Origin of the sequence: Rhodomicrobium sp. Az07 (assembly GCF_018619475.1) — a bacterium.
Lineage (GTDB): Bacteria > Pseudomonadota > Alphaproteobacteria > Rhizobiales > Rhodomicrobiaceae > Rhodomicrobium.
Window position 1 is genome coordinate 1 of sequence record NZ_JAHFZG010000001.1, and the last position, 230686, is coordinate 230686.

The 230686-nt window shown below is 63.2% G+C and carries 195 protein-coding genes, 6 tRNA genes and 1 riboswitch (1 of these 202 cut by a window edge); of the genes, 96 read left to right on the plus strand and 105 right to left on the minus strand.

Annotation, left to right across the window (positions count from 1 at the left end; translation table 11 throughout):
- The coding region (locus tag KKP04_RS00005) for a M48 family metalloprotease (protein WP_215024677.1) at window positions 1-873 on the minus strand (873 nt) is incomplete at its 3' end.
- Between the two features lie 75 nt (window positions 874-948).
- On the opposite strand from KKP04_RS00005, the gene KKP04_RS00010 reads away from it, so the two are divergent.
- Window positions 949-1317, plus strand: a complete 369-nt coding sequence (locus KKP04_RS00010) for a hypothetical protein (RefSeq protein ID WP_215024681.1) — start codon at window positions 949-951, stop codon at window positions 1315-1317.
- A 6-nt stretch (window positions 1318-1323) separates the two neighbouring features.
- Here the strand turns inward: KKP04_RS00010 and KKP04_RS00015 are convergent, their stop codons facing one another.
- The 6 genes from KKP04_RS00015 to KKP04_RS00040 form a co-directional block, all read right to left on the minus strand.
- Complete coding sequence (locus KKP04_RS00015; protein WP_013419070.1) at window positions 1324-1842, minus strand: hypothetical protein; 519 nt, start codon at window positions 1840-1842, stop codon at window positions 1324-1326.
- Between the two features lie 11 nt (window positions 1843-1853).
- Window positions 1854-3827 (minus strand): type IV secretory system conjugative DNA transfer family protein, encoded by a 1974-nt coding sequence (locus tag KKP04_RS00020; protein WP_215024684.1) that lies wholly within the window; start codon window positions 3825-3827, stop codon window positions 1854-1856.
- A 133-nt stretch (window positions 3828-3960) separates the two neighbouring features.
- Window positions 3961-5172, minus strand: a complete 1212-nt coding sequence (locus KKP04_RS00025; RefSeq protein WP_215024687.1) for a relaxase/mobilization nuclease domain-containing protein — start codon at window positions 5170-5172, stop codon at window positions 3961-3963.
- Entirely contained in the window at window positions 5172-5561 is a 390-nt protein-coding gene (gene mobC / locus KKP04_RS00030; RefSeq protein WP_215024690.1) for a plasmid mobilization relaxosome protein MobC, read from the minus strand. The genes KKP04_RS00025 and mobC overlap by 1 nt, the downstream gene beginning before the upstream one ends.
- Before the next feature lie 317 nt (window positions 5562-5878).
- Window positions 5879-6217 carry a hypothetical protein gene (locus tag KKP04_RS00035; protein WP_215024693.1) on the minus strand — a complete coding sequence of 113 codons (339 nt, stop codon included), beginning with the start codon at window positions 6215-6217 and terminating at the stop codon, window positions 5879-5881.
- A gap of 142 nt (window positions 6218-6359) precedes the next feature.
- Window positions 6360-6854 (minus strand): hypothetical protein, encoded by a 495-nt coding sequence (locus KKP04_RS00040; protein WP_041787325.1) that lies wholly within the window; start codon window positions 6852-6854, stop codon window positions 6360-6362.
- Between the two features lie 63 nt (window positions 6855-6917).
- On the opposite strand from KKP04_RS00040, the gene KKP04_RS00045 reads away from it, so the two are divergent.
- Together KKP04_RS00045 and KKP04_RS00050 are read left to right on the plus strand one after the other, a co-directional pair.
- Complete coding sequence (locus tag KKP04_RS00045) at window positions 6918-7148, plus strand: helix-turn-helix domain-containing protein (protein WP_215024697.1); 231 nt, start codon at window positions 6918-6920, stop codon at window positions 7146-7148.
- A 22-nt stretch (window positions 7149-7170) separates the two neighbouring features.
- On the plus strand, window positions 7171-7932 hold the full coding sequence (locus KKP04_RS00050; RefSeq protein WP_215024700.1) for a hypothetical protein: 762 nt from the start codon (window positions 7171-7173) through the stop codon (window positions 7930-7932).
- 93 nt (window positions 7933-8025) lie between these two features.
- Here KKP04_RS00050 and KKP04_RS00055 read toward each other — a convergent pair.
- The 5 genes from KKP04_RS00055 to hemC form a co-directional block, all read right to left on the minus strand.
- Window positions 8026-8101 (minus strand) — tRNA-Thr (locus KKP04_RS00055).
- Window positions 8102-8373: 272 nt separating this feature from the next.
- A complete protein-coding gene (locus KKP04_RS00060) occupies window positions 8374-9951 on the minus strand; it encodes a heme biosynthesis protein HemY (protein WP_215024703.1) in 1578 nt (525 codons plus the stop codon).
- A 47-nt stretch (window positions 9952-9998) separates the two neighbouring features.
- Complete coding sequence (locus KKP04_RS00065) at window positions 9999-11099, minus strand: COG4223 family protein (RefSeq protein ID WP_215024706.1); 1101 nt, start codon at window positions 11097-11099, stop codon at window positions 9999-10001.
- Window positions 11100-11176: 77 nt separating this feature from the next.
- Window positions 11177-11884 (minus strand): uroporphyrinogen-III synthase, encoded by a 708-nt coding sequence (locus KKP04_RS00070; protein WP_215024709.1) that lies wholly within the window; start codon window positions 11882-11884, stop codon window positions 11177-11179.
- A 160-nt stretch (window positions 11885-12044) separates the two neighbouring features.
- Window positions 12045-12986 (minus strand): hydroxymethylbilane synthase, encoded by a 942-nt coding sequence (hemC, locus tag KKP04_RS00075; RefSeq protein ID WP_215024711.1) that lies wholly within the window; start codon window positions 12984-12986, stop codon window positions 12045-12047.
- Window positions 12987-13168: 182 nt separating this feature from the next.
- Between hemC and tsaD the strand changes: the two genes are divergently transcribed.
- Window positions 13169-14239: a tRNA (adenosine(37)-N6)-threonylcarbamoyltransferase complex transferase subunit TsaD gene (gene tsaD / locus KKP04_RS00080; protein WP_215024714.1), complete on the plus strand. Its 1071-nt coding sequence runs from the start codon at window positions 13169-13171 to the stop codon at window positions 14237-14239.
- Window positions 14240-14356: 117 nt separating this feature from the next.
- A complete protein-coding gene (locus KKP04_RS00085; protein ID WP_215024717.1) occupies window positions 14357-15397 on the plus strand; it encodes an NAD(P)H-dependent glycerol-3-phosphate dehydrogenase in 1041 nt (346 codons plus the stop codon).
- Window positions 15398-15499: 102 nt separating this feature from the next.
- On the opposite strand, the gene KKP04_RS00090 is transcribed toward KKP04_RS00085, so the two are convergent.
- On the minus strand, window positions 15500-16039 hold the full coding sequence (locus KKP04_RS00090; protein WP_215024720.1) for a PRC-barrel domain-containing protein: 540 nt from the start codon (window positions 16037-16039) through the stop codon (window positions 15500-15502).
- A gap of 316 nt (window positions 16040-16355) precedes the next feature.
- On the minus strand, window positions 16356-16844 hold the full coding sequence (locus KKP04_RS00095) for an isoprenylcysteine carboxylmethyltransferase family protein (RefSeq protein WP_215024723.1): 489 nt from the start codon (window positions 16842-16844) through the stop codon (window positions 16356-16358).
- Window positions 16845-16870: 26 nt separating this feature from the next.
- Between KKP04_RS00095 and cobT (KKP04_RS00100) the strand changes: the two genes are divergently transcribed.
- The 3 genes from cobT (KKP04_RS00100) (at window position 16871) to KKP04_RS00110 (ending at window position 19387) form a co-directional block, all read left to right on the plus strand.
- A complete protein-coding gene (gene cobT, locus KKP04_RS00100) occupies window positions 16871-17917 on the plus strand; it encodes a nicotinate-nucleotide--dimethylbenzimidazole phosphoribosyltransferase (RefSeq protein ID WP_215024726.1) in 1047 nt (348 codons plus the stop codon).
- A gap of 13 nt (window positions 17918-17930) precedes the next feature.
- Window positions 17931-18692: an adenosylcobinamide-GDP ribazoletransferase gene (gene cobS / locus KKP04_RS00105; RefSeq protein WP_215024729.1), complete on the plus strand. Its 762-nt coding sequence runs from the start codon at window positions 17931-17933 to the stop codon at window positions 18690-18692.
- Window positions 18693-18763: 71 nt separating this feature from the next.
- Window positions 18764-19387 carry a histidine phosphatase family protein gene (locus KKP04_RS00110; protein WP_215024732.1) on the plus strand — a complete coding sequence of 208 codons (624 nt, stop codon included), beginning with the start codon at window positions 18764-18766 and terminating at the stop codon, window positions 19385-19387.
- Between the two features lie 6 nt (window positions 19388-19393).
- Here KKP04_RS00110 and KKP04_RS00115 read toward each other — a convergent pair whose 3' ends face one another.
- The 7 genes from KKP04_RS00115 to KKP04_RS00145 form a co-directional block, all read right to left on the minus strand.
- Window positions 19394-19765: a DUF1491 family protein gene (locus KKP04_RS00115; protein ID WP_215024735.1), complete on the minus strand. Its 372-nt coding sequence runs from the start codon at window positions 19763-19765 to the stop codon at window positions 19394-19396.
- Window positions 19766-19905: 140 nt separating this feature from the next.
- Window positions 19906-23430, minus strand: coding sequence for an error-prone DNA polymerase (locus KKP04_RS00120; protein ID WP_215024738.1), 3525 nt, complete (start codon window positions 23428-23430; stop codon window positions 19906-19908).
- Complete coding sequence (locus KKP04_RS00125; protein WP_215024741.1) at window positions 23427-25313, minus strand: DNA polymerase Y family protein; 1887 nt, start codon at window positions 25311-25313, stop codon at window positions 23427-23429. Before KKP04_RS00125 ends, KKP04_RS00120 begins: the two co-directional genes overlap by 4 nt.
- A complete protein-coding gene (locus KKP04_RS00130; RefSeq protein WP_215024744.1) occupies window positions 25222-26115 on the minus strand; it encodes an ImuA family protein in 894 nt (297 codons plus the stop codon). The genes KKP04_RS00125 and KKP04_RS00130 overlap by 92 nt, the downstream gene beginning before the upstream one ends.
- A 202-nt stretch (window positions 26116-26317) precedes the next feature.
- Window positions 26318-27331 (minus strand): cytochrome d ubiquinol oxidase subunit II, encoded by a 1014-nt coding sequence (cydB, locus tag KKP04_RS00135; protein WP_251133800.1) that lies wholly within the window; start codon window positions 27329-27331, stop codon window positions 26318-26320.
- A 66-nt stretch (window positions 27332-27397) separates the two neighbouring features.
- Window positions 27398-28792: a cytochrome ubiquinol oxidase subunit I gene (locus KKP04_RS00140; protein ID WP_215024747.1), complete on the minus strand. Its 1395-nt coding sequence runs from the start codon at window positions 28790-28792 to the stop codon at window positions 27398-27400.
- Window positions 28793-28968: 176 nt separating this feature from the next.
- Complete coding sequence (locus KKP04_RS00145; protein ID WP_215024750.1) at window positions 28969-29112, minus strand: DUF3096 domain-containing protein; 144 nt, start codon at window positions 29110-29112, stop codon at window positions 28969-28971.
- 184 nt (window positions 29113-29296) lie between these two features.
- Between KKP04_RS00145 and KKP04_RS00150 the strand changes: the two genes are divergently transcribed.
- Window positions 29297-29371 (plus strand) — tRNA-Val (locus KKP04_RS00150).
- 202 nt (window positions 29372-29573) lie between these two features.
- Here KKP04_RS00150 and KKP04_RS00155 read toward each other — a convergent pair.
- The 3 genes from KKP04_RS00155 to KKP04_RS00165 all read right to left on the minus strand — a co-directional run bounded on the left by KKP04_RS00155 (window position 29574) and on the right by KKP04_RS00165 (window position 32988).
- Window positions 29574-30620, minus strand: coding sequence for a glycosyltransferase family 2 protein (locus KKP04_RS00155; protein WP_215024753.1), 1047 nt, complete (start codon window positions 30618-30620; stop codon window positions 29574-29576).
- A 105-nt stretch (window positions 30621-30725) separates the two neighbouring features.
- Window positions 30726-32081, minus strand: a complete 1356-nt coding sequence (locus tag KKP04_RS00160; RefSeq protein WP_215024756.1) for an ATP-binding protein — start codon at window positions 32079-32081, stop codon at window positions 30726-30728.
- Window positions 32082-32253: 172 nt separating this feature from the next.
- A complete protein-coding gene (locus KKP04_RS00165) occupies window positions 32254-32988 on the minus strand; it encodes a response regulator transcription factor (protein WP_215024759.1) in 735 nt (244 codons plus the stop codon).
- A gap of 175 nt (window positions 32989-33163) precedes the next feature.
- Here KKP04_RS00165 and KKP04_RS00170 point away from each other — a divergent pair, with 175 nt between their 5' ends.
- Window positions 33164-34081: a branched-chain amino acid aminotransferase gene (locus KKP04_RS00170; protein ID WP_215024762.1), complete on the plus strand. Its 918-nt coding sequence runs from the start codon at window positions 33164-33166 to the stop codon at window positions 34079-34081.
- A gap of 110 nt (window positions 34082-34191) precedes the next feature.
- Here the strand turns inward: KKP04_RS00170 and KKP04_RS00175 are convergent, their stop codons facing one another.
- The 5 genes from KKP04_RS00175 to KKP04_RS00195 form a co-directional block, all read right to left on the minus strand.
- Complete coding sequence (locus KKP04_RS00175; protein WP_215024765.1) at window positions 34192-34944, minus strand: ABC transporter ATP-binding protein; 753 nt, start codon at window positions 34942-34944, stop codon at window positions 34192-34194.
- A complete protein-coding gene (locus tag KKP04_RS00180) occupies window positions 34941-35702 on the minus strand; it encodes an ABC transporter ATP-binding protein (protein ID WP_215024768.1) in 762 nt (253 codons plus the stop codon). Before KKP04_RS00180 ends, KKP04_RS00175 begins: the two co-directional genes overlap by 4 nt.
- Complete coding sequence (locus tag KKP04_RS00185; RefSeq protein WP_215024771.1) at window positions 35699-36922, minus strand: branched-chain amino acid ABC transporter permease; 1224 nt, start codon at window positions 36920-36922, stop codon at window positions 35699-35701. Before KKP04_RS00185 ends, KKP04_RS00180 begins: the two co-directional genes overlap by 4 nt.
- A gap of 4 nt (window positions 36923-36926) precedes the next feature.
- Window positions 36927-37934, minus strand: coding sequence for a branched-chain amino acid ABC transporter permease (locus KKP04_RS00190; protein ID WP_215024774.1), 1008 nt, complete (start codon window positions 37932-37934; stop codon window positions 36927-36929).
- A 204-nt stretch (window positions 37935-38138) separates the two neighbouring features.
- A complete protein-coding gene (locus KKP04_RS00195; protein WP_215024777.1) occupies window positions 38139-39491 on the minus strand; it encodes a substrate-binding protein in 1353 nt (450 codons plus the stop codon).
- A gap of 747 nt (window positions 39492-40238) precedes the next feature.
- Between KKP04_RS00195 and KKP04_RS00200 the strand changes: the two genes are divergently transcribed.
- The gene (locus tag KKP04_RS00200) at window positions 40239-41393 is read left to right on the plus strand and encodes an efflux RND transporter periplasmic adaptor subunit (RefSeq protein ID WP_215024780.1); all 1155 of its coding nucleotides are present in this window, start codon (window positions 40239-40241) and stop codon (window positions 41391-41393) included.
- A 46-nt stretch (window positions 41394-41439) separates the two neighbouring features.
- Window positions 41440-44586: an efflux RND transporter permease subunit gene (locus KKP04_RS00205; protein WP_215024783.1), complete on the plus strand. Its 3147-nt coding sequence runs from the start codon at window positions 41440-41442 to the stop codon at window positions 44584-44586.
- Window positions 44587-44668: 82 nt separating this feature from the next.
- On the opposite strand, the gene KKP04_RS00210 is transcribed toward KKP04_RS00205, so the two are convergent.
- Window positions 44669-46366 carry an electron transfer flavoprotein-ubiquinone oxidoreductase gene (locus KKP04_RS00210; RefSeq protein WP_215024786.1) on the minus strand — a complete coding sequence of 566 codons (1698 nt, stop codon included), beginning with the start codon at window positions 46364-46366 and terminating at the stop codon, window positions 44669-44671.
- A 173-nt stretch (window positions 46367-46539) separates the two neighbouring features.
- On the opposite strand from KKP04_RS00210, the gene KKP04_RS00215 reads away from it, so the two are divergent.
- The 3 genes from KKP04_RS00215 to KKP04_RS00225 all read left to right on the plus strand — a co-directional run bounded on the left by KKP04_RS00215 (window position 46540) and on the right by KKP04_RS00225 (window position 49943).
- On the plus strand, window positions 46540-47406 hold the full coding sequence (locus KKP04_RS00215) for a uracil-DNA glycosylase family protein (RefSeq protein WP_215024789.1): 867 nt from the start codon (window positions 46540-46542) through the stop codon (window positions 47404-47406).
- Window positions 47403-48518, plus strand: a complete 1116-nt coding sequence (locus KKP04_RS00220) for an ionic transporter y4hA (RefSeq protein ID WP_215024792.1) — start codon at window positions 47403-47405, stop codon at window positions 48516-48518. Before KKP04_RS00215 ends, KKP04_RS00220 begins: the two co-directional genes overlap by 4 nt.
- A gap of 219 nt (window positions 48519-48737) precedes the next feature.
- On the plus strand, window positions 48738-49943 hold the full coding sequence (locus KKP04_RS00225; protein ID WP_215024794.1) for a lytic murein transglycosylase: 1206 nt from the start codon (window positions 48738-48740) through the stop codon (window positions 49941-49943).
- Window positions 49944-50234: 291 nt separating this feature from the next.
- Here KKP04_RS00225 and secA read toward each other — a convergent pair whose 3' ends face one another.
- The 5 genes from secA to KKP04_RS00250 form a co-directional block, all read right to left on the minus strand.
- The gene (gene secA, locus KKP04_RS00230; RefSeq protein ID WP_215024798.1) at window positions 50235-53087 is read right to left on the minus strand and encodes a preprotein translocase subunit SecA; all 2853 of its coding nucleotides are present in this window, start codon (window positions 53085-53087) and stop codon (window positions 50235-50237) included.
- 261 nt (window positions 53088-53348) lie between these two features.
- Window positions 53349-53972: a LysE family translocator gene (locus KKP04_RS00235; RefSeq protein WP_215024801.1), complete on the minus strand. Its 624-nt coding sequence runs from the start codon at window positions 53970-53972 to the stop codon at window positions 53349-53351.
- A 185-nt stretch (window positions 53973-54157) separates the two neighbouring features.
- Window positions 54158-54598 carry a (deoxy)nucleoside triphosphate pyrophosphohydrolase gene (locus KKP04_RS00240; protein ID WP_251133801.1) on the minus strand — a complete coding sequence of 147 codons (441 nt, stop codon included), beginning with the start codon at window positions 54596-54598 and terminating at the stop codon, window positions 54158-54160.
- A complete protein-coding gene (gene argJ / locus KKP04_RS00245) occupies window positions 54579-55829 on the minus strand; it encodes a bifunctional glutamate N-acetyltransferase/amino-acid acetyltransferase ArgJ (RefSeq protein ID WP_215024807.1) in 1251 nt (416 codons plus the stop codon). The genes KKP04_RS00240 and argJ overlap by 20 nt, the downstream gene beginning before the upstream one ends.
- 24 nt (window positions 55830-55853) lie before the next feature.
- Window positions 55854-56705, minus strand: a complete 852-nt coding sequence (locus tag KKP04_RS00250; protein WP_215024810.1) for a peptidylprolyl isomerase — start codon at window positions 56703-56705, stop codon at window positions 55854-55856.
- A 299-nt stretch (window positions 56706-57004) separates the two neighbouring features.
- Between KKP04_RS00250 and KKP04_RS00255 the strand changes: the two genes are divergently transcribed.
- From KKP04_RS00255 to KKP04_RS00295, 9 genes are all read left to right on the plus strand, one after another.
- Window positions 57005-59203, plus strand: coding sequence for a catalase (locus KKP04_RS00255; RefSeq protein ID WP_215024812.1), 2199 nt, complete (start codon window positions 57005-57007; stop codon window positions 59201-59203).
- A 345-nt stretch (window positions 59204-59548) separates the two neighbouring features.
- Complete coding sequence (phnG, locus tag KKP04_RS00260) at window positions 59549-60022, plus strand: phosphonate C-P lyase system protein PhnG (protein ID WP_215024814.1); 474 nt, start codon at window positions 59549-59551, stop codon at window positions 60020-60022.
- Between the two features lie 4 nt (window positions 60023-60026).
- Window positions 60027-60623 (plus strand): phosphonate C-P lyase system protein PhnH, encoded by a 597-nt coding sequence (phnH, locus tag KKP04_RS00265; RefSeq protein WP_215024818.1) that lies wholly within the window; start codon window positions 60027-60029, stop codon window positions 60621-60623.
- Window positions 60624-61715 (plus strand): carbon-phosphorus lyase complex subunit PhnI, encoded by a 1092-nt coding sequence (locus tag KKP04_RS00270; RefSeq protein WP_215024821.1) that lies wholly within the window; start codon window positions 60624-60626, stop codon window positions 61713-61715.
- Window positions 61712-62572 carry an alpha-D-ribose 1-methylphosphonate 5-phosphate C-P-lyase PhnJ gene (locus tag KKP04_RS00275; protein WP_215024824.1) on the plus strand — a complete coding sequence of 287 codons (861 nt, stop codon included), beginning with the start codon at window positions 61712-61714 and terminating at the stop codon, window positions 62570-62572. The genes KKP04_RS00270 and KKP04_RS00275 overlap by 4 nt, the downstream gene beginning before the upstream one ends.
- A complete protein-coding gene (gene phnK / locus KKP04_RS00280) occupies window positions 62565-63344 on the plus strand; it encodes a phosphonate C-P lyase system protein PhnK (protein ID WP_215024828.1) in 780 nt (259 codons plus the stop codon). The genes KKP04_RS00275 and phnK overlap by 8 nt, the downstream gene beginning before the upstream one ends.
- Window positions 63345-63362: 18 nt before the next feature.
- On the plus strand, window positions 63363-64061 hold the full coding sequence (gene phnL / locus KKP04_RS00285) for a phosphonate C-P lyase system protein PhnL (RefSeq protein ID WP_215024831.1): 699 nt from the start codon (window positions 63363-63365) through the stop codon (window positions 64059-64061).
- A 71-nt stretch (window positions 64062-64132) separates the two neighbouring features.
- A complete protein-coding gene (locus KKP04_RS00290; RefSeq protein WP_215024834.1) occupies window positions 64133-65278 on the plus strand; it encodes an alpha-D-ribose 1-methylphosphonate 5-triphosphate diphosphatase in 1146 nt (381 codons plus the stop codon).
- An 82-nt stretch (window positions 65279-65360) separates the two neighbouring features.
- On the plus strand, window positions 65361-65612 hold the full coding sequence (locus KKP04_RS00295; protein WP_215024837.1) for a hypothetical protein: 252 nt from the start codon (window positions 65361-65363) through the stop codon (window positions 65610-65612).
- On the opposite strand, the gene KKP04_RS00300 is transcribed toward KKP04_RS00295, so the two are convergent.
- A tRNA-Met gene (locus KKP04_RS00300) sits at window positions 65591-65667 on the minus strand. The genes KKP04_RS00295 and KKP04_RS00300 overlap by 22 nt on opposite strands.
- A gap of 359 nt (window positions 65668-66026) precedes the next feature.
- Between KKP04_RS00300 and KKP04_RS00305 the strand changes: the two genes are divergently transcribed.
- Both KKP04_RS00305 and lon read left to right on the plus strand, forming a co-directional pair.
- The gene (locus tag KKP04_RS00305; protein WP_215024840.1) at window positions 66027-66434 is read left to right on the plus strand and encodes an Hsp20/alpha crystallin family protein; all 408 of its coding nucleotides are present in this window, start codon (window positions 66027-66029) and stop codon (window positions 66432-66434) included.
- A 15-nt stretch (window positions 66435-66449) separates the two neighbouring features.
- The gene (gene lon, locus KKP04_RS00310) at window positions 66450-68861 is read left to right on the plus strand and encodes an endopeptidase La (protein ID WP_215024843.1); all 2412 of its coding nucleotides are present in this window, start codon (window positions 66450-66452) and stop codon (window positions 68859-68861) included.
- Window positions 68862-68906: 45 nt separating this feature from the next.
- Here the strand turns inward: lon and KKP04_RS00315 are convergent, their stop codons facing one another.
- On the minus strand, window positions 68907-69125 hold the full coding sequence (locus tag KKP04_RS00315) for a hypothetical protein (RefSeq protein WP_215024846.1): 219 nt from the start codon (window positions 69123-69125) through the stop codon (window positions 68907-68909).
- A 141-nt stretch (window positions 69126-69266) separates the two neighbouring features.
- Between KKP04_RS00315 and KKP04_RS00320 the strand changes: the two genes are divergently transcribed.
- Window positions 69267-71489 carry an amylo-alpha-1,6-glucosidase gene (locus KKP04_RS00320; RefSeq protein WP_215024849.1) on the plus strand — a complete coding sequence of 741 codons (2223 nt, stop codon included), beginning with the start codon at window positions 69267-69269 and terminating at the stop codon, window positions 71487-71489.
- A 694-nt stretch (window positions 71490-72183) separates the two neighbouring features.
- Here the strand turns inward: KKP04_RS00320 and KKP04_RS00325 are convergent.
- Both KKP04_RS00325 and KKP04_RS00330 read right to left on the minus strand, forming a co-directional pair.
- Window positions 72184-74637: a xylulose 5-phosphate 3-epimerase gene (locus tag KKP04_RS00325; protein ID WP_251133803.1), complete on the minus strand. Its 2454-nt coding sequence runs from the start codon at window positions 74635-74637 to the stop codon at window positions 72184-72186.
- A 48-nt stretch (window positions 74638-74685) separates the two neighbouring features.
- Window positions 74686-76812 carry a glycoside hydrolase family 3 N-terminal domain-containing protein gene (locus KKP04_RS00330; protein ID WP_215024852.1) on the minus strand — a complete coding sequence of 709 codons (2127 nt, stop codon included), beginning with the start codon at window positions 76810-76812 and terminating at the stop codon, window positions 74686-74688.
- 100 nt (window positions 76813-76912) lie between these two features.
- On the opposite strand from KKP04_RS00330, the gene KKP04_RS00335 reads away from it, so the two are divergent.
- The 7 genes from KKP04_RS00335 (at window position 76913) to KKP04_RS00365 (ending at window position 86716) form a co-directional block, all read left to right on the plus strand.
- Window positions 76913-78700: an ABC transporter ATP-binding protein/permease gene (locus tag KKP04_RS00335; RefSeq protein ID WP_251133804.1), complete on the plus strand. Its 1788-nt coding sequence runs from the start codon at window positions 76913-76915 to the stop codon at window positions 78698-78700.
- 119 nt (window positions 78701-78819) lie between these two features.
- Window positions 78820-80082, plus strand: coding sequence for a glucoamylase family protein (locus tag KKP04_RS00340; RefSeq protein ID WP_215024858.1), 1263 nt, complete (start codon window positions 78820-78822; stop codon window positions 80080-80082).
- A gap of 46 nt (window positions 80083-80128) precedes the next feature.
- The gene (locus KKP04_RS00345) at window positions 80129-81442 is read left to right on the plus strand and encodes a glycoside hydrolase family 15 protein (protein ID WP_215024861.1); all 1314 of its coding nucleotides are present in this window, start codon (window positions 80129-80131) and stop codon (window positions 81440-81442) included.
- Window positions 81443-81444: 2 nt separating this feature from the next.
- Window positions 81445-84699 carry a GH36-type glycosyl hydrolase domain-containing protein gene (locus KKP04_RS00350; protein WP_215024864.1) on the plus strand — a complete coding sequence of 1085 codons (3255 nt, stop codon included), beginning with the start codon at window positions 81445-81447 and terminating at the stop codon, window positions 84697-84699.
- Window positions 84700-84790: 91 nt separating this feature from the next.
- On the plus strand, window positions 84791-85243 hold the full coding sequence (locus KKP04_RS00355) for a cache domain-containing protein (RefSeq protein ID WP_215024867.1): 453 nt from the start codon (window positions 84791-84793) through the stop codon (window positions 85241-85243).
- Between the two features lie 581 nt (window positions 85244-85824).
- The gene (locus KKP04_RS00360; protein WP_215024870.1) at window positions 85825-86262 is read left to right on the plus strand and encodes a hypothetical protein; all 438 of its coding nucleotides are present in this window, start codon (window positions 85825-85827) and stop codon (window positions 86260-86262) included.
- A gap of 169 nt (window positions 86263-86431) precedes the next feature.
- Window positions 86432-86716: an anti-sigma factor gene (locus KKP04_RS00365; RefSeq protein ID WP_215024872.1), complete on the plus strand. Its 285-nt coding sequence runs from the start codon at window positions 86432-86434 to the stop codon at window positions 86714-86716.
- An 86-nt stretch (window positions 86717-86802) separates the two neighbouring features.
- Here the strand turns inward: KKP04_RS00365 and KKP04_RS00370 are convergent, their stop codons facing one another.
- A complete protein-coding gene (locus KKP04_RS00370) occupies window positions 86803-87327 on the minus strand; it encodes a sigma-70 family RNA polymerase sigma factor (RefSeq protein ID WP_215024875.1) in 525 nt (174 codons plus the stop codon).
- Window positions 87328-87518: 191 nt separating this feature from the next.
- On the opposite strand from KKP04_RS00370, the gene KKP04_RS00375 reads away from it, so the two are divergent.
- Entirely contained in the window at window positions 87519-88310 is a 792-nt protein-coding gene (locus KKP04_RS00375) for a hypothetical protein (RefSeq protein WP_215024878.1), read from the plus strand.
- A 133-nt stretch (window positions 88311-88443) separates the two neighbouring features.
- Here the strand turns inward: KKP04_RS00375 and KKP04_RS00380 are convergent, their stop codons facing one another.
- The 8 genes from KKP04_RS00380 to KKP04_RS00415 form a co-directional block, all read right to left on the minus strand.
- The gene (locus tag KKP04_RS00380) at window positions 88444-90336 is read right to left on the minus strand and encodes an NYN domain-containing protein (RefSeq protein ID WP_215024881.1); all 1893 of its coding nucleotides are present in this window, start codon (window positions 90334-90336) and stop codon (window positions 88444-88446) included.
- A 345-nt stretch (window positions 90337-90681) separates the two neighbouring features.
- Window positions 90682-93855 (minus strand): efflux RND transporter permease subunit, encoded by a 3174-nt coding sequence (locus KKP04_RS00385; RefSeq protein ID WP_251133805.1) that lies wholly within the window; start codon window positions 93853-93855, stop codon window positions 90682-90684.
- Window positions 93856-93882: 27 nt separating this feature from the next.
- Complete coding sequence (locus KKP04_RS00390) at window positions 93883-95040, minus strand: efflux RND transporter periplasmic adaptor subunit (protein WP_215024884.1); 1158 nt, start codon at window positions 95038-95040, stop codon at window positions 93883-93885.
- A gap of 26 nt (window positions 95041-95066) precedes the next feature.
- The gene (locus tag KKP04_RS00395; RefSeq protein WP_215024887.1) at window positions 95067-95660 is read right to left on the minus strand and encodes a TetR/AcrR family transcriptional regulator; all 594 of its coding nucleotides are present in this window, start codon (window positions 95658-95660) and stop codon (window positions 95067-95069) included.
- 154 nt (window positions 95661-95814) lie between these two features.
- Window positions 95815-96603: a hypothetical protein gene (locus tag KKP04_RS00400; protein WP_215024890.1), complete on the minus strand. Its 789-nt coding sequence runs from the start codon at window positions 96601-96603 to the stop codon at window positions 95815-95817.
- A complete protein-coding gene (locus KKP04_RS00405) occupies window positions 96575-98632 on the minus strand; it encodes a hypothetical protein (protein WP_215024893.1) in 2058 nt (685 codons plus the stop codon). The genes KKP04_RS00400 and KKP04_RS00405 overlap by 29 nt, the downstream gene beginning before the upstream one ends.
- A 664-nt stretch (window positions 98633-99296) precedes the next feature.
- Window positions 99297-99434, minus strand: a complete 138-nt coding sequence (locus KKP04_RS00410) for a hypothetical protein (protein ID WP_215024896.1) — start codon at window positions 99432-99434, stop codon at window positions 99297-99299.
- A gap of 18 nt (window positions 99435-99452) precedes the next feature.
- Window positions 99453-100475 carry a mitochondrial fission ELM1 family protein gene (locus KKP04_RS00415; protein WP_215024899.1) on the minus strand — a complete coding sequence of 341 codons (1023 nt, stop codon included), beginning with the start codon at window positions 100473-100475 and terminating at the stop codon, window positions 99453-99455.
- Between the two features lie 276 nt (window positions 100476-100751).
- On the opposite strand from KKP04_RS00415, the gene KKP04_RS00420 reads away from it, so the two are divergent.
- Both KKP04_RS00420 and KKP04_RS00425 read left to right on the plus strand, forming a co-directional pair.
- A complete protein-coding gene (locus tag KKP04_RS00420) occupies window positions 100752-102323 on the plus strand; it encodes a glycosyltransferase family 39 protein (protein ID WP_215024902.1) in 1572 nt (523 codons plus the stop codon).
- Window positions 102308-103450, plus strand: a complete 1143-nt coding sequence (locus KKP04_RS00425) for a glycosyltransferase family 2 protein (protein WP_215024905.1) — start codon at window positions 102308-102310, stop codon at window positions 103448-103450. The genes KKP04_RS00420 and KKP04_RS00425 overlap by 16 nt, the downstream gene beginning before the upstream one ends.
- A gap of 76 nt (window positions 103451-103526) precedes the next feature.
- Here KKP04_RS00425 and clpB read toward each other — a convergent pair whose 3' ends face one another.
- Complete coding sequence (clpB, locus tag KKP04_RS00430; protein ID WP_215024908.1) at window positions 103527-106127, minus strand: ATP-dependent chaperone ClpB; 2601 nt, start codon at window positions 106125-106127, stop codon at window positions 103527-103529.
- Window positions 106128-106234: 107 nt separating this feature from the next.
- Between clpB and KKP04_RS00435 the strand changes: the two genes are divergently transcribed.
- Complete coding sequence (locus KKP04_RS00435; RefSeq protein ID WP_256437952.1) at window positions 106235-106999, plus strand: MOSC domain-containing protein; 765 nt, start codon at window positions 106235-106237, stop codon at window positions 106997-106999.
- Window positions 107000-107138: 139 nt separating this feature from the next.
- Window positions 107139-108995 carry a dihydroxy-acid dehydratase gene (gene ilvD / locus KKP04_RS00440; RefSeq protein WP_215024914.1) on the plus strand — a complete coding sequence of 619 codons (1857 nt, stop codon included), beginning with the start codon at window positions 107139-107141 and terminating at the stop codon, window positions 108993-108995.
- 227 nt (window positions 108996-109222) lie between these two features.
- Here the strand turns inward: ilvD and KKP04_RS00445 are convergent, their stop codons facing one another.
- The 5 genes from KKP04_RS00445 to KKP04_RS00465 form a co-directional block, all read right to left on the minus strand.
- Complete coding sequence (locus KKP04_RS00445) at window positions 109223-110035, minus strand: DUF4167 domain-containing protein (protein ID WP_215024917.1); 813 nt, start codon at window positions 110033-110035, stop codon at window positions 109223-109225.
- Between the two features lie 300 nt (window positions 110036-110335).
- Window positions 110336-111256: a peptide chain release factor N(5)-glutamine methyltransferase gene (prmC, locus tag KKP04_RS00450; RefSeq protein WP_215024919.1), complete on the minus strand. Its 921-nt coding sequence runs from the start codon at window positions 111254-111256 to the stop codon at window positions 110336-110338.
- Window positions 111257-111275: 19 nt separating this feature from the next.
- Complete coding sequence (gene prfA / locus KKP04_RS00455) at window positions 111276-112361, minus strand: peptide chain release factor 1 (RefSeq protein ID WP_215024923.1); 1086 nt, start codon at window positions 112359-112361, stop codon at window positions 111276-111278.
- Between the two features lie 111 nt (window positions 112362-112472).
- Complete coding sequence (gene ptsP, locus KKP04_RS00460; RefSeq protein WP_215024926.1) at window positions 112473-114725, minus strand: phosphoenolpyruvate--protein phosphotransferase; 2253 nt, start codon at window positions 114723-114725, stop codon at window positions 112473-112475.
- A gap of 80 nt (window positions 114726-114805) precedes the next feature.
- Window positions 114806-116062, minus strand: a complete 1257-nt coding sequence (locus KKP04_RS00465; protein ID WP_215024929.1) for an aspartate kinase — start codon at window positions 116060-116062, stop codon at window positions 114806-114808.
- A gap of 84 nt (window positions 116063-116146) precedes the next feature.
- Between KKP04_RS00465 and ubiG the strand changes: the two genes are divergently transcribed.
- The 3 genes from ubiG to KKP04_RS00480 all read left to right on the plus strand — a co-directional run bounded on the left by ubiG (window position 116147) and on the right by KKP04_RS00480 (window position 117896).
- Entirely contained in the window at window positions 116147-116905 is a 759-nt protein-coding gene (gene ubiG / locus KKP04_RS00470) for a bifunctional 2-polyprenyl-6-hydroxyphenol methylase/3-demethylubiquinol 3-O-methyltransferase UbiG (RefSeq protein ID WP_215024932.1), read from the plus strand.
- A complete protein-coding gene (locus tag KKP04_RS00475; RefSeq protein ID WP_215024935.1) occupies window positions 116902-117372 on the plus strand; it encodes a GNAT family N-acetyltransferase in 471 nt (156 codons plus the stop codon). The genes ubiG and KKP04_RS00475 overlap by 4 nt, the downstream gene beginning before the upstream one ends.
- Window positions 117373-117449: 77 nt before the next feature.
- The gene (locus KKP04_RS00480; protein WP_215024936.1) at window positions 117450-117896 is read left to right on the plus strand and encodes a hypothetical protein; all 447 of its coding nucleotides are present in this window, start codon (window positions 117450-117452) and stop codon (window positions 117894-117896) included.
- A 43-nt stretch (window positions 117897-117939) separates the two neighbouring features.
- On the opposite strand, the gene KKP04_RS00485 is transcribed toward KKP04_RS00480, so the two are convergent.
- A complete protein-coding gene (locus KKP04_RS00485; protein WP_215024939.1) occupies window positions 117940-119985 on the minus strand; it encodes an elongation factor G in 2046 nt (681 codons plus the stop codon).
- Window positions 119986-120232: 247 nt separating this feature from the next.
- Here KKP04_RS00485 and KKP04_RS00490 point away from each other — a divergent pair, with 247 nt between their 5' ends.
- The 5 genes from KKP04_RS00490 to KKP04_RS00510 all read left to right on the plus strand — a co-directional run bounded on the left by KKP04_RS00490 (window position 120233) and on the right by KKP04_RS00510 (window position 126262).
- Entirely contained in the window at window positions 120233-120715 is a 483-nt protein-coding gene (locus tag KKP04_RS00490; protein ID WP_215024942.1) for a hypothetical protein, read from the plus strand.
- A 136-nt stretch (window positions 120716-120851) separates the two neighbouring features.
- Window positions 120852-122276 (plus strand): NAD(P)/FAD-dependent oxidoreductase, encoded by a 1425-nt coding sequence (locus KKP04_RS00495; RefSeq protein ID WP_215024945.1) that lies wholly within the window; start codon window positions 120852-120854, stop codon window positions 122274-122276.
- A 170-nt stretch (window positions 122277-122446) separates the two neighbouring features.
- Entirely contained in the window at window positions 122447-123835 is a 1389-nt protein-coding gene (locus tag KKP04_RS00500) for a sensor histidine kinase KdpD (RefSeq protein WP_215024949.1), read from the plus strand.
- Between the two features lie 179 nt (window positions 123836-124014).
- The gene (locus tag KKP04_RS00505; RefSeq protein ID WP_215024952.1) at window positions 124015-125424 is read left to right on the plus strand and encodes a Do family serine endopeptidase; all 1410 of its coding nucleotides are present in this window, start codon (window positions 124015-124017) and stop codon (window positions 125422-125424) included.
- An 85-nt stretch (window positions 125425-125509) separates the two neighbouring features.
- On the plus strand, window positions 125510-126262 hold the full coding sequence (locus tag KKP04_RS00510) for an ATP-binding cassette domain-containing protein (protein WP_215024955.1): 753 nt from the start codon (window positions 125510-125512) through the stop codon (window positions 126260-126262).
- Window positions 126263-126408: 146 nt separating this feature from the next.
- Here KKP04_RS00510 and phnE read toward each other — a convergent pair whose 3' ends face one another.
- The 8 genes from phnE to mntR all read right to left on the minus strand — a co-directional run bounded on the left by phnE (window position 126409) and on the right by mntR (window position 133561).
- Window positions 126409-127215 (minus strand): phosphonate ABC transporter, permease protein PhnE, encoded by an 807-nt coding sequence (gene phnE / locus KKP04_RS00515; RefSeq protein WP_215024957.1) that lies wholly within the window; start codon window positions 127213-127215, stop codon window positions 126409-126411.
- A gap of 75 nt (window positions 127216-127290) precedes the next feature.
- Window positions 127291-128406, minus strand: a complete 1116-nt coding sequence (gene phnD / locus KKP04_RS00520; protein WP_215024958.1) for a phosphonate ABC transporter substrate-binding protein — start codon at window positions 128404-128406, stop codon at window positions 127291-127293.
- Window positions 128407-128572: 166 nt separating this feature from the next.
- Window positions 128573-129508 (minus strand): phosphonate ABC transporter ATP-binding protein, encoded by a 936-nt coding sequence (gene phnC, locus KKP04_RS00525; RefSeq protein ID WP_215024959.1) that lies wholly within the window; start codon window positions 129506-129508, stop codon window positions 128573-128575.
- Window positions 129509-129528: 20 nt separating this feature from the next.
- Window positions 129529-129690, minus strand: a complete 162-nt coding sequence (locus KKP04_RS00530; RefSeq protein WP_215024960.1) for a hypothetical protein — start codon at window positions 129688-129690, stop codon at window positions 129529-129531.
- 42 nt (window positions 129691-129732) lie between these two features.
- Entirely contained in the window at window positions 129733-130980 is a 1248-nt protein-coding gene (locus tag KKP04_RS00535; protein ID WP_215024963.1) for a NupC/NupG family nucleoside CNT transporter, read from the minus strand.
- A 337-nt stretch (window positions 130981-131317) separates the two neighbouring features.
- A complete protein-coding gene (locus KKP04_RS00540) occupies window positions 131318-132079 on the minus strand; it encodes a polysaccharide biosynthesis/export family protein (RefSeq protein WP_251133807.1) in 762 nt (253 codons plus the stop codon).
- Window positions 132036-132872 (minus strand): tyrosine-protein phosphatase, encoded by an 837-nt coding sequence (locus tag KKP04_RS00545; protein ID WP_215024966.1) that lies wholly within the window; start codon window positions 132870-132872, stop codon window positions 132036-132038. Before KKP04_RS00545 ends, KKP04_RS00540 begins: the two co-directional genes overlap by 44 nt.
- Before the next feature lie 239 nt (window positions 132873-133111).
- Entirely contained in the window at window positions 133112-133561 is a 450-nt protein-coding gene (mntR, locus tag KKP04_RS00550; RefSeq protein WP_215024977.1) for a manganese-binding transcriptional regulator MntR, read from the minus strand.
- Window positions 133562-133788: 227 nt separating this feature from the next.
- On the opposite strand from mntR, the gene KKP04_RS00555 reads away from it, so the two are divergent.
- From KKP04_RS00555 to KKP04_RS00565, 3 genes are all read left to right on the plus strand, one after another.
- Complete coding sequence (locus KKP04_RS00555; protein WP_215024979.1) at window positions 133789-135093, plus strand: Nramp family divalent metal transporter; 1305 nt, start codon at window positions 133789-133791, stop codon at window positions 135091-135093.
- 104 nt (window positions 135094-135197) lie between these two features.
- Window positions 135198-135272: transfer RNA gene (locus KKP04_RS00560), tRNA-Val, on the plus strand.
- Window positions 135273-135462: 190 nt separating this feature from the next.
- Entirely contained in the window at window positions 135463-136509 is a 1047-nt protein-coding gene (locus KKP04_RS00565) for a glycosyltransferase family 4 protein (RefSeq protein ID WP_215024981.1), read from the plus strand.
- A 7-nt stretch (window positions 136510-136516) separates the two neighbouring features.
- Here the strand turns inward: KKP04_RS00565 and lpxB are convergent, their stop codons facing one another.
- From lpxB to KKP04_RS00590, 5 genes are all read right to left on the minus strand, one after another.
- Window positions 136517-137713, minus strand: a complete 1197-nt coding sequence (gene lpxB / locus KKP04_RS00570; RefSeq protein ID WP_215024983.1) for a lipid-A-disaccharide synthase — start codon at window positions 137711-137713, stop codon at window positions 136517-136519.
- 122 nt (window positions 137714-137835) lie between these two features.
- Window positions 137836-138675: a hypothetical protein gene (locus KKP04_RS00575; protein WP_215024985.1), complete on the minus strand. Its 840-nt coding sequence runs from the start codon at window positions 138673-138675 to the stop codon at window positions 137836-137838.
- On the minus strand, window positions 138635-139333 hold the full coding sequence (locus tag KKP04_RS00580) for a TetR/AcrR family transcriptional regulator (protein WP_215024988.1): 699 nt from the start codon (window positions 139331-139333) through the stop codon (window positions 138635-138637). The genes KKP04_RS00575 and KKP04_RS00580 overlap by 41 nt, the downstream gene beginning before the upstream one ends.
- A 12-nt stretch (window positions 139334-139345) precedes the next feature.
- Window positions 139346-140566: a patatin-like phospholipase family protein gene (locus tag KKP04_RS00585; RefSeq protein WP_215024990.1), complete on the minus strand. Its 1221-nt coding sequence runs from the start codon at window positions 140564-140566 to the stop codon at window positions 139346-139348.
- A gap of 6 nt (window positions 140567-140572) precedes the next feature.
- Window positions 140573-141046 carry a phasin family protein gene (locus KKP04_RS00590; RefSeq protein ID WP_215024994.1) on the minus strand — a complete coding sequence of 158 codons (474 nt, stop codon included), beginning with the start codon at window positions 141044-141046 and terminating at the stop codon, window positions 140573-140575.
- 169 nt (window positions 141047-141215) lie between these two features.
- Between KKP04_RS00590 and KKP04_RS00595 the strand changes: the two genes are divergently transcribed.
- The gene (locus KKP04_RS00595; RefSeq protein ID WP_215024999.1) at window positions 141216-143213 is read left to right on the plus strand and encodes an SDR family oxidoreductase; all 1998 of its coding nucleotides are present in this window, start codon (window positions 141216-141218) and stop codon (window positions 143211-143213) included.
- A 59-nt stretch (window positions 143214-143272) separates the two neighbouring features.
- Here the strand turns inward: KKP04_RS00595 and KKP04_RS00600 are convergent, their stop codons facing one another.
- The 6 genes from KKP04_RS00600 to fabI all read right to left on the minus strand — a co-directional run bounded on the left by KKP04_RS00600 (window position 143273) and on the right by fabI (window position 149019).
- Window positions 143273-144313 (minus strand): ParA family protein, encoded by a 1041-nt coding sequence (locus KKP04_RS00600; RefSeq protein WP_215025002.1) that lies wholly within the window; start codon window positions 144311-144313, stop codon window positions 143273-143275.
- A gap of 117 nt (window positions 144314-144430) precedes the next feature.
- A complete protein-coding gene (locus KKP04_RS00605) occupies window positions 144431-144958 on the minus strand; it encodes a hypothetical protein (RefSeq protein ID WP_215025005.1) in 528 nt (175 codons plus the stop codon).
- A 291-nt stretch (window positions 144959-145249) separates the two neighbouring features.
- Window positions 145250-146356, minus strand: coding sequence for a chorismate synthase (gene aroC, locus KKP04_RS00610; RefSeq protein ID WP_215025008.1), 1107 nt, complete (start codon window positions 146354-146356; stop codon window positions 145250-145252).
- Window positions 146357-146464: 108 nt separating this feature from the next.
- Window positions 146465-147043, minus strand: coding sequence for a histidine phosphatase family protein (locus KKP04_RS00615; RefSeq protein WP_215025010.1), 579 nt, complete (start codon window positions 147041-147043; stop codon window positions 146465-146467).
- 8 nt (window positions 147044-147051) lie between these two features.
- On the minus strand, window positions 147052-148137 hold the full coding sequence (locus KKP04_RS00620; protein ID WP_215025013.1) for a hypothetical protein: 1086 nt from the start codon (window positions 148135-148137) through the stop codon (window positions 147052-147054).
- Between the two features lie 57 nt (window positions 148138-148194).
- Window positions 148195-149019, minus strand: a complete 825-nt coding sequence (fabI, locus tag KKP04_RS00625; protein ID WP_371818673.1) for an enoyl-ACP reductase FabI — start codon at window positions 149017-149019, stop codon at window positions 148195-148197.
- Between the two features lie 180 nt (window positions 149020-149199).
- On the opposite strand from fabI, the gene pdxH reads away from it, so the two are divergent.
- The 5 genes from pdxH (at window position 149200) to KKP04_RS00650 (ending at window position 151959) form a co-directional block, all read left to right on the plus strand.
- A complete protein-coding gene (gene pdxH, locus KKP04_RS00630) occupies window positions 149200-149814 on the plus strand; it encodes a pyridoxamine 5'-phosphate oxidase (RefSeq protein WP_215025019.1) in 615 nt (204 codons plus the stop codon).
- A gap of 195 nt (window positions 149815-150009) precedes the next feature.
- Window positions 150010-150366, plus strand: a complete 357-nt coding sequence (gene queD / locus KKP04_RS00635) for a 6-carboxytetrahydropterin synthase QueD (RefSeq protein ID WP_215025024.1) — start codon at window positions 150010-150012, stop codon at window positions 150364-150366.
- 144 nt (window positions 150367-150510) lie between these two features.
- A complete protein-coding gene (locus KKP04_RS00640; RefSeq protein ID WP_215025027.1) occupies window positions 150511-150822 on the plus strand; it encodes an SH3-like domain-containing protein in 312 nt (103 codons plus the stop codon).
- Window positions 150819-151301 carry an SH3-like domain-containing protein gene (locus KKP04_RS00645; RefSeq protein ID WP_215025030.1) on the plus strand — a complete coding sequence of 161 codons (483 nt, stop codon included), beginning with the start codon at window positions 150819-150821 and terminating at the stop codon, window positions 151299-151301. The genes KKP04_RS00640 and KKP04_RS00645 overlap by 4 nt, the downstream gene beginning before the upstream one ends.
- The gene (locus KKP04_RS00650) at window positions 151243-151959 is read left to right on the plus strand and encodes a nitrile hydratase subunit alpha (RefSeq protein WP_215025033.1); all 717 of its coding nucleotides are present in this window, start codon (window positions 151243-151245) and stop codon (window positions 151957-151959) included. Before KKP04_RS00645 ends, KKP04_RS00650 begins: the two co-directional genes overlap by 59 nt.
- A 142-nt stretch (window positions 151960-152101) precedes the next feature.
- Here KKP04_RS00650 and KKP04_RS00655 read toward each other — a convergent pair whose 3' ends face one another.
- Window positions 152102-152542, minus strand: a complete 441-nt coding sequence (locus KKP04_RS00655) for a lipoprotein (RefSeq protein ID WP_215025036.1) — start codon at window positions 152540-152542, stop codon at window positions 152102-152104.
- 233 nt (window positions 152543-152775) lie between these two features.
- Window positions 152776-152956: riboswitch (TPP riboswitch) on the plus strand.
- A gap of 71 nt (window positions 152957-153027) precedes the next feature.
- Here KKP04_RS00655 and thiC point away from each other — a divergent pair.
- A complete protein-coding gene (thiC, locus tag KKP04_RS00660) occupies window positions 153028-154884 on the plus strand; it encodes a phosphomethylpyrimidine synthase ThiC (RefSeq protein WP_215025039.1) in 1857 nt (618 codons plus the stop codon).
- Window positions 154885-155085: 201 nt separating this feature from the next.
- Here thiC and KKP04_RS00665 read toward each other — a convergent pair whose 3' ends face one another.
- Window positions 155086-156003, minus strand: a complete 918-nt coding sequence (locus KKP04_RS00665; protein ID WP_215025042.1) for a hydrogen peroxide-inducible genes activator — start codon at window positions 156001-156003, stop codon at window positions 155086-155088.
- Window positions 156004-156098: 95 nt separating this feature from the next.
- On the opposite strand from KKP04_RS00665, the gene KKP04_RS00670 reads away from it, so the two are divergent.
- Window positions 156099-157574, plus strand: a complete 1476-nt coding sequence (locus KKP04_RS00670) for a catalase (protein WP_215025045.1) — start codon at window positions 156099-156101, stop codon at window positions 157572-157574.
- A gap of 236 nt (window positions 157575-157810) precedes the next feature.
- Here the strand turns inward: KKP04_RS00670 and KKP04_RS00675 are convergent, their stop codons facing one another.
- The 4 genes from KKP04_RS00675 to KKP04_RS00690 form a co-directional block, all read right to left on the minus strand.
- Window positions 157811-158281 carry a hypothetical protein gene (locus KKP04_RS00675; protein ID WP_215025048.1) on the minus strand — a complete coding sequence of 157 codons (471 nt, stop codon included), beginning with the start codon at window positions 158279-158281 and terminating at the stop codon, window positions 157811-157813.
- Window positions 158282-158383: 102 nt separating this feature from the next.
- Window positions 158384-160249 (minus strand): cobaltochelatase subunit CobT, encoded by a 1866-nt coding sequence (cobT, locus tag KKP04_RS00680; protein WP_215025051.1) that lies wholly within the window; start codon window positions 160247-160249, stop codon window positions 158384-158386.
- A 144-nt stretch (window positions 160250-160393) separates the two neighbouring features.
- Complete coding sequence (gene cobS / locus KKP04_RS00685) at window positions 160394-161380, minus strand: cobaltochelatase subunit CobS (RefSeq protein ID WP_215025056.1); 987 nt, start codon at window positions 161378-161380, stop codon at window positions 160394-160396.
- 76 nt (window positions 161381-161456) lie between these two features.
- Complete coding sequence (locus KKP04_RS00690) at window positions 161457-162110, minus strand: DnaJ domain-containing protein (RefSeq protein ID WP_215025059.1); 654 nt, start codon at window positions 162108-162110, stop codon at window positions 161457-161459.
- Window positions 162111-162289: 179 nt separating this feature from the next.
- Between KKP04_RS00690 and KKP04_RS00695 the strand changes: the two genes are divergently transcribed.
- Window positions 162290-162574 carry a BolA family transcriptional regulator gene (locus KKP04_RS00695; RefSeq protein WP_215025609.1) on the plus strand — a complete coding sequence of 95 codons (285 nt, stop codon included), beginning with the start codon at window positions 162290-162292 and terminating at the stop codon, window positions 162572-162574.
- A gap of 23 nt (window positions 162575-162597) precedes the next feature.
- Window positions 162598-163272, plus strand: a complete 675-nt coding sequence (locus KKP04_RS00700) for an alpha/beta hydrolase (RefSeq protein ID WP_215025062.1) — start codon at window positions 162598-162600, stop codon at window positions 163270-163272.
- A gap of 119 nt (window positions 163273-163391) precedes the next feature.
- Here KKP04_RS00700 and proS read toward each other — a convergent pair whose 3' ends face one another.
- From proS to KKP04_RS00715, 3 genes are all read right to left on the minus strand, one after another.
- Complete coding sequence (gene proS / locus KKP04_RS00705; RefSeq protein WP_215025064.1) at window positions 163392-164936, minus strand: proline--tRNA ligase; 1545 nt, start codon at window positions 164934-164936, stop codon at window positions 163392-163394.
- Between the two features lie 73 nt (window positions 164937-165009).
- On the minus strand, window positions 165010-165441 hold the full coding sequence (locus tag KKP04_RS00710) for an HPP family protein (RefSeq protein ID WP_251133808.1): 432 nt from the start codon (window positions 165439-165441) through the stop codon (window positions 165010-165012).
- A 100-nt stretch (window positions 165442-165541) separates the two neighbouring features.
- Complete coding sequence (locus tag KKP04_RS00715) at window positions 165542-166705, minus strand: NAD(P)/FAD-dependent oxidoreductase (protein WP_215025067.1); 1164 nt, start codon at window positions 166703-166705, stop codon at window positions 165542-165544.
- A gap of 192 nt (window positions 166706-166897) precedes the next feature.
- Between KKP04_RS00715 and ubiE the strand changes: the two genes are divergently transcribed.
- A complete protein-coding gene (ubiE, locus tag KKP04_RS00720) occupies window positions 166898-167629 on the plus strand; it encodes a bifunctional demethylmenaquinone methyltransferase/2-methoxy-6-polyprenyl-1,4-benzoquinol methylase UbiE (RefSeq protein WP_215025072.1) in 732 nt (243 codons plus the stop codon).
- A 110-nt stretch (window positions 167630-167739) separates the two neighbouring features.
- On the plus strand, window positions 167740-168681 hold the full coding sequence (locus KKP04_RS00725) for an alpha/beta hydrolase (RefSeq protein ID WP_215025075.1): 942 nt from the start codon (window positions 167740-167742) through the stop codon (window positions 168679-168681).
- A 172-nt stretch (window positions 168682-168853) separates the two neighbouring features.
- Here KKP04_RS00725 and rho read toward each other — a convergent pair whose 3' ends face one another.
- The 3 genes from rho to hemE form a co-directional block, all read right to left on the minus strand.
- On the minus strand, window positions 168854-170119 hold the full coding sequence (rho, locus tag KKP04_RS00730; RefSeq protein ID WP_215025078.1) for a transcription termination factor Rho: 1266 nt from the start codon (window positions 170117-170119) through the stop codon (window positions 168854-168856).
- A gap of 263 nt (window positions 170120-170382) precedes the next feature.
- Window positions 170383-170835: a protoporphyrinogen oxidase HemJ gene (gene hemJ, locus KKP04_RS00735; protein ID WP_215025081.1), complete on the minus strand. Its 453-nt coding sequence runs from the start codon at window positions 170833-170835 to the stop codon at window positions 170383-170385.
- Between the two features lie 107 nt (window positions 170836-170942).
- Complete coding sequence (gene hemE, locus KKP04_RS00740) at window positions 170943-171989, minus strand: uroporphyrinogen decarboxylase (protein WP_215025084.1); 1047 nt, start codon at window positions 171987-171989, stop codon at window positions 170943-170945.
- Between the two features lie 320 nt (window positions 171990-172309).
- Here hemE and KKP04_RS00745 point away from each other — a divergent pair, with 320 nt between their 5' ends.
- Genes KKP04_RS00745 through dnaQ form a run of 5 tightly spaced genes read left to right on the plus strand, consistent with a single transcriptional unit; the run spans window position 172310 to window position 176065 of the window.
- Window positions 172310-173197: a pyruvate, water dikinase regulatory protein gene (locus KKP04_RS00745; RefSeq protein ID WP_215025087.1), complete on the plus strand. Its 888-nt coding sequence runs from the start codon at window positions 172310-172312 to the stop codon at window positions 173195-173197.
- A 51-nt stretch (window positions 173198-173248) separates the two neighbouring features.
- Entirely contained in the window at window positions 173249-173851 is a 603-nt protein-coding gene (locus tag KKP04_RS00750; RefSeq protein ID WP_215025090.1) for a nucleoside triphosphate pyrophosphatase, read from the plus strand.
- Between the two features lie 10 nt (window positions 173852-173861).
- Window positions 173862-174698, plus strand: a complete 837-nt coding sequence (locus KKP04_RS00755; RefSeq protein WP_215025093.1) for a shikimate dehydrogenase — start codon at window positions 173862-173864, stop codon at window positions 174696-174698.
- Window positions 174695-175321 (plus strand): dephospho-CoA kinase, encoded by a 627-nt coding sequence (gene coaE, locus KKP04_RS00760; protein ID WP_215025096.1) that lies wholly within the window; start codon window positions 174695-174697, stop codon window positions 175319-175321. The genes KKP04_RS00755 and coaE overlap by 4 nt, the downstream gene beginning before the upstream one ends.
- 27 nt (window positions 175322-175348) lie before the next feature.
- Window positions 175349-176065 (plus strand): DNA polymerase III subunit epsilon, encoded by a 717-nt coding sequence (dnaQ, locus tag KKP04_RS00765; protein ID WP_215025099.1) that lies wholly within the window; start codon window positions 175349-175351, stop codon window positions 176063-176065.
- Window positions 176066-176085: 20 nt separating this feature from the next.
- Here the strand turns inward: dnaQ and KKP04_RS00770 are convergent, their stop codons facing one another.
- On the minus strand, window positions 176086-177201 hold the full coding sequence (locus KKP04_RS00770; protein ID WP_215025102.1) for a helix-turn-helix transcriptional regulator: 1116 nt from the start codon (window positions 177199-177201) through the stop codon (window positions 176086-176088).
- A 185-nt stretch (window positions 177202-177386) separates the two neighbouring features.
- Here KKP04_RS00770 and KKP04_RS00775 point away from each other — a divergent pair, with 185 nt between their 5' ends.
- From KKP04_RS00775 to KKP04_RS00790, 4 genes are all read left to right on the plus strand, one after another.
- Window positions 177387-178367 (plus strand): hypothetical protein, encoded by a 981-nt coding sequence (locus KKP04_RS00775; protein WP_215025106.1) that lies wholly within the window; start codon window positions 177387-177389, stop codon window positions 178365-178367.
- A gap of 116 nt (window positions 178368-178483) precedes the next feature.
- Entirely contained in the window at window positions 178484-179239 is a 756-nt protein-coding gene (locus tag KKP04_RS00780; RefSeq protein ID WP_251133824.1) for a LuxR family transcriptional regulator, read from the plus strand.
- A gap of 92 nt (window positions 179240-179331) precedes the next feature.
- Window positions 179332-179970, plus strand: a complete 639-nt coding sequence (locus tag KKP04_RS00785; protein WP_215025112.1) for an acyl-homoserine-lactone synthase — start codon at window positions 179332-179334, stop codon at window positions 179968-179970.
- The gene (locus KKP04_RS00790; protein ID WP_215025115.1) at window positions 179936-180160 is read left to right on the plus strand and encodes a hypothetical protein; all 225 of its coding nucleotides are present in this window, start codon (window positions 179936-179938) and stop codon (window positions 180158-180160) included. Before KKP04_RS00785 ends, KKP04_RS00790 begins: the two co-directional genes overlap by 35 nt.
- 518 nt (window positions 180161-180678) lie before the next feature.
- Here the strand turns inward: KKP04_RS00790 and secB are convergent.
- The 3 genes from secB to KKP04_RS00805 form a co-directional block, all read right to left on the minus strand.
- Window positions 180679-181173 carry a protein-export chaperone SecB gene (secB, locus tag KKP04_RS00795; RefSeq protein WP_215025118.1) on the minus strand — a complete coding sequence of 165 codons (495 nt, stop codon included), beginning with the start codon at window positions 181171-181173 and terminating at the stop codon, window positions 180679-180681.
- A gap of 161 nt (window positions 181174-181334) precedes the next feature.
- Window positions 181335-181697, minus strand: coding sequence for a hypothetical protein (locus KKP04_RS00800; protein WP_215025121.1), 363 nt, complete (start codon window positions 181695-181697; stop codon window positions 181335-181337).
- A 57-nt stretch (window positions 181698-181754) separates the two neighbouring features.
- Complete coding sequence (locus KKP04_RS00805) at window positions 181755-182957, minus strand: MFS transporter (protein WP_215025125.1); 1203 nt, start codon at window positions 182955-182957, stop codon at window positions 181755-181757.
- Between the two features lie 85 nt (window positions 182958-183042).
- Between KKP04_RS00805 and KKP04_RS00810 the strand changes: the two genes are divergently transcribed.
- The 4 genes from KKP04_RS00810 (at window position 183043) to nudC (ending at window position 186357) form a co-directional block, all read left to right on the plus strand.
- Window positions 183043-183786, plus strand: a complete 744-nt coding sequence (locus KKP04_RS00810) for a helix-turn-helix transcriptional regulator (protein ID WP_371818674.1) — start codon at window positions 183043-183045, stop codon at window positions 183784-183786.
- 232 nt (window positions 183787-184018) lie between these two features.
- On the plus strand, window positions 184019-184354 hold the full coding sequence (locus KKP04_RS00815) for a phosphoribosyl-ATP diphosphatase (RefSeq protein ID WP_215025128.1): 336 nt from the start codon (window positions 184019-184021) through the stop codon (window positions 184352-184354).
- A complete protein-coding gene (coaA, locus tag KKP04_RS00820) occupies window positions 184351-185331 on the plus strand; it encodes a type I pantothenate kinase (RefSeq protein ID WP_215025131.1) in 981 nt (326 codons plus the stop codon). The genes KKP04_RS00815 and coaA overlap by 4 nt, the downstream gene beginning before the upstream one ends.
- A 75-nt stretch (window positions 185332-185406) precedes the next feature.
- Window positions 185407-186357, plus strand: a complete 951-nt coding sequence (gene nudC / locus KKP04_RS00825) for an NAD(+) diphosphatase (RefSeq protein WP_215025134.1) — start codon at window positions 185407-185409, stop codon at window positions 186355-186357.
- Window positions 186358-186387: 30 nt separating this feature from the next.
- On the opposite strand, the gene KKP04_RS00830 is transcribed toward nudC, so the two are convergent.
- A complete protein-coding gene (locus tag KKP04_RS00830; protein ID WP_215025137.1) occupies window positions 186388-186990 on the minus strand; it encodes a helix-turn-helix transcriptional regulator in 603 nt (200 codons plus the stop codon).
- Between the two features lie 387 nt (window positions 186991-187377).
- Window positions 187378-189435, minus strand: coding sequence for a thioredoxin domain-containing protein (locus KKP04_RS00835; protein WP_215025140.1), 2058 nt, complete (start codon window positions 189433-189435; stop codon window positions 187378-187380).
- A 131-nt stretch (window positions 189436-189566) separates the two neighbouring features.
- Here KKP04_RS00835 and mnmE point away from each other — a divergent pair, with 131 nt between their 5' ends.
- Entirely contained in the window at window positions 189567-190955 is a 1389-nt protein-coding gene (mnmE, locus tag KKP04_RS00840) for a tRNA uridine-5-carboxymethylaminomethyl(34) synthesis GTPase MnmE (RefSeq protein ID WP_215025143.1), read from the plus strand.
- Window positions 190956-191034: 79 nt separating this feature from the next.
- Here the strand turns inward: mnmE and KKP04_RS00845 are convergent, their stop codons facing one another.
- Window positions 191035-192012: a CBS domain-containing protein gene (locus KKP04_RS00845; protein ID WP_215025146.1), complete on the minus strand. Its 978-nt coding sequence runs from the start codon at window positions 192010-192012 to the stop codon at window positions 191035-191037.
- 272 nt (window positions 192013-192284) lie between these two features.
- Between KKP04_RS00845 and mnmG the strand changes: the two genes are divergently transcribed.
- A complete protein-coding gene (gene mnmG / locus KKP04_RS00850) occupies window positions 192285-194150 on the plus strand; it encodes a tRNA uridine-5-carboxymethylaminomethyl(34) synthesis enzyme MnmG (protein ID WP_215025150.1) in 1866 nt (621 codons plus the stop codon).
- A 45-nt stretch (window positions 194151-194195) separates the two neighbouring features.
- On the opposite strand, the gene KKP04_RS00855 is transcribed toward mnmG, so the two are convergent.
- The 3 genes from KKP04_RS00855 to KKP04_RS00865 all read right to left on the minus strand — a co-directional run bounded on the left by KKP04_RS00855 (window position 194196) and on the right by KKP04_RS00865 (window position 196344).
- Window positions 194196-195023 carry a M15 family metallopeptidase gene (locus KKP04_RS00855; RefSeq protein WP_215025153.1) on the minus strand — a complete coding sequence of 276 codons (828 nt, stop codon included), beginning with the start codon at window positions 195021-195023 and terminating at the stop codon, window positions 194196-194198.
- Window positions 195024-195141: 118 nt separating this feature from the next.
- Window positions 195142-195438 carry a YARHG domain-containing protein gene (locus KKP04_RS00860; protein WP_215025155.1) on the minus strand — a complete coding sequence of 99 codons (297 nt, stop codon included), beginning with the start codon at window positions 195436-195438 and terminating at the stop codon, window positions 195142-195144.
- Between the two features lie 267 nt (window positions 195439-195705).
- Window positions 195706-196344 carry a hypothetical protein gene (locus KKP04_RS00865; protein WP_215025158.1) on the minus strand — a complete coding sequence of 213 codons (639 nt, stop codon included), beginning with the start codon at window positions 196342-196344 and terminating at the stop codon, window positions 195706-195708.
- A 42-nt stretch (window positions 196345-196386) separates the two neighbouring features.
- On the opposite strand from KKP04_RS00865, the gene rsmG reads away from it, so the two are divergent.
- From rsmG to KKP04_RS00880, 3 genes are all read left to right on the plus strand, one after another.
- Entirely contained in the window at window positions 196387-197049 is a 663-nt protein-coding gene (gene rsmG, locus KKP04_RS00870) for a 16S rRNA (guanine(527)-N(7))-methyltransferase RsmG (RefSeq protein ID WP_215025161.1), read from the plus strand.
- Window positions 197046-197894 (plus strand): ParA family protein, encoded by an 849-nt coding sequence (locus tag KKP04_RS00875; protein ID WP_215025177.1) that lies wholly within the window; start codon window positions 197046-197048, stop codon window positions 197892-197894. Before rsmG ends, KKP04_RS00875 begins: the two co-directional genes overlap by 4 nt.
- Before the next feature lie 112 nt (window positions 197895-198006).
- Window positions 198007-198933 (plus strand): ParB/RepB/Spo0J family partition protein, encoded by a 927-nt coding sequence (locus tag KKP04_RS00880; protein WP_215025181.1) that lies wholly within the window; start codon window positions 198007-198009, stop codon window positions 198931-198933.
- Between the two features lie 139 nt (window positions 198934-199072).
- Here the strand turns inward: KKP04_RS00880 and rimO are convergent, their stop codons facing one another.
- The 3 genes from rimO to KKP04_RS00895 form a co-directional block, all read right to left on the minus strand.
- Window positions 199073-200419 (minus strand): 30S ribosomal protein S12 methylthiotransferase RimO, encoded by a 1347-nt coding sequence (rimO, locus tag KKP04_RS00885; RefSeq protein ID WP_215025184.1) that lies wholly within the window; start codon window positions 200417-200419, stop codon window positions 199073-199075.
- A 111-nt stretch (window positions 200420-200530) separates the two neighbouring features.
- Window positions 200531-202321 (minus strand): cation:proton antiporter, encoded by a 1791-nt coding sequence (locus KKP04_RS00890; protein ID WP_215025187.1) that lies wholly within the window; start codon window positions 202319-202321, stop codon window positions 200531-200533.
- Window positions 202322-202450: 129 nt separating this feature from the next.
- Window positions 202451-202524 (minus strand) — tRNA-Gly (locus KKP04_RS00895).
- 248 nt (window positions 202525-202772) lie between these two features.
- Between KKP04_RS00895 and KKP04_RS00900 the strand changes: the two genes are divergently transcribed.
- The 10 genes from KKP04_RS00900 (at window position 202773) to KKP04_RS00945 (ending at window position 216290) form a co-directional block, all read left to right on the plus strand.
- Window positions 202773-202849, plus strand: a tRNA-Trp gene (locus KKP04_RS00900).
- 97 nt (window positions 202850-202946) lie between these two features.
- Window positions 202947-203144 carry a preprotein translocase subunit SecE gene (gene secE, locus KKP04_RS00905; RefSeq protein WP_215025190.1) on the plus strand — a complete coding sequence of 66 codons (198 nt, stop codon included), beginning with the start codon at window positions 202947-202949 and terminating at the stop codon, window positions 203142-203144.
- A 37-nt stretch (window positions 203145-203181) separates the two neighbouring features.
- A complete protein-coding gene (gene nusG, locus KKP04_RS00910) occupies window positions 203182-203712 on the plus strand; it encodes a transcription termination/antitermination protein NusG (RefSeq protein WP_215025193.1) in 531 nt (176 codons plus the stop codon).
- Between the two features lie 124 nt (window positions 203713-203836).
- Window positions 203837-204265: a 50S ribosomal protein L11 gene (gene rplK / locus KKP04_RS00915; RefSeq protein ID WP_037238190.1), complete on the plus strand. Its 429-nt coding sequence runs from the start codon at window positions 203837-203839 to the stop codon at window positions 204263-204265.
- Between the two features lie 5 nt (window positions 204266-204270).
- Window positions 204271-204984: a 50S ribosomal protein L1 gene (gene rplA / locus KKP04_RS00920; RefSeq protein WP_215025196.1), complete on the plus strand. Its 714-nt coding sequence runs from the start codon at window positions 204271-204273 to the stop codon at window positions 204982-204984.
- 311 nt (window positions 204985-205295) lie between these two features.
- On the plus strand, window positions 205296-205823 hold the full coding sequence (gene rplJ, locus KKP04_RS00925) for a 50S ribosomal protein L10 (RefSeq protein ID WP_215025212.1): 528 nt from the start codon (window positions 205296-205298) through the stop codon (window positions 205821-205823).
- A gap of 56 nt (window positions 205824-205879) precedes the next feature.
- On the plus strand, window positions 205880-206263 hold the full coding sequence (rplL, locus tag KKP04_RS00930; protein ID WP_215025215.1) for a 50S ribosomal protein L7/L12: 384 nt from the start codon (window positions 205880-205882) through the stop codon (window positions 206261-206263).
- Window positions 206264-206484: 221 nt separating this feature from the next.
- Window positions 206485-210651 (plus strand): DNA-directed RNA polymerase subunit beta, encoded by a 4167-nt coding sequence (gene rpoB / locus KKP04_RS00935; protein WP_215025218.1) that lies wholly within the window; start codon window positions 206485-206487, stop codon window positions 210649-210651.
- A 137-nt stretch (window positions 210652-210788) separates the two neighbouring features.
- Window positions 210789-215015, plus strand: a complete 4227-nt coding sequence (rpoC, locus tag KKP04_RS00940) for a DNA-directed RNA polymerase subunit beta' (RefSeq protein ID WP_215025221.1) — start codon at window positions 210789-210791, stop codon at window positions 215013-215015.
- A 348-nt stretch (window positions 215016-215363) separates the two neighbouring features.
- Window positions 215364-216290, plus strand: coding sequence for a hypothetical protein (locus KKP04_RS00945; RefSeq protein ID WP_215025224.1), 927 nt, complete (start codon window positions 215364-215366; stop codon window positions 216288-216290).
- 183 nt (window positions 216291-216473) lie between these two features.
- On the opposite strand, the gene KKP04_RS00950 is transcribed toward KKP04_RS00945, so the two are convergent.
- Entirely contained in the window at window positions 216474-217439 is a 966-nt protein-coding gene (locus KKP04_RS00950; RefSeq protein ID WP_215025227.1) for an alpha/beta fold hydrolase, read from the minus strand.
- On the minus strand, window positions 217436-220132 hold the full coding sequence (locus KKP04_RS00955; RefSeq protein WP_215025230.1) for a lytic transglycosylase domain-containing protein: 2697 nt from the start codon (window positions 220130-220132) through the stop codon (window positions 217436-217438). The genes KKP04_RS00950 and KKP04_RS00955 overlap by 4 nt, the downstream gene beginning before the upstream one ends.
- A gap of 239 nt (window positions 220133-220371) precedes the next feature.
- Between KKP04_RS00955 and dapA the strand changes: the two genes are divergently transcribed.
- From dapA to KKP04_RS00970, 3 genes are all read left to right on the plus strand, one after another.
- Complete coding sequence (gene dapA / locus KKP04_RS00960; RefSeq protein ID WP_215025231.1) at window positions 220372-221259, plus strand: 4-hydroxy-tetrahydrodipicolinate synthase; 888 nt, start codon at window positions 220372-220374, stop codon at window positions 221257-221259.
- A gap of 2 nt (window positions 221260-221261) precedes the next feature.
- Entirely contained in the window at window positions 221262-221738 is a 477-nt protein-coding gene (gene smpB / locus KKP04_RS00965) for an SsrA-binding protein SmpB (RefSeq protein WP_013420234.1), read from the plus strand.
- A gap of 599 nt (window positions 221739-222337) precedes the next feature.
- The gene (locus KKP04_RS00970) at window positions 222338-222733 is read left to right on the plus strand and encodes a hypothetical protein (protein ID WP_215025234.1); all 396 of its coding nucleotides are present in this window, start codon (window positions 222338-222340) and stop codon (window positions 222731-222733) included.
- Window positions 222734-222884: 151 nt separating this feature from the next.
- On the opposite strand, the gene KKP04_RS00975 is transcribed toward KKP04_RS00970, so the two are convergent.
- Window positions 222885-224696 (minus strand): thiamine pyrophosphate-binding protein, encoded by a 1812-nt coding sequence (locus KKP04_RS00975; RefSeq protein ID WP_215025237.1) that lies wholly within the window; start codon window positions 224694-224696, stop codon window positions 222885-222887.
- 86 nt (window positions 224697-224782) lie between these two features.
- Entirely contained in the window at window positions 224783-225661 is an 879-nt protein-coding gene (locus KKP04_RS00980; protein ID WP_215025241.1) for a class I SAM-dependent methyltransferase, read from the minus strand.
- A 248-nt stretch (window positions 225662-225909) separates the two neighbouring features.
- Between KKP04_RS00980 and KKP04_RS00985 the strand changes: the two genes are divergently transcribed.
- Window positions 225910-226389 (plus strand): YaiI/YqxD family protein, encoded by a 480-nt coding sequence (locus KKP04_RS00985; RefSeq protein WP_215025627.1) that lies wholly within the window; start codon window positions 225910-225912, stop codon window positions 226387-226389.
- A gap of 12 nt (window positions 226390-226401) precedes the next feature.
- On the opposite strand, the gene KKP04_RS00990 is transcribed toward KKP04_RS00985, so the two are convergent.
- The gene (locus tag KKP04_RS00990; RefSeq protein WP_251133809.1) at window positions 226402-228120 is read right to left on the minus strand and encodes a DEAD/DEAH box helicase; all 1719 of its coding nucleotides are present in this window, start codon (window positions 228118-228120) and stop codon (window positions 226402-226404) included.
- A gap of 364 nt (window positions 228121-228484) precedes the next feature.
- Window positions 228485-229510 carry a patatin-like phospholipase family protein gene (locus KKP04_RS00995; RefSeq protein WP_215025243.1) on the minus strand — a complete coding sequence of 342 codons (1026 nt, stop codon included), beginning with the start codon at window positions 229508-229510 and terminating at the stop codon, window positions 228485-228487.
- Between the two features lie 364 nt (window positions 229511-229874).
- Between KKP04_RS00995 and KKP04_RS01000 the strand changes: the two genes are divergently transcribed.
- Together KKP04_RS01000 and KKP04_RS01005 are read left to right on the plus strand one after the other, a co-directional pair.
- Window positions 229875-230363 (plus strand): hypothetical protein, encoded by a 489-nt coding sequence (locus KKP04_RS01000; protein WP_215025247.1) that lies wholly within the window; start codon window positions 229875-229877, stop codon window positions 230361-230363.
- Between the two features lie 183 nt (window positions 230364-230546).
- Window positions 230547-230686, plus strand: partial view of an alpha/beta hydrolase gene (locus KKP04_RS01005; protein ID WP_215025251.1) — the 5' portion only. It continues 1585 nt past the right edge of the window; the window shows 140 of its 1725 coding nt (coding positions 1-140); it begins with the start codon at window positions 230547-230549; the stop codon falls past the right edge of the window.

Sequence of the window (230686 nt, forward strand, 5' to 3'; positions counted from 1 at the left end):
CGCCCACGATGCGCGGAACATCAGCGTCCTGTATTCCTTCTCACGCGGGCTCATCTCGCCGCCGAGTCCCTCTACCTTCCTGAGCGCGTTCTGCATGGCGTCGGGACTGGTGAGCGACGCCCCGATGGCGTCGGCGTAGAATTCCCGCGAGCGGGACAGGCGCCGCGTGAGGAGCTCCGAAGCGATCCCCACCGTAAGCCGACCGAGAGCCGCAAGACCAAGGCCGATAACGAGACCGCCTTCGGCATCACGCGCCCGCTTGTCGGACACCGAGGCCGCGAAATACAGGGCAATCATCAATGCGAAGCCGATGATTCTGAACACCCAGTCGAACATGGACTGGAAGCCCGCCGCCATCTGCATCCGGCTCATGTCGCCGGTGGCGATGTGACCGAGTTCATGGCCAATCACGGCGTCCAGTTCCTTTTCGGTCAGTCTGCCAAGCAGCGGTTGGCCGATGATCACGGCAGCATCGTGGGGACTGGAGCCAACCGCGAAGGCATTGGCGATGGACACGGTTCCGACAGTGGGTAGCGGCATCTGGAGCTTGCGGGCAAGGTCGTGGACCCGCTGGGTCAGGGGATCTGACGGGGACAGGTAGATGACCCCGAACATTCTTGCCGCTTTGCCCTTCATGGCGCCGTTCCGGACGGACCCGAAAAAAAGGCCTGCGAAGCCGACCACAAGCGCGACTTGAAGCGCGGTCGACAGGGCGGGGAACGGCTGCGGCGTGCAGTAAAAGCAGGGCTTGACCGGCGGCATGGAGGACAGCACGACATAGAGAGATGCCGCGAACGCGGCCGTGAGCTGAACCGGAATGGTCCAGGCAGGTAGCCACAGCTTGCGGTAATCAAGCGGTTGAGACGAAGTCATTGGACAATCCTCGGAAATGACTCGCGTGCGAAAAGGGCTATGTTACGTTTGGCTCAAATCCATCGGAGGCCCGGCATGTGGTCCCGCGACGCACTGGTTGACCTTGTCGAAAAGCGCCGGAAGGCGAAGGAACAGCTCCCCAACGCCGATGCGGCGGTGCTGGCCTATGCCCGCTGGCAGGGGCTCACGCAGGAGGATGGCATCGACCGCGACGCCGCAAAGGAAGCCCTCGACCGCCTTGTCGACGCCGCCGAGCCCGAAGAATGGACGCGGCTCACCGAGCTCGCGGGCCATGTCGACGACAGGCTCCTCAAGAGTGTCATGCATTATGCGCTCTCCCGCGCACTCGAAGACGTGCAGGGCAGGATCCGCAGCCTCGAAGACGGGCCGGAACCCGCGCCCGACACTCCGTCCCGCAGGCGCGGCCGAGGCCGCAGCCGCTAGCATCGCTCAGCGGCTCCGCCCGCGATGACGCTCCCGCTGCCGCTGCAAATCCCGCGCGGGCTCATGCACATCAAGCGCGCCTGACAGCATCGCCTTGCCACGCGCATCCGTTTTCGCCCATACGCTCACCCGCATCAGGGCTTCGCCGTTGCCGGGATTGAAATAGCCCCAGTAATCCGGCGCCTGGGCGTGCTCCGGGGTTTTCCGGATGTTGGCGAACAGCAGCACCTCTCCCGGATCGACCGCAAATTCCTTCCCGTCAGACTGCGCCTCCTCAATAAGGGTTTCCGAGGCGGATACCGGACGCAGCAGCGCCGCAATCTGCTCCTGGGCGCTCTGGCTTACCCGCCCGGCAAGAAGCGTGTGCCCCTTCTTCGTAGTGTGTGCCCAAAGAGCAATCCGCCGCTCGCTCGCATCATCCGGAAGGGTGAGGCTGCCGCTGAAAGCGGGTCGGGCATCACCCGGCTCCTTGTCCGGATTGAGGAAGGCAAGTAGCCGCCCTTGACGGCGCTGGTCGTTCTCCATTCTGGGTCATCCTATGCCTGTTGGGAAAGACTGATGCGGGGAGGAGGCAGCGCCATCGCATCCGCGAAGTCGCGGTAAGCGTAGCGTTTGTCGAGGAGCACCGGGTCGTGGCCGCGCGCGGTCACGATGATCTTGTCGGCATAAGCGCGGCCCATGAGCTCGTAAGGCTCTGCAAGCGGCTTCTTCTCGCCGCTGAACAGGTGGACCACCGTGCCGAGCTGGGGTGCAAGGAAGCTTGCGGCCTGATTGTCGGGCTGCATGAAGCTCCGCACCCGGCAGGCGTTGATGAGACCATCCGCGCGCTTGCCGTAGGTATCCCGGAGCTGCCCCAGATATTGCGCAAACAGCCACAGGCGAAGCTTGGCGCCGCGCCCCACGTCGAGAAGACGCAGGATGCTCGCCATGTTGCCGAGCTGGGGGAATTCGTCGAGGAAGAACGTGATCGGAAGCCTGCTCCCGACCGTATGACGCAGCAGGAGATTGGCATGCTGCTGGACGATGAGCCGAACGATCGGGGCATAGGTGTCAATGTCGTCGCCGCTCAGGCACAGATAGACTGTTGTCCCCGGCTGCTCGCGCAAGGCGAGCGGCGTCCAGTCCGAGCGCGCCATAGCCGCCCGCAAGCGAACCGACCGGGAAAAGATTGAAAGATAGCGGCGCGCCGCGTCGAACACACCGTCGATGCGGTCGTTGAGGCTCGATTCCACGGCCACGGCATTATCCGCCAGTGCCGAGATATTGTAATGCTGCGCCAGCACCTTCAGCCGTGCCATCAGCTTCGGCGTGGGAGAAGTCCGGTAGGCGGCGTCGGCCAACCCGCCCGGGAAGTTGACCGGGACGGCAAGCATCTCCATCACCGTCGCCAGATTGCGCCGCTCAGCTGGTTCGGAGAGCGCAACCGCAAGCGCGAAGGTAAAAAGGTAATCCCGGCCCCGGTTGTCCCAGAACGGATCCTTGCCGCCCGCGTCAGGCGCGATGATCTGGCTGGCGATGAGCTCGCAGTCCACTGCCGCCTGAATGGGGTCGGCACTGACAAAATCAAACGGGTTATAGGCGTGGGTGTTGCCTGCCGGATCGGTGGGCGCGAAGCGGTAGACCGGCCCGAAATGTTTCTCGCGGTAGCCAGCTGTCGCCTCCCACAGCTCGCCTTTCACGTCGAGCACGAAGGCAGAGCCCGGATAGGACAGAAGATTCGGGATCACCTGCACCTGGCTCTTGCCGGTTCCGGGCGCCGCGATGGTGATGAGGCTTTCGTCGCCGCCATAGCGGAACGGTTTGCCGTCCGGTGTCCAGCCGATGGTGAGGTCGTCCGGATTGGACGCGGTCGTGAACGTCTCGCTCGGCGCCGTGTGCTCGAACCAGCGGCTGCCCTGATTGAGGAAGGTGCCGATTTCAGAACCGGCGGGCGATGTCACATGCCGGGCACCCGCGACCGTATTGGCTGTCTGCGCCAGAAACTGCTGATAGGGCTTGAGGATAACCCGCAGCACCGCATGCAGCCCCTGATTTGCCTCGCGCTCGTGCTTTTCGCCCTGCCAATGGGGGTCTGCAATGACGGCGCATTGCCCGCCACCATAGGCAAACTCAGCGAGAAAGGCCTCATACTCCCGCCCGCTGATATGCTCACCGGCCCTGAGCGCCGCCATGCCGCGCACCAGCCCCTTCTCCTGATCCGCCAGCGAAATGGACGGCCGCGACACCGTATAGCTCCGGATGATCCGTTCGAGCTTCAGCCGTTTGCCGCGATCGTACCCCCTCTGCGCAGAACCGAGGAAATAGGTCAGGATACCGACGCCGCTTGCGCCGATGGGACCGAGGATGTCCTCCTTCGAAACCATCGGATGCTCGCCAAGCGCCCCGTCGAAGATCTTCTGGAGCTGCCTGTCGGGGATTGTCGCAAGGATATCCGCCACGGGCGCGGAAATCCGCCCCGCAGGGTCGTTCAACAATGCATCAAGCGAGGACAGGAAAAGAGAGGGCGTCATCGGATCCCGGAAAGTTCGCAACCATTGGTAGCGTCAACTTAACCAATGCGCGCGATGATTCGCATCGGCTTTTCCTTTCCGGAAAGCGGCTATCCTCAAAATTCAGCGGCTGCGGCTCCGCCCGGCATGATGATTACCGCCCCCGCCCGCGATCACGACGCCGCTGCCGCGAAGGTTCAGCCCGTGGCTCCGGTTCGAGCTCCTTCTCCTTGAACATGTCTCTCGTGAGTTGCTCAATAAGCGGCCTGCCTTCGTCCAGCTTCTCCCGCGCCTGCTTCAGTTCTCGCGCCGCATTTTTCACCTGCTCGCGGGAAGCGAGGCCCATGTTGTAGAGAGAATACGTCATATCGGCCCGATCGCCCGCGTCCTTCAGGTTCGCATAAACATCGGACCCCTCCTGCGGTTCAGTACAACGGGAGGGCACTTCACTGCGAGGTTCAGGTGCCGGTTTGGGGACCGGCACGGGCTTCTGTTCCACGGGTTTCGGCCGCGACGGCACCCGCGCCTTCTGCATCGCCCGCTCCTGGGCGCGCACCTCATCAAATGACGTGAAACTCTCGTTGAACCGCTCTTCCAGACCCTTGAGGCGGATGTCCCGCCCAAGGTCCGACAGCTTCATCGTGCCCGTCTCGTTTGCGAGCACCAGCCCCTGCCCCTTCCGAAGCACCGAAAACCCCTCCGCCGCCAGCCGCATATCGAGCTCACCCCAACTCATCGCGCTTAACACAAGCTCGTGCAGCCGTTCGCGATGCGTGTCCTTGGCGGTGGCATCGAAGCGCGGAAGGTCGCGCTGCTTGAGGCGCCGGTTGCGCTGGCGCTCGGGATTGGCGGGAGCCCGTGACTTTCCGTAGAACCGCTCGGGATCGTTGTGCCGCCCCGGCACATAGTCCATCCCCATGCCCTCGGCCTGGCGGCGAAGCGAGCACTCGATGCGCCGGTAGTCGTGGCTGTTCTTCCACGCGCGACCCGTCTCCGGATGGACGCGGTTCGCGACGATATGGACGTGGCGGTGATCGGTATCGCGGTGCGCGACATACAGCATCTGGTGCTCATCAAGCCCCAGATCGTGACAGGTGGTATCGGCGACCAGCCGCATGATGTCATCGGTCGGGGCCTCGTCATGGCGCCAGCTGATGACGTAATGATAGACCGGTGTCTTCACCCGCTTGGACTTCTGCGCCGTGAGCCGCATCAGCGTCGCCGCCTTCTTCGGATCGGTGACGAGCAGGTTCCGCGTCTCCACCCACGCCACGCGTTCGGGCGACGGCTCATCCTTCTTGCCGAACAGGAGGTAGCTCACGACCCCGCGAAAGCTTTTCCCCTGATCCGGCACCTTGCCAATCATCAGAGCGACGCCTCGATGACGGTGATGGCGGCCTTGAGGAGCGCCTCATGCTGGGCCAGCATCGCTTCAATCTCTCGCCGTGTCAGCGGCACCATGCCGGTGTTGGCCTGCCGTGCCAGTTGGTTCACATTGGTGCCGAGCTTCTTCACCTGCATCGCTAGTTCGTGAATCTCAACGAGCTTCAGCATTGCGGGAGAAGCCCGCTTCGGTTTTGGCGGCTCCTTCGGCGTGGCGGCACCCACATCATCGAGGAGGCTCCGCATGTATTCACTCTGGCTTACGCCCGCTCCATCGGACAGTCGCGCAAGCTTCTCCGCCTGGGCATCGGTCAGCTGGACCCGGATACGCCGGTCCACGGGATCGGGTTTCTGGTATCCCCTCGCGGGCATGGTTCGTTAAGCCTCCCCGGCGTTTGAGGGGCAAGCAACCGCGCTTGAGCCACAGGCGAATGCGCGGGCCTTTGAGCCCATTTTTGGGCACAAAGGCATTGCTTGCTCCCTTACACAGACGATACCGACTCCCCGACTCTGCGTACCAGACGCACTGCCCAAAATGACGCCAAGCTTGTCACCAAGGTGCCACGCTTGAAAGGTCACGGCGGGGGCTGTCTGCCCCCGCACCCCCGAGGATTTGTCGGCCGGTGATGCGAAAGCCTCTGCTTACCCCTGCGGGCATAGATTCAACTGGACTGACGGGAACTCACTCCCTATCGGGAAAACGACGCAGAACGGTTTCTGGCGCGCCTGCGGATGCCCCAGGGGTTGCCGCAAACGGCCTCACGGTCGCAAACCGCCTTCAACCGCTCGAACGGCAGCAGCAGCACCTCAGACAGCGGCACCCCAAGTCGCCGCGCCGCCTCGGCCAGTACGGCCTCACGCACCGCGTACCGGTCGGCCTCAAACTCATCCTCATACGCACAGAGGCCCGCCTCGATATGCAGCCGCATGCAGCTGCCCTCGGCCATGAAGTAGCTCACCACCGAACCCATCGGCAGCACGAAGATACACTCCCGGTCCCGTCCATCAATCTGGTGTGCGAACAGCATGGCACCATGCTCCTGCATTCAACAGAACCACGCAACCTTGGTGCCAAGCTAACAAGCAGTCGCGATACGTCCTATCCTGACAGCATGGTCCTGAAACGAAGAAGAAAGCCGGGCACCGTGGTGCCATGCTTGTCTCAGCAAACTAGCGACTCCGCCCCCGGTCTCGGCGGCGGGAACGGGTGGCACCATGCTCCGGTCCTGCCCCTTCGGTCAGCACCAGCGGCTCGGGCGCCTCACCGTTGCGTGACATCGTACGTCTGATGATGTCGAGGGTGGCAAGCTCACCATCGATCGCCATGACCCGCTCCCCATCGTGGGTGACGTCACGGCGCATGTTGTCCTCCAGGGTCAGCGTATCGAGCCTGTCCTGCGCGGTGACGAAAGCGGCGAGCCGCTTACGCAACTCCACGTTGAACGCCGCCTCCCTCGCTTCGGTCTCCGAAAGGCCGAACTTGACGGGATCCCGGCTGACCAGGGATTCTGTGTAGGTGGCACCGAACTCCTCGGTGAGCCCGACGGGGTCGTATCTCGATCCCAGCAGCTGCGGGAACAGCTCTTCCAGCCGATCGCGCGCCTCGAAAAACTCCGCGCTCGCCCGCGAAATGGCGCGGCGCAACTCTTCGTCGACCTTCGACATCTCTTCCACCTGTGGTAAAGGCCTGCTAAGAATCAGAAATAAAGATTCTTTCTAGAGGACGCAATGAGCGATCACCCGCTCTCCGCAATCTCCGGCCTTCTCACTACCGTCGAAGCGGCGGCGTTCCTGCGCCTATCACCCCGCACCCTCGAAGACATGCGCGTGACCGGCACCGGTCCGCGCTACTTCAAGCTCGGGCCGGGCAAGCGGTCAAAGGTCGTCTATCGCAAGGAAGACTTGGAAGCGTGGTTCACCCGGTTCGGGTTTAATTCGACGTCGGAGTATCGCGATTAAATCTTACTGGGCCTGGAGACCAATGCTCACGTTGCACGCCCAAAAAGCGAATTTTTTAAGCCTCACAGAGAAGGACCTTGACCGGCCAATTTACCGGATAATGCCCGAAATTTTTGTTCTTGATATGTTCTCGCTTAACAAAAACACGCTCACCCAGACACACAAATGGAAAGATAAGTTCGAGAACTTCCTCCTGAATGCCGGGGGAATTTTCGGCACAGCGGCTTTCGACTATGGTTTCAAAGATGCCTTCGTCGGGCAATGCTGGACGAGCCACAGCCGATCCGAAGCTATGTGGGGCATTTACGCAAATGACCCCAACCAACGATTTCTGCGAATTCGGTCAACCCCGCGAAGATTGCTGTGCGGCTTGGTCGCCGCTCGCCCGGAGGCATCCCAGGATAGGTGCTTTATCGGCAAGGTCCGATATGTGAGGGAGCGCACGCTTCGCGACTTTCTTTACAACGACGGTGAACTTCAAATTTCGCCCGCTCGGTTCGCCCACTCACTCTTGCTGAAGCGTCCGGCTTTCAAACACGAGGGTGAGTTTCGTTTGCTCTATTTTGGGAACGCCGGTGATTACCAGGACGGCTTGTTCAGGTATGCCATCAATCCACACGAGCTAATCACTCAGATAATGGCAGACCCAAACAGAGACCGGGAGCATTGGGTTAGGGATAAAGCTGGCATTCAAAATGCGACCAGATTTGCGGGAGAAATAAAGCGGTCGAAAATTTACGACCCGCCTGATTGGAAGCCGCCCGTCTATCACGCCTCTTATTAGGAGGGGGGAAGAGGCGCGTTGGAGCGGTGCATGGGTTGGTAGGCTGGTGGTAGGTTGCCCCGATTTCAGACGAGTCAATTTTGGGCTAAGTAATGGTGCCGCTTGCGTGACTCGAACACGCGACCCCCTCATTACGAATGAGGTGCTCTACCGGCTGAGCTAAAGCGGCGATGCGGGCAAACCCGCGTGACAATGCATAGCAACGGACTACTCTCGGTGCAAGTCCGCTCTGAAACATATTTCGGGCAAACGTCCCAAGGGAAGCTTTGCATCGCACCACGATCACGACAACGCTCAACGACGACAACCGAGCCGGGACACACAGGGCGCGGGTCCTCAGGCGAGCAGCCAGAAACGCACGTAACGCCGGGCTTGCCTCATCTTCAACACACAGGCAGCCCCGCGCCCTGACGGGCGGTCGATCCAAGCGATCGCCCCCTCTCAGCGGCGGCGGAATCGGTCGACCGGAGTCGTAACCTCTTCGGCTTCCACGGTCGCCTCTGACGTCGGGACGAGAGCGTTGGACGTCCCCGTATCGTTGGCGGGCGTCGGCGCCGTCTTGGCCGCGTCGGACGCCTCCTTGCCGACCGGAGACGCAACCACATCCACCGGCTCGTTTGAACGGCCGGACAAGCCCTTGGCCTTTGCATAGGAGTCCGGCAAGGATTCACCTTCGAGCGATACCACGTCGAGAGCTGAAATCTCCGCGGCGAAGTCCTCCGGGTTTGCTGTGGCGCTGGCGGGCGGGGTCTTCCACTCGAAACTGCCAAGCGCACCGGTCGACGGCGAAATCGGCTGCCATTCGGCGGAAACGGTGCCATCCGCCGCAACCCAGACCGGGTCCGGAGCGCCGCGCGCCGCCTTTGCCAGCCATTCGCGCGCACGGCCCGAATCGCGATTCTGCCCGGCCTCGATGCGCGCCATCAGGCGACAGACGCGCGCGGGTGGATTGTTCGCGAGATAGGGTTCGAGCGCAAGCCGCGCCGTCTTCCATTCCTGCGCGTCGATGGCGGCAACAGCCACGGCGACCGCTCCTTCGAGCGTCTGCGACCCCGCTGCAACGAGCGACTTCACCCGGGCGAGGCGGTCGCGAGGCGAGTCGCCGCGCCGCGCATGGGCAAAGGTCAGCGCGATCTCGGGATGCTGCGTCGAACGCCACGCCTGCGTGAGAATTTTGGTCGCGCGCGATGTCTGGCCCTGCGTGGTGAGGATGCGGCCCGCCACCACGGCGGCGGGGATCAGCGTCGGCGACAGGTCGAAAGCTTCCGACGCATAGGCGAGCGCCTTGCCGGGCTGCGAATCCTCCAGCTCGATGGCGAGCTGCGTGAGAAGCAGCGAACGGCGCCGGTCGGCTTCCGGCTTGCCGAGATGGCGATGTTCCTTCGCGATCTGCAACGTCTTCAGCGCGGACCGCCAATCGCCCTCACGGGTCTGGATCTCGAAAAGCGCGCTCGAAGACCAGGCCAACGCGGGGTTCGCGGTCAGCGCGCGCTCGGCAAACTGCTTGGCAGCCTCGTTCTGGTTCGCCTTCTTCGCTTCCATATAAAGACCGCGAAGACCAAGTTCGGCCATCTCGGGCTTTTCGAGCATGCGCTCGAACGCCTGGCGCGACGCAATCGAATCCTCGTTCAACTGCGCCGACTGCGCCTGAAGCAGAAGGGCGAGCGGCTCGTTCGGCACAGTGCGCCTCGCGATGGCATCCGCCTTGAGCGCGGCAGACTTGTCGCCCGCTCCAGCCGCGAAAATCCCGCGGCGCACGGCGTCCTGGCCTACGCGCTGGCGGCGGCGCTCAACCCTGCCGCGAAACTTCTTCGGGCCGGTCCAGGTGAGGAGGCCGAGCCACCCCAGAAGGAAGACGATAACAAAGGCCAGCAGCAGAGCCACCGCGCCGATGAAGACGCTCGTCTGGATGTCATAGCCGAGCCACTGGATGGTGACGTTACCCGGCCGGTCGGCGATCCAGGCAAACCCGACAGCGACAAGGACGATGAGCACGAAATAGCCGATGAGGCGGGTCATGACTTAAGTTCCAAAGTTAGCGAGTTCGCGCTTGGTTGCCGATTTCTTCAGTTCTGGACGGCCTGCGGCTTTGTCAGAGATGCGATTAGCTGCTGATCGGTATTCTTCACGGCTTCGTCGGCGGCCACTCGGGCTTTCACCTGCTCAAGCCATGCGCCGATTTCGTCCTTCGCCGTAGCGGGCAGCGTGTCGGCGGCCGCAAGGGCTCCCGCGGCATTCCCAGCCTTCAGCGCGGACGAAACCCGTCCGAGGATGGCCTCGACCGTATCGCCATCATCGCCGGACGGCTTGACCTGAACCGCAGAGCGCGCGCGCGCCATGACCTGGCCCACGACGCTGTCCGGCGACTGCTTCTGATAATGACGCTGGATTGCCACGCGAGCCGCAGCCTCGAAACTCGTCCGCAGCGCGGCGATGGAGGGCACGCCCTTTTCCTTGTAGGCCGCGAGATCCGACACCGGAAGTTTCTCAGGCGACAGATTTTCGATGGCCGTCAGTTCTTCGGCGAAGGGCCGCCCATCGGCGACAGCGCGCTTGAAGTTCGAGAGAGCAAGCGAAAGCGCGGCATTGCGGGCGTCCGCGCGCCGTTCGCCAAGGCCGCGTTCGAGACCCGTGATACGATCCCCGATGGGCGCGATCTGGTCCGCGACAGCCGCCGCCACAACTTCCTTGCTTGGCTCGATGCCGGGCTTCTGCTCCACGGCTTCGATGCGCTGGATCAGCGATTGCAGGGAAGCGCTCGAATCGGCGCCGGTCTTTTCGATGGCATCGAGGCGGTTGTTGATCTCGGTCAGATCGACGGGCGGAGCCGCCGCAGCCGGGCTCGCTTCCGCCGCCGCGACGGGGCGCGCGCGCACGGCGTCGCCGAGTTGTGTCGTCCGCTGCTGGAGGTCGGCGATCTGTCGGCGCGCTTCCGCGTCCGTGCCGCTGCTCGTGTCGGTCGCCACTGCGAAATACACCGCGCCAGCGCCGACAACGCCGCCAACGAGGCCCGCCGTCAACGCCGTCAGAAAGCCGCCGCCTGAACGTTTCGGCGCCTGCTCGATGATCTGCGGTTTCGGCCGGGGCGAAGTATCGGCGGCCGCCGTTGCGGACTTGGCCTTTTCGCCATCGATGATAGTCGGTCTCGGTTTCTTGTCTTCGGGCATCGTCGGACCAGCCTATTTATCTTTTTTGCAAACGCCATCTTCCACAGGATCGTGGTTTCGGAAGGGCACGGTTGCGCCTAACGTACAAGGTCCAGAAGAGCCTTGCGATTCGGCCTTTCGGATATGTAAACGCGACAAGGTTCGAGCGTTCGAAGTTGCTGCGCCACAGTTTCCGATATGCAAAAATACACCATTTTTTTAGCGCATTCGGCCAATCGGTGCCTGTGACATAATGAAACGTATATTTCCGCAGTCCGCGGCGAGAGCAGCGTCACGCCGTCGAGCGTGCCGCGTTCGATCATCTCGGCGATCTCGGGAGTGAACGCCTCGGCAGCTTCCATGACATAAACCGCCAGCGACCGCGACGGCATGCCGTGGCGGATCAGTTCTCCGACGATGTCGAACGAAAGATGTTCACCCGCAACGTGGATGAAGCGCGTACCGGGCGCTGCCATGGCGATGATCGCAGCGGCGAGTTTTTCGCCGGTGTCTTCGACAGCGAGTGGCTTTTGAAGGCCGCAATGTCGGGCGCGCCGCGCGGTCGCGTCGCCGACGCAGTAAATCGGGAAGCGGGCCAACCCACCGATTGCGCCAACCTGTTCCAGCGCACGCAGCGTGTTCCCGCTCGTGACGATGAGCGCGTCCGTATCTTCAAGCTCCGACGCGTCGAAATCGAGCATGCGAAGTTCGATGAGCGGCTGAAGCACGGGCTCGTGCCCAAGCTCCCGCAATTCATCCGCGAACGGCGTGGCGTCCTGCTCCGCTCTCGTTACCAGCAAACGCATTCCGCCTCCGCCGTCGCATGAACTTCGCCCGATGCAGTGAACCGACATCGCATCACCTTCGCCGGTGCATATCAGATCTCTGTCCCAGGCACTGCATTATTCAATTAGAGCACAGGGCGCAGAAGCCGCGAAATGCGGCGTCCGCGTGGCGCAAGATGGGTCAGGCCGCCGGGGGGAACACATCCTTGCCACCCCGGGCGTAAAGCTCCTTGGCGGCGTCCTTGCCCATGGCGGCCGCGTCGTTTGCGCTGCCTTCGCGGGTCGTTTCGTAGATGCGTGCGCCGTCAGGCGTGAGGATCGCGCCCTTGAACGACACCTTGCCGTGGCCGTCGTAACGGGCCAGCGCGGCGATGGGCGTGCGGCAGGAACCGTCGAGTTCGCTGAGGAAGGCGCGCTCGGCATCGATGGCGTAGCCGGTCGCTTCGTCATGCAGCGCCATGATGAGTTCGCGCGTCACCTGATCGTTCGAGCGGATCTCGATGCCGATGGCGCCTTGCGCGGGCGCAGGCAGCATTTCCTCCACCGGGATATGCGCCGTGATGCGGTCCGAAAGGCCGAGCCTGTTCAAGCCGGCTGACGCCAGCAGCGTCGCGTCCGCCACGCCGTCTTCGAGCTTCTTGAGCCGCGACTGGACGTTGCCGCGAAAAAGCACCGTCTTCAGATCCGGGCGCTTGTTCTTGATGAAGGCTTCGCGGCGAATGGAGGCCGTGCCGATGACGGCGCCTTCCGGCATGTCTGCAAGCGATTTCGCCTTGTTGGAGATGAACGCGTCGCGCACATCCTCGCGCGGAAGATTGCAGACGATCTCAAGACCGTCCGGCAAAAAAGCCTGCACGTCCTTCATCGAATGAACGGCGATGTCGATCTGATCGGCGAATAACGCCTCTTCGAGTTCCTTGGTGAAAAGCCCCTTGCCGCCAACCAGAGACAGGGCTTTGTCGAGGATCTTGTCGCCTGTCGTCTTGATGACGACGCGCTCGAATTTAACCTCGTCGCCATAGATCGCGGCCAGGCGGTTCTGTACTTCGGTAGCTTGCGCCAAAGCCAGCGCACTGCCACGTGTACCAATGCGAATTTGCCTTGCGTCTGAGTGATTTTTCATGGTTGTGTTGACTTAGGTTGTAGGGGTGCGTCCGACTTCTTGAGGATGCAGAGGATTGGGACACTAAGCATATCGCAGCCGCAAGGTACAGCACTAAAGCAAGACGGAATTAGACACGGATCATGCAGCAACGCGCGAGCACCGGAGCAACTATGGAGCCGGGGGCGACAAAAGACCGCGAGTTGACAGTGTTGGGAATCGAGACGAGTTGCGATGAAACAGCGGCTGCTATTGTCCGGCGCGGCCCTTTCGGCAACGGCACACTTCTCTCGTCTATCATACGGTCGCAATTCCAGGATCACGAGGCCTATGGCGGCGTCGTGCCGGAAATTGCCGCGCGCGCGCATGTGCAGGTGGTCGACAGCATCGTCGAGGCGGCGCTGAGAGAGGCGCAACTCGACTTCGGCGACATCGACGGCGTGGCCGCGACGGCCGGGCCCGGGCTGATCGGCGGCGTCCTCGTGGGCCTCGTCACGGCGAAGGCCATTGCGCTCGTGCATAACGTGCCGCTCGCCGCGGTGAACCATCTCGAAGGCCACGCGCTGACGGTCGGCCTCACGGAAGGACTTCGCCCGCCATACCTTTTGTTGCTGGTTTCCGGCGGTCACACGGAATTTCTGAAGGTTGGCGGCCCGTTCCAGTACGAGAAGCTCGGCGGCACCATCGACGACGCCCTCGGCGAAGCGTTCGACAAGGTCGCGAAGATGCTCGGCCTCGGCTTTCCCGGCGGTCCCGCCGTGGAGCGCACAGCCGCCAGCGGCGATCCCTATCGCTTCGATCTGCCGAGACCGCTCGCGGGCCGGACCCGCCCCGACTTCTCCTTTTCGGGCCTCAAGACGGCCGTTCGTCAGGTCGCACTAATGCACGCGCCGGTGTCGAGGCAAGTCGCCGCCGATCTCTGCGCATCGTTCCAGAGAGCAGCCGCCGACGTGGTGCGGGACAGGCTTCGCGCGGCCATGACGATCTATGAAGCGTCCGGCTTGCCGAGGCGGCTCGTGGTCGCGGGCGGCGTCGCCTCCAACCGCATGCTGCGAGCAGCCCTGCTGAAAGAATGCGAGGCGTCCGATTATACGTTCCACGCGCCGCCGCCGGGGCTCTGCACCGACAATGCGGCAATGATCGCCTGGGCGGGCGCGAATCGTATCGCGGCCGGGTTCGTCGACGGCCTCGACGTTGCGGCTCGCGCGCGCTGGCCGATTTCCGAAGTATCTGTTTCGGTCGAGGCGGTGAAGGAGCTTTCCGCGGCGGAATGACCCTGACCGGGTCTGCGGGTTGCGCGGTCGCCACCGCCCCGCTACCACAGCCGCCGGGATCGACATCGCCCGCCGCCGCATGTCGGACGGGCATTTTTTTGAAAGGGCGGCTCCGTCATGGTCACGAACACCTCCGGCGAGGCGACACGCCTGCAACATATCGGGGTCATCGGTGGCGGCGCATGGGGAACCGCGCTTGCGCAATCCGCCTGCCGCGCGGAACGCAAGGTCACGCTCTGGGCCTATGAGTTCGAGACGGTCGCCGAGATCAACGACCACCGCACGAACCGCGTCTATCTGCCGGGCGTCGCGCTCGATCCACGCATTCGCGCGACAGCCAAGGCGAAGGACGTCGCGGCGGCCGACGCTCTTCTTTTCGTTGCGCCGTCCCAGTTTTCGCGCGCCGTCGCCAGCGAGATCGCGCCGTATCTTCGAAGCGGCACGCCCGTCGTGATCTGCACCAAAGGCGTGGAGAACGGCTCGAACGCGTTCATGAGCGAGGTGGTGAGCGAGGTTCTGCCCGGCGCGAAAATCGCGGTTCTCTCCGGTCCGAGCTTCGCGGGCGAGGTGGCGCGCAACCTGCCCACGGCGCTGACGCTCGCCTGCGCGGACGAGGCGCTCGGCGCGGAACTGACAGCGGCCCTCGCGCATCGCACCTTCCGCCTTTACTGGACCGACGACGTGACGGCGGCGCAGGTGGGCGGGGCGGTGAAGAACGTGCTGGCGATCGCCGCAGGGATCGTGGAAGGCCGAAAGTTCGGGTCGAACGCTCACGCGGCCATGGTCACGCGCGGTTTCGCGGAGCTCGTGCGGCTCGGACGCGCGCTCGGTGGACGTTTCGAAACGCTGACCGGGCTTTCCGGCCTCGGCGATCTCATCCTGACCGCATCGAGCGTTCAGTCGCGTAACATGTCGCTCGGGTTGGCGCTTGGGCAGGGCCGCATGCTGTCCGAGATTCTCGGCCAGCGGAAGTCCGTCTCCGAGGGCGTGCATTCGGCGGGTGCGGTTGTCGCGCTGGCGGCCAAGCACGGCGTCGAGATGCCGATCTGCGAGGCCGTCCACAGCATCGTCAAGGGTGAGACAAGCGTCGACGACGCCATTGACGCGCTGCTGTCCCGCCCGCTGCGAGCCGAGGTGGATTTTCCGCCCGCTTCGTGATGTGACGCGCGCGCCGTTGCGGCTTGCCGCGCGTCCTTCGTCCGTCGAAAGAAACGCAACAAAAAAGGAGGCCGAGCCTCCTTCCTTGCATATTTTTGACCGCTACTGCGTCGTGTTGGGGGTTTCGGCAGGCTTGTTCTCGTTGATCTTTTCCTTCGCCTGTTCGTAGGCCTGGCCGGCCTTTTCCTTGGCCTGCTTCCAGCTTTCGGCCGCCTTCTGGCGCCACTCGGTCACGCGCTGATTGAACGCCTGGTCGTTCAGCGTCTTGTACGCCGGGGCGGCCTTCAGCTGCTCCTTCGTCGCGTCGACCGTGAAGACGTGCTTGTTGTCTTTCACTTCGGATTTGATCGCGTCGAACGGGACAGCGACTTCCTTCTCGCCGATGCCGAGGACGCCGCCGACGCCGATCACCGCGATCGCGATACGGCCGTCCTTGTCGAACACGAGATTTGCAATCTTGCCGACCTGCTGGTTGTCCTTCGTGAGGACGGGCGTGCCTACAAAGTCGGTGCCGAGCACTTCGTCGTTCGTCTGCTGCTCAATGAATGTGACAGGAGCCGTGCTGGCGGGTGCCGTCGTCTGCGCTGCGAGGGGGCTGACAGCGATCATCAATGCCGCAACAGCCGTGAGTGTCGTTTTCATTCGGGAAACTCCATGTTCGCCGTGCCAAGAAACACGGGTGGTAAGACACACGCATATAGGAAAGGTTCCGGTACGGAGGAATGACGCGAGATCATGAATATTTCGAAAGCCTCGAGCTTCCAGATCGACCGAAACGGAACAACGTTGCAAAAAACGCCGGAGCCGATTCAACCTCTGCGGGTTTGATTCGTCCGTAGGATGAGGAGTTGCACCGTAACAAAGGCCGTTTTCGGGCCGATTTTGCTGCCACAGCGGCGGTTTGCCCCGATCGGCGATTTATCCTGAAAAAAAGCGCGTCACGCGAAGCTCGGGCCGCTCAAAGCCAGCGGCGCACGCGCTTTCGATACTCGATGAACTGCGGGCCGAATCGCGCGGCAAGATAGGCTTCCTCGCGCTTGACGACGCGCTCCTGCATGTAAAGGAGGAGCAACGGCGCGAGCAGGATCAGCCAAAGGTTGGCCAGCGCGAGGCCAAGGCCGACCATGAAGAACATGAACGTCAGGTAGAGCGGGTTGCGCGAGAGGGAGAAGATGCCGCTTTGCACGAGCGCCGTGGCCTTCTCGCCCGGCAGGATGGCCGTTCTGGCCCGGAACATCTCGCGCGCGGCAAACATCGCGATCACGAACCCCGCCACCATCAGCGCATTGCCCGCGACGACGCTCACGACGTCCGGCTCTCCCGAAAGCAGCGGAACGAAATGCTGAAGCGCGAAGCCCGCTGCAAGGAACAGCAGAAGCACCACCGGCGGCTTCGGAAAGATTGGCGCATTGACCGGCTCGCCGCCCGTGTGATCTTTAGTGCTCATCGCTTGCCTCTTATAACAGTGATCCCATGCACAAAGCTGAACGGTTTCCCTCTGTCACGCCGCTTTCGCGCGACATCGAATCAGCGCTTCGCGCCGCCATCGACCAGAAGGCGAAGCCGGTCGGTTCGCTCGGCCGCATCGAAGCGCTGGCCATCCATGCCGGTCTTATAACGCAATCCTTAAAACCAGACCTAGGTCGCGCGGCGCTTGCCATTTTCGCGGCCGATCATGGCATCGTCGCGGAGGGCGTTACGGCTTATCCCGCCGAAATCTCGACGCTCGTCACCGGCATGGCTTGCGACGGCAAGGCAGGGGGCAATATCGCCGCGAAAGGCGCGGACGTCGAGGTGTTCGTGATCGATGCGGGGCTTCGCCAGCCGCACCCACCGCATCCGCGCCTTACGTCGAGGCGCATCGGCCCCGGCACGCGCGATTTCCTGCTCGAACCCGCGATGACCGACGATGAACTCGGCGCGGCGCTGCGCGCGGGCTTCGAGATCGCAAAGGAGCTGAAGGCGCAAGGCTTCGGCATGCTGGCGCTCGGCGAGATCGGCATCGGCAACACGAGTTCGGCGGCGCTCGTCGCGCATTGCGTCACGAAGCTGCCGCTGGATGTCGTCGTCGGTCCCGGCGCGGGCGCACCGCCAGCGGGGATGCAACACAAGCGCGATGTGCTCGCCCGGTCCTTCGCGCGCGCTCCAGTCGGCACCGGCTTCGACGCGCTGCGCGAATTCGGCGGCTACGAGATCGCGATGATGGCGGGCGCGATGTTCGGCGCGGCCAACGCGCGCCAGGTGGTGATCGTGGATGGCTTCATCGCCACCGCCGCCGCCTGCGCCGCGGTATCCATCGACCCGAACCTGCGCGACTATCTGCTGTTCTCGCACCAATCGGCGGAGCCCGGCCACATCGGGCTCATGCAGTGGCTGAACGCGGAGCCGTTCTTCAGCTTCGGCATGCGGCTTGGCGAAGGCACCGGAGCTGTGCTTGTGGTGCCGATGTTGCGCATGGCGCAGGCGATGCTCGACACCATGGCCGACCTGCCGGGACCGCACCCGACGCCCGCCAAATGAGGCCGCACCCGAAATGATCGCCTTCGTCCGCACGGAGTTCTGCCTGTTCCTGAGCGCCGTGCAGTTCCTGACGCGTCTGCCGGTGCCGGGGCTGTTCGCCTTCGACCATGCGTGGCTCGACCGAAGCGTGAAATATTTCCCGCTGGCGGGCGTGGTGGTTGGCGGCATTTCGGCGGCGGTGCTGCTGGCTGCGTCGCTCGTTTGGAGCGGACCGCTCCCGGCGATGCTCGCAGTGGCGGCGGGCGTCGCTGCGACGGGCGCATTTCATGAGGACGGCTTCGCCGACTTCTTCGACGCCATGGGCGGTTCGACGAAGGAAAAGCGCCTCGCGATCATGACCGACAGCCGCCTCGGCACATATGGCGTGGTGGCGACGGTGTTGAACCTCGGCGTGAAAGTGTTCGCGCTGGCCGCGCTGCCGGTGCCGCTGGCGGCTGCCGCGCTCGTCGCGATCCACGCGGGCGGACGGCTTGCTGTCATCGCGGCGATGCCGGTCCTGCCCTACGCGAAACCGGTCGAGGCCGGGAAGATGAAGCCTGCCGGGCACAGCGTCACCGCGCGCGGGCTCGCCGTCGCCGCCGTGTTCGGGCTTGCGCCGTTGGCGCTACTGCCGTTGCCGCTCGCGCTGGCGGGGCTGGCGGCGGGCGTCGCCGCCGTGCTGTTCATGGGCTGGCGGGCGAAGCGGCTGATCGGCGGCTATACGGGCGACGTGCTCGGCGCGTTCGAGCAGAGCTTCGAACTGGCCTTCCTGCTGGCGCTGGCTGCGTGCGTGTAAGCTTTTTCTAATCGCCGGACTGGGGAAGCTGCGGGGTGCGCGTCCAGATCGGCCCAGGTTTCGAGATCGTCATGAAAGCGGTTCAAGAGAACGCTCAATCCCTGGCGACGATGCACGGCGGGCTCATCCTCGCGCGGCACCCGAAGCCGGTGGTTGAGGCGGGCGTATGTTACGGGCGCATGGATCTCGCCTGCGACGCGAGTGAAGTGGCCGACGCCGTGGCGCGCCTAATGCCATATGCCAGTGTTGCCCTGGTTTACGCGAGCCCGGCGCGGCGTTGCCGCGACCTGGCGTTGAGGCTCGATCCGGCGGCGCGCATCGATGAGCGCTTGCAGGAACTCGACTTCGGCGCATGGGAGGGCGTGCGCTGGGACGCCATCGCCCAATCCGATTTCGACGCTTGGGCGAACGGCCTGCCCGAGACTGCCCCGCCCGGCGGCGAAACGCTCGCCGCAATGGCCGCGCGGCTTTCGGCCTGGCTGGCGGATGTGAGCGGCATCGCTTCGGAGGCCGGGCGCAGGCCCACCCCCCCAGTCGAAACGGGGACGTGCGCTGCTCCCGCCATCCTCGCCATCACCCATGCCGGACCGATCCGCGTTCTTCGTGCGCTCATCGAAGGCTTGCCGCTGCTCACGCACTTTTCGCAGCCTGTGCCCTATGGCGCCGCCATCGAAATGGCAAAGAGCAAGCTATAGCCCCGATCACGAAACAGCGGCCGCAGCCGCGCCCAGCATGTGCCGCCCCTGGGGCGTTTCCACCTCGAGAATCCAGATGTCGGGATCGCGGCTCGCCTGCCGCTCAAGGTAAGCATCTGCTTCCGCCTCCGCCGCGTGAGGCGCGTAGACCGGCTGCCATGCCCGGCCATCTTCCAGAAAAAGCGTCCCGGCGGGCGACATTTCGGCGAATTGCGACGAGAGCGGAGCGTAAACCTGGGCTGTGCCGTCGAGCGCTGCGACCTTGATATAGATCGCGCCCGCATCCGCATCGCCGTGACGCACCAGCGCGGCGGGAATGAAAGCCGCGTCGAGGCGGCGCAGATAAGCACTCACCCAGATGTGAGATTTAACGCGCATGGTCTCCCCTATCTCCCCCTGTAATGAGGCAAAGGCGAAACGCTCCGCCAGCGTTGGCCGTTGCCTTGGTCATTGTGCGACCGTCGTTCTCCTGCGGCAATGGCTTATGTCAGGGCTACAGGAAAGGATGTAAGTCAGCATTAGCGAAAATCGCGGCTTTTTAAGGTGCCCGTCCAATTCGAGTTAACCTTTGAACGTCGGCGCGGCTGTGCGGTTCCGTGAGCCACTTCGTCGCCGCGCCCGTAGCGGACGGCGAAGGCGTCGGCATCCGGTTGCAGACCGCCGAGGGCGCGGGTGAAATCGCTCAGGCGGCTGCTTACGACATGGATGACGCCGCTCTCCTTTTGCAGAACGCCTTCGCAGAGGATTACCTTTGCGCCGAAGACCGCGCGACGATACGTTTCGGAGAGCTTCGGCCATATGATGAGATTGGCCGCGCCCGTCTCGTCTTCAATGGTCATGAATATCGTTCCCTTTGCGGTGCCGGGGCGCTGGCGAAACAGCACGAGCCCAGCGATCGTCACGAAGCGCCCGTTCGGCAGCGTCTTCAGGTCGACGGCGCGGACCATGCCTTTCGCCTGAAGCTCGGCGCGCAGGAAGGCCATCGGGTGATTGCGAAGCGACAGGCCGAACACGGAATAATCCTCTGCGACGGCCTCTCCCGCGCCAAGCGGCGGCAGCGCGACCGCGCCCGGCTCGGACAGCGAAGCGGAAGGTGTCGTTTCCCGCGCGAACAGCGGCAATTCGTCCGCTTCAAGCCCCGCCACGTCCCACAGGGTTTCGCGTCGCCCCCGCGCCAGCGAGCCGAACGCGTCGGCGCGCGCGAGCGTGAGCATCGCGGCCGTGCCGAGCTTCGCGCGGCGCATCGCGTCCTCGGTGCTTCGGAACGGTCCGCCCGCCTCGCGCACCTCCACGATCCTTTTCGCGTCCTCCTCCCGCATGCCTGCCACGAGGCGGAAGCCGAGCCTGAGCGCATGCCGCCCGCCGTCCGCCGCCTCCAGCGTGTGATCCCATTCGCTCGCGTTCACGTCGGCGGCGCGCACTTCGACACCATGCTCGCGGGCGTCGCGAACGAGTTGCGCGGGCGCATAAAAACCCATCGGCTGGCTGTTGAGGATCGCGGCGGCGAACACGTCCGGGTAGTGGCATTTCATCCACGCCGAGCAGTAGACGAGGAGCGCGAAAGACGCCGCGTGGCTTTCCGGGAAGCCGTAAGTGCCGAAGCCCTGGATCTGGCTGAAGCAGCGCTCCGCGAAGTCGCGCGGATAGTTCCTTGCGAGCATGCCACCGATGAACTCGTCCTTGAACGTGCCGATGGTGCCGACCTTCTTGAACGTGGCCATCGCGCGGCGCAACTCGTCCGCGCGGCCCGCCGAGAAGCCCGCCGCGACGATGGCGATGCGCATGCATTGTTCCTGAAACAACGGCACTCCGAGCGTCTTTTCGAGGATGCCTTTCAGTTCTTCGCTCGGGAAGTTTACGTCTTCGAGGCCCTGCCGACGGCGCAGATAGGGGTGGACCATGTCGCCCTGGATCGGGCCGGGCCGAACGATGGCCACCTCGATCACGAGGTCGTAGAAGTTCTGCGGCTTGAGGCGCGGCAGCATCGTCTGCTGGGCGCGGCTTTCCACCTGAAACACCCCGATGGAATCGGCGCGCGACAGCATCGCGTAAACGGCCGGGTCTTCCGGCGGCACGGTGGCGGGCGTGAGGTCGCGGCCGTAATGCGCGCGGATGAGGTCGAAGCCTTTCGCGAGGCAGGTCAGCATGCCGAGCGCGAGCACGTCCACCTTCAGCATGCCGAGCGCTTCGATGTCGTCCTTGTCCCACGAAACGATGGTGCGGTCCTCCATCGCCGCGTTTTCGATGGGTACGAGTTCGTCGAGACGCCCGCGCGCGATGAGGAAGCCGCCGGGATGCTGCGACAAATGGCGCGGGAAGCCGATCAGCTCGCGTGTCAGCTCAAGGCAGAGCATGAGACGCGGGTCGCTCGCGTCGAGGCCGAGCGAGGCAAGGTCGCCCGGATCGACGCCGCCATCGCTCCAGCCCCAGACCGAGCCGGACAGCGCCGCCGTCACGTCCGGCGAAAGCCCGAGCGCCTTGCCCACCTCGCGCACCGCGCCGCGCGTGTGATAACAGATGACGGTGGCGCACAGCCCCGCGCGGTGGCGACCAAAGCGGGTATAAATATATTGAATCACCTCTTCGCGGCGTTCGTGCTCGAAATCGACGTCGATGTCGGGCGGCTCGTGGCGCGCGTCCGAGATGAAGCGCTCGAACAGGAGGTTGGAGCGCGCGGGGTCAACGCCCGTGATGCCGAGCGCGTAGCACACGGCCGAGTTCGCCGCCGAGCCGCGCCCCTGATGCAGGATGTTTTTCTCGCGCGCGAAGCGGACGATGTCTTCGACCGTCAGGAAAAACGGCGCGTAATCGAAGCGCGCGATCAGTTCGAATTCGTGCCGCACTTGCGTGGCCACCGTGTCGGGCACGCCAGCCGGATAGCGCCATGCGAGCCCCTCCCATGTGAGGCGTTCCAGCCGGGCCTGTGGAGCTTCGCCATCGGGCGCGATTTCCTCGGGGTATTCGTAGGTCAGTTCGGCGAGGCTGAAGGTGCAGCGCGCCGCAAGCTTGGCCGTGTTGGTCACGGCCTCCGGATACCCCGCGAACAGCCGCGCCATCTCTGCGGGCGCTTTCAGGTGCCGCTCGGCATTCGCCGCGAGCCGGAAGCCCGCCTCGTCGATGGTGCAGGTGTGGCGGATGCAGGTGAGCACGTCCTGAAGGCGGCGGCGCGTAGGGGTGTGGTAGAGCACGTCGCCGGTTGCGACGAGCGGCACGCGAAGGATGTCGGCGAGCGCGGCGAGACGAGCGATGCGCTGACCGTCATCGCCCCGAAAGCGGTGGCTTGCGGCGAGGTAGACGCGCGCCGGCAGCCGCGCGGCGAGCGTTTGCAGGTGGCGGCGGAAGTCGCCCATACGACGCGGATGCCGGAAGATGTCGTCCGGCGGCAGCACGGCGACGATCTGGCCTTCCGAAAAGGTAATGAAATCATCCAGGGTGAGGCGGCATTCGCCTTTCGGAATCGCGTCTTCCGGTTCGCGATCGCTGCGGCTGGAGGCCGGACTTGCGTCTTCACCTGGCTTCGCTCGTTGCGATTCTGCCCCGTCGAATGACGCGGCATCCTTTATATCGGCAGACGGGAAAGAGGGCGACGCTTCCGACGGCCTTTTTCGCCACGGCAAAACATTCGAGGTTGCTTCCCGCGTTTGCCGCTCGAAAACCGGTAAAGGGTTCACAGGGGCTTTCGAGGCGCCTTGGGCGGCGGCGCGGGCATCGCTCTTGACGACGCGATCCGACTTGCCGAGCGTCAGAAGCCGGCACAGACGCCCGTAAGCCGCGCGGTCAGTCGGATAGCAGAGGAGGTCCGGCGCGCCGTCGACGAACGAAAGGCGGCAGCCGATGACAAGCTTTACGCCATGATCGCGGGCGGCGAGATGCGCGCGTACGACGCCCGCGAGCGAGTTTCTGTCCGTGATCGCGATGGCGGAAAGGCCGAGTTCAACCGCGCGCGCTACGAGTTCGTGCGCATGCGACGCGCCTTCGAGGAACGAAAAGTTCGTAGCGGCCTGAAGTTCGGCATAGCGCGGCGGCGCTGCTCCCGCGTTCATGCGAATACTCCGTGTAAATACCAGCGCGGCGGGCGCTCGCCGCCATATTCTCCCTCGCGATAGACCCAGAACCGCATGCCGTGCGCGCTTTCCACACGATAATAATCGCGGACCTCGCGCTCTTCGTCGCGCAGCCCCCGCCACCATTCGGACGCGATTCGCTCCGGCCCGTCGGCGCGAACGATGCGGTGGACGACCTTGCGCCAGCGGAACAGCATCGGCGGCGCGTCGGGAAGCGCGGCGGTCACGTCGATGGGGTGAGGCCGGGAAAAGAGACGGACGGGACGCTCGGGCAGCATTTCCCACGGCGAAGGCCCCGCAGCCGGTTGCTTCCGAGCGCTCTTTTTTCTGCCCGCTGCCCGCGCTTTTCCTGGCGGAAGGGAAACTGCGTTGGTGTGCGAGGGCGGCGCGGGCCGGGCAACGGATGAAGCGGGCACATTAGCCGCGATCGCTTCGCTTGTTTGTGGCTTGAGGGACACGCCCGGATAGTCCGGCAGTCTGGCGTCCCTTGAACGCAGCTCGGCCGATGCACCGCTCGCTTCACAGAGGGCAAAGGGAAACGCCTCCTTTTCCTCGGCCGCCAGACGCGGAGTCGCCGCGACCGCGAACACCGCTGCCGCGTCGGCGAGCGCCGGTTGCCTTGACACGCCCCGTTCCGGGATGTGGCTTTCGCGCGGAGCGAAGCGATAGACGCGCCCTTCGCCGAAGCGGTTTTCGAGGCCGTCGATCAGCGCCGCGAGATCTTCGAGGCCCGCTTCGCCTTGCCCCCCTCGCAAGATGCTGGACTGGCGCGCTTCGAGCGGCTCCACCTTCGAGGCGAAGATCATGGCCGAATCGATGCCGAAGCCCGGATCGATCAGCGGCAGCTTCTCGCGGAAAAGGCGCATGACGCGGACCGGATCGCGGCAGGGCAGCGCCGTTGTCACGGCCTGTCCTTCGACGCCGCCATCGACGCGGAAGAAGCTCACCTCGAAGGTGAGGCCACCCTGCCGCTCCCGTTCAAGGCGGCGGCACAGCATGTCGAGCAGCGCGCGCGTCACGCGCTCGATGTCTTCCGGCGCGGCCAAAGGTTCGGCAAAACGCAGGCGTTCGAGCCACGGCGTCGGCGCGCGCAGGAAATCGATGCTTTCGTCGGCGCGGCCGAGTGCCTTGTCGAGCTGGGGCAGGAGGCCCGGGAAGCGACGCGCGAGACCGGCGCGCGGCAGGGGCAGCACGTCGCCGACGGTGTAGAGACCGAGCTTGCGCAGCACGCTCGCGGTTTTCGTGGCGATGCGGAGCCGTTCGACGGGCAGCGGCGCGAGCAGGGTGGCAAGACCGGTTTCCACGCGCCGACCGTCCTCGCTCCCGAAAAGGGTTGCCTGCCCCGGCAGAAGCGACGGCTCGTCTCCGGCGGTTGCGGCGAAGTCGCCCGCGATCACGGAGCGTTCGGCGTGATGGGCGAGCGCGAAGGCCGCGCCGAAGGTGGGCGCGATGGCGGCACGTGCGGGGATGCCGCGCGTTTCGAGGCGGTCCAGAAGGTCATCCGCAAGTTCGTTTTCATCGCCGAAGAGATGCGCGCAGCCCGTGATGTCGAGCCACAGGCCGGACGGCGCGGGCGCGGTTGCGGGCGTATAGCGCTGCGCCCACAACGCGAGTGCCGTGCGCGCGTCCGCCTCGGCGGCAGGGTCGGCGTCGGCGGTGACGAGTTTCGGGCACACCGCGAGCGCGTCGGCCAGCGGCTGATGCAGATAAAGCCCCGCCTCGATGGCTGGGCCGTCCAGCGCGGCGATGCGGCGGATGGCGCCCTGCTTCTCAAGAAGGGCCAGCGGTTCGCGCCGCTTCGCGAGCCTCGGGCGCTTCAGCCGCGCGAGCGTCATCGCGAAGTTCGGCAACCACACGTACATGGCCCGCTTTCCAGTGGCCCGCTTCAAGGTTCCCGTCTGCGCCATCGAGCGCCTCCACGATAAAGGATGCGGTTCTTCCGTTGCGGCAATAATCGAGGTCGAGACGCCAGCGCGGCGGCCCGAGGCTGCCGAAGACATCGGACGAAGGGACGGCGGCGACGCGCCAGCGGGTGGATGCGGCTCCGCTCGGCTCGCCCGTGACACCCCTGGGCTTCACCACATGGCGGCGGATGAGGAGGGCGAGCGTGCCTGAAGCCCGCGCGGCGGCATCGAGCCTGCGCCCGGTTTTCAGCGTGAGCGCGCCCGCCTCGCCGAGCACGGATGCGACAGCGCGCGAATGAAGCGCTTCCTCCATCACGGCCAACACCTCGGTATCTTTCCGGCAGTCCACGAAGACGATGCGCGCCGGATCGAGGCCGAAGCGGCGAAGTCCGGGCACGTAACAGTCGGTCTGGCTTGCGGCCCACAGCGCGAAGCCGCCGCGCGCGCGTAGATGAGCGGCGAGCACCGTCGCCGCGAAGCCTGTCACCGCTGGCGCAAGTTCGGCTTCGAGCGCGTTCGCGGTGAATTCATGCAGCGCGCCGAGCAAAAGGCCGCCTCCAGGCAGCGGCGCGTTCAGCCGCGCATCCGCGAAGGGCAGCACGGGGTGCGCCCGATCGTCATCGAGAGTATGGCCCTCGATGGCGCGGACCTGCATCCTGAGCGCGTCCAGGGCGCCGGAAACCGCAGTTGCGCTTTCTCGCATCGCGGTTTGCGGCCGCTTGCCTTTTTCGGCGGAAACTGGCGGGGAAGTGACGCTCATGGCACATATGATCCTGCTTTGTTCTTGTTTTGGACCATAACTCCACGACAGTCAATCCGTTTTGTTCTCCATTTGGGGCAAACGAGCGGGGCCGAGGATCGGCGAAGGCGCGCCGTCGCGCCCGGACGCGACGCTGCAAGCTTTGGCGTCGATCAGCCCGCGTCGAACGGAGTCGGATTTATCGAAGCTCGGCTAAACGCACTCAGTGATAGCCTTCGCCCTCCGTCACCTTGCCCCGGAAGGTCCAGTACACGAAGGCGGTGTAGCCGAGCACGAGCGGCAGGAAAAGGAGCGCGCCGATCAACGAGAAGATCTGCGATTCGGGGACGGCAGCAGCCTGCCAAAGCGTGATCGACGGGAAGACGAGATAGGGAAACACCGAGATTCCAAGCCCTAGGAAGCACAGAAGAAACAACGTCATCCCACCGAGAAAGGTTTGCAGGCCCGAGCCCTTGCGCGCGCCGCGATAGGTGAGGAGCGCCGTCACGGCCGTCAGGAACGGCACCGGCCAAAGCCAGACAATGTGCCCGCCGCGAAACCAACGCTCCGCAATATGATCCGACATGAGCGGTGTCCAGAGGCTCACCGCCGCCACAAAAAACAGCGTCGCATAAAGCGCCCATTCCGCATGCCGCTGGGCGCGGCGCGCGAGATCGCCGTCGGTTTTCATCATCACCCACGCCGAGCCAAGCAGGATATAGCCCGCCATCAGCCCGACACCGCACAGAAGCGAAAACGGCGTCAGCCAGTCGAACGTGCCGCCCGCGAATTCGCGGTTCTGGATGTCGATGCCCTGCATGAAGCCGCCCAGCACCACGCCTTGCGCGAAAGTCGCCACCGTCGAGCCGAGGGCGAAGGCGCGGTCCCACCAGTGGTGGTGCGGCTTCGACACGAAGCGGAATTCGAACGCCACGCCGCGGAAGACGAGCGCCAGCAGCATCACGAAGATCGGGATGTAGAGCGCGGGCAGGATCGTGCCATAGGCGAGAGGGAAAGCGACGAGCAGCCCCGCGCCGCCGAGCACCAGCCACGTCTCGTTGCCGTCCCAGTAAGGCGCGATGGCGTTCATCATGTGGTCGCGCTCTTCCTCGCTCCTGCCGGAAAGGAAAAGCATGCCGATGCCGAGGTCGAAGCCGTCGAGCAGCACATACATCACGATGGCGAGGCCGATAAGCGCGGCCCAGACGAGGGGTAGCCAGTACGCGATTTCACCCATGGCTTAACTCCTCAGTTTCCTTCGAGTGCATGATCTTGTCGCAAAACCGGATTTCGCTTTTGCGGATCATGCACGACCGCGCCCGCTTTCCGTCGCCGCCGAGATGGGCCGCGCGGGTGTGCCTTCGTCGAGCCCTGACGGCGCCTGCAACACAGGGCCTTTGTGGATCAACCGGTTGATGTAGACGATGCCGGCGGAGAACACGATCAGGTAGACGAAGAAGAAGAGGGTGAGCGATGCTCCAACCGCGCCGGACGCCACGGGCGAAACTCCTTCCGACGTCCGCATGAGACCGGTTGCGATCCAGGGCTGGCGGCCGACTTCCGTTGTGATCCAGCCCGCGATCACGGCGACGAAGCCGAGCGGCCACGACCAGGACGCCGCACGCATGAAGGTTCGACTCTCGAACAGCCGTCCGCGCCACCAGAGGAACCCGCCCACGCCTGCGAGCACGATGAACCAGAGCCCGATGGCGACCATCAGACGGAAGCCGAAAAACGGCATGGTGAGCGGCGGGCGGTCGTCGGGTTTGAAATCCTTGAGCCCCGGAAACAGACCGTTCCAGTCATGCGTGATGATGAGGCTGCCGAGGTTGGGAATCGCGATTTCGTAGTCGTTAGACTCCGTCCGCGCGTTCGGCAACGCGAACAGGACGAGGCCAGCGGGCTTCGTGCCGTCCCAATGCGCTTCCATCGCGGCAAGTTTCGCCGGTTGATATTGCGCGGTCTTGAGGCCGTGCTGATCGCCGATGAACGCCTGAAGCGGCGCGAGGACGAGGATCATTGCCAGCGCCATGCGCACCATGACTCGGCTCTCTTCGGCATAGCGGTTCTGAAGCCAGTAGCGCGCGCCGACCGAGAGAACCACGATGGCGGTCGTGATATAGGCCGCCGTCACCATATGCGCGAAGCGATGGGGAAAGGTCGGGTTGAAGATCACCGCGAGCCAGTCCACCGGCACCGCAATGCCGTCGCGCACCTCATGGCCGGTGGGATATTGCATCCAGCTGTTGGCCGACAGAATCCAGAACGCGGAAAGCAGCGTGCCGAAGGCGACCATGCAGCTTGAAAAGAAGTGAAGGCCGCGCGGCACGCGGTTCCAGCCGAACAGCATGATGCCGAGGAACGTAGCTTCGAGGAAGAAGGCCGTCATCACCTCGTAGCCGAGCAGCGGGCCGATCACGTTGCCGGTGGCCACCGAAAAGCGGCTCCAGTTCGTGCCGAACTGGTAGGACATCGGCAGGCCGGACACGACGCCCATGGCGAAGGATACCGCGAAGATCTTGGTCCAGAACCGAGCGAGGCGGTGATACCTGTCGTCGCCCCGGAAATACCAGATGCCTTCGAGCGTCGCGATGTAGGATGCAAGGCCGATGGTGAACGCCGGGAAGATGATGTGGAACGTCACCGTGAAGGCGAACTGGATGCGGGCCAGAAGTGTCGCGTCTAATCCGAAGTCCATCGGCGTCTCCTGCGATGCGGGCGTCCTTCAAACCGTCGCTAGCGATTCCGACATTTGCTCGCGAGGGTGCAACATAGGTGAGCAAATGTCGGAATCGCTGCACTAGCGCGGGGTTTGCTGTCTCGATCAGGCGCGCGGCCGTCAGGCAAGCATACGCACCCTGCGCGGCGCTGACGCTAGAACCTCCGCGAGCCGACCAACCCGAGAATGCCTACGAGAATCAGATAGATAGCGACGACGTAATTGAGGAGCGCGGGGCGGAGCAGGATGAGGATGCCGGCGAGGATCGCGATAATGGGCTGCAGGGGAATGCCGTTCATTGAAATGCCTCCTGAAGTGGTCCGGGGCCTGATGGACCGGGAAATCGGCCCGCATGAAAAAGTCTCAAGACAAGCTCATGTTCCGACGATTGTCTGCTTGAAGCGCGATTTCGTGCGTGCTATGAGAGCGGCTCCAAAGGCGGGGCGCGACCGAAACACGGGCGATATCCTCGCATTCCGGTTCGGACACGTAGCTCAGCGGTAGAGCACTACGTTGACATCGTAGGGGTCACAGGTTCAATCCCTGTCGTGTCCACCATCTTGCTCGCAGCGCATTGTTATCGCACCTCTTTGTTTTTTGAGTGGAACACCAGGGTGGGACAAAGATTTCGCCGTCTGCGGACCCCTGACCAGCCCGCCGCGATCCGAGCACAACGACGGGCGTCTGCGCAAGCCAGGCAAGCATGAAGCGGCCTTCTGAAAGCCCTCAAGTCGAGTTGGGCGGTTACAAACCGCCCTCATCAATAGCCGTCGATCTCCCGGTAGTATTCGTATTGAAGCGAGAGCATCGCGCCCAGAACACCAGCCGCGAAAGCGATGTTGCGGCCGCCTTCGAGCGCGGTGAACTTGAAACGGCGCATGTCGAACGGGGCAAACAGCGGCGCAACGATGAACTGCCCCAGCCCGCGCAACAGCCGGGGCACGGCGGCAATTCCATGCTTGCGAAGCGCGGCGGCGAAACCTTTGGTCGCGCGGTAATGGGCGAATTTCTGGCCGCCATGCGCGAGCCCGCGCGCGATGTAGCGCTTGTAGGTCAGGCGCGAGCGATGCACCTCGTCCATGACCACGGGCAATCGCGACAGGGCGATGACGGCACCCAGCGCGCGGGCACGGCCGAAAAAGTCTCCATCCTCGCCGCCTGCGAGAGCGAGGCGCTCATCGAAGCGCAGCGCCATGCCGTCGTCGCGGATCAGCCTCGCGGAAAACATCACGCCGCATGTCCCGGCCGAGGGGCGCAGCCGCCCGGAAAGGGGGGCGTCGTTTTCGACCACCTCGACGATACCTGTCTCGCCGGTAGCCCAGAACGGCGGCGGATCGGGAAAGATCGGCACGATATGCGGCTGCACCACGTCGACGCCGTCGCGCCTTGCGGCGTCGAGATGTTTCGCGAGGAAGGCCGGATGCGCGACCTGGTCGTCATCGAGAAACACGACGCGCTCGGCGTCAATCGCAAGCGCGGCGGCCAGCACGCGATTCCGTGCCATCGGGATGCCGCGCCGTGGCTCATGGATATAAAGAATGGGGAAGGGCGAGGCGGCGGCGCACGCCTCGACTATGGTCTTGCATGCGGGCGTGGCGTCGTTCTCGACCACCACGATGCGCACGTCGTGGCCGGCTACGCCTTCCTGCGCCATGACCGATCGGATACAGCGCTCCAGCATCCGGGGCCGCTTGACGGTGCAGATGCCGACGCAGATGACGGAAAACCGGCTCGTTGCGGCTCGGGGTTGCGAGGGTGCTGGCGAGTGGGGCGTTTCCGCGAGGTCTATGACAGGTGCTGATCCCATGGAGGATCGCATAGCGGGCGCTGCCTGCGCGAGGCTTGCCGCCGATCGCCTGCCGCGTCCTTTCAGGGGCGGCGCATGCAATGGCAACGAATAAGTTGGGGCAGCCTAATCGGCGGCGACGTCCTCGCTTATATGCATCGCCGGAATGCGGATCACCGCCTTCAAGCCGCCGAGATTGCTCCTGTCGAGCGTGATGTCGCCGCCGTGGCTTCTCACGATGTCGCGCGCGATGGCAAGACCGAGGCCCGTGCTTTTCTTGTTCTGGTTGCGCGCCGCGTCGAGGCTGTGGAACGGCCGGAACACGACCTCGCGCTTGTCCGCCGGAATACCGGGGCCGTCGTCCTCGACCACCACCGTCAGCCAGCCATGCGAGCGCAGCGCGCGGATCTGGATCGTGGTCGCGTAGCGTGTCGCATTGGTGACGAGGTTCAGCACCGCGCGCTTGAACGCGTTGCGGCGCAGCGCCACGATCAGCGGGTTTTGCCGCACGTCGAGCCGAAGCGTCTTGCCCGGCTCTTCCACCGCCGTCTGCACCTCTTCGAGAATGCTGCGGACGTCGACGCGCCGGATCTTCTCGCCCGCCGCACCCTTCGCGAAGGCCATGTAGTCTTCGAGCATCTGCTGCATCTCGTCGACGTCACGCTTCAGCGCCTCGATCTGTGGCGCGTGCATCATCGCAAGCTGAAGACGAAAGCGGGTGAGGATCGTGCGCAGATCATGGCTGACGCCTGCGAGCATGATGGTACGCTGTTCGACGTGGCGCTCGATCCGGTCGCGCATGTCGAGGAACGCCTGGGCCGCGAGCCGCACTTCGCGCGCGCCGCGAACGCGGAAATCCGGCGGCGCGGGGCGGCCGCGCCCGAAGCGGTCGGCGGCGTCGGCAAGCGCCAGAATCGGGCGAATCTGGTTCCTCAGAAACAGGATCGCGACGATGAGCAGTATGGTCGCAGAGGTCACCATCCACACGATGAAGAAGTGCGTGTTGGACGGGATGAGCTGCGCGCGCTGTGCGAGCACTCGCATCACCGCGCCTTCGAGCTTGATGCGCACCTCGATGTAGTTCGAGGAACCGACCGTGTCGATCCAGTACGGCCTGTTGAGGCGGCGGCTGATTTCCCCCGAAAGGTAGCGGTCGAGGAAGCCGAAGAACGGCTTCGACCTCGTGACGGGCAGTTGTTCGCCCGGCAGGAAGCGCACCGACAGCGACAGGTTTTCGCGCGCGAGGCGGGAGAGGCGGTCGAGATCGGCCTGGGTCTTCGCCGTCATCGTCTCGTAGGTATCGGCGAGCATGGCGATGTCCTGTGCCGTCGCGACGGAGAGACGGCGCGTCACGACCTGCCAATGCCGGTCGAGAAAGACGAAGGCGAGGATCGATTGCAAGATGACGATCGGCGCAATGATGATGATGAGCGCGCGAGTGTAAAGGCCCTTCGGCGCGAGCGAGCCGACAGCGGAAAACACGCGTCCGAGGAAGGGCGCGCGATAGGTGGGCTCGTTTTCCCGCGCCGGAACGGGCGGAGACGCGGCCGGCGTGCCCTTTGCCTTGTCGGTCAGGTCCAGCTTGATGGCTTCGGTCCCTTGTTTGCCGCTGTCTGCCGAGGTGCGATTTGCGAGCCGCGAACAAGCATGCGCCTCAGTCCAGATAAAGAATGTATCCCTTGCCGCGCACGGTATGGAGATAAGCCGGGTTCGCCGGATCGGTCTCGATCTTCTGGCGAAGCCGGTTGATCTGCACGTCGACGGCGCGCTCGTTCTCATACTCGCCGAGCCTTGCGAGATCCTCGCGCGACACGGGTTCGCCGCCCGCCAGTGCGAATTCGCGCAGCACCTCGCGCTCGCGGTCGGTCAGGCGGATCGGCTCGTCGCCGCGCTTCAACTCGTTCTTCCTGAGGTCGAACAGGAACGGCCCGAAGCGCACCTCGCCGTGCTTCGTCTTGGGCGAAGCGTGACGGCGAAGGATGTTTTGCAGGCGCAGCAAAAGTTCGCGCGGCTCGAACGGCTTCGCCACATAGTCGTCCACGCCGAGTTCCAGACCCCGCACGCGGTGCTCCGGCTCCGACCGTGCCGTCAGCATGAGGATGGCGACATCGGATTCCTTCCTCAGCCAATCGGCGATGTCGAAGCCGCTCTCGCCCGGCATCATCACGTCGAGGATGAGGCAGTCGAAAGCGATGCTCCGAAGCTTCGCGCGCGCGGCCGCGCCGTCGCCGGCCTGAGTTACGCGGAACCCGTTCTGGCGAAGATATCCCGCCAGCAGATCGCGGATGCGTTCGTCGTCGTCCACAACGAGAATGTGCGGCGCGTCGTCGGAGAGCGGGGGCGCGTCCATCTCGGACGCCGGCACGGCGGACGCTGTCACGGCGGTCATGGGCAGGTGGGCCTCATTCTTCCAAAGCTTGACGATTAAGTGATGATAAGTTTTGACTGGACGCAAGCGATATTGAAGCGCTTTATTTCGTTCACTCTGGCATTTCCGAGGCTGGAGTCGTGTGCATTGCGCACCGTTTTCTGACGAACAAGAGCAAGAACGATTGGAGATTGCGATGGCTGGCCCAGCCCCTGTTCCTTATGACCAACGCGACGGTTTCATTTGGATGGACGGCGGCCTCGTACCGTGGCGCGATGCGAAGGTGCATGTCCTGACGCACGCCCTCCATTACGGCAGCGGCGTGTTCGAAGGCGCGCGCATCTATGAGGGCGAGGTTTTCGCGTCCCTGCGCCATGCCGAGCGGCTTCGCAAATCGGCGGAAATCATCGGCTTCGAAGTGCCCTATTCGGCAGAGCAACTCGATCAGGCGTTCCGCGACGTGATCAAGGCGCAGAAGCTCGACGAAGGCTATATCCGCCCGATCGCGTGGCGCGGCCCGGAAGAAATTGGCGTCGCCGCCAAGCATACGAAGATCCACGTCGCCGTCGCCGTTTGGGAATGGGGTTCCTACTTCCCGATGGAAGAGCGGCTGAAAGGCATCCGCCTGTGCTTCGCGCAGTACCGCCGCCCCGATCCGGCGACTGCCCCGTGCACCGCGAAGGCGGCCGGACTGTACATGATCTGCACCATCGAGAAGCATCGCTCGATGGACCTCGGCTATAATGACGCGCTGATGCTCGACTGGCGCGGCTTCGTCGCCGAGGCCACAGGCGCGAACATCTTCTTCGTGAAGGACGGCCAGATTCACACGCCGCTGGCGGACTGCTTCCTGAACGGCATCACGCGCCAGACCCTCATCGCGCTGGCGAAGGCGCGCGGCATCGCGGTGCACGAACGCCGTATCCAGCCGGAGGAAATGGCGGGCTTCGAGCAGTGCTTCCTGACCGGTTCGGCTGCCGAAGTGACGCCTGTCTCCGAGATCGGCGAATATCGCTTCACGGTGGGCGAGATCACGAAATCGCTCATGGAAGAATACAGCGCGCTCGCGCGTCCGAGCACGCGGCCGGACAACCGGCGCGAGCTGGCGGCTTGACTTGCCGCTCTGTCGCTTAAAAGTCGGGATGCCGACGCCTGAGACGCTTTCGTTTCTCGGGCGCCGCGTTTCTTGGGATGGCGCTTGGCCGCCATCCTTCGTCTTGCCCCTCAGATCGCCAGATACCGGAGGCGCAACTCCTCATCGTCGAGCACATCCTTCGCAGCGCCGTCGTAAACGACCTCTCCTGAATCGAGGATGACCGCGCGATCGGAGAGATGGAGTGCGGCGACGGCGTTTTGCTCCACGATGATGCTGGTAATGCCCGCGGCCCGCACCTCAAGAAGCGCCTTCGCAATGTCGTGCCTGACAACGGGGGCAAGTCCTTCGTAAGGTTCGTCCAGAAGCAGCAGCTTGACATCGCGAGCAAGCGCCCTGGCAATAGCCAGCATCTGCTGCTCGCCGCCTGACATCGTGGTGCCCTCCTGCTTCCGCCGCTCCGCCAAGCGTGGAAACAACGCATAAATGCGCTCGAAAGGCCACCCCACCTCGCCAGAGATAATGGCGAGCTGCAAGTTCTGCTCGACCGTCAGGCCGGGAATGATCCGGCGGTCTTCCTGGACGAGCTGGATTCCCGCCTGCGCCGCGATGTAGTTCGGCTTGCCGTCCAGCCTGAGACCATCGAGACAGATCTCTCCGCTGCGGAGTTCCGGGTTTGTTGCACGGGCGATTGCCCGAAGGGTGGAAGTCTTGCCCGCGCCGTTGCGTCCCAAAAGGGCGAGGATCTGCCCCTTCTCCAGAGAGAACGACACATTTTGAACGATGTAGCTGTCGCCGTAATAGGCGTCGAGACCGCGGCAGAAGAAAAATGGCGCTGCGTTCGCTTCGCTTGTATTGGGGCGGTCAAGTGTCCGAACGCTCATAGCTCCTCGTCTCCAAGATAGGCCTCGATGACTTTCGGGTTGCCTTTGATTTCTTCGGGAGCGCCCTGCGCTATCACCCGTCCATTTGCAAGAACCGTGATCCGATCCGCGAGCGAAAAGACCACGTGCATGTCGTGCTCGATGATCACGATCGTCATGCCCGATTGCTTGATCTTCTTGAGGAGATCCACGGTGGCGTTGGTGTCCGCGCGGGCCATCCCCGCCGTCGGCTCGTCGAGAAGCAGAAGCTTCGGCTTCTGCGTCAGGCACATAGCCAGTTCGAGCCGCCGCTTGTCTCCGCGTGATAAAGCGCTTGCGAGGTGATTGAAGTGGTACCCAAGGCCAAGATCGGTCAGCACCTTTTCCGCTGTGCTGACGATTTCATGCTGTGCGTCGAAGCGGGAGAACAGGTGGAGGCTGAACGCTCCATCCCGACGGGCCAGCATCGACATCATCACATTCTCGATGACGGTAAGATCGCCGAATATTTCCGGCGTCTGAAACACGCGTGCGACGCCAAGCTGGCAGATTTCATGCGGATGACGCCCGGTAAGCTCCACGCCATCGAACAGAACCTTGCCCTGGGTGGGTTCCAGTCGCCCGACGCAGACATTGAGCAAGGTCGATTTGCCCGCGCCGTTGGGGCCGATGATGGCGTGCGTCTCGCCCTGGCGGATGTCGAGATTGACATCGGCCAGAGCATGCAGGCCCGCAAAGGTCTTGTGGACGTGGTCGATATGCAAGACGATGTTGTTCATTGCGCTGTCGTCCCGATTTTGGCTTCGGCCAAGGCTTTTTCCGGCGCGGGGTGCGCTCCGTAGTCGGCCGGCATTTCCTCGATCACGCTTTCACCCACGATGTCGCGCTGCGCAGAGTCGCCGAGAGATTTGACGGGCGGCGTGTGCTTCACCCTGAAGACGCGCATCACGCCTTCCATGATGCCTCCGGGCAGGAAGATGACGACCACCATGAACAACAGGCCCAGCGTGAGCTGCCAGCCTTCGCCGACGAACAGCGACAAGGTCTTCACAACGCCGTCATGGATGCTTTCCGGCAGGAATGACAACGTAGTGCCCAGTTGGGCCTCGTTGTAGGCGGAGAAGATGTTCTCGAAATACTTGATCACGCCCGAGCCGAGCACAGGACCAAGCAGCGTTCCCGCGCCCCCGAGGATGGTCATGAGAACGACCTCTCCGGAAGCCGTCCACTGCATGCGCTCCGCTCCGGCCAGCGGGTCGGTCGCCGCCATCAGAGAGCCGGCGAGCCCCGCATACATGCCCGAAATGACGAAGGCGGTCAGCAGGTATGGGCGAGAGTTGAATCCCGTGTATCCCATGCGGTTCTGGTTCGTCTTGATCGCCCGCAACGTCATGCCGAAGGGCGAGCGGAAGATCGCCACGGAGAACGCGAAAGCCACAACAAGCACGGCCGCGCAAACATAGTAGCCGGTCCAGCCCGTCATTGGCAGACCGAAAAGCGATGGAGACTGGCCGAGCACACCGACCGCCGAGTCGAGGTATCGCGGATCATCCCGCAGCACGCGCAACCCGGTTTCGCCATTCGTAATGGGCGTCAGTACCGAGTAGGCCAGATTATAGCACATCTGGGCGAAGGCCAGCGTCAGGATCGAGAAGTAGATTCCCGAGCGCCGCAGGCTGACATATCCGATGGCGAGCGCGAACAGGCCCGACACGAGGATCGCCCCGATCACTGCGGGGAGAATGTTTACGGACACGAGCTTGAACGACCATACCGCTGCATAAGAGCCCACGCCAAGGAATACGGCGTGGCCGAACGACAGGTAGCCGGTAAGGCCGAACAGGATATTGAAGCCGACCGCAAAGATGCCGAAGATGGCGAACTTCACGAGAAGATCCGGATAACCCGCTCCGAAGGGCGCTGCGAGCAGCGGGGCGGCGACCGCCGCGACCGCGAAGCAGCCCAGCAGGATGACGTCTCTGACCTTTGTGTTCCGCATCGGTTCAGCTCTCCATAATGCCCTTGCGCCCCATCAGTCCTCGCGGGCGAACAAGGAGGATGACGACGGCGACGAGGTAAATGATGATCTGGTCTATGCCGGGCAGGATTGACTTGACTTCGTTCATCGATGCGAAGGACTGCAAGATGCCTAGAAGAAACCCAGCCAGGACTGCACCCGGCAAGGATCCCATGCCGCCGACAACAACAACAACGAATGAGAGAACCAGGAAGTCCATCCCCATGTGATAGTCGGGGGGCACGATGGGCGTGTACATCAGCCCTGCAAGTCCTGCCACGACACCGGCAAGACCGAAAACGATGGTAAATCGGCGCTGGATATTGATACCGAGCAGGCCGACCGTTTCGCGGTCCTGAGTACCCGCCCGCACGACCATGCCGAAGGTGGTGAAACGAAGAAACGCCATGACCGCCGCAACCACGCCCAGGGAGAATAGAAAGTACACGATGCGCCAATAGGGATAGGAGATGGCGGAGGTGATCGCGAGGCTGCCTGAAACCGCCGACGGCGCGGTTTGCGGAATGGGGTTCGCGCCGAAAAACTGCTTCACGATCTCCTGGAGGATGATGGCGAGGCCGAAGGTGACGAGAATCTGGTCTGCGTGCGGACGCTTGTAGAAAAAGCGAATGAGGCCCCGTTCCATGATGAGCGAGATGATCAGCATCACCGGAATGGCGAGCAGGATCGAGACCGGAACCGAATAGTCGATGAGGAACTTGCCCCAATCGCCGAGCAGCGCCTGAACGTAGGGTGTCCGTATTTCCAGCGGCGAGCCCCACGGCGTCAACTGCGTCGGGTCGACCACCACGGTTTCGTAAGAGAGAAACTTGTTCATTGCCACGGCGCAGAAAGCGCCGAGCATGAACAGCGCGCCATGTGCAAAATTCACGACGCCGAGGGTGCCGAAAACGAGCGTAAGCCCGAGCGCTATCAGCGCGTAAGCTCCGCCCTTGTCGAGCCCATTCATGATCTGGAGGAGGATCGCATCCATGGATCTGCCAACCGTTGCCTTTCACGCCGCTCCCTGGGGAGCCGAACCGGACAATGCAAAATTAGGTAGTCAAGTACTTTGCTCCCGAGCGCAGCACGAGGCGCTCTGCTCGGGAGCGAGAAGCCGCGCCGCTACCTCGGCCGGCTTCCGCAAGGAGTCGCCGGCCGGGCATTGAACGCTACGAGCCCTTTTGTTTGATGCGGTTTAGCCGCACTTTTTCGCGGCGCTTGAGCCAAGTTCGCCGCCGAAGATGGCCGGATCGTAAGTGACGTCAGCCGCGGGAACATTCTTCACGATCTCAAGCAGATCGTACTTGTCCTTCGGGTTGGCCTTCCCTTTCACGACGAGCACTTCCTTGAAGCACTGGTGATCGGCGGCGCGATAAAGGGTCTTTCCGTTGCCGAGGCCATCGAATTCGAAGCCTTCGAGCGCCTTGATGACTTCCGTCGGATTGAAGGTGCCAGCGCGTTCGCAGGCGTCCGCGTAAAGGATGGCCTGGACATAGCAGGTCTGCGCGGCCTGCGACGGCGGCGTGCCATAGGCGGCGCCGAACGACTTTGTGAATGTCTTGGTCGCGTCGTCGGTAAGCTTCCAGTCCCAGTTGGCCGTTCCGAGAATGCCCTTGATGTTGTCGCCGGCACCCTGCGCCATCAGTTCCGAGAAGAGCGGGACGACGATCTCGAACTTCTTGCCGTTCGCCATCTTCTCGCGAAGTCCGAACTGGACCGCCTGGGTCAAGGAGTTGATCATGTCCTTGCCGTAGTGGTTCAGGATCAGCACGTCGGCGCCAGAGTTCACTACGGGCGTGATGTACTGGGAGAAATCGCCCGCGCCGAGCGGCGTGCGCACGGTCTTGATCGTTTTCCAGCCGAGTTGCTCGGTGGCGTTCTTGATCGATTCCTCCTGAGTCCAGCCCCAGGTGTAGTCGGCGGTCAGATGGTAGGCCGCGCGATCCTTGCCGTAGTTTTCGGCGAGCACGGGGCCGAGCGCGACGCCCGACATATAGGCGTTGAAGAAGTGCCGGAAGCCGTAGGCGCGCTTGTCCTTGCCGGTCGTGTCGTTCGAATGCGTGAGGCCAGCCATGAAGATCACGCCAGCGTCGTGACAGAGAGATTGCACAGCGACGGCCACGCCCGACGACGATCCGCCGGTGACCATAACGACGCCGTCCTTTTCGATCATGCGCTTGGCCGAAGCGCGCGCTGCGTCGGACTTTGTCTGAGTGTCGCCCGTCACATAGGCGACCTTCTTGCCGAGAACGCCGTTGCCCTTGAGGGCCAGCGGCTTCATGGTCTTCAGCATCCCGCCGTCGCCCTCGCCGTTCAGGTGCTTGACGGCAAGCTGATAGGCGCGAAGCTCGTCGGCGCCTTCATCCGCATACGCCCCCGTTTGGGGAACGTTGAAACCGAAGGTCACAGTGTCGCCCTTGGGCATATTGCAGAAGTCGTCGGCCCAGGCATCCCGGATGAAAAAGGTCGGTGCCGCGACAGTCGCCACGCCCGCGAGACCCGTCTTCAGTAGTGTTCTCCGGCTCACGATAATTTTGCTTTTGGTCATTCCCTACTCCCTAAGCTCAATTATTATCTGTTTTTTACGAAGCCCGCTGTTGATGCCGGCTCGTACCAAGCAATAGAGGCAAAAGAGTACTATTGCCGCGGTTGCGCCGCTAACTTGGCGGATGCGGAGCGATCGGGTCAAGGGAGACGTTCGGCTAAAGGCCGAGGCTTGTGCGAGCGTGGCACCAGCATAATAGAGGGGTGGAGCGAAGGTGCATCGGCCGGATATTTGCGAGGTAGATCGACTGCTTACGTTATCGCAGTCGCACCACGAAATGCGGGCTGCCGGCGCTGCATGATCGCGGCCCGCTCCGCCAGTTCACGACTATTTTCGCGGAACCTGTGCCGTGTGCGGAATCCCCTTGGAGGCGCAGTCAGTTATGCGCCGCAATCTACGCGAGTATTGATATCTCGGATATATTTTAACTGTACTACTATCTGATAGGCGTGCATGCATCACAGCCCCATCAATCGGAGCCCCGGGCGCGCAAGCGCGATCCGGCACGCGGCGACACCTGCCCGCTCGAAAAGCCTCGGCCCTCCGATAAACGCCCGTCCCGCAACCGGGAAGTTGCGTTTCGTCGAAAAAACTCGGCGTCGATAGCACCGTCCTTTAAGAAAACCGATAATAATATTCATCTCCAAGCCGCCATCCGGTTTGGTTATCCTGAGAAATCAACTTGTCGATTAGGACTTAAGCTTGAGCTGTCCTCCGAAGAATTGTCATGAATTGCGTCCGTCGCCGGGAATGCGGGCACCGTTGCTCGCTATCGCCGCTGCTGCGTTGTTAGTCGGTGCGTGCGACGCGGAAAAGGCGACGACATCGATCGCGGCCCCCCCGCCCGAGGTCGGTGTGTTGACCGTGACCGAGGCGCCGATCACGCTCACGAAAGAGCTTCCCGGCCGGGTCACCCCGATTCGCGTTGCGGAGGTGCGTCCGCGAGTCGGCGGCATCGTCGTCGAGCGAACTTTTCAGCAAGGCAGCGTGGTCAAGGCGGGCGCGGTCCTCTACCGGATCGATCCCGCGCAGTTTCAGGTCGAACTCGACCGCGCGAAAGCCGCTTTGGCCAAAGCCGAGGCCGTCGCACTTCAGACGACGCGGCAGGAAGGACGCCTGAGAACGCTACTGCGCGGCCAGACAACGACCCAGGCGCAATACGATCTCGCTCTTGCCGCGAGGCAACAGGCAGAAGCAGATGTGGCCGCGCAAAAAGCCGCCGTCGAACAGGCTACGCTCAACCTCGACTATGCGACGGTGCGCGCGCCGATCACCGGCCGCATCGGTCGCGCGCTTGTCACGGAGGGGGCGCTTGTGGGCCGGACCGAAGCCACGCATCTGGCGACGATCCAGCAACTCGATCCCATTTATGCCGACTTCACGCAGTCCGTCTCCGAAGTCAACGACATGAAACGCGCCCTTGCCGATGGGCAACTCAGTCGCGTGTCGCCGGATACGGCAAAAGTGCGCCTCCTCTTCGACGACGGCTCGGCCTATGCATTCCCCGGCCGTCTCCTGTTTTCGGACGTGACCGTGGACCCCGGCACCGCGAAGGTGACTCTGAGAGGCGAATTCCCAAATCCCAAATCGGACCTTCTTCCGGGAATGTATGTGCGAGTGGTGATAGACGAAGCGATCGACATCGACGGGATCGCCGTGCCGGCGCAAGCCGTGCGGCGCACCGACTCCGGTGTGAGTGCCGTCTTCGTGGTCAACGACAGCAACCGCGCCATCCTCCAGTCCGTGCGTGTGGGCAGGACCATCGGCGGGCGTGTCACCATCGAGGACGGACTGAAGCCGGGATACAAGATCGTGGTCGATGGCTTCCAGAAGTTCACTCCCGGAGATCGCGTCAAGCCGGTGCCCTTCAGCGAGCGCCCGATCACTCAGGCATCGGCCCGATAACCGGCGAGTATCGTCCGAACCAAGCCTTCTGTTGGAGTGCAGCCCGATGTCGAGCTTCTTCATCGCCCGCCCGGTCTTCGCCTGGGTGGTCGCGATCTTCATATGCCTTGCAGGCGTGTTGTCGCTTCCTTTCCTTCCGGTCGCGCAATACCCGATCATCGCGCCACCCTCGATCTCGATTACGACTTCCTACCCCGGCGCCTCGACACAAGAGCTGTATTTCAGCGTGACACGCCTCATCGAAGAGGAATTGAACGGCGCCGCCAACATCCTGAGCTACGAGTCCACGAGCGACACGACAGGCGAAGTCGAAATTCTTGCCTACTTCAAGCCGGGCACCGACGTCACGCTCGCCTCTGTCGACGTGCAAAACCGGATCAAGCGTATCGAGCCGAGGCTTCCCGATGTCGTCCGCAAACAAGGGATAGAAATTCTGGAGGCCAGCAGCGCGATCCTGCAATTCGTAACCCTGACATCCAGAGACGGCAAACTCGACGAGATCGCGCTTGGCGATATCGCAACCCGCTATGTGCTCCAGGAACTGCGGCGCGTGGACGGCGTCGGGCGCGCGCGCCTGTTCTCCACCGAGCGAGCGATGCGCATCTGGCTCGACCCCGACAAACTGCTCGGCCTCAACCTGACGGCACGCGACGTTGACGAAGCAATCGAGGCGCAGAACGCTCAGGTCGCGTCCGGCTCTCTTGGGGCTGCGCCCGCGCCGCCCGAGCAGCGGGTCCAGAACATGGTTCTCGTCAAGGGCCAGCTCATATCCCCCGAAGAGTTCGGCGATATCGTGCTGCGTGCCGATCCGAGCGGTTCCACCGTCATGCTGCGCGACGTGGCGCGTATCGAGGTCGGGGGCTTCTCCTATGCGTTTGCCACGCGGCTGAATGGCCGCCCGGCGGCCGCAATCGCGGTTCAGCTTGCCCCGACCGGAAACGCGCTCGCCACCGCCGTGGCCGTCCGCGCGAAGATGGCGGAGCTTGTCACGTATTTCCCGCCGGGCGTGGGCTACGAGATTTCATACGACGTGACGCCAGTCATCGATGCTTCTGTGAAGAAGGTGCTGCTGACGCTGGGCGAAGCAGTCCTTCTCGTATTCCTTGTGATGTTCCTGTTTCTGCAGAATATCCGCTACACGATCATCCCGACGCTCGTGGTTCCGATCGCCTTGCTCGGCACCTGCGCCGTATTGCTGGCGATGGGGCTTTCCATCAACGTGCTCACCATGTTCGGCATGGTTCTCGCCATCGGCATCCTCGTGGACGACGCCATCGTCGTGGTGGAGAACGTGGAGCGCATCATGGACGAGGAGGGACTTCCGCCCAGGGAAGCGACGATCAAGGCCATGAACCAGATCAGCGGCGCCGTCATCGGAATTACCCTCGTGCTGACGGCCGTCTTCGTGCCGATGGCGTTCTTCCCCGGTTCGGCGGGCCTTATGTACCGGCAGTTCTCCGCGTCGATCGTGGTATCGATTTCCTTCTCGGCGTTCCTCGCGCTTTCGCTCACGCCCGCCTTGTGCGCCACGATGCTCAAGCCCGTCGAGAAAGGGCACGGCCATGCAAGACGCGGCTTTTTTGCGTGGTTCAACAGACGCCTCGATGCGACGACGTCCCGCTATACGAAAATCACCCGGTGGATGATCGCTCGAAGCGCGCGCTTCATGATCGTCTATCTGGCGCTTGTCGTGGGCGTCGGCTATGCGCTCTGGAAGATGCCGGGCGGCTTCGTCCCTATCGACGATCAGGGCTTCATCATGGTTGATGTGCTCGCGCCCTCGGAAGCCAGCGCGAGCCGAACGCTCGACGTTGTGAAAACGGTCGAGGGACAACTCGCAAAGACACCCGGCATCGACGATGTGACCTTCATCACCGGCTACAGCTTTTTCGGTCAGGGGCCGATGACGGCGCAAGCCTTCGTCACGCTGAAGGATTGGTCCAAGCGCGGGCCCGACGAATCCGCCGACGCGCTGATTGAAAAAAGCGACGCCGCCTTCAAGACGATCCGCGATGCGCAGGTTTCGGCGCTTGCACCGCCGCCAATCGACAATCTCGGAACGACGAGCGGATTCAGCTTCCGCCTTCAGGACCGAGGCCAGCGCGGTTACGATGCGCTGATTGCGGCGAAGGACACGCTCATTGCCGCCGCGGAAAAGTCGCCGGTGCTGTCGAACGTTTCGGTCGAAGGGCTTCCGCCTGCTCCGCTGATCCGGCTCGAAATCAACCGGGAGAAGGCTGCGGCGCTCGGCGTGACCTTCCGCGACATCAACGTGACCCTTTCGACCCATCTCGGATCGAGCTACATCAACGATTTCCCGAACCGGGGCCGGATGCAGCGCGTTATCGTGCAGTCTAGCGAGGAGGCGCGCACAAAACCCGAGGATCTCCTGACCTACAGCGTGAGGAACAGCGCCGGCGAGATGGTGCCTTTCTCTTCTTTCGCGAGGATATCCTGGACGCTCGGACCGACGCAGGTCGTCGGTTACAACGGGTATCCCACCATCCGCCTCACCGGCGAACCCGCCCAGGGCTACAGCAGCGGCGACGCCATCCAGGAGATGGAACGGCTTGCGCGCATTCTGCCCACCGGCTTCGGCTACGAATGGGCCGGGCAATCGTATCAGGAGAAGCTCGCGGGCAATCAGGCGGGGTTTCTTCTCGCCTTGTCGATCCTGTTCGTTTTCCTCTGCCTCGCAGCGCTTTACGAGAGCTGGTCAATTCCCTTCGCCGTGATGCTGGTCGTTCCGCTCGGCGTCGTGGGGTCCGTTGCCGCCGCTAACATCAGAGACTTGCCGAACGACGTCTTCTTCACCGTCGGCCTCGTAACCATCATCGGGCTGTCGGCCAAGAACGCGATCCTGATCATCGAATTTGCGAAAGACTTGCTGGCCCAGGGAAAACCTCTGGTGGAAGCGACGATCGAGGCCGCCTATCTCCGCTTCCGGCCAATCCTCATGACGTCATTCGCGTTTATCCTCGGGGTTTTGCCGCTCGTTATCGCGAGCGGGGCGAGCGCCAAGAGTCAGCATGCCCTCGGAACGGGCGTGTTCGGCGGCATGATCACGGCGACGGTCCTTGCGGTCTTCTGGGTTCCGATCTTCTTCGTGGTCGTCATGCGTGTGCTCGGTCGCAAGCACATCAGAGCCGCCGAGCAACCGAGCCCGCCAAAAGAAAGCTCGGTGATGCAGTGATGCTGGTGGCCGTTGCCTGTAAAGACACCGCGGCGCGCCAGCGTTTCCGACGGCGCGCGGCCGGATAGCCCAGCGCGCCGCCTTACATCCCGGCGTAGGTCGGCCCGCCGCCGCCTTCGGGCGTCTCCCAATTGATGTTCTGGGCCGGATCCTTGATGTCGCACGTCTTGCAGTGAATGCAGTTCTGCGCGTTGATCTGGAAGCGCGCCTCGCCATCGGCGCTCGTCACCACCTCATACACCGCCGCCGGGCAATAGCGCTGCGCAGGCTCGGCGAACATCGGCAGGTTCTTGCCAATCGGAATGTTCGGATCGGCGAGCTTGAGGTGAACCGGCTGGTCTTCCTCGTGGTTCGTGCCCGACAGCGGCAGCGACGACAGGATGTCGAACGTGAGCTTCCCGTCCGGCTTCGGGTAGGCGATGGGCTTGCAGTCCTTCGCGGGCTTGAGCGTCGCGAAATCGGGCTTTCCGTGGCTGAGTGTCGGCGACAGCGCGGGCACGAGCTTGTTCAGCCACATGTCGATGCCAGCGAGGAACGAGCCGAGCATGGTGCCGTAGCGGGAGAGCAGCGGCTTCACATTGCGGATCGGCTTCAGGTCTTTCGCGATAGGGCCGGTGCGGACAGCCGTCTCGTAGGCGGTGAGTTCGTCGCCCGCGCGGCCCGCATCGATGGCCTCGAAAGCCGCATCCGCCGCCGCGATGCCCGACAGCACTGCGTTGTGCGAGCCTTTCACGCGCGGCACGTTCACGAAGCCTGCGCTGCATCCCAGCAGCGCGCCGCCGGGGAACGTCAGCTTCGGGATCGACTGCCAGCCGCCCTCCACGATGGCGCGCGCGCCGTAACCGATGCGCTTGCCTCCCTCGAAGGTTGGCGCGATGGCGGGATGCGTCTTGAAGCGCTGGAACTCATGGAACGGGCTGAGATAGGGGTTCTGGTAGTTCAGATGCACCACGAAGCCGACAGCGACGAGGTTGTCGCCGTAGTGATACATGAACGAGCCGCCGCCGGTCTTGTCGTCAAGCGGCCAGCCGAGCGTGTGCTGCACGAGGCCGGGCTTGTGATGCTCGGGCTTCACCTGCCACAGCTCTTTCAGGCCGATGCCGTATTTCTGCACGTCGGAATTCGCGTCGAGCTTGAACTTGCCGATGAGCTGCTTCGCGAGGGAGCCGCGCGCGCCCTCCGCGATCAGCGTATATTTGCCGAGAAGTGCCATGCCGCGCACGAACTCATCCTTCGGCTTGCCGTCGCGGCCGACGCCGAGATCGCCCGTCGCGACGCCGATCACCTTGCCGTCGTCGTCGTAGAGCACTTCGGCTGCGGGGAAGCCCGGATAAATCTCCACGCCCAGCGCTTCGGCTTGCTCGCCGAGCCATTTCACCACCGCGCCGAGGCTGCCGATATAGAAACCATCGTTGCGCATCGCGGGCGGCAGCAAATGATGCGGAAAGCCTGAAGACTTCGCCTCCGTGAGGCGGAGAAAGACGTCTTTCGTTACCTGCTGTTCGAGCGGAGCGCCCTGCTCTTTCCAGTCCGGGATGAGCGCGTTCAGGCCGATGGGGTCGATGACCACGCCCGAAAGGATATGCGCGCCGATCTCCGAGCCCTTTTCGAGAACGACGACGGAAATTTCCTTGCCCGCCTTCTCGGCGAGTTGCTTCAGCCGGATCGCCGCCGAAAGCCCGGCAGGTCCGCCGCCAACGATGACGACGTCGAATTCCATCGTCTCGCGTTCGGGAAGGGCTTCCTCGACGGCGACTTCGGAGACTTCGTTCTCTTCCATGGGTTCCTCCAGGCCGAAGCGGCCTCGCGCTCCATCGCGCGCTCAAGGCATCGGGCGAACCCGCCGTGGCGCGACTTGTGTCAAGAGTTAGAGCAGATCTTTGTTGCACCGCACTGAGATTGGTGTCCTACGGGAAAAGCGCTTTCCCGCCAACTTGATTATTCGTCTAAATCATGGGCACTCTCACCGGCATGCGCGCGCCTGCGGAGAATGCTGCAATTCTGCTCGAATGGTATCGGGCGATGGGTATCGACGAAACCATCGCCGGGGAAACGCGCGACTGGTACGCCGAAATCCCCCGAGCGGAGCCTTCTCCTATAGGTATAGGCGCTGACGCAAACGTCAATCGCAAACCGCCGATACGTGAGCGAGCGGATTTGCCGCATCGGGTGGAGCTTGCGCCCGACCGGGCCGGCGTCCCCTCGAACGACGTGATGGCGGCGCGCGAACTCGCCCGCAGCGCCCGCACGTTGAACGAGTTGCGCGCGCTCCTCGAAAGCTTCGAGGGATGCGCCCTCAGGGCCACCGCGAGTCGCCTTTGTCTGTCGCGCGGTTCGCCCGACGCGCCCCTCATGCTCATCGGCGAAGCGCCCGGAAAGGATGAAGACCGGCAGGGCCAGCCCTTCGTCGGCCGCGCAGGCCAGCTTCTCGACCGCATGCTCGCAGCCATCGGCCTCACCGAAGCGGACGTTTACATCACGAACATCGTGTTCTGGCGTCCGCCCGGGAACCGCACGCCCTCGCCGGAAGAAGTGCAGGCGTGCCAACCTTTTCTGGAAAGGCAAATTGAACTCATCGCGCCTAAGATCGTTGTATTTCTAGGAAATGCTGCGGCGAAGCAACTCACCGGAGCGACGGAGGGAATCATGAAGCTGCGCGGAAAATGGCTGGAACTGCCGGGGCATCCCGGAACGCGCGCGATGGCGACGCTGCACCCGGCCTATCTCCTGCGCACGCCCGCCGCCAAGCGGCTCGCCTGGCGCGACATGCTCGCGGTTCGCGCGGCGCTCGACGCGATTGAGGGGGGGGCGCGCCCGTGAGGCCGGCCGGAACGGCGCAGCGCATCGGCGTCGTCGATGCGCTGCGGGTCGCTGTGCCCATCACCGCGCTGGCGCTCTACGCGGCCATCACCTTCCTCGGCGGACAGGTCGTCAAGGACAAGCCGCCGCTGTGGTTGTCGCTCGTCGTCTTTCCCATCCTGTTCGCGACCGTCATCGCGGCCGTCGTCAGCGCCGAGGAGATCGCCCACGAAATCGGCGAGCCGTTCGGCACACTCGTGCTCACCATTTCGGTGACGATCATCGAGGTCGCCCTCATCATGTCGATCATGCTCGAAGAGAACGGAAACCCGGCGCTCGCTCGCGATACCGTTTTCGCGGTGGTGATGATCGTCGCCAACGGCCTTGTCGGCATCTGCATGCTCGTGGGCGGCATCCGATATCGAGAGCAGGATTTCGAGGTGAAAGGGGCGAACGCCTATCTCGCCGTGCTGACCGCGCTCTCCATGCTGACGATGGTTCTTCCGAACTTCACGACGTCTGCACCCGGTCCGGTGCTCACCACGCCACAGCTGGTCTTCATCTCCATCATCACGCTGCTGCTCTACGGCCTGTTCCTCTATATACAGACCGTGCGGCATACGGAATATTTCCGCGACGACATCAAGCCAGACGATTCCTCGGAAGAGACGCGCAGCGCAGGGCTCAGGCTACGCGCGCCGATCCTGCTTATCGCGTCGCTCGTGGCGGTGGTTCTGCTGTCGAAGACGTTTACCGCCTCGCTGCAAGGTTTACTCACCGACTTCGGCGCGCCGGAGGCGTTCCTGGGCTTCCTTGTTGCGGTACTGATCCTCTCGCCTGAAGGCATCACGGCTGTTCGCGCCGCACGCATGAACGAGCTTCAGCGGTCGATCAACCTTGCGCTCGGCTCGTCTCTCGCCACTATCGGCATGACTGTGCCCGCCGTCGCCATCATCGCGCTTTACCTCGGCACCGATCTTATTCTAGGCCTCAGTTCCGAGACGATGGTGATCCTGTTTCTGACGCTGCTCGTGAGCGTGTTCACGTTCGGCTCCGGACGAACAAACATCCTGTTCGGCTTCCTGCACCTCATCATCTTCGCGACCTATATCTTCCTGATCTTCGTGCCTTAGCCCGGAGCGCAACGCCAAATGCAGCGCGCCACCAGCCGAGGCGCGCGACATCGAGCCGTGCGAAGCGAACAAACGAAGGTCTTTGCCTCATTTTCGGACAGGATTCGCGCGATCAGGAGCGGCGCCGTCTTCCGGCAAGGTCCGAAATCTATACAGTGACGATGCCGGAATCGGCCAGACGCCGTTTCGACCCCGATCATGCCTGAGTGGAGGCTAGCGATGACACGCCCCGTTACCCGAATGATGATTGCGAGCCTCCTCGTCGCGACGGGCGCGAGCGGCGCTTTCGCGGCACCGTGCTACAAGTCGGGCGCGGGGTTCGACCGCTGGCTGGCGCAGTTCAAGATCGAAGCGCGCGCCCAGGGGCTCTCCTCCCGCGCGCTCTCCGCCCTTGACGGCATTACTTTCGACCAGAGCGTCATCAACAAGGATCGCGCCCAAAGCGTCTTTTCGCAGAGCTTCCTCGAATTTTCCGACCGCATGGCAGCGAAATACCGCATCGACAGGGCGCGCCAGCTCATCGGCGGCAAGTACAAGCGGGAGTTCGAGCGGGCGGACCGCGAATTCGGCGCGCCGGGCGCGGTCATCAGCGCCTTCTGGGCGCTCGAAACCGATTTCGGCGCGAACAACGGCAATATGGACACCGTGCGCTCGCTGGCGACGCTCGCCTATGACTGCCGCCGGCCCGAGAAGTTCCGCGAGGAACTGGTCGATGTGCTCAAGATCATCGATCGCGGCGATCTCAGCGCAAGCGAAATGCGCGGACCTTGGGCGGGCGAGCTTGGCCAGACGCAGTTCGTGCCCTCGGTCTACCTCAAATACGCCATCGATTACGACGGCGACGGCCATGCCGACCTGATCCGCAGCGCGCCCGACGTCATCGGCTCCTCGGCGAATTACCTGAAGGCGCTCGGCTGGCGGCGTGGCGAGCCGTGGCTCAAGGAAGCGCGCCTGCCGGAAAGCATGGATTGGAGCCAGGCCGATATCACCATCCAGCATCCGCTCAACGAGTGGCAGCGCATGGGTGTGCAGCTTGCGGGGGGTGAACGCCTGAACGGCGATCTGCCCGCATCGCTGCTCCTGCCGATGGGGCGCAACGGACCGGCCTTCCTCGCCTTCGACAATTTCAAGGTGTTCCTCGAATGGAACCAATCGCTCATCTACGCGACGACGGTGGCCTATCTCGCGACCCGCATCGACGGTGCGCCGCCGGTGTCGCGCGGGCGGGGCGTGACGCCTTTCGGCTATGAGCAGACGAAAGAGTTGCAGCGCCTGCTGCGTGCGAAGGGCTACGATGTCGGCGAAGTGGACGGCAAACTCGGTCTTCTCACGCGAGCGAGCGTCAAGAGCGTGCAGCAGAAGCTCGGCCTGCCCGCCGACTCCTATCCGAGCCCGGAGCTGGTTTCGCGACTTCGCGGGCGATAGGGCGCGCGGGCGAAGCTCCGGCCGAAAAGCCGAACGGCCTCAAGTTCTTTCGATCTGATCCGCGAGGCCGCGTTCCGGTCATGCGGATCGATGCGCAATTCGACCCCACACTTGGCTCGGGCATTCACCGCGTCACGCGGGTGCCCTCCCGCTTGCGGACGAGCAAGCGACCAATTAACGGTTCAGCAATATAGGGCGGCGTGGCTTGCTGCGCAGGCCATCGATGGCGAAGGAGCGGGCCGTTCATAGGCGCCGCTCTCCCTTTATCCGCGAAGCGCGGCGACCGCCCCGCTATTCCGCAGCAGTCGCGGCAATCGCGCCATGACAATGCTTGTATTTCTTGCCCGACCCGCAGGGGCATAGCGCGTTGCGTGCTACCTTGCCCCATGTCGCCGGGTTGTTCGGATCCACAGCGGGCGCTTTTCCGCCGCCGCGCGAAGCCTTCGCCGACGCGGGAGCGGACGGCTTCGCGCCGCCGCCCTGCTTCGCAGCCGCCCGGCGTCCCTGCCTCGACTGGGGACCGGCTTCGGCTTCGGGCTCGGAAAGATCGGCGCCCGTGACAGGATCGGGCCGGAACATCTGAAGCTCCGGAAGCTCATCCTGCTCATAGTCCTCGACCTGCGCGAGTTGAACGTGCATGAGCTGGCCGGTCACGTCCCGGCGCAGGCGCGACAGCATGCTTTCGAAAATCTGGAAGGATTCGCTCTTGTATTCGTGGAGCGGATCGCGCTGGGCGTAGCCGCGAAGACCGACGGCCTGACGCAGATGTTCGAGGCTGACGATATGCTCGCGCCAGAGATGATCGAGCGTCTGCAACAGGATCGCCTTCTCGATCTGCCGCATCGTCTCGGGGCCGACCTCGGACGCCTTGCGCGCCGCTGCCGCATCGGCCTTCGCGAGAAGCCGCTCCTCAATCTCCTGTTCGGCGATGCCTTCCTCGGCGGCCCACTCATCGACGGGCACATCCATGCCGAAGACCGCATTGAATTCCTCGCGCAGGCCCTTCACGTCCCACTGCTCGACGAAAGCCTTCGCCGGGATATGCGTCGCAACCAGATCCTGCACGATTTCGCGGCGCATGTCGGCGACGGTTTCTTCGACCGTCTCTTCCTGCATCAGGTCGATGCGCTGCTCGAACACGACCTTGCGCTGGTCGTTCATCACGTCGTCGTATTTGAGCACGTTCTTGCGCATGTCGAAGTTGCGCATTTCAACCTTCTGCTGCGCCTTTTCGAGCGCGCGGTTGATCCACGGATGCGCGATGGCTTCGTCTTCCTTGATGCCGAGCTTGCGCAGCATGAAATCCATGCGATCCGTACCGAAGATGCGCATCAGATCGTCTTCGAGCGAGAGATAGAAGCGCGACGCACCCGGATCGCCCTGACGGCCCGAACGGCCGCGAAGCTGATTGTCGATGCGGCGGCTTTCGTGGCGCTCCGTGCCAAGCACGTAGAGGCCTCCGGCGGCGAGCGCCTGTTCCTTCTTTGCCTCGATGTCGGCTGCGATCCTGTCGCGCTCCGCCTTGACCTCTTCCGCCGTCGGCTCGATCCCCGCCGCGCGCTTCTCGGCGGCCCACGCTGCGATCTGCATGTCCGCGTTGCCGCCGAGCTGAATGTCGGTGCCGCGGCCGGCCATGTTGGTGGCGATCGTCACGGCGCCCGGCATGCCCGCCTGCGCGATGATGAAGGCTTCCTGTTCGTGGTAGCGCGCGTTCAGCACCTGATGCGGCACGCCGAGCGGCTTCAGCATCTCGGACAGCGTTTCCGACTTCTCGATAGACGTCGTGCCGACGAGGATGGGCTGACCGCGCTTCGCGCAGTCCTCGATCAACCTGATGATGGCGCGGTATTTCTCCGCCGCCGTGCGATAGACTTCGTCGTCCGAGTCGATACGGCGCATGGGGCGGTTGGTCGGGATCTCGACGGTTTCGAGATTGTAGATATCGAGGAATTCGGCCGCTTCGGTGATGGCGGTGCCGGTCATGCCCGCCAGCTTTTCGTAAAGGCGGAAGTAATTCTGGAAGGTGATCGAGGCGAGCGTCTGGTTTTCGGGCTGGACGGCAACGCCTTCCTTCGCTTCGAGCGCCTGATGCAGCCCCTCCGAATAGCGGCGACCTTCCATCATTCGGCCGGTGAACTCGTCAACGATGACGACCTGCCCCTTGCGGACGATATAATCGCGGTCTTTCAGGAACAGCTTGTGCGCGCGAAGCGCCTGGTTGACGTGATGGACGATCGTCACGTTCTCGACGTCGTAAAAGGTGCTCTCCGGCTCGATGAAACCGGCCTCTTGCAGAAGCTCCTCAATGCGCTGATTGCCCTCTTCGCTGAAGGTCACCGTGCGCTGCTTCTCGTCGAGGTCGTAATGTTCCTTGCCGAGCTTCGGAATGACCTTGTCGATGGTGATGTAAAGGTCCGACTTGTCCTCGATCGCGCCGGAAATGATGAGCGGCGTGCGCGCCTCGTCGATGAGGATCGAGTCCACCTCGTCGACGATGGCGAAGGCGTGGCCCTGAAGCTCCGGCGGACGGCCGCCGAATTGCACCATCTCGTCGACCGAATACTTCATGTTGTCGCGGAGGTAATCGAAGCCGTATTCGTTGTTCGTGCCGTAGGTGATATCGCAGGTATACGCGGCTTTGCGTTCGGTGTCGTCGAGTTCGTGGGTGATGCAGCCCACTGTGAGGCCGAGAAAGCGGTAGATCTGCCCCATCCATTCGGAGTCGCGTTTGGCGAGGTAATCGTTCACCGTAACGACATGCACGCCGCGCCCCGGCAGCGCGTTGAGATAGGCGGCGAGGGTGGCCACGAGCGTCTTGCCTTCGCCCGTCTTCATCTCCGCGATCTTGCCGGAATGAAGCACCATGCCGCCGATAAGCTGAACGTCGAAATGCCGCTGGCCGAGCGTGCGCTTCGCCGCTTCGCGCACGGTGGCGAATGCTTCCGGAAGCAGCTTGTCGAGATGCTCGCCATTTCCGAGCCGTTCGCGAAACTCGACGGTTTTCGCGCGCAGCTCATCGTCCGAAAGCGCCTGGAACTTCGGTTCCAGCGCGTTGATCGGCGCGACCCTCGATTGAAAACTCTTCAGGAGCCTGTCGTTGGAACTGCCGAAGATCTTGGTTGCGAGCGCGCCAAGAGAAACCATGTTGCCGAGCCTCACTGCCTCGCCAGGAAAATGCAGTCCGGAGATTAACGGACCGCTGCCAGAGCGCCCTTATGTTTTCGGCGGTGGCTTTCTTTACGGGCTGTTTGCGAAATTGACCGGGAGAAGCATCCCTTCTCCTCATGGCACGAGAAATAAGCAGACGCAGCGGCGCTGTCAACGCGCCGCGACGGCCTGTCCAATGGTTGCACGCGCAGTCTCTCCACCATCAAGTCCGCCGCAAGCTTCGCGGCGCGTGTCCCGTCAGGAAGCCGGCCGCCGGGCGAAAGCGAGAGCGATGCCGAACGCCACCATCATCGACCCGCTCACGCGGTTGATCCATCGCGACGCGCTTCCCCCTTGCGCGAGGCGGCCGATGCGCGAGCCGATCAGGGCATAGATCGCGATTGCCGGAACTTCGAGGATGAGGAAGACGACGCCGACGAACAGGAAGCTTCGCCAGTAGTCGCTCTGATCGACGAATTGCGGCAGGAATGCCGTGAAGATGAGCATCGCCTTCGGATTGCTCGCCGCGACGAGAAATTCCTGTCTGAGGAAACCGCCGGAAGCTTGCGCGCGGCCGTTCGGCGCGGTGAGGGTATCGAACCCCTTGGCCATGATGAGCCGCGCGCCGATCCACACGAGATAGGCCGCGCCCACGAGCTTAACAGCCGTGAATGCCGCCTCCGACGCCATCAGGAGCGCGCCCATGCCCGCCGCCGTGATCGCGATCATGACGGCGAAGGCGACGAGCCTGCCCGGCGCGGCGGCAATCGCGGGCATCACGCCGTGGCGCGCGCCGATGGTGAGCGAAAGAAGGTTGTTCGGCCCGAACGCCATGTTGAGCGCGAAGCAGGCCGGGAGGAAAACGGAAAAAGATGTCGACATCGGCGATCCAGCGGACAGGCGCGCCAAACGGGCGCGTGCCTGCGACCCTAAACCCGACTTCAAGCATGCTCAAGGCCGGTCTGCGCCTGGTCCGGGGGTTATGTTCTAACCGACGACCGCGTTTTTTGGAGGGCGCGGCTTCCACCGTAGTATTCCCGCCGCCGAAAGGCTTCGGGCGCCCGGTCTTAAAGCCAGTCCTGAAGGATCGGCACAAGCGGCAGGTCGGCGGCGGGCATCGGATAGTCGCGCAGCTTGTCGCGGCGCACCCACGCCAGCGTCTGCCCTTCGAGCGGGCGCACCATGCCGTTCCAGTTGCGGCAGATGTAAAGCGGCATCAGGAGGTGGAACGTCTCGTAGGAATGGCTCGCAAAGGTGAGCGGCGCGAGGCAGCGCTGCGGTACCTCGATGTCGAGTTCTTCCTTCAACTCGCGGATGAGCGCTGCCTCGGGAAGCTCGCCCGCCTCGATCTTGCCGCCGGGAAACTCCCACAGCCCGCCCATCGGTTTGTGCGCGGGCCGCTGCGCGAGCAACACGCGGTTGTCCCGGTCGACCAGCGCCACGGCCACGCAGGTCACGAGCTTCAGCCCCGGCGATGCGGGGGCGGCGTCAGCTCCGGTAGTCGGCATTGATGCGGATGTAGTCATAGGTGAGGTCCGAAGCCCAGACGGTTGCGCGCCCCGGCCCGCCCGCGCCGCAATCGACGCGGATGTCGATTTCGGCGCGCTTCATGTAGGCGCTGCCCTGCTCTTCCTTGTAATCGGCGTCGCGCAAACCTTCCTTCGCGACCTGGATGTCGCCGAACCAGATCGACAGCCGGTCGCGGTCTGCCGCTTCGCCGGAGCGCCCGACGGCCGCGACGATGCGGCCCCAGTTCGCGTCCTCGCCCGCAACCGCCGTCTTCACGAGCGGCGAATTGCCGATGGTCATGGCGATGCGGTGGGCGGCTTCGTCGCTCTCCGCGCCCTCGACGTGGATCGTCATAAGCTTCGAGATGCCTTCTCCATCCTTCACCACCTGAATGGCGAGGTCGTGCATGAGCGAAAGAAGCGCTGCCGAGAACGCCGCCGCTTCGGGATCGTCCGGCCCGGCGATCTTTGGCGCGCCCTTGGCTGCGGCCTCCCCCGTCGCGAAGATCAGAAGCGTGTCGCTGGTCGATGTGTCGCCGTCGACAGTCACGGCGTTGAACGTGGTCCTCACGTGGCGGCGCAGAAGCTCCGTCAGCACGTGGCCTTCGACGGCCGCATCGGTAACGATGAACGACAGCATCGTCGCCATGTCGGGCTGGATCATGCCCGAGCCTTTGGCAATGCCGTTCAGCGTGACCGGCACGTTGTCGACGAAGGCGCGGCGCGTGGCCACTTTTGGATAGGTGTCCGTCGTCATGATGGCGCGCGCGGCGTCGTGCCAGAGGTCTTCATTCGCCTCGCCCGCCATCTTCGACAGAACGTGACTGAACTTCGTGGCGTCGAGCGGCTCGCCGATGACGCCCGTGGACGCGATGAACACGCGCTCTGCTTCGAAGCCGCCCGCCTCGCCCGCGAATGCAGCCGTTGCCTCGACAGCGTCGCGGCCGCGCTGGCCCGTGAACGCATTCGCATTGCCTGAATTGACGACGAGCGCCCGCGCACCGGCGTGCTGAAGCTGCTCGCGGCACCAGTCCACAGCCGCCGAAGACGTTTTCGACTGCGTCAAGACACCGCCCGCCTGCGTCCCTTCCGGGAACAGCATCAACAGAACATCGGTGCGGTTCGCATATTTGATGCCCGCCTCCGCGACCGCGATCTTCACGCCCGCGATCGACGGCAGGGGCACGAGTTCGCCGGGCGCAAACGGCGAAACCTTGCTGATACTCGCCATGAACCCGGCTCCTTTCGTTAGCGGCTACTTCTGCTCTGTCGTCGTTTCGATCGCGGCAGCCTTGGCGTCTTCTTCGATGGCCTTCTTCAACTCGGGATCGACGATTTCCACCTTAGCGGATGAACGGAGCTTCTGCACGGTTTCGCGAAGCTGGTTCTGCACGAGCGAGGCGACGATCTGATCCTTCACCTCGTCGAAGCTGGGCACGGGCCGATTCCGCTTGTCCTCGACCTTGATCACGTGCCAGCCGAATTCGGACTGCACGGGTTCGGAAACCTGGCCGGGCTGAAGCGCAAAGGCCGTATCCTCGAACACCTTCACCATCTGGCCCTTGGAAAAATAGCCGAGGTCGCCGCCGGTGTCGGCGGAAGGACCGTCCGCGCTCTTCTTGGCGAGTTCGACGAAGTCCGCGCCGCCCTTGAGCTGCTTCACGAGTTCTGCCGCTTCTTCCTTGGTCTTGACGAGGATATGGCGGGCGCGCACTTCCGGCTCCGGCTTCAGCTTGGCGATCTGCTCGTCATAGGCGGCCTTGGCCTGAGCGTCGGTCACAGCATCGCGGACCTTCTTCTCGTAAAAGGTATCGCGCAGCGCCCGCAACTTGTAATAAGCGGCGCGCTCCTCGAAATCCTTGGCCGCGTCGAGCTTGTCCTTTGCCGCCTCGTTCGCGAAAAGATGCGCCTCGACGAGATATTCGACCAGCACGCGACGGCGGCTTTCAGCGGGCAGCCCCGCGATTTCCGCCCCGACCTCGGCTTCCGCGAAGGCGATCTCGGCTTCCGTGATGTCCGTTCCGTTGACGCGCGCGACCGGAGCCGCCTGCGCCATTTGCGCGCCGAACGCCAGCACGGCCGCGCTCAGTAAAATCCTTGCATTCACGATGGAAACTCCTCGCCCTTATGGAAACGTCGAACCGTTGTCTTTGCAGCAACTTATGTTTTTCGCCGCTTTTAAGACCCGTCGCCCTGGTTGGGAAGCACGATCTTGCGGTTATTAAGGCGTTTCAATCCTCCTGCAAGAGCGTTACGGCTCGCTCACCGCGCCTGACATAAGCTAAGTCCACGGCGGAACAAGCTTTTTCTAGAACGGTTCTGCTTTCTGATGACCGGCACGGCTCTGCGCGGCAAGCCATCCACAATTTCCGACGCGCTCCGATGCCCCTGAGGAGAGAGCGACCCATGGCGAAGACGGAAAGCAACGGCGACAACACAAGCGTAGCCTACGGGCAGGAGAAGATCTTGCGGGGCGAGGGGGGCGAAACCCATCAGGTTGCGGGCGGCGACGTGCCCGTTCTGACGACGCAGCAGGGGGTGCCAGTCGCCGACGACCAGAACTCGCTCAAGGTCGGCGCGCGCGGGCCGACGGCTCTCGAAGATTTCCATTTCCGCGAGAAGATCTTCCACTTCGACCATGAGCGCATCCCGGAGCGGGTGGTACATGCGCGGGGCTACGGCGCACACGGCTTTTTCGAGACGACGGCGTCGCTCGCCGATGTCACGAAGGCCGACATCTTCCAGCGCGTCGGCGAGAAGACGCCGGTCTTCGTGCGCTTCTCCACGGTGGCGGGCGCGAAAGGATCGTTCGACCTCGCCCGCGACGTGCGCGGCTTCGCGGTGAAGCTCTACACGAAGGAGGGCAACTGGGACATCGTCGGCAACAACATCCCGGTGTTCTTCATTCAGGACGCGATCAAGTTCCCCGATTTCGTGCATTCGGTCAAGGAAGCGCCCGACCGCGCCTTCCCGCAGGCGGCGTCCGCGCATGACAATTTCTGGGACTTCATCTCGCTCAGTCCCGAGAGCATGCACATGGTCATGTGGGTGATGAGCGACCGCGCCATCCCGCGCTCCTTCCGCTTCATGGAGGGTTTCGGCGTCCACACATTCCGCTTCGTGAACGCGGAGGGGAAGTCCACCTTCGTCAAGTTCCACTGGAAGCCGAAGCTCGGCCTGCAATCCGTCGTCTGGAACGAAGCGGTCAAGATCAACGGGGCGGACCCGGACTTTCATCGCCGCGACCTCTGGGATGCCATCGAAAGCGGCAACTTCCCCGAATGGGAGCTTGGCGTTCAGCTTTTCGACGACGCCTTCGCCGACAAGTTCGCCTTCGATGTCCTCGACCCGACCAAAATCATCCCCGAGGAGGAAGTGCCGATTCGCGTCGTAGGCCGTCTCGTCCTCGACCGCATGCCCGAAAACTTCTTCGCCGATACGGAGCAGGTGGCGTTCTGCACGCAGAATATCGTGCCCGGCGTGGACTTCACGAACGACCCGCTGCTTCAGGGGCGCAACTTCTCCTATCTCGACACGCAGTTGAAGCGGCTCGGTTCGCCGAACTTCACGTTCCTGCCGATCAACGCGCCGAAATGCCCGTTCGCGACATTCCAGCAGGACGGCCACATGACGATGCGCAATCCGCGTGGCCGGGCCAATTACGAGCCGAATTCATGGGGCGGCGAGAAGGGCGGCCCGCGCGAATCGCCCGAAAAAGGCTTCAAGACTTTCCCCGAGGAGGTGGCGGGGGAGATGCGGCGGCTGCGCGCGGAGTCCTTCGCCGACCACTACAGCCAGGCGCGGCAATTCTACATCAGCCAGACCGAGATCGAGAAGCAGCACATCGCCGACGCCATCACGTTCGAGCTGTCGAAGGTCGAGACGCCTGCGATCCGCAGCCGTGTCGTCTCGCACCTCCTCAACATCGACGACGAGCTTGCGAAGAAGGTCGCGACCGCAATCCGGCTGAAGGAAATGCCGAAGCCCGCCGACGCCGCAGCGCCGGTGCGCACCGACCTGAAGGAGAGCCTCGCCTTGAGCATCGTGAAGAACGGTCCGAAGCGCTTCGAGGGCCGCAAGCTCGGAATTCTCGTCACCGACGGCGTCGACGCAAACGCGCTCGCCGACCTGAAGAAGAGCTTCGCGGCGGAGAAAGCGCTGGTGGAGATCATCGCCCCGGAGGTCGGCGGCGTCAGCGCCAGCGACGGCACGTGGATCGAGGCGAAACAGAGGCTCGATGGCGCCCCGTCGGTGCTTTACGACGCGGTCGCGATCCTCGCCTCGCCCGATGGCGGCGCGCAACTCGCGCATCACCCCTCAGCGCGCGACTTCGTAGCCGATGCCTTCGCGCATCAGAAGTTCATCGGATGGCACGGCAATCTCGCGCCGCTGTTCGCGAAGGCGGGCATCGCCGGTGAACTCGACGGCGGCGTGATGCAGATCAAGGGCCCCGACGACGCGACCGCGTTTGCGGAGCGCTGCGCCGGGCTGCGCTTCTGGCCGCGCGCCGAGAAGTTCAAGGCCGGTTCGAGCAAGCCGCTTGCCGCGGGCACCGCGAAGAAGAACGGGAACGGCGGCAAGATGGACGGCGGCCTGGCGAAGTAAGCTCGCCGAAAAGTTCTCGGTCGCACAAGCGCGCTTCTCCACAGTGGGGCAAGGTCGCTGGTGTTGATTCAGCTTGATCTCTGGCGCTTCCGGAAGGCAATGTCGTCGAAGCGATAGCCGATCATGGCATCGACTCGGCCAAAGCTATCGCTTTTCCTCGTCGTTCATGAAAGCCGAGTACTGCGCCCCTGTCCACTTGATGCCGATATACCGTGATGTGGTCTCCGTCATAGGTCGTGCCGGATAACGCGTGAATGACATGCGCTCCGTGTCATGAAAGCGTCACCGGCTGCGTTCAAAAGCTGCATCGAGGGATCGGGCGCTTCGTCGTCCGCATAAGGACTTATGGCGAGTTCAGGCAGCACGCAGATAATTGACGCCGAGATCGAGACTCGCCGCGCCGCCATGGCAACTTTCGCGGCGGCGAATGCGGCCGAGCTTCGTGGCGCGCTCGAAAGCATGGGAAGCATCGACGCCGTCGAAATCCGCAAGCCGGAGACCGGGCTCGTGATGATCCGGGGGCGGATCGGCGGCGATGGCGCGCCGTTCAATGTCGGCGAGGCGACCGTGACGCGCTGCGCCGTGCGGATCGCAAGCGGCGAAACCGGCTTTTCCTATCTCCTCGGCCGGGACCAGGAAAAAGCGCGGCTGGCGGCGCTGTGCGATGCGCTCTGGCAAAGCCGCGACAGGCGCGCCCAGATCGAAACGCTCCTCATCGCGCCCGTTCGCGAAAGGCTCGCCAAAGCGCGCGACGAAGCCCGCGCGAAAACCGACGCGACGCGGGTCGATTTCTTCACTCTCGTTCGCGGGGAGGACTGATCCCGTGCCCGCCCTCTCACCAGCCTTCGCAAATCCCGTCTTCGATACGCAGGCGACCTTTCGCGCGGTGATGGACGCCATGGCTCGCCCCGGCGAAATCAGGGCGGTGCCCGACGCGCTCACGCCACCCGCGCCGTTGTCGCCTTCGGCGGCTGCGCTGGCGCTGACGCTTCTCGACTATGAAACGCCTTTCTGGCTCGATGCAGCCCTGGGGGAAGCAGAAGACGTCGCGCGGTGGCTGAGGTTCCACACGGGCGCGAGCGTGACGGCGAACCCCTCGGATGCGGCGTTCGCCTTTGCCGCCGATCCGCTCGCGCTTCCGCCGCTCGCCGCGTTTTCGCAAGGCACGCCCGATTTTCCGGATCGCTCGACGACGCTCGTCCTTCAGGTCGCGGCCTTCACCGGCGGTCTGTCGCTCGTCCTTTCCGGGCCGGGTATTGCGAGCCATCGTGACTTCGCGCCGTCGCCGCTTGCGCCGGGCTTCGCCGACGAACTTCGCGCAAACGCGGGCCGCTTTCCGTGCGGGGTCGACATCGTCTTCGCCGGGCCGGGATCGGTGGCGGCGCTGCCAAGATCGACGCGCATCGAAGAGGATCGCTAGATGTATGTTGCCGTGAAGGGCGGGGAGCGCGCGATTGCCAACGCCCACAAGCTTCTGGCGCATGAGCGGCGCGGCGACGAGAGCGTACCCGAGCTTACGGTCCCGCAGATCGAGGGCCAGCTTGCGCTCGCCGTCGCCCGCGTGATGGCGGAAGGTTCGCTTTACGACCGCGAGCTTGCCGCCCTCGCCATCAAGCAGGCGTGGGGCGATCTGATCGAGGCGATCTTCCTCGTGCGCGCTTACCGGACGACGCTGCCCCGCTTCGGCGCAAGCGAGCCGCTCGACACCGCGCGCATGGAGATCCGGCGGCGAATCTCCGCCACCTTCAAGGATCTGCCCGGCGGCCAGATCCTCGGCCCCACCTTCGATTACACGCACCGGCTGCTGGAGGAGCCAGCGGCACCGCTGCCGCCCGAACAGGCGCCGCGCGAGACAGACCGCGAGCCGACCCCCCGCGTCACCGACATTCTCGCGGGCGAAGCGCTCATCGAACCGTCGCCCGAGGCCGACCCGTCCGACAGGCCGGGCGACATCACGCGCGATCCGCTGACCTTCCCGGCGTCGCGCGACGTGCGCCTGCAAAACCTAAGCCGCGCCGATGAGGGCTTCCTTCTGGCTCTCGGCTATTCCACGCAGCGCGGCTATGGCCGCAACCACCCCTTCGCGGGCGAAATCCGCCTGGGCGAGGTGGAGGTCGAATTTTTCGCCGAGGAACTCGGTTTCGCGGTGCCGCTCGGCGCGATCACCGTGACCGAATGCCAGACGGTCAACCAGTTCAAGGGCAGCGATACCGAGCCGCCGCAGTTTACGCGCGGCTACGGGCTTGCATTCGGGCATTCGGAACGCAAGGCGATGTCGATGGCGCTCGTGGATCGCGCGCTTCGCGCGGGCGAGCTTGGCGAAGAGGCGCGCGCGCCCGCGCAGGACGAGGAATTCGTGCTGTCGCATTCGGACAATGTGCAGGCCACGGGCTTCGTCGAGCATCTGAAGCTGCCGCATTATGTGGATTTCCAGTCCGAGCTTGGCCTTCTGCGCCAGATCCGCGCGAGCTTCGAGGGCGGCGCGGACGCGTCGAAGGACGGCGCGGAATGAGCGCCGCCTCCTACAATTTCGCCTATCTCGACGAGCAGTCGAAGCGGATGATCCGCCGCGCAATCCTGAAGGCGATCGCGATCCCAGGCTATCAGGTGCCGTTCGCCAGCCGCGAAATGCCGATGCCTTACGGCTGGGGAACCGGCGGCATTCAGGTCACGGCGGCGATCCTCGGGCCGGACGATGTGCTGAAGGTGATCGATCAGGGCTCCGACGACACGACGAACGCGGTTTCGATCCGCGCGTTCTTCGCCAAGGTGGCGGATGTGAAGACGACCACCGCGACGGCGGACGCAACCGTGATCCAGACGCGCCACCGCGTCCCGGAAACGCCGCTCTCCGACCGCCAGATCCTCGTCTATCAGGTGCCGATCCCCGAGCCGCTGCGCTTCCTCGAACCGCGCGAAACCGAGACGCGCCGCCTGCACGCGCTGGCGGATTACGGCCTCATGCATGTGAAGCTGTATGAAGACATCGCGCATCACGGCCATATCGCGACGGCCTATGCCTATCCGGTCATGGTCGCTGGCCGCTACCTGATGGACCCGTCGCCCGTGCCGAAATTCGACAACCCGAAGATCGGCGGTTGCGCGGCGCTTCAGCTTTTCGGCGCGGGCCGCGAGAAGCGCATTTACGCCATCCCGCCATATACGCGCGTCGTTTCGCTCGACTTCGCGGACTACCCCTTCGAGCGCTACCGCCAGCAGGGAACCTGCGCCCTGTGCGGCGCGGACGACACCTTCCTCGACGAGGTGGTGACGGACGACAAGGGCGGGCGCATGTTCATCTGCTCCGACAGCGACTATTGCGAAAAGCGTCGCGAGACCGCGAGCGCGAAGGAGAGGCCGCATGACTGACGATGCGCCGCTTCTGTCGGTTCGCGGCGTCACCAAGTGGTACGGCCGCCGCCTCGGCTGCCGCGATGTCGGCTTCGACCTGTATCCCGGCGAGGTGATCGCCATCGTGGGCGAGTCCGGCTCCGGCAAGTCGACCCTTCTGCGCCTTCTGACCCGGCAGGCCGACATCGACGCCGGAACCGTGTCATACCGCATGCGCGACGGGAGCTTGCGCGATCTTTCAGCGCTGACCGACGCCGAACGCGCGGTGCTCCGGCGCACGGACTGGGGCTTCGTCCATCAGGACGCGTCCTTCGGTTTGCGCATGAGCGTCTCGGCGGGCGGTAACATCGGCGAGCGCCTCATGAGCGCGGGCGCGCGCCATTATGGCGACATCCGCGCCGAAGCGGCGCGCTGGCTCGCGCGCGTGGAAATCGATCAGGCGCGCATCGACGACACGCCGGACACCTTCTCCGGCGGCATGCGCCAGCGCCTTCAGATCGCATGCAGCCTCGTCACAGGCCCGCGCCTGATCTTCATGGACGAGCCGACGGGCGGCCTCGACGTGTCGGTTCAGGCTCGCATCCTCGACCTGTTGCGCGGCCTCGTGGTCGATCTCGGTTTGTCGGCGCTGATCGTCACCCACGATCTCGGCGTCGCGCGTCTGTTGTCTCACCGAATCATGGTGATGAAGGCGGGCGAAGTCATCGAGAGCGGGCTGACCGACCGCGTGCTCGACGATCCGCGCGAACCCTATACGCAGCTTCTCGTATCCTCGATCCTTCCGGCCTGACGCCATGGACCCGCATCGATGAAACCCGTGCTCGAAATCTCCGGCGTGTCGAAAAGCTTCACGATGCACCTTCAGGGCGGCGTGAGCCTGCCCGTCATGGCGGACGTGACTTTCGATGTCCGCGCGGGCGAATGCGTTGCGATCGTCGGACCGTCGGGGGCGGGGAAATCCTCGGTGCTGAAGATGATCTACGGCAGCTATGGATGCGACAGCGGCCGCATCGTCGTGACTCATGGGGGCGAGATAACGGATCTGGTGCAAGCGCCGCCGCGCCAGATCCTTGCGCTGAGGCGCGAAACCATCGGCTATGTGAGCCAGTTCCTTCGGGCAGTGCCGCGCGTGCCAGCCCTCGACGTTGTGGCCGAGCCGCTCGTCGCCCTTGGCGCTGCCCGCGAAGAAGCCCGCGACAGGGCCGCGGCGATGCTCACGCGGCTGAACGTGCCGCAGCGCCTCTTCGGCCTGCCACCCGCGACGTTTTCCGGCGGCGAGCAGCAGCGCGTCAACATCGCCAGAGGTCTTCTCCCCGACTACGCGCTCCTTCTCCTCGACGAGCCGACAGCCTCGCTCGACGCGAAGAACCGCGCGGTGGTGGTCGATCTCATCAACGCGAGGAAGCGCGGCGGTGCTGCAATCATCGCCATCGTTCACGACGAGGATGTTCGCGACGCCATCGCCGACAGGATCGTGGACGCCGCGCATTTCTCGGCGGCGGCATAGAGCGAACAAGAATTTGGAGCGCGTCCCCTTCCCAGCGCGCGCGCTCCGGCATCGAGCAGGACTGAGACGACATGAGCGCGAACGAGCTTATCCTTACCAATGCCAGCATCGTCCTTGCGGACCGCGTGGTAAAAGGCACCCTTACCGTAAAAGGCGAAATTATCGCCGGAATCGACGAGGGCGTGAGCCAGCTGCCCTCCGCCATCGACTGCGAGGGCGATCTCGTCCTGCCCGGCCTGATCGAGCTTCACACGGATAATTTCGAGCGCCACATGATGCCGCGCCCCGGCACCGCATGGCCGGTGCGCTCCGCCGCGCTTTCGGACGACAGGGAACTGGCCGCCTCAGGCATCACCACGGTTTTCAACGCGATTTGCGTCGGCGAGGTGCATACGCGCTCGGTCCGCTCCGGCATGGTGGCGGAGATCGCCCGCGCCATCGACGACCACATCGTGGCGGGCACGCTGAAGATCGACCATTATTTCCATTGGCGTTGCGAGGTGAGCTATCCCGGGCTTCCCGATCTTCTCGATCCGCTGATCGACAACCCGCGCCTCCGGCTCATTTCGGTGATGGACCACACGCCCGGCCAGCGCCAGTTCGTCGACGGCGCGCGTTATGCGGAATATTATCAGGGCAAGTATCAGATGACGGACGCCGAGCTTGCCGAGTTCATGCGCACGCGAAGGCGCGACGCGGAGCTTTATTCGGACAGCAACCGGCGATACGTGGTCGAAGCCGCGCATGCGCGAGGCGTTCCGCTCGCGAGCCACGACGACGCCACCGCCGCGCATGTGGACGAGGCCATCGCCGACCGCGTTTCGGTCGCCGAGTTCCCGACCACGCTTGAGGCGGCGCGAGCGTCGCATCGCGCAGGGCTGGCCGTCCTCATGGGCGGCCCGAACATCGTCCGGGGCCAGTCGCATTCCGGGAACATCTCCGCGCTCGAACTTGCCCGCGCAGGCGCGCTCGACATCGTGTCGAGCGATTACGTGCCGGCCGCCCTGCTATGGGGCGCGATGAAGCTCGTGAGCGAGGCGGACATGCCGCTTGCCGTGGCGGTCGCCACCGTCACGCGCAATCCGGCGCGCGCGGTGGGCTTCACCGATCGCGGCGAGATTGCGCCGGGGTTGCGCGCCGACCTCATCCGCGTGCGTCAGTTCGACGGCCTGCCCGTCATTCGCGACGTGTGGTGTCTCGGCCGAAAGGTGGCCTGATCGGCGAGATCCGTGCGCGGAAGGTACCTTTCGAGGGCCGCTCGAAAGCTGGCGCGCACTTGGGGATGCGCTGCGTCGCACGTTGATCGGCCACCGGCCGGTTGCTTATGTGGAGGTGGCGCGCGGGATCGCCTTCGCGGTGAAGAATGCTGAGGAAGGCGGAAAGCCGGCAGGCGCGCGCTTCATCGACGCGCTACAGAAAATCCTCGGCAACGTCATAGTCGTTCCGGTGGGAACGGATGACCGGCCAATGCTTGGAGATTATGGGATCGCGCTTTGCCTTGAACCCGGAGACGAAGCTTGTGGAATTGGTGGTTGCGGGGGCAGGATTTGAACCTGCGGCCTTCAGGTTATGAGCCTGACGAGCTACCGGGCTGCTCCACCCCGCGTCACAAAGTTGACATAGGCCGTTCAGTCGGAAACCGCAACACATACCTTCATATTTTGCCGAAAAAAGTGGCGGTGCGTTTCCAACAGGTCGGCCCTTCGACGGGACGATTTGCACGCTGCCGAGCGCATCGCGAGTGGTCGATTGGCGACGGGCGTCGAGTACGCTTCCCCGCAGGCGTCAAAGGTCCACCGCCCCGCGCGCCGATCGGCGCGCTTATAAACGCGCCGCGAAGCCTTGAAAGCCATCCCACCCACCGTCCATATTCGTCCGGGAACAGCAGGCACCCATTCGCCGCGATCCGGCTCGGACCGTGGCGTCTCACGCGCATCCGAGCATTCGATGTCAGGAACGCACTTCATGACAAAAAAGGAATTCACGACCTGGATGTGGTTCGAGGCGCTCGACCGTCTCTCCCGCGCCCAGCGTCTGCACCAGCAGTTTTTTCAGGTTCACCATCAGGCTGGCCAACCCGCCTGGGAGCCGCCGGTCGATGTCCTCGAAACGAAGACCGAGGTGCTTATCCTCTGCGCGTTGCCGGGCGTCGATCCCGAAACCGTGGATGCCGTGATCGAGAGCGGCATGCTTACCGTCTCGGGCAAACGCTCGCTGCCGGAAGAGTTGCGCACGGCGCTGATTCATCAGCTTGAGCTGCCGCAGGGACGGTTCTCGCGCAACATTCCGTTGCCGCCTGCGCATTACGTTTCCGTCCAGCGACAGGCCATAAACGGTTGCCTGCTCATCACCCTCGAAAAGAAATCCCTCTGACAAGGAAGCGGCACAATGGATCAATCCAATTCCGGTCCGGCGCCGGAGGCCGAATCGCAGCCCGGTGAGACCGTGACAGACGGAAACGACGGTTCGAACGCGCTTCTCATCCTCCCGATCCGTGAGACGACGATCTTCCCCGGCACGCTCTTTCCGATCTCCATCGGCCGACCGATTTCCATCGCGGCGGTTCAACAGGCCATGCGCGAGGAAAAGCAGATCGGCATCCTCATGCAGCGCGACAGCAGCAACGCGGAGCCCAGCGGCGACGACATGCACCGCGTCGGCACGGTCGCGAACATCGCGCGTTACGTGACCGCGCCGGACGGCACTCACCATGTGATCGTGCAGGGCGTCGAGCGTTTCCGCGTGCTCGATTTCCAGCAGGAACGGCCCGTGTTCATCGCGAATGTGCAGCGCATCGCCGAGCCTTCGGAAGATGGCGCGGAGATCGAAGCACGCATGATGGTTCTGCGCCAGAAGGCGGTCGATGCCCTGGAGCTTCTGCCGCAAGTGCCGACGGAACTTGTCAACGCGATGCAGAACGCGAGCTCCGCCGCGATGCTGGCCGACCTTGTGACGGCCTATATGGACATCCCGAGCGATCAGAAGCAGGATATCCTCGAAACCATCGATCTGCCGACCCGCATGGACAAGGTTTCGCGGCTTCTGTCCGAGCGAATCGAGGTGCTGCGCCTCACGCAGGAAATCGGACGGCAGACGAAGGCAGTGTTCGACGAGCGCCAACGCGAGGCCGTGCTGCGCGAACAGATGGCCGCGATCCAGCGCCAGCTCGGCGAGGGCGACGGCAAGGCCGAGGAGGTCGCCGAACTTTCCGCGGCCATCGCCAAGGCGCAGATGCCGCCCGAGGTGGAGACGCAGGCGAAAAAGGAGCTTCGCCGCTACGAGCGGCTGCCCGAGCAGGCGGCAGAAGCCGGTATGATCCGCACCTATCTCGACACGCTGACCGAGCTTCCCTGGGCGCTCCCGGACGAAAAGCCCATCGACCTCGCGCAGGCGCGCAAGATCCTTGAAGACGAGCATTTCGGCCTCGACAAGATCAAGCAGCGGATCATCGAATATCTCGCCGTCCGCAAGCTCGCGCCGCAGGGCAAGGCGCCGATCCTGTGTTTCGTCGGGCCGCCCGGCGTCGGCAAGACCTCGCTCGGCCAGTCGATCGCCCGCGCGATGGAGCGGCCCTTCGTGCGCGTCAGCCTCGGCGGCGTGCATGACGAGGCGGAGATTCGCGGCCATCGGCGCACCTACATCGGCTCGCTACCCGGCAATATCATTCAGGGTATCAAGAAGGCGGGCGCGCGCAACGCCGTGATGATGCTGGACGAAATCGACAAGATGGGGCGCGGCATTCAGGGCGATCCGTTCGCGGCGATGCTCGAAGTGCTCGACCCGGAACAGAACAATACGTTCCGCGACGCCTATCTCGGTGTGCCGTTCGACCTGTCGCGCGTGACCTTCATCGCGACGGCGAATATGCTGGACACGATACCCGGCCCGCTGCTGGACCGGATGGAAATCATCCAGCTTGCAGGCTACACGGCGAAGGAAAAGCTCGAAATAGCAAAGCGCTATCTCGTGCCGCGCCAACTGGAAGCGAACGGCGTCGCCAACGGGCAGGCGCTTATCGACGACGCCGCGCTGACCGCGATCATTGAGTATTACACGCGCGAAGCGGGGGTGCGGTCGCTCGAACGCGAGATCGGCAAGGTATTCCGCAACGTCGCGGTGCGCATCGCCGAAGCGCCGGGCGAGAAGGTGCAGATCGATGCGGGCGACCTCGCGGGTATCCTCGGCCAGCCTCGTTTCGAGAATGAAGTTGCGATGCGCACCAGCGTCCCCGGCGTGGCGACGGGCCTTGCGTGGACCCCGGTCGGAGGCGATATCCTCTTCATCGAAGCGACGCGCGCGCCGGGTAAAGGCGTGCTGATCCTCACCGGCCAGCTTGGCGACGTGATGCGCGAAAGCGCGCAAGCCGCGTTGAGCCTCGTGAAGAACCGTGCAACATCGCTCGGGCTCGATCCGAACATGTTCGAGAAGAGCGATATCCACATCCACGTTCCGGCGGGCGCGACTCCGAAGGACGGGCCAAGCGCGGGCGTGGCGATGTTCACCGCGCTCTATTCGCTGCTCTCGGGGCGCACCGTGCGCAGCGACACGGCGATGACGGGGGAGATCAGCTTGCGCGGTCTCGTGCTTCCGGTCGGCGGCATTAAGGAAAAGGTGATAGCGGCGGCTCGCGCCGGGTTGACGCGTGTTATGTTACCGGCGCGCAATCGCCGAGATTACGACGACATCCCCGAGGAAACGCGCAAGAGCCTCGACTTCATCTGGCTCGAACGCGTGGATGACGTGATCGCGGCGGCGCTCGAAAGCGAGGCGCAGGCGGAGGGACAGGCGTCGGTGCATTAGGCAAGCAGCATCAGGAAGAAAGCCGGGCGTCGCGCCCGGCACCGATCAGGACGGCCGAGGAAACTTCTCAGTGTTCTCGTCCGTGAATTCCCTGTCGAGTTCGGCTTCGAGATCGATCAGATCCTGAGGAGGCGTGTAACCGAAGGCGCGAGCCTGATTCAGCTTTTCCTTCAGTTGAATGTAGAAGCCGAAACGATCTTCCGGCGCGTCCGCAACCGTTTGCAGGAGCAGGTCGAGTTCAGCTTTCAGCGCTTCGAATGCCATGCCATTCTCCCATGAAACTGATCGCGGTCTTTATGCGATGATGCAGTAAAATATTCCGAAAAGCATCAACAATTGCCCATCGGGCGGCGCTTTGGCGCCGGGGGGGCGGGGGCCAAACATCAACCAACGAAGAGGTTTTGAATGCTGGATGAGCCGAAAGAACCGAGCGTCTGCGACACGATACCGGAGAGCGAGCAATCCCCCTTCTATATCGCCTCGGCAGGGGCTCCATCGCGGCCGCGCTGCATTCTGAAACAAAACGATTGCTTTGTCGTGATGGACAATTATGGCGACATCGGCTGTGCGAGCGATGAAGCCAGCGGGCTTTACTCGCGCGACACGCGGCATCTTTCGAAACTTATGTGTTGTGTGAACGGCGAGATGCCGCTTCTCCTTGGCTCCACAACGCGCGACGACAATCTCAACATGCGCGCGGACCTGACCAACCCCGATATCCATTTCGATGGCCAAGGTATCGAGATTCTCAAGGACACCGTGCACATCAAGCGCACGATCTACCTTCACAATGGCGGGCTGGCGCAACGAAACGCGTTCTACAATCATGGGGCGGAGCCCGTCTCGCTAGACCTCGACTTTCATTTCGACGCCGATTTCGCCGACCTGTTCGAGGTGCGCGGCATGCGCCGCCCCGCGCGCGGCTCCCTGAAAAAGGAGGTCGTCGGTAAGGACAAGGTCAAGCTTCAATACACCGGTCTCGACGGAAAGGTGCGCGAGACGACGCTCACCTTTCAGCCAACTCCGGTTGAATTGACGGAGACGACGGCGCGTTTCAAGGTTGCGCTTGCGCCGCGCGAGACTGAGCGCCTTTACGTGGCGATCAGATGCGACGGCGACGTACAGCCCGCGGCCGACTCGTTCCTCTGGGGGCTGTTTCATGCGCGGCGCGACCTCGTCGGCAAGCCGGGCGAAATCGCGAGCGTCGAAACATCGAACGCCGTGGTCAACGAGATCATCTGCCGGTCGCTTGCCGATCTGCGGATGCTCATGACGAAGACGACGGACGGCAAATATCCCTACGCCGGCATTCCGTGGTATTCGACCACCTTCGGCCGTGACGGGCTTATCACCGCGATGCAGCTTCTGTGGTTCGATCCGTCGGTGGCGCGTGGCGTACTGAAGCGGCTCGCACGTTTTCAGGCCACAACCTTCGACGACGCGGCCGATGCACAGCCCGGCAAGATCCTGCACGAGATGCGCGGCGGCGAAATGGCCGCGCTCGGGGAAGTGCCCTTCGGCCTCTATTACGGCAGTGTCGATTCAACCCCGCTTTTCGTGCTGCTCGCGGGGCTTTACGTCGCCCGCACGGGCGACATCGCATTCTTGCGTGAGATCTGGCCGAACGTGCTCGCCGCGCTCGACTGGATCGACGGGCCGGGCGATCCCGACGGCGACGGCTTCGTCGAGTATGCGCGCGCCAATCAGAACGGGCTCGTCAATCAGGGGTGGAAGGATTCGCACGATGCGGTGTTCCATGCCGACGGCTCGCTCGCGGAAGGGTCGATCGCGCTCGTCGAGGTGCAGGGCTATGTCTACGCCGCGCTGAAGGTGGCGGGGAATTGCGCGAAGCTCCTCGGCGAAATCGAGCGCGCGGATACGCTGATCGCGAAAGCGGAACTGCTTCGTCTGAGGTTCGAGGCGGCGTTCTGGTGCGACGACCTTCGCACCTACGCGCTGGCGCTCGACGGGAAAAAGCGGCCTTGCCGCGTCCGCACGAGCAATGCGGCGCAAGCGATGGCGACGGGCATCATGATGCCCGAACGCGCGCGGCAGGTGGCCCACGATCTCTTGCGGCCGCGTTTCAACTCGGGCTGGGGCATTCGTACCGTTGCCTCGGGCGAGGCGCGCTACAATCCGATGTCCTATCACAACGGTTCGATCTGGCCGCACGATAACGCCATCATCGCCATCGGTCTCGCCCGTTACGGGCTGACGCAGGGCATCGCGCCGATCTTCGAGGGGCTGATGCAGGCGGCATCCTATATGGATCAGCGGCGCTTGCCTGAGCTTTTCTGCGGCTTCCCGCGCCGACGCAGCCGAGGGCCGACGCTTTATCCTGTTGCATGCTCGCCGCAGGCATGGGCGAGCGGTGCGGTCTTTCAGCTTCTCCAGGCCGTGCTCGGGCTTCATTACAGCCTGCCGAACCGGACAATCACGCTGAGAAATCCCGTGGTGCCGATGTCGATTGGCGAAATCGCCATCCGCAACATGAGGCTCGGCGATGCATCGATCAGCTTCACCGTTCGGCCGGAGCGAAGCGGCAATGTTTCTGTCGGGGTGCTGGAACGGACTGGGAAGATCAATATCGCCGTGTTGCTCGATGAGGGCGACGGCGCCGCCGCGTGAGCGCGGCGGGCGAATGGTGAGGCGGTCGCTCATGAGCTCGATGAGCGACTTCGCGCGCCAGATTTCGGAAGCGCGGCGTTTTCGAAAGCAGGAGCCGGATCGGGCGGCCGGTAAACGCCGGTCTTGCTGCTTTCGACGGTCTTCAATTCAGAAAAGCGACTGTCCCTTGGCGAGGTCTGAAGGCTCGCCGTCGCGTCTAACGCAACAAATACAAATTCTGTAGCTCTGCATCGTTCGCCGTCCATGCGAACTGAGTATCAGGAAAATATTCGATCTTTCGATTGTTTAGCGAAGCCAGAGGTTCGCGGGATCGAGATCGAATTCTTCCTTGATGAAAGCGAAGATAGACGAGAGGCCGTCGAAAAGAATGTTCATGGCGTGCTCCGATTTGCTTGATAAGATGCATGTCTTGCATCGATGAAAGCTTTATAGGAACAAATCGTCACTTTTTAATTAACAAAAAATACACCAAGTCATGTGTAAGGCGAGAAGACGCCGTTTCGGTGGCAATTTCGTTAGTCGCACGACTACAAAAAGCGTCGGATGTTGCCGGAAGCTGTCCCGCACCGTTGCGTGCCTGCAACACTCTGGTTCGTCTTCGAAAAAAGAAAGGGCGGAGCCAACGCTCCGCCCTCCAGTTCATCTGCGCCCCTGCTCAAAGTGAACGCGGGGCTAGCTATTGTCTGACGCTCGTTCAGAACGCAGCGTTCATCACGAGATGCGGATTGCCGTGCCCGTCGATGGTGCGGACTTCGTCCTCGGTCAGAACGACGTACGCGTCCTTGCCGATGAGCTTCGCCGCCGCGCGCGCGATATGCGCCCAGGTCGAGTAGTTGGCGAACAGCAGGCCCGCCGCGTCGAGCGTGCCGCCGCGATTGACGTAGCCCAGCACGCGCATCCGCGAGGGACCGCCGTCGATGCGACGAAGCACGCCGATGATGGGCTCGGGCCGCGTATGCGTGACAACGACGCGCGGCAGTCGCGCCGGGAACAGCGCTTCCAGCTCCGCGTCGGACAGCACGAACTTGCCTTCCAGATGGTCGCGCGGCTCGCGCAGGCGGCCCGGCTCGACAACGATGGTAATCGCCGCGTTGACGCCCTTCGCTTCAAGCCGCTTCGCGGCCTTGATCGCTTCCACCAGCTGATAGGAGCCGAGCGCGATCAACTGAACGTCCGCTGTCGCGAGATTGCCCGAGAACGTCGCCGCGCCGGTCTCGTAGAGTTTCACCGCGAGTTCCGGCGAGACGAGCGACGGCACCGGGCGCTTCGAGATGACGAGCGTGCCGATCGTGCCATTGTCGCGATAGATCGTGCGCATCGCTTCGACGGCGGTGTTTGCATCCACCGGGAACAGCACGCGCGAGGTGTCCGACATTTCGCCGAGAAGCGCCTCGGCCAGCGTCGGATCCTGATGCGACTGCTCGTTCTTGCCGTTTTCCCACGCATGCGACGTGGCGATGACCGGCACGCCGATCCAGCCCGGCTTCTTGCCGATATGCTTCTGGTGCCGCGCGAAGATGATATCCTGACGCAGCGCGCCGAGCATCTTGACCGCGAAGGCTTCGTAGCTGACCGACAAGTTGAGGCCGCCCTTGTTGCCGAGCGCGGCGCCAATCACGGCCTCTTCGTTCAGCGCCGTGATGATCGCGCCTTCGGTCGATTCCGGCACGCCTTCTTCCGGCACGTTCACGCGGTGTTTCAGATGCGCGAGCGTCTGGCCCATCTGGTTCGAGCCGAGTTCGTCGGGGTTGCCGACGCGCGGGCGAAGGTTCGGATTCGCCTTCACGAGATCGACGAAGAAACGATCGACCGCCGCCATCGGCGAGACGTCGACACCAACCTCGGACCACACGGTCTCGGGGAAAGTCGGCGTTGCCACATTGCGCGACGCAATCGGATGATCGCCTTCCTTCGGGCGATCCTGCTCGGCATGCACGTTGAACGTCGCGATGGACTCTTCAAGCTCGGCGGGCGATACGAACAGAGCCGCCGCGCCCTCGTTGAACTCCTTGCGCGCGGCTTCGTCGTGGCGCGGATTGCCGATCAGCGGCGTTCCGTGCGCGCGGTTCGTCCCGGCGCCGGGGAAACCGTAGCCCTTGATCGTGCGCGCGACCGTATAAGGCAGCCGGATCGGATAATCGCGCTTGCCCGCGAGCGTCAGCGCGCCGCGACCTTCGAGCTTCGACTCCGAAATCAGGATGGCCCAGGCGAAGGCCGCCGGGTCGGTTCCGTCGATGTCGATCGGGTCGAAGTTGTTGATGCGCAGGTGGTCGTTCAGCCACTCGGTGCCGCCCTGCTGCTCGATCTCGCTGCGTTCCTCGATGCGACGGCCGTTCAGGATCATGATCGGCGAGACAAGGCCGCTGTCGCCGGGGCGCCACCAGCGCGAGGACCATTCGCTGCCGCGCTGCTCCTCGAAAGCGCCGTCGGAGAGGATCGCGACGAGCTTCTCCCCCTTCAGCGGCATGTGGACATATTCCACCTCCGCGAAGCCGAGATAGCCGCCTTCCATCGTCGCGCCGGCCGTGTTCGGGTTGGCGTGGCTGCCGAGCGGAACGCCGGGCGAGCCGTCCGGCGCGATGGCGTAGGAGTAGAAGTCGCGGACGAGGTTTTGCAGGCCCGCGGCGTCGCGTGTATAGCGATCTTTCTGCTGCGGCGTCTGGTTTTCGAGCAGAAGATTCACGGATTCGATGGCGGCGACGGTGTGTCCCTGGCCCATGACCCATGAGCGCGTCTCGCCGGTCAGGGCGTTCGCGAGGAAATAGCCGACATAGGCGGGCGCGACGTTGAGCGAGCCACCGGTGTGGCCTTCCGGCGCGTGCTTGAAGTCGTCGGGGGCGAGCGGCTGGCCTTCAAGGTCGACGCGCGTCGCATAGGTCATGTGGACGACGATCCACATCGCGGCGCTGGTCAGACGGTCGGCCGCGATCAGCTTATGCAGGATTTCGTCGAGGTTCTTCGCCTTGCCTGCCTTGATCAGCGTTTCGGCCAGGCCATAGATGCGCACCTGGGTGACGTCCTGGTGCTTGATGACGCCGTAACCTTCGGCCCATTTGCGGAACAGCGGGTTCTGGCCACGCAAGGCTGCCGCCAGCTCCGACACGTCGAGAGACGTGTGGTTCGCGATTTCGTATTCCGATTCAGACATGTAACGTACCATCCATTTGTGGGGAGGAAGTGATTGATCGGGAGCCGGTTAATCGACTGTTACAACGCGAACACGACAGCGCGTTAACAACGCAGCGTCAGCGCTCGGGCCTGTAAGGATTTCGATTTCGCCGGGTTCAATGCGACGCACAGCGTCGGCATCGGGGAATGAAAAATCGGCGGTCGTCAGAGCGAAGCGCACCGTAGCGCGTTCGCCCGGAAGAGTTTTGATCTTCGTGAAGGCTTTCAGTTCGAGGAATGGCCGCGTTACGGAAGCGAGTGGATCGCGGATAAACAAATAGACAATTTCTTCAGCCGCCATACCGCCAATGTTGGTGATGTCCACCTCGACGGTGAGGCATTCGCCGGGCTTCAGCGTCTCGGCGCTCGCGCGCGGCTCGCCATAGTCGAAGCGAGTATAGGTCAACCCGTGGCCGAAAGGAAACAGCGGTTCGTTCGGCACGTCGATATATTTGCTCGTGTCGTGGTTTTCGGGATCGGCGGGGCGTCCCGTTGGGCGCTCACCGTAGAATATCGGGATCTGGCCTGCGTCAAGGGGCCAACTCAGCGGGAGCTTTCCGCTGAGGGATACCGCGCCGCCGAGAATGTCGCCGAGCGCGTTGCCCGCTTCGGAGCCGAGGAACCACGCGGCGATAACGGCGTCGGCTTTCTCGAACAGCCACGGTGCGATCAGCGGGCGGCCCGAGGTCAGCACGGCGACAACGGGTTTGCCCGCGCCGAAGACCGCTTCCGCGAGGGCGCGCTGCGCATCGGGAACGACGGGGCGCGCGCGGCTGTTGGCCTCGCCGGACATGTTGGCCGTCTCGCCAATGCAAAGGATCACGGCATCGGCCGAACGCGCGGCTTCCAGCGCGGCGGCGATATCGGCGCCGCTCGCATGGAAAACCACCGCATGCGGAAACGCGGCCTTCACGCCTTCGAGGAAGCTCACCGCTTCCGAAGCTTCGCCCGCCGCACGCCACGGCCCGAGCATTTCGCCCGGTGCGTCGGCCAGCGGCCCGATGACGGCGAGGCGGCCGGTTTGCGCCGAGAGCGGCAGCACGCCGTTGTTTTGCAGGAGCACAATGGATTTGCGGGCTGCCTCGCGGGCAAGCGCCCGGTGCGCGTCGATCGTTCCGGGCGCAAGCGCGTGTTCGCCGCGCGCATATGGCTTATCGAAAAGCCCGAGCGCGAGCTTCAGCGCGAGTACGCGGCGCACGGCGGCGTCGATGGTCTCGATGCGGACGAGCCCGCGCGCCAGCACTTCCGGCAGGCCATCGGTGTAAGTGCCGCTCGCCATGTCGATATCGACGCCCGCATTCAGCGCGAGCGCCGCCGCTTCTGCCGCATCTGCCGCCACGCCATGCTTGATAAGTTCCGCCACGGCGAAGAAATCGCTGATCAACACGCCGTCGAAGCCGAGGCGTTCACGCAGCACGCCGGTCAACAGCGCGCGATGCGCGGTCAACGGCACGCCCGCCATTTCGATGAAGGCGGGCATGATGGCCGCCACGCCTGCATTAACCGACGCGGCGAAGGGCGGCAGGTAGACCTCTTCAAAGGTGCGTTGCGAAAAGTCGGCGGAGGCATATTCGCGCCCCGCGTTCACGGCGGCATAGCCCGCGAAGTGCTTGGCCGTCGCCGCCAAGGCGTCGCTGCGGGACAGATCGTCCGTCTGGAAGCCCTCGACCTTCGCCTCCGCGAAGCGCGCCGTTACGAACGCGTCTTCGCCCGCGCTTTCCACGATGCGGCCCCAGCGCGGATCGCGCGCAACATCGAGCATCGGTGCATAGGTCAGCGCGATGCCGTCCGCTGCCGCCTCGACAGAAGCCGCCCGCGCGGTGCGCTCCCACAGATCGGGATCGAATGCCGCCGCTTCGCCGAGCGGCACAGGAAAGATCGTGCGATAGCCGTGGAGCACGTCCAGCGTGAAAAGCAGCGGGATCTTGAGGCGGGAGTTTTCGACTGCGGCTTTTTGCGCCGCGATGAGCGCGGTTGCGCCGCGCAGATCCAGCACGCTGCCCGCGTGCCCCGCCGTAATCTCGGCAAGCTTTGGCGCGAGGAGTGTCGAACCGGCCGCGTCGAAATCGGCCCTGATCATTGTGAGTTGGCCGAGCTTGTCCTCAAGGGTCATCGCCTGAAGCAAGGCTTCGATCCGTGGAGCGTCTTCCGTCATCGAACGCAGCCTTGGCCCTTGGGTGGTCATTCTTCGACTTACGGATTATAAGGACCGCCAAAGCCGGTCAACCCCCCATCTTCCTAACGCGTTAGAAAGTATGTCTTCCTTGAAGCAAAACGGTACGGTACCTCAGGAAAGTGTATATAGCCAGGTACGCTCTCTTTGGAAAATCATAGACGGCCCAAAGGCGCGTAAGGGTCTTTTGTTGTTTGCTGGAGCAATAACTGCCGTTATTGCAACGAATGCGCTTGTTCAGATTCGCCTCAACACGTGGCAAGGCAACATCTACGACGCTATCGGTACGCGTAATCTGGCGATCTTCATGAACGAAGTCGTCATCTTCCTGGTGATCGTGAGCACGCTGCTTTGCCTCGGAGTGGCGCAGACGTGGTTGCACGAAACTCTGAAGGTTCGGCTGCGCAAGGCGGTAACCTTCGACCTGCTCAAGGAGTGGCTTTCTCCGCGCCGCGCGTTTCAGCTACCGCTCACCGGCGCGATTAGCGTCAACCCGGACCAGCGCATTCAGGAAGACACGCGGCGGCTCTGCGAACTCACAGTCGATCTCGTCGTGGGGTTGATCCAGTCTACCCTCTTGCTTGGCGCCTTCGTCGGGGTGCTGTGGGGGCTGTCCGCGCAGGTTGTATTCGTCTACGAGGGCAACGCGTTCACGATACCCGGCTACATGGTGTGGGCCGCCATCGGTTACGCGGCCATCGGGTCGCTTTTTACCTGGCTCGTGGGGCGCCCTCTCATCGCGGCGCATACCGACTTGCGCGTCGCCGAAGCGGATTTCCGCATCAGCCTCATCCGTGTGAACGAGTCGGCCGAGGAAATCGCCCTCATGCATGGCGAGGCGGCCGAGCGCGACCTTCTGCGCCGCCCGGTCGACATTGTCCTCACGATCATGCAGAAGATCGCGAACCGGCTCGCGGCGCTCGGCTGGGTGACGGGCATCTATGGCTGGCTTGCGCTTCTTGCGCCGCTGCTTCTGGCGGCTCCGGGCTACTTCTCCGGGTCGCTTTCGCTGGGCGGCCTGATGATGGTGGTCGGCGCCTTCGGTCAGGTCCAGGCGGCGCTTCGCTGGTATGTCGACCGCTTTCCGACCATCGCGGAATGGCGGGCCATGCTCGCGCGTGTCATCGGCTACCGAACAGCGCTGCAAACGCTTGAAGAGAAAAGCAGCAAGACATCGCATATCCGCTATGAGCAAAGCGCGGATAACTCGGTCACACTCGACAAACTCTGTGTCTTCGCTCCGAGCGGTCGCGTTTCGTTGAGCGAACCGCTCGTGAAGGTGGCGCCCGGCGAGCGCATCCTGATCTCCGCCGCGCCGAAGTCGGGCAAGACGACGTTCGTAAAGGCGCTCGCGGGTATCTGGGGCTGGGGCAAGGGAACGATCCGCTATCCGGCCGGCCAGCGCATCGCCTTCGTGCCGGACACGATTTATCTGCCGACCGCAAGCTTGAAGACGGCCCTTGCCTATCCGCGCCCGGCGGAGGAAATCGACGACGACGAAGCCATAAAGGCGCTCGAACGCGTGCGGCTCGGAAAGCTGGCGTCCGATCTGAATGTGGAGCGGCGTTGGGAGAAGGAGCTTGCTCTCGACGAGCAGCGCCGCCTGATGCTCGCGAATATGCTTCTGTTCAAGCCGCAGTGGATCATTCAGGACGAATCCATCGTCGAACTCGACGACGAGAGCCGCAACCTCGCCGCTTCCATATTTGCGAATGAACTCGCCGACACGGCGCTCATCAGCGTCGGGCGTTACGATCCGGGGAACGGCTTCTACACGCGGAAAGTCGATCTCTGTACGGCGCCGCCTTCGCTGCATATGCCGCTCCGGCTGGAGAATGGCGAGTTGCGGGAGACGCCCGAACACGCCTGAAAACGCGCGATGTTCGTCAAAGCGCCGACGTGGCAGGATTTGTTACCAGACCCGGCTTGGAAGACGAGCGAAAGTGCTGATACTTCCGCTTGAGGACAAGCCCGCAAAGCGAGGTGATAGTGCATAGCGAGCCCTGGAAGCCTGACCGGCTGGACGACGACGCGTTGCTGGACATCGTGCAGCGGCAGACGTTTCGCTATTTCTGGGATTATGCCCACCCGAATTGCGGGCTTGCGCGCGATCGCGGCAGCCCGGATCGGACCAGCGGAAACGACCTGATTTCCATCGGCGGGACCGGCTTCGGCGTGATGGCGATCGTCGTGGCAGCGGAGCGCGGCTGGATCGAGCGCCGCGAAGCCGTGGATCGCCTCGCCGCGATGCTCGGCTTCCTTGACACCGCCGAGCAATATAACGGCGTTTTTCCGCATTACATCGACGGCAATACGGGCCGTGAAATCTCGCTCTGGTCCGACAATGCGGGCGCGGACGTGGTGGAGACGGCCTATCTCGTGCAGGGCCTCCTTTGCGCGCGCCAGTATTTCAAGGACGGCGATCCGTCAGAGCGCGCGCTCGCGGCGAAGATCGACGCACTTTGGCGCGCGGTCGACTGGCGTGCGCATGTCGAGAACGACGACATCATGCTCTGGCACTGGCTGCCGACGAAGGAGCATCAGGCCTTCCAGCGCATCGAGGGCTGGAACGAATGCCTCATTACTTATGTGCTGGCCGCCATGTCGCCGACCTACGCGATCGACGCGCGGCCCTATCACGAGGGCTGGGCGCGCGGCGGCGTCTTTCGCAACGGCCGGGAGTATTACGGCATAAAGCTGCCGCTCGGGCCGGATCTCGGCGGGCCGCTGTTCTTCGCGCACTACTCTTTCCTCGGGCTGGACCCGCGCGGTCTTCGCGACCGTTACGCGGACTACTGGCAGCAGAACCACGCGCAAACGATGGTGAATTACGGCTATTGCGTCGCGAACCCGAAAGGCTTCAAGGGCTATGGGCCGAATGCGTGGGGCCTGACCGCGAGCGATGGCAACAACGGCTACCGCGCCTTCGCGCCGGATCAGGACGAAGGCGTGATCGCGCCCACCGCCGCCCTGTCGAGCCTCCCCTATACGCCAGCGCACTCGCTCGCGGCGCTCCGCCACTTCTATTACGATCTCGGCCCACGCATCTGGGGACAATTCGGCTTCGCGGACGCCTTTAACGAAACGGTCGGCTGGGTTGCCGAGGATAACCTCGCGATCAATCAGGGGCCGATCATCGCGATGATCGAGAATTATCGCAGCGGGCTGTTGTGGCGGCTGTTCATGAGTTGCCCGGAAGTGAAGCCGGGGCTTGAGGTTTTGGGCTTCACGGCGGAACCGCTGGTCGCCTGACGGCAGCTTGTCGGCGGGCGCGGTTGACGCGAGAAGGAGATGGACGATGACGGCTTCCGGAACCTCGCTCGAACAGTGGGGCGATGCGCTTCTGCGGCACGCCGCGGCGAAGATTCCGCATGCAATCTCGGCCACATCGCTTGTGAAGGAGCGACCGGGCTTCGGGCAGACCGTGCGGCCCGCGCCGGGATCGGTGCTCGCAAGCGCGGCCTCCACGCAACTCGACTATTTCTTCCATTGGCTGCGCGACAGCGCTCTCATCATCGACGCGACGCGCTTGCTCATCCGGCGCGGCATCGATGCGGAAGCGTGGGTGCGCCGCTACCACGATTTCGTGCGCTTCAGCCTCGGCCTTAACGCCATCGATGGCCGCGCTCTCGTCGCGGCGGGCGGCTTCCGCGAGCGCGCGCAGGCCGATCATCTGAAATACATCCGCCCCGACGAGGAGCTTTCCGCCGTTCATGGCGACCGCGTGCCGGGCGATGTGCGCTTCAACGCCGATGGCACCATCGATTATTTCGACTGGCACCGCCCGCAGAACGATGGCCCGGCGCTCCGGGCGCTGACCTGCCTGCGTTTCGCCGACGACGGCATCGGCAGTGCGGCGGCGGACGCGCTCATTCGCGGCGACCTCGCCTACACCGCGCGGAACGCGGGCGCGCCTTGCTATGACATCTGGGAGGAAGACTGGGCGCAGCATTACAACACGGTGATCGCGCAATACGCGGCGCTGCGTCACGGCGCGCGCTGGGCGGAGGAGCGCGGCGATGCGGCCTTCGCGGCCGAGCTTGGCGCGCGGCGCGACGAGCTTGCGGATCTGCTTGAGCGCTATTGGGACGCAAGCGGAGGCATGCTCCGCAGCCGCCTTCCAGGTGGAGAAAAGGCGGACGAAAAGGCGCTCGACTTTTCGCTGATCCTCGGCGTGGTCCATGCCGGTCTCGAAAGCGGCCCGCACAGCGTTGCCGATCCGCGCGTGTGCGCCACCTTTCTCTTGCAGCAGGCGATGTTCCGGGACACTTACGCAATCAATGCGGGGCGCTCGTTCGGCATCATGTTCGGCCGCTACAAGGGCGACACCTATATCAGCGGCGGCGCGTGGTATATCAGCACCTTCGCGGCGGCGGAGTATCATTACCGGCTGGCGGTTGCGGTGCCTAATGAACGCGACGAACACATCGGGGGGGGCGACGCGATCCTCGCCCGCGTGCGCGAATTCATTCCCGTTTCGGGCGATCTCTCCGAGCAATTCGACCAGACGACCGGCGAGCCGACATCCGCCGAAGACCTGACATGGAGCTATGCGGGTTTCATCAGCGCGTGGGCGGCGCGTGAAGCTGCGCTTTCACAAGCTGGAGCCTGATCATGACCGCAACGAAAAGCTTCCGCACGCCGCGCGAAGACGGCCTCGGCCTCGCGCGCATCGCGAACGCGGCGGGCCTTCGCGTCGCCGTGCTGCCGAATGGGTGCCTGTTCGCCATCGAGCACGAGGACGGCCCGCGCCGCATCCTGATCAGCCAGGTGCTCGGCTCACCCGTCGGCGGCGGGATCATGCGGATCTTGCTACGCATCGGCGGTGCTACACCGCGCACGGTGGAGATTGTCGGGCCGGGCGCGCATGTCGCTTTCGGCGCGGACGAGGACCGCTTCGTTTGGGCGGGCGAGACGGCCTGCCTCGCGCATCGCGTCACGCTGTGGCTTCACCCCGAGCAGCCGCTGTGGCTCTGGCGCGTCGAGGTGACGAACGCGAGCGGCTGCGAAGTGCCGTGCGATGCGATCCTCGTGCAGGATCTCGGTCTCGGCGCGCGCGGCTTCGTGATGGGCAACGAAGCCTACGCCTCGCAATATATCGACCACACGGTGGAGCGGCATCCGAGCTTCGGCGCGGTCATCATGAGCCGCCAGAACATGACGCAGGACGGCGGGCGTCACCCTTGGGTGGCGCATGGCTGCTTCGACGGCGCGGCGAGCTTTGCGACGGATGCGCTGCAACTGTTCGGCCCGGCCTATCGCGACGCGGCGGCGCTCGATTTGCCGTTCGGCGAAAGCCTGCCCGGCGAGCGCCTCCAGTATGAGACGGCCTGCGCCATCGTGCAGTCGAGCGCGGCGGCGCTCAAGCCGGACGCGGCGGCGACCTGGACCTTTTTCGCGGTTTACGACGTCGACCACGCCGCGCCGACGAGCTACGCCGACCTCTCGCGCATCGATTCCGCTGAAGGCGCGGCGGGCGAATTCTTCCCGCGCGACGTGGCCGTCGCCGTGCCCGCGCGCGACATCCTGCGCGATGCGCCGCCGCTCGCCTGCCGCGAAGATGGTGCGCGCGAAGGCGACGCGCGAAAGCATGATGAATGGTGGAGCGGGCGCCTGCTTTCCTTTTTCGAGGGCGAGGGGGTGGGGAGCCGCCACATCGTGCTCACGGAGAAAGACCGCCTCGTGAAACGCCGCCACGGCACGATCCTTCGCAGCGGGGACGGCCTTCTGCCGGAAGAGACGACGCTTGCGGCCACCGCGTGGATGCATGGCGCGTTCGCGGCGCAGCTCACCATCGGCAACACGTCGTTCCACAAGCTGTTTTCCGTGTCGCGCGACCCTTACAACATCACGCGCTGGAGCGGCGTTCGCGTGCTGGCCGAAATCGGCGGCGCGTGGCGGCTGCTGACGCTGCCCTCGCGCTTCGAGATGGGGCTTGCCGATGCGCGCTGGATCTACGAGCACGACGGCGGGGCGATCACGGTTCGCTCGGTTTCGACCGGCGAGGATGCGGCACTGCAAATCGAAGTGCTGGTCGAGGGCGCACCGGTGCGGCTCCTCCTGTTCGGTAATCTGACGCTCGGCGAGTTCGATTATGCGCATGCGGGCCGCGTCGACATCGACGAAGCGGCAAAGCGCGCCGCATTCCGGCCGGACCCGGACTCGCTATGGGGGCAGCAATACCCCGACGCGGTCTATCACCTCACCACAAGCACGCCGGACGCTATCGAGGCCATCGGCGGCGACGAGCTTCTTTATGAAGACGGTGCGTCGCATGCCGGCCCGTTCATCGCGCTGCGGACGAAGCCGACCAATGCACTGCGCATCGCCGTCACCGGTTCGATGACCGACGCAGCGGAAGCGCAACGGCTCGCCGCGAAATACGCGGGCGGCATCGAAACCCGCGCCATGCTGGCCTCGGCGGAGGGTTTCTGGGCGCGCGCCACGCGCGGCGCTCGGCTCGAATCCGGCGATAGCGACATCGCGGCGCTCGACACGCTGCTGCCGTGGCTCGTGCATAACGCAGTGATCCACCTCACCGCGCCGCACGGCCTCGAACAATATTCCGGCGCGGCGTGGGGCACGCGCGATGTGTGTCAGGGACCGATGGAATTTCTGCTCGCCTTCCGTCACGACGACACGGCGAAAGAGGTTCTGCGCCGCGTGATCGCGCGCCAGAGCAAGGCCGATAGCGATTGGCCGCAATGGTTCATGTTCGACCGCTATGCGTGGATTGCGGGCGTGCCGAGCCATGGCGACGTGATCGTTTGGCCGCTCAAGGCCGTGTGCGATTACGTCGAGGCGACGCGCGACTTCGCGTTTCTGAACGAGCCCATCGCGTGGCGCGAGCCCGACGCCGCGCCTTCAAGCGTGGCCGATCACCTTGCGGCGGAGCTTGCCGAGATCGAGGCGCGCTTCCTGCCCGGCACGCATCTGCCGCGTTACGGCGAGGGCGACTGGAACGACACGCTTCAGCCCGCCGACGCCTCGCTCGCAGAGCGCATGGTGAGCAGCTGGACGGCGGCGCTTCTGTATCAGCAGGTGACACGCTACGCAGACCTTTCGGCTCGCGCGGGCGACGGAGAACAGGCCGCGCGGCTCGCGGCGCTTGCGGGCGCTATCCGCGCGGACTTCAACCGCTGGCTCATCCGCGACGGCGTCGTCGCAGGCTATGCGATCTTCGACGGGGCGGATTCCGAGCCGGAGCTTCTGCTTCATCCTAGCGACAAGAAAACCGGGGTCTCCTATTCGCTCATCCCGATGAATTGCGCGATCGCGGGTGGCCTCTTCACCGCCGAACAGGCGCGCCATCATCTGGGGCTGATCCGCGAGCATCTCAACTTCCCCGATGGCGTGCGCCTCATGGACAAGCCGCTCCCCTATTACGGCGGTGAGGAGCGCATCTTCCGGCGCGCGGAGTCGTCGCCGTTCTTCGGGCGCGAGGTCGGGCAGATGTATGTCCACGCGCATCTTCGCTGGTGCGAAGCGATGGCGCTGATGGGCGAGGATGAGGCGTTCTGGTGGGGCTTGCGCGTCGTCAATCCCGTGACTGTGGCTGAAGCGGTGGGTAACGCGGCGCTTCGTCAGCGCAACTGCTATGCGAGCAGCAGCGATGCCGCTTTCTCCGACCGCTATGAGGCGAGCGCGGAGTGGGAGCGTGTGCGCGGCGGCGACATAGCGGCGGAGGCTGGTTGGCGGATCTATTCGGGCGGGCCGGGCCTTTACCTCGACCTTCTGGTCCGGCGGCTTGCGGGCGTTCGGCGAAGCTACGGCGATGAAGCGGCCGCGCCGTTCGCGCCTGCGCCCGGCGAAACCGTCGTTCTCACGCTGAACAGCGACACGCGCGTAGGTGGCAAAAATTCCCGCTAAAGTGGTAGTTCTATGGTCTAGGTTGAAGCGCCGCCTCTCCTCCTGTCTATAAGAACGGCATCAAATCAGATAATCAAAATTGGAGGAAAAGATGCTTCGTTCTTTCGTGACAGGCATTTTTGCAGCGACGATCGCACTCACGGGCGGCGCGCTCGCTCAGGCGTCGGGGACTGCCGCTGAAGCCAAGGCGATGCTTGAAAAGGCCGTGACGGCGGTCAAGGCCGACGAGAAGAAGGCGATTGCAGACTTCAACAATCCGACCGGTGGTTTCCGCGACCGCGACCTTTACGTTTTCTGCGCGGGCGGCGCCGACAACGTGTTCACGGCGCATGCAAATGAGAAACTCCGCGGCACTAAGCTTGCCGATCTCGTGGACAAGAAGGGCAAGAAGCTCGGCGAAGAGCTGATCAAGAACGCGTCGGACGGCAAGTTTGCCGAAGTCGATTACTGGTTCCCGCGTCCCGGCCAGACCGAGCCGGTGGAGAAGGTGACATACGTCACGAAGGCGGGCGGCCAGATCTGCGGCGTCGGCTACTACAAGTAATATCCTGTGAGCTGCGACGCCTGACAAGGCGTTGGCTTCTGACATAAATGGGCGTCGAGGTTAAGCAACCTCGACGTCTTTTTTTTCACGGCTGCTTCTGCTACACGCTCAATCTATTCAAGGCTCTAGCCGCTCACATAAAGGGCTGGCGTTGCGCTTTATGGTGGTATACAGTCGACGCGACACAGTGTCCCGCACGGGCCAGTGCCTCGAAAATTATTTAGACGCATTGCAAAACCGAAGCTACCCTCCCAATATTCCCTCAATCACGGTAAAGTGCAGGCATCGAGCGGCAGCCATGATGAGGGTAAGCCTATGCTTGACCTTACTTACCCTATATCGTCCTGTTGCTGAATTAGTAGATAGAGACAGATTCTGGCAGGAAAAACGCCGCGAACAGCACGGTTACAGCTGCATAGTGAATGCCGATTTCTTATATAACCTGCGTATCCTGCCGAAGACTGTATGATATTCAATTATCAATTGAGAGTGATTTTGCCGAATGCCGGGTTGCCTAGGAAGTCAACCCGGCTTAGTGAGGATATTTCAGCCCAGACTCGAACGGAGACTTGGATACCCGCATGCCTGCCGGGAAAGAACAAGACGAAGGGATGAAGTCCCGGCGTACGACCGAGAAAGCAGAAATGAATACGACCGCGCGCGTCAAGCAAGGTGGCCAAGGCCGCGTCAAAGATCCGATCAATGACAGGCGTCTGGCGCAAAATCGTTCAGGTCCAACGGGGCAGGGCCGCGTCAAGGACAGCTCCCAGGATCGCCGACTCGCGCAGAACAGGCCGGGGCCGACCGGTCAAGGCCGCGTCAAGGATCCCGACCGCGATAAGCGCCTTTCGAGCAATCGCGAGGGGCCGACCGGCCAGGGTCGTGTCAAAGATCCGAAGAATGACAGGCGCCTGTCAGAAAACCGCGAGGGCCCGACCGGTCAGGGCCGCGTGAAAAATCCTCGGCGCGACAAGCGACTGCGGGACAACCGGCCCAATACCGGCGGTTCCGCAAGCTAGGGAATCCTTTAACGTTACCGCAAACGAAGTCCGGGGGCTTGCCTTTGGCGCTTTATTGCATCAAGGTCGGCGCGATGTTCCTATTCTGGGCCGGTGAGGGAACAGATTTCGTGGGGCATTGTTAGGTTCGCCTGGCTACTGAAATCTAAACCCCGTATGTAATATGCAAATGAGAGAGCAACCGAAGCCTGTCCTTCAGCCTGACGACCCGTCGTCGGCCATCTCCAAAGACGACCGGCTTCCCGTCACCGTGTCGGCCTATCTTGACGGTGAGCTTCTTGGGGATGAACTCGCCAGCTTCGAAGCCCTTCTCAAGGCGAACCCCGCGCTGGCTTCTGAAGTGGCGGAGATGAGGCAAATCGAGAAGCAGCTTGCGCAAATCGGAAGCGACATCCTTGCTGAACCGGTCCCCGAAGCGCTGACGCGCGCCATTGCCGAGTTCCAGAAGAGCTAGGCCGTTCTGGCCACCTGACTGAATTTCCTCGCGGACCGGGGTTTCGTTTTTTCGCAGAGCGACCGCGCTGGCGGTTGCACACCATTTTAATCCTGGTGCTCGCTCGCCAATGGGACATCGATGGCGGCGCGAAGGGCGGTTCGCGCCCGCGAAAGCCGCGACTTCACGGTCCCGACCGATATATTCAGAACCGACGCCGCCTCCTCGTAGCGAAGCCCCTCCAATGCGATGAGCATCAGCACCTCGCGATGATCCTCCGTCAGGTTCAAAAACGCGCTCTGCACCTCGGACAAGACCAGGTGGTTGTGCTGCTGCGGCGCGCTGAAAAGCGGCGCGTCTCTCTCAAGCCCGTTACGATAGGCGATATCGTGCTGGGCCCGCCGCTTGTCGTTCCGGAACACGTTTTTCAAAATGACGAACAGCCATGCGCGCAAATTCGTGCCAGGCTGCCATGAACCGATGTTGGCGATGGCGCGCGTCAGACACTCCTGCACGAGGTCGTCGGAGTAATCGGCGTCGCGCGTCATATAGCGCGCGAATCGGCGCAGGCGTGGGATCTCTGCCTTCATCGCTGCGATAGTGTCGGCGGTAACGTCGCGATTATCGTGCATCGGGAATAGGCATTTCTTTCGACCTTCAACAGATATAGGTGCCGAGGGTTAAGAAAGTAAGGCTTCGGCTTTGCGTCACGCGGATACCACCGGAACGATCATGTCTCGCCTGGTGTTGCAACTCACAAACCGCTGAAACATTGAGCTAAGGGCGCGCACCGCGTCCGTCCGGCGTTTTTGGGAGACGAATCATGGCGAATGTCGCATTGGAGAGCCCGGATGACGGCGGTCAATCCGTTCAGCCGCGTCAGGAGCTGGACACCTCACAGCTCCCCGATCCGGAGGCTCTGCCCGAGCTTCGAATTTATAGTCGATCCACGATCTTCTATTGGTGGCCGATCTGGCTCGCCGGATACATCGCAGCGGCGATAACCTATCTTGGCGGCGAGACGTTTGCACTTTCCAACGGCACCGAGATCATCATACACCCCAACACCGGGCTTGGCCTGACCTTCATAGTGATACTCACCCTTGTCATGATGCTTACAAACGTCAAACTTCGGGGCATCTATTCTGTCGTGTTCATATTGTCGTGCGCATTCCTGACGGTTGTGTTGGGCTGGCTAGGATGGTGGGACCAAATCTTCGCGTTGATTCCGCAGCTCGCCGTCTTCATGAATTTCGGCTTCTACTTCCTGTTCTCCACTCTGCTGCTGGCCATATGGCTTGCGCGTTTTCTTGTTTTCGACAAGCTCGTGTTCTGGAGCGTTCGCCCCGGTCAGCTCACGGAAGAGCGTGTGATTGGCGGCGGCGAGCAGAGCTACGATACGCGCGGCATGTTGTTTGAACAGCGAAGCGACGACTTTTTCCGTCACACAATCCTTGGTCTGGGTTCGGCGGACCTGCTCCTGATGACGACAGGGGCGCGCAGCGAGAAAATCGACATTCCGAACGTGCTTTTCGCCGACCGCAAGATCAGGGAAATGCAGCGGCTTATCGCGATCAAGCCCGACGATGCGCTGGCGCATACGATTGATCGTTGATCGACCCGAGCACGATGCTCGCAAGGTGTCCGTATCGAGTCGGCGCTGATGGGCGACCAAGAGTATGTCTTTCAGAGAAAAGCGGCCCGAAAAGGCCGCTTTTGCATTGCGCGAACGTGCCGCGCGCGGGGCGCTAATGCTTGAAGCTGTAGCGCTGTTTCGCGGCCTGTTCCGGCTCAAGCTCGCGGTCGAACCCGAAATCCGGAGGAAGGGGAATATCGCTGCGTGGGTCCGGCGCAGGCAGCGCGGCGTCCGCCATGTAGCTGCGCGGATTGGTCGAGGGTCGTTGCACGCCAACCGGCGTCAATGGCGTCGGCTGCGTGTTCACGCTCGAACCGATCCCCGATTGGCCAACCGCCGACCACTGGCTTGCCCCGAACCAGACCTGAACAAGCTGATGCTCGTCCTCGGTGAGCTTAACCCCGGCATGGTGGCACTTCGCCAACACGAAATCGCGATAGGCGCGCGCTACGGCCGCAGGTGAGCGGGTGTGTTCGAGCCATGGGTCGATCTCATCCACCGCGTCGAGTACGAAGGACACGTCCTTCATCGCCACGCGCAAACCCTCCCGCGTGGCCCGCTCGACAACCGCTTGCGCCGTCTTTACCGGAGCGAACCCGCGGTCGTGAACCTCTGTGGCGATCAGCGTGAACAGCAGTTGATATTCGCTCGGAGGAAGTGGCGGCGCCTTGCAGGCGTCGTAGATCCGCGTGATCGAGGTTTGCAATTCCGCGAGTTTGGAAGAGCCGGTTTCCTGAGGCTGAGGCTGAGGCTGTGGAGCGGGCTGCCGGTCCATAAGCTTCGGGCTTGGCTGGAGTGAAGCGTCGACGCGTTCTTCGACCCGGTGCCTCGCCGGATCGTAGACAAAATGCGGCGGCTTGTCCGTGAGCCTGAAATTTTCCGGCAGCGTTGCATTGAGAAAATTCAGAAAACCGCCGGAGCCCGCCCAGTTTGTGCCGAGCGTCTTGGCGTGACCGAGGATCTTCTGCGCGCGATCCGCCAGATAAGCGATCGGCACGGGCTTTTCCGAAGACTGCACCACCTCAAGGACGAGATTGAGAATCTCGGCGCCGATGGATTGGAAGTCCTCGATGAGGGATTGCACAGCCGAATTGGCATGCGACGAAGGCGCCCGGCGCTTTGCCGGCTCGGGATTATAACCGCTGTAATTCGGCGCGACGGGGATCGCCTGCGCAGGTGCCCCATAAGCAGGAGGCGGCGCGACGGGGATCGCCTGGGCAGGCGCACCGTAGCCCTGGAACGACGGATGACCGCCGAAACCTGCTTGCGATGCCGCCGGGAGCGATGCCGCCGGCGCCTGTGTCGCGGGAAGCCCTGCCGGGGGCGTATAGGAGCGGTTCTGATCGTAGCCCGGCTGTCTTGCGCCGTCATAGCCGAGGCGCGGCGTGCGCTCGTGACCGATCATCGGCGCATCGCCGGAGCTTTCGCCGAGAAGGAAGGCGATCATGTCGCGCTCTTCGATCCAGCCATCGCTGAACGCCTTGTAGATGTCGGCGGTGCTTTCATTCGCATAGACCACCGTGCGGCGATCATGTGAGCGAAGATGATGCAGGACCGGCGTGAAATCGGCGTCGCCCGAAAGGACGATGAACTCCCCGAAGCGCGTCGGATGCTCAAGAAAGTCGCGGATGTCGCATGCGATCTTGATATCGGTGCCGTTCTTGAACTGATTGGACAGCGGCTGGCAGTCCACCACCTCAAGCCCCGCCATCATGAAATTCACGCGGACGTCGGCGAAGTTGTGCGGATCGTGCGGGCCGCCACGGCTGACGAGCTTGCGGCCCGGATTGCCATAGCAGCGCGCCACGGCGAATCGCCGACGCACATAATCCGAATGCGATTTGAAACGGACGAGCCCGCCCGTTGCGATTCGAGCCATCCATTCAGCCGGATTGCGGGCGAATCGCCCGGCGGCCTCCTCGCTCTGGCGGCGCAAGGATAGATACACGTTGTCGAAATCGACGAACAACGCGGAAAGGCAGACCTCCGCGGACCCCGGAATCATAGCTCTATACCCCGCTCGGACCATCGTCTGCCAACATGACCCCTCAAACCGGCACACGACAGTTTATTTAAATTTATGGCCACTTAGCAAGGCTCCTGCTTCAGCCATGCTCCAACTCGGCCATTCACGTTACGCAATCAGCGCGAACCTACAGCGGGCTCCTTGCCCCAAGATCGAGCCTCGTCCGCATTCGAGACTCGAAAATCCACTGTCGCTCGCGTCACTCCGATAAGATGAGGCATTAAATGGTAAACGGCCCCCCCGTGCAAGCCCAACCTCCGCGCGCGGAGCTTATCCACATGGTGCAGAGCGGAGGGCTGATAACTCTCCGCCCCCGCGCTTCTTCTATTGACCTGTGCTTGCAAGTTCCGGCTGTGCGCTGCCATCCGGTTGCGCGGGGCTGTCGGCTGAAGGCGCCACAGCCGGCACCGCGACCCGGAATACAAGAGCATAGAGCGCCGGCAAAAATGTCATCGTAAGGACCGTCGCGACGAGGATGCCGCCCATCATCGCCGCCGCCATCGGCCCCCAGAACGACGACCCTGCGAGCGGGATCATGGCCAGCACGGCCGCTGTCGCGGTCAGCATGATCGGGCGGAAACGCCGCACCGCCGAGCCGACGATGGCATTATAGGTGTCGATCCCCGCCGCGAGATCCTGCTGGATCTGATCCACGAGAATCACCGTGTTGCGCATGATGATGCCCGCGAGCGCGATCACGCCGAGGATTGCCACGAAGCCGAAGGGCATCTGCGTCACGATGAGCGCGAACGACGCGCCGATGATGCCGAGCGGCGCCGTCGCCAGCACCAGCAGCGTGTGCGAAAAGCTCTGCAATTGCACCATGAGCAAGAGCAGAATCGCGATCGCGAGGATGGGCACCTTTGCCGCGATCGAGGCTTGGCCCTTCCCCGATTCCTCGATGCCGCCCTGCATCTCGATTCGATAGCCAAGCGGCAGACTCGCGCGAAGCGGTGCGAGTTGCTTGTAGATCGCGCTGACGACATCGACCGACTGAACGCCGTCGGGGATCTGCCCGCGAACGGTGATCGTCGGCAGGCGGTCGCGCCGCCACTCGACCCCCGGTTCGAACACCAGCCGCGCCGAAGCGACCTGCGACACCGGCACCGCCGCGCCCGAAGCGGTCTTGACATAGGCGTTTTCGACCGCCGTCAGCAGCCCGCGCGTACGCTCCGGCTCGCGCAGGACAACGCCTATGGTCTGGTCCTTTTCGCGGAATTCCGTCAGCGTGGTGCCCGACAGCACCGCCTGGAGCGTCTGGCGAACCGCGCTGGAGGTTACGCCGATGGCGCGCGCGCGATCCTGATCGATGTCGAGCTGAAGCGTCGGCGCTGGCTCAAGCCAATTGTCGTGAACGTTGAAGACGTTCGGATTGGCGGCGGCGGTCTTCCTCACCTCGTCGGCGATGCGGCGCACTTCCGCGCGGTCGGGCCCCTGCACGCGAAGCTGGATCGCCCAGCCGACCGGCGGCCCGAGCGCCAGCGGCTCCACCTTGAAGCGAACATTCGGAAATTCAGCCGACAGGACAGCGCGCGTTCGGTGGATCACCGCATCGCGCATCGCGATTCCTTCGGTGTTCTTCGGCAGGACGAGAAACTGCGCGAAGTTCCTGGTTCGAAGCTGCTGGTCGAGCGGGAGGAAGAAGCGCGGCGCGCCCTCGCCCACGAAAGCCGTGAAGGTCGCGACATCCGGATCGGCGAGCAGCTTCTGTTCGAGCTTCTTCGCGGCGGTATCGGTTTCGGCGTAGGATGAGCCTTCCGGGAGCCAGAGATCGACGAGGATTTCGGGGCGATCCGATCCCGGAAAAAACGATTTCGGCACGAACGCAAAGCCTGCGAGCGCCAGAAAGAAGGTCGCGACGGTGATCGAAACGACTTTTCTGCGATGCAGGATGCACCATGCAATCGCCGCGCGAAGCCGCCTGTAAAGCGGCGTGTCGTAGACGTCGTGATGCTCCGGGTTCTCCACCGGGCGATGGCGCAACATGGTGTGTCCGATATAGGGCGTAAAATACACTGCGGCCACCCACGAGAGGACAAGCGACAAGCCCACCACCCAGAACAGCGAGTTCACATATTCTCCCGAAGTGCTCGCAGCGAAACCCACCGGGATGAAGCCCGCCGTCGTGATCAATGTGCCCGTCAGCATCGGAAAAGCCGTCGAGGTGTAGGCGAAGGACGCGGCGCGGACCTTGTCGAAGCCTTCGTCGAGCTTGCGCTCCATCATCTCGACCGCGATCATCGCATCGTCGACGAGAAGGCCGAGCGCGACGATCAGCGCGCCGAGCGAAATGCGCTGGAGGTCGATGCCGATGATGAACATCGCGAGAAACGTTGCGGCGAGCACGAGCGGGATCGTCAACGCGACGACCACGCCCGCGCGCCAGCCGAGCGCCAGCAGCGAAACCGCGAGCACGATCAGCAGCGCTTCACCGAGCGCCTTGAGAAACTCGCCGATGGCCTTGGTCACCACGGCAGGCTGATCCGAGATCTTCGTGAACGTAACGCCCACCGGCAACTCGGTGTAAACCTGCGCAAGTGCGGTTTCCAGCGTCTTGCCGACTTCCACCACGTTGAAGCCGCTCGCCATCACGACACCGATCACAACGGCTTCGTTGCCGTCGTGGCGGGTGCGGGCAATCGGTGGATCTTCGACGCCCCGCTTGATCTCGGCGATGTCGCCAAGACGCACCGTTTGCGCCCCAGCGCGCAGGCGAAGCTCGCGGATTTCGTCGACGGTCAGGATCGAGCCCTGAACGTCGAGGCGCACCGAGCGCTCGCTCGTCTGCACGGCTCCGGCGGGTGCCTGGCTGTTCTGCCCGTCGAGCGCCGCCTTGATGTCCTGAACGGAAATGTTGCGCTCGGCCAGAACCCGCGACGGAATTTCGATGTAAACCTTTTCGGGCTGCACGCCGAGCAGGTCCACCTTGCCGACGCCTTGCACGCGCAGCAGGATGTCACGCGCTTTCTTCGCGAAATCGCGCAGTTCCGGATACGTAAACCCCTTGCCTTCAATGGCGTAGAGCGCGAGGTAGGTGTCTCCGAACTCGTCATTGAAGTACGGTCCGACCACGCCCGCGGGCATCGTCTGCTTGATGTCGCCGATCTTCTTGCGAACCTGATAGAACGCGTCCGGTATTTCGCGCCCCCGCGCGTCGCCGCGCAGATTGACGAACACCACGGCGCTCCCCGGATGCGCATAGGACTGAATGAAGTCGAGCCGTGGCGTCTCCTGAAGCTTGGTTTCGATCTTGTCGACCACCTGCTCCTGAATCTCATGCACGGACGCGCCCGGCCATTCCACCTGAACGACCATCGTGCGGAACTGGAAATCCGGGTCTTCCTTCCGGCCGAGGTTCAAGAGTGCATAGACCCCGGTCACGAGGATGAGCACCAGAAGAAAGCGCGTCAGGCTTCCATGGCGAATCGCCCATGCGGAGAGGTTGAAGCCGCCGTCATCTCCGTGCTCCGGCGGGGCACGATGGTTGGAAGGTTCCATGTTTCACGCATCTCAGTGAAATTCGACTCAGTAAGTCCGCGAGCCGTGAGCGGCCACGTTCGGAGAAATGTCCTGCGAGATGCGCACTTTCATGCCGTCCTTCAGGAACTGCACGCCGCCGCTGACCACGACCTCGCCCGGAACTAGGCCGGACTTGATGCGGACGCCATCTTCAGCCACGCCGCCGAGGGTCACATCGCGGCGCACGACCATTTCGCGCTCCTTGTCGGCGACATAGACAATTGGCTTGCCGTCATCCTCGGTGAGCGCGGTGAGCGGCACGATCACGGGCGGCATTGCCTCCTTGACGCGGAATGCGACGGATGTCGTCATGCCGAGGCGCATTTCCGGCGTCGGGCGCGCGATCGTCACGCGAACGGCGTAGGTGCGCGAGGCCGTATCGGCCGCGCTGGCGATCTCGCGAATTCTCCCGTCGCTGCTCATGTCCGGCGCGGCCCAGAGCGCTATGCGGGCGCCTTCTCCGACGCGGAGCCGCGCGATCTCGTTTTCCGGCACGGCGGCTGCGACCTCGATTGCATCCGCGAGCGCAAGGGAAATCACAGCCTGGCCCGCGCTCACCACCTGTCCCGGCTCGGCGCGCACAGCCGTCACCACGCCGTCCTTGTCGGCGACGAGGAGGGCATAGCTTGCTGCGTTCGCGGCTTGATCGAGCTGATCCTTCGCGGAGGTGTAGGCCGCCGTTGCCGCATCATATTCGAGCTTCCGCTGATCGTAGACCGCCTTGGCGATGAAGCCCTTCGGCAGGAGGTAGGCCGCGCGGTCGAAGGCGTCTTTCGCGACGTCGACGCGCGCTTTCGCGCTCTGGACGCTGGCGCGCGCGCTGTTCTCCGCGAGCTTGAGGTCGACTTCGTCGAGGCGCGCGATCTTTTGACCGGCCTTCAACTGGTCGCCGACATTCACGAAGCGCTCGACGATCTTGCCCGCGACGCGAAAGCCGAGTTGGCTCTCGATGCGCGGCGCGATCACGCCGGAATAAGTAAGCGTGCGTTCTGCCGATGGCGCCTGAACCACGAAGGTCTTGACCGGGCGGACGGGTTGCGCCGTCTCCTGCTTCTCGCCGCATGCAGCGAGGGCGAGCGGCAAAAGAAAAAGGGTCACGAGCCCCGAGATGTGCAATCTGGTGTGAAGTGACAGATTTTCATAATCGTCATTCAAGGACAGCATTAATCCAGCCTCTTCTGCTCTTGCGCCTAAGCCCTGAGGGCCGACAAGACGAACGCTGCCATATCCGAGGCCAAGGGCGTCCTTGGGTTTGAACCCAGTTGGGCGACGACGACTGGATGCGAACAAACCATGATCGCGCCGACGACGCGTCTCGACGTTTGCCCGGCGTCTTGCGCACGAAACTCACCCGACGCAATACCGCTGGCAATGATTTCCGCAACCATTTCGTCGATGAAGCGCAGGTGTGGCTCGATCACATCCCACTGCTCTTCCAGGGCGACCACGACCATGTCGTGGACCTTCCTGTCATTTATGAGGGTGTTCCGAGTGTGTGCCGACAGATGCTCGATGAACATCGTCAGTCGCTCGCTTGCCGCACCGGATCCGTTTGCGATCTCGCGGAGACCGGCTTGCAGCTTCGCGATGATGCGGGAACAGATCGCCTCGTTGATCTCGGCCTTGGAGCCGAAAAACCGGTAAACGTTCGCGGACGACATGCCGCATGCGTCGGCGATGTCGGCTACCGTCGTCTTCGAATAGCCGAAATGACGAAAAAGACGTTCGGCCTCGCTGAGAATGCGGTCGCGAGTCGTTTCGGCAGGTGAGGTTTGCGGTGGCATGCCCGTTTTTTCGCTCTGTGCCTGACTAGTGATAAAAAACGTTTTTCATCACTAGTCACATAATTCTGCGGGTGGCAAGCGGTTCCGTGGCTTGGATATGTATTTTTCGCGGTAAGTTAGGCGATGCACGTTGAGATGAGACGTCGCCAAAGCGTCATCGCTTTTTCGAGCCCTGCGCGGCCTGAGCCGATGGCGCGTTGGCCGGCGCCTTCGCCTGCACCATCGCGAGGGAAATCCCGTCGAGCATCCAGCGGCCGTCGATCTGAAGGAAAGCAAAATCGAAATGAACCTGTTCGGGCGCGGACGGAATGAGGCCCGTCAGGCGCAGTGAGCCATTCTCCTGAAAATAGGGAGGCCCGGCGAGGCTTGGCGTGAGAAAGAGGATTGGCGCAAGATCCAGGTTGCGTTGCCGGAGCGCCGCGAAAGCCTCTGACAGGGTTGTCGCATTGTTGCCCTGCTGAAAGTCAGGCGAACCGAGGTCGCGCAGCAAGGTGTAGTTGCCCGTCGCATTAGCCTGATTGACGGCGATGATGGTGCTCTTGATCAACATGACGAGCTTGTAATCGTTCGGCAGCGAGGGGCGCGCGCTGGCACCGGGATCCGCGGGCTTTTTCCGCTGCTGCTCACCGGTTTTGCTGAACGCCTGCCAATTTTCGTGCGCCGCCTTTCCCTGCTGGGCAACGGCCCGTTCACCCGGCAGCAGCGCGAACGCCATGACACAAAGACCGACTGTTGTAATCTTCGCCATGGCCGCCGTTCGATGCCACATCATGAGCGTTGATCGTTCCGCTTTCTCTCGAATGTGTAAGAGTTCTTGAACCTCTACGGCATCGAGCTTGCGCGAGGAGCGCCAAACCAAAAAAGGAACCGCCCAGCGGAGGCGGTTCCTTCTGGTCTTTCGAAACGGCGCGAACTCACTGCAGCGGCGGAAGTCCGCCGCCACCCGCGATCTGTAGCGAGAGGCGACCCGCGACCTGATCCCGGTCGGTGCTGAAGCCGATGGCGCCACCTATTGAGACCATGTCGTTCGCCTCGAACAAGCCGCCCCCGATGGCTGCGATGCCGGACACGGAGAACGCGTTGTAGCTGTCATAGTTGCCCCAGTTCGCGGCGAGCGCCCAAGTCTGGCCTCCAGTACGATCCGGCGTGGCGAGCGAGGTCGCGATCGCGATACCGGCCGCGAGGTCTTCCGTCCTCGACCCGAGATAACCCATCCGGTTGAAGAGGAAGCCGCCATCCGAGGCAAGGTTGCCGCGTGCGTCAGACGTCACGACTTCGAGCGGGCCGGACTGGTAGGCCTTGCTCTGATAGCTGGTGATACCGGCGAAGGTGTACTGATTGCCGGCGTTACCGACGGCGATCTGGTTGGAGTGCGTGGTGGAAACGTTACCGATCGCATAGGAGTTCGTGTAACCCGCGTTGGCTCCCGCGCCGAACGCCCCCGAACGCCTGCCGGAGGCTTGTGCGCCGGTGCCGATCGCGATCGCATCGTTGGCGCTGGCCGTCGCGGCGAAGCCGATCGATGTCGTCCTGTCGGCGTCGACGCCGTTACCGGCGAGAGTGCCGATGGCGATGTTGTCGTTCCCGCTCACGACGTTTCCAGCGAGCGAGCCGCTTGCCTGATTGCGACTGCCGCGGACAAGATTACCGGAGAGGTTGCCGACGGCCAGGTTGCCGTTTCCGAGCACCGCGTTGCCGGTGACAATGCCGCTTGCCTGATTCCCGACGCCCGCCACCAGGTTGCCCGAGCCGATCCCGCTCGACTGGTTGCCAATGCCGATCACCGCATTGCCTGTTCCAAGGCCACTGGTGCTGTTCGCGTTGCCGACGACTAAGTTGCCCGAAGCTGTGCCGGACGCGCTGTTGTCGTCGCCAGCGACGAGGTTGCCGGTGATGAAGCCGGAAGCCGCGTTACGGTCGCCCGCCACGAGATTGCCCGAGCCGGTGCCCGACGCGCTGTTGTCGTCGCCGCTGACGGCATTGCCGGTGATGAAGCCGGAAGCCGCGTTGCGGTCGCCCTCGACGAGGTTGCCCGAGCCGGTGCCCGACGCGCTGTTGTCGTCGCCGTCGACCAGATTGCCGGTGATGAAGCCGGTCGCGAGGTTGCGGTCGCCAGTGACGAAATTGCCGCTGATGTCGCCGAACACCGAATTGAACGAGCCATCCACGACGTTGCCGGACGCGTTACCGACAGCCTTGTTGCTGTTGCCTGTCACGGCGTTGCCGCTCAAGGCACCGACGGCGAGGTTGCCCGTGCCATCCACTCCGTTGCCGCTGAAATTGCCAAGCACGGTGTTGAACGTGGCGCCATCCGCATACCCGTTACCGGAGACGTCACCGATAACGGTGTTGTTCTGGACGTCCTCTCCGGAAAGATTGCCGGAACCGCTGCCGATGATCTTGTTGTTCTGGAAATTCGCGCCATTGCCGGAACCGGAGAGGGTGCCGACGATCAGGTTGTCGGAGAAATCCTGCCCGTTACCGATAGCCGAGGTGTTGCCGATGACCGTGTTGTTGGCGAAGCCGGTCTGATTGAGGCCACCGGAGCCGTTGCCGATAATGGTGTTGCCTGTAACCGAGCCGAGATTGCCGCTACCCGACAGGTCGCCGATGATCTTGTTATCCGTAACCGGGCCAACAAGATTCAGGCTGCCCGAGCCGTTGCCGATGATCGTGTTGTTCTGGACGTCGTTGCCGTTGCCGCTGCCGGAATTGTCGCCGACGATCCTGTTGTTGGAAACGGTCACGGTTTGGCCCGCACCGTTGAGGCTGCCGGAGTTGTTGCCGAAAACCGCGTTGTCGCTGATCGTCGCGTTTCCGCCGAGGAGGCCATTAGCCGAAAGGGAATTGTTTCCCTGAACGTTGTTGTTCTCGATAGTGGCGTCGCCGTCAGTCAGTGAGGTTCCGTTCAGGCTGAGCGAGTCGGTGCCCTGCACGTTATTGTCTGTAAGCGTCGCATTGCCGGACACCAAACCGCTACCGTTTCCGTTCGCGGAATTGCCGACGACAGTGTTATCCGTGAGAACAGCCGTTCCGGACGTTCCAGGCAAGGTGGCATTGCCGTTATTGCGAAGGGCTTCCGGCCATTCACGGTGTTGTCAGTGCAGTTCAAGCTGTCGCTACCCAGAAAGCCGCCTGTGCCGTTCGTCTCTCCGGCGTTGGTGCCGGTTAGCGTGTTAGTGGCGCCGGAGCAATCCAGAGCCACAGCAGGCACGCTTGCCATTGCTGTAAGTGCGGCGGCGCTGACCCCGGCCGCGAGCGCATAACGAAGAGTGCTTAATATCTGCACTTTCTGATTCAACATTTCCTGTGTCTCCCAAAAGATTTCGCTGGGCGCGAGTCGTTCGGAAATGCAGAACGATGAAAAACAGCGCGCTCCCCCGCACAGGACGGAATCAGAGTCTGCTATGCAGAGCAAACGATTTTGCACGCTGTGGTTGAGTTTAGGTGCCGCTGTTGACTGCGTGCAACAATCCAGGGTTGTTTTACAACCTGCTGCGCTCAGTAATGCAACCGATATAATTGCCAAGTGGAATTGAAATCAAAACGGCCCTTTCTTCCATGGGTTCCGAGTACGAGACACTTCGAATCACAAAAAACCCCGCCTGATTGCGGACGGGGTTTCGCCAATAACTTCTACACGGGCGTGTTGATCACATCCGCTGCGTCGAGTACTTCCTCAACGTAGCCGCAGGCCCGCGCCGATGCCGACGTCAGCCGATGCGCCGACATGGTCGCCGCGCAGCGCGTGGCGGCGGAGGTTCGACGGAGCATACATCTCAGGTAGAAGCGTCAACGTGCAAGGAATGCTCGCCGCAGAATTTGCGCCACCCTGTCCATCTCGCGAAGCGGCTCGTAAGTCCAGGTCTCGATCCGGCCGTCGAAATAGCGAACGCGCCCGCTCGCTTCGAGACGCCGGACGAACTCCGCGAACTTGTTGCGGCCGCCCTCGCGTCCGCGCCTGAACGGCAGGCCGGCGATATGGACCGGCTTGCCTGTGCTCGCCGTCTCCGTGATCATGTTGATGGAATCGCACGTCACCACGAAGGCATCCGCGTGTGCGAGCATGCCGAGATAGGGGTTTGCGCCGCGCTCGCCGTTATAGATGTACGCGCCGGTTCCCGCCAGCGCTTCAATGAGCGCCGCCATATTGGCCTCGCCCGTGCGTCGCGATCCGCTGACGAGAAGGCCGAACCCTTGCGCCGCGAGCGCGGCCAGCTGCCCGCCCAGCGCGCGCATGTCTTCCGGGCGAAGGTCGTAGCGGGAGTTGGCGCCGCCGATCAGCACCGCCACGCGCGGGTGCGGGATCGGGGCGAACGCACCCGCCCAGCGCGGCGCCTCGGCTGCCAGCCGCTGCTCGGTAATGATGTGCAGCGAGCCGTCCATCGTGACGACCGTGTCGCCCGCTACGCCGTCATGCCACGGCACGACGATACGGTCGAACGCGCCGCGCCGGACAACGGGATCCTGAACCTGCACGGTGAAGGTGCGCCCCTTGCTCGCCTCGCGCAGATAGATGAGAGGGAGTGCGCCGGGCCGTCCGGTTGCGATGGCGATGTCGGGCCATGGCGCTTCGAGCCGCGCACCGCTGCTGCTGAAGGCAAAGCGCTTGAACGCGGTGACGTAGGGGCTTGCCACCCGCCAAGGCTTGCGCAACACGACGCGCTTCAACACCGGCTGAAGCCCCATCGCTTCCGCGAGGCCGAGCGACTGGTTTTCGAGGCCGGGGCGGCCGTCGCCGATAACCCAGCAGATCGGCAGCGGATGCGGCCACGAAAAGGCGGCCTCGGCGGCTTCGGCGATGGTCTCGTTCATGGCGCTTGCTCGTTCTCTGGCCCTTCGCCCACAACGGCCTGCACGCGGCGACGTGAGCATCGGCGACGCTCTTGCACGCCGGATGACGCTCTAACATGCACCTTCCACGGCGTAAACCGGCGGGCAAGCTCGGCGGTCCAATCCGGCGCAAGGTCGGCTTCGTAGAAAATCCCTCTGCCGAACGCGCCCGCCGGAAGGCGCGGCCTTTGCAATTGGGGTTGATGCGCCGCGCCGTCTCGGCTATCGAGCGCGAGAACAAGTGTGGAGTTGTGCCGGATGGTTTCGGTCGGGGACGCGGCATTTCGCGAGAAGGCAAACCCTTCGTCGCTCGCCCTTGGCGGACATCTCGCCCTCACGCTCGGCCTGATCGCCGTTGCGGGCCTCCTCGTTGCGCGTTTCGTGCTCGCCGCCACCACCGAACTCGCGGAAGACGAAGCCTATTACTGGCTATGGTCGAAGCATCTGGCCGCCGGGTATTACGACCACCCCGCCATGATCGCCTGGTGGATCCGGGCGGGCACCGAGATTTTCGGCGACACGGCTTTCGGCGTGCGCTTCGTCGGTCTCCTCAGCACCGTCGCGGGGTCGTATCTTCTCTGGCGCGCGAGCCTCGCCCTGTTCGCCGACCGCGCAGCCGCGCTTCTCGCCGTCGTGTGGATGAACGCGACGATCCTTTCCGCCGCCGCCGGAATCGTCGCGACACCCGACACGCCGCTCGCCTTCTTCACGACATGCGTGCTGTTCGCGCTCGCGAAGCTCATCGAAACCGGGCGCGGCGCGTGGTGGCTCGGTATCGGCGCGGCACTCGGCCTCGCCTTCATGAGCAAATACACCGCCGTTCTGATGTTGCCCGGCCTCTTCCTCTGGATGGTCGGCACGCGCGAAGGCCGCCGCTGGTTCCTGCGCCCCGAGCCCTATCTTGGCGCGCTCGTCGCCTTCACCGCCATCGCCCCCGTCGTCTGGTGGAACTACACACACGACTGGGCGTCCTTCGCGAAGCAGGCTGCCCACGGCGTCAAGGACAAGCCCGCGAACGCCTTCGCAAGCGTCGGCGAGTTGCTCGGCGGACAGGCGGGGCTGGCGACGCCGCTCATCTTCCTCTTCTGCCTCTGGGGAAGCTTCTACGCGCTCGCAATCGGCCTGAGACGCGGCGATGCGCGGTGGCTGCTGCTGGGTGGGATCGCCGCCCCGATGTGGGCGTTCTTTATCATTCACGCGGCGAGCCAGAAGATCCAGCCCAACTGGCCGGGGCTTGTGTATCCCTTCGCAATCCTCGCGGCGGTGCATGGCGGGATCGCGGTGCTGGATCGTCGCCGCGCTCCGGTCCTCCGCGCCGCCTTCATAGCCGCACCCTTTGTCGGCGTGGCGTTTACGCTCGTGGCGTTGCTCCAGCTCGGCACGGGCGCGATCCCGGTCGAGGCGAAGAAAGACCCGACGGCGCGTCTCAAGGGCTGGACGACGCTCGGCGCGGAGATCGACCGTCTTCGCCGCGAACATGGCGCGGGCCTCGTGCTGACGGACCGCTATGCCATCACGGGCGAACTCGCCTTTTACGGCATGGGCGCCGATGGCGTGGCGCAGATCAACGACCGCATTCGCTACGCGAATTTCCCGCCGCCCGATGAAACCCGGTTGAAAGACGCGCCCGCGCTGCTGGTGCTCAAGGCGGGATCGCAGGCCAAGGCGTCCCTCCCATTCGGAAGCGTCGTTCAAATCGCCACGCTCACGCGGCCGGGCGGATTGCGGCCTCGCGACGCTTATGCTGTATTCCTTCTCAGCGGATATCGCGGCGGCCTTTTCGCCTGCGATCCGGCGACGAAACGGGGCGAGACATGCAGCCAGATGTGACTGAAGCGCGGCGCATCGAGGCCGCGCCCGCGATTGCCAAGGGGCCGGACCTGACCGTCATCGCGCCGACCTTCAACGAGCGCGAGAACGTCGAGCCGCTGATCGCCAAGCTCGCCGCCGCTCTCGACGGTGTGCATTGGGAAGTCATCTTCGTCGATGACGACTCGCCCGATGGCACGGCCGCCCGTGTCCGCGAAGTGGCTCGCCGCGATTCCCGCGTGCGCTGCGTTCAGCGTCTCGGGCGGCGCGGGCTGACATCCGCCTGCGCGGAAGCCGTGCTCGCCTCTTCCGCCCCCTATGTCGCGATCATCGACGCCGATTTGCAGCACGACGAAACGCTTCTGCCGCGCATGCTCGAACTTCTGCGAAGGGAGCCGGAAACCGATGTCGTGATCGGCAGCCGCTACACCGAAAAGAGCCTGTCCGAAGGGTTCACCCGCGCCAGGCAGGCGATGAGCTTCATCGCCACGCGCCTCGCCCAGACCATTCTTCGTGCGAAGCTCTCCGATCCGGTTTCCGGCTTCTTCATGGCGAAGCGCGACGTCTTCGAAGGCTCGATCCGCAGCCTCTCCGGCATCGGCAACAAGATCCTCGTGGACGTATTCGCGTCGTCGCCGCGTCCGCTCAAGTTCAAGGAACTCGCCTACCAGTTCAAGGCGCGCCTCCACGGCGAGAGCAAGCTCGATACGCTGACGGTGTGGGAATACCTTGTGTTGCTCGCCGACAAGAGCCTCGGCCGCATCGTGCCGGTGCGCTTCCTTCTGTTCAGCCTCGTCGGCTTCTCGGGCGTGCTCGTGCATCTCGGCGTGTTGCGCGTAGCCCTCGTCGCGACGCCGCTCTCGTTCGCCACCTCGCAGGCTCTCGCAACCCTTGTCGCCGCCATCTCGAACTTCTTCCTCAACAACTGGCTGACCTATCGCGACAAGCGCCTGACCGGCTGGCAGATCGTTCCGGGGCTGATCACCTTCCTGCTCGCGTGCAGCGTAGGCGCCGTGGTCAATGTGGCGTTCGCGGAAACGGTGTTCGAAGTGACCGATGTGTGGTGGCTGGCGGGCATCGCGGGCGCGGCGGTGAGCGCCGTGCTGAACTACGCGACGACATCCATCTTCACCTGGCGGAAGCGATAGCGGTTTCGCGCAAAAAAAGCCGGACGAGCGCCCGGCCTTTTTTTTCTTGGAAAAGGCGGAGCGACCGCCCCGCCAATCAAGCCGCGAGGCTGAACGGGCGGTCGTTGATGATCAGCCCGTCCGAGCCCGCCGTGATGCGCACCGTGTCGCCGTCCTTCACCGCGCCCGCAAGGATCAGCTCAGACAGCGGATCCTGCACCGCGCGCTGGATGACGCGCTTCAGCGGCCGCGCACCATAGGCCGGCTCATAGCCGCGATTCGCGAGCCAGGTCCGCGCCTTCTCGTCCACTTCGAGCGCGATCTTGCGCTCGTCGAGCAGCTTTTGCAGGCGCTTGAGCTGGATATCGACAATCGCGCCCATCTCGTCGCGGCGTAGCCTGTGGAACAGGAGGATGTCGTCGATGCGGTTCAGGAACTCGGGCCGGAAATGCGACCGCACCACGGCCATCACTTGCGCGCGCACCTCCGCCTCGCTCTCGCCCTCCGGCTGGTTGACGAGATACTCGGAGCCGAGGTTGGACGTCATGATGATGATCGTGTTGCGGAAATCGACCGTGCGGCCCTGCCCGTCGGTCAGGCGGCCATCGTCGAGCACCTGAAGCAGCACGTTGAACACGTCCGGGTGCGCCTTCTCGATCTCATCGAACAGCACGACCTGATACGGCCTGCGGCGGACAGCTTCTGTCAGCGCGCCGCCTTCCTCGTAGCCGACATAGCCGGGAGGCGCGCCGATGAGCCGCGCGACAGAGTGCTTCTCCATGTATTCCGACATGTCGATGCGCACCATGGCGCTTTCGTCGTCGAACAGGAAGGCCGCGAGCGCGCGTGAAAGCTCCGTCTTGCCGACGCCGGTCGGTCCGAGGAACATGAACGAGCCGATGGGCCGGTTCGGATCCTGTAGCCCCGCCCGCGCGCGCCGCACGGCGGTCGCGACCGAGCGCACGGCCTCTTCCTGGCCGATCACGCGCTTGGCGACTTCGTCTTCCATGCGCAGCAGCTTGTCCTTCTCGCCCTGGAGCATCTTCTCGACCGGGATGCCCGTCCAGCGCGACACGACGCCCGCGATGTGGTCCGGCGTGACGGCCTCTTCCACCATGCCGGGCTTGCCTTCGCCCGCGCTTTCCATCGTCTTGAGCTTCTTCTCAAGCTCGGGGATCACACCGTAGGAAAGCTCGCCCGCGCGCGCGAGATTGCCCTTGCGCTGCGCCTGCTCAAGCTCGTTGCGGGCGGCGTCGAGTTCTTCCTTCACCTTCTGCGAAGAGGCGAGCTTGTCCTTCTCCTCCTTCCAGCGCCGGGTGAGGGAATCCGACTTCTCTTCCAGGTCCGCGAGATCCTTCTGAAGCCGCGCGAGGCGATCCTTCGACGCGGCGTCGCTCTCCTTCTTCAGCGCCTCGCGCTCGATCTTGAGCTGGATGATGCGCCGGTCGAGTTCGTCTAGTTCCTCGGGCTTCGAGTCCACCTGCATGCGCAGACGGCTCGCCGCTTCGTCCATGAGGTCGATGGCCTTGTCCGGCAGGAAGCGATCCGTGATGTAGCGGTTCGACAGCGTCGCCGCCGCGACGAGCGCCGAGTCCGTGATGCGCACGCCGTGATGAAGCTCGTACTTCTCCTTGAGGCCGCGCAGGATGGAAATGGTGTCTTCCACCGTCGGCTCGCTTACGAACACGGGCTGGAAGCGACGGGCAAGGGCCGCGTCCTTCTCGATGTATTTGCGGTATTCGTCGAGCGTGGTCGCGCCGACGCAATGCAGTTCGCCGCGCGCCAGCGCAGGCTTCAGCAGGTTCGACGCGTCCATCGCGCCCTCGGCCTTGCCCGCGCCGACAAGCGTGTGAAGCTCGTCGATGAACAGGACGACGCCGCCCGCCGCCGCCGTGATTTCCGAGAGAACGGCCTTGAGGCGCTCCTCGAATTCGCCGCGATATTTCGCGCCCGCGATGAGCGCGCCCATGTCGAGCGCGAGCAACTTCTTGTCGCGTAAGGATTCCGGCACGTCGCCATTGACGATGCGCAGCGCAAGCCCTTCCGCGATGGCCGTCTTGCCGACGCCCGGCTCACCGATCAGTACCGGATTGTTCTTCGTGCGCCGCGACAGCACCTGAATGGTGCGGCGGATTTCCTCGTCGCGGCCGATCACCGGGTCGAGCTGGCCTTTCGCGGCCGCATCCGTAAGGTCGCGCGTGTAGCGCTTCAGCGCGTCGTAAGCCTGCTCGGCGGAGGCGCTGTCGGCCGTGCGGCCCTTGCGCAGATCGTTGATCGCCGCGTTGAGCCCGGTCGGAGTGGCGCCAGCCTCGGCGAGGATCTTGGACGTTTGCGCATCCTTCTCCATCGCCAGCGCGAGCAGTAGCCGCTCCACCGTGATGTAGCTGTCGCCCGCCTTTTCCGCGATCTTCTCCGCCTGATCGAGGACGCGCGCGAGTTCCGGCGCGATGTAGATCTGGCCCGCGCCCTGCCCCGTCACCTTCGGCATTTTTGCCAGCGCCTGCTCGACGCGTGCCAGCGCGTCCTCGGGACGCCCGCCCGACTTGGCGATCAGTCCGGCGGCCAGCCCCTCACTGTCGTCGAGCAAGACTTTCAGAAGGTGTTCGGGTGTAAGTCTTTGATGTCCTTCGCGCAGGGCGAGCGACTGCGCGGACTGGAAGAAACCTTTCGAACGGTCGGTCAGCTTCTCGAAATTCATGGTTGCCTCGGTGGCTGCGATGCGCAGCCGCGAATCTGGACAGGAAGCATGTTGATGCCGTCATATATGGCAGCATCAATCGTCAAAAAAAGGCTTCAGGCGCTCGCATGTCGGCTACGCCCAAGATAGTTTCACTGGTCCATTATCCCATGAAAGGGATGAACGGGATCGACGCGCCGAAAGCAGACTTAACACACGGTGAAGGCATGCCTTTCGACCGGATCTATGCCATCGAGAACGGCGGCCACGCTTTCGACACGCTGAACCCGAAATGGTTCCCCAAGGTGCATTTTCTGCAACTGATGAGACACGAGCGGCTGGCAAGCCTGCGCCTCGCCTTCGACGAAGACAGCCATACGCTCACGCTGTTCCGCGATGGGCGGCAAGTTGCGCGCGGCACGCTGAAGACGAAGCTCGGCCGTCAGATGATCGAGCAGTTTCTGGCGGCCTACATGAAGGACGACATCAAAGGGCCGCCCCGCATCGTACATGCCGACGGCCATCAGTTCACGGATATTTCCGCGAAGGCGCTGCATCTCGTCAATCTGGAGACGGTGCGCGACGTTTCCCGTGTCATCGGCGCGGATCTGGACCCGGCGCGCTTCCGCGCGAACCTCTACTTCGAGGGCGTGCCAGCGTGGGAAGAACGCCATTGGGTCGGCAAGACCCTGACCTGCGGCGGCGCGGAGCTTGAGGCGTTCGCGGAAACGGCGCGTTGCGAGGCGACGAGCGTCGACCCGGCGACGGCGCGGCGCGGGATTTCGATTCCGGCGGCGCTGCAAAGCACATGGGGCCACAAGAACCTCGGGCTTTACGCGAAGGTCACGCGAGGCGGCACGGTGGGAGTCGGCGACGCGATCGTCCTCGCCTGAACGACTGTTCCTGATTCGCCCCACTGGAACGCTTGCCTGGAACGCGCCGAAACACGACATCCACTTTTCGCTAGATAAGAGCGGCCGCGCGGGTCTATGAAGCGCGCATAGCTATTCTAAAACAAGAAGGCGCACGACAATGCCGGACTATCGCTCCCGTACCTCGACCCATGGCCGCAACATGGCGGGCGCTCGCGGTCTCTGGCGCGCAACCGGCATGAAGGACGGCGATTTCGGCAAGCCTATCATCGCCATCGCGAACTCGTTCACGCAGTTCGTGCCAGGCCACGTGCATCTGAAAGACCTCGGTCAGCTCGTCGCGCGCGAGATCGAGAAGGCGGGCGGCGTCGCCAAGGAATTCGACACCATCGCCATCGACGACGGCATCGCGATGGGCCACAGCGGCATGCTCTATTCGCTGCCATCGCGCGAGATCATCGCCGACTCGGTGGAATACATGGTCAACGCGCACACCGCCGACGCGCTCGTTTGCATCTCGAATTGCGACAAGATCACACCCGGCATGCTGATGGCGAGCCTGCGCCTCAACATCCCGACGATTTTCGTTTCGGGCGGTCCGATGGAAGCGGGCAAGGTCACGGTTGGCGGCAAGACGCACGCGGTGGACCTCATCGATGCGATGATCAAGGGCGCGGACCCGAGCGTGTCGGACGAGGTGGCGGAAGCCTACGAGCGCGACTCGTGCCCGACCTGCGGCTCGTGTTCGGGCATGTTCACGGCCAATTCGATGAACTGCCTCACCGAGGCGCTCGGCCTTTCGCTGCCCGGCAACGGCACGATGCTCGCCACCCATGCCGACCGCAAGGAACTGTTCCTCGAAGCGGGGCGGCGCATCGTGGACATCACGAAGCGTTATTACGAGGGCAACGACCCGAGCGTTTTGCCGCGCTCCATCGCCAATTTCGAGGCGTTCGAGAACGCAATGACGCTCGACATCGCCATGGGCGGCTCGACCAACACCGTTCTGCATCTGCTCGCCGCCGCGCAGGAAGGGGGCGTGCCCTTCACCATGACCGACATCGACCGGCTGTCGCGCCGTGTGCCGTGCCTCTCGAAGGTCGCGCCGAACATCGCCGATGTCCATGTCGAAGACGTGCATCGCGCGGGCGGCATCATGGGGATCCTTGGCGAACTCGACCGCGGCGGGCTGATCAATCGCGGCTGCGGCACAGTGCATGCGCCGACCATCGCGGACGCGCTCGACAAATGGGACATCGCGCGCACCAACGATCCCGCCGTTCAGGAGTTCTACAAGGCCGCGCCCGGCGGCGTGCGCACGGTCGAAGCCTTCAGTCAGGCGGCGCGCTGGGACGAACTCGACGCCGACCGCGCGAATGGCGTCGTCCATTCGGTGGAGAACGCGTTCTCGAAGGACGGCGGCCTCGCCGTGCTGTCCGGCAATATCGCGCTCGAAGGCTGCATCGTGAAAACGGCGGGCGTCGACGCGTCGAACCTCACCTTTACCGGCCCGGCCGTGATCTGCGAAAGCCAGGAGGAGGCGGTCGAGAAGATCCTCGGCGGCGCGGTGAAGGAAGGCGACGTGGTGCTGATCCGCTATGAAGGGCCGAAGGGCGGCCCCGGCATGCAGGAAATGCTCTATCCGACGAGCTATCTGAAGAGCATCGGCCTCGGCAAGAAATGCGCGCTGATCACGGACGGACGCTTTTCGGGCGGCACCTCCGGCCTCTCCATCGGCCATGCTTCGCCCGAGGCGGCTGAAGGCGGCGCGATCGGCCTTGTCGAGCAGGGCGACATCATCGTGATCGACATCCCGAATCGCGTCATCCGCGTCGACCTCTCCGACGAGGTTCTGGCGAAGCGCCGCGCGGCGATGGAAGCGAAGGGTGCGGCGGCGTGGAAGCCTGCTTCACGCGTTCGTCATGTCAGCCAGGCGCTTCGGGCGTATGCGGCGCTGACGACGAGCGCGGCGCGTGGCGCGGTGCGGGACGTGTCGCAGGTCGAGCGCAAGGGCTGAGGCCGGGGGGCGTCGTCGTTGAGGAGCGCGCGGTTTCGTCGGCGCTCCTCGCAAGCAGTGCGCGACATGAATGGCGCGAAAAGCCCGGCGCTTTGGCGTCGGAGCATTGTCACCGTCGCGCTGTAACCGCCGCCGCGAGTTTCAGCTGTCGTTCGGCTTTTCTGCTCAATCGAGTGCGTTTTGAGCCGCCGGCGCGCTTTTCGGGCGAGTGCTGCGGCTCTGAAGCGTCAGGAAGTCGTTTCGTCCGTCTTCGGATCGATGACCGCTGCCACGGCAGGCGCCGCGTTCGAAAGACCGGCGGTTCCGGCGCGGCCCGTGTAGGTCTTTACCGGGGCAGCTTCGCCGATCGGGCGGCGGCGGCGGCGGCGCGGCAGACGGTCCCCATCGGGCGCATCGCCATGAGCCTCTCCGTTCGCAACGCCATTGGCCGGCTGCGGAGCGCCTTCGATTTCGGCGCCGGCAGGCTGCGGAGGAAGGACGACAGGCTGTTGCAGGAACTGCGGAAAAGCGTTCTGCGGAATATAGGGCTGCGGCTGCTGATGCTGATTGTAAGAGGGGAGGCGTTCCGGCCGTTCGGCGCGCTCCGGTCGTTCAGCTCGTTCAACGCGTTCGTGACGCTCTCCGCGTTCCGCGCGCTCAGGCCGTTGCGCTCGTTCGTTGCGCTCCGGCTGAAAGCTTTGCTGCGGGGCGAAATCGTCGCCTTCGCCATCGTCGTCGTCCGACTCGAATTCGCGGGCGTAAGCATCCTGTCCGCCGCCGAACCGTCCGCCATTGACAGGCTGCTCGCCGGGGTTCTGAGCCTGCGCCGCAAGGATGATGCGGTTGTAGTGCTCGGCATGCTGAAGATAGTTTTCGGCCGCGACGAAATCGCCTGAAGACATCGCGTCGCGTGCAAGCGATGTGTATTTCTCGGCGATATGCATCGCTGTGCCACGGATCTTGACGTCGGGACCACTCGATTCGTAGTTCCGGCTCACGGAATTCTGTGGCTTGCGGCCGCCGCGATTACGGCCTCTGCGGCTTTGCTGTCCTTGCCTCATGGGTCCTGTCTTGTCGAAGGTCACAAAAGCTCACCTCATGCAGACACGGCGCTTTGGGGAGCCGGTCAATGTCTGCAACAGTAAAAAACTCTCAGTCCAGCCTGCCTGTCAGTTCAAAGCAACGCTAACTTGAGAAGCAGATGTTTTATAGGCTCCGCACAGTAAGAAACGTGACCCGATGATACCGCCGATGCTTGAATCAGCACCCGGTCATAATATCAGTTTTTCGGTAGCCTACGTTCCTATGCCTCGTCGTGTTGCAACCGCTGCGGGTTTGACGAAGCCGCCTCTGCAAAGACCCTATCCCGATCCAATCGGATTTCCAACCTTTTTTTTGCCGCGTCCCCCGTCCCCACCTGACTGTCTCACTCCTGCAACGGCACGCTCGATACCCGCCAGATCGGGGAAAATTTCCGTTTGGAATCCTGCGTCAAGCTCCGTCAGCATGTCTCGCACCAATCGAGCCTGACGATGGCCCGTCTCGAAAATCAGGAGCCCTGACACACGCAAAAGGCGCGAAGCTTGCGGCACTATATCCCGGTATGCCTTAAGCCCGTCTTTTCCCCCGTCCAGCGCAAGCAGTGGGTCGAAATCCCGCACCTCCGGGCACAACCCGGCAATGTCGCCGGTTTCAATATAGGGAGGATTACACGTAATGATGTCAAAAGTTGCATCGGCAAGGGCGTCGCCCCAGTCTCCACATAGGAAAAAGGCACGAGAGTCGAGCCCAATCCGCGCGAAATTTTGCCGTGCCGTTCGAAGCGCGCCCTCGCTGCGGTCGACGCCGACGCCGCTCGCATTCGGCAATTCGGAAAGGAGCCCGGCAAGGATGCACCCGGTCCCGGTCCCGAGGTCGAGGATGCGAAGCGGTGCGCCCGCGAGATCATGCTTGCGGCACCACGCCAACGTCGCTTCGACGAGAACTTCCGTATCCGGACGAGGGTCGAGCGTGTCCGCCGAGAGGCCAAACGGCATGCCCCAGAATTCGCGCGCGCCCACGATGCGGGAAACCGGCTCCCCCGCGAATCGTCGCCGAGCCGCTTCGACCGCGCGATCCAGCACCTCGGGCGGCAGCGCCGCGTCGCGCTTCGTGACAGTCTCTTCGGGCGAGAAGCCTGCTGCATAAGCTGCGAGAAGCCGCGCGTCGAGTGCCGCCGACTCGATCCCGGCTTGCAGGAACCGCTCGGCGAGATAGCGCACCAATTCGGCGAACGAGGTCATCCGCGCTCCGATGCGCGCTTCAGGCATGAGCCGAACTTTCCGCCGAAAGCTGACCAGCCTGGCGCTCCGTGATCAGCGCATCGATGATGGTGTCGAGCCCCTCGCCTTCCATGATCTGAGGCAGGTTATAGAGTGTCACATTGACGCGATGATCGGTCACGCGCCCCTGCGGGAAATTGTAGGTACGTATGCGCTGCGAGCGGTCGCCGGAGCCGATCTGGTCCTTGCGTTCCGCCGCGCGGGCCTCGTCGGCGCGGGTGCGTTCCATGTCGAACAGTCGCGCGCGCAGCACCTGCATGGCGCGGGCGCGGTTCTGATGCTGGGATTTCTCGCTCGATGTCACGATGATCCCGGTCGGAATATGGGTGATGCGAACCGCCGAGTCGGTTGTGTTCACGTGCTGCCCGCCCGCGCCGCTCGCCCGCATGGTGTCGATGCGGATGTCCTGCTCGCGAATCTCGATGTCGATATCCTCGGCTTCGGGAAGCACGGCCACCGTCGCTGCTGAGGTGTGGATGCGGCCCTGATTCTCCGTCTCGGGCACGCGCTGCACGCGATGCACGCCGGACTCGAACTTCATCCGCGCGAACACGCCCTTGCCGCTGATGCTCGCCACGATTTCCTTGTAGCCGCCCGCGTCCGCGTCGCTGACCGAAAGCACGTTCACTTTCCAGCCCTTGAGGTCTGCATAGTGCTGGTACATGCGGAACAGGTCCGCCGCGAACAGCGCGGCTTCCTCGCCGCCGGTGCCCGCCCGAACTTCGAGGATGGCGCTTTTTTCGTCCGCGGCGTCCTTCGGGAGCATCATGATCTGAAGCTCGCGCTCCAGTTGCTCGACGCGCGGCTCGGCCGCCTCCAGTTCCTCGCGCGCAAGCTCCAGCATGTCCGGCTCGGAAGCCGGATCTTCGATCATCTGGCGCAGGCTGTCGCGCTCTTCTTCAGCGGCTTCGAGCGTCTTGATGGCCGCGACGAGCGGATCGAGGTCAGAAAATTCCTTCGAGAGCTTCTTGAACGTCTCCTGATCGCAGCCTTCCGAAAGCTGCGCCTGGATCGTTTCCCAACGGCCGACGAGCCGCTTCAGTTTGTCTTTCGGTATGGATGCCATGGATCGATCCCTGCTCATCGCGTCCGGCCCCACGACTGGCGCGACTGGATTTGTTATTGGCCTGATCGGCTGGTGCTCGCTTCACTGGGCGCTAGCAACCCATCCCGAGCACTAGATATCAATGTTTTCCTTCCGCGCAAACTCGGTCAGTTCGCGCCGGATGGTGGGGCAGTTTTCGTCGATCAGACCGTTCAGCGCTTCGCCGAGCTTCTTCGTGTCGACGGAGAGCACCATGGCCTTGATGGGGCCGACCGATGCGGGCGCCATGGAAATGGAGCGGAAGCCGAGCCCCAGCAGCGCCATTGCATCGACGGGCCGCCCGGCCATCTCGCCGCACAGCGCGAAGTCGGTCTTGTGCGCAATGGCCTTTGTCGCGATCTCGCGCAGCACCTTGAGCGCGGATGGGTGCAGCGGATCGAACCTGCGGGCCACGCGGTCGTTTTCGCGATCCGCCGCGAACAGGAATTGCATGAGGTCGTTGCTGCCGACCGAGATGAAATCCGCCAGCGGAAGAATCTGGTCGAGCTGGTAAAGGAGGGCCGGAATTTCGACCATCACACCGACGCGCATCACCGACGGCAACTCGTGGCCGTGTTTCCTCGCGTGCTCGACTTCCTTGTCGATCAGCGCCCTTGCGCCGAGAAATTCGGACAAATCGGCGATGAACGGCAGCATGAGCGAAAGCTCGCGCCCCGCCGCCGCGCGCATCAGCGCGCGGGCCTGCGTGCGGAAAAGCGCGGGCCTGTCGAGCGACATGCGGATCGCGCGCCAGCCCAGCGCCGGATTTTCTTCCTTCACGCGTTTGAGATACGGCAATACCTTGTCGCCGCCCACGTCGAGCGAACGGAAGATCACACGACGGCCGCCCGCCATGTCGAGGATGCGGTTATAGGTCTTGCGCTGCTCCTCCATCTTCGGGAAGCGCGAGGCGACCATGAACTGAAGCTCGGTTCGGTAGAGGCCGATGCCGTCCGCGCCGCTCTGATAGAGGTGGGGCAGATCGACCGTGAGCCCGGCATTCATGTTGAGCAGGATCCGCTCGCCGTCTTTCGTCATCGCCTGCACGTGGCGCAGCTTCGAGAAACGCGCCTGGCGCCGCGCGCGAAAGCGTGCCTTGTCGGCATAGGCGCGGATCAGTTCGAGCGAGGGGCGAACGTGGAATTGCCCGGTTGCAGCGTCGAGAATCGCCGGGTCGCCGTGGTCGGCGATCGACAGCACGTCCTGCACCTGCACGAGCACCGCGAGGTTGAAAGAGCGCGCGACGATGGACACGTGCGAGGTCGCGCCGCCTTCCTCGATGACGAGGCCGCGCAGCTTGCGCGGATCGTAGCTCAGAAGCTCCGCCGCGCCCATGTTGCGGGCGACGAGGATGGCGTCGTTCGGCAGGCGCTCGACATGCGTCTCCTGCCCTTGCAGTGTGCGCAGCAAACGGGTCGACAGGTCGTCGATGTCGTGGCTGCGCTCGCGCCAGAAGTCATCGCCGATCTTCATGAGCTGCGTGCGCATGTTCTGCTGAACGCGCTCGACCGCTGCCTCGGCCGTGAGCCCGGCCATGACCGCATCGCGCATGCGCCGCGCCCAGCCCTTGTCGTTCGCCAGCATCTGCACGGCTTCAAGAACGGCCTTGTGCTCGCTGTCCTGCGGCGAGTCCTCGTGTTCGAGATGGCGCTTGATGTCGTCCTTCAGGCGTTCGAGCGCCTCTTCGAGTCGCTTCAGCTCCGCCGGGATGTTCTCCGCGAAGAATTTCAGCACCACGGGGCGCGGCTCGTGCAGCGCGATGTGGCCGAGCGCCAGACCGTCCGCGAGCGGCGTGCCCTTGATCGTAACCGACGTTTCGCGCCGCCCCGGCGAGTGGGAAACCGCGCCCGCGAAAGCGCCGGATCCGATGAGTTCCGCTAGCACCATGGCCGTCGTTTCAAGCGCCTCCACCTCTTCCGGCGTGTAGCGGCGCTCGATCTTGTTCTGCACGGTGAGCACGCCGATGGTGCGTCGCTCGCGCACGATCGGCACGCCGAGGAAGGAGTGATAGTTCTCTTCGCCTGTCTCAGGCTTGTAGGAGAAGGAAGGATGCTTTTGAGCATCGGGCAAATTGATCGGTTGTCCCCAATCGGCGATCAGACCGACGAGCCCTTCGCCCTTTTTCATGCGGAGTGCGTGAACGGCCTCCTTCTTCAGGCCTTCGGTGGCGAAAAGTTCGAGCGATTCATCCGGGAGCCGAACATAAATCGAGCTTACCTCGGCGATCATGTTCGAGGCTATGACCTTGACGATACTGTCCAGCTTGGCCTGTGGCTCTGGCGTACTCGCCATGATTGCCCGCAAGCTTCGGATCAGCACCCATGGTGGACGTTGTGTCCAGGGCATCTGCCTGGTTCCAATAACCTGTTAGGTTGCGAGGGAAAGGCACCCCTGCCACGGGCGCCCAGCTTCCGGTTCGTGTCGTCTCAGGTTCGGTCCAGACCGAACAAGCTATGCAGTGTGTTAACCGCCTCCGCGGTATGGCCCGCGCCGATGAGCACACTGATCTTGATCTCGGACGTCGAGATCGCCTGAATGTTGATGCCTTTTCCGGCGAGGGCCTGAAACATTTCGGCGGCCACGCCCGCATGGCTTCGCATACCCACGCCGATGACCGACACCTTGACCATATCCGTATCGCCGCGAAGATCGCGGTAGCGGATCGTGTCGTGATTATCGCGCAGCACCTGAAGCGCGCGCGAAAGATCTGCCGCGGCGACTGTAAAGGTAAGGTCCGTCTTGCGACCGTCCTCGGAAATGTTCTGCACGATCATGTCGACGTTGATGTTCGCTTCCGACAACGGCATGAAGATGCTCGCGGCGACGCCCGGCTTATCCTCGATGCTCAACACCGTGACCTTTGCCTCGTCTTTCGCGTATGCAATACCGCTGACAACGTGATGTTCCAACATTTCCATTTCGTCGCAAACGAGCGTCCCGCACTTTTCGGATACTCCGGCGCGAGCGGGTTCGCATGATTCAGGGTTATCGAAGCTAGAACGAACTTGTACACGCACGCCTTGAGCCATTGCAAGCTCGACAGAGCGCGTCTGGAGCACTTTCGCGCCCAGAGAAGCCATTTCCAGCATCTCCTCATACGATATGCGTGGAAGCCTTCGAGCGGCCGGCACAATGCGGGGATCCGTTGTATACACGCCATCGACGTCGGTGTAGATGTCGCACCGCTCGGCCTTGAGGGCAGCCGCCAGCGCGACAGCGCTCGTGTCGGAACCGCCGCGCCCGAGGGTGGTTATCCGTCCGGAAGGGGCAATGCCCTGGAAGCCCGCGACGACCGCTACTTCTCCGCCCGAGACGCTGGCGAGCAGGTCGGCGGTTTCGACGCGGTCGATCCGGGCGACGCTGTGCGAGTCGTCCGTGACGAGCGGGATTTGCCAGCCTTGCCACGACCGCGCCTTGACACCGATGGACTGGAGGATGATCGCCATCAAACCCGCTGTGACCTGCTCGCCCGACGACACGACGGCGTCGTACTCGCGCAGGTCGTACAGATCATGCGCTTGCTTGCACCACCCCACGAGCTGGTTCGTGTGGCCGGCCATGGCGGAAACCACGACGGCGACGCGATTGCCGGCATCGACCTCGCGCTTGACGTGAAGCGCGGAATTTCTGATGCGGGCGATGTCTGCGACGGAAGTTCCGCCAAATTTCATGACGAGCAGCATGGGACTGGCTATATGGTGCGAGAGTGAAGATAACGGTGCGACCGTATGCAGATTTCGCGCCGCAGGAGATCAGGAACGCCATTGATGGGGATTGAGGCAGAAACACGGCAAAGTCCGTCTCTGGACGAGACTGAGTTGAGGCACTTCGAAAGTCTCGCGAAAGAGTGGTGGGACGAACGCGGCAAATTCAGCGGTTTGCATGCCTTCAATCCTGCGCGGCTCGCATTTATCGTGGCGGAAGTCAAGCGCTGGCGAAAGGGCCAGATCAACGAATTCCGCCCGCTTCAGGGTCTTGACGTTGTCGACATTGGCTGCGGCGGCGGAATCCTTTCGGAGCCGCTGGCCCGGCTGGGCGGCACTGTAACAGGAATCGATCCCGTCGAGGAGTCTGTCGGCGTCGCCCGTGCCCACGCGGCGAAGCTCGGCGTGCCGGTCAACTATCGTAACGTAACCGCCGAGGATCTGGCGCGCGAGGGGCTGACATTCGATGTCGTCGTCGCGTCGGAAGTTATCGAGCACGTCGCCGACCCGCAATCCTTCCTGAAGACGTGCCGCAGCCTCGCCCGACCCGGCGGGCTCATCGTGCTGTCCACACTGAACCGGACGTCGAAGTCCTACGGGCTCGCCGTCTTCGCCGCCGAGCGCATCCTTGGCCTGGTGCCTCCCGGCACGCACGACTGGAAGAAGTTCATCAAGCCGGACGAACTCGCGGGCGCGCTCTCGGATGCAGGCTTCGCCCCCGCGCGACGCGCCGGGATGATCTACAAGCCGCTCTCCGGCTCGTGGACGCTGTCCGACGACGACCTGTCGATCAACTATATCATGTCCGGCGAGGCTGTTTGACGCTTCCCTGCCGCATCCGCGCGCCCGGCCCCGGCGACGAGGCCGGATGGCGCAAGCTTTGGCAGGACTATCTCGCTTTCTACGGCGTCACGGCGCCGCCCGAAGTGGCCGACGCGCTCTGGCGACGCATCCTTGAGCCACACGAACCGGTGCATGCGCTCGTCGCGGAAGCGCGGCAAGGCTTCTTCGGCGCGGGCCGACTCGTCGGCTTCGCGAACTATGTGCTGCATCCGCAGACGCTCGGGCCGCAACCCGTCTGCTACATGGAAGACCTGTTCGTGGTAGACGACGCGCGCGGGCAAGGTGTAGGCCGCGCGATCATCGAGACGCTGATGGACAAGGGCCGCGTGGAGGGCTGGCCGCGCATAACGTGGCACACGCACGAGGCGAACGAAGCCGCCCGCGCGCTTTACGAGAAGATCGTGCCGAGCGATCCGTTCATCCGCTACAAGGTAAAGCTCAAGTAAATCCGTGCGAGCAGGCCATCGCTATTCGAACTACAATACAGAAACCGGTTTCTGCTAAAGCTGATTTGAATTGACCGATGGAGACGATCTTGATCCGGGTCCGGTTCTTCAGCGTGGTACTGGCGCTTCCGGCGGTGCTCTTTTTTGGCGCCATCCTGATGGCATACGGGTCTGTGATCGATTTTCTGACGCTATTCTTCCTGCTCTGGATGGCAGCTCTCATCCAGGTTGTCTTCCTCTTCGCCTTCCGCTGCCCGCGCTGCGGCGTCTCGGCTTACGCGATGCATGCCGAACACGGTGTCCGGGCGGCGCTGCCCGTGCCGAACCGCGTTTGCGTCAATTGCGGATATGACTTCATCAGGGGTGACGCCAACGCCACAGACGCGCCTGCCGGGGAACCTGCCGTTGGGACGGCAGGCAGCCCGGCCAGCGCGGACTGGCGATTCCTTAGGTCGGAGAAGCGTACCGCCCTTCGCCACGATGAGCGGCCCAGAGTTTCAGGCGCGCGCCGCGGCTTTCGTTAGATCCCGTTCCGATCAGGTAGGGTCAAACCGATCGGATCCAGCTCTAGGCACTTCGCTGCCGGGAGCGCTCCGACACGATCTGATCCGCCACCCGGCCCGAAATCTCGGTGAGGTGATCGAACTCCGCCTTGAAATGTCCGGCACCCGCCGTCGCCGAGCGCAGCTCGATGATGAGGTCGTGGATTTCAGCCTCGGGAATATGCGCCTCGATCGTATCCCAACCGTTCCAGCCGGGACGGGCATCGAAACCCAGGATCTGCCCGCGTCGCGCCGAGATCATGCCGTTGACCTTCGCCGTCGCCTCGCTCGGCACCGAGATGCTGACCGCCATGACCGGCTCCAGCAGAACCGGCTGACACTTCGGCATACCTTCGACCATCGCGACGCGTCCCGCCATGCGGAAAGCCTGATCCGACGAATCCACCGTATGATAAGAGCCGTCCTTCAGCGTCACGGCGACATCCACCACGGGAAAGCCGAGCGGCCCGGTAGAAAGATAATCGCGCACGCCTGCTTCCACGGCCGTGAAATAGTTGCGCGGCACGGCGCCACCCGTAATCACTTCATTGAAGGCGAAGCCCTCGCCGCGCGGCCGGGGACTGATCTCCACGACAACGTCGCCGAACTGGCCGTGTCCGCCGCTCTGCTTCTTGTGTCGCCCGCGCACCTCGACGCTCTTGCGGATCGTTTCGCGATAGGGGATTTGCCGCCGCTGCGTCTCGGCCTTGACGCCGAAGCGCCGTGCGAGCCTTTCCAGCGCGACGCGAAGATGCATCTCGCCCTGTCCCCACAGCACCATCTCGCTCGTCTCGCGATCCTGCGTCAGCGAAAGCGCCGGGTCTTCGTCGATCAGCTTGGCGAGCGACGAAGTAAGCTTGATCTCGTCCTTGCGGTCTCCTACGGAGATGGCGAGTGCGTAGACCGGCTTCGGAGGCTGAGCGTTTTCTATCGGCGCGGAGAAGCCCTTGTCGCCCGAAATCGCTTCGCCCGTGCGAACGCCTTCGAGCTTTCCGAACGCCGCCACTTCGCCCGCTTCGGCCGGACCGCGTTTCTTGATGTCGGGACCGGTCACCGAAAAGACACCGGAAATGCGATCCTCGCCGGTCGCGCCGTGGACAGCGCCGCCATCCGCAAGCTGGCCCGCAAGCACGCGAGCGAGCGAAAGTTTTCCCGCATGCGATGTCTGAATGGTTTTCACGACGTAGGCTGCCGATTTGGCGCCACCGAGGCCAAGCCTTTCGGCGGTTTCGGCGACGAACGGCGCCTCATGCCGGAGCGCCTTCAGAAGCCTGCCGATGCCGTGGCCCGCTTCGGCCGAACCGAAGAACACAGGGCAGATCAGGCAACGCTTGAACTCGGTCACGAGGTCGGCGAAAATCTGATCGCGGCTCGGGACGCTGTCGCTCAAGAGCTGTTCCATGAGGGCGTCGTCATAATCGGCGAGCTTCTCAAGCATGGAAAAGCGCTGTTCGGCCTCGAACTGCGCGAGGTCGTTCGGAATATCGATCAATTCGCTTGGGGCGTGCGGGCGATAGACGAAGGCGCGTTCAAGCGCCAGATCGACGAACCCGCTTACCGCGCCGCCTTCCGTAATGGGAACCTGGCGGAGCACCAGCGGAAGGCCGCTCGCGGGCTGCATCGTGGAAAGCAACTCGGCAATGTTGCCACCGGCCTTGTCGATCTTGTTGATGAAAAGGAGATGGGGAATTTTCGCGGCTTCGAGAGATTTCAGCACGCTTTGCAGCGCATGGAGCTTCTTCTCGTCCGCCTCGCAAACGACGACAGCGGTGTCGCAGGCGGGCAGCGCCGCCGTGCCGTCGAACTGAAACTCGACCGAGCCCGGAAAATCGAGGGCCGTGAAACGGTCGCCCAGATAATCGAAGCTCGCAACGTTCATTTCCACGCTCATGCCGTGGGTCTTCGCCTCCGGCGTCGTGTCGCCGACGGTCTTGCGGGAGTCCGCGCTCTCGTGCGTCGCGCCGGTTCGGGCGAGAATGGCTTCGAAAAGAGAGGTCTTCCCGCTGCCTTGGGGGCCGACCAGTGCGATACAGCGGGGGCTTCTGCCCCCTGCATTTCCATTTCCGCCCATGTGCTTCGATCCTGTGTGCAATTATGCTATTGCGGGCGTGCCGTCAGCACGAGCCGCGACGAACGCCATGGTCGCCTCGGATTGCGCAATAAGCAAGCGCCGCGATGGATCGGCGGGCGGTTCCGCACCTGCGCGAATTGACGCCGAAGCCTTTGCAAAAGCGCCGCGCCGCGATTGACACGGTGCGCGGATGATGGTTGCAAGCTTCAGGTTTTTTCACGAGTTTCAAGCCGCGAGTTTCCAGCCAATGAGTCACGAGTTCGACGCGAGCCTCATCCATCCCGAACCCGCCGCCGAAGCTTTGCCGCCGGACCTTCGCAACGCCGTCGAAAGCGCGAAGCGCATGCCGAGCGCGTTCGCCAACGCGAAGCTTCACGGCGAGAATGAACTGCGGCGGCTTGTGCAGTCCTGCAACCGCATCGCCTGGGGCGCGGTCCCGCCGGATCTCCGCGAGCCGAGCCGCGAGGAAGCCGAATCCCTCATCGCCGCGCTCGCCCCGGATGCGCGCGAAAAGCTCCTCGCCGAGGCAAAGCTCGCGGCCGAACAGCGCCGGTTCGTCGGCATCCTCCATGTCATCGAGCGCGAGGTCGCGGCACAAAAGGCGGCGGAGCAGGCCGACCATGTTCGCTATGAAGCGGAGCAGCGCGAAATCGCTGAGTTCGAAGCCTTCGACGCGGCGGGAAAGGCTGCCCGTTTCGAGGCCTGGCGCGCGGCAAGGCATGGCGGCTGAGAAAAAGGCTCGCCGGGCGCTTGCCCGAAGCTTTAAACCAACAACTTTCCCGTGAGCGCGGTCGGCGCGGCTTGCCAAATCGGTTCACCCGCGCGAAACAGGATTGGCAGGAATCGCGACGGGGAACGGAACGGCCATGCCTCAGCTTCTGACGCCTGACATCTGCGTGATCGGCGCGGGATCGGGCGGGCTGTCCGCCGCCGCCATCGCCGCCGCCTTCGGTGTCTCCGTGGTGCTGATCGAGCGCGGCGCGATGGGCGGCGAGTGCCTCAACACCGGCTGCGTGCCGTCGAAGGCGCTCCTCGCCGCCGCGAAGCGTGCGCACCAGATCCGCGACGCGGAGAAGTTCGGCATTCGCGTCAGCAATCCCGGCATCGATCATAAAGCCGTCGCGGAGCATGTTGCGGGCGTGATCGCGGCCATCGCGCCGAACGATTCCGTCGAGCGGTTCAACGGCCTCGGCGTGGATGTGATCAAGGCGAGCGGGCGGTTTGTAGACCCCGACACCGTCGAGGCGGGAGACTACCAGATCAAGGCTCGCCGCTTCGTCATCGCCACCGGCTCGACGCCCCTGATCCCGCCGATCCCGGTGCTCGACCGCGTCCCCTTCTTCACGAACGAGACGATCTTTCAGAACACGCACCGACTGCCGCAACTCATCATTCTCGGCGGCGGCCCGGCCGGGCTTGAACTGGCCCAGGCTCACAAGCGCCTCGGCAGCGAAGTGACTGTCGTCGAAGCGGGGAAAGCACTGTCACGAGACGACGACGAATTGCGGCAGCACCTGCTCAACCGCCTTCGCGACGAGGGCATCCGCGTGCAGGAAAACGCGCGCGTCGAGAGGATTGAGCCGTTCGGCAACAACATTCGCGTGGTTTTCGCGAACCTCGGACGAACCTACTTCGTCGAGGGAACGCACCTGCTCGTCGCGGTGGGCCGCGCGCCCGTTGTTGGCGATCTCAATCTCGAAGCTGCCGGGATCGATTACAGCGAGCGCGGCATACAGGTCACGGGCGGGCTTCGCACCTCGAACAGCAAGGTTTACGCCATCGGCGACGTGACAGGCGAAGTCAACCTAACCCACGCCGCGAACTATCACGCCTCAATCGTAATCAAGAACGCGCTGTTCCGGCTTCGGGCGAGGGCCGATCATTCGACCATCCCCTGGGTGACGTTCACCGACCCGGAGGTCGCCCATGTCGGGCTGACCGAAGACGCCGCGCGCGCGCGCTACGGCAAGCTCGCCATCCTGCGCTGGCCCTATGCGGAGAATGACCGCGCCCAGGCGGAGCGCGAGACGGGCGGCTTCGTGAAGGTCATAGCGTCGCGGCGGGGCAAGATCCTCGGCGCCGGGATTGTCGGCGCGCAGGCGGGCGAACTCATCCAGATGTGGAGCCTCGCCATGCAGAAGGGTATATCTCTCAAGGCGATGCAAGGCATCGTTTCGCCCTATCCGACGCTCTCGGAAATGAACAAGAGAGCCGCCTTGAACTACTTCGCGCCCAGCGCGCAAAACCCTTTCCTGCGACGCGTCATTGCATTGCTTGCGAAATTCGGCTGATTCGCGTTATTTAGAAGTGTTGGCAACAGGGTTCTTTGACGCGCTTGGACACCCGGGCTTCAAAAGATCGCGAGCACGGCGGAGCGCATCATGCGCTGGACCGCGAGAAGAAGCGCGCTGCCTCGAAAATCGGTTCCATCAGAACGAGCCTTCCGGCAAGGCTTCTGTTCATGACGATCCTTTTCGTCATGGTGGCCGAAGTGCTCATTTTCGTGCCCTCCGTCGCGACCTTCCGCAAGAACTGGCTGATGGAACGTGTCGTTGCCGCGAAGGTCGCCGCGCTGGCGCTGGAGGCATCCGGCGGCGCGGAGCTTCCCGAACGGCTGAGGCAGGAACTGCTGACGACGGCGGGCGTTCACGCGGTTTCGGTGCGTCGCCCGGAAGTGCGCCGTCTCGTTCTCGGAATGCCGGATGAGAAGCCGGTGGCGGAAGTCTTCGACCTCCGCGACAGAAACGTCGTGGAACTCATCCCCGACGCGCTGGCCGCGCTGGTCGCACCGCCCGGCCGTCTGATCCGCGTCATTGCCGCGCCGGACATTCTGCGCGCCGACGAGGAAATCGACGTCGTCATCGACGAGACGCCACTCAGAGCGGCTGAATGGCGCTATGCCCGCAACATCTTCTGGCTGTCGATCATCATAGCCATCATGACGTCGGCCGCCGTCTATCTCGCGCTGTCGAAACTTCTCGTCGCGCCGATGATGCGCATCACCCGGAACATGGTCGCCTATCGCGAAAACCCCGAGGATATGACGCGCATCATAACGCCGAGTGGGCGCGATGACGAAGTGGGGGTCGCGGAGAAGGAACTCGCCAACCTGCAAACGCAGCTTTCGGGGCTGCTCCGCGAAAAGGCGCGGCTCGCGAATGTCGGGCTCGCCGTCTCGAAGATCAACCATGACCTTCGCAATATCCTAGCCAGCGCGCAGCTTGTTTCGGACCGCCTCGCAACCGTGCCCGACCCGACCGTTCAGCGCTTCGTCCCGCGCCTCATCCGGGCGCTCGACCGCGCAATCACGCTTTGCACCAACACGATGAAATATGGGCGCGGCGGTGAAACGCCTCCAAACCGAACCCGCGTGGCCCTTGGCCCTCTCGTCGACGAGGTCACGGAAAGCCTTGGCGTCGAAGAGCTGAAGGGCGTGCGCCTGACCGTCGACATCCAACCGAAGATCGAGCTTTACGCCGACCGCGACCAGATTTTCCGCGTGCTCGCCAATCTTTTGCGCAATGCGCTCGAAGCCTTGCGGGAGGCCGAGCCCGCGCCTGAAGATCCTTGCGTGAAGATCAGCGCGAGCCAGGAAGGCAAGCGCGTGGTCATCAAGGTGAGCGACAACGGGCCGGGCGTGCCCGCCAAGGCGCAGGAGAATCTGTTCAAGGCGTTCCAGAGCGTGGCCAAGGCCGACGGCAACGGGCTCGGCCTTGTGATCAGCGCCGAACTCGTCCGCGCGCATGGTGGCGACATCCGCCTCGAAGACACATCGAGGGGCGCGTCATTCGTTGTCACGCTGCCGACGACAGCGGGAACAAGGAAACGCGCTTTCGAGAACGCCGCGTAACGCGAAGCCTGTGCCTCGGCTGCGAAATGCCGCGATCCGGTTCGTTTCATTCCATCCGCGCCCGCCAGTGCAGGCCGCACTATCCCCCGAGAAGCGCAAACGTAAACCACGCCGCCCCTTGTATCGCAAGCGCGGCCGCTATTTATATCTCCTTAAACGAATCCTAGACGGGGTCTTCCATGCACTTTTCGGCTGCCGTTCGAACGAGTTTCGTGCTTGCTGCCTTCCTGGCGCTTCCAGCCGCTGCTTTCGGTCAGGTGGTGAAGAAAGCACCTGCCACGCGCGAGCAGGTCGTGTTTTCCTATGCGCCGGTGGTCAAGATGGCCGCGCCCGCCGTGGTCAACGTCTATGTCCGACAGCGTGTGCGCCGCGACAGCGCCTTCAACAATCCGATCTTCGAGGAATTTTTCGGCCATGGCTTCGGCCGCAACGAACGGGCGCAGAATTCTCTCGGCTCGGGCGTGATCGTGACGCCGAACGGCGTCGTGGTGACGAACAACCACGTGGTGCAGGGCGACGCGGGCACGGAAATCAAGATCGCGCTCGCCGATGCCCGCGAGTTCGATGCGAAGATTCTGCTCAAGGACGAGCGCACCGATCTCGCCGTGTTGCAGATCAAGGGATCGGACATCGAGTTTCCGTATGTCGGCCTCGCCGATGCCGATCAGCTCGAAGTGGGCGACATGGTCCTTGCCATCGGCAACCCCTTCGGCGTCGGGCAGACGGTGACGAGCGGCATCGTCTCGGCGCTGGCGCGCACGCGCGTCGGCATATCGGATTATCAGTTCTTCATTCAGACCGACGCCGCCATCAATCCCGGCAATTCGGGTGGCGCGCTGGTCGACATGCAGGGGCGGCTCGTCGGCATCAACACCGCGATCTTCTCCAAGAGCGGCGGCAGTCAGGGCATCGGCTTCGCCATACCCTCGAACATGGTTCGTCTCGTGGTCGAGTCTGCCTTGCAGGGCGGCTCCGGCGTGCGGCGGCCATGGCTCGGCGCGAACATCGAGGAACTGACGCCGGAAATCGCCGACGCGGTTGGCCTCGACCGTACGACGGGCGTGCTCGTCTCTTCGGTAACGGACGGCGGCCCAGCGGCGAACGCGGGCATCCGTCCGGGCGACATCGTGCTCGCGGTGGACGGCAAGGATGTCTCCGACGCCAACGCCTTTCAGTATCGCTTCACGACCAAGGGCACGTCCGGCGATGTGAGCCTCGACGTGCTGCGCACCGGCACACGCCGCAAGGTTTCCATTCCGCTCATGGTCGCGCCCGAGACGACGCCGCGCGATCTGCGGGACATAAACGGCAACAACCCGTTCGGCGGCGCGAAGGTGGCGAACCTGTCGCCAGCGGTTGCGGAGGAGCTTTCGATCGACGAGACGAGCGGCGTTGTGGTGGTCGAGACGGAGGCCTATTCCATCGCGCGCCGCCTCGGCATCAAGGCGGGCGATGTCGTTGCGGAGATCAACGGCGAAAAGGTCGAGACCACGCGCGGGCTTGAAAGGATCGTCGGCAGGGGCGCGCGCGTCTGGCGGCTGGGCATCAGGCGCGGAGGGCGGACGATCCGCACCGTCATCGCTGGATAAAGCGGCGCTTTCAGCGATTGCGCGAGCGCGGCCTTTCCGCAAGAATGATAGTCCGCGCAGGCGACGAACCGGAGGCAATGACGACATGACGCTCGCTCTCGAAGACGTAACGTTGAAGGCCGGGCGCGCGACGCTCCTCAAGGGCGTGTCGTTCGCCGTGGAGCCAGGGCAGGTGACGGCGGTCCTCGGGCCGAACGGCGCGGGCAAGTCTACCGCGCTGTCGGTGCTGGCGGGCGACCTGAAGCCTCAGGGCGGCCGCGTCGTGATCGATGGGCGAGACATGGCGACCATGGCCAAGAGCGAGCTTGCGCGGGTGCGCGCGGTTGTCGGCCAGCACGCCGCGATGAGCTTCCCGCTGACCGCGTATGAGGTGGTTGCGCTCGGCGCGCATCCCTTCGCGGGGCCCGAGCGCGAGGACATCGTCGAGGAGTCGATGGCGGCGATGGACGTGCTCCACCTTGCCGGGCGCGATTATCCCACGCTGTCCGGCGGCGAGCGGCAGCGCATTCAGATCGCCCGCGCGCTTGTGCAGCTTCGCCCGGCCGCGAAGGATGGCGCGCGCCGCTATCTCCTGATGGATGAGCCGACCGCGCATCTCGACCTGAAGCACAAGATTCTCGCGCTCGAATGCGCCCGCGCCTTCGCCGATGCGGGTGGCGGCGTGCTTTGCATCCTGCACGACCTCGGCCTCGCGCAGGAATTTTCCGACGAGATCGTATTGCTGAAGGGGGGCGAGGTTTTCTCGGGCGGCTCCGGCGGTTCGCTGACGGGCGAAACGATCTCGGCGTTGTTCGAAATTCCAGTCTGGCGGTCCAGATCGTTGCTCGCGACGCTGTGACGGTAAGCGCGGCTTCGCGACATGAGACGCCCAACTTGTTGTCATGGGAACTGGGACCACGCTCGCCTCCACGCCGCGCTTGCCGATTTCCGCGCCCTTTCCGCCGGGGACTTCCTGTCGAAATACGAAAACGGATAGCGCCCCCGTCAGACGAGGGAACGGCGCAGGCGGGCGCTCAGAAGATCGATCACCACCACCGTGAGGACAACGATGATCATCTGTGCGGCGGTTTCGGCATACTGGAAGCTGCGGATGGTTTCATAGAGCGTCTGTCCGATGCCGCCAGCGCCGACGATTCCGAGCGTGGTCGCCGAGCGCACGTTGGTTTCGAGTCGGTAGAGCGTCAGCGAACTCCATATCGGCAACACCTGCGGAATCACGCCGAAAAGCACCTCGTGAAAGCGGCTCGCCCCGGTCGAGCGGATCCCTTCGACGGGGCGCGGATCGATGGCCTCCACCGCTTCGGAAAAAAGCTTCGCGAAGACGCCGACATTATGCACGAACAGCGCCATCACGCCCGCGAAGGGGCCGAGACCGACGGCGACCACGAAGAACAGCGCGAAGACGAGTTCATTGATGGCGCGAAACGCGTCCATCAGCCGACGCACGGGCTGGACCACCCATTGCGGGCAGATATTGGCAGAAGACAGGATCGCGAAGGGGATGCCCACGACGACGGCGAGCGCGGTGCCCCAGAGGGCAATCTGCACCGTCACAATCATTTCGTCGAGGTACATGCGCCAGTCTGCGAAATTCGGCTGCATGTAGCCTGCGGCGAACTCCGCCATATTGCGCCAGTCGGTGACGAGCGACAACCCGCGGTACATTTCGGCGGGCTGCCAGCTCCACACGAGCAGGGCCGCGACGACGAGCCAGAAGACCCATTGCCGGGCGCGCTCGCCGACGGGTCTGGATGGAACTGCCAGGGCGGGCAAGTCGACGGCATTCGGCATGTCAAGCGGTCCTTGGAGTATGCGAAAGGCGCCGGACGGTGCAGACCGGCGCCTTCAGCCTGCCTTTGCAGGAGGTCAGTTCGTCTTGGACACGTTGAGCGCGAGGTCTTCGATGGTCTTGGCGACCTCGTCCTTCTTGCCGGCCTTATCGGCGGCGACGAACGCGGCGACAGTCTGCTTGAACTCGCTGGCCTCGGCCTTCTTCTCAAGCTCCTCGATCGCAGCCATCTTCGCTTTCAGCTCGGCCGACTGCTTTTCCTTTTCCTCGGCGGAAAGCTTTTCATCCGAAGCAATTTTCAGAAGTGCCTTGTTGGCTTCGAGCTTGCGGATCGGAAGAAGCTGATCGTTGGACGAAGGCTTGAACGGCGCCCATCCGAGATCGGCGAGGATCTTGCGCGCCTGAGCGAGTTCCTCGTCAGTGCCGATGCGGCCGTAGCTCATGAGAAACTTGTAGATCTTCGTCTTCAATTCCGGATCGAGGTCGCGACGCCAGACGAGCGGATCGAGCGGGATGAGCGGCGAGGTCCAGACCACGCGGATCTGAGCGCTACGCTCGGGATCCCTTTTTGCGAGCAGTGCCAGCGACTCGCTGTTGTTGGTGGCTGCGTTGACCTGCTTGTTGGCGACGGATAATGCGTTGGCCTCATGGTTACCGCTGCGCACTGTCCTGAAACAGGCTTTCGGCTCGACACTGCGCGCCGCGAACACGTAGGTAACAGGGACGAGAAAGCCGGACGTCGAATTCGGATCGCCGATGCCGAAATCGAGCGACTTGTCGCATTTCATGACATCGTCGAGCGTCTGAAACGGGCTGTCCTTATGCACGATGATGTGGGAGTAGTAGCCTTGGCTTCCGTCATGCGCCATGGTCTGAGCGAAGACCTCGCCGCTGGAACGGTCCACGGCTTCCATGGCGGATTTGTTGCCGTACCAGGCAACCTGCACCTTGTCGAAGCGCATGCCTTCGATGACGCCGGCATAATCGGTCGCGTAGAAGGCGTTTACCTTCAGGCCGGTGGTCTTCGACATGGCGTCGATGAAGGGATCCCACGCCTTCTTCAGGTTCGATGCCGCCTCCGTCGAGATGATGCCGAAGTTGATTTCAGCCGGCTCGGCAACGCTCGGCGAAACCGAGAAGAAGAGCGCCGCCACCGGGGCGGCCGCCAAAGCGATTTTTCTGAAAGAAAACATTGTCACCTCTTGGACGTTCGGAAAAAGTCAGGTTCCAGGCCGGGTTCGATCCGGTTGAGTCGCCGACCGGTGAATCCGTCTCTGAACTTCAAATACCGGTCGGGATGCGATGCAATCCGACCGGAACGGCTTCGGGCTGCGTATGCGACGGCTCTTCGCCTCGGTATCAAGCCGTCTGCCGGGCATCGATCTGCACCGGCGACGGGGATATCCTCAGCGAGGAAACTGCGGTTTCGGGTTCCGGAATCCCGTGGTTCAGCGATGTCGGTTGCGCGTGACTGGAGGGCGTGTCGAAGCCCGGCACGAAAAGCTGCTCGCTCTCTTCCCCGTAGATCTCGTTCAGGAAGTCGCGACTGAGCGCGGCGGACGGGCCGTCATAGACGATGGCGCCGTTTCTCAGCGCGATGGTCCTCGGGCAATATTTGATGGCGTACTCGACCTGATGCAGAGAGACGAGAACGGTGATGCCGTCCTCGCGGTTGAGGTCGGACAGGATGTTCATCACCCGCTTCGACGAGCTTGGATCGAGGGAAGCGAGCGGCTCGTCGGCGAGAAGAAGTTCCGCGCGCTGAACGAGCGTGCGCGCGATGGCGGCGCGTTGCTGCTGGCCGCCCGAGATATCGGAGCCGCGCTGTAGCGCAAACGGAGCTATGCCGACCCGGTCGAGCGCCTGCATGGCGATTCGCTTGTCTTCCATGCCAAAGTGTCCGCTTGCGCCCAGGAGCGTCCGCCGTTGGCCGAGGCTGCCGATGCAGACGTTCGTCAGGACCGAGAGGCGGGGAACGAGGTTGAATTGCTGGAAGATGACGCCCGTCCTTGCGCGGAGGGCCTTGGCGTGGCGGGTGACGCGGCCGTTTTCCTGCATCGGCACGCCGAAAAGGCGGACGACTCCGGACGCGCCGTCTCCATTCACAGGCGTTGCGTCGACCGGGATAAGGCCGCCGATGGTGCGGATGAGCGTCGACTTTCCGGAACCGGAAGCCCCGATCAGCGCGACCATTTCGCCGCGCTTCAGCGTGAAGCTGATATCGGAGAGCACGCGGGTCTGGCGGCTGAACGATTTCGAGATCCGGCAAACTTCCACGACGGTTTCGGTGCGCACAGGATGCCTCCAAGCCTTCCTCAGGCTGTAGCAGCGCCTTGTGACACGCGGATGAAGATGAATAACTGATTACGATGCAGCGCGCGGTTCTTCCGGCGCGGCGCGGTTTCGGGCTGCGCGCCTACAGCGTCGTGCCGCAAATCAGACGCGGCAAAACGATGTAAATCGTTGCTGTCGATCAACTTCTCTGCGTCAAATCGAGTCCGATTTAAACGCAGGCTGATCTAAACCAGCATGCCCACGACAGCCCCGCTCGACATCGTCGCCAGCGTGCCCGAAACGATGGACCTCGGCGCGAGTTCAACGATTTCGGACCGCCGCTCCGGCGCCATCACACTCATGCCACCGATCATGATGCCCGCGCTGCCGAAATTGGCGAAGCCGCACAGCGCGTAGGTCATGATCATTTTCGAGCGCGGGCTCAACGCGTCCGGCGAGAGCCGCGCGAGGTCGAGATAGGCCGCGAACTCGTTGACGACGGTTTTTGTCGCCATCAGGCCCGCCGCCGTGTCGAGTTCGCTGGCGCCGATGCCGATGGCCCAAAGAAGCGGCTTGAAGATGAACCCGAAAAGCTGTTGCAGCGTGAAGGCGCCGCCGCCCGGATAGGGAATGAGGCCGAGCGCGGCGTTGACGAGATGAACGAGCGCCACGAACACGATCAGCATTGCGATGATGCTGGCCACAAGAAAGATGCCGTCCGTCGTGCCGCGCGTGATCGCTTCGAGGGCGCTGGAGGGTGGATCGCTCTGTTCGAGTACGGCAGGCTCGCGCGCGCCAGCTTCGAACGGCACCATGATCGCGGCGATGGCGAGCGCGGCGGGCGTCGAAATCACCGAAGCGATGAGGATGTTGCCGAGCGCGCCCGGAATGACCGGGCCGAGCAGCGAGGCGTAGATCACCATCATGGTACCCGCGACGCCAGCCATGCCGCAACTCATCAGCGCGAAAAGCTCGCCGCGCGACATCCGCATGAGATAGGCGCGCACCAGCAGCGGCGCTTCGACCATGCCGACGAAAATATGGACCGCCGCGCCAAGCCCGAGCGCGCCGCCAATGCCGAGCGTGTTCCTCAGGATGAAGGCGAAACCGCCGACGATGCGCTGGAGAATGCCCAGATAGAGCATGAGGCTCGCCAGAGCGCTGATCACGAGCACGAGCGGAAATGCCTTGAACGCGAGGATGAAGCTTGCGCCGGGCGCCCCCTCGTTGAAGGGAAGCGGCCCGCCGCCGAGATAGCCGAACACGAGCGCGGTTCCGGCGTCGGTCGCGGTCTGAAGCGCGCCGACGGCATCGTTCAGCGTGGCGAAAACGGCGGTCGCGGGCGGGAACTCGATGAAGAGCACGGCGAGGGCGATCTGAAGCGCGATGCCGCCCGCCACGATCCGAAAGGGAGGGCGCCAGCGATTTTCGCTCAGGCACCAGGCCACCGCCAGCAACGCGGCAAGGCCCGCAAGTCCATGCACCACCTGCAAAGCGTAGCCCCCGACTTTTCCGGATCGATCGACCGGATTGCGACGACAACCCTTGAAGCCGCGCTTTCGGCTTCGTTTGCACATTTGCATAGGCCGCGCAATCCCCTGCGTCTTCCGGTGCGGGGCGCGCTGCGTGGGCGAACGCGACTTTGCCAGCGGTTTGTCAACGGGCGAGCGGGTTCAGCGCCGTCAGTGTCACGCTCTCAAGAAAACTCCGCGCCTCAGGAGCATGAGCAACCGATGATTGTCGTGAAGTTTCGAATTTGACATTTGATGACGGTGCCACCAGCAGGTTTGAATCAAATGCAAAATTCACCGCACCTAAAAATTCGCCGCACTACAGGATGGAAACCACGGTGGCGAGAGGCAGCATCTTGAGGAAGGTATTGAAGCCCTGCTTTATGTTTGAAGTGGGTACGATCACCACATCGCCCGATTGCAGGAGCGGATCTGCTGCGCTTCCGCTGCGTATGTCAGCCAAATCGTAGCGGATAGCCGATCGGTTTCCGTTGGTGGTGCGGAACACCACAACCGTTGAATCGGCGGACTCGTCGGAGCCGCCAGCCTGCGCCATGGCCTGGATCAGAGACAAGCCTCCAACCATGGGTACAACGCCCGGCTTCTTCACTGCGCCCTCTACAGTAACGCGCTGACTGTTGTACTCCTTCACGAATACGCTGATCTGGGGTTTCTGAAGATACTTCTCGCCGAGAAGCTGGGTCAGCTCCTGCTCGATTTCGCGCGCGGAGCGGCCACCCGCCTGGATTTCGCCCACAAGCGGATAGTTGATCGTTCCCGCTTCCGAAACCTGGACCGTCTTCGAAAGGTCGGGAACCTTGAAAACCGCGATTTCAAGGACGTCGAGAGGCCCCACCTTGTAGGATTTGCTCTTCGGATCGCTCATCGCGCTATAAGCGACGGTCGCCTCCCTGATCGAAGCGGAGCCCGCCAATTCCTTGGGCGACGGGCCATTGCTAGGCTCTTCCTTCTTGGCTGCGGCCGAATCGATCGCGGTCGGCGCACCGGTGAGCGACATCTTGCCCGCGGATGCGTCGTTAAGCGAGGAACCGCCGCATGCGCTCACGAAGGCCGCGGCCATGACCGGAGCCAGAAGTCTGAACAGCGCGCGCATCATGATCGTCCTCACTCGTAATTCCTTCAGGCTCCGGCAATTCGCCAGAACGCAGATTTTTCAGGACACCCAGGGGGCGGGCGAAGACCAAATTATATGCTTCGGTTTCACCGACGATTTTCGCCGCGGCCTCCCGACCGCGAAGAAGATCGGGGGGACGGGAGGTGTTGTCGTGTGCGTCGGTCGCAAGGATATGTGCGCGACCCTCTTCGAGCATGCGCTGCGCCCAGTAACGCGGGCGACGACCGAAACGCCCGAGAAGCGAACCGGCGGTCAGTTGCATCCACACTCCGCGGGCAACAAGCCGCTCGATGACATCGTATTTCCCTTCGATCCAGGTCAACCGCTCCGGATGCGTCAGGATGGGAACGTAACCGGCGACAAGAAGGCTGAAAAACAGGTCTTCGAGGCGCGCGGGCGCGATGTGGTGGGGAGGCTCGACCAGAACATAGGCCGTGTCGTCGAGCGACAGCAAATGCCCCCGGCGCAGCCCTTCGACGAAATCGGGAACGATGTGATTGTCCGCGCCCGTAGCGATGTGCAGCGGAATACCGGCTTCATCGAGACTGCGTTGCAGCGAAGCCGCCGCTTCCCGAATATCGGGACCGGTATTGTGATAAAGACCGGGCAGAATATGCGGGGTACACACAACGCAGAGCACACCCTGATCGACATAGGCGCGCGCCATCTCGAAGGACACCCCCATATTGGGCGAGCCATCGTCGAGCCCGGGCAGCAGGTGACTGTGAAGATCGAACATTCCGCTTAACGCTCGTTACGACTTTTGCAGAAATATTTTCAACGATTTCGAATAAGTGTCTATCGGGTTCGCCTTCCGTTTTCAAGCAAAGAGAAGCTCCCCGATCCGGAGCGGAGGCGAAAATCCCCAAGGAATTATAACGGCGCACAACCTGAGCGGGAGGATTTGGCGCCCTATTTCCGCCTCACTTCTCGTGGGGCTCGGGCCTGGATGGCTTCTTCCCAACGAAAATGCGGCGCCTATGCCGTCCGCCGTGCTGTGAATTCACGAAACACCTCGAGCGTCTCGGCACTCACGTGATGCTCGATGCCCTCGGCATCGCGGCGCGCCGTTTCCGGCGAAATGCCGAGCGCCAGCAGAAACGCCTCGACCACGCGATGCCGCTCGCGCGCTTCCGAGGCGAGGTTTTTTCCAACCGCCGTGAGGAACACGCCCCGGTAGGGCTGCTGAATGACGAAGCCTTCCTCGATCAGCCGTTTTAGCATTTTCGCGACCGTCGGCTGCGCCACGCCGAGCCGCTCGGCAATATCCACCTGTCGCGCCTCGCCCCGCGCGGCGATCAGATCGTCGATCAACTCGACATAATCTTCCACGATCTCAAGGCGGTGCGCGCGTCGCGTTTCGCGGAAGCTGGCCGACTGGACATCGGCATCGATAAGGGGAGTGCTGTCTGTTTTCTCTGAGGCCATGTCGGTCCGGCGAAAAGTGAAGATTCTCGATCCTAGAACGGTGCGCGCGAAAGCGGAATCGTTTTGACGACGCGGCCGAACGCCTGGCCAGTTACCGCGTTCCGCGCGGCGGGGGAGACCGGAACCCTTTCCCTCACCGGAAATTGTTCTCTGCGGCGCGCAAAGAGCGTTGCGGACCCGCCGCACCCTGGTATAGCATAAGCTATACTTCATAGGGGGAGAGATGAATGGCTTCCGACGCATCATTTCCGATCGATAATGCGCCCGCTTCCGGCGGCATGTCGCATGCTGCGCTGAGGGAAGCCATCGCCGGAAAGCGCGGGAGGCTTGTCACCGGGTGGCTGTTCACCGGCCCCGCCGTCGTCGCCTCGATCGCCTATATCGACCCCGGCAACTTCGCGACCAACATCCAGGCGGGCGCGAAATACGGCTATACGCTCCTGTGGGTGGTGCTCTCGGCGAACCTCATCGCGATGCTTTTTCAAGCGATGTCCGCGAAGCTCGGCATCGTCACCGGGCGCAACCTCGCCGAACTCTCGCGCGACCGTTTTCCGTGGCCGCTCGCCCTTGTGATGTGGATCGTGAGCGAAATCGCGGCCATCGCCACCGACCTTGCCGAATTCCTCGGCGGCGCCATCGGCTTCTCGCTGCTGTTCGGCCTGTCGCTCGTAACCGGCATGGCGGCGACCGCTGTCATCACCTATGGCATCCTCATGTTCAACGGCGAGCGCTTCCGGCGCGTCGAACTCGTGATCGGCATGTTCGTCGCCGTCATCGGCGTCTGCTATGTCGTCGAACTGTTCATCGCGCCCGTAAACTGGGGCGGGGCGGCGGCGGGCCTTGTGACGCCGCAGATCGTCGACGCGGACGCGCTGCTGATCGCGGTCGGCATCGTCGGCGCGACCGTCATGCCGCATGCAATCTACCTGCACTCCGCGCTGACGCAGTCACGAGGCGTGCTCACCTCCGACGCAGAGCGCGAACGCGTGCTCCGCTTCTCGAACCGCGAAGTGATGATCGCGCTGGCGGCGGCAGGCGTCGTCAACATGGCGATGGTGATCATGGCGGCGGCGGCATTCAACGCGGGGCATTCGGACGTCGCCGAGATCGAGACCGCCTATCACATGCTGACGCCGCTGCTCGGCGGCGCAGCCGCGACCGCGTTTCTCGTCTCGCTGCTGGCCTCGGGCGTATCGAGTTCCGTGGTCGGCACCATGGCTGGGCAGGTCATCATGCAGGGCTTCTTCCGCCGCCGCATCCCGATCTGGCTGCGCCGCCTCGTGACCATGGTGCCGGCCTTCGCCATCGTCGCGCTGGGCGTCGGCGCTACCGAGGCGCTCGTGATGAGCCAGGTAGTCCTGAGCCTCGCGCTGCCCTTCCCCATGATCGCCCTCATCGTGCTGTCGAGCGACCGCAAGCTGATGGGCCGCTTCGCCAATGGGCGCATGACGAAGATCGCGGCTTTGACCGGCGCGGCCGTCATCCTGTTGCTGAACGCGGTGCTGCTGTATCAGACCGCTTTCGGGGGTTGAGGCCGATTTCGCGCCCCCTACGGAAGAAAGGCTTGACGAATCCGGGCCGGTTCGTTGTCTATGGAGGTGCGGCGCGTCCCCGCCGGGGCGCGCTTGCGTTCTCCGCGCGTGTAGCTCAGCGGTAGAGCATCCCGTTTACACCGGGACGGTCGGGAGTTCGATCCTCTCCGCGCGCACCATATCAGACTCCTGGCCGAAACCCGCCGGAGTACCACCCGACGATCCACGCCTTTTCGTGGGCAAGCCGTGCCGCCCGCCATTCAACGATTGCCCAGGCCGCCGCGATCTGAGAAGGATCGACAGGCGCGGCATAGGCATCGCTTCGCCGCCCGGCTTTCGCCTTCAACCTGCCCCTTGCGGAGTGCCCGGATGATCGTACTCCTGACGCAGTGCTTCCCGCCCGACATCGGCGGGATCGAAACGTTGATGGGCCAACTCGCGCGGGCACTGCACGAGGCGGGCGAGCCGGTCACGGTGCTGGCCGATCGAATCCGCGGCGGCGCGCCCGAACCCGCCTGGCCGTTCGAGGTGAAGCGTTTCGGCGGGCCGCGTCCGTGGCGGCGCTGGCGAAAATCGCGCGCGCTGGCGGCGATGAAAAATCCCGAAATCATCGCGGACAGCTGGAAGTCGCTTGAGGCGCTGCCGGACGGCTCCCGCGCGGCATTCGTGTTCGCGCATGGCAACGAAGCGCTTCGCCGCGATGGGAAACGGGGCGAGCGCCTGCGCGTCGCGCTTGAGCGCGCGCACAGCGTGGCCGCCAATTCCCGTTACACCGCCGGGCTGCTGGCGGGGCAGCATCCCGATATTCAGGTCGTGAACTTGCCCGTTCGCCGCCCCGGCCCGACGGAAGAGGCGGCCCGGCATGGAAATCACATCGTCAGCGTCGGTCGGCTTGAGCCGCGCAAGGGCATGGACATGGTCATCCGCGCGCTGCCCGACCTGCCGCAGGCGCGCTACACCGTGGTCGGCGACGGTGCCGACCGGCCGCGACTGGAAAGCCTCGCGAGCGAGCTTGGCGTTCAGGACCGCGTCGTGTTCACGGGCGCGGTGGACGAGGTGCGCAGGTCCGCCCTGTTGTCAGTCGCCGACATTTTCGCGATGCCAGCAAGGCGCGAGGCCGCTTCCGTCGAGGGATATGGGCTTGTCTATCTCGAAGCGGCCTGGTTTTCGCTGCCGAGCATCGCGGGGCGCGAAGGCGGCGCGCCGGACGCCGTGCTCGACGGCGAGACCGGACTTCTGGTGGACGGCGCGGACGCGGGCGCGGTGCGCGATGCGTTGGCGCGTCTCATCGACGATGCGCAATTGCGGGCGGCGCTTGGAAATGCGGCCCGCGAGAGGGTTGAGACGCTCACCTGGGAAGCCGTGCTTCCACGCTATCTTGCGCTTCTGCGCACGGCTCCGGCTTACGTAAGATAGCGTCGCGTTACGCTGCGGCGGCGCGGGCGGGTGCGCCGTCGAGCACGGACAGCACAACCTCTGCCGCCTTCGCGCTTGGCGTGCCTTGCGTGAGGAACATGCGCTCGCGGATCCTTGCCAGCGCGGCGAGTTGCGCCGCGCGCTCCGGCGTGTCGCCGCAGAGCAGCGGTGCGAGCGCATCGGCGAGCTTCGGTGCGGTGCAATCCTCCTGAAGCAATTCGGGGAATGCGTTTTCGCCGAGCACAAGGTTCGCCAGCACCACCGAATGCACCTTGAGCAGGAAGCGAAGCTGCGCGGCGAACGGATCGACGCGATAGGCGACCACCATCGGCGTTCCCGCTACGCCGAGTTCGAGCGTCACCGTGCCGGACGCCGCCAGCGCCGCATCCGCGAGCCGGAACGCGGTGAACTTGTCCTCGTCGCCTTCGAGAAGGTGCGGCTTGTTCGGCCAGCCCGCGATGGCTTCCTCGATCATGCCGCGCACATGCGGCACGGCGGGCAGCAGCATGGAGAACGGCCCGATCTTCTGGCCGAGCGCCAGCACCGTTTCGCCGAACGGCTGCATCAGGCGCGACACTTCGGACGTGCGGCTGCCCGGAAGCGCGAGCAGCACAGGTTTGCCCGGCGCGATGCCGAGGCGCGAGCGAAACCGATCTGTGTCGAGACTGTCGATCCACGGCGCGCGCTCGATCAGCGGATGGCCCACATAGGAGCACGGCGGGCCGCCGAGCCGCTCATGCGCGGCGGGCTCGAACGGCAGGAGCGCAAGCAGGTGATCCACATAGGGCCGCATCTTTTTCGCGCGCCCGGGCCGCCACGCCCACACGCTCGGGCTGACATAATCCACAATCGGGATATCGGGCCGCTGGCGGCGGATACGCTTCGCGATCGGATGTGTGAATTCCGGGCTGTCGACGATGATGACGGCATGCGGATTATAGGCGAGCGCGGCGTCCACCGCGCGCCAGACGCGCCGCACGAGCTTCGGCAGCCGCGCGAGAATCGCGACCGGTCCCATCACGGCGACGTCCGACAGCGGGAAGATCGAGGCGAGTCCCGCCTCGTGCATGCGCTCGCCGCCGACGCCCGCGAACTCGAACGCGCCTTCGCCCGCCAGCGCCTTCAGCGCTTCCATGAGCTTCGCGCCCAGCACGTCGCCCGAGTGTTCGCCCGCGACGATAAAGATGCGCCTTGCCTCGGCCATGCGTCCCTCCGGTCAGCTTCGGCGTCACCCTACGCTGTGATTTCGGGCTGTCATGTGGCAAGCGGCGCCGCCCTCCAAAGGAAGCGGCGGCGCCTTCCGGAAAACAGCGCCGCCCCCGTCCATCAGTCCGCGATCTCCGCCTTCGCGAGTTCCACGTCGAGCCACTCCATCGCGTCGACGGGCTCGAAACCCGCCGCCTGCTCGTAGTGCTGCGTCGCCTCGGCGAGCTTCGCCTTGCCGAACAGCATCGCGAGCCCGTTCGCGCACTCGATGTGCGCAACGGCGTAATCGGGCGCAAGCTTCAGCGCGGCCTCGTAATGCTCAAGCGCGGCGTCCTTGGTCGCGCCGAAGGTGAGGCGGGCCGCCATGCCGCCGACCTTGTTCACGACGTTCGCATGGAAGGCGCCGAGCGCGATATGCGCATCCACGTGCTTCGGCTCGATCGCGAGCGCGCGTTCCAGCGCCGCCTTGATCTTGCCGCCATGGCCTTCCGCCAGCGCCTTCGCGACCGAGATGCCCTGGCTGTAGCGGCCGAGCGCCTGCGCATAGAGATACCAGGCGTTCGCGAGGTTCGGCGCGGCCTTCTGCAAGGCTTCCGCACGGTGGACGACATCGAGAAACAGCGCGAGCTTCGCGTCGTGATCGCGTTCGAGATAGGTGGCCTGGATGTTCTCGGCCTTGTTCGCCACGTTCGCGCCGATCAGGCCGAGCGATCCGCCCAGCATGAAAGCGTCCTCGAAATCGCCCCGATGATACGCCCGCCATGCATCTTGAAGGATCGCCGCCGTGTCGCCCGCGTCTCCGTCCGATGCAAGGGCGGCATGCGCTTTCACGAACGTCGCGTCCGGAAACGGCTCGCGGTCGCCGCGATGCAGCCGCGCCCAGTTCTTTTTCAGCAACTGACTTGAATATTCGAATGTTTCACCTTCGTAGCGCTTCCACTTTGTTTTTTTCGCCATCATTTTTGTTTCCTCCCTTTTTTATATAGTGCCCTGAAAGCTTGTCGAAATGAGCGCGCTCCTCTTCGCGCAAGTATGGCCCAGCCAGAGAAAGACAGCGCGCCACGCCTCTGGCCAGCGTGTCGCCGTCCGGCTCGGCGCGGGGGTTGAGAACGTAAGCGTGACACAGCCACCACGTCGCGACAAACGCCATGCGCTCGGCCAATGCGTGCGTCTCGGTGGCGTCTACACCGAGCGCGCCCGTCTCCGCAAGGCCGGAGAGAAGCGCTTCAGCCGTGCGCGTCTGCTCCTCGATCACGCGCCGGATCTGCTTTTCGATGACCCGGTGGCGGGACAGAAGCTCGATCAGGTCGCGATACAGGAAGCGGTGCCGAAGGATCGTCTCGAATGTGAGATGCAGAAAAAGCCAAAGGTCGTCCGCCTCGACGGGCCGGCCTTCAGGCAGCGCGAATGTCGGTTCGATCTCCACGAGAAAATCGTGAACCAGATCGTCGACGATCTTTTCTTTCGAGGGATAGTGATATTGCAGATTGCCGTGGCTGATGCCGACATCGGCGGCGATGGCGGAAAGCGTCACGTTGGGCTCGCCGAACCGGTTGAAAAGCAGAAGCGCGGCGTTGCGGATGCGTTCGCGCGTCTGGCGTTTCGGCTTGCGCTCCATCGCGGGCCGCTCCTACGGCCCGTCTGCGGCGCGAAGCGCGGGTTCTAGCCTCGCCAGCGCGTCCGTCAAGTCCTGCAAGGCCGTGCCGAGGCGCCCGCCGATGTTTTCCGGCGGCAGAAGCGTGAGGCTCGTGTCGCGCAGCACCGCCTCGTTCAGCGAAAGCCCATGCCTTGCGAGAATCGGCTTCAACTTCGATGCCCGCGCGCGAAGATCGGCCCGGGTTTGCTGATAGGCGTGCTCGCACAGCCGCCGCCGGTCCGCATAGCTGAAGACGTTGCTGAAAAAGATCGTGGCGTCGTCGCGGCGCGGCTCGAACAGGACGATGTCGGCCTCGGGATATTCGTGCCGGTAGCGGTCCATGCCGACCTTCATGCGCGAATAGATGAGTGATCGGATGGTTTGCGACATGATGGTGACGAAACCGCCCTCGGCGAGGCTCTTGATGTCGACATCCGGATGCGGATCGTCCGCCTTGAACGGCACGAGCGGATTGATCGCGAACAGGAGGCGCACGCCGTCCCGAAGCGCGGCTGAGGCGTGAAGCGTCTTTTGCAGCGCGCCGTCGACATAATAGCGGCCGTCGATCAGGACCGGCGGAAAGAAGCCCGGCAGCGCAGCGCTCGCCTGCACCGCGCTCGAAATGCGCACATGGTCGAAGCCTTCCGCGCCGAAGGTCACGAGTTCGGAGCGGTCCAGATCGGTGGCGACGATGTAAAGCTTGCGCTTCAACTCGCGGAAATCGTCCGTGTGGCCGGGAACGGCGGCGAGCCTTTGCAGATAATCGCGGATGGGCGTGCTGTCGAAAAGACCGCCCGGCAGCGCCTGCGCAAGCCGCTGGAACGATTCCACCACGCGGCGCCGATTCGTGCCGCGCATATAATCGGCGACCGCCGACGCGAACAGCGGCGGCAGCATCGCGAGGCGTTTGGCATACTCGCCGAACGCCGGTCTCATGAGAACTTCCGGCTCAAAAGGGTCGTCGGCGCGGTCGGTCTCTATGAAAAGCTCATGCATGTCGCGCGGCGTGAGGCCGTTCGCGAGCCCGGCCGCGAAAAACGCGCCCGCGCTCACGCCGACATAGACGTCGCACTCTGTCAGGCGAAGGCCGCAGATCGTCTCGTCGAGCGCGACGAGCGCGCCGACTTCATAAATGCCGCCGAGAGGGCCTCCGCCCGCGAGCGCAACGCCCGTCCGCGGCGGCTCGGCGCGGACGCTTCCGGTTTTAATGGCCATGGCGCATCAGGAATGCGCGCGGGGCGATGCCTTCTTGGTGGCCGGCTTCGAGGCATCCTCGGCGGCTTCTCCGGTCTTGCCGCCGTCGCTGTCCTCGTCGAGTTTCGCCGAAAGCTTTTCAGCCACCTTCGTGAGTTCATGGACCCGCTTCGAGAGCGCGTCGATGTCGTGCTTCGTCGGCACGTCGAGGCTGTGCAGCGCGCGGGCGACGCGGTCGACGAAAACCTGTTCGAGCTTGTCCCAGGTGCCGGTCGCCTTCGACTTCACGTCGCCGATGGCTTCCTGCGCCTGCTTCGACGTGCGGTTCTGCACCGCCTCGCCTTCCTTCACCAGCGCTTCGAAGAGCTTTCCGCCTTCTTCCTGCGCCTTGGCGAATGCGCCGAGGCCCGCGAGCCAGATGTTCGCGGCGGAATCGCGGATCGTCTGAACGAGGTGGGTTTCGCTGCCGTCGCCGGCGAGTTCGTTGAGTTTCTTTCCCATTTTATCCTCCCATTCCCTTCGCTATGCGAATGGTCTTATGTATTCGTATTGTAATGTGCGCGGCCTGAAAGTCGATTGACCTCAATCAAAACACTCTAGGCCGTTCTGCCTAATTATTTAGTGGAGCGGGCGACGGCGGGGGAACATGCCGCGTCCGAGGGAGGGTTCCATGATCTATTTCGTCACGGGGGCGAGCGGCTTCATCGGCAAGCGGCTCGTCAAGACGTTGTTGTCCCGGACCGATGCGACCGTCTACTTTCTGATGCGCAGCCCGGACCCGGCACGGGCGGATGCCCTTCGCGGATATTGGGGGGTAACGGCGAAGCGTGCCGTGGCTGTCCAGGGCGATCTCTTGAAGCCAAGCCTCGGCGTGTCGGCCAAGGACACGCGCGGGCTGAAGGGCAAGGTGGACCATATCTTCCATCTCGCCGCCGTCTACGATCTCGACGCCGACGCCGAAATCGAGATGCGCACCAACATCGAGGGCACGCGCAATGCGGTCCGCTTCGCGGAAACGCTCGGCGCGCGGCACTTCCACCAAATGAGTTCCATCGCCGCCGCGGGCCTCTATGAAGGCACGTTCCGCGAGGACATGTTCGAGGAAGCGCGCGGTCTCGATCACCCCTATTACGCGAGCAAGCACGAATCCGAGGGCGTCGTGCGCCGCGAATGCTCGGTGCCGTGGCGCGTCTACCGGCCGGGCATCGTGGTGGGCGATTCGAAGACCGGCGAAATGGACAAGATCGACGGGCCTTATTACTTCTTCGGCCTCATCAAGAAAATTCGGGGCGCTGTGCCGCCATGGATGCCGCTCGTCGGCCTCGAAGGCGGGCGCATCAACATCGTGCCCGTCGATTTCGTCGTCGCAGCCCTCGACCATATCGCGCATCAGCCGGGGCTCGACGGCCGCGCCTTCCACCTGACCGACCCGCATCCGCATCGCGTCGGCGACGTGATGAACATCTTCGCCCATGCGGGCCACGCGCCCGACATCAGCATGCGCGTCAATGTGGGGCTCCTGCGCCTCGTTCCGCCGGGCCTCAAGGCGGGGCTGTCGTCGATGCCGGTGCTGCGCCGCCTGCAAGCCGCGCTTCGCAAGGAACTCGCGCTGCCGAAGGACGTCTTCACCTTCCTCAATTACCCCACGCGCTTCGATTCGAGCGAGACGCAGGCGATCCTCGAACCGGCAGGCATTACGGTGCCGCGCCTCGACGATTACGCCGCCGCGATCTGGGACTACTGGGAGCGCAAGCTCGATCCCGATCTCATGACGGCGAAGACGCTGCGCAAGAAGCTGGCGGGCAAGGTCGTGCTCATCACCGGCGGCTCGTCCGGCATCGGCAAGGCCACGGCGATGAAGCTCGCGGGCGCGGGCGCAACCGTGCTGATCGTCGCGCGCGATCCGGTGAAGCTCGAAGCCGCGCGCGAGGAAGCCGCCGCGAAGGGGCTTACGCTCCACACCTACGCCGCCGACGTGACGCACGCCGATCAATGCGACGCGCTGGTGAAGCAGGTGCTCGGCGAGCATGCGCGCGTCGACGTGCTCATCAACAACGCGGGCCGCTCGATCCGGCGCGCTGTCGCCGATTCCTGCGACCGGATGCACGATTTCGAACGCACCATGCAGGTGAATTATTTCGGCGCGGTTCGGCTGACGCTCGGCCTCCTGCCGTCGATGGCGGAGAAGGGCGACGCGCATGTCATCAACATTTCGTCCATCGGCGTTCTGACGAGCGCGCCGCGCTTCTCGGCCTATATCGCCTCAAAAGCCGCGCTCGAAGCCTGGACGCGCGCGGCGGCGGCCGAGTATTTCGAGAAGGGCGTTCATTTCACGGTGGTGAACTTCCCGCTCGTGCGCACGCCGATGATCTCGCCGACGAAGATCTACGACCACGCCGCCGTGCTGACGCCGGATCAGGCGGCGGAGATGCTGGCCGAAGCGATCATGCATCGCCCGGCGCGCGTGGCCACAGGCCTCGGCGTGTTCGGCGGCCTCGTCGGCGCGACCGCGCCCCGGCTCGGCCTGCTTGTCAACAGCGTGCTGTTCCAGCTCTTCCCCGACACGGCGGCGAAAGGAAACGGCGCCGCCGCCGACCGCGCGCCCGAGCAGCACCTCACCGCCGAGCAGGTCGCGTTCTCGACGCTGTTTCCGGGGATTCATGTGTAGCGGGGAAATTAAAAAGTGCTCATACCTCTGTCATCGATACGCGCTAGGGAGGCGGTTGATTAAAGTATATCAGTTAGATATTCTAACTCTCGTTTGTATTTTACCTGAGACTTATTTACTTGAAGCCTCTTTCCGTCAATTGTTGTGAAGGTTCCAACCTGAAGCATCGGTATTGGTATTGACTGCGCGCCGCTTATGCGGCCAGCGGACATGAAATCATCTGTAATGGCAAAGGCATCTGCGGGATCATTATAATCAAATAACTGTGGATATTTTGCTGTAATATTATAGGCTCGCTCAACGTACATGCGCGATGCGAGATCCTTCACGCCCTTCTTTGGGCTGCGAGCACCGACCATTGTCATGACAATCGCTGCAATTTTCGGCGAAGGAAGGCCACCAGCTCTATCCGACCACATATTATAGTCACTGTCTTTGTCAGCCAACATTTTGAGTGTAAGTTCAAGCGAATCTATCGAATGCTCATCGACTCGAACAGGAATAATTATTGCGTCAGAGGCGCACCAAGCTAAGTGTGTTGCTCCTGCGTAAAAAGGGCTGCAGTCCATGAGACACACAGAACACGATTTATCTTCCATTTCCGCGTTTATTATTTCACCCAGACTAAGCAAGATATTTTTAACGGCTTTTTTGTTAGATGCCGCCATTGCTTGCTGCAATTGCTGGTAAAGAGAGGAAGGAAATGAGAACAAGTCTCCATCTCCTGCTACGAGATAACTTTTTTTGCCCCCTTTAAAATTATCATTTAGCTTGCTTAGACGATATGAAATATCCTCAGGGGTAACGCCAAACGCTGGTCCAAGTACTTTTGGGCGCATTGCATCGGCAATTGTGACAGAAAGATTTTTGCTACGAGTAATTGATTCAGTAAGATTTCTTTGGGGGCAAAGATCCAATACAAGAGTGCTCATCTGCCTTGAAAATGTATATGCTAGATTAAACGATATCGTGGATTTTCCGATTCCTCCACGCAAATTTGAAATTGCATAGCGAGAATACTTAAATCCTTCGTTTGGTGTCCAGCTTTCCTCAAGAGAACGGTCATGGTTTTGTATTATGCGATCTAAGCCTGTCGTCATGCGAATCTCCCTCAATCTATAGGGCAGCAGGCCATATCAAATTCAGCAGGTCAATAAAAATTAAGCAGGTCGATGTAAAATCAGCAGGTGTTATCATCATAAAAATTTCACATTCGCCTACCGATAAAACTTCCACATCCGCTCCATCGTCTTGGCGATCTCCTCGCCGGGCGGCTCGAACGGCTGGAGGTTGATGCGGATGATGCCGTCGTGCCCCATCTTCCACGGCAGGCGCATGAGAAGGCGCCAGATCGGCAGCCGCCGCCAGTCCGCGATGAGCGAGCGGCCGAGCGGCTCCCGCAGCTTGATGTGAAGCTCTTCCATGTCGAGCGTGCGCACGGAAAAGGAGACGAACGTCAATTCGCCGACAGAGCGCCAGGCGATGAGGCCGAGTCCGTCGACGAACAGGCCGTACTGGTTCGCGCCGAGACGCGGGCGGCTCTCCGTGAACGGAAAGAAATAATACGCCGAGCACCCCGCGAGAATCGCCGTGATCGAAAGAATTTCGTAGCCCCATGTCAGCCACGCCGCGAACGTCGCCGCCGAGATGAAGGCAAGCACGTGGAAGCGCGGTGCGTCGGACCGCGAATAAGACAGGATGAACCCATCCTGCAAATAATCCGGAAGGTCTGGCCGCCGCGCCATGAGACTCACCCGCTTGACTAGTGGTCTGATCCCGACATTTGCCTCCGCTTGCAGCGCCCTCGCGAAAATGTCGGAATCACAAGGACCAGCGGCAACTCTATGACCTGGAGCCGGATCCGATCAGGCTTTACCGATGGCTGCGCCATCTGATCGGAACGGGCGCTGGCGGAGCTTCTGAATTTGACATTGAGCGAGAGCTTCCAGCAACCGTGACTCAAATGTCAAAATTCGCTCCATTGGCCACCCGTGTTAACGCTATCTTAACGCACCGGAGGCGCTGCGGGAAGGCGGTTAAGCAGTCTCGCTTCGCCGGTCCCCCGTCTGCGCGCGATGCCTGAGCCAGTGGTCCGCCAGAACGATGGCCATCATCGCTTCCCCGACCGGCACCGCGCGGATCCCAACGCAAGGATCGTGCCGCCCCTTGGTGAGGATTTCCGTCTCGTGGCCCTGCGCGTCTATGGTGCGGCGCGGCGTGAGAATCGAAGAGGTTGGTTTCACGGCGAAACGCGCGACGATAGGCTGGCCCGTGGAGATGCCGCCGAGGATGCCGCCCGCGTGGTTCGAGAGGAAAACCGGCGCGCCGTCCGGACCGATGCGCATTTCATCGGCATTGTCTTCGCCCGAAAGAGCGGCAGATGCGAAGCCTTCGCCGATTTCCACGCCCTTGACGGCGTTGATGCTCATGAAGGCGGCGGCGATGTCCTGATCGAGCTTGCCATAGAGCGGTGCGCCGAGACCCGCGGGCGCCCCTTCCGCGACCACTTCCACCACCGCGCCGCAGGACGAACCCGCCTGGCGCACGCCGTCGAGATAGGCCGTCCAGCGCTCGACGATCCCTGCGTCAGGCGCGAAGAACGGGTTGCGGTCGACCTCGGCCCAGTCCCAGCGCGCGCGGTCGATCTGCTCCGCGCCGACCTGCACGAGCGCGCCGCGTATCACGATGCCCGGCACCACCTTCCGCGCGACCGCGCCCGCCGCGACCCGCATCGCCGTCTCGCGCGCCGATGACCGCCCGCCGCCGCGATAATCGCGGATGCCGTATTTCTCGATATAGGTGAAGTCCGCGTGGCCGGGGCGGAACTTGTCCTTGATGTCGGAATAGTCCTTCGAGCGCTGATCAGTGTTCTGGATTTCGAGCGCGATGGGCGTGCCCGTCGTCACCTGCACGCCCGCCTCGTTCGGGAACACGCCCGAGAGAATGCGCACGCGGTCCTCTTCCTGCCGCTGCGTGGTGAAGCGCGATTGGCCGGGGCGCCGCTTGTCGAGGAACGGCTGGATGTCGGCCTCGGTCAACGGAATGCCGGGCGGGCAGCCGTCAATCACGCAGCCGATGGCGGGGCCGTGACTTTCGCCCCAGGTCGTTACGCGGAACATATGGCCGAAGGTGTTGTAGGACATGTCTGCTCCTCGCCCCGTCAGGAGCGGTAATGCTCTCGCGCTAATTAACGTCGGCACCGAACTGTTTCAATGCGAGGCGCCCAGTGCAAGCGCGCTCATCGCCGCCGGTCAAAGCCAGTGCAGCGCGCCGCCCTCTATCAGCAGCACCTTGTCCTGCGGAACGTCGAGCTTGTGCATGTCGACTGGACCGAGCTTCATGAAATGCGCGCGCACGACGCGGCTTGTTCCTCCGTGCGCGACGACAACGGTATCCCGTTCCAGCTCGGCGAGCCACGACAGCACCTGCGCCGTGTAGTCGCGAAACGATTGCCCGCCGGGCGGGGCCTTGTTCCAGCGATCCGCCTGCACGCTGTCGTGGAGATCTTTCGCAATCGCGTCGATTTCCTCATGGGTCATGCCTTCCCATTCGCCGAAACCGATCTCCTTCAGGCGATCGTCCATCCGGTATCCGGCTGTGGGCAGCCCCATCGCGGCGCGCATGATTTCCATCGTCTCACGCGTTCGAAGCAGCGGACTGGAGATGAAATCGAGCCGCGTCTTGTCGCTGATCAGCTCGTTGAGCACGCCGCCATTGCGCAGCGCCTGCACGCGTCCGGTGGCGTTGATCGGGATATCGAGCCAACCCTGCACGCGGCGCGCGGCGTTATAATCGGTCTGGCCGTGACGAATGAAATAGATAAGGGGCATGTCAGCTGTCAGCGCTTGCAGGACAGGCTGACGCGCGCCTGCGCTTCGTTGAGGTTCGTTTCCATCAGGTTGATCTCGCACTCGACGTCCTGACTGCGGAAAACCTTCCGCTCGCCGAAGGCCAGCCCGAAGCCCTGCCGGTTTACCGCCACCTTGACCTGCTTCGGTCCGATGGCCTGAAGTGCCAGGCGCACGCCGATTTCGTCATACTGCTTTTCCTGATCCTTCTTCAGCATGACGTTGTCGTAGAAAACGACGGCGGCGGGCTCCTGACGCGCGTTCGGCGAAACCGAAATCGCGGTTGCAGCCGGCGCGCTCACCGACTGTGCGACCGGCGCGGAGTATGACGCCAGTTGCGTCTGGCACCTGCTGAACTGCTCCGTCGCGGCAAGGAGAAGTTGCCGGATCTGCGCGAGATCGGCGCCATCCGAGGCGGCGCCTCCACCTTGTCCGCTTGCGAGCCGGGCGTTCAGCGACTCGATCGACGCCTGAAGGATCTTGATCCGATCGACCACGGAAGCCTGCGGCTTGGCCGCCTGCGCGCTGATCGTGGCCGAAATCGCGCGAACCTCCTCCACCAGAACCTTCGGTGCTTTCTGTTCTGCGTTCTGAAGCGAAGCGAAGCCCGCGCGGACTTCCTCGACAACCTTTTTCGTGCCGCTATCCTGCGCCTGAACGGCCTCGTTCAACGAGCGGATTTCTTCCACGAGAACTTTCGGCGCTTTCGGCTCCTGCTTGTCCATCTTGAGCGCGAGGCCGCGAACCTGCTCGCGGATATCCGTCAGCGTGTCGGAATAGTCCGGCGCGACTGGAGCCGGAGACGCCGCGACCGCATGCATCTGCGAGACATCGGCCTTCACGCCGTCAAGTTGGCGGGACAGGGCGCGGATTTCATCGGTGACGGGCTTCAGTGAAACAGCGGATCCACCGGGCCCCGCCGCAATGGTAACCGGCGCTTCGGCGAGATAGGTCTTGATCTCTTCGAGATTGCCCCGGCCCGCGGAATAGCCCGCGTAGAACCCCGCCGCGCCCGCCGTGACAAGCGAAACGACAGCGACTGCCGTCACCAGGGTCAGCGCCTTGAACGGTTCCATGACTCACCTCGCGCCACATCGGCGAGCGCGCCCGCCTAAAGCCAGCTTTACCTAAACCTAGCTATTGGACTGAATCGCGGCGATATCGGGAGCATCCTCCGCTTTCATGCCGACGACGTGATAGCCCGCGTCGACATGATGCACCTCTCCCGTTACCCCTTTGCTGAGATCGGACAGAAGATAGAGCCCCGCGCCGCCGACATCTTCGATGGAAACCGTCCGGCGAAGCGGCGAGTTGTATTCGTTCCACTTCAGGATGTAGCGGAAGTCGGCGATACCGGACGCGGCGAGCGTCTTGATCGGCCCGGCGGAGATCGCGTTCACGCGGATCTGCTGGCGGCCGAGATCCTCCGCGAGATAGCGCACACTCGCTTCGAGCGCGGCCTTCGCCACGCCCATCACATTATAGTGCGGCATGACCTTTTCGGCGCCGTAATAGGTGAGCGTGAGGAGCGAGCCGCCGTTGGTCATCAGCTTCTCGGCGCGCTTCGCTATCGCTGTGAAAGAGTAACAGGAGATGAGCAGCGTCTTCGAGAAATTGTCAGCCGTCGTATCGACATAGCGGCCGTCGAGCTCTTCCTTGTTGGAATAGGCGACCGCATGCACCACGAAATCGAGGCTCCCCCAATCTTCCTTGAGACGCTCGAAAACCGCATCGACCGAGGCGTCGTCCGTCACGTCGCAAGGCAGGACGTGCTTCACGCCGACTTCGGCCGCCAAGGGCTCCACGCGCTTCTTCAAGGCATCGCCCTGATAGGTAAACGCCAGCTCCGCGCCCTGATCCGCAGCAGCCTTGGCGATCCCCCAGGCAATGGACCGGTTGTTTGCGATGCCCATGATCAGGCCGCGTTTTCCGCTCATCAAAGGTGCTGTCTGGACCACGTCTGTTCCCCGATATTAACGGTCACGCATCCTACACATTAAGCCGCTCGCGTAAAGTGATAGCTTGGAAGGCAATGTCGCGATAGGGTCGGCCGTCGTAACGCGGCGCGGGCGGTTGTGCTCGCGCGGTTCCCGGGGAGCATCAAGCCGGGCGCGTCTGCGATCAAACCGGACCGGAACATGACCTCTACGACTGACGGCGATTTCACGCAGGCGAGCGATCCCCTGCCTCTTTTCGATGCCTGGCTCAAGGAAGCCGAGCGCAGCGAGCCGAACGATCCCAACGCGATGACCGTGGCGACGGCCGACGCGGGCGGCATGCCGAACGTCCGCATGGTGCTGCTGAAGAGCGTCGATGAGCGCGGCTTCGTGTTCTATACGAATTTCGAAAGCACCAAGGGGCGCGAGCTTCTGGCGAATCCGCAGGCGGCGCTTCTTTTTCACTGGAAGTCGCTGCGCCGTCAGGTGCGCGTGCGCGGGCTTGTCGACCAGGTCAGCGCGGAGGAGGCCGACGCCTACTTCGCCTCGCGGCCGCTTGGCAGCCGCATCGGCGCATGGGCAAGCAAACAATCGCGCCCTCTCGAAAGTCGCGCGGCGCTGGGCGAGGCCGTCAAGCATTTCGGGAAGCTGTTCGCAGGCATTGAGCCGAAGCGGCCGCCCTACTGGTCCGGCTTCCGCGTGGTGCCGCTGGAAATCGAGTTCTGGCACGACCGCCAATATCGCCTGCACGACCGAATCGTGTTCCGGCGGGAGAACCGCGACGACGGGTGGACCAAGACGCAGCTTTTCCCGTAGCAGGCGCCGACATTCTTTTTCGCGGCGCCATATAAGCCTTGACGCGATCCAAGGCCGCGAGTGTCTCCGATTCGTTCCAGAGAACGAGTCGGCAACATGGCCGAATTCGCCTGAGACCTTGCGCCGTTTGCCGCTGCATGAGTTATAAGGAGGCGGCGCGTCGTCGCGCCATCCGCAGTTGAGAGCATTTTTTCGATGAAAGTTACGCAGTCGTTCCGATTCGAGGCGGCTCACCGCCTGCCCTTCGTCAAGGACACCCATCCCTGCCGTCGGGTGCATGGACATTCCTATCGGGTCGAGCTTCAGCTTGAAGGGCCCGTCGATCCGGAAACCGGGTTCGTCGTCGACTTCTTCGACATCGAGGCGGCGTTCGGCCCGCTCCTGAAGCGGCTCGATCATTACTATCTGAACGAAGTCGAAGGGCTGGAGAATCCCACCGCCGAGAACATCGCCGCATGGATCTGGGACCGTGTCGCGGACGCGCTGCCGCAACTCACCACCGTGCGCGTTTTTGAAACGCCCGATTGCTGGGCGGAATATAACGGCGTCTAACCTCGCCCGGTCCGCCGCGCCGCTTCGCTCGCGCCATGCAATACCCGGCCTCACGGTGCCCGTTAAAGTTGAGTTTTGCATTTCGCGGAACGTCTTGCTATACCGTAGGCATCGTTCACCAAACCGTCATCGCGGCCGTTTCCCATGCAAGAAGCTCCAAGAAAACAGAACGATATCGGCGGTTCGCCCGCTGGCGCGATCGAGTTTGCCGGGCACGAATCGCTGCCTTGGCACGATCGCGTCGAGGCGCTCGTCACGCTCGTGCAGCATCCCGCGCGCGGACTGTTCACACCGGACGAAATTCGCCGTCGCATCGAGAACGCCGCCGCCGAGGGCGCGACCTACCACGAACGCGCGGTCGTGGCGCTCGCGAATGCGCTGCTCGAACGCGGCGCGATCACGGGCGACGAGCTGGCGGATGCGCTGGATGCGATCTCGAAACAGGGGCGGCCATGACCGACACGACCATGAGCGAGGGAAGCGTCACCGAAACCGAAAGCCCGGCCGACGCTTCGTCAGAAGCGGGAACGCCTGCGGTGCTCGTGCCCGTGGCGCCCTCCACGTTGCCGGTCGTCATGGGTAGCCAGCCGCGCTTCGGCAAAGGCAACACCGTCCATGTGCGCAGGGTGATCGGCCCAGCCTACACGCGCACGCCGCGCTACGTTATGGGCGCGAAAGGCACGATCTCGCGTCCGCTCGGCGAATTCTTCAATCCCGACGATATCGCCTACGGCCGCTTCACGCCGAAGAAAATGCTCTATCGGGTGCAGTTCCGGCAGGTCGACCTCTGGCCCGAATACAAGGGGCCGCCGAGCGATACGCTCGAAATCGAGCTGTTCGAGCACTGGCTGACGCTCAATCCGAAAGACAAGACCGATGATCAACTTCCTTGGTATCGTAGGGTTGCGCCGGGTCGGCGGAAGCGCCGCGCCTGAGCAGGGTTCAACGTCACGGGCGCTTGCGACAACGCCGAAGGCGGCGCCGCTCGGCTATTACGAGGCCCTCGAAGCGGCGTTGAGCGAACTCCTCATCGCGAAGGGTCTTATCAAGGCCGTCGACATCCAGCGCGCCGTCGAAGCGCTCGATGCAGGCTCACCGGCCTATGGCGCAAGGCTCATCGCGCGCGCCTGGATCGACCCCGCCTTCAAGGCGCGCCTTTTCGAAAATGCGAATGTCGCCGCGCGCGAACTCGACTGCGATGCGGGGCCGGGGCGCCTCATCGTCGTGGAAAATACGCCGCATTTGCATAATCTCGTCGTATCCTCGCTCGGCGTGTCCTACCCGCGAGCGCTTCTTGGACGCGCGCCCGCATGGTACGAGGGTGCGGCCTACAGAAGCCGCGCCGTCCGCGAACCGCGTCAGGTTCTCGCCGAATTCGGCACGGACATTCCGAGCTATGTCGAGGTCCGCGTCCACGATGCGGCGGCGGACCATGTCTACGTCGTTCTGCCGATGCGGCCAGCCGGAACCGAAAGCTTTTCGGAGGAAGATCTTGCCGCCCTCGTCACGCGCGAAAGCATGATTGGCGTGCAGGTGCCGCGCCTGCCCGGTCTGTTGCCGAACGAAGACGGTGCGAGTCAAGCCGAAGCTTGAATTGGTGCTGTCAGGTAGCGCTCGGAAGGGCGACTCGCGAAAGCCTTGCCCTAACAGGCACGCCTCCACTGACGGATAACAAGCTGCGCCGCTGGAAGGCGCACGTTCGTTCACGTTCCAGCGGCGCTTTTGGAAGAACGGCCTAAACCTTGACCTTCGCGGCGGCCGGCACGCTGTGGCATGGGCTCTTCTCGTTCTTCAGTGTCTTCTTGCCCTCAGGCGGCTTGCCCTTGAAATAGCGCGCGGTCGCGATGGCAACCTGCGGCTGGCCCTCGCCGTTCGATACCTCCTGAATGCCATCCTGATACCAGCCATCATATTTGCGCGCGGCGGCTTCCTCGCGGGCGCGGCACCAGACCACCGCCGACAAATCCGCGAAGGTGAATTTGCTTGTGGTTGCGGCGGCGAGGCGCAGCGTATCCGGCCCCTGCTCCGTCACCACAACGTCTTTCACCGTGAAAATGCCCGATTGCGGCATCTTCGTCGTATCGACGGCGGCGGCCTGCAAAGGCTGCGTTTCCGTCTTCGAGGCGCAACCTGCCAGCGCAACCGTGGCGACGGCGAATAAGGCAATTCTTTTCATGAGACGATCAATCCATGACTTCGTTGACGCGAAGGCCGCCAGCCCCTTTGGCGCGCCGATCCTTGAGCGTGGCGGCTGATTCTCGGCGCTTTGTGGCTCGCCCCCCGGGTTTTCAACCTGAGATTGAGCGCCAATGACGTTCAAAGCGTAACTGTTGCTCAAAAGCGACCGGCGTCGCTCAAGCCCCTCTCGATTCCTTCAATTGCAATTGCGGCTCTTTCGAGCGATGATCCCGTCATACCAAGGGGGGCCGCAGGCATGCGGCTGAGATCGCGCTGAAATGGCCTGAACTAGCGAAGCGTTAGGCGAATAGACGCCTGAAGCAGCGAAGCGTTAGGCCAGCATGTACCGCGCGACAACCCATAGAACCTGATCCGGTTAGGACCGGCGGAGGGAATGGTTTTGCGGACATGCCGCCCGTTTTGCGAACGCGCTTGCGCTTTGCGGCCCCCGACTCACCCCCCGATCACGCAAGGAGACAGCGCATGAACGCGCCCATCGATCCGAAGAAGGTTGAGCCGGTGAGAGTCACGACGGGTTCGCTGCCGGGGTCACGCAAGGTCTTTGCCGAGGCCGCGCCCGGCGTGCGCGTGCCGTTCCGCGAGATCGCGCTGCATGAGAGTTCGGGTGAGCCGCCGTTCCGCGTCTACGACACGAGCGGCCCCTATTCCGACGAAGCCACGCGGATCGACGTGCATGCGGGGCTCGTCCGCCACCGCGACGCGTGGGTGAAGCATCGTGCCGTCGAGGCTTACGAAGGCCGCGCCGTAAAGCCCGAAGACGATGGCAATGTCGGCGACGCCCATCGCGCGCGGCAATTTTCGCATCGCTATCCGGTCTATCGCGCCGCTGACGGCCAGCCGCTGACGCAGCTCGAACTGGCGCGCGCGGGCGTGATCACCGAAGAAATGGTTTACATCGCGAACCGGGAGAACCTCGGTCGCACGGCGGCGCTGGAGCGCGCCAAGGAAGCGCTCGCCGATGGCGAAAACTTCGGCGCGGCGATCCCGGAGTTCATTACGCCGGACTTCGTGCGCGACGAGGTTGCGCGCGGCCGCGCCATCATCCCGGCGAATGTGAACCACGCCGAGCTTGAGCCGATGATCATCGGCCGCAACTTCCTCACCAAGGTGAACGCGAACATCGGCAATTCCGCCGTCTCCTCCTCGGTGGAGGAAGAGGTGGAGAAGATGGTGTGGGCCATCCGCTGGGGCGCGGATACGGTGATGGACCTGTCCACGGGCCGCAACATCCACACGACGCGCGAATGGATCATCCGAAACGCGCCCGTGCCCATCGGCACCGTGCCGATCTATCAGGCGCTCGAAAAGGTGAATGGCGATCCCGTCAAGCTCGACTGGGAGGTCTACAAGGACACGCTCATCGAGCAATGCGAGCAGGGCGTCGACTACTTCACGATCCATGCGGGTGTGCGGCTGCGCTATGTGCCGCTTTCGGCGAAGCGCGTCACCGGCATCGTGTCGCGCGGCGGCTCCATCATGGCGAAATGGTGCCTTGCGCATCACCGCGAGAGCTTCCTCTACGAACGCTTCGACGAGATTTGCGACATCATGCGCCGCTACGACGTGTCGTTCTCGCTCGGCGACGGTCTGCGCCCCGGCTCCATCGCGGACGCCAACGACGCCGCGCAATTCGCGGAGCTTGAGACGCTCGGCGAGTTGACGAAGGTGGCCTGGGCGAAGGGCTGCCAGGTGATGATCGAGGGGCCGGGCCATGTGCCGTTGCACAAGATCAAGGTGAACGTCGAGAAGCAGCTCGCGCTGTGCGGCGAGGCGCCGTTCTACACGCTTGGGCCGCTCGTCACCGACATCGCGCCGGGCCACGACCACATCACGAGCGCCATCGGCGCGGCCATGATCGGTTGGTTCGGCACCGCGATGCTGTGCTACGTCACGCCGAAGGAGCATCTCGGCCTGCCCGACCGCGACGACGTGAAGGCGGGCGTGATCGCCTACAAGATCGCGGCGCATGCGGCCGACCTCGCCAAAGGCCACCCGGCCGCGCAGCTTCGCGACAACGCGATTTCGCGCGCGCGCTTCGAGTTCCGCTGGGAGGACCAGTTCAATCTCGGCCTCGACCCCGAGGGCAGCCGCGCCATGCACGACGAGACGCTGCCGAAGGATGCGCATAAGGCCGCGCATTTCTGTTCGATGTGCGGACCGAAATTCTGTTCGATGGAAATCACGCAGCAGGTGCGCGACTACGCGGCGAAGCTGAACGAGACGCCCGAGATGGCCGCGCGGTCGGGCATGGATGAGATGAGCGAGAAGTTCAAGGAAATGGGCGGCAAGGTTTATGTGGATGTGAAGACGGCGCCGTGACGGTGTTGGCTGACTGTTGTTCGACCGGGCGGCACCAACGCGGCGAGTGCGCAAGACATTGTCGCCTGGGCGCCAACGGCCCTTGGTCGGATCATCAAGATACATGGAGCCAAGGCGGATCAGCAGAGGCCGGATCACAGACCACTCGAAATCCGTCGGATTGAAGCGCCCATGAGAAACTCCTCCGTTTGAGAGGTGGAATCACAGCGCGCCGGATTCGGGGATCCCTTTATGGGTTAGCGCCGACACGATCCGCCCAAGCTCGCGGAAATCCGCTTTCTTCGGCGAGGAAGTCCGCCAGGCGAGGCCGATAATTCGATGCGGAACGGGCGGCGCAAAGCGCATCAGTCGCACGCCGGGCCGCCTCTCGACGTCGAGGCTCATGCGCGGCAGCAGCGTCACGCCGAAACCGCCCGCCACCATCTGCACCAGCGTCGAAAGGCTCGTGGTGCCCATCGTGTCCAGCTTGCCCGCGCGGTTCAGCGAACAGACACTGAGCGCCTGATCGCGCAGGCAATGGCCCTCTTCAAGGAGAAGGATGCGCTCGTTGTCGAACATGTCCGGCGAGGCGAGCGCGCCCTGCGGCTCCGGGCGGCTCTCGGGCACGGCGAACACGAACTCGTCCTCGAACAGCGGCAGTGTTTCGATGTCGGGCAGATCGACGGGGAGCGCCAGAAGCACGGCATCGAGCCGCCCGCCCGCGAGGTCGGCGAGGAGATGGTGCGTCTGGCTTTCGCGCAGCTCGATGTCGAGGTGGGGATGGTTTTCGCGCAGCACCGGCAACAGGCGGGGAAGCACATACGGCGCAACCGTCGGGATGACGCCGAGCCGGAGCGCATGGGAAAGAGGCGCGTCCCCCTGCCGCGCAGCCGTCTCAAGATCGCGAACGGCAGCGAGGATCGATGCCACGCGACGGGCCGTTTCCTCGCCCTCGCGCGTGAGCTTCGCGCCGGTTCGCGTCCGTTCGATCAGCACCGCGCCAAGCTCGCGCTCAAGGTCTTGTATCTGCATCGAAAGCGCGGGCTGCGTCACGGCGCAGGCCTCCGCCGCGCGGCCGAAGTGCAGGGAGCGGGCCAGCGCATCGAAATAGCGGAGCTGTTTCAGCGAGATGTTTGCCATTAGGTGAGCTTATCGCAACTTCAGATAATGCGAATAGCCCTGATTGCGCTATGTGGTTAAGTTCGAGCCATTCTAAACAGGGAGCAAGCAAATAAATGGCCGACAAACCCATTTTGACGACGACGGCGGGCGCTCCGGTTCCCGACAATCAGAATTCACTGACGGCGGGCGAACGCGGGCCGGTTCTGTTGCAGGACGTTCACCTGCTCGAAAAACTCGCGCATCAGAATCGCGAGCGCATCCCCGAACGCGTGGTGCACGCCAAGGGCTGGGGCGCGCACGGCACCTTCACCGTCACGAACGACATCACGACGTACAGCCGCGCAAAGCTGTTCTCTGACATCGGCAAGAAGACGGAGGTGATCGCGCGCTTCTCGACGGTGGCGGGCGAACTCGGCGCCGCCGACGCCGAGCGCGACGTGCGCGGCTTCTCGATCAAGTTCTACACCGAGGAAGGCAACTGGGATATGGCCGGCAACAATACGCCGGTGTTCTTCATCCGCGACGCGCTGAAATTCCCCGACTTCATCCACACGCAGAAGCGCCACCCCAAGACGAACCTGCGCTCGCCCACGGCGATGTGGGATTTCTGGTCGCTGTCGCCCGAAAGCCTGCATCAGGTGACGATCCTGTTCTCGGATCGCGGCATCCCGGTCGCGCCTCACTTCATGAACGGCTACGGCTCGCACACCTATTCGTTCGTCAATGCGCAGAATGAACGCTTCTGGGTGAAATTCCACTTCAAGACGCTTCAGGGGCACCGCCACCACACGAACCGCGAGGCCGAGGAGATCGTCGGCAAGGACCGCGAGAGCTATCAGCGCGAGCTGTTCGGCACCATCGAACGCGGCGACTTCCCGAAATGGCGGTTGTTCGTGCAGATCATGCCGGAGACCGACGCCGACAAGACGCCTTACAACCCCTTCGACCTGACGAAGGTCTGGCCGCATGGCGACTATCCGCTGATCGAGGTTGGCATCCTCGAACTCAACCGCAACGTCGACAACTACTTTGCGGAGATCGAGCAGCTCGCCTTTTCGCCGTCGAATGTGGTACCGGGCATTGGCCACAGCCCTGACAAGATGCTCCAGGCGCGCGTGTTTTCCTATGCGGATGCGCACCGCTATCGCCTCGGCACGCATTACGAGGCGTTGCCGGTGAACGCGCCGAAATCGGGCGTGCACACCTATCACAAGGACGGCGCGATGCGCTTCTTCGGTAGCCAGACCGGCAACGTCGACGCCTTCTACGAGCCTAACTCGTTCGGCGGCGCGGTGGAAGCGCCGCAATATCGCGAGCCGCCGCTGAAGGTTTCGGGCGACGCGGACCGCTACAATCACCGCATCGGCAACGACGATTACAGTCAGCCGCGCGCGCTGTTCCACCTGTTCGACGCCGGGCAGAAGGAGCGACTGTTCAGCAACATCGCGGAAGCCATGCAGGGTGTGCCGGTGGAGATCGTGAAGCGGCAGGTCGTACACTTCTACAGGGTCGATCCCGAATACGGGCTCGGCGTCGCTTCCAGGATGGGCCTCGCCCCTGAGGACGTGCAACTCAAGGCGGCCGAGTAGCCCGAACAAAGGCCGGATCACGCCATTTGGTCCGGCCTTAAAAATTAATACGAATAGCCCTTATCAAACGCGTAATAACGCGCTACCTTGTTGATACACATGGTCTTAGCGATGGTGCCTTCTTTCAGCCATTAGTCGGCGGCGTCCCGGCCCTGCGTACTTGGTTGCGGTTTTTCTCAAGAAATGCCCCGGAGGCTTACGCTTTCCGGGGCCTTTTTTTACCGCCGCAAGCCGCGTCAAAGGGCGACGGCCATGATCCCCTGAAATGACAAGATGGCGCTGATCGCCGCGACGCCCACCGAGATCAGCAGTTCCAGCCACGTCGGCCTGAACAGGCTCCGCCGCATCGCATTCACGGGTCCGAGCGGCAGCAACGGACAGACGCGCGCCTGATCCTGAGGTTGACGCGTCTTCAGAAAGGCGATCGTTTCGTCAATCCTGTATCCCGCCCCCTCGGGATACGCGCATTTGCGTTCCACCGGGAAGCGCGGGTCGTATCGCCAGATCAGAAGATCGCGGGCGCTTGCATTGAGAAGAAAAACGAGATCGTCGCGCGGGATGACGGGCACGCCGTCCCGATCCGGCACGAGCCGCAGCGCCGCAGGCGTATTCTGCGGCATCCAGCGATGCGGCTTGAAGGGTCGAAAGTGTTGCCCCGTGGCAGCGAGCGTCGCCGAGGCGTCCAGCGTAGCGGCAATGTCGGTCATGTGGCCCTCCCGTGGTCGTGGGCCTCATGGTCGAAAAAGATGCTTGCGTGTGGCTCGCCTCGAGCTGGTTATCCCCAGCAGCGGAAGCGCGGGCGCCGCCTGCTAATGGAACCGTCCGCGCGTGCCGGGACCGCGCCCGCGTTCGGCGAACAATTCCGCGAGCTTTTCCGTCATCGCGCCCGCAAGTTCCTCGGCGTCCGAGATTGTAACCGCGCGGCGATAATAGCGCGTCACGTCGTGACCGATGCCGATGGCGATGAGTTCCACGGGCGAACGCGTCTCGATTTCGTGAATCACCTGCCGAAGATGCTTCTCCAGATAGGTGCCCGAGTTGACCGAAAGCGTCGAATCGTCCACCGGCGCGCCGTCCGAGATCATCATGAGGATACGCCGCTGCTCGGGTCGCGCCAGCATGCGGGCGTGCGCCCAGGTCAGCGCCTCGCCGTCGATATTCTCCTTCAGAAGCCCCTCGCGCATCATGAGGCCGAGATTGCGCCGCGCGCGCCGCCAGGGCATGTCCGCCGCCTTGTAGATGATGTGGCGCAAATCGTTCAGTCGGCCGGGCTGCGGCTGCTTGCCGGCGGCGAGCCACTGTTCGCGCGCCTGTCCGCCCTTCCATTGCCGCGTCGTGAAGCCGAGGATTTCCACCTTCACGCCGCAGCGCTCGAGCGTGCGCGCGAGGATGTCGGCGCAGCACGCCGCGACCATGATCGGCCGCCCGCGCATCGAACCGGAATTGTCGATGAGGAGCGTCACCACCGTGTCGCGGAACTCCGTTTCGCGCTCCATCTTGAAGGAGAGCGGCTGGAAGCGGTCGGTGACGACGCGCGAGAGCTTCGCGGTGTCGAGGATGCCCTCTTCGAGGTCGAAGGCCCACGAGCGGTTCTGCTGCGCAAGGAGACGGCGCTGGAGGCGGTTCGCGAGGCGGCTGACGGCCACCTGGATCACTGCGAGCTGCTTGTCGAGGAAAGCCCGCAGGCGTTCGAGTTCGTCGGCGTCGCACAGCGATTCGGCGGTCACGAACTCGTCGAATTGCCGCGTGTAGACCTTGTAGCCGAAGTCTCCCGGCGCATCGAGTACGGACGTGTTGGGCTGGCGCGAAGAATGCGGCTGCTCCTTGCCTTCGGTCTCGGACGGCTTGTAGTCCTTCTCGGTGATGTCGGCTGCGTCGGCATCGTCGTCGGCGTCCGAGCCTTCCGCGTCGTCGGCCTGCGCTTCGGACGCCTGCGAGCTTTGATCGCTGTCTTCCTGCGTGCTTTCGCCGGGATTATCTTCGTTCTTCTGCTCGTCCGCGTCGGCGCTTTGCTCCGTCTCCGGGTCTTCGGCAGGCGCCTCCATCAGTTGGAGCGCGACGAGCACATCGCGCGTGAGCTTCGCGAAGGCGGCCTGATCGGCGACGGTGGCGTCTGCGCGGTCGAGGATGCTGCCCGCGCGCTCGTTTACCCAGTCGCGCCACGCATCGACGACGCCTTTCGCGCCGCGCGGCGGCTTCTGGCCCCTGAGCCGTTCGCGCACCATGAGCGAGATGGCATCCGCGAGCGGCGCGTCCTGCCGGTCGATGTCCCGATCCGGGAAACGCTCGTAGATCGCGGCGAGCTTGGCGTCCAGGTTCTTCGCGACGCCCTTCATCCGCAGCGCCCCCAGCGCCTCCACGCGCGCGCGCTCCATCGCGTTGTAAACCGCCCGCGCCTCGCCGGACGGCGGCGCGTAGGCGTTGTGCAGCTTGTCGTCGTGCGCCGAAATCATGAGCGCGAGCGAGTCCGAATAGCCGCGGATGATCGCGATTTCCTTTTTCGTGATCGCCCGGCTCGGCAACGGCAGACGCACCGTCTTGCCGTCGAAACCCGGCGTCTCGGGGCCGAACGTGACGTTCACGGATTTGTTTCCCGCCAGCGAACGCGTTGCGAGCGAAACCGCCCGCTTGAACGGCTGGATCGGATCGGCCTTTTTTCTCGGGGTGTTCGGCATGGGCCTAGCCTTCAAGGCGCTTCATCGGTCTTGCCGGAAAGCGGCGTGCCGCTCCCGGATCGTAACATCACGCGCGGCCCGGATGCCGCCTCGGCGACATCGCACCGCCCTCAAAACGCACGTTGCACGCTCCTCTGGCCGCGTTCAGGCGAGCGCGATATTGGCGGTCGAAGCGGGCAGTTCTTCGCCGAAACAGCGCTGATAGAACTCGGCCACAAGACCGCGCTCAAGCTCGTCGCACTTGTTGAGGAAGCTCAGGGTGAACGCGAAGCCGACATCGCCGAAGATCGTCGCGTTCTCGGCCCAGGTGATGACCGTGCGCGGGCTCATCACGGTGGAGAGGTCGCCATTCACGAAGGCCGTGCGCGTCAGTTCCGCCACGCGAACCATGTTGCCGACGGCGCGGCGGCCGAGCTCGTTCTCGTAGCCCTTCGCCTTGGCGAGCACGATATTCACCTCGTCCTCGTAGGGCAGATAATTCAGCGTGACGACGATCGACCAGCGGTCCATCTGGCCCTGATTGATCTGCTGCGTGCCGTGATAGAGGCCTGACGTGTCGCCGAGGCCGATTGTGTTCGTGGTCGCGAAGAGGCGAAAGGCGGGATGCGGACGGATCACGCGGCTCTGGTCGAGAAGCGTCAGCTTGCCGGACACTTCGAGCACGCGCTGGATGACGAACATCACGTCAGGGCGGCCCGCGTCGTATTCGTCGAAGACGAGCGCGGTGTTCGATTGCAGCGCCCAAGGCAGGATGCCTTCGCGGAATTCCGTGATCTGCTGGCCTTCCCTGATGACGATGGCGTCCTTGCCGACGAGGTCGATACGGCTGACATGGCTGTCGAGGTTGATGCGAACGCACGGCCAGTTCAGCCGCGCCGCAACCTGCTCGATATGTGTCGATTTGCCGGTGCCGTGATAGCCCTGGATCATCACGCGCCGGTTGTAGGCGAAGCCCGCGAGGACGGCGAGCGTGGTTTCCCGGTTGAACAGGTAATCCGTGTCGAGTTCCGGAACGAATTCGGAGGCTTGCGAGTAGGCCGGCACCTCCATGTTGCTCTCGATGCCGAACACCTGACTGACAGAAACTTTCATGTCGGGCAGGCCCGCAAGGCCTGCTACACCGTTGGTCATGGCTTCCCCTCGGGATTGTTTTCGTGCCAGCGCTTCCCTGGCTAGCCGTCCGGTCGGGCCGCCCGCCAGTAAACGACTAGCGAACGAGGCCGGACTGCTTCAGATAATTATAGGCTGCGAGCACTTCGCGGAAGCGATCCTCGGAACTGCGGTCTCCGCCGTTGTGGTCGGGATGATGAAGTTTTACAAGCGCCTTGAACTGGATCTTGATGTCGTCGGATGTCGCCGTCTCATCAAGATTGAGCGAATGAAGATGTTTCAGCGCGCCCTTGGACACCGCGCGGCGCTGCTTGAGCGCTTCGGCGGAGCGCGCCTGCTCCCGCCCGCGCACCCGCTTCAGAAGCTCGAACGGATCGTTGGCCGCTGCCGCAGCGGCCGCCGCGGCGGCGTCTCGCGCGGCGTGAAGCTCCGGCGCGTCGTGACCGTGCACGCCCATGGACCAGGTGGGGCGATGACCGGTGGCCGCCGACTTCTGGAAGTCCGCCACCTCTTCGTCTTTCATGCCCGCGAAATAGTCGTAGGTCTTGTTGTATTCGACCACGTGGTCGCGGCAAAAATAGTAATATTCCCCTTCGGCGTCCCTGCCTTTTGGAGCCTTGTGCAGACCCGGCTTCGTGCATCCGCGCCACTGGCATGCGCGCGGAGCCGCGGCGGCGGGCTTCTCGGCGCGCCCGCGCCCGCGCCCCTTGGTCACGCGGATGCTGTCGAAATATTTCGAATCGAGCTTCATGCGGAAACGAGTATCACCTGCCGGAGCCAAGTTTTCGCGCGGATGCATCCGGCTTCGCATCCGCCCTCGATGACAGTATGCGACCACCGGCAACTCCTTACAAGGTCTTGACAGAACGCCAAATCGTGCCTCGTAAATTGGAGGAAGAAATGCGCCTCGCATTTGGGGCTGGAGGTTCGATGTCCGTCGAGAAGTCTATCCGAGAGAAACTGGAAAAAGCCTTTCTTCCGGCGGTTCTCGTCATTGAAAACGAGTCCGGCAAGCACGCTCATCATGACGAGGCGCAAGGGCGAGCCGGACAGTCTGGAGAAACTCATTTTCGCGTGCGCATCGTGTCGGCCGCCTTCGAGGGAAAAAGCTCGCTGGAGCGACATCGCGCGGTTAACGCCGCCCTTGCGGAGGAACTCGCCGGGCCGGTCCACGCCCTCGCGATCAAGGCGCTGACGCCCGCCGAAACCGCGTAATCGATCAAGCTTCCGGAGACGCCATGCCTGCGATAACAACGCCCGCCGTTCTCGACGGCCCTCGCCTTGCCCCCGCATCAGGCGGCGCGGCGCGGCAACTCGTGATTTTCGTTCACGGCTATGGGGCCGACGGCAACGACCTCATCGGCCTCGGCCGCGAATGGTCGCCGCTCCTGCCGGACGCCGCTTTCGTCTCGCCCGACGCGCCGGAAACGATCCCCGGTTATTTCGGCGGGCGGCAATGGTTTTCGCTTTCGACGCGCAGCGAGCGGGAGTGGGAAGAAGGCGTCCGCAACGCGGAGCCTGCGCTTGCGGCGTTCGTCGTGAGCGAGGCGGAGAAGGCCGGGCTGCCGCTGTCGAAGGTTGCGCTTGTCGGCTTCAGCCAGGGCACGATGATGGCGCTGCAAACGGGGCTGCGCCTGCCCGAGCCCGTCGCCGGTATCGTCGGCTTTTCGGGCCATCTCGCGGGCGCTGCGCGACTCGCCGACGAAATCAAGGTGAAGCCGCCGGTTCTCCTCCTTCACGGCTCGGCGGATGAAGTCATCCCCGTCGCCGCGATCCACCTCGCGCGCGAAACGCTGGCAGCTGTCGGCGTGCCGGTGCAATGGCAGATCCGGCCCGGTCTCGGCCATGGTATCGACGGGCACGGCCTCCTTGCGGCGGGCCGCTTCCTTCGGACCTGCTTCGGCCTGGCCTGAGCGGTTCTCCCTCATCACCTCGCAATTGCGCAAGTGTGGCCGTCCGGCTGTTCATGGCGGCGCGGGTCTCAAGCGACCTTGCGCAAGCGGCGTACGGTACGAGCAAATGCGGCTGAGTATCAATAAGCCCGCGAGATGATGATGTCTTCGACCGCAGCGCCGCCGGTGAAGAAACATGTCGCTGCGCTCGTTTTCCCGTCGAGCGGCGTGTTGCGGATGGTGAGTTTCAGCGCCTTGAGCTTGTCCGCGATCTCTTCCAGCGCGGCACCCGTCGGGCGCGACCACGACACGCGAACCCAGCCCTTGAACGCGCCGCCTTCGTCTTCTTCCGCCGGGCCGAAATAGGCCGCCAGCTCGTCAAAGGTCTTGATGTCGGTGCTGATGTTCGCGTCGAGCCGCTTCTTCGCGTCGGCGTAAAGCGCGCTCTGAATTTCGCGTAGCAGCGCCTCGACGCCGCCGACGAACTCCGCGCGCGGCAGCGAATGCGACTTCACCTTCGCGCCGTCGCGCAGGGCATCGCGGCGCGTGAACGTGACGTTGCCGCCGCTCGCGTCGCGCGGGCCGATTTCGAGGATGAGCGGCGCGCCCCGGCGCACCCAGTCCCAGCGCTTGTCGGCCGATTTGATCTTGCGATTGTCGATATGCGCGCGGATCGGTTCGCCGAACGCGGCCTTGGCGTTAAGCTCCGCCGCGAGGCTCGTACAGAATTCGACAACGGCCGCGTCTTCCGGCTTGTCGCGCAGCATGGGCACGATGACGATCTGCTTCGGCGCGATGGCGGGCGGCAGGCGCAAGCCGTCGTCGTCGCCATGTGTCATGATCACGCCGCCGATGAGCCGCGTGGAAACGCCCCAGCTTGTCGTGTGGCAAAGCGCAAGCTCACCCGCCTCATTCTGGAAGCGGATATTCTGCGCCTCGGCGAAATGCGTGCCGAGATAATGCGACGTGCCGGCCTGAAGCGCCTTGCCGTCCTGCATCATCGCTTCGATCGAATAGGTGTTGTCGGCGCCGGGGAAGCGCTCATTCTCGGGCTTCTCGCCCGCCACCACCGGCATCGCAAGCACGTCCTCGGCGAAGCTGCGGTAGACTTCCAGCATGCGCAGCGTCTCGGCCATGGCGTCGGCCTTGTCGGCGTGCGCCGTGTGGCCCTCCTGCCAGAGGAATTCCGTCGTGCGCAGGAACATGCGCGTGCGCATCTCCCAGCGCACCACGTTTGCCCACTGGTTGATGAGGATCGGCAGGTCGCGGTAGCTCTTGACCCAGCGCTGGAAGGCGTCGCCGATGATCGTCTCGGACGTCGGGCGCACGATCAGCGGTTCCTGAAGCTCGGCCTCGGGATCGGGCACCAGCTTGCCGTCGATGTTCTTCAAGCGGTGATGCGTAACGACCGCCATTTCCTTCGCGAAGCCTTCCACATGCTCCGCTTCCTTGGCGATGAAGCTCATCGGAATGAAGATCGGGAAATAACAGTTCTCGTGCCCCGTCTCCTTGATGCGCGCGTCGAGGCCCTTCTGCACGCGCTCCCATATGCCGTAACCCCAGGGCTTGATGATCATGCAGCCGCGCACGGGCGAGTTTTCGGCGAGGTCGGCGTCGCGGACAACGGCCTGATACCACTCGGGAAAGTTCTGTTCGCGCGTTACGGTAAGGGCGTGCTGCGACATGGCTGAACCTGGCGAAAACCTGTTTGATGAGCGGCTACGCTTCGGCCGCCCGGTGATCCGGTCGGTGGATGCGCTATTCGTCGCGTGTCGCGAGCGTCAGCGCGTGGGTGAGGTCCGTGCGCGAAATGAAGCCGGCGAGCTTGCCGTTATCGAGCACAGGGAAACCGCGCGTGCGAAGCTTCACCATGAGTTCAAGAACCTTCGTGAGCGGCGTTTCAAGCTCGACGTGAACGATGTCCTTCATCATGACGTCGGCGACCGTCTTCGACATGACCTCGCCATAGTGCGGCATGAGGTGGCTGGTGTCGAAGATGAACGCCTTCAGGAAGTCAAGCTTCGTCACAAGGCCGACGAGCACGTCGTTATCCACCACAGGGAATGAATTGTAGTCGTTGTGATCGAACAGCGCGCCGAGTTCGCGGAGCGTCAGCGACGAGGGAACGGATTCGACGTCCTTCGTCATGAACTGACTGGCATGCCACTCAAGAAAGCGATGCATCGGCATGGAACGTCTCCGTGTGTCTCAAAGGCGGTTCGAAATGGTGTCACGGGCGCGGGCCGCATCGCGCCGTACGACATTTCGTAAAACACACGCCATCGCAGGTCTACGGGATATTTCGCGGCGCGACGCTATTCGCGCCGAGCGGAGGGCTTTCGAGGCCGTTCAGCCGCGTCTGGAAGTCGGCGAAGCTGATGCCCTTGCCGCCTCGTTCGCGGAAATAGACGTGCTGGGCGAACCTCCGCATCGGCGCTGTACCGAGAGCGGCCGACAGGAGCGCGTTCGGCGGCGCGAGGTTGAGCGCATGCCGCGTCAGGTGGCTGAGGCCGAAACGCGGCAGTTCCTTCGCAAGCGCCACCTCCGGCGACGGCCCGAGATGCAAGAGGTGATCGGCCACCATCTGCGCCGCGCGGCGCCCGAACTGGAACGCGAAGCCCATGCCGCCGCCAGTTGTCGGCGATGCCATGCCCGCCGCGTCGCCGATCAGCGTCACGCCGTCTGTGGCGAACGGCCGGACGACCCCGCCGCATGGAATGCGTCCCGTCCGCCGCTCAACGAGCCTCGCATCCTCGAAACCGAAGATGGGCGCGGTCTTCGCGAGGAAGGCGGCGAGATGCGGCCTGCGCCCCGGCCGCGCGGCAAGGCCCGCATGAAACAGCGACGGCCCCGGCGCAACCCAGGCGATATGTCCCGGCGCGAGCCGCGAATCGAGAAAGCAATGCAGAAAGCGCGGATCGGCGTGGAGCCCGTCATATTCATGCTCGGTGGCGATCATGAACCGCTCGTTCAGCCCAAGCCCGAAGGCGCGCGCGACGGCCGATTGCGCGCCGTCCGCGCCGATGATGTGCCGCGCCGAGATGTTGACGCCCTTGAACAGAAAGACGCCGTCCTTGCGGTCCGCGCCCTGAAACGGCGTGCGCCACAGGATTTGCGCGCCCGCCCGCTGGGCCTCTTGCGAGAGCCAGCCAAGCACGCGGCCGGTATCCGTCGTCACGAAAAAGCTGTCCGGCGCGAACAGGTCGACATGGCGGAGATTGGGAGCGTAAAGCCGCACGCCGTAAACGCGGCGCGTGAGATTGTACGGCAGGTCGATTTCCTGCGCCGCTTCCTTCGTGAGGATGCCCGTCGACGAGACGTGCTGACCGGCGGCGGCCTTCGGTTCGAGAACGGCAACCTTCAGCCCTCGGATGGCCGCGGTTTTAGCGGCGACCAACCCGGCGAAGCTTGCACCGGCAATGACCAGATCATAAGGTTGAGGGGTGCGCGCCATGGGGTGAAATTTTTCTCTCGGATGTAAACACTCTATGCTCGCCGAGGAATATGGCCGTTGTACAGTCCATTGGCAATTGAAGGCGCCATCTGTCCCGGTTGATGGCCTAAAACATAATGACGCGTTTACATTGTGCCGCCCGTGCGCCACATATCGCATCAAATTTTCTCACTCGCCTCCGGAGCGAACGGAATGACCGCTTACGATCACAAAATCCAGAACCTCGGTTTTCAGGGGTTCGTCAACACCGTCTTCGACCGCGTGGCCACGCGCTACGACCTGATGAACGACCTGATGTCGGGCGGTGTCCATCGCATCTGGAAGGACGCGGCAATCAACTGGCTTGCGCCGTCGAAGTCGAGCGCGTCGCTGCTGATCGACGTGGCGGGCGGCACCGGCGACATCACAAAGCGCTTTCTCAAGGCGGCCGGCCCCGGCTCGCGCTCGATCGTCACCGATATCAACCATGCGATGATGGACGCGGGCCGCGACAAGCATCCCGAGTTCGCGGGCAAGGTATCGTTCGTTCAGGCGAACGCCGAAAGCCTGCCCTACCGGGACAACACGTCCGACTTCTACACCATCTCCTTCGGCATCAGGAACGTGGATAACAAGCAGAATGCGCTGAACGAGGCGTTCCGCGTGCTGAAGCCGGGCGGCCGCTTTCTCTGCCTCGAATTCTCGCGCGTGCAGGTGCCGCTGTTCGACAAGGTCTACGAGGTCTATTCCGATACCGTGGTGCCGCCGCTCGGCCGCGTCGTGGCGGGTGACGCGGAACCCTATCGCTACCTCGTGGACAGCATCCGCGCCTTCCCGGACCAGAAGAAGTTCGCCGGGATGATCGAAAAGGCGGGCTTCAGCCGCGTGCAATATCGCAACCTGTCGGGCGGTATCGCGGCCATTCATTCCGGCCTCAAGCTTTAGCCGCATCAGTCATATGCCCCGCTCCGCCGTGCAGGCGGGACGGTTGGGCGGCAGGGGGGCTTGAGTTGGCGCGGGTATGACCTCTTGCGGTGCGGCGGCGGAGAGTTTCGATGTGGCGGAGCCGGTACCGATACTGGGGAGTCGCGGCGTTGCTGCTTCTCCCATGGGAAGCATCGGCATTGACCGAGCGCGGCGTTTCGCTCGACGGACTTCGCGGCACGATCACGCTGCCCGAAGGCAACCAGCTATCGCCCGCCGTTCTCATCCTGCCGGGGTCCGGTCCAGTCGACCGTGACGGCAACATACCGGGCATGCCAAACAACAGCCTCAGACTCCTGGCTAAAGGTCTGGCGGATCGGGGCATCGCGTCGCTGCGGATCGACAAGCGCGGCATTGGAGAAAGCCGGTCCGCTGCGCCGGGAGAGGAAGCTCTGCGCTTCGACACCTATGTCGAAGATGCTGTCCGCTGGATCGGCTTTCTCCGCTCGCAAGATGGCGTGAAATCGGTCGCGGTGCTCGGCCACAGCGAGGGCGCGCTGGTGGCGACGCTCGCCGCGCAGCGCGCGGATGTTTCAGCGCTGGTTCTGGTTGCCGGCCCAGGTACTCCGTTCGCGGAGTTGCTGGAACGACAACTGAAAGCTGCCGGAGTGCCTGACACGCTTCGCGAAACTTCGCGGGCCATCGCCGCAAAACTGCGACGCGGCGAGCGGGTCGAAACCGTACCGCCGGAGCTTGTCGCGCTCTACAGGCCGAGTGTGCAACCCTATCTGATCTCGCTTCTCACCCTCGATCCGGTGGCCGAACTCGCAAGGACCAGATGCCGCGTCCTGATCGTGCAGGGAACGACAGACATCCAGATCGAAACCGCCGATGCCGAGCGTCTGGCGAAGGCACGGCCGGATGCGAGAGTGGCAATTATCGAGGGGATGAATCACGTCCTGAAAGACGCGCCGCCGGATCGCGCGCCGAACATCGGCACATACGCCGAACCCGGCAGGCCGCTATCGCCGCGACTCGTACCCGCTATCGCGGATTTCCTGAGCGGCCGGTAAGGGCGTCTGCGTGAGCGCGCGCCCCTCAAACGAAACGATGCCTGCCGTTAAAATCTTCGGTTTGAAAGCCAAAGAATGACTGCGCTTCTCATCTGGATTGCGGCAGGCCCGCTTGTCAGCGGTTCGCCCTGCAAGCGACCGCGCTCGACATCCGGTACGCATCAGCAGCATGCTACGTGTTCATCGAGTCGAAGAAATCGCCGTTCGACTTTGTCTGGCGCAGCTTGTCGAGCAGGAACTCGATGCCGTCCATCGGCCCCATCGGGTTCAGGATACGGCGGAGCACATACATCTTGCGAAGCTGCGCCTGCGGAACGAGCAGCTCTTCCTTACGGGTGCCGGACTTCGCGATGTCCATCGCCGGGAACACGCGCTTGTCGGCGACCTTGCGGTCGAGCACGAGTTCCGAATTGCCGGTGCCCTTGAACTCTTCGAAGATCACTTCGTCCATGCGGCTGCCGGTTTCGACGAGAGCCGTCGCGATGATGGTAAGCGAGCCGCCCTCCTCGATATTGCGGGCGGCGCCGAAGAAGCGCTTCGGGCGTTGCAGCGCGTTCGCGTCGACACCGCCGGTGAGCACCTTGCCGGACGACGGCACCACCGTATTGTAGGCGCGGCCGAGACGCGTGATGGAATCGAGCAGGATGACGACGTCGAGCTTGTGCTCAACGAGGCGCTTCGCCTTCTCGATGACCATCTCGGCCACCTGCACGTGGCGCGATGCCGGCTCGTCGAAGGTGGAGCTGATGACCTCGCCGCGCACCGAGCGCTGCATGTCGGTCACTTCTTCCGGCCGCTCGTCAATGAGGAGAACGATCAGATAGCACTCGGGGTGGTTCGCCGTGATCGAGTGGGCAATGTTCTGAAGCAGCACGGTTTTGCCGGTACGCGGCGGCGCCACAATCAAGCCGCGCTGACCCTTGCCGAGCGGAGCCACGATGTCGATGACGCGCGGGCTCAGATCCTTCGAGTGCGGCGGGTCGGTCTCCATCTTCAGCCAGTCGTCCGGATAGAGCGGCGTCAGATTGTCGAAGTGAACCTTGTGGCGAATCTTCTCGGGATCGTCGAAGTTGATCTTGTTGACCTTTAGCAGCGCAAAATAGCGCTCGCCGTCCTTTGGCCCGCGGATCTGCCCTTCGACCGTGTCGCCGGTGCGAAGCCCGAAGCGTCGGATCTGGCTCGGGCTCACATAAATGTCGTCGGGGCCCGGAAGGTAATTCGAGTCCGGCGACCGCAGGAAGCCGAAGCCATCCTGCAAGGTTTCCACAACGCCGATGCCGGTGATCTCGATGTCACGCGCCGCGAGCTGTTTCAGGATCGCGAACATCAGCTCCTGCTTGCGGAGCGCGCTCGCGTTTTCGACTGCGAATTCCTCGGCGACCGCAAGAAGTTCCGTAGGGGACTTGGCTTTGAGGTCTTGAAGCTTCATTTCTTGCATGATGGTCGACGACTTTGTTCGGGGGGAGAGTGTGGGTTGGCGCGGACGGTGGGTCCGCAAACCGGGGGGAGGTGAGGACGTTCGCTGAACCGCTTGTCTTGTCTCGAGAGCAGATCGCGGCTGCTTCACTCAATATGGGAACGGGGTGACCGATCCTGAAAGGTAAATGTCGGATAGTTGGCGACAACGCTAATATAGCAGCGTTTGCGCCATTCGCAAAGATGCGAAAAGTCCCGTTTCATCTTTTCCCATGAGAAGAAGCGTCAGAAGGGCTTCACGATCACGAGCAGGACGATGCCGATCAGAAGCAACGTCGGGATTTCGTTTATAATTCTGAAGAAGCGCGTGCTGTGCGGGATGCGGTCGGCCTCGAAATCCTTGCGCCATTTGGCGAGAAAACCATGAATGACGAGCAAGCCGACCACCAGCGCGATTTTCAGGTGAAGCCACGGCGCGTTGCGCCAGTCGATATAATCGGTGGCGAAGGCGATCCACAGACCAAGACCCACGGTGACGATCATCGCCGGGTTCATGATCGCCTTGAGAAGACGCCGTTCCATCACCTTGAAGGTCTCGGATTGCGGTGTGCCGGCCCCAACCTCAGCGTGATAAATGTAGAGCCTGGGAAGATAGAACAGCCCCGCCATCCACGCGAAGGCCGCGATCAGGTGGAAGGACTTGAGGTACAGATAGGCGTCGTTCATGAGGCTGATCATGGCAGGCCGTTCGCGGGCGGGTTTCGGAGCGCCGCGATTTTGGCGCTCCCGATCTCGCTATAGATCGATTCGTTGTCTTTCGGACGGTCCGATTGAGCGCGACCGCCTCAGCCCCGCACAAGACGGATGAGGCGCTCGACATGTTCGGTGGGCGTATCCGGAAGAATGCCGTGACCGAGATTGAAGACGTACGGCTTCGGAGCCAGAGCCTCCAGGATCGCGTTCACACGGCGGTCCATAGCATCGCCGCCCGCAAGCAGCAACAGCGGATCGAGGTTGCCCTGCACGGTCACCTTGTCCTGCTGGGCGGCAATCGTGGGAAGCGGCGCGGCGGTGTCGCAGCCGAGCGCGTCGACGCCGGTGCGGGCCACGTAATCGGCGTATTTCGGCGAGGCGCCGCGCGGGAAGCCGATGATCGGCACGTTCGGATGCACGGCCTTCACGCGCTTCACGATCTCGGCGGTCGGCTCGATCACGAACGCGTCGAAGTCGTTGTCGGCAAGCGCGCTTGCCCAGCTATCGAAAATTTGCAGAGCGCGAGCGCCCGCATTCGCCTGGCCGATGAGATACATGGCCGAGGCTTCCACCAGCATATCGAGGATGGCCTTGAAGGTTTCCGGCTCGCGATAGGCGAGGAGCTTCGCCGCGCGATAGTCACTCGAACCGTGGCCTTCGACCATGTAGCTCGCCACCGTCCACGGCGCGCCGCAGAAACCGATCAGCGGCGTCCGATCGCCAAGCCCTGCGATGGTGCGATCGATCGCTTCGTACACGATGGAAAACGTGGACTTCGCCTTCTCGACGGAGAGCTTTGAGAGATCGGCGAGGCTCGTGATGGGATCGAGATGCGGGCCTTCGCCTTCGCGGAATTCGAGATGCTGGCCGAGAGCGTGGGGCACGACGAGGATGTCCGAGAAGATGATCGCGGCATCGAAGTCGAAGCGGCGGATCGGCTGGAGAGTCACTTCTGCCGCCAGTTCGGGATTGTAACAGAGGTTCAGGAACGAACCCGCCTGCGAACGCACTGCGCGATACTCGGCGAGATAGCGCCCCGCTTGCCGCATGAGCCACATGGGGGGCGCTTTGTGGGCGGTGCCCTTCAGCGCGGCAATGAACTTCGGATCGGTCTTCGGCGTTTCAGCGGCGATGTTCATCAATAAGATTCCATCTTAGGTTCTGTTGTTTCTCTTAGGGGGGGCAACTTGCGGAAACATCACGTTGTGCCGCGTTCTTCCCCTGGTTTGGAGACCACGTTCTCCTGCCGATGCGTCGCGACGAGTCCTGTTGAAAAATCGCGCTTGCGGGGGCTTTCATCCTTTGCTCTTTAGCCTTGCTTTGCCCATCTCAGCAATGAATAACGTGGGGGACAACCTGTGAAGACTCAGCGCAGGTCGCGGGCCGGGTAAGAACCTAGGGCTTTTTTTCCAGAGCGTCACGAGCTGTGCGTTCTTTTCTAATTGGCGTGGAGGACTCAATGGCCCCGGAAAATGCCAGGCCCGAGCAAGGCGCCGAGAAGGCCGCTTCATCCCCGGAATTAACAGCTATACCCGCCGCAAAGCATTTCCATCTGCATCTCGTTTCCGACGCCTCCGGCGAGACGCTGACGACCATGGCGAAGGCGGCCGTGGTGCGCCTTCCGGGCGCGAAACCGAACCGGCACATGCACCCGCTCGTGCGCAACCCGCGTCAACTTGCCGTGGTATTTCAACATATCGAGGCGTCGCCGGGTATCGTGCTGTTCACGCTCGCGAACCCCAACCTCGCCGAACTTCTGGAAAAGCGCTGCGGCGATCTTGGCCTGCCGTGCGTGGCCGTGCTCCGGCCGGTGCTCAAGGCGTTCGAGGATTATCTGAAGATGCCGTCGCGCCCCGTCGTCGCGGCGCAGCACACGCTCGATGCCGATTATTTCCGCCGTATCGAGGCCATGAATTACACGCTCGCGCATGACGACAGCCAGCGCACGGACGATCTCGACAAGGCCGACATCGTGCTCGTAGGGGCGAGCCGCACGTCAAAAACGCCGACCAGCATCTATCTGGCGAACCGCGGCTACAAGACCGCGAACGTCTCGCTTGTACCGAACATTCCGCCGCCGCCGAACCTCACGAGCCTCAAGACCGCATTCGTCATCGGTCTTGTCGCAAGCGCGGAACGGCTCTCGGAAATCAGACGCAACAGGTTGCTTGCGCTGAACAGCAACAATTTCGAAGATTACGTCGACACCGATGTTATAAAAAACGAAATAGCGTTCACGAAGAGGCTTTGCTCGCAAAATCGCTGGCAGTTCGTGGACGTGACAAGAAAATCCATTGAGGAAACCGCCGCTCAGATCATCGCGATTTATGAGGGTAACCGTCGCTAGAGGAATAGCACTTCGCTTCAAGCAGTTTCGGAAAAGGTACTCAATCGGCGCATGCAATCGGATTATCCTGAAATCATCCTCGCGTCCGCAAGTCAGGCGCGCGCGGCAATCCTTGCGAGCGCGGGTCTGCGCTTTCACACGCAGCCGTCGAGGGTCGACGAAGCGGAGGAGCACAAGCACTTCGCGCGCAACATCGCGCCGCCCGATGTCGCGCTCGCGCTTGCGCGGCTGAAGGCGGACAATGTGCTTGAAGCGGAGCCGGGCGCCATCGTCATCGGCGCCGATCAGGTGCTTGCGGTCGGCAACGAAATCCTGCAGAAGCCGAGGAGCCAGGAGGAAGCGCGCGGCCAGCTCCTGAAGCTTCGCGGTCGCCAGCATCAGCTTCATTCGGCGGCCGTGCTTCTGCATCGGGGACACGTCGCGCAATTCGTCGATACGGCGACGCTCACGATGCGCGATTTCACCGACGATTTCCTCGACTGGTATATGGAGACGGCGGGCGAGGGCGTGCAGACGTCCGTCGGCGCCTATCACATCGAGGGGCTTGGCATTCACCTCTTTTCGGAAGTGAAGGGGGACTATTTCACAATCCTCGGCATGCCCATCGTTCCGGTGCTTGAAGAGCTGCGCCGCATTTCGGTGCTGAAGAAGTAGAGAGGTGGCCATGAAACGCGCCTGTGTCATTGGCTGGCCGATTTCGCACTCGCTTTCACCCGTGATCCACGGTTTCTGGCTGCGCGAGCACGACATCGCGGGCGAGTATGGCAAGGCAGCGGTCGAGCCGAAGGACTTCGCGGAATTCGTTCGCGGGTTCGCGGCGGCGGGGCTTTCCGGCGGCAACGTGACGGTGCCGCACAAGCTCGAAGCGTTCCGGCTTGCCGAGATGCGCGACGCGGCGGCGGACGCCATCGGCGCTGTGAATACGCTGTGGCTCGATGGTGGAAAACTTCACGGCGCGAACACGGATGCCTTTGGTTTTCTGGCCAATCTAGACGAACAGGCACCCGGTTGGGATAAATTGGGCGCGGCGGTGGTGATCGGCGCGGGCGGCGCGGCGCGGGCCGTCGTGTGGGCGCTGATCGAGCGCGGTTTCGCCGACATCCGCATCGTCAATCGCACAAAGGCGACCGCCGACGCTCTGGCCGCCGAGTTTCCGCCTGCCACAAGCTTCGCGCTGGGCGACCTTCCGGCGGTGCTCGATGGCGCGCGTTTCGTCGTCAACACCTCGACGCTCGGCATGACGGGCCAGCCGCCGCTCGACATCGACCTCGCGCCCGTCGCCGCCGACGCGACCGTGAACGACATCGTCTATACGCCGCTTGAAACGCCGCTTCTGGCGCAGGCGCGCGCGCGCGCGCTTCGCGCGGTGGACGGGCTCGGCATGCTGCTGCATCAGGCCGCGCCGGGCTTCGAGCGCTGGTTCGGCGTGCGGCCGCACGTGACGTCGGAGCTTCGCGCGGCGGTGCTCGACGCCATCGCCGCGCGGGAGGCAGGCGCATGATTGTCATCGGGCTGACGGGTTCCATCGGCATGGGAAAAAGCACGGCCGCGGCCTATCTGCGCGGTCTCGGCATCCCCGTGCTCGACGCCGACCGCGTGGTGCATGAGCTTTACGCGGGCGCAGCCGCGCCGCTGATCGAGGCCGCCTTTCCGGGCACGACGGCGGGGGGCGTCGTTGATCGCGCGGCGCTGGGCGCGCGCGTTCTCGGCTCGGCGGCTGCGATGAAGCGGCTTGAAGCCATCATTCACCCGCTGGTTCGCACGGCGCAATGGCGCTTTCTGCTCGCCGAGCAGGACAAGGGCACGCCGCTTGCGATCCTTGAAATACCGCTCCTGTTCGAGACCGGGGCGGGCGATCTTTTCGACGGCGTCATCGTGGTGAGCGCATCGGCCGAGGCGCAGCGCGAGCGGCTGCTCGACCGTCCCGGCATGACCGTCGAGAAGCTCGAAGCAATCATCGCGAGGCAGATGCCCGACGCCGAGAAACGGGCTCGTGCGGATTTCGTTGTGGATACGGGCACCGGGCATGAGGACAGCCGCCGCCAAATCGATGCAATCTTGAAGGATATCGTTACGCGGCCGCCGCTGGCTTATCAGCGGTGGGCCGCTCTTAAAGACATATGATGCATCGAAGGGGTCAATCGGGGCGACATGCGCGAACTCGTCCTCGATACCGAGACGACCGGGCTCGACCCGAAAAGCGGTCATCGCATCATCGAGCTGGCTTGCGTCGAGCTTCATAATTTCATCCCGACGGGCGTTTTCTGGCACTGGTACTTCAATCCGCAACGTCCGGTGCCGAAAGAAGCGACCGCAATCCATGGATTGACGGACGCCTTTCTCGCCGACAAGCCGCTGTTCGCCGCGCTCGCGTCGGAGATGCTGGCCGTGCTCGAAGGCGCGCGCCTCATTATTCACAACGCGGCGTTCGATGTGGGCTTCCTGAATTACGAGTTTCAGGCGCTCGGCTATCCACCGCCGATCTCCATGGAACGCGTTACGGACACTCTCGCGCTCGCTCGCCGCAAACACCCCGGCAGCCCGAACAACCTCGATGCGTTGTGCCGCCGCTACGGCATCGACAATTCCACGCGGACGAAGCACGGCGCGCTGCTCGACAGCGAGTTGCTGGCCGATGTCTATCTGCGGCTGATCGGAGCAGAGCAGGCGGGGCTCGATCTGGGCGCTCGCTCTGCGAAGGTGACTGTCGCAGGGCAGGTGGCCGCAGTGCAGGTGCGCCTCAAGCCGCTGCCGTCGCGGCTCACGCCGGAAGAAGAGGGGGCGCACGCCGCTTTTGTCGCGTCGCTCGGCGATAAGGCGCTGTGGAAACGCTACGACGACGTACCCGCAGAGCAAACGGCGGCCTGAGCGCAGCCCTTTGGCCCCGGCTACACTTCGCTTTCAGCCGAGCCGCGCAAGACAAGCTGGATCAACTCGCTTTGCCGGTGGGTGCCGGTCTTCGACATGATATGCGCCAGTCTGTTGCGACTCGTGGCGCGTGTGATGGCCAGGCTTTCCGCGGATTCTCGCAGGGTGCGCCCGGCAAGAAGCTCATGAACCAGACGCTTTTCGGCTGGCGTCAGACCGAACGCATTCATCATCTCGTTCGCCTTGTTTTCCGCCGTCGATGCCTGATCCGAGATCAGGACGATGGCGCGCGTACCTGTACCCAACGGAAAGCCGGAATTCTGGTCGAAGGGCATGATTCTGACGATCAGGGGGCGCGCCCCGTTTTCTCGCGGAACCATAATGGTATCGCCCCGCCTGCGCTTCAAAGCGAGCGCGGCTCGCACCCCCTCGGCCAGACGAGCGTCGATAATCGGACTCGCGGCGGCGAGCCGTTTCTGAACAACGCGAAGGGCGTCGCCCGTTCGGAAAAGCCGACGGGCAGCGTCATTTTCGTAGCAAACCTTTCGGTCTTCGGACAGGACGATCACAGCGTGACCCAGCCGGTCCAGCACCTGCTCGAACGTTCGTTTTTCGCCATCGAGCTGCGCCAGCCGCCTGTTGAGCGCAAGCGCGCGCGTCAGATGCGGGGCGGCGCGCTGCACGAACGCGACTTCGTGAGCCTCGAAGAGTTCGGATCGGTAGGGGCGGATGACGCCAAGGCATGCCAGGCGTTGTTCGTTGCGGGCGGCGAGCAGCGTGATCGAACCGCGGATATCGAACCTGCGCGAGTAATCGTGGATGAGCTCGCTGTTCTTGTAGGCTTCGCGCGGAACAAGTGCCTGATCGGGGACGGCAACGCCAGCCGGTACCGTGGCCAGAGCCACGGCCAGAGGATTTACCGTGTGATAGTAGTCCGCGTACTCGCGCTGACCTTCGGGATCGATCTGCCAGCACGTTCCGAAGCTGAACCCTGAGTTATCTGCTTCGCTTGCGTGAAACGCCGCGCCCGATCCACCCACGGCGGCGGTCAGGTGAGCCAGAACCCGTTGCCACTTGAGCGGGTCTTCAGCAGCCTCATAAATCAGATCGATGAGCGTCTCGAATGAATCGACCATAGGCGGATTGTGTACATTTTGGTTTCAGCCCGGAAAAGAAGCCGCTCAGTTTTGTACGAAGTTGCTGCAACTTTCAATAAAATCGGGATGCATTTGTATCCTGTAAACAAGGGGTGTCACCTCTAGAGTGCCAGCTTTCCTTGTGGAGCGGGCGGCCTCTCGCCCATGGCAAAGCGGAAGATTGTATGCGAAGAAGCGGGAAAAGCCTGTACCCTCCAATCGATTCATCGGCGCAGGAACTCAAGCATCGTCTGGGCACGTTCACACCAGACAGCTTGCTGTTTCTGGCGGCCGGGCTTCTCGATCATTCGGCCGATCTTCTCGAAGAAGGCGAAGGGCGCGCTGCGTATGAACTTCTGGAGCGGGAGCTTTCCGAGGTTTATGACCTCGCGACGCGCATGCGATGCCTGAGCCGTCTGGGCCTCGTGGTGCGATCGCACCGAATGTATCGGCATTGCAGCGAGGAACCCTCCACAAGCTATGCGTGGAAGCCTGGCGGGTACGCGACCTCCCTCGATTTCCTCTATGGCGGCATTATGCCGCTTGGTACGCCAAAGAGCGCTGCGATGCTCTTCGAGCAGCTGACCGGGAGCACATTCGCGCTTTCGGTGCGTTTGCAGAAAACCTTGATGCGCGCCTATATCGAGGATGTCCGCACGCGTCGCAAGCGTCCTCGGATTTTGGCATTGATGCCGGGGCACCTCCGCGAATTGGAAGACGGACCGCTTGACTTGAGGTCTGTCGATTTCAGCGCACTCGATGAGCAAGGAACCGTCTGCGCATTCCTGAGCCATAAATATCGGAGACAAATCGAGATCAATGCCACTCCTTTATCCAGGATCGAAGGTTCGTTGCGTGGCCGTGGCGGTTTCGATCTGATCTATGCCCCCTTGTTGCTCACCATCACGCCCGATGAACGAGCGCGCCGCCTTCTGTGCGAACTCAAAAACCAGCTGGTCGTCGGCGGGAGGTTGGTCGTTGGCAATGTCGCCACAACTGCGGACTTGCGCGGTTATCTCGCGCTTTTCGGAAGAAAGCGCCTGCTATTCAGGAGCCGATCCGATCTGAAAGCGCTCGTCGACGGACTAAAATGCGAGGTCTACGGCGACCCCTTCAACAATCTCAACTACTTGATACTGGAGAAAGGTTTCGTGCCGGTTTCTTAACCAACCCATCACGTATTTGGGCCAAAAGCGCCTCGGTTGCCGGGATATTTTGCCTACATGAGTGAGTTGGTGCATGTTAGCATACACTTGCCTTACTCGATTCGGCGCACGTGGTGATGGACAGGTTTGCGATCGAGCGATTTATTGAGGACGCCAACGCGGCGAAGTCGAGCAAGGAAGTTTCCGAGCTTTTCGGAAAAGCCCTCGCCGTCTTCGGCTATGATCGTTATTGCTACAGCCTCATCACCGACCATCCTTCCGTGGGATTGAACGCGGTACACGGCATCGTCTGCAATTACCCGGACGATTGGATGGAGCACTACCGAATTAATCAGTACGAGAAAAAAGATCCCGTCCCGCAATACGGTGTGTCGGCCAGCAGGCCGTTCACCTGGGCGTCGGCGCTAGCTAATCGCAAGTGGCATAACGATCAGATGAAGGTCATGCACGAGGCGGAGGAAGCGCGACTCTGCGACGGAATCGCAGTGCCTGTTTGCGGTGTGAATGGCGAATTGGCGGGCTTCGGGATTGCGAGCAGCCATGGCGGCGTGAACCCGGATCGGGCGCTTCTCCATAAGGTGCAGGCGCTGGCCATTCAATTTCACCTCGCCTTCACGGAGTTGGAAAAGATCGAGGTTCCCCTGACGGAGGGCTTGGGCGACGTCTATCTCACCGAGCGCGAAAAGGAGATCATGTGCTGGGCGGCGGAGGGAAAGAGCGACTCCGTCATCGCCGATATCCTTGGGGTGTCCCACTCCACTGTTCGTTTTCACATGAATAATGTTTTCAAGAAGTTGAATGCCAACGAGCGGACGCTCGCGACCGTCAAGGCCATTCGCCACGGTCTTATTCTCCCTTCCTTCATCGGCTGATTCCCGTCGGAACCTGTCAAGGTTGCTAGCTGCGGAGCGACGGTGCTTTCGCGCTTAATGACCCTCGTCGTTCATGCGTTGCGAGGGTGTCGATGATTGACTGTGTTTCGATCAGTACGAACCATCTGTTTGCCGGCAATCCGATATACGAGCAGCACAAGCTTCGGCACGAATGCATCGTGCAGCGGCAGCGATGGAAGGTGCCCACGGTCCGTAACATGGAATACGACCAGTACGACAATCCCGCCGCCTGGTATCTCGTCTGGCGGGACGAATTCGGAAGAGCGCGTGGCTCATCCCGCCTGTATCCGACCGATCGCCCGTACATGTTGCAGGAGATTTTTCCGCACCTCGTCACCAACGTTGTCATTCCCAGGGCGAGCGAAGTCTGGGAGGGGAGCCGTTTCTGCGTCGACGAGAAGCTGCCCATCGAGAAACGCAGAAGGATCGTTCAGGAACTCATCATCGGATATCTGGAGTTCGGACTCGCACAGGGCATGACCCGTATCGTCGGTGTCATGTATCCAGCCTACTGCCGCAATATTTTCATGCGCAACGGCTGGGACGTCGATTGGCTGGGGAACGTTTCGAGAAGTGAAGAAGGCTACAAGATCATAGCAGGCTCGCTGACAGTATCGGAGGCGGTTCTGCAAAAGGTTCGAGAGAAAACGGGTATCTATGAGAACGTCCTCAATTATGGCGAACACACGAAAATGCAACGCGCTGCCTAGTATCGTAGTTGAAGACAGCTTTCTCTCGGAAAAGCAGAAGGAAGACATCAACGGTATACTGGCCGCTCTGCGGTATCTCACCCGCGAAGCCGAGGGAGCCGGCCTAAGCGAACTCGCGAAGGCACTGATCGAGGTGGAGACGAAATGTGATCAGGGCTTTCGCAAGAACCACAATCGCTGTCAGGCGTGACGTTCTCACCGTTGCAAGTACTTTCGACAGAGGATCAACAGGATAGCATGATGCCCTTACGTAACGAGCTGAGATCGACACCGAGGGACGTGGATGCCCTCTTCCCGGGAAATCCTCAACCGCTGATCGCGGAGCATGTCTCGGATATGCTACAGTCTCAACTGACGAACGCATTCGAGGCCGCGCTTTGCGAGGGCATGCAACCGACCGATGCCTTGGCGGTCATGCTGTCATGGATGTCGTCGGAGATGATGCGGATCCAGGTAGACGCCCCCGTCAGTCCCTGACGCCGATGGTCATCCTTGGCCCCCGGTGATGAATGCCATAAAAAAACCGCTCCGCCGAAGGCGTAAGCGGTTGCTGGCTTTGAGGCACGCCGCAGGGCGAAGAGTGCGATATCCGACGCGCTTGGTGTCGCGGCTGATGCGCGAAACGGCACCGCACCATAGAGAGAGGGCGATGCCTTTCCACGAACCTTTGCGGCAGAGGGGGCAAGAAATGCGTCTGTTGCCGATTTCCTAGCTGACAGCCGGCGGTTGCTGGCCTTCAGCGGCGCGACGGCGATACAGACCGGCAAAATCGATCGGGTCGAGCAGCAGCGGCGGGAAGCCGCCTTCGCGCGTGAGGTCGGCCACGAGGCGGCGGACGAACGGGAACAGAAGCGCCGGGCATTCAATGAACAAAACGGGCTGCACGGCTTCCTGCGGCAGGTTCTTCAAATGGAACGCGCCCGCGTAAAGCAGCTCGATATTGTAAAGCACGCCCTCATCGCTCTTGGCTTCGCCTTCGAGCGAAAGCCCGACCTCGAAAACGCCGTCCTGAAGGTTGTTCACCTGCACGTTGAAGTTCAGTTGCAGGTTCGGGTTGTTGCCGGGGCCGCGAAAGAAGCGAGTGGGGTCCGGGCACTCGAAGGACAGATCCTTGATATACTGTCCGATAACGTTGACTTGCGGCTGACCCGCGCTCGGGTCGGACTGTTCGTTGCCGCCGTTCGTTCCATTGGTCTCGGCCATCGGCTCGTTCTCCGGACTGTCTGAGGTTTTTGCTGTGCGGCTGGCCAGGGCGGCGCGCCTTCAGCGGTGAGCTACCATGCCGCACAACCGTCTGCAACGGCTTCGCGGGCGCAACTCACCTAACATCCAAAGAAATGAAGCCGCCCGGCGATACCCTTGCTCTATTCGGGTCGAACGTCGGGATCACCGCCCCGTGTTCCCGGCGGCGGAATGACCGGTGTCGTATTCGGATGAGGTTCGGGCGGCATGACCGTGGACATGGCAGGCGTGTTGCGTTCCTGCGGGCGAATGACCCCGTCGTTGCGGTCGAGATGCTCGGTGAGCGTTTCGCCGGGCCGCATCTGCGGCGTCGGCACCCGGTTCGGATCGGTCGACAACGTGTCTTCGGGCGCGGCTTTCGGCTTCGGCTCGTAGACCTGCGCTTGAATCGGGAGGCTTGCGAATGCCGCCAAGGCTGCTCCCAGCGCAAGGGCTGGAATCAGCCCGTTTCCTGCGGCGTGCGCCGCGCCCGTCGTTTTCGGCATGATAATTCCTCAATTGGCTTTTGAGGAAAACGGTTTGTCGATGCGCCAGTTCCGGCGCTATTCCGCCGGAGCCGCCGCGGGTTCCGTTCTGCCGTGTACCAGCGCCCATGTCGCGAGCGCGCAAACAAGGATCACTGTCGCCACGGCCGCCGAGACGAGCAGCACTTCCTGAAATCCGCCGTGTCCGCGAAGGATGCTGATGAGCGGCACCGCGAGCCCGCCGACCGTGAAGCCGACGAAGAAGCGCACGGAGTAGAAACGGTTGCGGAATTCCTCGGCAACGTAGCGGCCCACCATGGCGTCGTTCAACACCACCTGCCCGTAGATCGCAGCCGTCGCCAGCACGAGCCCCGCCGCCATCGGCACGCCCGTCGTCAGCGCGGCGAGCAGCAGCCCGCCCGCCTGCAACGCTGACATCGCCACGAACAATACCGGCAGTTCCAGCTTGTCGATGAGCCGCCCGACCGTGATCTGCGTAAGCGCGCCGCAGACGAAAATGCTCGTCGTGATCCAGCCCGTCAGCGCAAGCGGGATCGGGAAGCCGAGCCGCTCGTCGATCACCTTCGGCATGGCGATGGTGACGATGTTGAACGTCAGGCCGCCCGCGAGGATCGCCGTCATGAAGGCGAGCAGCAGCCACACGAGGCGCTGGCGACTCATGACGAGGCTATGACTTGCGCTGCCCTTCTTGCCGGTCATGGTGTCATCGCGAACGAGCGCCACGAACGCGATGCCGAGCGCGATCAAGATCACGCCGGGCACGATGAACGCCGCGCGCCATCCGAAGCTTGCCGCCAGAAGCGCCGTGATGCCGGAGGCGAGGGCCGCGCCCATATTGCCCCACACGCCGTTGATACCGAGTGCGCGGCCGAGCTTCGTCGCGTTCGCCACAATCATCGCCGAGCCGATGGGATGATAGATCGCGCTGAACATGCCGAGCATGAGCAGCGAACCGGCGATCATCGGGAAACTCGTCGATCCCGCCACGGCAAGACATGCCGCGCCATAGCCGAAGAAATACGCGGTCAAGAGCGCGCGTCGCCCGAAGCGGTCCGCGAGCCAGCCCACCGGCAGCGCGAACAGACCGAAAGCGACGAAAGCGCCGGTGGTGAGCCAGATCAGGTCGCCGTAATCGCGGCCGAGGTCCGCCGCGATGGCGATGACGGCGGTCGGGAAAATCAGCAGCACGAAGTGGTCGAGCGCGTGCGCGATGTTTACGAAAAGCAGCGTCTTGTGCGGCGCGTCGTCCTGTGCGGTCATGGTGCGAGCGAACCCTCTCTTGCTTGCTAGTGTGACGAGAGCGTAGTCTGGCCTGAAAACGCATGGGGGCCGAAAAGTGTCTCGGGTGGGCCAAAATCGCAGCACCGATCGCGCCGATTATCAGTATGTGCCCCGCGCGGTCGCCGTCATGGCGAAGGAATACCCGGCGGGGTCCAGCACACAGCCGCATTTTCATCCGCGCGGACAGCTTCTCCATGCGGTCGACGGGGTCATGCTCGCGAAGACCGCGCAAGGCGCGTGGATGGTGCCGCCGCGTCACGCGCTCTGGATACCGCCGTACACCGCGCATTGCGTGGACATGCGCGCCGCCGTCTCGCTGCGCACCGCCTATATTCGATTGGAAGAAGCCGCTGCGATCCCTGCCCAATGCAAGGTGATCGCTGTGCCGGTCCTGCTGCGCGAGGCGATCCTGGCGCTACTGGAAGAGCCGGTGCTTTACGACGAAGACGGGCGAGGCGGCGCGCTGGCGGCGCTCGTCATCCACGAGGTAGCCCGCGCGGCGAAAGCCGAGTTCGAGTTGCCACTTCCGGCGGACCGACGGCTTGCCGCGCTCTGCGAAGCGCTGATCGAGAATTGCGCGCTTCCGCTCGACATCGACGACTGGGCCACCCGCTTCGGCCTTTCCCGGCGCACATTGACGCGGCGTTTCCGGGCGGAAACCGGTCTTTCCTTCGCGGAATGGCGGCGGCGGTTGCGCGCGATGAGCGCCGCCGCGCTCCTGAGCGAGGGCGCGAAGGCGGAATCCACCGCGCACCGGGTCGGCTATCGCAGCGCGAGCGCGCTCATCGCGATGATGCGGCGGCGATAGCGTTTACCCGTCGACGATCAAGCCGCGTGTATAAGTAATCTTGACAAAGCGGTCAGAGAAAGAGCACGGGATCGTTCCCAAGGCGCGACGGGTACGATCCTTCTTCCAAGGCCGTTGAGCGCGACGTCGCATTTCCGCAGTTCGTGAAAGTCGGCATTCAATTTCGCCTTGATCCGTAAAAGCCGCTCCTTGATGATTGCGGCGAAGGTGACGGCGTCCGAGGGGCTTAGGCATGAGTGAACACACGCTCGCACGGTTGACCGCGACGATCAAAGCGCGCCGCGCCACGAGCGCTTCCGCGTCATACACGAAATCGCTGCTCGAAAAGGGCGCGGCGGTCTGCGCCAAGAAGCTGGGCGAGGAGGCGGTCGAAACGGTGATCGCCGGCGTCGCCGAGAGCGACGAAAAGCTTTGCGCCGAAGCCGCAGATCTTCTTTATCATCTTATGGTTCTGCTCGAAGCGCGCAACGTTCCGATCGACGCTGTGTTCGCTGAACTCGACAGCCGCACGGCGCAATCCGGGCACGCCGAAAAGGCGTCTCGCCCTAAGGATGGCTCGCCGTCATGAGCATGACGAGCCCCGTGCTGGAGTTCGAGTTGCCCCAGGCCCTTCAGCTTTCTCCCTACCGCACCTTTTCGCGCGACGAATGGTCGAAGCTGCGCGACGGCGTTCACATGACGCTGTCCGAAGCCGACCTCGTGCGCCTGTCCGGCCTCATCGAGAAAATCTCGCAGGAGGAGGTGACGGACATTTATCTGCCCGTCGCCAAGCTCGTGAATTATTACGTGCGGGCGGCGCAGCTTCTGCACGGCGCGACGACGCGTTTCTTCAATCACGGCGATGCCAAGATGCCTTTCATCATCGGCCTCGCAGGCAGCGTTGCGGTGGGCAAGAGCACATCCGCTCGTGTGCTGCGCGAGTTGCTCGTGCGCTGGCCGAACCACCCGCGCGTTGACCTCGTGCCCACGGACGGATTTCTCTGGCCGAACGCCGAGCTTGAGCGGCGCGGCATCATGCACAAGAAGGGCTTCCCCGAAAGCTTCGACCAGGCGCGGCTTCTGCAATTCGTCGCCGATGTGAAGGCGGGCAAGGCGCGCGTGGAAGCGCCGGTCTATTCGCACTTTTCCTACGACATCCTTCCCGGAGAAAAGATCGTCGTCGACCGCCCCGATATTCTCATCATCGAAGGGCTCAACGTGCTCCAGCCCGCGAAGCTGCCGAAGCACGGCGACGCGGTGCCGTTCGTCTCCGACCTTCTGGATTTCTCTATCTACATCGATGCCGAACCGGCCGTGATCGAAAAGTGGTACGTGACCCGCTTCCTGCGCCTCTGCCGCACAGCCTTCCGCGACAAGGACGCCTATTTTTACCGCTATTCGAAGCTGACGCAGGAACAGGCCATCGCGCAGGCGCTGAAGCTGTGGCGCACGATCAACCTTGTGAACCTGAAAAAGAACATCCTGCCGACGAGAAAGCGGGCCAACCTCATTCTGTCGAAGGGTGACGCGCACCGCGTGGAAACGGTGGCGCTACGGAAGCTGTGAGCGAGCGTGCGCTTTGCCGGCTGAAGCGGCGTCTCTTCATTGAAGGCCGTCGTTTCAGTCTCTAGAGTTTCAGCGATGCCGCTTCTCCATTTGCCCACGATCACCTCGGAAAAGAGCCTCAACCGCCGCGCGGAGATGCGACGCGATGCGGCCTTCATCGATGCCGCGTTCAACGCCTCCGGGTCGAGGGTTCTCTTCCTCGCCAACCTTCGTGTTCCGATCCATCCGACGCTTGACCGCGTTCCGCCGGCCCTTCGCTGGTTGAGCGTGCCGGAGGCGCAAGCTCTCGCCGCGCCGCTCGACTACGCCTTTCTGGGCGAGGACGAGACAGGCGCCGCCGTGTTCGCCTGCAACGTGCCGCCGTACCACAGAGACTTCGCGCGGGTGGAAGATGCGCTCTCTCCGCTTGTCGATCTGCGCTCGCTCGCCGTTCAGGGTGTTTCACATGAAACGGACCTGCTCATCGCAGCGGAAGCGCGCGCGCTGCTCGGCTGGCATGCCCACAATCGCTGCTGCCCGCGCTGCGGGGGGCCGCTTCGCCTCATCGAGGGCGGTTGGTGCCGCACCTGTGCCGGTTGCGGGCAAAGCACATGGCCGCGCACCGACCCGGCCGTGATCATGCTCATCACGCGAGGCGACCGCGCGCTGCTCGGCCATGAGCTTCGCTTTCCGGACAAGTTCTATTCGACGCTGGCGGGCTATATCGAGCCGGGCGACGACATCGAGCACGCCGTTCGCCGCGAGGTGAAGGAAGAAACGGACGTCGACGTTGGCGCGGTCCGGTACGTGGCGAGCCAGCCCTGGCCCTTTCCACATTTGTTGATGATCGGCTGTTGGGGCGAGGCGCTCACCGAGGCGATTACGGTCGACCGCACGGAGTTGTCCGATGCGCGCTGGTTCGACCGGGCGGAACTCGCGACGATGCTGGCATTCGCGCACCCGGAAGGGCTGTTCGTCCCGCCCCGAATTTCGATGGCGCACATGCTGATCCGCGCCTTCGTGGATGGCGCACTCCCGCGCGCCTGAGCAACGTTGCACAGCATCGCGCGCGGACCCTCAGTCTTCGCGGCGGGGGCGATGAAAATAGATGCGCGCTCCTTCCACGATGCGAAGCAGGTCTGCCTGCCGTGAGCACCCGGTCTTGCTGAGGATGCGGCGCATGTGACTTTTCACGGTCGGAAGCGACAGATTGAGGCGCTCCGCCACTTCCGGAAGCGATTGCGCCTCCACGAGGTGCTTCAGAACACGCGTCTCGGCCTTGCTGAGGTTATACGCGCTGGCGACGCCTTCGACCCCGTACGCGGCCGGTCGTCCGGTGTGGGTGACAAGCAGCATCGAAGCGGTCGTATCGCCGGCCGAGATGGCCCTGAGGTAGCCGACCGCGCCTGGCCTTCCCTGTCCGGCAATTGCGAGGCAAAGGGATTGATCGCTCGCCCCATCGAGAAGTCTCTTGTCGAGCGCTTTCCTGAGAGCTTCCGAAGTGGACGCGTCGATGCCCGTGAGCACGCCGTTGACGAGACGAACGGGCCAGCCCTCATCGATCATGGCTTTGCCGGACCGATTGGCGAAAAGAAGGTCTCCTTCGGCGGAGAGAAGAAAAATCGCTAAGGCAATCTGATCGAACAGGTCCGATAAAATTGTAGCTATGCCTTTCGACATGGCGAAATTCCTAAAACAGGCTTGTGTACAACAGTTGCGAGCCAATTGAAAAATTGATGGAGCGTCCACCAAGGGAAACCAGAAAGACGAGCCGCGAAAAGCCGCATGGTCTCAGGATTGCAATATCCAAGCGATAAAAGAACAACGGCCATACTCTGGCAGTTTACGCATCTGAAGGCAAATCGTATGCGTCACGTCATTTTATAACGATGAGCTTGTCCGAAGCCGTCGGCTTCGACCCAAGGTAAAGCGGATTGTATCGCGACGCCCGCGGTGATGTGCGGGGAACGCCGAGGCCGCGTTGCGCCGACACCGCCCTACGCCACGGCGTCTGGCGTGATCGGGTCCACCGATCAAGGCGTTCGACGTGCCGGGTGGGCCGCGCCCCTAAACGGGCGACGCCGCCACCTGCACCGAAACGGCTCGATCTTCCTTCAGCCTGTCTTTCAGTGTGGCCGGGTCGGTGATCGGCTCCGAACATAGCGGACCGAAACAGATGTAGGCGGTCGTCTTGCCGTCGATGGCCTTCTTTCCGAAGGCGGCCGAGGAAGCGGGAAGATCTTCGTTCGGGTCGACCCACTGCACGGTTGCGCCGGGCAGCGACACTTCCGCGAGAGCCTTGCGCCAGACGGCTGCGTCCGGCGCGTTGCGGTCGCCCGCGATGGCGATCGACTGCGGAGAGATCAGCGTGAGCGCGCCGTAGAGAAGCCCGGTGTAGCCGATGGCCATCGTCTGCGCCGCGCCCTGGAAAGCGGTCAGCAGCCCGTCCGCACGCTTCAGATAGGCGGCGTCGCCGGTCAGCGTGTAGAGGTCCGCGAGGTTCTGCAACATGGTCGCGTTCGCGTTCGGCACGGCGTCGTCGCTCGCCGAAAGCGGGCGCAGGATCAGGTCGCTCGTGTCGTCCGCCGCGAAGTAGTAGCCGCCCTGATCCGCGTCGTAGTGGCGGTTCATGATGGCGGCCCACTCAACGGCGTCGTCGAGATAGCGCGCTTCGCCGGTCACTTGATGGAGGACGAGAGCTGCGGAAATCATGTTGGCGTAGTCGGCTGCCGTGGCAGGGCCTTTCAGCTTGCCGTCGCGCCATGAGTGGAACAGGCGCCCGTTCTCGATCATGCGGCTCTTGACGAAGGTGTAGGCGTCCTCCGCAAGCGCGATCCATTCGGGCTGCGCGAAGGCGTCGCCCGCGCGGGCCAGCGCGCGAATGGCGAGGCCGTTCCAGTCCGCGAGCACCTTGTCGTCCCAGCCGGGCTTCACGCGCCGCTCGCGTTCGGCAAACAGCTTCGCGCGGCACTCATCCATCGCGCGCTCCTCGCCGCCGTTGAGCAGCGCCAGTGCCTTCAGGCGGTTCAGGATGGTCTTGCCTTCCCAATTGCCGCCTTCCGTCACGTCGTAAGTCTGCGCGAAGATCGCGGCCTCTTCGCCGTGGCCGAGGATGTCGGTGATCTCCCGCGCGGTCCAGACGTAAAACTTGCCTTCCTCGCCCTCGGAGTCTGCGTCATAGGACGCGGCGAAGGCGCCGCCGGGAACGAGCATGTCGCGCTTGAGCCATCCGATGGTTTCAGCGACGCGCGTCTTCAGGCGCTCCGACTGGGTTTCCTTCCAGACCTCGGTCATGAACTCGATCAGGAGCGCATTGTCGTAGAGCATCTTCTCGAAATGCGGCACGAGCCAGCGCTCATCCACGGTGTAGCGCGAGAAGCCGCCGCCCAGGTGGTCGTAGATGCCGCCCTGACAGAGATGCAGGAGCGTGTTCTTCACTTCTTCGATGCAGGTCTTCAGATTGTAGCGAAGGCCGACGCGCCAGAGGAACTGGAAGATCGTCGTGTTCGGGAATTTGGGCGCGCCGCGCAGTCCGCCGTTGGTCGGGTCTATCGCGCCGATGAACTTGGCTGCGATGGCCGCAAGCTGCTCCTCGGAGAATTCGGGCGCGGCGCCGTAGTTCAGCCGGGGCGTGAGCCGCTGCTTCAGGTAGGCGGTGTTCTGCGCGATGGTCTCCTTCTCCTGCGCGAACACGCGCGCGACGTTCACAAGCACGTCCTTGAAGGAAGGCTTGCCGAAGCGCGGCTTGTCGGGGAAGTAAGTCCCGCCGAAGAAGGGCATGCCATCGGGCGTGAGGAACATCGTCAGCGGCCATCCGCCCTGTTCCCCCAGCTCCTGAAGCGCGGTCATATAGAGGGTGTCGACGTCCGGGCGCTCTTCGCGGTCCACCTTGATGTTGATGAACAGCTGGTTCATCAACTCGGCGGTATCCTCTTTCTCGAAGGACTCGTGCGCCATGACGTGGCACCAGTGGCAGGCAGCGTAGCCGACGGAGAGCAGCACCGGCTTGTCGAGCCGCTGCGCTTCCTCGAATGCCTCCTGGCACCACGGCCACCATTCGACGGGATTGTGTTTGTGCTGCTGAAGGTAGGGACTAGTCTCTTCGCTCAAACGATTTAACGCCATGAGGCAACCTTGTTGATGCTTTGCCCAATGAAAGTCCGCCAGAAGCACGGCAAGCCCTCGGCACGATTATACCCAAATTTCGAAAATGTATCGCCCAACTTGTCTTGAAGCCTTAAGAAGAGGAAACGCTCATGACCATCTACGCGCTGTCCTCCGGGCTGGGCCGGGCCGGGATTGCGGTGATCCGGATTTCGGGACGGGCTTCGAAAAAGACGCTGTACAGCCTCTGCAACGGCAGGCTGCCCGCGCCTCGCGTGTCGAGCTTCCGGCGGCTGCGTCACCCGACGTCGCGCGAGATGCTCGACGAGGCGATGGTGCTCTGGCTTCCCGGCCCCGCGAATTTCACCGGGGAGGACATGGCCGAGCTTTATGTCCACGGCGGGCGCGCGGTGGTGACGGCGGTCATGAATGCGCTGGCGGACGCCGGGCTGCGGCTGGCCGAGCCGGGCGAGTTCACGCGGCGCGCCTTCGGCAACGGCAAGATCGATCTGACCGAGGCCGAAGGGCTGGCGGACCTCATCAACGCGGATACCGAGATTCAACGGCGGCAGGCGCTCGCGCAGCATTCGGGCGCGATGCGGGCCCGCTACGAGACATGGCGGCGCACGCTCCTCAAGGCGATGGCTTACGTGGAAGCGAGTCTCGACTTTTCCGACGAGGCGGATATCGCCGACGGAGCTTTCAAGGAAGCGGTGCCGGAAGCTCGGTCGCTCGCCGCCGAACTGGACCGCGCGTTGGCCGATGGCCGTCGCGGGGAGATTCTCCGCGAGGGCATTTCGGTCGCCATCGTCGGCGAGCCGAATGTGGGCAAGTCGAGCCTGCTCAATGCGCTTGCCGGGCGCGAGGCCGCCATTGTCTACGACGAGCCGGGAACGACGCGCGACGTGATCGAAGTGTCGCTCGACCTCGACGGCTATCCGTTCGTGCTGCGCGACACGGCTGGCATCCGCGAGGCGGCGAGCCCGGTCGAACAGGAGGGCGTGCGCCGCGCGCTGGCCGCAGCCGAGGCGGCCGATGTCGTCCTTGCGATGGTGGACGGCTCGCGCGGGGAAGCGGGCGCGGTTCCGGCTCAAGCGGGCGAAGAAGCAGTCTCGCCAGCGGACGAACGCATCGAGGGTGCCGTCGTCAGTTCGTCGTCCGGCGTGAGGCTCCTCGTCGTGAACAAGGTGGACCTGGCGCCGCCGCCCGCGCCCGGAAACTTCGGCAGCGCGGCGGTCTACATCTCCGCGAAGACCGGCCTCGGTCTCGACGCCTTGAAGGCGGCCCTCGTTCAGTTCGCATGCGAGCGCTATGGCAGCGGGGAAGCGCCGACGATTACGCGCGTCCGGCATCGGCAGGAGATAGGGCGCGCCCGCGAGGCTCTGGCCGCTTTCGTCGACGGAGCGGAAGCGGGCGAAGCGCCGGAGCTTGCCGCAGAGCATCTGCGCGAAGCCGCCGACGCACTCGGCCGTCTTACGGGGCGCCTCGACGTGGAGGACGTGCTTGGTCAGATCTTCGGCGAGTTCTGCGTCGGGAAGTGACGCTTCGCGGGCGAAAAAGTAAACGAAGCGTTTCACATGAAACAGTGTCACGGCTGAGGGCCGGTTGCTCGCCGCCGCGTTACTCCATGATGCCGCCCCAGTGCAGGTACAGGCCGATATCGCCGAGATAGCCGTTCGGGAAGCTGAGTACGCGCGCGATCATGTGAAAGCCGCGATCCTTGAGCGTGCGCTCGTAGCGCAGGAAGGTTTCGGCCGCCTCGCCGCGAAGGGTCGCGGGCCAGCCCGGCTCACCGACATTGATCGCGCGGCCGCCATCGCTGCAAAGCTCGGCCGGAAACTGGAGGACGAGATATTCCCGCTCGCCGCGCTCCGCCGCGTCGCGCGACCTTTGCAGCACGTTGAGCCACTCGTCCTCAGACAAGTGAGTGTCGATGAGCTGCTTCACGCGCGCCATGCGGTCTTCGCTCCGGACGTGGTCCTTGATTGCGCGCTGACGAAGCTTCTTCGTCGCGGCGTCCTGCGCGATGAGCCGGAAGTCGGCAGCTGTAATAGCTTCTGCGCGCGGCTCGGGAGGCGGCGGGGCCGGCGGCGTGCGGCTCTTGTCGCGGTCGAAGCTGTCGAGGTGAAGCGTCCACCCGAAGATGCCCTCGTCCTGTGGCGCCTCCGGCTTCATCTGCGCGATGCGGGCGATGATGTCCGAGCGGCTGACGATGCCGACGAGGCGCCCTTCGCGCGTAACCGGCACCCGCTTGATGCCGGTGTCGACGAACATCTTGCAGATCTCCAGCACCTCGGCACCGTCCGGCACGGTCATCACCGGAGCCGACATCACGTCGCGCGCCGTCAGGTTCGCTTCCAGCTTTTCGAGGAGAGGCTTGGCGTGCGTCCTGGGGTCCAGGAGAAGCGCGAGACGCCAATCGTGGATTTTCTGCTGCTCGGGTGCATTGAGGCGGAGAAGGTCGCCTTCCGTAACGATGCCGACAACGACGCCGCTGGAGTCGACCACCGGCAAGCCGCCGATCCGCTTCTCCATCATGATGGCCGCGATCTTGCGGATGTCGGTGTCGGGCGTTGCCGTGATGACAGGTTTCGTCATGACATCTCGCGCCTGCATCGCTCTGTCTCCTTGCGTCGTATTTACCAACGAATGACTGGACCTAATCGCACAGGCGACGTTTTGCTAGCGGCGGCGTCGCCGGACGATCCCAAAAAAGTGTCGCGTCTTTTCGCAAGTGCAGCAAGCGCCCCGTTCACGTGGAGCCAGACCTGCCATTTCAATTGCGTCGAGGTGTTGCTATCTACGGAGCGCGCCGGGGGGCGGACTTCGCCTGACGCGGCTGCATTTCCAAAGACGACGGGATGAGAACGATGGCCGTGCGGGCTTTCGATGTGATTGTGGTTGGCGGCGGGCACGCCGGGTGTGAGGCGGCAGCCGCCGCCGCGCGCATGGGCGCGGCCACGGCGCTCGTCACGCACAAGGCGGCGACGCTCGGCGAGATGTCGTGCAATCCTGCCATCGGCGGTCTCGGCAAGGGGCACCTCGTCCGCGAGGTTGACGCGCTCGACGGGCTGATGGGCCGCGTGATCGACAAGGCGGGCATCCAGTTCCGCATGCTGAACCGCTCCAAGGGTCCGGCGGTGCAGGGGCCGCGCGCGCAGGCCGACCGCAAGCTTTATCGCCGCGAGATGCAGGCTGCGCTTGCCGCGCAGGACGGGCTGACCGTCGTGGAAGATGCGGTCGAGGATCTACTGGTCGAGGGCGGCGCGGTCGCGGGGGTCGTCACGGCGAGCGGACGCGAGCTTCGCAGCGGTGCGGTCGTCATCACCACGGGCACGTTCCTCAAGGGTGTCATCCATCTCGGCGAAACGCGGACGCCCGCGGGCCGCGTGGGCGAGGCTCCGTCAATCGGCCTCAGCGACCGGCTCTATGCGCTGGGCCTTCGCATGGGCCGCCTCAAGACCGGCACACCCGCGCGCCTCGACGGCCGCACCATCGACTTCGCGCGCCTCGACAGCCAGCCCGGCGACGCGCCGCCCGTGCCGTTCTCCTTCATGACGGATCGCATCGAGACGCCGCAGATCGCCTGCGCCATCACGGCGACGACGCCTGAGACGCACGCGATCATCCGCGCAAACATCCACCGCGCGCCGATGTACTCCGGCCAGATCGAGGGTGTCGGCCCGCGCTATTGTCCGTCCATCGAGGACAAGGTGGTGCGTTTCGCCGACCGCGAGAGCCATCAGATCTTTCTGGAGCCGGAGGGCCTCGACGATCCGACCGTCTACCCGAACGGCATCTCCACCTCGCTGCCGGAGGGTGTGCAGCGCGCGTTCATCGCGACGATCCCCGGCCTTGAGCGCGCGACCATCGTCCGGCCCGGCTACGCCATCGAATACGACTACGTGGACCCGCGCGAACTTGGCCCCGCGCTCGAAGTGAAGCGGCTGCCGCGCCTGTTCCTCGCGGGGCAGATCAACGGCACGACCGGCTATGAGGAGGCGGCGGGGCAAGGTCTCGTCGCGGGCATCAACGCGGCGCTGGTGGCGGGTGGCGGCGCGGCGGACTTCGTCGTATCGCGGACGGACGGCTATATCGGCGTGATGATCGACGATCTCGTGACGCGCGGCGTGTCCGAGCCCTATCGCATGTTCACGAGCCGCGCCGAGTATCGCTTGCGGCTTCGCGCCGACAATGCTGACGAACGGCTGACGCCGCTCGGCGCGCGCATAGGCTGCGTAGGTTCGGTGCGCGAAGCCGCTTATGCCGCGAAGGCGGATGCGCTCGGTTCGGCGCGGCGGCTTCTCGAAATGCTGACGCTGACGCCGGACGAAGCCGCCCGCCACGGCATCGCGCTGAACCGCGATGGCCGCCGCCGTTCGGCCTTCGACCTGCTGGCGTTGCCGGGGCAGACCGTCGCTGCGCTCGCTCGCGTCTGGCCGGAGCTTGGCGACATGCCGCGCGGCACCGTAGAGCGCCTCGAAGTGGACGCGCGCTATGCCGTCTATCTCGACCGGCAGGAGGCAAGCGTCGTCGCCTTTCGCAAGGATGAGGCGGTGGCCATCCCGCCCGCGCTCGACTTCGCGGCGATCCAGGGGCTTTCGAACGAGGTGCGTCAGAAGCTCGACCGGCACCGCCCGGCGACGCTCGCGCAGGCGGCCCGCATCGACGGCATGACGCCCGCCGCGCTGATGGTGCTCCTTGCGCATATCAGGAAGACGGCCCGCGCAGCTTGAGCGCCGACGCGGGCGCTCGTTTCACGTGAAGCGGCTGGTCGCCCCTCACTTCTCCATGATGGCCTTCAGCGCCATGAACTCGGGCCGATACTCAAAGTGCATGCCGTCGAAGTGATACCAGCTTCCGCCCCAGATGAAGCCGTGCTTCTCGAACACGCGCACGATCTCCAGCGGCACCTTGTTGCGATAGACGAGCGCGATGCCCTTCTCGCGCACCGTGGCTTCGTCCATGGCGCGCGGCAGGCCGTATTGCCAGTAGCCGCCATGCTCCGGGTTGATGTCGAACGCGATGCCGAACGAGTGAACGCTGAGGCGCGTGGTGCGGGCGATGCAGCGCGGCACATAGCTGCCGCCGTCCGGCACGAGATACTTGGAGAAGGCCGGGCCGAGGGCTTCGAGGTCATCGGACACAGCCTTGATCTTGTCGGCGACGCCGTTCACGGTCGCGGCCTGCATCGCGCCGCCGCGGAACTTCGGAACCCAGGGCACGCGGCGCATCGGCGCGGCGGGCTTGCACGAAACGCTGGTGCATGAGCCGGCGGGCCGCTTCTCGCACGCGCCGTACATCTTCGCGAAGAACGCTTCGTTGCGAACGCGGCCCGGATCGGCCTCGGCCTTCACGGGCAACGCCTCGCCGCCGAACACATAGGGCCAGTGGAACATGTCCGCGATGTCGGGTCGCTCGATCAGCTGCTTGAGCGGCTTGTCGGCGCGGCCCTCGCCGAAGGGCATCGTCGTGCCGTCCTTCCAGACGAGGTTCGCGCCATCGAAGGAGGCGAGGTGATCGGGATAGGCGGCGATCAGCGCCTGCGCCTTCTGTTCGAGCGTCTGGGCGTTGGCGGGGCTGGCGGCGGCAAGACTTAAGCAAAGCATTAAGAAGGCGAACAGGCGCATGGCGCGGTTTTCCATTCGTTCGAGGACGTTCCGGATGGCGCGCGGAAACCGAGGCTATCCGTGCCCGCGCGCCTTGCCTCGCGAGTGAGCTTCTGCCTTAGCAGCCCTTGCGTGCTTCGATGCTGCGGATCATGTCGATTTCCGCTCGTTCGTCGCGCGACAGCGGGACGTCGGCTTCGACATAGAATCGGCAGTTTGCGTTACCGAAGACGCGGAGCGCGCGGTCGGTCTTGAAGCAGTAGCCGTTCTCGGCGTAGATGGAGTTCCGGCGGTACCAGAGGTCGCCGCAAGACATGCTCCAGTAGTCTTGAGCGAAAGCGGCCGGAGTTGCGAGAAGCGAGGTTGCGGTGACGGCCGCCGCGATGGACGCGGACAGAACGCGAAATGCAGTCATGAAAATTCCTCCCGGCGCGGCGCGCCATGAAATCGTGCCCTCGGGAAAGCAGGTCGCCGCCGCGCGGGGTGGCTTGCGCCTTGCTGTCCCGCGTCAACACTTATCATGAAGGCGGGCGCGGCGTGGAAGCGTCAAGGTGGCGCTTCCAAAGAAATGTGATCGCTGGCAGCGAGCATGCCGGAAAGGCCCGACGCTTTCGTCGGGGCGACGACAGCTTAACCGGCGCGGGCCGTTGGCTCCGGCGGACGGCTGCCTGATGATGGAGCGTCAGCGCTTGCGCGCGGTGGCCGTCGCCTTGCCCAGAGCATCGCCGCAGCCCTTGCCCGCAAGGCGGTTATCGCAAAGCTGGATGCGGTCGAACCAGGCGAGCCATTCCTTGCCTTCGTCTTGAGCGACGGGGATCGCGCCCGGCTCGAACGCCGCGCCGCGCCACGAGCGCTGCACGCCGTAGACCGCATCGCGACCTTGTATCTGGAGAATGAGCGTATACTCGCCCTTGCCGGTCGTCTTGTTCTCGGGACAGGACAGCGCGTAAAGCGCCGCGTCGTAGCCGCTCACCTTGCGGTCGGCGAGTTTCTGCATGGTGGTGGACTTGCAAGGCTGGGTCGCCTCGACGCGGTCCTTCATCGTCTCCGCAAGGGCGTCGAAGCGGAAGCCGGGGTCGCGCCAGGTCTGCACCGTGACAAGGCGGTTCCAGTCGTCGGAGGTCTGGCCGTTCGGCAGGTAATCGACCTCGGCGAACTTCGGGCGGGTTTCGGTTTCCTGAACGGTCCAGTCGGCGGAGGGAACGGGCGCAATGAGAAACTCGGCCTCGTCTGTGAACAACTTCGACGCCTCGGTTTGCGGGACGCCGCAAAGCAGCGCAACAAGAAGCGTGGAAAGGGCCGTGGGAACGCGCGACAGCATGCTGCAATCTCCAAAGCGCCCCCCACTCAACGGATACCATTCATGAGTGCTTCAAACGTGAACAGCGCCGCAGAATTTGCCCGTACCTTTCGTGTTTCACATGAAACAGTGGAAAAACTCGAATTGTACGAAAAGCTTCTGGTGCAGTGGCAGAAGGCGATGAACCTCGTCGCGCCGAAGACAATTCCTCAGATATGGCAAAGACATTTCGCGGATTCGGCCCAGCTCGTCGCGCTCGCGCCCCGCGCCAGAACGTGGGTCGACCTCGGTTCGGGCGGGGGATTCCCCGGACTCGCGATTGCTATTATGATCGCGAATCAGAAAGAGTGCGCCTGTGTGCATCTTGTGGAGAGCAACGCAAGAAAGTGTGCGTTTCTTTCCGAGGTCGCGCGGCGGACGGGGGCTCCCGCTCGCGTGCACAACATGCGCATCGCCGATGCCGCCGCGACGGGCGCAGTACCCGTTGCCGATGTTGTCACGGCGCGTGCGCTGGCATCGCTGGATGCGTTGTTGGAGCTGGCCCACCCGTTCTTCGGTAATGCGTCATCCGGATTGTTTCTGAAAGGCCGCGAGGCCGATGTAGAAATTGCTGACGCGCAGAAGCGATGGGCTTTCGAAGTCAAGAGCCACGCCAGCCTCAGCGATTCAGAGGGTCGCATTTTGGAAATCGGCAAGCCGATGCTCAGACAAGGTGGCGAGCAGTGACAAAGAGAAACCAGGCAGCAGGTCTTCGGGTGTTCGCGGTCGCCAATCAGAAAGGCGGCGTGGGCAAGACGACAACGGCCATCAACCTCGGTACGGCGCTGGCGGCGGCCGGCGAGCGTGTGCTGGTGATCGACCTCGATCCGCAGGGCAACGCGTCCACCGGCCTCGGTGTGCCGGAAGAGGCGCGCCACGTATCGACTTACGACGTGCTCGCGGGCGCGGCGGCGCTCGAACAGGCGATGACGCCCGCGGCGATCCCCGGCCTGTTCGTTGCACCGTCCACCCGAGACCTCGCCGGTCTTGAACCGGAAATCTCGGCGGCGCCAAACCGCGCCTACTTCCTGCGCGACGCCATCGCTTCGCTTCGCGCCTCGGAACTGGATCGCGCGCCCGCCGACCGACTTTCTTATGTGCTCATCGACTGCCCGCCGTCGCTCAGTATCCTGACGCTGAACGCGCTCGCTGCGGCCGATGCGGCGCTCGTGCCCGTGCAATGCGAGTTCTTCGCCCTCGAAGGTATCCAGCAATTGAAGGAAACCATCGACTTCGTTCAGGCGAGCCTTAACCCCGGCCTCGAAATCCATGGCGTCGTGCTGACCATGCATGACGGCCGCACGAAGCTTTCAAACGAAGTCGCCACCGAAGTGCGCAACTTCTTCGGCCAGAAAGTTTACGACACCATCATTCCGCGCAATGTGCGCGTCGCCGAAGCGCCGTCTCACGGCAAGCCGCTTCTCCTCTACGATCACACGAGCGCGGGCAGCAAGGCCTACATGGATCTCGCGGCCGAGATGATCACGCGCGAGGCGGCAACGGCAGCGGCTGCCGCAGCGAAGGCGGCGTAACGAGCCGGGCCGGCGACGCGGCCCGCGTTCGAACGATGTGCGTTGGTGAGTATGTCGAGGGCTGCCGCCACGAGCGGCGAGACATGATGACCATTTGCGACTGGAGAGCGACATGGAGACAAGATCGGGCGCATTAGCGACGGGGCCGTCGCCCGTTCGGGCAAGCCGCCTTGGACGCGGGCTTGCATCCCTTATTGGCGACGCGACGCCGATCGGAACGCCGCGCGTTATCGCGGCGAACGGCGAGATCCGTCAGGTTCCCATCGACCGCGTGCGGCCGAGCGCCTTCAATCCGCGCAAGAATTTCAACGAGGCGGAACTGGACGAACTTGCCGGTTCCATCCGCGAGAAGGGTCTCGTTCAGCCGATCGTCGTCCGTCCGGCCGATGCGGCGCAAACGTCGTATGAGATCGTGGCGGGCGAACGCCGCTGGCGCGCGGCGCAGCGGGCCTCGCTTCACACCGTTCCCGTTATCGTCCGCTCGCTCAGCGATCAGGAAGCGCTCGAACTCGCGATCATCGAGAACGTGCAGCGCGCCGACCTGAACGCCATCGAAGAGGCGGGCGGCTACAAGGAACTGGTCGAGCGCTTCGGCTACACGCAGGAAGAGCTTGCGGGCATCATCGGCAAGAGCCGCAGCCATCTCGCGAACACGATGCGTCTTCTGAAGCTGCCGGAGCCGGTGCAGACGCTGGTGCGCGACGGGTCGCTTTCGGCAGGCCATGCGCGCGCGCTGATCGGCCGAGAGGATGCCGAAGCCGTCGCGCTCGACATCGTGAAGAAGGGCCTCAACGTGCGCGACGTGGAAGCGCTCGTGATGGGCAAGAAGGCGGCCGAGGGCAAGATTGCGACGGCGAAGACCGCCGCGCCCGCGAAGGACGCCGACTCGCGCGCGGCCGAACGCGACATGTCCGAAGCGCTGGGACTCTCCGTGGTTATGAACCCCGGTTCCGGCGAAGCGGGCGAGGTCATCATCCGCTACAAGTCGCTGGAGCAGTTTCAGGTGATCTATCGCGCGTTGCTCACGCAGAAGCGCTGAATCATCGGCGCTTTCGTCATGCGAACCGGTGGCCGCTTCGCCTGACCTTTGTCCGCCCCTTCCGACGGCGATTGCGCCGGCGCGCTTTCGGCGCGAGGCGCTTGCATGAAATGTGCGCGTTGGAAAGCGGACGCGCTTCCTATTCCGCGACCGGCTCCGCCCAGAGGTCGTAGTCGTCCGCTTCGACGATGGTCGCGCGGACCATATCGCCCGGCTCAAGGTCGCCCGAATCCTCGAAAAGCACCGAGCCATCGATTTCCGGCGCATCCCAAGGGCCGCGTCCCGTCGCGCCGTCTTCGTCCACCTCGTCGATGATGATTTCGATGGTCTTGCCGACCTGGCCCGCGAGCACGGCGGCGCTCACCTCGCGTTGCACCTCCATGAGCCGCGCGAAGCGTTCGGCCTTCACCTCTTCCGGGATTTGTCCTTCCAGCGCGCGGCTCGGCGCGCCCTCCACATTCTCGTACTTGAAGCAGCCGACGCGCGTCAGCTTCGCCTCGCGCAGCCAGTCGAGCAGGAACGCGAAGTCTTCCTCCGTCTCGCCGGGAAAGCCGACGATGAAGGTCGAGCGAAGGCCGAGGTCCGGCACGGCCTCGCGCCAGCGGCGGATGGTTTCGAGCGTCTTTTCCTGATTGGCCGGGCGCCGCATCGCCTTCAGCACATTTAGCGATGCGTGCTGAAACGGAATGTCGAGATACGGCAGGATCCTGCCGTCGGCCATCAGCGGCAGAAGCTCGTCCACATGCGGATAGGGATAAACGTAATGCAGGCGCACCCATGCGCCGAGCGAGCCGAGTGCGTCGCAAAGCTCGGTCAGCCGCGCCTTCACCGGCGAGCCGCGCCAGTCGCTCGCGGCGTATCTCAGGTCGAGGCCATAGGCGCTCGTATCCTGGCTGATGACGAGCAGTTCCTTCGCGCCGCCTTCGACGAGCGCTTCCGCTTCCGCGAGGACGTCGGCGGCGGGGCGGCTGACGAGGTCGCCGCGAAGCTGCGGGATGATGCAGAACGAGCAGCGATTATGGCAGCCTTCGGAGATCTTGAGATACGCGTAATGCGGCGGCGTGAGGCGAAGCCCAGCGCGCGGAACGAGATCGAGGAAGGGAGCGTGCGGCGCGGGCGCGGCGGTGTGGATCGCGTTCACCACCGCGTCGTATTGGTGCGGGCCGGTCACGGCCAGAACATCCGGGAACGAATCGCGAATGCGGCGATCTTCGACGCCGAAGCAACCCGTCACGATCACGCGGCCGTTCTCGGCCATGGCCTCGCCGATGGCATCGAGGCTTTCCGCCTTCGCGCTGTCGAGAAAGCCGCAGGTGTTCACGACGACGACGTCCGCGCCGTCATAGTCGGGCGAGATCACGTAGCCTTCGGCGCGCAGGCGGGTAAGGATGCGCTCGGAATCGACCAGCGCCTTCGCGCAGCCGAGGCTGACAAATCCCACCCTGGGCGCGTTGGATGCGGCCCGCTCTGCTACCGGCTTCGGCATTCGTGAAAATCTCGCTGAAACAAAAAGAGCGCCATGCGGCGCTTTGGGAAATGTAGCGTTTTCCGCCGCTGCGATAAAGGGCGTTGTTCCAAGTGCCGCGATGCAAGCCGCTCAAACGACCTCGGTGCGCTCCGCAGGAACGGTGTCCGCCGCGCGAGGCCGCGCCACTATCGGGTGCTTCTGCAATTCCGCGCGCACCTCGTTGCGCCGTGCCTGCACCGTCTCGTTGACGGCGTCGGCGGGAAGGCCGAGGGACAGGAGGGCGGACTCGGCGAGCTGAAGGCTTGCCTCGATCACGGCCGGAACCGCATCCGTGACGCCGATGGTGTAGAGGTGGCGCGCGTGGTCCGCGTCCGTCGCCCGCGAGATGATCGGTATGTCGGGTCTGAGCCGCCGCACCTCCTGAACGATCTCATCGATGGTTGGCTTGATATGGATTGTTACCACCACGACGGACGCCTCCATAACTCCGCACGCTTTCAGGAACGGCGGGTTGATCGCGTTGCCGTAGTAGACCGAGTGGCCCAGGGTCCGACCCTGCGTCACCGCGGCGGTGTCATAATCGGTGGCGGTGTAGGGAACGTCGTGCTTTCCCATCATGTCGCAAACGAGCCTGCCAACACGGCCATACCCGACAACGATGGCGTGATGCGCCCGTGGTTCCGGCTGGGCGGTCAGCGCAGGGTTGGGCGGGCGCTGATCGACGAGCGGCGTAATGCGGTTCGCCAGGATCGAAAGCAGCGGGATCAGCGCCATGGTCAGCGAGGTCAGCGCGAGCGAGAAGCTCGAAGCGTCGCTGTTGATCACGCCGAGAGACGCCGCAAGGGTGATGCCGACGAACGCGAACTCCCCGCCCGGTCCCATCAGCAGGCCGCTTTCGATTGCCGCCGCCCATGGCACGCCGAATGCGCGCGCGAGCGGGATCAGGATGGCGGCCTTCAGCGCAATCAACCCGACGACACATGCGGGCAGCCAGATGGGCCAATGCAACAGCTCTCGGAAGTCGATGCCCATGCCGACGGTGAAGAAGAACATTCCGAGCAGCAGGCCCTTGACCGGCTCGACGACCGTTTCGATGGCGTGCCTGTATTCCGTTTCGGCGAGCAGAACGCCTGCGACGAACGCGCCGAGCGCCATCGAAAGGTTGGCGAGCGCGGCGACGACGCCCGTTCCCACGATCACGAACAGCGTTGCGGCGATGAACAGATCCCGCGATTTCGTGCGCGCGACCTGGCGAAACAGCGGGCGAAGAAACGCGCGGCCCACGAAAATGATGATCGCGATGGCCGCCAGCGCATGCACGACGGCGCGCTCGGCTGTCTCGATTACGGAGCCGCCATGCGAACCGAGGATCGACACGAAGATCAGCATCGGGATAACGGCGAGATCCTGCGCGAGCAGGATGGAGAATGACGTCATGCCCGTGCTCGTCCGCAGCCGGTTCTGCCGCGACAGCACTTCCAGTACGATGGCCGTTGAAGACAGCGCGAGGCAACCGCCTAGAACGGCTGCCACCACGCCGGAGTAGCCGAGCCCTTTGACGATGACGGCGATAATGGCTGCGGTTATCAGCACCTGAAGGCCGCCGAGTCCGAAGACAAGCCGCCGCATGGCGACCAATCGCTCATAGGACAGTTCGAGACCGATCAGAAAGAGAAGGAAAACGACGCCGAGATCCGCGAAGCCCGAAATGTGGCTCGGATCGACCACGGTAAACCAGTAAAGGAACGGCGCTTCCGGGATGAACGAGCCGAGCCCGAGCGGTCCGAGGAGAATGCCCGCGCCGAGCCAGCCGAGGACCGGGCTCAGGCCCCACGCGTGCACCATGGGGATGATGATCCCCGCCGTACCCAGCACGACGAGCGCGTCGCTATAGGCCTGCATGTTGATGGACGCGCTCACTAACCCTCCGCTTGTGCTTCCGTTTTGTGTACAAGCAAGCGGGCGGGCGGGGAACCACTTTCCTCACGTTTTCGTGACAGAGAGCCGTTGCGGCGAATTCGTCGCAAAGGGCTGAGGTGCATGGGGGAGTGGAGCGGGTACCGGGAATCGAACCCGGGTATTCAGCTTGGAAGGCTGCTGCTCTACCATTGAGCTACACCCGCACGAAGTCCACATTAGCAAGATTGGCGCGGCGCTCAACGAAAAAAGGCTGGCGCTGAGTCCGATCCACGCTTTTCAAACCCGCTTGACAAGCGCAGATTTGTTCCGGGCGGCTGTGAAAAATGCTTGGCATTGCCTCTGCTTGCGTGATAGCTATCAAATCCCTGCTACCGGTTAAGGCCGCAGCAGGTAGCTAAGGTATTTGTTCGGACCATTCCTTCCGGCGGCTTGCCCTTAACCGGTTGGATGGAGGAGTGTAGCTCAATCGGCTAGAGCACCGGTCTCCAAAACCGGGGGTTGGGGGTTCGAGTCCCTCCACTCCTGCCACTTCGCGGTGGCAGGGAAACTCGAAACGGGCATCGAGACATTACGAGAAGTTTGAATAACGAAAGCGATAGCGCTTCCGCATCGGTGTTGAGAAAATATGGCAAGAACTGGTCCATTCGAATATTTGCAGCAAGTGCGCGCCGAAACCGCGAAGGTCGTGTGGCCCTCGCGGCGCGAAACGATCGTGACCACCATCATGGTCGTGATCATGGCGGTGCTGGCGTCCATATTCTTCCTGATTGCCGACCAGATCTTCAGTTGGGGCGTTACGCAACTTTTGCAGCTCGGCCATTAAGCGCTTGAAAATTTCGTAACTAAAAGCAGCAAAACTAATGACAAAGCGCTGGTATATCGTTCACGCCTATTCGAACTTCGAAAAGAAGGTCGCGGAGTCGATCCGTGAGCGCGCTGCCGCCGGCGGTCTCGAAGAATGCTTCGAGGACATCGTGGTGCCGATGGAGGAAGTCGTCGAAGTTCGGCGCGGACGTAAGGTCAGCACCGAGCGCAAGTTTTTCCCCGGCTACGTCCTCGTCAAGATGGATATGAACGACAGGGCATTCTTGCTGATCAAGAATACGCCGAAAGTCACCGGATTTCTTGGCGCGGACAACAAGCCGCAGCCGATTTCCGATGTCGAAGCCCAGCGTATTCTCAATCAGGTGAAGGAAGGCGTGGAAAGGCCGAAGCCATCCATCTCTTTCGAGATCGGCGAGCAGGTGCGCGTCGCGGACGGTCCCTTCGCATCCTTCAACGGGCATGTGGAGGAAGTGGACGAGGAACGCGCGCGGCTCAAGGTCGCGGTTTCCATCTTCGGCCGGGCAACTCCGGTGGAGCTGGAATATGCCCAGGTGGAGAAGATCTAGCGCGTCGCGCGGTCTTCGATGTCTGGCTTTCGTGTGGGAGGTCGGCGTTTCGCTCGCCAGGCGGGACGTCAAGGACCGAACCACAATCCTCAACCCCGGAGCGCGTTGCTCCCGAGAGGCTTAAATGGCTAAGAAAATTATAGGCTATATCAAGCTGCAAGTGCCCGCGGGCGCGGCTAACCCGTCGCCTCCGATCGGTCCCGCGCTCGGTCAGCGCGGTCTGAACATCATGATGTTCTGCAAGGAATTCAACGCCGTGACCAAGGAGATGGAGCCCGGCTCGCCCGTACCCGTGGTCATCACCTATTACGGCGACAAGTCCTTTTCCTTCGCGATGAAGACGCCGCCGGCGTCCCACTTCCTGAAGAAGGCGGCGGGCATCAAGAGCGGGTCGAAGACGCCCGGTCAAACCGATGCCGGTACGGTGACGATGGCGCAGGTGCGCGAGATTGCCGAAAAGAAGATGAAGGATCTGAACGCCACAAGCATCGATCAAGCTGCGAAGATTATTGCTGGCTCTGCCCGTTCCATGGGCCTCACGGTGAAGGAATAAGCGCCATGGCCGATGGAAAGCGTTTGAAGGAACTCAAGAAGGGCGTAGACCGCGAGAAGCTCTATGCTATCGATGAGGCGGTGAAGCTCGTGAAGGGCGGCGCGAAAGCGAAATTCGACGAGACGATCGAGATTGCGATCAATCTCGGCGTGGATCCGCGTTATGCCGACCAGATGGTGCGCGGCGTTTGCGCGCTGCCGAACGGCACGGGCCGCACAGTGCGCGTCGCCGTGTTCGCGCGCGGCGCCAAGGCCGATGAGGCGAAGGCTGCGGGTGCGGATGTCATCGGCGCCGAGGAACTCGTCGCCGAGGTTCAGGGCGGTAACATCAGCTTCGACAAGTGCATCGCCACACCGGACATGATGCCGCTCGTCGGCCGTCTCGGCAAGATCCTCGGCCCGCGCGGCATGATGCCGAACCCGAAGGTCGGCACCGTGACGATGGACGTGGCCGAAGCCGTGCGCGGCGCCAAGGGTGGCGCGGTCGAGTTTCGCGTCGAAAAGGCGGGCATTTTGCACGCCGGTATCGGCAAGGCGAGCTTCACTGAAACGGCGCTCGTCGAGAACATCAAGGCGTTTGCCGATGCGGTGGTCAAGGCCAGGCCGTCGGGCGCGAAGGGTACTTTCGTGAAGCGCATCGCGCTCAGTTCCACGATGGGGGCTGGCGTGAAGGTCGATACCGCGACGCTGATCGGCGCGGGCGCGGCCGCTGCGCAGTAACAAGGGTTTCGGGCGGTTCGCCGTCCGGGAAATGCCGAAGCGGCGACGCTTCGGCGCTGTCTCCGCTCCGGCGGGGGCAGCCTGTCCAAGATTGCTGGCGCCAAGGGTTTCGGCCCGAGGCTTAATAGTCGCCTGCATGAGACGGGGGAATGGATTATGAGTGATCTCTTTGGCCGGGTTTCCGGTTGGTGGATCGCGTCTTATCACGCCTCGGGACAGGACTGAGCAGTCGCTCGCCTTCCTTCGAGGCGCGCGGCGTGATCGTAGCGGCGACCCGCGGCGATGCGGTTCGTCTTTAACGGAGAGAAGCGGTGGATAGAGCTGAAAAAAAGGAGATGGTTGAGTCTCTCAACGACATCTTCACGACAAGCGGCTCTGTCGTGGTGGCGCGCTACAAAGGTATGACCGTAGCGCAAATGACTGAACTTCGCCGTCGCATGGGCGGCGCCGGGGCTCAGTTTAAAGTCATCAAGAACCGTCTCGCCAAAATTGCACTTGCCAACACCGCTGACGGTGCTGGCGCGGATCTCTTCCTCGAGCCGACGGGTATCGCTTTTGCGAAAGACCCGGTGACGGCAGCGAAAGTGGCAGCCGATTTTGCCAAGACTACCGACAAGTTCGTGATTGTCGGCGGTCTTCTCGGCAAGCAGGCGCTTGACGCGGACAGCGTCAAGGCTCTGGCCGCCATTCCGTCCATGGAAGAACTGCGCGCCAAGCTGCTCAGCGTGTTCCTTGCGCCTGGCTCCAGTCTCGTGCGGCAGCTCAATGCTCCCGCGCAGAACCTCGTGGGTGTCCTTACGGCGTACAAGGAAAAGCAGGAAAAGCAAGAAGCGGCGTGATGGTTTGAGGCAGGGTCTCCCAACACCAACCAATCATCGAATGCACTGAGGTCAAAATGTCCGAGAAATTTGAAAAGCTGTATCAGGAGCTGTCGGGTCTGACGGTTCTCGAAATCTCCGAGCTGGTGAAGCTCCTCGAAGACAAGTGGGGCGTGACGGCGGCTGCGGCCGCGCCGGTGTTCGCTGGCCCGATCCCGGGTGCGGCAGCGGCTGTGGTCGAAGAAGAGAAGACGGAATTCGACGTCATTCTCGCTGACGCCGGCGCTCAGAAGATCAACGTCATCAAGGAAGTCCGCGCGATCACGGGTCTCGGCCTGAAGGAAGCGAAGGATCTCGTTGAAAGCGCGCCGAAGGCGATCAAGGAAGCCGTGTCCAAGACTGAAGCCGAAGAGATCAAGAAGAAGATGGAAGCGGCCGGCGCCAAGATCGACATCAAGTAAGAAGGCGGGCCGGGCTCGCCCGGCCCTCGCTTTTCGACTGCATCGGCCCTCGGGTGCCTTGGTTCTGCCAAAAATGGCGGGATAGGGGGTGCCCGACAGGGCTTGAAAATCGTTAATGGGACGCCATATCAGGTGGCTTTCCAAGAAATAGGCTCTATCGCGACGCCCGAATCGCTAAGGCGTGCAGGACAAGCCGCCGCCCGGTGAAATAAGGAGATCAAATGGCGCAGACGTTTATCGGCCGTAAACGTATTCGCAAGCGCTTCGGGAATATCGCCGACGCCGCCGAAATGCCGAATTTGATCGAGGTGCAGAAGCAGTCCTACGATCAATTCCTTATGGTGCAAGACCCGATCGGCGGACGCCCGAGCACCGGCTTGCAGGCAGTCTTTGCCTCGATCTTCCCCATAAAGGATTTCTCGGACAAAGCGCAACTCGAATTTGTTCGCTACGACTTCGAACCGCCGAAATATGACGTGGACGAGTGCCAGCAGCGAAGCATGACCTTTGCTGCGCCGCTGAAAGTGAAGTTACGCCTGATCACCTTCGACGTCAACGAAGAGACCGGCTCCCGGTCCGTCCGCGACATCAAGGAGCAGGACGTCTACATGGGCGACATCCCGTTCATGACGTCGAACGGCACCTTCGTGATCAACGGCACGGAGCGCGTGATCGTATCGCAGATGCACCGCTCGCCCGGTGTGTTCTTCCATCATGACGGCGGGAAGAGCCACTCATCTGGCAAGCTGCTTTTCGCGGCGCGCATCATCCCCTATCGCGGCTCGTGGCTCGATTTCGAGTTCGACGCGAAGGACATCGTGTATGCGCGCATCGACCGCAAGCGGAAGCTGCCGGCGACAACGCTGCTTTATGCGCTCGGGATGAACAACGAGGAAATCCTCGGAACCTTCTACAATCGCATCTCCTTCGAGAAGACGAAGCAGGGTTGGCGCACCGCCTTCGTGGGCGAGCGCATGCGCGGCCTCAAGGCGACGCAGGATATCTATGACGCCGACACGGGCGAAGTCGTCATCGAGGCAGGCAAGAAGCTCAACGCTCGCCTCGTCCGCCAGCTCGCGGAGCGCGTGAAGTTCATCGCGGTGCCCGACGAGGCGCTTTTCGGCCGCTACCTCGCCGAGGACATCGTCAACATGACGACGGGCGAGATCTACGCCGAAGCAGGCGACGAACTCGATTCAAAGGTGCTCGACAAGCTGCGCGAGGTTGGCGTCGAAGAGCTGCCGGTGCTCGACATCGATCATGTGAACACAGGCTCGTTCATCCGCAACACGCTTCATCTCGACAAGAACCAGAACCAGCAGGACGCGCTGTTCGATATCTACCGCGTCATGCGTCCGGGCGAGCCGCCCACCGAAGACGCGGCGCGTGCGCTTTTCAAGAGCCTGTTCTTCGACGAGGAACGCTACGACCTCTCCTCGGTCGGCCGCGTGAAGATGAATATCCGTCTCGACATCAAGCAGTCGGACGAAATGCGCATCCTCACGAAGGACGACATCATTTCGGTGATCCGCACGCTGGTCGATCTTCGCGACGGCCGCGGCGAGGTTGACGACATCGACAATCTCGGCAATCGCCGCGTTCGCTCGGTCGGCGAGCTGATGGAGAACCAGTATCGCCTCGGCCTGCTTCGCATGGAGCGCGCCATCCGCGAGCGCATGTCGTCGGTCGACATCGACACGGTCATGCCGCAGGATCTCATCAACGCGAAGCCCGCGAGCGCCGCCGTGCGCGAGTTCTTCGGCTCGTCGCAGCTTTCGCAGTTCATGGACCAGACGAACCCGCTCTCCGAGATCACGCACAAGCGGCGTCTTTCAGCGCTTGGGCCGGGCGGTCTCACACGTGAACGCGCGGGTTTCGAAGTCCGCGACGTGCATCCGACGCATTACGGCCGCATCTGTCCGATCGAGACGCCGGAAGGCCCGAATATCGGCCTGATCAACTCGCTGGCGACATTCGCGCGCGTCAACAAGTACGGGTTCATCGAAAGCCCGTATCGCAAGGTCGTGGACGGCAAGGTGACGGACGAAGTCGTCTATCTCTCCGCGATGGAAGAAGCGCGCTGTCACATCGCCCAGGCGAATGTGAAGCTCAATGAAGACAACAGCTTCGCCGAAGACCTCATCATCTGCCGCCACCAGGGCGACGTGTCGCTCGTCGCGCAGGAGAAGGCGGACTACATCGACGTGTCGCCGAAGCAGGTCGTGTCCGTGGCCGCCGCGCTGATCCCGTTCCTTGAGAACGACGACGCGAACCGCGCGCTCATGGGCTCGAACATGCAGCGTCAGGCCGTGCCGCTCATCCGTGCCGAAGCGCCGCTCGTCGGCACCGGCATGGAAAGCGTGGTTGCGCGCGATTCGGGCGCCGCCATCGCAGCAAAGCGCTCGGGCATCATCGATCAGGTGGACGCCACCCGTATCGTGATTCGTGCCACCGACGAGACGGACCCGTCGAAATCGGGCGTGGACATCTACAATCTGCGCAAGTTCCAGCGCTCGAACCAGAACACCTGCATCAACCAGCGTCCGCTGGTGCGGGTCGGCGACCGCGTCGAGCAGGGCGACATCATCGCGGACGGTCCCTCGACCGAACTCGGCGATCTGGCGCTCGGCAAGAACGTGCTTCTCGCCTTCATGCCGTGGCAGGGCTACAACTTCGAAGACTCGATCCTGCTGTCCGAGCGCATCGTGTCGACGGACGTCTTCACCTCGATCCACATCGAGGAATTCGAAGTCTCCGCACGCGATACGAAGCTTGGGCCGGAGGAAATCACGCGCGACATTCCGAACGTCTCGGAAGAAGCACTGAAGAATCTCGACGAAGCGGGCATCGTCTACATCGGTGCAGAAGTGCAGCCGAGCGATATTCTCGTTGGCAAGATCACGCCGAAGGGCGAAAGCCCGATGACGCCGGAAGAAAAGCTTCTGCGCGCCATCTTCGGCGAGAAGGCGTCCGATGTGCGCGATACCTCGCTGCGCCTGCCGCCCGGCGTTGCCGGTACGGTCGTGGAAGTGCGCGTGTTCAATCGCCACGGCGTCGAGAAAGACGAGCGCGCGATGGCCATCGAGCGCGAGGAAATCGAGCGTCTCGCGAAGGACCGCGACGACGAACTGCACATCCTCGACCGCAACGTCTATGGCCGCCTGAAGGACATTCTCATCGGCAAGGAAGTCGCGCGCGGTCCGAAGGGCCTGCGCAAGGGCACCGAGGCGAACGAGGAACTTCTGTCCGAAGTACCGCGCAGCCAATGGTGGGATATCGCGCTCAAGGACGAGCAGGCGATGTCCGGCATCGAGGCCATTCGCCGTCAGTACGACGAGGCCAAGAAGCGGCTCGAACAGCGCTTCGTGGACAAGATCGACAAGCTGAAGCGCGGCGACGAGCTTCCGCCCGGCGTGATGAAGATGGTCAAGGTCTTCGTCGCGGTGAAGCGCAAGATCCAGCCCGGCGACAAGATGGCGGGCCGCCACGGCAACAAGGGCGTGGTCAGCCGCATCGTGCCGATCGAGGACATGCCGTTCCTCGAAGACGGCACGCATGTCGATATCGTGCTGAACCCGCTCGGCGTGCCAAGCCGAATGAACGTGGGCCAGATTCTCGAAACCCATCTTGGATGGGCGTCGCGCGGTCTCGGCAACATGATCAACAAGGGGCTTGCGGTCTATCGCGAGCAGCACCGCATCGACGAACTGCGGAACGCTGTGGAGATCTCCTACAAGGGCGATACGTCGGTTCCGAATTTCACGGACGAGCAACTCGTCGAACTCGCCGAAAACCTCGGCAAGGGCGTGCCGGTTGCGACACCTGTGTTCGATGGCGCGCGCGAAGCGGACATCAACGCGATGCTGAAGGCGGCGGGTCTCGACACGTCGGGGCAGGTCACGCTGTATGACGGGCGCTCGGGCGAGCCGTTCGACCGAAAGGTGACGGTGGGCTACAAGTACCTTCTGAAGCTGCACCACCTTGTCGACGACAAGATCCATGCACGCTCGATCGGGCCTTACAGCCTCGTCACGCAGCAGCCTCTGGGCGGCAAGGCGCAGTTCGGCGGCCAGCGCTTCGGTGAAATGGAAGTGTGGGCGCTCGAAGCTTACGGCGCCGCGTACACGCTTCAGGAAATGCTGACCGTGAAGTCGGACGACGTGGCGGGCCGCACGAAGGTCTACGAAGCCATCGTGCGCGGCGACGACACGTTCGAGGCGGGCGTTCCGGAAAGCTTCAACGTGCTCGTGAAGGAAATGCGTGCGCTCGGCATGAATGTGGAGCTGAAGCAGACACGCGGCGCGAACGAACCGCCGCCGGAGCCGTCATCGCGGCCTCCGCAGTTCCAATTGCCGAAGCGGCCAAAGACGCCACAGGCCGCAGAATAGAAACAAGGGCGGGTACCGGCTTCGGCTGGTGCCCGCATCAGCGTTTCAAGGAAATTGGCGAGGCACAGCTTCGCTATCCGCCAAACGGGGCGGACATCGGTCGGAGAAGCCGCGGAAGCGGCTCATAGGAGCGACGAATGAATCAAGAGATCACAAATCTCTTCAGCCCGCAGGTGCCAACTCAGGTATTCGACCAGATTCGCATCTCGATCGCAAGTCCGGAAAAAATACTCTCGTGGTCTTACGGCGAAATCAAGAAGCCAGAGACCATCAACTACCGCACGTTCAAGCCGGAACGCGATGGCCTCTTCTGCGCGCGCATCTTCGGCCCGATCAAAGACTACGAATGTCTTTGCGGCAAATACAAGCGCATGAAGTACAAGGGCGTTATCTGCGAAAAATGCGGCGTGGAAGTGACGCTCACCAAGGTGCGCCGCGACCGCATGGGCCATATCGAACTGGCCTCGCCGGTGGCGCATATCTGGTTCCTGAAGTCGCTGCCGTCGCGCATCGGCCTTCTGCTCGACATGGGCCTGAAGGATCTCGAACGCGTGCTCTACTTCGAGAACTATGTCGTCATCGAGCCGGGGCTGACGCCGCTGAAGGCGGGCCAGCTCCTGACCGAGGAAGACTTCAACAAGGCGCAGGAAGAGTACGGCGAGGACGCGTTCCAGGCGGGCATCGGCGCGGAAGCCGTTCGCGACATGCTCATGGCGCTGAACCTTGAGCAGATGCGCGAGCAGATCCGTCAGGAAATCGCGGAAGCGACGACCGAACTCAAGCCGAAGAAGCTCGCCAAGCGCCTCAAGGTGATCGAAGCGTTCATCATGTCCGGCAACCGGCCGGAATGGATGATCATGAAGGTCATTCCCGTGATCCCGCCGGAGCTGCGCCCGCTCGTGCCGCTCGACGGCGGCCGCTTCGCGACGTCGGACCTGAACGACCTCTATCGCCGCGTCATCAACCGTAACAACCGCCTGAAGCGGCTGATCGAGTTGCGCGCGCCGGACATCATCATCCGCAACGAAAAGCGCATGCTTCAGGAAGCGGTGGATGCGCTGTTCGACAACGGCCGCCGCGGCCGCGTCATCACCGGCGCCAACAAGCGTCCGCTGAAGTCGCTCGCCGACATGCTGAAAGGCAAGCAGGGCCGCTTCCGCCAGAACCTGCTCGGCAAGCGCGTCGACTATTCCGGCCGCTCGGTGATCGTGGTGGGTCCGGAACTGAAGCTGCACCAGTGCGGCCTGCCGAAGAAGATGGCGCTCGAACTGTTCAAGCCGTTCATCTATTCGCGGCTCGATGCGCAGGGTTACTCGGCAACCGTGAAGCAGGCGAAGAAGCTTGTCGAAAAGGAGCGCCCCGAGGTCTGGGACATCCTCGACGAGGTCATCCGCGAGCACCCCGTGCTGCTCAATCGCGCGCCCACGCTGCACCGGCTCGGCATTCAGGCGTTCGAGCCGGTTCTCGTCGAAGGGAAGGCGATCCAGCTTCACCCGCTCGTCTGCGCGGCCTTCAATGCCGACTTCGACGGCGACCAGATGGCCGTGCACGTCCCGCTGTCGCTCGAAGCGCAGCTGGAAGCGCGCGTGCTGATGATGTCGACCAACAACATCCTGCATCCCGCGAACGGCCAGCCTATCATCGTGCCGTCGCAGGACATCGTGCTCGGCCTCTACTATCTCTCGATCCTGAAGGAGAAGGAGCCGGGCGAAGGCAGCATCTACGGCAGCGTTGCGGAAGTGCAGCATGCGCTTGCCGCCGGCGCAGTGACGCTTCATGCAAAGATCAAGGGCCGTCACACCGGCGTGGATGAAGACGGCAAGCCGCAGACGAAGGTCTACGACACGACACCGGGCCGCCTCATGCTCGCCGAGATGCTACCGAAAAAGCCCGGCATCAGCTTCGATCTCGTGAACAGGCTGCTGACGAAGAAGAACATCGGCAAGGTGATCGATGCCGTCTACCGGTCCTGCGGTCAGAAGGAGACGGTCATCTTCTGCGACCGCATCATGGCGCTCGGCTTCCACCACGCCTACAAGGCGGGCATCTCCTTCGGCAAGGACGACATGCTCGTTCCGGAAACGAAGAAGAAGATCATCGGCGACACCGAAGCCCTCGTGCTCGACTACGAGCAGCAGTATAATGACGGCCTCATCACGCAGATGGAGAAGTACAACAAGGTCGTCGACGCCTGGGCGAAGTGTACGGACCGCATCGCAAAGGAGATGATGGACCGCATCTCGGCCGTTCAATACGACAAGGAAACCGGGCGCGAGAAGCAGATCAACTCGGTTTACATGATGGCCCATTCGGGCGCGCGCGGTTCCGAGAAGCAGATGCGTCAGCTTGCCGGTATGCGCGGCCTCATGGCCAAGCCGTCGGGTGAAATCATCGAGACGCCGATCATCTCCAACTTCAAGGAGGGGCTGTCGGTTCTCGAATACTTCAACTCGACTCACGGCGCGCGAAAAGGTCTCGCGGACACGGCGCTCAAGACGGCGAACTCGGGTTATCTCACCCGCCGTCTCGTCGACGTGGCGCAGGACTGCATCGTGACGGAACACGATTGCGGCACCGACAGGGGCATCAAGCTCGGCGCGGTGATCGACGCCGGCGAAGTGCTTGTGTCGCTCGGCGATCGCATCCTCGGTCGCGTCCCCGCCGACGACGTTGTCCATCCCTCGACGGGAGCGGTCATCGCTCCGGCAGGTGAGATCATCACCGAGCTGGAAGCGCGGCTTCTCGACGAGGCGCAGGTGCAGGAGGTGCGCATCCGCTCGGCTCTCACCTGCGAACTGAAGAACGGCATCTGCGGCAAATGCTACGGCCGCGACCTCGCTCGCGGTACTTCGGTCAACATCGGCGAAGCGGTCGGCGTCATCGCGGCGCAGTCCATCGGCGAGCCGGGCACGCAGCTGACCATGCGGACGTTCCACATCGGCGGCACGGCGCAGGTGGCCGACAACTCGTTCATCGAGAGCAACTTCGCGGGGAATGTGGATATCCGCAACCGCAATGCGGCGCGCGACAGCCAGGGACGTCTGGTGGCGATGGGCCGTAACATGGCGGTCGTCATCCGGGACGCCGACGGTCGCGAGCGCGCGGTTCACAAGATCGCGCAGGGCTCTCACCTCAAGGTGGATAGCGGCGATGTCGTGAAGCGCGGCCAGCGTCTGGCGGAATGGGATCCCTATTCGCGCTCGATCCTCACGGAAACCGACGGCGTGGTCGAGTTCGAAGATCTGCTGGACGGCATCTCGGTCAACGAGCAGTCCGACGAAACGACGGGTATCACAAACCGCGTCATCGTCGACTGGCGCGCCAACCCGCGCGGCTCGGCACTGCGCCCGGCCATCGTGATCAAGGACAAGGTCGGCGGCAAGGTTCTCAAGCTGGCGCGCGGCGGCGAGGCTCGCTACCTGCTTTCAGTGGAAGCGATCCTCTCCGTGGAGCCGGGACAGAAGGTGAAGGCGGGCGACGTGCTGTCGCGTATCTCGCTCGAAAGCGCCAAGACCCGCGACATCACGGGCGGTCTGCCGCGCGTGGCCGAGCTGTTCGAGGCGCGCCGTCCCAAGGATCACGCGATCATCGCGGAAATCTCGGGCACGGTGCATTTCGGCCGCGACTACAAGAACAAGCGCCGCGTCCTTATCCAGCCGGATGAGGAAGGGCACGATCCGGTCGAATACCTGCTGCCGAAGGGCAAGCACCTCGCTGTGCAGGAGGGCGACCGCATCGAAAAGGGCGAGTTCATCCTCGACGGGAATCCGGCGCCGCACGACATTCTGGCGATCAAGGGCGTGGAAGAACTTGCGTCGTTCCTCGTCAACGAAATTCAGGAAGTCTATCGCCTGCAAGGCGTGACGATCAACGACAAGCATATCGAAGTCATCGTGCGCCAGATGCTTCAAAAGGTCGAAGTGACCGACGCGGGCGACACCGAGTTCCTCAAGAACGAGCAGGTCGACAAGATCGAGTTCGACGAGATGAACGTGATGGTCGAGAAGGCGGGCGGGCGTCCGGCGACGGCTGTCCCGGTGCTCCTCGGCATCACGAAGGCAAGCCTGCAAACGCGGTCGTTCATCTCGGCGGCCTCGTTCCAGGAGACGACGCGCGTCCTCACGGAAGCGGCGCTCAACGGCAAGGTCGACACGCTCGACGGGCTGAAGGAAAACGTCATCGTGGGCCGCCTCATTCCGGCGGGCACGGGCGGCATGATCAGCCAGCTTCGCCGCGTGGCCAGCCATCGCGACGATCTGATTCTTCAGGAACGGAACAAGGCCGGCGCGAAGGCATTGCCAAACGTGCCCGAAGGCGAATCAGTCGCCCCGGACGTTCCGCGCGAGTTTCAGGTTGTCGAATAGCCGACAGCGTAAAAGATAAGAAAGCCCGGCTCATAGCCGGGCTTTTTGATTCTGCACACTGTGCAAGCAAAAAAAGCGGCGAAAAAGCGCCCGCAATCTCTTGGATTATCTGAATCCTTCCGTTAAAGTCGCATTTACCGACGAGATGGTGCTTGTTTGCATCGGGGTGTTTGGCGGCACCGGTCGGGGGCGGGGAACTTACGAAAGCGTTCGATTGATCCTGATGAGACTTCGGCCTCAACATATGCGGGACACAAACAGTCAACTCGGTGGAGCGCCCCTCCGATGAGGTTAGGGAACGTATGCCTGCCCGTTTTCTCTTCTGCCGTCCTTTGCCTGGGCGCGCTGATGAGCCCCGCGCAGGCTGTGCCGTCGCAGCCATGGTATATGGCTGCCTTCGATCACGTCATGCGAGTTCTCGTCAATAGCGAGGGGTCGGCGGTTCAGGTTCCGAACGATCCGGCAGCAAAGCCGCAAAACGTTGATCCCTATTTCAGCCGCGTCATCAAAGAAGCGGGAACCATCACGCTCCGCGGCAGTGTGCCATCCGACGGCGATCTCAAGGTGCTGCAAGGTGTCGCCGCCGCGACAGCGCCGGGGGCGTCCGTCGTGGACAAGACTCGCATCAATCCCGATGTCCCGAACCGCGACGCGTGGCTTGCTGCCATGACATTCGCGCTTCGTCAGGTCGGCAAGCTCAACACCGGCTCGGCCTCCTTGAGGAATGCGGCGATCGTCATTGAGGGCGTGACGAAAGCGGATGACGATTTCACGATTATACAGAAGAAGGTCCGCGAGGAAGCGCCGAAGGGCGTGAACTTGCAGGTGGCGTTGAAACCGCACGATGCTCGCCCGTTCGTCTGGCTGGCGCAGTTGCAGCACGGAGCGGTTCATCTCAGCGGCCACGTTCCGTCCGACCACGATAAAGTCATATCCGGCCATGCGCAGGTGCTTTTTCAGAACCTGACCATCAACAGCAGCATGGAAAAGACGAAGGGCGAGCCGAAGGGCTGGATCGAGGCCACGAAGGTTTCGCTTGAAATGCTGTCCTTGCTCTACGCCGGCAGTGTGGCCATCACCGACATGGTGGTCAAGATAGACGGGATCTATTCATCGCCCGCCATGGTCGACCTGCTGAAAGTCTACAGCAAGAGGCTACCGGACGGCTTCACGCTTGAGACCAACATTCTTGAACCCGTGGCACGCGCTCCCGCCGCGCGAGCGGAGGACATGAGCTTCGCGGCGCATCGGGCGCGCGCGTCCTACAATCCGTGAGTTTTTGACGCGATCAAAAGCGCCAGCAAGTTGCTCGTGGTCCTTTGATTCCGTCCTTTGCTCGCGAGGTTAGGCAACGGATGCTACAGTGCGCATGAATGCGGACAAGCATTTGCCGTTGCTTCCGAGATGGCGGCCGTTACTTCCGCCGCAGGGCTACAGCCCGGCAGTTCTCCGCGTCGCTCAGACCGAAAAAATCTCTTGCGGCTCGGAAAGCGGCGGGCGGGGCACCGCATGCCATGTCGTATCGGCGTCGATCAAAAAATCCGCGATAAGCCGCTCGCTGAAGCGGTCCTTCAACAGCGGTGCATGGCCTTCGTTCGGGATGAGCACGGGCGTCAGGCGCGGGTGTCGAGCTTGCATCTCCTGCACGGTCGCCGCCGACAGCAGGTCGGAATGTTCACCGCGGATGACCATAACCGGCACGGCTCGCAAGGACTCGAAGTGCTCCCACATCGTCGGGACGGGCTTGGAAATGTCTATTTCCGACAGCGCCTTGCCAATGTTTGGATCGTAGGCCGGGGCAGGACGTCCTTCGGCATCTTCATTGAAAAGCTGCCGCGTCCACGAGCGCCAGCTCGCGTTATCAAGCGCGGTGAACTGGCGCTTGTTGATGTCGCGCACGACGCGCAGCGCCTCGTCCCAATCGGCGGGCACGGGGATCTTGCCGGTGTAGCCCATGATGCGCGCAAGGCCCGCCGTCTCGATGGCCGGGCCGATGTCGTTCAGAATGGCGCATCCGATCGCGGCGGGGCGCGTGATGGCGAGCAACATGGTGATGATCCCCCCCCGCGACGTGCCGAGCACCGCGACATCGGACAGGCCGCGCAGCGTGAGAAACGCCTCGACATCCTGAAGCTCGATCAGCGCGGAGTAATTCTGCCAGTTCCTGTCCCATTCGGACCGCCCGCGCCCGCGATAATCGAGGCAGTAGACGGCGCGCGCGTGCGTCGGATGCGTGGACAGCGCTACGGCGAGGTCGTGGAAGTCGCGGCCGTTGCGGGTCAGTCCGGCGAGGCACAGGAGCGGTCGCGCGGGCGCGTCGTCGCTGCCGTATTTGCGGACATACAAGACGAGATCGTCATCGCTGCGGTAGAAGATGTCTTCCGTTTGGGGAACCGCTGCGTCAGCCGATCCGTATGTCATCATTGTTCGTCTTCCGTTGTCGCCGGTTCGTCGTCGTCGTCGCTGCTGCTGCCGCTGCCGAGGTCCGCGATATGCGGAATACGCCCCGGCCGTCCGCGATGAAGGTCTTCCACAAGTTGGAAGTGTGCCTTCCCCCTTTCAAGACGGCAACGATAAAGCTGCACGCTCTCCAGAATGCGCTGCACGTAATTGCGGGTTTCCGTGAAGGGAATGCGCTCCACCCAGTCGACCGGATCGGCGTTGCGCGCGCGAGGATCGCCGAAAGTTTTTATCCATTGCCTGACCCGGCCCGGCCCGGCGTTGTAAGCCGCGAGCGACAGCACATAGGAGCCGTCGTAACCGTCGTAGAGTTTGGCGAGGAAGGCGGAGCCGAGCGTCACGTTATAGGACGGGTCGGAGATGAGCCGACGCAGATCGTATTTCATCCTGTTCCTCGACGCCACGAGCTTCGCCGTCTGTGGCATGAGCTGCATCAGGCCGCGCGCGCCGACACGGCTGACCGAACCGGCGTTGAACTCGCTTTCCTGGCGCGTCAGCGCGTTGAGCAGCGAAACTTCAAGCTTGTGGCTGCCGCCAAGCGGGTCGAACTTCGGAAGCAGGGTTGGGAAGGCGTAGGCGTCGACCGGATAACCGCGCAGCAGCGCGATTTTCGCGGCGCGGATCGCGAGATGCGGCGGCGCGATGCGTTCGAGAAGCTCCAGCAGGAGGACGATCTGCTCCGGGTCCGAGAGTTGGCGCGCGAGATCGAGCGACGACAGAACCAGCACAGATGTCATGTCGAGCTGCTTCGCGATGACGAGCGCCTTGAAGGCGTCTTCCTTCACGAAAGCGGCGATGGCTTCCTGTGAAGGCTTGAGGGGCGCGCGGAACTCGCAAGCTGGCTGCCGTTCCAGCGCCTGTCGTGCAAGCGAGCCGTAATAAGTATGCGCGCGGCTGGCGGCATCCTTGAACAGACGCTCGGCTTCCTTGCGCTTGTCGAGTTCGAGCCGCGTCCGGCCGAGCCAGAAAGCGGCGCGCGCCTCGTCGCGGGAGAAGCCCTTGACCGCGTATGCGGCTTCGAAATGCTTCTCCGCGAGCTTCGTGTCCTTGAGAAAGCGCAGCGCGATCCAGCCGGATAGAAATTGAGCTTCCGAGAGGTTCTCGCCGCCGAGCTGGCCATGTTTCGATGCGATGGCATAGGCCGTTCCCACGCGGTCGTCGTTCAGCGCGCGGCGAACCTCCGTGCGGCGGAAATCCCACCATTTGTCGGGATCGGCGAAGTCGACCTTCTCGGGATCGACCGAGCGCAGGATGGACCAGAGGCGGTCGTGCTCCTTCGCCTTGCGCAGCGACTTGAGCCGCGCCAGAAGCGACAGCGGGCCGCGCGCAAGCTCGTTGCGGAGGTCGAGCGCGTCTTCCTGCGCCTTGGACTGAAGCGTAGGCTTGGCGGGCTTGTCATCCTTCGCGGCGGCTTTGTCGTTCGTTTTTGCGTCAGATGCGGTTGCGTCCGCGTCTGCCTCGGTTTTAGTCTCGGGCTTCGTGTCTTCCGACTTCATCGCCGCGAGGTGCAGATGCGATGTCGCCGCGAAGCCGCTTGCGAGGCCGGCAAAAGCGGGTCGCGCCGCCAATGCGGGCGCCGCATCGCTCTGGCGCTTGCCCTTCGCGCGTCCGGTCGACTTACCCTTCCGGCCGCCGCGTTTTTTGATCGCCTTGCCGCCGGATCGTTTCGCGCGGACGCGGGCCGCACCCTTGATGCCCTTGGCCTCGCTCGCGGCGACCTTGCTGCCGGGGTCGTCCTTGGCGCGGGCGCGAGCATCGAGCATCGCCGCGCGCGCGCGCCTGTCGTTGTCGGTGAGAAGCGATCCGAAGCGCTGCTCAAACCTGTCCTGCACGGCGGGTTCGAGCGCATAGCGGCTCCAGGCATAGCGCACGAGGGTGGCGCCGCGCTCGCGCTCGCCGGTTTCCATAAGCGCGCCGCCGAGGTTGGCAGCGCCGGCGCCGGATGCGGGCTTCCGGTTCGTGTAGAACTTCAGGACGGCGGCGGCGGGAGCGTTTGCGAGGAACAGGCTCTTCTCGATGGTCGCATCGATTGGCGGTTCCGGGAAAAGTGGGTTCGCGGACCGAAACGCCATCGTGTCGTCGAAATCGGACGCCGCGCGCACGCGCCGCCACTCCGCGAACTTGCGCGCGGATGGATCAGAGATCTTTTTGATCGCGTCGCGAGCAGCAGAGTTGTTGCCTTTGGCTGCGGCGGAAATCGCGTCCTTGATCGCGGCGGTGTCGCTATCGCCGAGCCGGTATGACAGCAAAGGATCGAGCGATGCCGTCATGTCCTCTTCGGGGAACGGCTTTGGAAATTTGAGTTCGACTGCGGACACGCGAGGCGTTTCGCCCTTCCGTGGCTCCATGGCTGGCGCGCTGTCGGAGCGCGCCGATGGCGATTGCTGAACCGCGGCAGGCGTCGGCATGTGACTCAAGCCACGGTCCACCGCATGGATGGGGGCGGGCCTGGTTCCGGCGAATTTGGAAGGCTTCGCCTCCCCCGCCGATTGAGGTTTTGACGCGGTAGACGCGGAAACGGCGGGCTCGTCTTGCGGCGGCAGAAGGTAAGGTACGAAGCTCACCGCAAAAAAGCCAAGTGCCGAGCCTATGATGATCGCCTTCAGGAAGCGAAAGCGGTCGGCGAGCGCGTTGGGTTTGGGGTCCAGCGTTGACATTCCCTATCGTGTGGCGGATTTTCGTTGGCAGCGGGTTCCATCAAACCTATGGTTTTGCCTCGTCAAGAGTTTTACAAGGCTACCTGCATACGCTGTCATGATTGATGGCCGTTTAATCCGGCAATAGAATGACAAGCTCCGCGACGGCTCAAGAACCTAATTCGCGGAAACGGTATACTGGTTAACGCGCCGTTAGGCTTTTCCGTAAAAATGACAGCGGTCAGGTGAGGATGGACGAGATGTTCAAGGGCTCTTTTACGGCGCTTGTTACGCCCTTTGAAGGTGAGGGCGTCGACTATGAAGCCTTCGCGCGCCTGGTCGAATTTCAGATCCAGTCGGGCACGCACGGCCTCGTTCCGGTCGGCACGACGGGTGAGTCGCCCACACTCAGCCACGAAGAGCATGAACGCGTCGTCGAGACGTGCGTCGCCGCAGCAAAGGGCCGTGTGCCGGTCATCGCGGGCACCGGCTCCAACAGCACGGCGGAAGCCATCGCGCTCTCGCAGCATGCGCAGAAGGCGGGGGCCGACGCCGCGCTTGTCGTGACGCCGTATTACAACAAGCCGACGCAGGAAGGGCTCTACCAGCACTTCAAGGCGATCAACGACGCCATCGACATCCCGATCCTCATCTACAACATTCCGGGGCGCAGCGTGATCGACATGTCGGTCGCGACCATGGCGCGGCTGTTCGAGCTGAAGAACATCGTCGGCGTGAAGGACGCGACCGCTTCGCCCGTGCGGGCGAGCCAGCAGCGCGCGGCGCTCGGGCCGGACTTCATCCAGCTCTCGGGCGAGGATGGCACCGCGCTCGCCTTCAACGCGCATGGCGGCCACGGCTGTATTTCGGTTTCGGCCAACGTTGCGCCTAAGCTGTGCTCCGATTTCCAGAACGCCTGCCTCGCGGGCGACTATGCGAAGGCGCTCGAATTGCACGACCTTCTGATGCCGCTCCACGACGCACTGTTCGTCGAAACCAATCCGGTGCCGGTGAAATATGCGGCGTCGCGGCGCGGCCTGTGCAAGCCCGATACGCGCCTCCCCCTGACACCGCTGTCCGAAGCCTCCAGGGCGCGCGTCGACGCGGCGCTCGAAAAGGTCGGCCTGCTCCATCGCGAGGCCGCATAAGCATGGCCGCTCCCGCCGCGACATCGGTTCGCAAAGTCGTCGCCGAGAACAGGAAGGCGCGCTTCTCCTATTTCATCGACGACACGTTCGAGGTGGGTATCGCGCTCGGCGGTTCGGAGGTGAAGTCTCTGCGGCAGGGCAAGGCCAATATCGCCGAGTCCTACGCCACCGCGCAGGGCAGCGAAATCTTCCTGATCAACGCCTACATTCCGGAATATCTGCAAGCGAACCGCCTGAACCACGAGACGCGCCGCCCCCGCAAGCTTCTGCTGCACAAGCGCGAGGTGAACAAGCTCATGGGCGCGATCCACCGCGAGGGCATGACGCTCGTGCCGCTGCGCATCTACTTCAACGACCGCGGCCGCGCGAAGCTCGAACTCGCTCTCGCGCGAGGCAAGAAGCTGCACGACAAGCGCGAGACGGAAAAGAACCGAGACTGGGAGCGCCAGAAGGGCCGCCTCATGCGCGATCGCGGCTGACGCGGAGCGCCGCACCCGCCTTCTTTCGTGTCAGAACTACTTCGCCAAGACTTGCCGAATCCCTCGACACCTGCCGGGGTCGACGCGCCGCGAGCGGTGCGGACCGTTGCATCGCGCACAGCGCGTTTCGTCGCACGCCTAGGCGGGACACCGTTACCGCTTTGTCACAACCTGCCTTTTTCCTCGCAATAATCAAATGCGGGGCCGCAGCCCCGGTGACGTGCGGCAGGCATTGAACCGGCTGCGGGCGATAAGCACCACGCAAGGTTGTCAGGAAATGGTTGTAGCGACGCGCTTTTTTGCCGAATCACCCAAAATATCCCCCTCGCGTGTGTATAAACATGCGCGTGTGTGTATAGATAGGCATGCTATTGCAGCTTTCTCACACGTTTGGAGCTTTCGTGAATTTCGTTTTCGAGAAATAAACGAATTAACGAAATGGTAACCAGTTCAGATGCTGTTAGAAGGGGTCCTATTCTGAAGCTCACCGGTATCGTCGCCGCGCCGCATCAGCCAAAAGCAACACACGGGGAATTGCTATGACTCAGATTAACACCCGGACGATCATCGTCCTGTTGGCGTGTTTTGTGGCGTTAGTAGTGCTTGTTAAGTCCCAGCACAGCCGCGTTTCTGCCGCCGTCATTCCGCAAGCCACCGTCGTCAAGACGGCGGTCGTCGAAGCGCCCAAGGCCGTCCAGCCTGTGGCCCTCAAGGTTGCATCCGGCGTTCAGGTCATTCCCGCCGAGAAATGCAATGTCGCGCTCAAGAGCGGTGGCGCTTTCGCCGTTCTGGCCGAGCCGGTCGCCTGCAATGGCGTCGCCATCGAATCCGTGAAGATCAACGTGTCCGACAAGCCCTGCGCGGCGGCCGCCAAGTCGGATTTCCGCACGTTCAGCCACTCCACGGTCCTCAACGGCAAGTTCGGCGTCTATGTCGAGAACAAGCCGCAGGCGCGCTGCTTCCAGGTCGCCGAAATCACGGGCAAGTATCTCTGATATGATTTTGCAAGACGCTGCGGGAGGCAGGATCGCTGCCTCATCCGCGAAACGAACCAAAAAGGCGGTCCCGGGGGCCGCCTTTTTTGCGCGCGCGAGCCTTCCGATCCGCATGATCGTGCTCGGCGCTGAAGTCTTTTCGCCGCGCTCGTCACATCGAGATCGACCCTTCGCGGAACGAGGTCCGGTCGAGCCACACATTGACCAGCACCGGCTTCCCCGCTTTCGCGGCGGCGCGCGCTTGCCGGAGCGCGTCGGGCACTTCCGCATTCGTCTTCACAAGAATGCCTTCAGCGCCGAATCCTGCGGCAACCTCATGATAGGCTGTGCGCGCCAGCACGGTGCCGAAATCGTCGCCGAGGACCTTTTCCTGCTCGCGCGCAATCTGCGTCCACCCCGCGTCGTTGCCGACGACCGCGATCACCGGAATGCCGTGCCGCACGAAGGTGTCGAATTCCGCCAGGCTGTAGCCGCAGGCACCGTCGCCGAACAGCACCCAGAGTTCCGCATCCGGCCGCGCCAGCGCCGCTCCGAGCGCGAAGCCCGCGCCAACGCCGAGCGTACCGAACGCGCCGGGATCGAGCCAGCTCAACGGTCCGCGCGGGCGCACGATGTAGGAAGCGGTCGCGACGAAGTCGCCGCCATCCGCCACGAATATTGCGCTGTCCGCCGCCTCCCGGTCCAGTGCGCGGAAGAAGGCGATGGGGTTCACATGCGCGCCCTCGCCAGCCGCTTGCGCGCCGATATCGTTTTCACGCGCGGCATCGCGGGCGCGAAGCGAAGCAAGCCAGTCGTCGCGGTGGATGCGGCCTCTTTCGGCGAGCGCGCGCAGGAAAAGCGCCGCGTCCCCGATGGCTTCGATGGTGGCGCGGCGATTGAGGCGTGCGTCCTTGCGGCTGCGGTTGGCCGCGATCAGCGTGGCCGCGCTGCGGATCTGCTTGCCGTAGTCGAGCCGGAAATCGCACGGCACCCCTGCGAGGATCACGCAATCCGATTCCTTCAGCGCATTGCGCCGCTGATGCCGCAACTGGAGCGGATGGTCGCGGCCCAGCAGCCCGCGCGCCATACCCGATAGATAGACCGGGATACCGAGCCGCGAGATCGCTTCGGCGAGCGCCGCCGCGTCCGTGCCCGTCGCCAGTGCCTGACTGCCGATGATGGCGAGCGGACGCTCCGCTTTCGAGAGTGCCGCCGCCGCCGCGTTCACGCTCGACGACGCCGGGTTGGGAATGCGGATGGTTCGCGGTCGCGGCGCTTCTGTCGCTTTCGCGCCGCGGAACATCTTTTCGAGATGACGAGTGAGGTAAAATCGCAGCGCCCGCGCGCCGAAAGACTGCCCTCGGCCGCCGGCCTCCGCATACCACTGGCGCACCAGCGCTTCGGGGTAGAGCAGGTCGATGGGGCATTCGATGAACGCCGGTCCTTGCACGCCCTCGCGGGCCACGGCGAAGGCGTCTTCCAGCGCCGGGCCGATGTCGCGCACGCGGCGCACCTGCTTTACGACCTTCGCATGCGGCGCGACGACGGGGCGCTGATCGATGTCCTGAAGCGCGCCGCGCCCTTGCAGCATGGTTGGCGCCGCGCCGCCAAAAAGGATCAGCGGCGACTGCGCAAGTTGCGCGTTCTTGAGCGGCGTGACGATGTTCGTAAGGCCAGGGCCTGCGGTGACGGCGACGACGCCCGGCACGCCCGATAATCGCGCCATGGCGTCGGCGGCGAAAGCGGCCGTCGCTTCGTGGCGGGTATCCACGACGCGAATGCCCGCATCCTTCGCGCCGATGAGGATCGGGGAAATATGCCCCCCGCACAGCGTGAAAATCGCCGTCACGCCGTGCGCCTTCAGCGCTGCCGCGATCGCATCGCCGGCATGCCGCGCCGGGCTCGCATGGGCCTCACCTCGCGCGTCGCCCTTGCGCGCAGCGACGCGGCTTCGCGCGTGCCCTTCCTTCAGCACTACGGCCATCGTTCCTCCCCCTTACCCGGCGCGTCTTGGTGCGCAGCCGTGGCGAGGGGCAGTCTATACCGGGAAGGCACCGCGCTCCACCGAGCCTATTGTCGAGGATTACGCCAGTGGTCCGCTAGCGCGGTAACGATCCATGCGTTGCCTTCGATGAACACGCCGCCGTCCTCGGCGCGGTCCGCGAACGCTGCGCGCACAGCCTCCCGCGCCCGCTCGCGCACGTCGCCCTGCAATTCGCCCAGCGCGCGCGAGAATGGACCGGTTTCGAAGGCTTGCTCCACCGCATCGTCAATGGCCCCGTCGCGCGTTTCGCCGACGCCGTAGAGCATCCGGCAGCCGAACGTTTCGAGTGCGATGTTGGAAAACCCCGCGCCGGACAGGATGGATGTCACACGCGCGGGATCGCCGAAAGAGAAGGGCCCCGGCGCGTTCGGCTCGGAGCGAGGGGCTGGCGGTATGAGAGCTTTCACAGCGCGCGCGGGGAGGCTCACCAGCTCGTTTTCTGCCGCCGGACGCCAGCACACGAAGCAAAGCCGCCCGCCCGGCTTCAGGGCGCCGTGCAGGTTGGCGAATGCGGCAACCGGGTCGGCAAAGAACATCACGCCGAAGCGCGAGAAAAGAAGATCGAACCGCGCGCGCGGAAAGGCGTATGTCGCGGCGTCGCCAAGCTCGAAACGGATCGGCAGGCCGGACGCGGCCGCCGCAGCACGCTCGCGCGCAAAGTCGAGCATCGGTTCGGAAATGTCGACGCCGAGCACGCTGCCGCCCGCCCCGATTTTCTCCGCAAGTTGCAGCGTCGTCGTGCCCGCGCCGCAGCCCACGTCGAGGACGGATTCGCCCGGCTTCGGTGCGGCCACATCGAGCGCGGCGCGGCCAAGCGGCGCAAGCATGCGGTCGATGCGCTCGTGGTTGACGACCCAGATTTCGCCCTTGCGCCTCCATTCCGCGCGCTGATCGTTTTCCGTCATGGACGCTTCTCCATTGCATTTTGGGGGCATTAAGGCGCCGAGCTTGACATTATCAACATCGGAGCGGCTTTTTGCAGTACACCTTCGTGTCTTTTGTCATTGTCAGAGAAGCCGAGGGAGTCCAGGCGGCTTCAGGACAATTTCGAATCCGCTGTTGGCGACATCCAGAACGATTGTTACTGATTCCCGGCAAGGCTATCGCGGCGTTGGGCCGCCCGCGCGCTGGCGCGACGATCAGGGAGCACCATTTGTCCGAGCCCGCCAAGCCGATCGCAATTTATGTCGATGCCGACGCATGCCCGGTCAAGGCCGAGGTTTACCGCGTGGCCGAGCGCTGCGCGCTCAAGGTCTTTGTCGTGAGCAACAGCGCAATCCAGATTCCGAAATCGCCCTTGATCGAGCGTGTGCTCGTCGGAAGCAATTCCGATGCGGCTGACGACTGGATCGCGGAGCGGGTATCGCGCGGCGCCATCGTCATTACGGCAGATGTGCCGCTCGCGCATCGCTGTGTCAGGGCGGGCGCCGACGTCATCTCGCCGACCGGCCGCGCGCTGACGGACGCATCGATCGGGATGGCGCTTGCGACGCGCGACCTGATGGCCGATCTTCGATCCGCTGGCCAAGTCACCGGCGGGCCCAAGCCATTCCAGCCGCGCGACCGCGCCAATTTCCTGTCGGCGCTCGATCTCGCGGTTGTCCGGCTGAAGCGCGACGGCTTCGGCGTGTAGCGGCGGGATTGGTCAGGCCTTTCGGGCACCCTCCGAAGTCTGAGGCGCTTTCTTGCGGCGCGCGCCCGGCGTCTTCCGGCTGCTTCTGCTCATCGCGCCCGACCGAGACGTATCCGCGTAGCTCGCGCGCGGTTCGGGGCGCCCGTTCATCGGCACAATGGCGATGGTGTCGTCGCGTTTGCCCGTGCGTGTCAGAGCGCGGGTGAAGTCCGGCGCGGCGCGCGCGCTCACCTCGAACACGCTCTCGCCCTCAAGGATCTGGATGGCGCCGATTTCCCGGCTGGTCACATCGCCTGCCTTGCAAATAAGGGGCAGTATCCAGCGCGGTTCGGCTCTCTGCTTCCGACCGACCGAGACCCGGAACCAGACGCCGCCCTCGAAGTCGCCGCGCGGTGCTTCGACCTCCCCGGCATCGCGTCCGCTATCCACGAATTCTTCCGGCGTCGGGCGACGAGTTCGATTTTGGCGGAAGAAGGCCGCAGCGATCTGCTCCGGGCTTTTCGTTGCGAGCACTTCGCGGGCGAACTCGAGTTCCTCGTCGCTGAGGGGGCCGTCCAGCGAAGGATCGTTCATGAGCCTTTCGCGGTCGCGCTTGAGGATCGTCTCGGCGCTCGGAACCGGCATCCAGGTCACCTTCACCTTCGCGGCCAGCAGCAGCTTGTCCATGCTGCGGCGCTTGCTGTGCGGGGTGATGAGAACACTGACGCCGCTTCGGCCCGCGCGCCCGGTGCGTCCGCTGCGATGCAGAAGCGCCTCGCCGTCCTTCGGCAGGTCGGCATGAATGACGAGGTCGAGATTAGGCAGATCGATGCCGCGCGAGGCGACATCCGTCGCAACGCACACCTGCGCCCGGCCGTCGCGCATCGCCTGAAGCCCGCGCGTGCGCTCGGTCTGGCTCAACTCACCGGAAAGCGCGACGACGCCGAACCCGCGATTGCCGAGGCGGGCCGCCAGATGCTTCACGCCTTCCCGCGTGGTGCAGAAGACAAACGCGCTGCTCGCCTCGAAAAAGCGCAGAACGTTGATGACGGCGTTTTCCCGTTCGCCGGAAGCAACGGCGACGGCGCGGTAATCGATGTTGGCGTGTTGCGTCGCCCCGGTGTTGGCGGAAATCCTGATGGCGTTTTTCTGAAAGCGTCGGGCGAGGGTTTCGATAGGCTTGGCCACCGTCGCCGAAAACATGAGAGTGCGGCGCTCCGGCGGGGCCGCCTTCAAGATGAACTCCAGGTCTTCCCGGAAGCCGAGGTCGAGCATTTCATCGGCCTCGTCGAGAACCATGGCGCGCACCGCCGTCATGTCGAGCGAGCCGCGCGTGATGTGATCGCGAAGGCGCCCCGGCGTGCCGACGACGATATGCGCGCCGCCCGCGAGCGCCCGGCGTTCCTGCCGCATGTCCATGCCCCCGACGCAGGACGCGATTCTCGCGCCTGTGGGTGCATACAGCCATTCGAGTTCGAGGCGCACTTGCAGCGCAAGTTCTCGCGTGGGCGCAACGACGACGGCGAGCGGCTCGGAACCGCTCGCGAAGCGATCGTGGCCGCGCAGCAGGGTCGACGCCATGGCGAGGCCGAAAGCGACCGTCTTGCCCGAGCCTGTCTGCGCCGAAACGAGAAGATCGGACTCGCCGACATCTCCTTCGAGCACGGCCCGCTGGACATCGGTGAGGGTCGTGTACCCTTGTTTGGCGAGTGCCTCCACGAATAGGGGAGGCACTCCATCAATAACTATCATGTGAAGCGCTTTCGGTTCTCAATTAGAGGAGCGAATTTGCATTTGGTTCCACCTGCCGCATGCTCGCGGACAAATGTCAAATGAACAGCTCCACCAGAATCAAATGGTTGCGAGTGGTTTCCGATCCCGACATGTGCTCTCGAACTCGTGGGCCGGATCTACGGCAGAATCGAAAACCACTGGAGCGGCAGGACAAAATGACAGTCAGCCCTTCGCTTTGATGGCGGCAGGCGACCGAGCAGCCTTCCGGGACCGCGAGGGTGTTCTAAGGTAACCCAAAATGGCAGCTTTGCGATGTTTGCGCAACTCGCCGGTTGCGAAGCGGCCCAGAGGTTGCAAAAATGCTCCAGCTTCTGCCTTGCGATCAAACGGCGTCCCGTAACGCATCGAGATCGAGCGTAGACCGGGTGCCGATATCGTCGGCATGCGAGGCAAGGAAGGCGTTCGCCGCTCGCCGCCCCTCTTCGCGCAACATGGCGAGGAACGCTGCCTCCGCGTTGAGCTTGGACGACGAGCCAAGTTCAGAAATCACCTCGCTGGCGATGCGATGCGTTCGCATCTTCGCCCAGCGCGCGCCCTCGCAATCGCCCGCGTCGGCAACCTGCCGCAGGATCGCTATCATGCGCAGTTCCTTCAGCAGCGTGGCGTTGAACGACACTTCATTGAGGCGGTTCAGGATTTCGCGCGCGGTCGTCGGTGTGCCGTTCCGCTCGACCGGGTTCACCTGCACGAGGATGACGTCTTCCGACGTGCAGCCGCGCACAAGCGGCGTGATGGTGGGATTGCCGGAATAGCCGCCATCCCAATAAGGCTCGCCGTCGATGGTGACCGCCTGAAACAAAGTGGGGACGCAGGCGGATGCCAGCAGCACATCCGGCGACAACTCGTTGTTGGAGAACACGCGGCCGCGCCCCGTGTGAACATTCGTTGCCGTGATGAAGAGTTTCAGCGGGACGCGCTTCAAAAGGTCGAAGTCGATGCAATCCGCGAGGATGTCGTGAAGCGGGTTCGCGCCGCCGGGATTGAGATCGTAGGGCGAGAACAGCCGCGCCGTCATGTCGAGCGCGACGAACAGCGGCGAGGTGTCGATCGACCAGCGGCCGAGCATCACGTCGAGCGGGCTGCGCTGGAACGGGCTGAACCGCGCCGCCTCGCCGACGCGCGTCCAGAAGGCATCGAGCGAGGCGCGCGCGCCGTCACGGCCGCCCTTGCCGAGACCGCAGGCCATGACGGCGGCGTTCATCGCGCCCGCCGAGGTGCCGGAAATGCCCTCGATTTCAAGCCACGGTTCTTCGAGCAGTCGGTCCAGAACGCCCCAAGTGAAAGCGCCGTGGGAGCCGCCGCCCTGGAGGGCGAGATCTACGGTTACGGGCGCGCGGCTCTGTGTCATCGCCAGACGGCCTTGTTGCGTTGACAAGCCCACAGCAGATTGAAGATGCGAAACAGCGCGCCGCCCGCGATGCCAATGACGACCCACGCGAAAATCTGCGGAATACTGAAGGACATTTGCCTGCCCCCTCCTTCTGGCTTGCTCGAGCCCCGCACACTATAAGAAGGGAAAGATTAAGTCGCCCTTGAGTTTCACGGATCAAGTCAAGTTTGGTCAGACTTGAGCGTATCATTTCATGTGTTTCAAAACCGACGAACGCGTCCATTGTTTGTTTAATATGCCCGGTATATGCATGTGTACGGCGCCAAGTTATGATCTACTATAGCGCGGCAAGCCCTTCGAATAACAATAAGGGAGACGCTTCATGCAACAATCCCCGCAGCCCGCCACGTTCGACCTCTCGCCGGTCTTGAGGGCTTACGTCGAGTCCATCGATGTCTGGAAAAAGAACTACGAAAATCTCGCGAAAAGCGCTCGCGATATTCAGGGATTCGCCGCCGAAGGATTGGGCGGGAACGGCTCGGCTTCCGCCGCGCCTTTGCATGGCGCCGGGACAGACGCCACAACCGCGACTTACGACAACGCGGTCGCCCAATGGCAGAAGTCGGGAGAAGATCTGTTCAAGCGCTTCGTGCAAAATCAGGTTGAACTGTGCCACTTCTTCGGCAGCCGGTGGGAGCAGTATCTGAGCCTGCCCGATCAGGTTGCGCACTGCCGCTCGGTTGCCGAATTCGGCAGTCTCCAGCAGGCATTCCTGACGCGTTTTGCTGCCGACTACATGCGGGAAAGCGAAAAGCTCGCGCAACCTTTCGCCGAATATATGGCAAGTCTCGGCAACAATCGTCACGTCTGATGAATATGGGTCGCCGCGCCGCAGGGCTGCACCTGGGCTGTCGTCCGGGTGATGCGCCGCGGCGTGCTTTTTCGTACCCTTTCCGCATCTTAACATAACGCGTTACCGATTGTAGCCTCGGCGCGGCCGACTTTTCGTGCTAGATCCCCCCGGAATGGGCAAGTACCTGCATTGGAGGGGGCCATGATCGGAAGCACGAGCGCGATCGACCGCGTTTTTCATTATTCGCTGGCCAGGCAGACAGGCGGGGTGTCCCCGGCGGCGCTGATGCTCTGTTACATGGACTGGGCACTGCATCTGTCGATGGCGCCGGGCACGCGGCT

Coding starts and splice junctions, on each gene's coding strand:
- KKP04_RS00010 (WP_215024681.1), top strand. CDS start 949: ATGTGGTCCCGCGACGCACTGGTTGACCTTGTCGAAAAGCGCCGGAAG.
- KKP04_RS00015 (WP_013419070.1), bottom strand. CDS start 1,842: ATGGAGAACGACCAGCGCCGTCAAGGGCGGCTACTTGCCTTCCTCAAT.
- KKP04_RS00020 (WP_215024684.1), bottom strand. CDS start 3,827: ATGACGCCCTCTCTTTTCCTGTCCTCGCTTGATGCATTGTTGAACGAC.
- KKP04_RS00025 (WP_215024687.1), bottom strand. CDS start 5,172: ATGATTGGCAAGGTGCCGGATCAGGGGAAAAGCTTTCGCGGGGTCGTG.
- mobC (WP_215024690.1), bottom strand. CDS start 5,561: ATGCCCGCGAGGGGATACCAGAAACCCGATCCCGTGGACCGGCGTATC.
- KKP04_RS00035 (WP_215024693.1), bottom strand. CDS start 6,217: ATGCTGTTCGCACACCAGATTGATGGACGGGACCGGGAGTGTATCTTC.
- KKP04_RS00040 (WP_041787325.1), bottom strand. CDS start 6,854: ATGTCGAAGGTCGACGAAGAGTTGCGCCGCGCCATTTCGCGGGCGAGC.
- KKP04_RS00045 (WP_215024697.1), top strand. CDS start 6,918: ATGAGCGATCACCCGCTCTCCGCAATCTCCGGCCTTCTCACTACCGTC.
- KKP04_RS00050 (WP_215024700.1), top strand. CDS start 7,171: ATGCTCACGTTGCACGCCCAAAAAGCGAATTTTTTAAGCCTCACAGAG.
- KKP04_RS00060 (WP_215024703.1), bottom strand. CDS start 9,951: ATGACCCGCCTCATCGGCTATTTCGTGCTCATCGTCCTTGTCGCTGTC.
- KKP04_RS00065 (WP_215024706.1), bottom strand. CDS start 11,099: ATGCCCGAAGACAAGAAACCGAGACCGACTATCATCGATGGCGAAAAG.
- KKP04_RS00070 (WP_215024709.1), bottom strand. CDS start 11,884: ATGCGTTTGCTGGTAACGAGAGCGGAGCAGGACGCCACGCCGTTCGCG.
- hemC (WP_215024711.1), bottom strand. CDS start 12,986: ATGAAAAATCACTCAGACGCAAGGCAAATTCGCATTGGTACACGTGGC.
- KKP04_RS00085 (WP_215024717.1), top strand. CDS start 14,357: ATGGTCACGAACACCTCCGGCGAGGCGACACGCCTGCAACATATCGGG.
- KKP04_RS00090 (WP_215024720.1), bottom strand. CDS start 16,039: ATGAAAACGACACTCACGGCTGTTGCGGCATTGATGATCGCTGTCAGC.
- KKP04_RS00095 (WP_215024723.1), bottom strand. CDS start 16,844: ATGAGCACTAAAGATCACACGGGCGGCGAGCCGGTCAATGCGCCAATC.
- cobT (WP_215024726.1), top strand. CDS start 16,871: ATGCACAAAGCTGAACGGTTTCCCTCTGTCACGCCGCTTTCGCGCGAC.
- cobS (WP_215024729.1), top strand. CDS start 17,931: ATGATCGCCTTCGTCCGCACGGAGTTCTGCCTGTTCCTGAGCGCCGTG.
- KKP04_RS00110 (WP_215024732.1), top strand. CDS start 18,764: ATGAAAGCGGTTCAAGAGAACGCTCAATCCCTGGCGACGATGCACGGC.
- KKP04_RS00115 (WP_215024735.1), bottom strand. CDS start 19,765: ATGCGCGTTAAATCTCACATCTGGGTGAGTGCTTATCTGCGCCGCCTC.
- KKP04_RS00120 (WP_215024738.1), bottom strand. CDS start 23,430: ATGAACGCGGGAGCAGCGCCGCCGCGCTATGCCGAACTTCAGGCCGCT.
- KKP04_RS00125 (WP_215024741.1), bottom strand. CDS start 25,313: ATGTACGTGTGGTTGCCGAACTTCGCGATGACGCTCGCGCGGCTGAAG.
- KKP04_RS00130 (WP_215024744.1), bottom strand. CDS start 26,115: ATGAGCGTCACTTCCCCGCCAGTTTCCGCCGAAAAAGGCAAGCGGCCG.
- cydB (WP_251133800.1), bottom strand. CDS start 27,331: ATGGGTGAAATCGCGTACTGGCTACCCCTCGTCTGGGCCGCGCTTATC.
- KKP04_RS00140 (WP_215024747.1), bottom strand. CDS start 28,792: ATGGACTTCGGATTAGACGCGACACTTCTGGCCCGCATCCAGTTCGCC.
- KKP04_RS00145 (WP_215024750.1), bottom strand. CDS start 29,112: ATGAACGGCATTCCCCTGCAGCCCATTATCGCGATCCTCGCCGGCATC.
- KKP04_RS00155 (WP_215024753.1), bottom strand. CDS start 30,620: ATGGGATCAGCACCTGTCATAGACCTCGCGGAAACGCCCCACTCGCCA.
- KKP04_RS00165 (WP_215024759.1), bottom strand. CDS start 32,988: ATGACCGCCGTGACAGCGTCCGCCGTGCCGGCGTCCGAGATGGACGCG.
- KKP04_RS00170 (WP_215024762.1), top strand. CDS start 33,164: ATGGCTGGCCCAGCCCCTGTTCCTTATGACCAACGCGACGGTTTCATT.
- KKP04_RS00175 (WP_215024765.1), bottom strand. CDS start 34,944: ATGAGCGTTCGGACACTTGACCGCCCCAATACAAGCGAAGCGAACGCA.
- KKP04_RS00180 (WP_215024768.1), bottom strand. CDS start 35,702: ATGAACAACATCGTCTTGCATATCGACCACGTCCACAAGACCTTTGCG.
- KKP04_RS00185 (WP_215024771.1), bottom strand. CDS start 36,922: ATGCGGAACACAAAGGTCAGAGACGTCATCCTGCTGGGCTGCTTCGCG.
- KKP04_RS00190 (WP_215024774.1), bottom strand. CDS start 37,934: ATGGATGCGATCCTCCTCCAGATCATGAATGGGCTCGACAAGGGCGGA.
- KKP04_RS00195 (WP_215024777.1), bottom strand. CDS start 39,491: ATGACCAAAAGCAAAATTATCGTGAGCCGGAGAACACTACTGAAGACG.
- KKP04_RS00200 (WP_215024780.1), top strand. CDS start 40,239: ATGCGGGCACCGTTGCTCGCTATCGCCGCTGCTGCGTTGTTAGTCGGT.
- KKP04_RS00205 (WP_215024783.1), top strand. CDS start 41,440: ATGTCGAGCTTCTTCATCGCCCGCCCGGTCTTCGCCTGGGTGGTCGCG.
- KKP04_RS00210 (WP_215024786.1), bottom strand. CDS start 46,366: ATGGAAGAGAACGAAGTCTCCGAAGTCGCCGTCGAGGAAGCCCTTCCC.
- KKP04_RS00215 (WP_215024789.1), top strand. CDS start 46,540: ATGGGCACTCTCACCGGCATGCGCGCGCCTGCGGAGAATGCTGCAATT.
- KKP04_RS00225 (WP_215024794.1), top strand. CDS start 48,738: ATGACACGCCCCGTTACCCGAATGATGATTGCGAGCCTCCTCGTCGCG.
- secA (WP_215024798.1), bottom strand. CDS start 53,087: ATGGTTTCTCTTGGCGCGCTCGCAACCAAGATCTTCGGCAGTTCCAAC.
- KKP04_RS00235 (WP_215024801.1), bottom strand. CDS start 53,972: ATGTCGACATCTTTTTCCGTTTTCCTCCCGGCCTGCTTCGCGCTCAAC.
- KKP04_RS00240 (WP_251133801.1), bottom strand. CDS start 54,598: ATGCCGACTACCGGAGCTGACGCCGCCCCCGCATCGCCGGGGCTGAAG.
- argJ (WP_215024807.1), bottom strand. CDS start 55,829: ATGGCGAGTATCAGCAAGGTTTCGCCGTTTGCGCCCGGCGAACTCGTG.
- KKP04_RS00255 (WP_215024812.1), top strand. CDS start 57,005: ATGGCGAAGACGGAAAGCAACGGCGACAACACAAGCGTAGCCTACGGG.
- phnG (WP_215024814.1), top strand. CDS start 59,549: ATGGCGAGTTCAGGCAGCACGCAGATAATTGACGCCGAGATCGAGACT.
- KKP04_RS00270 (WP_215024821.1), top strand. CDS start 60,624: ATGTATGTTGCCGTGAAGGGCGGGGAGCGCGCGATTGCCAACGCCCAC.
- KKP04_RS00275 (WP_215024824.1), top strand. CDS start 61,712: ATGAGCGCCGCCTCCTACAATTTCGCCTATCTCGACGAGCAGTCGAAG.
- phnK (WP_215024828.1), top strand. CDS start 62,565: ATGACTGACGATGCGCCGCTTCTGTCGGTTCGCGGCGTCACCAAGTGG.
- phnL (WP_215024831.1), top strand. CDS start 63,363: ATGAAACCCGTGCTCGAAATCTCCGGCGTGTCGAAAAGCTTCACGATG.
- KKP04_RS00290 (WP_215024834.1), top strand. CDS start 64,133: ATGAGCGCGAACGAGCTTATCCTTACCAATGCCAGCATCGTCCTTGCG.
- KKP04_RS00305 (WP_215024840.1), top strand. CDS start 66,027: ATGACAAAAAAGGAATTCACGACCTGGATGTGGTTCGAGGCGCTCGAC.
- lon (WP_215024843.1), top strand. CDS start 66,450: ATGGATCAATCCAATTCCGGTCCGGCGCCGGAGGCCGAATCGCAGCCC.
- KKP04_RS00315 (WP_215024846.1), bottom strand. CDS start 69,125: ATGGCATTCGAAGCGCTGAAAGCTGAACTCGACCTGCTCCTGCAAACG.
- KKP04_RS00320 (WP_215024849.1), top strand. CDS start 69,267: ATGCTGGATGAGCCGAAAGAACCGAGCGTCTGCGACACGATACCGGAG.
- KKP04_RS00325 (WP_251133803.1), bottom strand. CDS start 74,637: ATGTCTGAATCGGAATACGAAATCGCGAACCACACGTCTCTCGACGTG.
- KKP04_RS00330 (WP_215024852.1), bottom strand. CDS start 76,812: ATGACGGAAGACGCTCCACGGATCGAAGCCTTGCTTCAGGCGATGACC.
- KKP04_RS00335 (WP_251133804.1), top strand. CDS start 76,913: ATGTCTTCCTTGAAGCAAAACGGTACGGTACCTCAGGAAAGTGTATAT.
- KKP04_RS00345 (WP_215024861.1), top strand. CDS start 80,129: ATGACGGCTTCCGGAACCTCGCTCGAACAGTGGGGCGATGCGCTTCTG.
- KKP04_RS00350 (WP_215024864.1), top strand. CDS start 81,445: ATGACCGCAACGAAAAGCTTCCGCACGCCGCGCGAAGACGGCCTCGGC.
- KKP04_RS00355 (WP_215024867.1), top strand. CDS start 84,791: ATGCTTCGTTCTTTCGTGACAGGCATTTTTGCAGCGACGATCGCACTC.
- KKP04_RS00360 (WP_215024870.1), top strand. CDS start 85,825: ATGCCTGCCGGGAAAGAACAAGACGAAGGGATGAAGTCCCGGCGTACG.
- KKP04_RS00365 (WP_215024872.1), top strand. CDS start 86,432: ATGAGAGAGCAACCGAAGCCTGTCCTTCAGCCTGACGACCCGTCGTCG.
- KKP04_RS00370 (WP_215024875.1), bottom strand. CDS start 87,327: ATGCACGATAATCGCGACGTTACCGCCGACACTATCGCAGCGATGAAG.
- KKP04_RS00375 (WP_215024878.1), top strand. CDS start 87,519: ATGGCGAATGTCGCATTGGAGAGCCCGGATGACGGCGGTCAATCCGTT.
- KKP04_RS00380 (WP_215024881.1), bottom strand. CDS start 90,336: ATGATTCCGGGGTCCGCGGAGGTCTGCCTTTCCGCGTTGTTCGTCGAT.
- KKP04_RS00385 (WP_251133805.1), bottom strand. CDS start 93,855: ATGGAACCTTCCAACCATCGTGCCCCGCCGGAGCACGGAGATGACGGC.
- KKP04_RS00390 (WP_215024884.1), bottom strand. CDS start 95,040: ATGCTGTCCTTGAATGACGATTATGAAAATCTGTCACTTCACACCAGA.
- KKP04_RS00395 (WP_215024887.1), bottom strand. CDS start 95,660: ATGCCACCGCAAACCTCACCTGCCGAAACGACTCGCGACCGCATTCTC.
- KKP04_RS00410 (WP_215024896.1), bottom strand. CDS start 99,434: ATGCTCCGTCGAACCTCCGCCGCCACGCGCTGCGCGGCGACCATGTCG.
- KKP04_RS00415 (WP_215024899.1), bottom strand. CDS start 100,475: ATGAACGAGACCATCGCCGAAGCCGCCGAGGCCGCCTTTTCGTGGCCG.
- KKP04_RS00420 (WP_215024902.1), top strand. CDS start 100,752: ATGGTTTCGGTCGGGGACGCGGCATTTCGCGAGAAGGCAAACCCTTCG.
- KKP04_RS00425 (WP_215024905.1), top strand. CDS start 102,308: ATGCAGCCAGATGTGACTGAAGCGCGGCGCATCGAGGCCGCGCCCGCG.
- clpB (WP_215024908.1), bottom strand. CDS start 106,127: ATGAATTTCGAGAAGCTGACCGACCGTTCGAAAGGTTTCTTCCAGTCC.
- KKP04_RS00435 (WP_256437952.1), top strand. CDS start 106,235: ATGTCGGCTACGCCCAAGATAGTTTCACTGGTCCATTATCCCATGAAA.
- ilvD (WP_215024914.1), top strand. CDS start 107,139: ATGCCGGACTATCGCTCCCGTACCTCGACCCATGGCCGCAACATGGCG.
- KKP04_RS00445 (WP_215024917.1), bottom strand. CDS start 110,035: ATGAGGCAAGGACAGCAAAGCCGCAGAGGCCGTAATCGCGGCGGCCGC.
- prmC (WP_215024919.1), bottom strand. CDS start 111,256: ATGACCTCGTTCGCCGAATTGGTGCGCTATCTCGCCGAGCGGTTCCTG.
- prfA (WP_215024923.1), bottom strand. CDS start 112,361: ATGGCATCCATACCGAAAGACAAACTGAAGCGGCTCGTCGGCCGTTGG.
- ptsP (WP_215024926.1), bottom strand. CDS start 114,725: ATGCCCTGGACACAACGTCCACCATGGGTGCTGATCCGAAGCTTGCGG.
- KKP04_RS00465 (WP_215024929.1), bottom strand. CDS start 116,062: ATGCTGCTCGTCATGAAATTTGGCGGAACTTCCGTCGCAGACATCGCC.
- ubiG (WP_215024932.1), top strand. CDS start 116,147: ATGGGGATTGAGGCAGAAACACGGCAAAGTCCGTCTCTGGACGAGACT.
- KKP04_RS00480 (WP_215024936.1), top strand. CDS start 117,450: ATGGAGACGATCTTGATCCGGGTCCGGTTCTTCAGCGTGGTACTGGCG.
- KKP04_RS00485 (WP_215024939.1), bottom strand. CDS start 119,985: ATGGGCGGAAATGGAAATGCAGGGGGCAGAAGCCCCCGCTGTATCGCA.
- KKP04_RS00490 (WP_215024942.1), top strand. CDS start 120,233: ATGAGTCACGAGTTCGACGCGAGCCTCATCCATCCCGAACCCGCCGCC.
- KKP04_RS00495 (WP_215024945.1), top strand. CDS start 120,852: ATGCCTCAGCTTCTGACGCCTGACATCTGCGTGATCGGCGCGGGATCG.
- KKP04_RS00500 (WP_215024949.1), top strand. CDS start 122,447: ATGACGATCCTTTTCGTCATGGTGGCCGAAGTGCTCATTTTCGTGCCC.
- KKP04_RS00505 (WP_215024952.1), top strand. CDS start 124,015: ATGCACTTTTCGGCTGCCGTTCGAACGAGTTTCGTGCTTGCTGCCTTC.
- KKP04_RS00510 (WP_215024955.1), top strand. CDS start 125,510: ATGACGCTCGCTCTCGAAGACGTAACGTTGAAGGCCGGGCGCGCGACG.
- phnE (WP_215024957.1), bottom strand. CDS start 127,215: ATGCCGAATGCCGTCGACTTGCCCGCCCTGGCAGTTCCATCCAGACCC.
- phnD (WP_215024958.1), bottom strand. CDS start 128,406: ATGTTTTCTTTCAGAAAAATCGCTTTGGCGGCCGCCCCGGTGGCGGCG.
- KKP04_RS00540 (WP_251133807.1), bottom strand. CDS start 132,079: ATGGCCGCGGCCTTCGTGAGCGCATGCGGCGGTTCCTCGCTTAACGAC.
- KKP04_RS00545 (WP_215024966.1), bottom strand. CDS start 132,872: ATGTTCGATCTTCACAGTCACCTGCTGCCCGGGCTCGACGATGGCTCG.
- mntR (WP_215024977.1), bottom strand. CDS start 133,561: ATGGCCTCAGAGAAAACAGACAGCACTCCCCTTATCGATGCCGATGTC.
- KKP04_RS00555 (WP_215024979.1), top strand. CDS start 133,789: ATGGCTTCCGACGCATCATTTCCGATCGATAATGCGCCCGCTTCCGGC.
- KKP04_RS00565 (WP_215024981.1), top strand. CDS start 135,463: ATGATCGTACTCCTGACGCAGTGCTTCCCGCCCGACATCGGCGGGATC.
- lpxB (WP_215024983.1), bottom strand. CDS start 137,713: ATGGCCGAGGCAAGGCGCATCTTTATCGTCGCGGGCGAACACTCGGGC.
- KKP04_RS00575 (WP_215024985.1), bottom strand. CDS start 138,675: ATGATGGCGAAAAAAACAAAGTGGAAGCGCTACGAAGGTGAAACATTC.
- KKP04_RS00580 (WP_215024988.1), bottom strand. CDS start 139,333: ATGGAGCGCAAGCCGAAACGCCAGACGCGCGAACGCATCCGCAACGCC.
- KKP04_RS00585 (WP_215024990.1), bottom strand. CDS start 140,566: ATGGCCATTAAAACCGGAAGCGTCCGCGCCGAGCCGCCGCGGACGGGC.
- KKP04_RS00590 (WP_215024994.1), bottom strand. CDS start 141,046: ATGGGAAAGAAACTCAACGAACTCGCCGGCGACGGCAGCGAAACCCAC.
- KKP04_RS00595 (WP_215024999.1), top strand. CDS start 141,216: ATGATCTATTTCGTCACGGGGGCGAGCGGCTTCATCGGCAAGCGGCTC.
- KKP04_RS00600 (WP_215025002.1), bottom strand. CDS start 144,313: ATGACGACAGGCTTAGATCGCATAATACAAAACCATGACCGTTCTCTT.
- KKP04_RS00605 (WP_215025005.1), bottom strand. CDS start 144,958: ATGGCGCGGCGGCCAGACCTTCCGGATTATTTGCAGGATGGGTTCATC.
- aroC (WP_215025008.1), bottom strand. CDS start 146,356: ATGTCCTACAACACCTTCGGCCATATGTTCCGCGTAACGACCTGGGGC.
- KKP04_RS00615 (WP_215025010.1), bottom strand. CDS start 147,043: ATGCCCCTTATCTATTTCATTCGTCACGGCCAGACCGATTATAACGCC.
- KKP04_RS00620 (WP_215025013.1), bottom strand. CDS start 148,137: ATGGAACCGTTCAAGGCGCTGACCCTGGTGACGGCAGTCGCTGTCGTT.
- pdxH (WP_215025019.1), top strand. CDS start 149,200: ATGACCTCTACGACTGACGGCGATTTCACGCAGGCGAGCGATCCCCTG.
- queD (WP_215025024.1), top strand. CDS start 150,010: ATGAAAGTTACGCAGTCGTTCCGATTCGAGGCGGCTCACCGCCTGCCC.
- KKP04_RS00640 (WP_215025027.1), top strand. CDS start 150,511: ATGCAAGAAGCTCCAAGAAAACAGAACGATATCGGCGGTTCGCCCGCT.
- KKP04_RS00645 (WP_215025030.1), top strand. CDS start 150,819: ATGACCGACACGACCATGAGCGAGGGAAGCGTCACCGAAACCGAAAGC.
- KKP04_RS00650 (WP_215025033.1), top strand. CDS start 151,243: ATGATCAACTTCCTTGGTATCGTAGGGTTGCGCCGGGTCGGCGGAAGC.
- KKP04_RS00655 (WP_215025036.1), bottom strand. CDS start 152,542: ATGAAAAGAATTGCCTTATTCGCCGTCGCCACGGTTGCGCTGGCAGGT.
- thiC (WP_215025039.1), top strand. CDS start 153,028: ATGAACGCGCCCATCGATCCGAAGAAGGTTGAGCCGGTGAGAGTCACG.
- KKP04_RS00665 (WP_215025042.1), bottom strand. CDS start 156,003: ATGGCAAACATCTCGCTGAAACAGCTCCGCTATTTCGATGCGCTGGCC.
- KKP04_RS00670 (WP_215025045.1), top strand. CDS start 156,099: ATGGCCGACAAACCCATTTTGACGACGACGGCGGGCGCTCCGGTTCCC.
- KKP04_RS00675 (WP_215025048.1), bottom strand. CDS start 158,281: ATGACCGACATTGCCGCTACGCTGGACGCCTCGGCGACGCTCGCTGCC.
- cobT (WP_215025051.1), bottom strand. CDS start 160,249: ATGCCGAACACCCCGAGAAAAAAGGCCGATCCGATCCAGCCGTTCAAG.
- cobS (WP_215025056.1), bottom strand. CDS start 161,380: ATGACCAACGGTGTAGCAGGCCTTGCGGGCCTGCCCGACATGAAAGTT.
- KKP04_RS00690 (WP_215025059.1), bottom strand. CDS start 162,110: ATGAAGCTCGATTCGAAATATTTCGACAGCATCCGCGTGACCAAGGGG.
- KKP04_RS00695 (WP_215025609.1), top strand. CDS start 162,290: ATGTCCGTCGAGAAGTCTATCCGAGAGAAACTGGAAAAAGCCTTTCTT.
- KKP04_RS00700 (WP_215025062.1), top strand. CDS start 162,598: ATGCCTGCGATAACAACGCCCGCCGTTCTCGACGGCCCTCGCCTTGCC.
- proS (WP_215025064.1), bottom strand. CDS start 164,936: ATGTCGCAGCACGCCCTTACCGTAACGCGCGAACAGAACTTTCCCGAG.
- KKP04_RS00710 (WP_251133808.1), bottom strand. CDS start 165,441: ATGCCGATGCATCGCTTTCTTGAGTGGCATGCCAGTCAGTTCATGACG.
- KKP04_RS00715 (WP_215025067.1), bottom strand. CDS start 166,705: ATGGCGCGCACCCCTCAACCTTATGATCTGGTCATTGCCGGTGCAAGC.
- ubiE (WP_215025072.1), top strand. CDS start 166,898: ATGACCGCTTACGATCACAAAATCCAGAACCTCGGTTTTCAGGGGTTC.
- KKP04_RS00725 (WP_215025075.1), top strand. CDS start 167,740: ATGTGGCGGAGCCGGTACCGATACTGGGGAGTCGCGGCGTTGCTGCTT.
- rho (WP_215025078.1), bottom strand. CDS start 170,119: ATGCAAGAAATGAAGCTTCAAGACCTCAAAGCCAAGTCCCCTACGGAA.
- hemJ (WP_215025081.1), bottom strand. CDS start 170,835: ATGATCAGCCTCATGAACGACGCCTATCTGTACCTCAAGTCCTTCCAC.
- hemE (WP_215025084.1), bottom strand. CDS start 171,989: ATGAACATCGCCGCTGAAACGCCGAAGACCGATCCGAAGTTCATTGCC.
- KKP04_RS00745 (WP_215025087.1), top strand. CDS start 172,310: ATGGCCCCGGAAAATGCCAGGCCCGAGCAAGGCGCCGAGAAGGCCGCT.
- KKP04_RS00750 (WP_215025090.1), top strand. CDS start 173,249: ATGCAATCGGATTATCCTGAAATCATCCTCGCGTCCGCAAGTCAGGCG.
- KKP04_RS00755 (WP_215025093.1), top strand. CDS start 173,862: ATGAAACGCGCCTGTGTCATTGGCTGGCCGATTTCGCACTCGCTTTCA.
- coaE (WP_215025096.1), top strand. CDS start 174,695: ATGATTGTCATCGGGCTGACGGGTTCCATCGGCATGGGAAAAAGCACG.
- dnaQ (WP_215025099.1), top strand. CDS start 175,349: ATGCGCGAACTCGTCCTCGATACCGAGACGACCGGGCTCGACCCGAAA.
- KKP04_RS00770 (WP_215025102.1), bottom strand. CDS start 177,201: ATGGTCGATTCATTCGAGACGCTCATCGATCTGATTTATGAGGCTGCT.
- KKP04_RS00775 (WP_215025106.1), top strand. CDS start 177,387: ATGCGAAGAAGCGGGAAAAGCCTGTACCCTCCAATCGATTCATCGGCG.
- KKP04_RS00780 (WP_251133824.1), top strand. CDS start 178,484: ATGGACAGGTTTGCGATCGAGCGATTTATTGAGGACGCCAACGCGGCG.
- KKP04_RS00785 (WP_215025112.1), top strand. CDS start 179,332: ATGATTGACTGTGTTTCGATCAGTACGAACCATCTGTTTGCCGGCAAT.
- KKP04_RS00790 (WP_215025115.1), top strand. CDS start 179,936: ATGGCGAACACACGAAAATGCAACGCGCTGCCTAGTATCGTAGTTGAA.
- secB (WP_215025118.1), bottom strand. CDS start 181,173: ATGGCCGAGACCAATGGAACGAACGGCGGCAACGAACAGTCCGACCCG.
- KKP04_RS00800 (WP_215025121.1), bottom strand. CDS start 181,697: ATGCCGAAAACGACGGGCGCGGCGCACGCCGCAGGAAACGGGCTGATT.
- KKP04_RS00805 (WP_215025125.1), bottom strand. CDS start 182,957: ATGACCGCACAGGACGACGCGCCGCACAAGACGCTGCTTTTCGTAAAC.
- KKP04_RS00815 (WP_215025128.1), top strand. CDS start 184,019: ATGAGTGAACACACGCTCGCACGGTTGACCGCGACGATCAAAGCGCGC.
- coaA (WP_215025131.1), top strand. CDS start 184,351: ATGAGCATGACGAGCCCCGTGCTGGAGTTCGAGTTGCCCCAGGCCCTT.
- nudC (WP_215025134.1), top strand. CDS start 185,407: ATGCCGCTTCTCCATTTGCCCACGATCACCTCGGAAAAGAGCCTCAAC.
- KKP04_RS00830 (WP_215025137.1), bottom strand. CDS start 186,990: ATGTCGAAAGGCATAGCTACAATTTTATCGGACCTGTTCGATCAGATT.
- KKP04_RS00835 (WP_215025140.1), bottom strand. CDS start 189,435: ATGGCGTTAAATCGTTTGAGCGAAGAGACTAGTCCCTACCTTCAGCAG.
- mnmE (WP_215025143.1), top strand. CDS start 189,567: ATGACCATCTACGCGCTGTCCTCCGGGCTGGGCCGGGCCGGGATTGCG.
- KKP04_RS00845 (WP_215025146.1), bottom strand. CDS start 192,012: ATGACGAAACCTGTCATCACGGCAACGCCCGACACCGACATCCGCAAG.
- mnmG (WP_215025150.1), top strand. CDS start 192,285: ATGGCCGTGCGGGCTTTCGATGTGATTGTGGTTGGCGGCGGGCACGCC.
- KKP04_RS00855 (WP_215025153.1), bottom strand. CDS start 195,023: ATGCTTTGCTTAAGTCTTGCCGCCGCCAGCCCCGCCAACGCCCAGACG.
- KKP04_RS00860 (WP_215025155.1), bottom strand. CDS start 195,438: ATGACTGCATTTCGCGTTCTGTCCGCGTCCATCGCGGCGGCCGTCACC.
- KKP04_RS00865 (WP_215025158.1), bottom strand. CDS start 196,344: ATGCTGTCGCGCGTTCCCACGGCCCTTTCCACGCTTCTTGTTGCGCTG.
- rsmG (WP_215025161.1), top strand. CDS start 196,387: ATGAGTGCTTCAAACGTGAACAGCGCCGCAGAATTTGCCCGTACCTTT.
- KKP04_RS00880 (WP_215025181.1), top strand. CDS start 198,007: ATGGAGACAAGATCGGGCGCATTAGCGACGGGGCCGTCGCCCGTTCGG.
- rimO (WP_215025184.1), bottom strand. CDS start 200,419: ATGCCGAAGCCGGTAGCAGAGCGGGCCGCATCCAACGCGCCCAGGGTG.
- secE (WP_215025190.1), top strand. CDS start 202,947: ATGGCAAGAACTGGTCCATTCGAATATTTGCAGCAAGTGCGCGCCGAA.
- nusG (WP_215025193.1), top strand. CDS start 203,182: ATGACAAAGCGCTGGTATATCGTTCACGCCTATTCGAACTTCGAAAAG.
- rplK (WP_037238190.1), top strand. CDS start 203,837: ATGGCTAAGAAAATTATAGGCTATATCAAGCTGCAAGTGCCCGCGGGC.
- rplA (WP_215025196.1), top strand. CDS start 204,271: ATGGCCGATGGAAAGCGTTTGAAGGAACTCAAGAAGGGCGTAGACCGC.
- rplL (WP_215025215.1), top strand. CDS start 205,880: ATGTCCGAGAAATTTGAAAAGCTGTATCAGGAGCTGTCGGGTCTGACG.
- rpoB (WP_215025218.1), top strand. CDS start 206,485: ATGGCGCAGACGTTTATCGGCCGTAAACGTATTCGCAAGCGCTTCGGG.
- rpoC (WP_215025221.1), top strand. CDS start 210,789: ATGAATCAAGAGATCACAAATCTCTTCAGCCCGCAGGTGCCAACTCAG.
- KKP04_RS00945 (WP_215025224.1), top strand. CDS start 215,364: ATGAGCCCCGCGCAGGCTGTGCCGTCGCAGCCATGGTATATGGCTGCC.
- KKP04_RS00950 (WP_215025227.1), bottom strand. CDS start 217,439: ATGATGACATACGGATCGGCTGACGCAGCGGTTCCCCAAACGGAAGAC.
- KKP04_RS00955 (WP_215025230.1), bottom strand. CDS start 220,132: ATGTCAACGCTGGACCCCAAACCCAACGCGCTCGCCGACCGCTTTCGC.
- dapA (WP_215025231.1), top strand. CDS start 220,372: ATGTTCAAGGGCTCTTTTACGGCGCTTGTTACGCCCTTTGAAGGTGAG.
- smpB (WP_013420234.1), top strand. CDS start 221,262: ATGGCCGCTCCCGCCGCGACATCGGTTCGCAAAGTCGTCGCCGAGAAC.
- KKP04_RS00975 (WP_215025237.1), bottom strand. CDS start 224,696: ATGGCCGTAGTGCTGAAGGAAGGGCACGCGCGAAGCCGCGTCGCTGCG.
- KKP04_RS00980 (WP_215025241.1), bottom strand. CDS start 225,661: ATGACGGAAAACGATCAGCGCGCGGAATGGAGGCGCAAGGGCGAAATC.
- KKP04_RS00990 (WP_251133809.1), bottom strand. CDS start 228,120: ATGATAGTTATTGATGGAGTGCCTCCCCTATTCGTGGAGGCACTCGCC.
- KKP04_RS00995 (WP_215025243.1), bottom strand. CDS start 229,510: ATGACACAGAGCCGCGCGCCCGTAACCGTAGATCTCGCCCTCCAGGGC.
- KKP04_RS01000 (WP_215025247.1), top strand. CDS start 229,875: ATGCAACAATCCCCGCAGCCCGCCACGTTCGACCTCTCGCCGGTCTTG.